The organism is Photorhabdus thracensis, from assembly GCF_001010285.1.
Taxonomy (GTDB): domain Bacteria; phylum Pseudomonadota; class Gammaproteobacteria; order Enterobacterales; family Enterobacteriaceae; genus Photorhabdus; species Photorhabdus temperata.
In genome coordinates, this window is record NZ_CP011104.1 from 1,899,527 (window position 1) to 2,130,212 (window position 230,686).

The 230,686-nt window shown below is 42.9% G+C and carries 191 protein-coding genes, 2 tRNA genes, 3 rRNA genes and 20 pseudogenes (1 of these 216 only partly in view); 109 read left to right on the forward strand and 107 right to left on the reverse strand.

Translation table 11 applies throughout. From position 1 onward, the window contains the following. Positions 1-331: the 5' end (the start) of a DUF4225 domain-containing protein gene (locus VY86_RS23180; RefSeq protein ID WP_082111198.1), read on the reverse strand. 425 nt of this gene lie to the left of the window's left edge; only the first 331 of its 756 coding nucleotides appear in the window; its start codon is at positions 329-331; the stop codon falls past the left edge of the window. Positions 332-631: 300 nt separating this feature from the next. Continuing rightward, complete coding sequence (gene asd, locus VY86_RS08035; protein ID WP_046974575.1) at positions 632-1,738, reverse strand: aspartate-semialdehyde dehydrogenase; 1,107 nt, start codon at positions 1,736-1,738, stop codon at positions 632-634. Between the two features lie 230 nt (positions 1,739-1,968). Here asd and VY86_RS08040 point away from each other — a divergent pair, with 230 nt between their 5' ends. The 3 genes from VY86_RS08040 to VY86_RS08050 are packed head-to-tail and all read left to right on the forward strand — an operon-like array spanning position 1,969 to position 3,509. Then, a complete protein-coding gene (locus VY86_RS08040) occupies positions 1,969-2,469 on the forward strand; it encodes a phage tail protein (protein WP_052760794.1) in 501 nt (166 codons plus the stop codon). Then, positions 2,470-2,913, forward strand: a complete 444-nt coding sequence (locus VY86_RS08045) for a tail fiber protein (RefSeq protein ID WP_052760795.1) — start codon at positions 2,470-2,472, stop codon at positions 2,911-2,913. Then, positions 2,913-3,509 carry a tail fiber assembly protein gene (locus VY86_RS08050; protein ID WP_046974577.1) on the forward strand — a complete coding sequence of 199 codons (597 nt, stop codon included), beginning with the start codon at positions 2,913-2,915 and terminating at the stop codon, positions 3,507-3,509. Before VY86_RS08045 ends, VY86_RS08050 begins: the two co-directional genes overlap by 1 nt. A gap of 241 nt (positions 3,510-3,750) precedes the next feature. On the opposite strand, the gene VY86_RS24585 is transcribed toward VY86_RS08050, so the two are convergent. From VY86_RS24585 to asnC, 18 genes are all read right to left on the reverse strand, one after another. Further along, positions 3,751-4,116, reverse strand: coding sequence for a gp53-like domain-containing protein (locus VY86_RS24585; RefSeq protein WP_071880997.1), 366 nt, complete (start codon positions 4,114-4,116; stop codon positions 3,751-3,753). Positions 4,117-4,506: 390 nt separating this feature from the next. Continuing rightward, positions 4,507-4,647 carry a type B 50S ribosomal protein L36 gene (gene ykgO, locus VY86_RS08060; protein WP_046974578.1) on the reverse strand — a complete coding sequence of 47 codons (141 nt, stop codon included), beginning with the start codon at positions 4,645-4,647 and terminating at the stop codon, positions 4,507-4,509. A 17-nt stretch (positions 4,648-4,664) separates the two neighbouring features. Then, positions 4,665-4,919, reverse strand: a complete 255-nt coding sequence (locus tag VY86_RS08065) for a type B 50S ribosomal protein L31 (protein ID WP_046976765.1) — start codon at positions 4,917-4,919, stop codon at positions 4,665-4,667. Positions 4,920-5,070: 151 nt separating this feature from the next. After that, on the reverse strand, positions 5,071-6,900 hold the full coding sequence (glmS, locus tag VY86_RS08070) for a glutamine--fructose-6-phosphate transaminase (isomerizing) (protein WP_046974579.1): 1,830 nt from the start codon (positions 6,898-6,900) through the stop codon (positions 5,071-5,073). Between the two features lie 107 nt (positions 6,901-7,007). After that, on the reverse strand, positions 7,008-8,378 hold the full coding sequence (gene glmU / locus VY86_RS08075; protein ID WP_046974580.1) for a bifunctional UDP-N-acetylglucosamine diphosphorylase/glucosamine-1-phosphate N-acetyltransferase GlmU: 1,371 nt from the start codon (positions 8,376-8,378) through the stop codon (positions 7,008-7,010). 128 nt (positions 8,379-8,506) lie between these two features. Next, entirely contained in the window at positions 8,507-8,929 is a 423-nt protein-coding gene (locus VY86_RS08080) for a F0F1 ATP synthase subunit epsilon (RefSeq protein ID WP_011144452.1), read from the reverse strand. A gap of 21 nt (positions 8,930-8,950) precedes the next feature. Further along, positions 8,951-10,333 carry a F0F1 ATP synthase subunit beta gene (gene atpD / locus VY86_RS08085; RefSeq protein ID WP_046974581.1) on the reverse strand — a complete coding sequence of 461 codons (1,383 nt, stop codon included), beginning with the start codon at positions 10,331-10,333 and terminating at the stop codon, positions 8,951-8,953. Between the two features lie 34 nt (positions 10,334-10,367). Next, entirely contained in the window at positions 10,368-11,231 is an 864-nt protein-coding gene (atpG, locus tag VY86_RS08090; protein ID WP_023044944.1) for a F0F1 ATP synthase subunit gamma, read from the reverse strand. A 58-nt stretch (positions 11,232-11,289) separates the two neighbouring features. Then, positions 11,290-12,831, reverse strand: a complete 1,542-nt coding sequence (gene atpA / locus VY86_RS08095; protein WP_021325026.1) for a F0F1 ATP synthase subunit alpha — start codon at positions 12,829-12,831, stop codon at positions 11,290-11,292. Between the two features lie 14 nt (positions 12,832-12,845). Next, a complete protein-coding gene (gene atpH / locus VY86_RS08100) occupies positions 12,846-13,379 on the reverse strand; it encodes a F0F1 ATP synthase subunit delta (RefSeq protein ID WP_021325027.1) in 534 nt (177 codons plus the stop codon). Positions 13,380-13,391: 12 nt separating this feature from the next. Then, on the reverse strand, positions 13,392-13,862 hold the full coding sequence (atpF, locus tag VY86_RS08105) for a F0F1 ATP synthase subunit B (protein WP_021325028.1): 471 nt from the start codon (positions 13,860-13,862) through the stop codon (positions 13,392-13,394). 58 nt (positions 13,863-13,920) lie between these two features. Beyond that, positions 13,921-14,160 (reverse strand): F0F1 ATP synthase subunit C, encoded by a 240-nt coding sequence (gene atpE / locus VY86_RS08110; RefSeq protein WP_000429386.1) that lies wholly within the window; start codon positions 14,158-14,160, stop codon positions 13,921-13,923. A 48-nt stretch (positions 14,161-14,208) separates the two neighbouring features. After that, the gene (atpB, locus tag VY86_RS08115; RefSeq protein WP_036845268.1) at positions 14,209-15,033 is read right to left on the reverse strand and encodes a F0F1 ATP synthase subunit A; all 825 of its coding nucleotides are present in this window, start codon (positions 15,031-15,033) and stop codon (positions 14,209-14,211) included. Between the two features lie 30 nt (positions 15,034-15,063). Further along, positions 15,064-15,441: a F0F1 ATP synthase subunit I gene (gene atpI / locus VY86_RS08120; RefSeq protein ID WP_046974582.1), complete on the reverse strand. Its 378-nt coding sequence runs from the start codon at positions 15,439-15,441 to the stop codon at positions 15,064-15,066. Positions 15,442-16,040: 599 nt separating this feature from the next. After that, entirely contained in the window at positions 16,041-16,622 is a 582-nt protein-coding gene (gene rsmG / locus VY86_RS08125; protein ID WP_267481482.1) for a 16S rRNA (guanine(527)-N(7))-methyltransferase RsmG, read from the reverse strand. Between the two features lie 52 nt (positions 16,623-16,674). Beyond that, positions 16,675-18,564: a tRNA uridine-5-carboxymethylaminomethyl(34) synthesis enzyme MnmG gene (gene mnmG, locus VY86_RS08130; protein ID WP_046974584.1), complete on the reverse strand. Its 1,890-nt coding sequence runs from the start codon at positions 18,562-18,564 to the stop codon at positions 16,675-16,677. A 380-nt stretch (positions 18,565-18,944) separates the two neighbouring features. Then, positions 18,945-19,385 carry an FMN-binding protein MioC gene (mioC, locus tag VY86_RS08135; RefSeq protein ID WP_046974585.1) on the reverse strand — a complete coding sequence of 147 codons (441 nt, stop codon included), beginning with the start codon at positions 19,383-19,385 and terminating at the stop codon, positions 18,945-18,947. A gap of 91 nt (positions 19,386-19,476) precedes the next feature. Continuing rightward, on the reverse strand, positions 19,477-19,938 hold the full coding sequence (asnC, locus tag VY86_RS08140; protein WP_023044946.1) for a transcriptional regulator AsnC: 462 nt from the start codon (positions 19,936-19,938) through the stop codon (positions 19,477-19,479). A 165-nt stretch (positions 19,939-20,103) separates the two neighbouring features. Between asnC and asnA the strand changes: the two genes are divergently transcribed. After that, complete coding sequence (asnA, locus tag VY86_RS08145) at positions 20,104-21,096, forward strand: aspartate--ammonia ligase (protein WP_046974586.1); 993 nt, start codon at positions 20,104-20,106, stop codon at positions 21,094-21,096. Positions 21,097-21,102: 6 nt separating this feature from the next. Here the strand turns inward: asnA and viaA are convergent, their stop codons facing one another. Together viaA and ravA are read right to left on the reverse strand one after the other, a co-directional pair. Beyond that, entirely contained in the window at positions 21,103-22,560 is a 1,458-nt protein-coding gene (viaA, locus tag VY86_RS08150) for an ATPase RavA stimulator ViaA (protein ID WP_046974587.1), read from the reverse strand. A 4-nt stretch (positions 22,561-22,564) separates the two neighbouring features. Then, positions 22,565-24,076: an ATPase RavA gene (gene ravA, locus VY86_RS08155; RefSeq protein ID WP_158020022.1), complete on the reverse strand. Its 1,512-nt coding sequence runs from the start codon at positions 24,074-24,076 to the stop codon at positions 22,565-22,567. Between the two features lie 254 nt (positions 24,077-24,330). Between ravA and rbsD the strand changes: the two genes are divergently transcribed. The 6 genes from rbsD (at position 24,331) to rbsR (ending at position 30,152) form a co-directional block, all read left to right on the forward strand. Beyond that, positions 24,331-24,750, forward strand: a complete 420-nt coding sequence (rbsD, locus tag VY86_RS08160; protein WP_046974589.1) for a D-ribose pyranase — start codon at positions 24,331-24,333, stop codon at positions 24,748-24,750. 7 nt (positions 24,751-24,757) lie between these two features. After that, on the forward strand, positions 24,758-26,263 hold the full coding sequence (rbsA, locus tag VY86_RS08165; protein ID WP_046974590.1) for a ribose ABC transporter ATP-binding protein RbsA: 1,506 nt from the start codon (positions 24,758-24,760) through the stop codon (positions 26,261-26,263). A gap of 6 nt (positions 26,264-26,269) precedes the next feature. Beyond that, positions 26,270-27,241, forward strand: a complete 972-nt coding sequence (gene rbsC / locus VY86_RS08170) for a ribose ABC transporter permease (RefSeq protein ID WP_046974591.1) — start codon at positions 26,270-26,272, stop codon at positions 27,239-27,241. A 24-nt stretch (positions 27,242-27,265) separates the two neighbouring features. Next, on the forward strand, positions 27,266-28,156 hold the full coding sequence (rbsB, locus tag VY86_RS08175; RefSeq protein ID WP_046974592.1) for a ribose ABC transporter substrate-binding protein RbsB: 891 nt from the start codon (positions 27,266-27,268) through the stop codon (positions 28,154-28,156). 62 nt (positions 28,157-28,218) lie between these two features. Continuing rightward, a complete protein-coding gene (gene rbsK, locus VY86_RS08180; protein ID WP_046974593.1) occupies positions 28,219-29,148 on the forward strand; it encodes a ribokinase in 930 nt (309 codons plus the stop codon). A gap of 2 nt (positions 29,149-29,150) precedes the next feature. Continuing rightward, positions 29,151-30,152 (forward strand): ribose operon transcriptional repressor RbsR, encoded by a 1,002-nt coding sequence (rbsR, locus tag VY86_RS08185; RefSeq protein WP_387695518.1) that lies wholly within the window; start codon positions 29,151-29,153, stop codon positions 30,150-30,152. A gap of 12 nt (positions 30,153-30,164) precedes the next feature. Here rbsR and mdtD read toward each other — a convergent pair whose 3' ends face one another. Continuing rightward, positions 30,165-31,547: a multidrug transporter subunit MdtD gene (mdtD, locus tag VY86_RS08190; protein ID WP_046974594.1), complete on the reverse strand. Its 1,383-nt coding sequence runs from the start codon at positions 31,545-31,547 to the stop codon at positions 30,165-30,167. A gap of 42 nt (positions 31,548-31,589) precedes the next feature. Then, positions 31,590-32,279 (reverse strand): FadR/GntR family transcriptional regulator, encoded by a 690-nt coding sequence (locus VY86_RS08195; protein WP_046974595.1) that lies wholly within the window; start codon positions 32,277-32,279, stop codon positions 31,590-31,592. A 459-nt stretch (positions 32,280-32,738) separates the two neighbouring features. Between VY86_RS08195 and VY86_RS08200 the strand changes: the two genes are divergently transcribed. The 4 genes from VY86_RS08200 (at position 32,739) to rrf (ending at position 37,785) form a co-directional block, all read left to right on the forward strand. Beyond that, a 16S ribosomal RNA gene (locus tag VY86_RS08200) occupies positions 32,739-34,284 on the forward strand. Between the two features lie 82 nt (positions 34,285-34,366). Further along, positions 34,367-34,442 (forward strand) — tRNA-Glu (locus tag VY86_RS08205). Between the two features lie 189 nt (positions 34,443-34,631). Next, positions 34,632-37,542, forward strand: a 23S ribosomal RNA gene (locus tag VY86_RS08210). A 127-nt stretch (positions 37,543-37,669) separates the two neighbouring features. Then, a 5S ribosomal RNA gene (gene rrf / locus VY86_RS08215) occupies positions 37,670-37,785 on the forward strand. Together the 16S, 23S and 5S rRNA genes with 1 tRNA gene alongside form the textbook arrangement of a ribosomal RNA operon. Before the next feature lie 124 nt (positions 37,786-37,909). Here rrf and VY86_RS25315 read toward each other — a convergent pair. From VY86_RS25315 to acs, 4 genes are all read right to left on the reverse strand, one after another. After that, positions 37,910-38,401 (reverse strand): sulfatase-like hydrolase/transferase, encoded by a 492-nt coding sequence (locus VY86_RS25315; protein WP_046974596.1) that lies wholly within the window; start codon positions 38,399-38,401, stop codon positions 37,910-37,912. 107 nt (positions 38,402-38,508) lie between these two features. After that, complete coding sequence (gene actP / locus VY86_RS08225; RefSeq protein ID WP_046974597.1) at positions 38,509-40,158, reverse strand: cation/acetate symporter ActP; 1,650 nt, start codon at positions 40,156-40,158, stop codon at positions 38,509-38,511. Continuing rightward, entirely contained in the window at positions 40,155-40,466 is a 312-nt protein-coding gene (locus VY86_RS08230; protein ID WP_021325497.1) for a DUF485 domain-containing protein, read from the reverse strand. Before VY86_RS08230 ends, actP begins: the two co-directional genes overlap by 4 nt. Positions 40,467-40,530: 64 nt before the next feature. Then, a complete protein-coding gene (gene acs, locus VY86_RS08235; RefSeq protein WP_046974598.1) occupies positions 40,531-42,486 on the reverse strand; it encodes an acetate--CoA ligase in 1,956 nt (651 codons plus the stop codon). A 614-nt stretch (positions 42,487-43,100) separates the two neighbouring features. On the opposite strand from acs, the gene sodA reads away from it, so the two are divergent. Both sodA and yiiM read left to right on the forward strand, forming a co-directional pair. Continuing rightward, a complete protein-coding gene (gene sodA / locus VY86_RS08240) occupies positions 43,101-43,727 on the forward strand; it encodes a superoxide dismutase [Mn] (protein WP_046974599.1) in 627 nt (208 codons plus the stop codon). A 120-nt stretch (positions 43,728-43,847) separates the two neighbouring features. After that, positions 43,848-44,519 carry a 6-hydroxyaminopurine reductase gene (gene yiiM, locus VY86_RS08245; RefSeq protein ID WP_046974600.1) on the forward strand — a complete coding sequence of 224 codons (672 nt, stop codon included), beginning with the start codon at positions 43,848-43,850 and terminating at the stop codon, positions 44,517-44,519. Here yiiM and VY86_RS24035 read toward each other — a convergent pair. Beyond that, a pseudogene (locus tag VY86_RS24035) lies at positions 44,494-44,752 on the reverse strand (recombinase family protein); the annotation flags it as partial. The gene yiiM and the pseudogene VY86_RS24035 sit on opposite strands and share 26 nt — an antisense overlap. Before the next feature lie 191 nt (positions 44,753-44,943). On the opposite strand from VY86_RS24035, the gene VY86_RS08250 reads away from it, so the two are divergent. After that, positions 44,944-45,534, forward strand: coding sequence for an RNA polymerase factor sigma-70 (locus VY86_RS08250; RefSeq protein WP_046974601.1), 591 nt, complete (start codon positions 44,944-44,946; stop codon positions 45,532-45,534). Continuing rightward, positions 45,527-45,727 (forward strand): anti-sigma factor family protein, encoded by a 201-nt coding sequence (locus VY86_RS08255; RefSeq protein WP_036846519.1) that lies wholly within the window; start codon positions 45,527-45,529, stop codon positions 45,725-45,727. The genes VY86_RS08250 and VY86_RS08255 overlap by 8 nt, the downstream gene beginning before the upstream one ends. A 10-nt stretch (positions 45,728-45,737) precedes the next feature. Here the strand turns inward: VY86_RS08255 and VY86_RS08260 are convergent, their stop codons facing one another. From VY86_RS08260 to VY86_RS08275, 4 genes are read right to left on the reverse strand one after another with little or no spacing between them, the layout of a single operon-like run. Continuing rightward, on the reverse strand, positions 45,738-46,232 hold the full coding sequence (locus tag VY86_RS08260) for a DoxX family protein (protein ID WP_046974602.1): 495 nt from the start codon (positions 46,230-46,232) through the stop codon (positions 45,738-45,740). A gap of 1 nt (position 46,233) precedes the next feature. Continuing rightward, the gene (locus VY86_RS08265) at positions 46,234-46,983 is read right to left on the reverse strand and encodes an HvfC/BufC N-terminal domain-containing protein (RefSeq protein ID WP_046974603.1); all 750 of its coding nucleotides are present in this window, start codon (positions 46,981-46,983) and stop codon (positions 46,234-46,236) included. After that, positions 46,952-47,875, reverse strand: a complete 924-nt coding sequence (gene bufB / locus VY86_RS08270; protein WP_046974604.1) for an MNIO family bufferin maturase — start codon at positions 47,873-47,875, stop codon at positions 46,952-46,954. Before bufB ends, VY86_RS08265 begins: the two co-directional genes overlap by 32 nt. Before the next feature lie 27 nt (positions 47,876-47,902). Then, positions 47,903-48,196: a BufA1 family periplasmic bufferin-type metallophore gene (locus tag VY86_RS08275; protein WP_036779464.1), complete on the reverse strand. Its 294-nt coding sequence runs from the start codon at positions 48,194-48,196 to the stop codon at positions 47,903-47,905. Positions 48,197-48,410: 214 nt separating this feature from the next. Here VY86_RS08275 and VY86_RS26175 point away from each other — a divergent pair, with 214 nt between their 5' ends. Beyond that, positions 48,411-48,542, forward strand: coding sequence for a hypothetical protein (locus VY86_RS26175; protein WP_267481883.1), 132 nt, complete (start codon positions 48,411-48,413; stop codon positions 48,540-48,542). Between the two features lie 162 nt (positions 48,543-48,704). Here the strand turns inward: VY86_RS26175 and VY86_RS08280 are convergent. Continuing rightward, positions 48,705-49,477 (reverse strand): annotated as a pseudogene (locus VY86_RS08280) (IS630 family transposase). A 99-nt stretch (positions 49,478-49,576) separates the two neighbouring features. Here VY86_RS08280 and VY86_RS08285 point away from each other — a divergent pair. From VY86_RS08285 to VY86_RS26455, 3 genes and pseudogenes are all read left to right on the forward strand, one after another. Beyond that, a pseudogene (locus VY86_RS08285) lies at positions 49,577-50,263 on the forward strand (formylglycine-generating enzyme family protein); the annotation flags it as partial. Continuing rightward, complete coding sequence (gene cpmG, locus VY86_RS08290) at positions 50,253-50,789, forward strand: carbapenem biosynthesis protein CpmG (protein ID WP_052760796.1); 537 nt, start codon at positions 50,253-50,255, stop codon at positions 50,787-50,789. The pseudogene VY86_RS08285 and the gene cpmG, both read left to right, overlap by 11 nt. Further along, positions 50,786-51,436, forward strand: a pseudogene (locus VY86_RS26455) (carbapenem biosynthesis protein CpmH). Before cpmG ends, VY86_RS26455 begins: the two are co-directional and overlap by 4 nt. 61 nt (positions 51,437-51,497) lie before the next feature. On the opposite strand, the pseudogene VY86_RS26460 reads toward VY86_RS26455, so the two are convergent. The 3 genes and pseudogenes from VY86_RS26460 to VY86_RS24040 form a co-directional block, all read right to left on the reverse strand. Beyond that, a pseudogene (locus VY86_RS26460) lies at positions 51,498-51,602 on the reverse strand (IS982 family transposase); the annotation flags it as partial. Positions 51,603-51,871: 269 nt separating this feature from the next. Next, a complete protein-coding gene (locus VY86_RS08300) occupies positions 51,872-52,876 on the reverse strand; it encodes an IS110 family RNA-guided transposase (protein ID WP_046974605.1) in 1,005 nt (334 codons plus the stop codon). Between the two features lie 80 nt (positions 52,877-52,956). Continuing rightward, positions 52,957-53,443 (reverse strand): annotated as a pseudogene (locus VY86_RS24040) (IS982 family transposase); the annotation flags it as partial. Between the two features lie 360 nt (positions 53,444-53,803). Here VY86_RS24040 and accA point away from each other — a divergent pair. After that, positions 53,804-54,763, forward strand: a complete 960-nt coding sequence (gene accA / locus VY86_RS08305) for an acetyl-CoA carboxylase carboxyl transferase subunit alpha (RefSeq protein WP_046974606.1) — start codon at positions 53,804-53,806, stop codon at positions 54,761-54,763. 16 nt (positions 54,764-54,779) lie between these two features. Here accA and VY86_RS24600 read toward each other — a convergent pair. Further along, positions 54,780-54,947 (reverse strand): annotated as a pseudogene (locus tag VY86_RS24600) (ISKra4 family transposase); the annotation flags it as partial. Between the two features lie 489 nt (positions 54,948-55,436). Here VY86_RS24600 and VY86_RS08310 point away from each other — a divergent pair. Both VY86_RS08310 and VY86_RS08315 read left to right on the forward strand, forming a co-directional pair. Further along, positions 55,437-56,468: an IS630 family transposase gene (locus VY86_RS08310; RefSeq protein WP_046976622.1), complete on the forward strand. Its 1,032-nt coding sequence runs from the start codon at positions 55,437-55,439 to the stop codon at positions 56,466-56,468. Positions 56,469-56,503: 35 nt separating this feature from the next. Further along, positions 56,504-58,114 (forward strand): annotated as a pseudogene (locus VY86_RS08315) (IS1634 family transposase). Between the two features lie 213 nt (positions 58,115-58,327). Here VY86_RS08315 and trpS read toward each other — a convergent pair. The 11 genes from trpS to pilM form a co-directional block, all read right to left on the reverse strand. Further along, positions 58,328-59,365: a tryptophan--tRNA ligase gene (trpS, locus tag VY86_RS08320; RefSeq protein WP_046974607.1), complete on the reverse strand. Its 1,038-nt coding sequence runs from the start codon at positions 59,363-59,365 to the stop codon at positions 58,328-58,330. A gap of 4 nt (positions 59,366-59,369) precedes the next feature. Further along, complete coding sequence (locus VY86_RS08325) at positions 59,370-60,074, reverse strand: phosphoglycolate phosphatase (RefSeq protein ID WP_046974608.1); 705 nt, start codon at positions 60,072-60,074, stop codon at positions 59,370-59,372. Next, positions 60,064-60,744, reverse strand: coding sequence for a ribulose-phosphate 3-epimerase (gene rpe / locus VY86_RS08330; RefSeq protein ID WP_046974609.1), 681 nt, complete (start codon positions 60,742-60,744; stop codon positions 60,064-60,066). Before rpe ends, VY86_RS08325 begins: the two co-directional genes overlap by 11 nt. 55 nt (positions 60,745-60,799) lie before the next feature. Further along, positions 60,800-61,612 carry an adenine-specific DNA-methyltransferase gene (dam, locus tag VY86_RS08335; RefSeq protein ID WP_046974610.1) on the reverse strand — a complete coding sequence of 271 codons (813 nt, stop codon included), beginning with the start codon at positions 61,610-61,612 and terminating at the stop codon, positions 60,800-60,802. 84 nt (positions 61,613-61,696) lie between these two features. After that, positions 61,697-62,611, reverse strand: a complete 915-nt coding sequence (locus VY86_RS08340; protein WP_046974611.1) for an SPOR domain-containing protein — start codon at positions 62,609-62,611, stop codon at positions 61,697-61,699. Positions 62,612-62,765: 154 nt separating this feature from the next. Then, positions 62,766-63,866: a 3-dehydroquinate synthase gene (gene aroB / locus VY86_RS08345; RefSeq protein WP_046974612.1), complete on the reverse strand. Its 1,101-nt coding sequence runs from the start codon at positions 63,864-63,866 to the stop codon at positions 62,766-62,768. Positions 63,867-63,912: 46 nt separating this feature from the next. After that, entirely contained in the window at positions 63,913-64,434 is a 522-nt protein-coding gene (aroK, locus tag VY86_RS08350; protein ID WP_011144496.1) for a shikimate kinase AroK, read from the reverse strand. A 602-nt stretch (positions 64,435-65,036) separates the two neighbouring features. Continuing rightward, positions 65,037-66,071: a type IV pilus secretin PilQ gene (gene pilQ, locus VY86_RS08355; protein ID WP_046974613.1), complete on the reverse strand. Its 1,035-nt coding sequence runs from the start codon at positions 66,069-66,071 to the stop codon at positions 65,037-65,039. Then, positions 66,064-66,609, reverse strand: coding sequence for a hypothetical protein (locus tag VY86_RS08360; protein ID WP_046974614.1), 546 nt, complete (start codon positions 66,607-66,609; stop codon positions 66,064-66,066). Before VY86_RS08360 ends, pilQ begins: the two co-directional genes overlap by 8 nt. Next, the gene (locus VY86_RS08365; protein ID WP_046974615.1) at positions 66,596-67,150 is read right to left on the reverse strand and encodes a PilN domain-containing protein; all 555 of its coding nucleotides are present in this window, start codon (positions 67,148-67,150) and stop codon (positions 66,596-66,598) included. The genes VY86_RS08360 and VY86_RS08365 overlap by 14 nt, the downstream gene beginning before the upstream one ends. Continuing rightward, the gene (pilM, locus tag VY86_RS08370) at positions 67,147-67,977 is read right to left on the reverse strand and encodes a pilus assembly protein PilM (protein ID WP_046974616.1); all 831 of its coding nucleotides are present in this window, start codon (positions 67,975-67,977) and stop codon (positions 67,147-67,149) included. The genes VY86_RS08365 and pilM overlap by 4 nt, the downstream gene beginning before the upstream one ends. Before the next feature lie 119 nt (positions 67,978-68,096). On the opposite strand from pilM, the gene mrcA reads away from it, so the two are divergent. Then, on the forward strand, positions 68,097-70,625 hold the full coding sequence (gene mrcA, locus VY86_RS08375; protein ID WP_046974617.1) for a peptidoglycan glycosyltransferase/peptidoglycan DD-transpeptidase MrcA: 2,529 nt from the start codon (positions 68,097-68,099) through the stop codon (positions 70,623-70,625). 43 nt (positions 70,626-70,668) lie between these two features. Here the strand turns inward: mrcA and nudE are convergent, their stop codons facing one another. Then, on the reverse strand, positions 70,669-71,217 hold the full coding sequence (gene nudE, locus VY86_RS08380) for an ADP compounds hydrolase NudE (protein WP_046974618.1): 549 nt from the start codon (positions 71,215-71,217) through the stop codon (positions 70,669-70,671). Positions 71,218-71,571: 354 nt separating this feature from the next. Here nudE and VY86_RS08385 point away from each other — a divergent pair, with 354 nt between their 5' ends. Genes VY86_RS08385 through hslO form a run of 3 tightly spaced genes read left to right on the forward strand, consistent with a single transcriptional unit; the run spans position 71,572 to position 75,055 of the window. After that, a complete protein-coding gene (locus VY86_RS08385; protein ID WP_046974619.1) occupies positions 71,572-73,686 on the forward strand; it encodes an IgaA/UmoB family intracellular growth attenuator in 2,115 nt (704 codons plus the stop codon). 57 nt (positions 73,687-73,743) lie between these two features. Then, positions 73,744-74,160: a ribosome-associated heat shock protein Hsp15 gene (gene hslR / locus VY86_RS08390; RefSeq protein WP_046974620.1), complete on the forward strand. Its 417-nt coding sequence runs from the start codon at positions 73,744-73,746 to the stop codon at positions 74,158-74,160. Positions 74,161-74,182: 22 nt separating this feature from the next. Beyond that, positions 74,183-75,055: an Hsp33 family molecular chaperone HslO gene (gene hslO / locus VY86_RS08395; RefSeq protein ID WP_046974621.1), complete on the forward strand. Its 873-nt coding sequence runs from the start codon at positions 74,183-74,185 to the stop codon at positions 75,053-75,055. 32 nt (positions 75,056-75,087) lie between these two features. On the opposite strand, the gene VY86_RS08400 is transcribed toward hslO, so the two are convergent. From VY86_RS08400 to tnpA (VY86_RS08410), 3 genes are all read right to left on the reverse strand, one after another. After that, a complete protein-coding gene (locus tag VY86_RS08400) occupies positions 75,088-75,786 on the reverse strand; it encodes a transposase (protein WP_046974622.1) in 699 nt (232 codons plus the stop codon). Between the two features lie 174 nt (positions 75,787-75,960). Beyond that, on the reverse strand, positions 75,961-76,380 hold the full coding sequence (locus VY86_RS25740) for a transposase (RefSeq protein WP_228939823.1): 420 nt from the start codon (positions 76,378-76,380) through the stop codon (positions 75,961-75,963). After that, a complete protein-coding gene (gene tnpA, locus VY86_RS08410; protein ID WP_046974623.1) occupies positions 76,325-76,741 on the reverse strand; it encodes an IS200/IS605 family transposase in 417 nt (138 codons plus the stop codon). Before tnpA (VY86_RS08410) ends, VY86_RS25740 begins: the two co-directional genes overlap by 56 nt. Positions 76,742-76,763: 22 nt before the next feature. Here tnpA (VY86_RS08410) and VY86_RS23205 point away from each other — a divergent pair. Further along, positions 76,764-77,163 (forward strand): annotated as a pseudogene (locus VY86_RS23205) (RNA-guided endonuclease InsQ/TnpB family protein); the annotation flags it as partial. Positions 77,164-77,268: 105 nt separating this feature from the next. Continuing rightward, positions 77,269-78,888, forward strand: a complete 1,620-nt coding sequence (gene pckA / locus VY86_RS08420) for a phosphoenolpyruvate carboxykinase (ATP) (RefSeq protein ID WP_046974624.1) — start codon at positions 77,269-77,271, stop codon at positions 78,886-78,888. Between the two features lie 59 nt (positions 78,889-78,947). On the opposite strand, the gene VY86_RS08425 is transcribed toward pckA, so the two are convergent. Then, positions 78,948-79,643, reverse strand: a complete 696-nt coding sequence (locus VY86_RS08425) for a pirin family protein (protein WP_046974625.1) — start codon at positions 79,641-79,643, stop codon at positions 78,948-78,950. Positions 79,644-80,391: 748 nt separating this feature from the next. Between VY86_RS08425 and VY86_RS08430 the strand changes: the two genes are divergently transcribed. Further along, a complete protein-coding gene (locus VY86_RS08430; RefSeq protein ID WP_238591598.1) occupies positions 80,392-80,670 on the forward strand; it encodes a hypothetical protein in 279 nt (92 codons plus the stop codon). Here VY86_RS08430 and VY86_RS08435 read toward each other — a convergent pair. Further along, on the reverse strand, positions 80,663-81,787 hold the full coding sequence (locus VY86_RS08435; RefSeq protein WP_046973730.1) for an ISAs1 family transposase: 1,125 nt from the start codon (positions 81,785-81,787) through the stop codon (positions 80,663-80,665). The genes VY86_RS08430 and VY86_RS08435 overlap by 8 nt on opposite strands. Positions 81,788-82,018: 231 nt before the next feature. Between VY86_RS08435 and VY86_RS08440 the strand changes: the two genes are divergently transcribed. The 8 genes from VY86_RS08440 (at position 82,019) to VY86_RS08475 (ending at position 95,743) form a co-directional block, all read left to right on the forward strand. Then, positions 82,019-82,993 carry a sensor histidine kinase gene (locus VY86_RS08440; protein WP_238591599.1) on the forward strand — a complete coding sequence of 325 codons (975 nt, stop codon included), beginning with the start codon at positions 82,019-82,021 and terminating at the stop codon, positions 82,991-82,993. Next, positions 82,993-83,619: a response regulator transcription factor gene (locus VY86_RS08445; RefSeq protein WP_046974627.1), complete on the forward strand. Its 627-nt coding sequence runs from the start codon at positions 82,993-82,995 to the stop codon at positions 83,617-83,619. The genes VY86_RS08440 and VY86_RS08445 overlap by 1 nt, the downstream gene beginning before the upstream one ends. Positions 83,620-83,720: 101 nt before the next feature. Next, positions 83,721-84,218: a GlcG/HbpS family heme-binding protein gene (locus VY86_RS08450; RefSeq protein ID WP_046974628.1), complete on the forward strand. Its 498-nt coding sequence runs from the start codon at positions 83,721-83,723 to the stop codon at positions 84,216-84,218. Positions 84,219-85,159: 941 nt separating this feature from the next. Beyond that, positions 85,160-88,426 carry a pullulanase-type alpha-1,6-glucosidase gene (gene pulA / locus VY86_RS08455; protein ID WP_046974629.1) on the forward strand — a complete coding sequence of 1,089 codons (3,267 nt, stop codon included), beginning with the start codon at positions 85,160-85,162 and terminating at the stop codon, positions 88,424-88,426. Positions 88,427-88,745: 319 nt separating this feature from the next. Further along, positions 88,746-90,206 carry a DUF3375 domain-containing protein gene (locus VY86_RS08460; protein WP_046974630.1) on the forward strand — a complete coding sequence of 487 codons (1,461 nt, stop codon included), beginning with the start codon at positions 88,746-88,748 and terminating at the stop codon, positions 90,204-90,206. A 44-nt stretch (positions 90,207-90,250) separates the two neighbouring features. Next, on the forward strand, positions 90,251-91,159 hold the full coding sequence (locus VY86_RS08465) for a DUF4194 domain-containing protein (RefSeq protein WP_052760798.1): 909 nt from the start codon (positions 90,251-90,253) through the stop codon (positions 91,157-91,159). Next, positions 91,152-94,550, forward strand: coding sequence for an ATP-binding protein (locus tag VY86_RS08470; protein WP_046974631.1), 3,399 nt, complete (start codon positions 91,152-91,154; stop codon positions 94,548-94,550). The genes VY86_RS08465 and VY86_RS08470 overlap by 8 nt, the downstream gene beginning before the upstream one ends. After that, a complete protein-coding gene (locus tag VY86_RS08475; protein WP_046974632.1) occupies positions 94,547-95,743 on the forward strand; it encodes a DUF3322 domain-containing protein in 1,197 nt (398 codons plus the stop codon). The genes VY86_RS08470 and VY86_RS08475 overlap by 4 nt, the downstream gene beginning before the upstream one ends. Before the next feature lie 36 nt (positions 95,744-95,779). Here VY86_RS08475 and cynR read toward each other — a convergent pair whose 3' ends face one another. After that, positions 95,780-96,682, reverse strand: a complete 903-nt coding sequence (gene cynR / locus VY86_RS08480; protein WP_046974633.1) for a transcriptional regulator CynR — start codon at positions 96,680-96,682, stop codon at positions 95,780-95,782. A 298-nt stretch (positions 96,683-96,980) separates the two neighbouring features. Between cynR and cynS the strand changes: the two genes are divergently transcribed. Further along, entirely contained in the window at positions 96,981-97,451 is a 471-nt protein-coding gene (gene cynS / locus VY86_RS08485) for a cyanase (protein WP_046974634.1), read from the forward strand. A gap of 81 nt (positions 97,452-97,532) precedes the next feature. On the opposite strand, the gene VY86_RS08490 is transcribed toward cynS, so the two are convergent. Further along, on the reverse strand, positions 97,533-99,059 hold the full coding sequence (locus tag VY86_RS08490) for a flavin-containing monooxygenase (protein ID WP_046974635.1): 1,527 nt from the start codon (positions 99,057-99,059) through the stop codon (positions 97,533-97,535). A gap of 26 nt (positions 99,060-99,085) precedes the next feature. Continuing rightward, positions 99,086-99,988 carry an alpha/beta fold hydrolase gene (locus tag VY86_RS08495; RefSeq protein ID WP_052760799.1) on the reverse strand — a complete coding sequence of 301 codons (903 nt, stop codon included), beginning with the start codon at positions 99,986-99,988 and terminating at the stop codon, positions 99,086-99,088. 215 nt (positions 99,989-100,203) lie between these two features. Between VY86_RS08495 and VY86_RS24045 the strand changes: the two are divergent. The 6 genes and pseudogenes from VY86_RS24045 (at position 100,204) to VY86_RS08530 (ending at position 107,004) form a co-directional block, all read left to right on the forward strand. Further along, positions 100,204-100,961 (forward strand): annotated as a pseudogene (locus VY86_RS24045) (IS5 family transposase). 814 nt (positions 100,962-101,775) lie between these two features. Continuing rightward, positions 101,776-102,273: a hypothetical protein gene (locus VY86_RS08510; RefSeq protein WP_046974636.1), complete on the forward strand. Its 498-nt coding sequence runs from the start codon at positions 101,776-101,778 to the stop codon at positions 102,271-102,273. Next, positions 102,273-102,749 carry a hypothetical protein gene (locus tag VY86_RS08515; RefSeq protein WP_082111201.1) on the forward strand — a complete coding sequence of 159 codons (477 nt, stop codon included), beginning with the start codon at positions 102,273-102,275 and terminating at the stop codon, positions 102,747-102,749. Before VY86_RS08510 ends, VY86_RS08515 begins: the two co-directional genes overlap by 1 nt. 186 nt (positions 102,750-102,935) lie before the next feature. Beyond that, a complete protein-coding gene (locus VY86_RS08520; RefSeq protein WP_046973747.1) occupies positions 102,936-103,940 on the forward strand; it encodes an IS110 family RNA-guided transposase in 1,005 nt (334 codons plus the stop codon). A gap of 954 nt (positions 103,941-104,894) precedes the next feature. After that, a complete protein-coding gene (locus VY86_RS08525; protein WP_046974638.1) occupies positions 104,895-105,728 on the forward strand; it encodes an MFS transporter in 834 nt (277 codons plus the stop codon). Between the two features lie 10 nt (positions 105,729-105,738). Next, positions 105,739-107,004 (forward strand): IS4 family transposase, encoded by a 1,266-nt coding sequence (locus VY86_RS08530; protein ID WP_046974639.1) that lies wholly within the window; start codon positions 105,739-105,741, stop codon positions 107,002-107,004. 46 nt (positions 107,005-107,050) lie between these two features. On the opposite strand, the gene VY86_RS08535 is transcribed toward VY86_RS08530, so the two are convergent. Beyond that, on the reverse strand, positions 107,051-108,160 hold the full coding sequence (locus VY86_RS08535) for an ISAs1 family transposase (RefSeq protein WP_046973751.1): 1,110 nt from the start codon (positions 108,158-108,160) through the stop codon (positions 107,051-107,053). Between the two features lie 136 nt (positions 108,161-108,296). Here VY86_RS08535 and VY86_RS08540 point away from each other — a divergent pair, with 136 nt between their 5' ends. After that, the gene (locus VY86_RS08540; protein ID WP_071880999.1) at positions 108,297-108,686 is read left to right on the forward strand and encodes an MFS transporter; all 390 of its coding nucleotides are present in this window, start codon (positions 108,297-108,299) and stop codon (positions 108,684-108,686) included. 266 nt (positions 108,687-108,952) lie between these two features. On the opposite strand, the pseudogene tnpA (VY86_RS08545) reads toward VY86_RS08540, so the two are convergent. Continuing rightward, positions 108,953-109,414: pseudogene (gene tnpA / locus VY86_RS08545) on the reverse strand (IS200/IS605 family transposase). Position 109,415: 1 nt separating this feature from the next. On the opposite strand from tnpA (VY86_RS08545), the pseudogene VY86_RS08550 reads away from it, so the two are divergent. Next, positions 109,416-110,642 (forward strand): annotated as a pseudogene (locus tag VY86_RS08550) (RNA-guided endonuclease InsQ/TnpB family protein). A gap of 1,121 nt (positions 110,643-111,763) precedes the next feature. On the opposite strand, the gene VY86_RS08555 reads toward VY86_RS08550, so the two are convergent. Next, on the reverse strand, positions 111,764-112,948 hold the full coding sequence (locus VY86_RS08555; protein ID WP_046974641.1) for a BaiN/RdsA family NAD(P)/FAD-dependent oxidoreductase: 1,185 nt from the start codon (positions 112,946-112,948) through the stop codon (positions 111,764-111,766). Positions 112,949-113,247: 299 nt separating this feature from the next. On the opposite strand from VY86_RS08555, the gene pitA reads away from it, so the two are divergent. Next, complete coding sequence (gene pitA / locus VY86_RS08560) at positions 113,248-114,738, forward strand: inorganic phosphate transporter PitA (RefSeq protein ID WP_046974642.1); 1,491 nt, start codon at positions 113,248-113,250, stop codon at positions 114,736-114,738. Between the two features lie 54 nt (positions 114,739-114,792). Here pitA and uspB read toward each other — a convergent pair whose 3' ends face one another. Continuing rightward, a complete protein-coding gene (gene uspB, locus VY86_RS08565) occupies positions 114,793-115,128 on the reverse strand; it encodes a universal stress protein UspB (protein WP_046974643.1) in 336 nt (111 codons plus the stop codon). A gap of 527 nt (positions 115,129-115,655) precedes the next feature. Here uspB and VY86_RS23210 point away from each other — a divergent pair. Beyond that, positions 115,656-116,134: pseudogene (locus VY86_RS23210) on the forward strand (Hcp family type VI secretion system effector). Positions 116,135-116,478: 344 nt separating this feature from the next. Here VY86_RS23210 and VY86_RS08570 read toward each other — a convergent pair. The 3 genes from VY86_RS08570 to VY86_RS08580 form a co-directional block, all read right to left on the reverse strand. Further along, the gene (locus VY86_RS08570; RefSeq protein ID WP_046974644.1) at positions 116,479-116,712 is read right to left on the reverse strand and encodes a DUF4225 domain-containing protein; all 234 of its coding nucleotides are present in this window, start codon (positions 116,710-116,712) and stop codon (positions 116,479-116,481) included. A gap of 29 nt (positions 116,713-116,741) precedes the next feature. Next, complete coding sequence (locus VY86_RS08575) at positions 116,742-117,839, reverse strand: ISAs1-like element ISPlu18 family transposase (RefSeq protein ID WP_046974645.1); 1,098 nt, start codon at positions 117,837-117,839, stop codon at positions 116,742-116,744. Positions 117,840-117,943: 104 nt separating this feature from the next. Then, positions 117,944-118,588, reverse strand: coding sequence for a DUF4225 domain-containing protein (locus VY86_RS08580; RefSeq protein ID WP_052760800.1), 645 nt, complete (start codon positions 118,586-118,588; stop codon positions 117,944-117,946). 771 nt (positions 118,589-119,359) lie between these two features. On the opposite strand from VY86_RS08580, the gene uspA reads away from it, so the two are divergent. Both uspA and gdhA read left to right on the forward strand, forming a co-directional pair. Next, positions 119,360-119,791, forward strand: a complete 432-nt coding sequence (uspA, locus tag VY86_RS08585) for a universal stress protein UspA (protein ID WP_046974646.1) — start codon at positions 119,360-119,362, stop codon at positions 119,789-119,791. A 259-nt stretch (positions 119,792-120,050) separates the two neighbouring features. Then, complete coding sequence (gene gdhA, locus VY86_RS08590; protein WP_046974647.1) at positions 120,051-121,394, forward strand: NADP-specific glutamate dehydrogenase; 1,344 nt, start codon at positions 120,051-120,053, stop codon at positions 121,392-121,394. Positions 121,395-121,429: 35 nt separating this feature from the next. Here the strand turns inward: gdhA and rsmJ are convergent, their stop codons facing one another. Next, the gene (gene rsmJ, locus VY86_RS08595; protein ID WP_046974648.1) at positions 121,430-122,173 is read right to left on the reverse strand and encodes a 16S rRNA (guanine(1516)-N(2))-methyltransferase RsmJ; all 744 of its coding nucleotides are present in this window, start codon (positions 122,171-122,173) and stop codon (positions 121,430-121,432) included. Positions 122,174-122,178: 5 nt separating this feature from the next. Continuing rightward, the gene (gene prlC, locus VY86_RS08600) at positions 122,179-124,221 is read right to left on the reverse strand and encodes an oligopeptidase A (protein ID WP_046974649.1); all 2,043 of its coding nucleotides are present in this window, start codon (positions 124,219-124,221) and stop codon (positions 122,179-122,181) included. Positions 124,222-124,453: 232 nt separating this feature from the next. Between prlC and VY86_RS24605 the strand changes: the two genes are divergently transcribed. Both VY86_RS24605 and VY86_RS08605 read left to right on the forward strand, forming a co-directional pair. Beyond that, positions 124,454-124,548, forward strand: a tRNA-Sec gene (locus VY86_RS24605). A gap of 299 nt (positions 124,549-124,847) precedes the next feature. Continuing rightward, positions 124,848-126,062, forward strand: a complete 1,215-nt coding sequence (locus tag VY86_RS08605) for a tyrosine-type recombinase/integrase (RefSeq protein WP_046974650.1) — start codon at positions 124,848-124,850, stop codon at positions 126,060-126,062. 50 nt (positions 126,063-126,112) lie between these two features. On the opposite strand, the pseudogene VY86_RS26465 reads toward VY86_RS08605, so the two are convergent. Beyond that, a pseudogene (locus tag VY86_RS26465) lies at positions 126,113-126,232 on the reverse strand (5'-nucleotidase); the annotation flags it as partial. A gap of 299 nt (positions 126,233-126,531) precedes the next feature. Between VY86_RS26465 and VY86_RS08615 the strand changes: the two are divergent. Continuing rightward, complete coding sequence (locus tag VY86_RS08615) at positions 126,532-127,053, forward strand: hypothetical protein (protein ID WP_046974652.1); 522 nt, start codon at positions 126,532-126,534, stop codon at positions 127,051-127,053. A gap of 40 nt (positions 127,054-127,093) precedes the next feature. Here VY86_RS08615 and VY86_RS08620 read toward each other — a convergent pair whose 3' ends face one another. Both VY86_RS08620 and VY86_RS22530 read right to left on the reverse strand, forming a co-directional pair. Continuing rightward, positions 127,094-128,401 carry a DUF6575 domain-containing protein gene (locus VY86_RS08620; protein ID WP_046974653.1) on the reverse strand — a complete coding sequence of 436 codons (1,308 nt, stop codon included), beginning with the start codon at positions 128,399-128,401 and terminating at the stop codon, positions 127,094-127,096. Then, positions 128,402-128,818, reverse strand: a complete 417-nt coding sequence (locus tag VY86_RS22530; RefSeq protein WP_052760801.1) for a hypothetical protein — start codon at positions 128,816-128,818, stop codon at positions 128,402-128,404. Between the two features lie 916 nt (positions 128,819-129,734). Between VY86_RS22530 and VY86_RS08630 the strand changes: the two genes are divergently transcribed. The 3 genes from VY86_RS08630 to VY86_RS08640 are packed head-to-tail and all read left to right on the forward strand — an operon-like array spanning position 129,735 to position 132,269. After that, positions 129,735-130,418, forward strand: a complete 684-nt coding sequence (locus VY86_RS08630) for a WYL domain-containing protein (protein ID WP_046974654.1) — start codon at positions 129,735-129,737, stop codon at positions 130,416-130,418. A 39-nt stretch (positions 130,419-130,457) separates the two neighbouring features. Further along, positions 130,458-131,471, forward strand: a complete 1,014-nt coding sequence (locus VY86_RS08635; RefSeq protein ID WP_046974655.1) for a GTPase family protein — start codon at positions 130,458-130,460, stop codon at positions 131,469-131,471. A 12-nt stretch (positions 131,472-131,483) separates the two neighbouring features. After that, positions 131,484-132,269, forward strand: coding sequence for a hypothetical protein (locus tag VY86_RS08640; protein ID WP_046974656.1), 786 nt, complete (start codon positions 131,484-131,486; stop codon positions 132,267-132,269). 214 nt (positions 132,270-132,483) lie between these two features. On the opposite strand, the gene VY86_RS08645 is transcribed toward VY86_RS08640, so the two are convergent. After that, positions 132,484-132,702, reverse strand: coding sequence for a helix-turn-helix transcriptional regulator (locus tag VY86_RS08645; protein ID WP_046976777.1), 219 nt, complete (start codon positions 132,700-132,702; stop codon positions 132,484-132,486). Between the two features lie 125 nt (positions 132,703-132,827). After that, positions 132,828-133,442, reverse strand: coding sequence for an inovirus Gp2 family protein (locus tag VY86_RS08650; protein WP_046974657.1), 615 nt, complete (start codon positions 133,440-133,442; stop codon positions 132,828-132,830). 509 nt (positions 133,443-133,951) lie between these two features. On the opposite strand from VY86_RS08650, the gene VY86_RS08655 reads away from it, so the two are divergent. Further along, entirely contained in the window at positions 133,952-134,860 is a 909-nt protein-coding gene (locus VY86_RS08655; protein ID WP_046974658.1) for a hypothetical protein, read from the forward strand. A gap of 78 nt (positions 134,861-134,938) precedes the next feature. On the opposite strand, the pseudogene VY86_RS08660 reads toward VY86_RS08655, so the two are convergent. The 3 genes and pseudogenes from VY86_RS08660 to VY86_RS08670 all read right to left on the reverse strand — a co-directional run. Beyond that, positions 134,939-135,298 (reverse strand): annotated as a pseudogene (locus VY86_RS08660) (IS630 family transposase); the annotation flags it as partial. 138 nt (positions 135,299-135,436) lie between these two features. Continuing rightward, a complete protein-coding gene (locus VY86_RS08665; RefSeq protein WP_046976644.1) occupies positions 135,437-136,474 on the reverse strand; it encodes an IS5 family transposase in 1,038 nt (345 codons plus the stop codon). An 82-nt stretch (positions 136,475-136,556) separates the two neighbouring features. Next, a pseudogene (locus VY86_RS08670) lies at positions 136,557-137,240 on the reverse strand (IS630-like element ISPlu16 family transposase); the annotation flags it as partial. A 175-nt stretch (positions 137,241-137,415) separates the two neighbouring features. Between VY86_RS08670 and radC the strand changes: the two are divergent. The 4 genes and pseudogenes from radC to VY86_RS24050 all read left to right on the forward strand — a co-directional run. Next, the gene (radC, locus tag VY86_RS08675; protein ID WP_046974661.1) at positions 137,416-137,889 is read left to right on the forward strand and encodes a RadC family protein; all 474 of its coding nucleotides are present in this window, start codon (positions 137,416-137,418) and stop codon (positions 137,887-137,889) included. A gap of 42 nt (positions 137,890-137,931) precedes the next feature. Further along, entirely contained in the window at positions 137,932-138,258 is a 327-nt protein-coding gene (locus VY86_RS08680) for a type IV toxin-antitoxin system YeeU family antitoxin (protein ID WP_046974662.1), read from the forward strand. A gap of 24 nt (positions 138,259-138,282) precedes the next feature. Further along, positions 138,283-138,621 carry a TA system toxin CbtA family protein gene (locus VY86_RS08685; protein ID WP_046974663.1) on the forward strand — a complete coding sequence of 113 codons (339 nt, stop codon included), beginning with the start codon at positions 138,283-138,285 and terminating at the stop codon, positions 138,619-138,621. A gap of 901 nt (positions 138,622-139,522) precedes the next feature. Further along, positions 139,523-139,871 (forward strand): annotated as a pseudogene (locus VY86_RS24050) (winged helix-turn-helix domain-containing protein); the annotation flags it as partial. 270 nt (positions 139,872-140,141) lie between these two features. Here VY86_RS24050 and VY86_RS08695 read toward each other — a convergent pair. Next, on the reverse strand, positions 140,142-141,146 hold the full coding sequence (locus tag VY86_RS08695; RefSeq protein ID WP_046973747.1) for an IS110 family RNA-guided transposase: 1,005 nt from the start codon (positions 141,144-141,146) through the stop codon (positions 140,142-140,144). A gap of 70 nt (positions 141,147-141,216) precedes the next feature. On the opposite strand from VY86_RS08695, the pseudogene VY86_RS08700 reads away from it, so the two are divergent. The 3 genes and pseudogenes from VY86_RS08700 to VY86_RS08710 form a co-directional block, all read left to right on the forward strand. Further along, positions 141,217-141,852 (forward strand): annotated as a pseudogene (locus tag VY86_RS08700) (IS630 family transposase); the annotation flags it as partial. 285 nt (positions 141,853-142,137) lie between these two features. Continuing rightward, positions 142,138-143,997 carry a DEAD/DEAH box helicase gene (locus VY86_RS08705; protein ID WP_046974666.1) on the forward strand — a complete coding sequence of 620 codons (1,860 nt, stop codon included), beginning with the start codon at positions 142,138-142,140 and terminating at the stop codon, positions 143,995-143,997. Next, a complete protein-coding gene (locus tag VY86_RS08710) occupies positions 143,994-144,419 on the forward strand; it encodes a hypothetical protein (protein WP_046974667.1) in 426 nt (141 codons plus the stop codon). The genes VY86_RS08705 and VY86_RS08710 overlap by 4 nt, the downstream gene beginning before the upstream one ends. 510 nt (positions 144,420-144,929) lie before the next feature. Here VY86_RS08710 and VY86_RS08715 read toward each other — a convergent pair. The 7 genes and pseudogenes from VY86_RS08715 to VY86_RS08740 form a co-directional block, all read right to left on the reverse strand. Next, positions 144,930-145,646 (reverse strand): M48 family metallopeptidase, encoded by a 717-nt coding sequence (locus VY86_RS08715; protein WP_046974668.1) that lies wholly within the window; start codon positions 145,644-145,646, stop codon positions 144,930-144,932. Then, the gene (locus tag VY86_RS08720) at positions 145,646-148,741 is read right to left on the reverse strand and encodes a type I restriction endonuclease subunit R (RefSeq protein WP_046974669.1); all 3,096 of its coding nucleotides are present in this window, start codon (positions 148,739-148,741) and stop codon (positions 145,646-145,648) included. The genes VY86_RS08715 and VY86_RS08720 overlap by 1 nt, the downstream gene beginning before the upstream one ends. A gap of 179 nt (positions 148,742-148,920) precedes the next feature. Next, complete coding sequence (locus VY86_RS08725; protein WP_238591600.1) at positions 148,921-150,273, reverse strand: restriction endonuclease subunit S; 1,353 nt, start codon at positions 150,271-150,273, stop codon at positions 148,921-148,923. Further along, a pseudogene (locus VY86_RS08730) lies at positions 150,270-152,684 on the reverse strand (type I restriction-modification system subunit M). Before VY86_RS08730 ends, VY86_RS08725 begins: the two are co-directional and overlap by 4 nt. A 110-nt stretch (positions 152,685-152,794) precedes the next feature. After that, a complete protein-coding gene (locus VY86_RS26470; RefSeq protein WP_420800624.1) occupies positions 152,795-152,881 on the reverse strand; it encodes an HTH-like domain-containing protein in 87 nt (28 codons plus the stop codon). 472 nt (positions 152,882-153,353) lie between these two features. After that, a complete protein-coding gene (locus tag VY86_RS08735) occupies positions 153,354-154,583 on the reverse strand; it encodes a cytochrome P450 (RefSeq protein ID WP_046974670.1) in 1,230 nt (409 codons plus the stop codon). A 156-nt stretch (positions 154,584-154,739) separates the two neighbouring features. Beyond that, the gene (locus tag VY86_RS08740) at positions 154,740-155,219 is read right to left on the reverse strand and encodes a DNA-3-methyladenine glycosylase family protein (RefSeq protein WP_238591601.1); all 480 of its coding nucleotides are present in this window, start codon (positions 155,217-155,219) and stop codon (positions 154,740-154,742) included. Positions 155,220-155,249: 30 nt separating this feature from the next. On the opposite strand from VY86_RS08740, the gene VY86_RS08745 reads away from it, so the two are divergent. The 10 genes from VY86_RS08745 (at position 155,250) to VY86_RS08790 (ending at position 168,922) form a co-directional block, all read left to right on the forward strand. Continuing rightward, a complete protein-coding gene (locus VY86_RS08745; RefSeq protein ID WP_046974671.1) occupies positions 155,250-156,359 on the forward strand; it encodes an ISAs1 family transposase in 1,110 nt (369 codons plus the stop codon). A 703-nt stretch (positions 156,360-157,062) separates the two neighbouring features. Next, complete coding sequence (locus VY86_RS08750) at positions 157,063-157,995, forward strand: alpha/beta hydrolase family protein (RefSeq protein WP_046974672.1); 933 nt, start codon at positions 157,063-157,065, stop codon at positions 157,993-157,995. 834 nt (positions 157,996-158,829) lie between these two features. After that, the gene (locus VY86_RS08755; RefSeq protein WP_228940709.1) at positions 158,830-159,132 is read left to right on the forward strand and encodes a Cro/Cl family transcriptional regulator; all 303 of its coding nucleotides are present in this window, start codon (positions 158,830-158,832) and stop codon (positions 159,130-159,132) included. A gap of 1,040 nt (positions 159,133-160,172) precedes the next feature. Further along, positions 160,173-160,448 (forward strand): hypothetical protein, encoded by a 276-nt coding sequence (locus VY86_RS08760; protein ID WP_046974674.1) that lies wholly within the window; start codon positions 160,173-160,175, stop codon positions 160,446-160,448. Between the two features lie 691 nt (positions 160,449-161,139). Next, positions 161,140-162,240 carry an amidinotransferase gene (locus VY86_RS08765; protein ID WP_046974675.1) on the forward strand — a complete coding sequence of 367 codons (1,101 nt, stop codon included), beginning with the start codon at positions 161,140-161,142 and terminating at the stop codon, positions 162,238-162,240. A 7-nt stretch (positions 162,241-162,247) separates the two neighbouring features. Continuing rightward, on the forward strand, positions 162,248-163,207 hold the full coding sequence (locus VY86_RS08770) for a fatty acid desaturase family protein (RefSeq protein WP_228939991.1): 960 nt from the start codon (positions 162,248-162,250) through the stop codon (positions 163,205-163,207). 61 nt (positions 163,208-163,268) lie between these two features. After that, complete coding sequence (locus VY86_RS08775; protein WP_046974677.1) at positions 163,269-164,135, forward strand: 2OG-Fe(II)-dependent halogenase WelO5 family protein; 867 nt, start codon at positions 163,269-163,271, stop codon at positions 164,133-164,135. A gap of 332 nt (positions 164,136-164,467) precedes the next feature. Further along, positions 164,468-165,349 carry a DMT family transporter gene (locus tag VY86_RS08780; protein ID WP_046974678.1) on the forward strand — a complete coding sequence of 294 codons (882 nt, stop codon included), beginning with the start codon at positions 164,468-164,470 and terminating at the stop codon, positions 165,347-165,349. A gap of 257 nt (positions 165,350-165,606) precedes the next feature. Beyond that, positions 165,607-167,202, forward strand: coding sequence for a serine hydrolase domain-containing protein (locus VY86_RS08785; RefSeq protein WP_052760802.1), 1,596 nt, complete (start codon positions 165,607-165,609; stop codon positions 167,200-167,202). 127 nt (positions 167,203-167,329) lie between these two features. Beyond that, entirely contained in the window at positions 167,330-168,922 is a 1,593-nt protein-coding gene (locus tag VY86_RS08790; protein WP_046974679.1) for a serine hydrolase domain-containing protein, read from the forward strand. A 166-nt stretch (positions 168,923-169,088) separates the two neighbouring features. On the opposite strand, the gene catB is transcribed toward VY86_RS08790, so the two are convergent. Beyond that, positions 169,089-169,715 (reverse strand): type B chloramphenicol O-acetyltransferase, encoded by a 627-nt coding sequence (gene catB / locus VY86_RS08795; RefSeq protein ID WP_046974680.1) that lies wholly within the window; start codon positions 169,713-169,715, stop codon positions 169,089-169,091. A gap of 613 nt (positions 169,716-170,328) precedes the next feature. Here catB and VY86_RS08800 point away from each other — a divergent pair. Together VY86_RS08800 and VY86_RS08805 are read left to right on the forward strand one after the other, a co-directional pair. Then, positions 170,329-171,828: an anti-phage dCTP deaminase gene (locus tag VY86_RS08800; protein ID WP_046974681.1), complete on the forward strand. Its 1,500-nt coding sequence runs from the start codon at positions 170,329-170,331 to the stop codon at positions 171,826-171,828. After that, a complete protein-coding gene (locus VY86_RS08805) occupies positions 171,825-172,004 on the forward strand; it encodes a hypothetical protein (protein WP_046974682.1) in 180 nt (59 codons plus the stop codon). The genes VY86_RS08800 and VY86_RS08805 overlap by 4 nt, the downstream gene beginning before the upstream one ends. Positions 172,005-172,190: 186 nt before the next feature. Here VY86_RS08805 and uxuA read toward each other — a convergent pair whose 3' ends face one another. From uxuA to VY86_RS08820, 3 genes are all read right to left on the reverse strand, one after another. Then, positions 172,191-173,378 (reverse strand): mannonate dehydratase, encoded by a 1,188-nt coding sequence (gene uxuA / locus VY86_RS08810; protein WP_046974683.1) that lies wholly within the window; start codon positions 173,376-173,378, stop codon positions 172,191-172,193. An 88-nt stretch (positions 173,379-173,466) separates the two neighbouring features. Continuing rightward, positions 173,467-174,225 (reverse strand): FCD domain-containing protein, encoded by a 759-nt coding sequence (locus VY86_RS08815; protein WP_046974684.1) that lies wholly within the window; start codon positions 174,223-174,225, stop codon positions 173,467-173,469. 120 nt (positions 174,226-174,345) lie between these two features. After that, complete coding sequence (locus VY86_RS08820) at positions 174,346-175,326, reverse strand: TRAP transporter substrate-binding protein (RefSeq protein ID WP_046974685.1); 981 nt, start codon at positions 175,324-175,326, stop codon at positions 174,346-174,348. Positions 175,327-175,624: 298 nt separating this feature from the next. On the opposite strand from VY86_RS08820, the gene VY86_RS08825 reads away from it, so the two are divergent. From VY86_RS08825 to VY86_RS24610, 9 genes are all read left to right on the forward strand, one after another. Then, positions 175,625-176,131 carry a TRAP transporter small permease gene (locus VY86_RS08825; protein WP_046974686.1) on the forward strand — a complete coding sequence of 169 codons (507 nt, stop codon included), beginning with the start codon at positions 175,625-175,627 and terminating at the stop codon, positions 176,129-176,131. 27 nt (positions 176,132-176,158) lie between these two features. After that, a complete protein-coding gene (locus VY86_RS08830; protein ID WP_046974687.1) occupies positions 176,159-177,427 on the forward strand; it encodes a TRAP transporter large permease in 1,269 nt (422 codons plus the stop codon). Continuing rightward, on the forward strand, positions 177,424-178,881 hold the full coding sequence (locus VY86_RS08835; RefSeq protein ID WP_046974688.1) for a fructuronate reductase: 1,458 nt from the start codon (positions 177,424-177,426) through the stop codon (positions 178,879-178,881). The genes VY86_RS08830 and VY86_RS08835 overlap by 4 nt, the downstream gene beginning before the upstream one ends. A gap of 20 nt (positions 178,882-178,901) precedes the next feature. Beyond that, entirely contained in the window at positions 178,902-180,326 is a 1,425-nt protein-coding gene (gene uxaC / locus VY86_RS08840) for a glucuronate isomerase (RefSeq protein ID WP_046976781.1), read from the forward strand. Then, positions 180,323-181,267 (forward strand): sugar kinase, encoded by a 945-nt coding sequence (locus tag VY86_RS08845; RefSeq protein ID WP_046974689.1) that lies wholly within the window; start codon positions 180,323-180,325, stop codon positions 181,265-181,267. Before uxaC ends, VY86_RS08845 begins: the two co-directional genes overlap by 4 nt. 17 nt (positions 181,268-181,284) lie before the next feature. Beyond that, a complete protein-coding gene (locus tag VY86_RS08850; RefSeq protein WP_046974690.1) occupies positions 181,285-181,914 on the forward strand; it encodes a bifunctional 4-hydroxy-2-oxoglutarate aldolase/2-dehydro-3-deoxy-phosphogluconate aldolase in 630 nt (209 codons plus the stop codon). 113 nt (positions 181,915-182,027) lie between these two features. After that, positions 182,028-184,091 carry an RNA/DNA-binding domain-containing protein gene (locus tag VY86_RS08855; protein ID WP_046974691.1) on the forward strand — a complete coding sequence of 688 codons (2,064 nt, stop codon included), beginning with the start codon at positions 182,028-182,030 and terminating at the stop codon, positions 184,089-184,091. Positions 184,092-184,782: 691 nt separating this feature from the next. Continuing rightward, a complete protein-coding gene (locus VY86_RS08860; protein WP_046974692.1) occupies positions 184,783-185,019 on the forward strand; it encodes a hypothetical protein in 237 nt (78 codons plus the stop codon). After that, complete coding sequence (locus VY86_RS24610) at positions 184,982-185,479, forward strand: hypothetical protein (protein WP_158019927.1); 498 nt, start codon at positions 184,982-184,984, stop codon at positions 185,477-185,479. Before VY86_RS08860 ends, VY86_RS24610 begins: the two co-directional genes overlap by 38 nt. A 244-nt stretch (positions 185,480-185,723) precedes the next feature. Here the strand turns inward: VY86_RS24610 and VY86_RS23240 are convergent, their stop codons facing one another. From VY86_RS23240 to gntX, 7 genes are all read right to left on the reverse strand, one after another. After that, positions 185,724-186,155, reverse strand: a complete 432-nt coding sequence (locus VY86_RS23240) for an Hcp family type VI secretion system effector (RefSeq protein ID WP_228939610.1) — start codon at positions 186,153-186,155, stop codon at positions 185,724-185,726. A 390-nt stretch (positions 186,156-186,545) separates the two neighbouring features. After that, a complete protein-coding gene (gene glpD / locus VY86_RS08870) occupies positions 186,546-188,048 on the reverse strand; it encodes a glycerol-3-phosphate dehydrogenase (protein ID WP_046974694.1) in 1,503 nt (500 codons plus the stop codon). Between the two features lie 242 nt (positions 188,049-188,290). Next, positions 188,291-189,049: a DeoR/GlpR family transcriptional regulator gene (locus VY86_RS08875; RefSeq protein WP_046974695.1), complete on the reverse strand. Its 759-nt coding sequence runs from the start codon at positions 189,047-189,049 to the stop codon at positions 188,291-188,293. Positions 189,050-189,067: 18 nt separating this feature from the next. After that, positions 189,068-189,922: a rhomboid family intramembrane serine protease GlpG gene (glpG, locus tag VY86_RS08880; protein WP_046974696.1), complete on the reverse strand. Its 855-nt coding sequence runs from the start codon at positions 189,920-189,922 to the stop codon at positions 189,068-189,070. A 9-nt stretch (positions 189,923-189,931) separates the two neighbouring features. Continuing rightward, positions 189,932-190,270: a thiosulfate sulfurtransferase GlpE gene (gene glpE / locus VY86_RS08885; protein ID WP_046974697.1), complete on the reverse strand. Its 339-nt coding sequence runs from the start codon at positions 190,268-190,270 to the stop codon at positions 189,932-189,934. 98 nt (positions 190,271-190,368) lie between these two features. After that, positions 190,369-190,944: a Fe-S biogenesis protein NfuA gene (nfuA, locus tag VY86_RS08890; RefSeq protein WP_046974698.1), complete on the reverse strand. Its 576-nt coding sequence runs from the start codon at positions 190,942-190,944 to the stop codon at positions 190,369-190,371. Between the two features lie 59 nt (positions 190,945-191,003). Next, positions 191,004-191,687, reverse strand: a complete 684-nt coding sequence (gene gntX / locus VY86_RS08895) for a DNA utilization protein GntX (protein WP_046974699.1) — start codon at positions 191,685-191,687, stop codon at positions 191,004-191,006. A 39-nt stretch (positions 191,688-191,726) separates the two neighbouring features. Between gntX and bioH the strand changes: the two genes are divergently transcribed. From bioH to VY86_RS08910, 3 genes are all read left to right on the forward strand, one after another. Then, positions 191,727-192,503: a pimeloyl-ACP methyl ester esterase BioH gene (gene bioH / locus VY86_RS08900; RefSeq protein ID WP_046974700.1), complete on the forward strand. Its 777-nt coding sequence runs from the start codon at positions 191,727-191,729 to the stop codon at positions 192,501-192,503. 294 nt (positions 192,504-192,797) lie between these two features. Continuing rightward, positions 192,798-193,130 carry a type II toxin-antitoxin system RelE/ParE family toxin gene (locus VY86_RS08905; RefSeq protein ID WP_036846336.1) on the forward strand — a complete coding sequence of 111 codons (333 nt, stop codon included), beginning with the start codon at positions 192,798-192,800 and terminating at the stop codon, positions 193,128-193,130. Continuing rightward, positions 193,123-193,425, forward strand: a complete 303-nt coding sequence (locus VY86_RS08910) for a helix-turn-helix domain-containing protein (protein WP_046974701.1) — start codon at positions 193,123-193,125, stop codon at positions 193,423-193,425. The genes VY86_RS08905 and VY86_RS08910 overlap by 8 nt, the downstream gene beginning before the upstream one ends. 210 nt (positions 193,426-193,635) lie before the next feature. On the opposite strand, the gene VY86_RS08915 is transcribed toward VY86_RS08910, so the two are convergent. Both VY86_RS08915 and VY86_RS08920 read right to left on the reverse strand, forming a co-directional pair. Continuing rightward, positions 193,636-193,941, reverse strand: a complete 306-nt coding sequence (locus tag VY86_RS08915; RefSeq protein ID WP_046974702.1) for a type II toxin-antitoxin system RelE/ParE family toxin — start codon at positions 193,939-193,941, stop codon at positions 193,636-193,638. 11 nt (positions 193,942-193,952) lie between these two features. After that, positions 193,953-194,369 carry a hypothetical protein gene (locus VY86_RS08920; RefSeq protein ID WP_046974703.1) on the reverse strand — a complete coding sequence of 139 codons (417 nt, stop codon included), beginning with the start codon at positions 194,367-194,369 and terminating at the stop codon, positions 193,953-193,955. 269 nt (positions 194,370-194,638) lie between these two features. Between VY86_RS08920 and VY86_RS08925 the strand changes: the two genes are divergently transcribed. Then, positions 194,639-194,923: a type II toxin-antitoxin system RelB/DinJ family antitoxin gene (locus VY86_RS08925; protein ID WP_046974704.1), complete on the forward strand. Its 285-nt coding sequence runs from the start codon at positions 194,639-194,641 to the stop codon at positions 194,921-194,923. Between the two features lie 58 nt (positions 194,924-194,981). Here VY86_RS08925 and VY86_RS08930 read toward each other — a convergent pair whose 3' ends face one another. The 7 genes from VY86_RS08930 to greB form a co-directional block, all read right to left on the reverse strand. Continuing rightward, complete coding sequence (locus tag VY86_RS08930) at positions 194,982-195,224, reverse strand: FeoC-like transcriptional regulator (RefSeq protein ID WP_046974705.1); 243 nt, start codon at positions 195,222-195,224, stop codon at positions 194,982-194,984. A 9-nt stretch (positions 195,225-195,233) separates the two neighbouring features. Further along, positions 195,234-197,546 carry a Fe(2+) transporter permease subunit FeoB gene (feoB, locus tag VY86_RS08935; protein WP_046974706.1) on the reverse strand — a complete coding sequence of 771 codons (2,313 nt, stop codon included), beginning with the start codon at positions 197,544-197,546 and terminating at the stop codon, positions 195,234-195,236. A 48-nt stretch (positions 197,547-197,594) separates the two neighbouring features. Further along, positions 197,595-197,828 carry a ferrous iron transporter A gene (feoA, locus tag VY86_RS08940; RefSeq protein ID WP_046974707.1) on the reverse strand — a complete coding sequence of 78 codons (234 nt, stop codon included), beginning with the start codon at positions 197,826-197,828 and terminating at the stop codon, positions 197,595-197,597. A 270-nt stretch (positions 197,829-198,098) separates the two neighbouring features. Then, positions 198,099-200,423 carry a Tex family protein gene (locus tag VY86_RS08945; RefSeq protein WP_046974708.1) on the reverse strand — a complete coding sequence of 775 codons (2,325 nt, stop codon included), beginning with the start codon at positions 200,421-200,423 and terminating at the stop codon, positions 198,099-198,101. A gap of 257 nt (positions 200,424-200,680) precedes the next feature. Then, positions 200,681-201,442, reverse strand: a complete 762-nt coding sequence (locus VY86_RS08950) for an IS5 family transposase (RefSeq protein ID WP_046974709.1) — start codon at positions 201,440-201,442, stop codon at positions 200,681-200,683. An 812-nt stretch (positions 201,443-202,254) separates the two neighbouring features. Then, on the reverse strand, positions 202,255-203,304 hold the full coding sequence (locus VY86_RS08955) for a 3-oxoacyl-[acyl-carrier-protein] synthase III C-terminal domain-containing protein (protein ID WP_046974710.1): 1,050 nt from the start codon (positions 203,302-203,304) through the stop codon (positions 202,255-202,257). A gap of 382 nt (positions 203,305-203,686) precedes the next feature. After that, positions 203,687-204,160 (reverse strand): transcription elongation factor GreB, encoded by a 474-nt coding sequence (gene greB / locus VY86_RS08960; protein ID WP_021323370.1) that lies wholly within the window; start codon positions 204,158-204,160, stop codon positions 203,687-203,689. 335 nt (positions 204,161-204,495) lie between these two features. Here greB and VY86_RS08965 point away from each other — a divergent pair, with 335 nt between their 5' ends. Both VY86_RS08965 and VY86_RS08970 read left to right on the forward strand, forming a co-directional pair. After that, positions 204,496-204,756, forward strand: a complete 261-nt coding sequence (locus VY86_RS08965; protein WP_046974711.1) for a type II toxin-antitoxin system ParD family antitoxin — start codon at positions 204,496-204,498, stop codon at positions 204,754-204,756. After that, positions 204,756-205,040, forward strand: coding sequence for a type II toxin-antitoxin system RelE/ParE family toxin (locus VY86_RS08970; RefSeq protein ID WP_046974712.1), 285 nt, complete (start codon positions 204,756-204,758; stop codon positions 205,038-205,040). Before VY86_RS08965 ends, VY86_RS08970 begins: the two co-directional genes overlap by 1 nt. A 247-nt stretch (positions 205,041-205,287) precedes the next feature. Here VY86_RS08970 and VY86_RS08975 read toward each other — a convergent pair whose 3' ends face one another. Both VY86_RS08975 and VY86_RS08980 read right to left on the reverse strand, forming a co-directional pair. Beyond that, positions 205,288-206,448, reverse strand: coding sequence for an FAD-dependent monooxygenase (locus tag VY86_RS08975; protein WP_046974713.1), 1,161 nt, complete (start codon positions 206,446-206,448; stop codon positions 205,288-205,290). Between the two features lie 9 nt (positions 206,449-206,457). After that, positions 206,458-213,669, reverse strand: coding sequence for a non-ribosomal peptide synthetase (locus tag VY86_RS08980; protein ID WP_046974714.1), 7,212 nt, complete (start codon positions 213,667-213,669; stop codon positions 206,458-206,460). Between the two features lie 707 nt (positions 213,670-214,376). Between VY86_RS08980 and VY86_RS26475 the strand changes: the two genes are divergently transcribed. From VY86_RS26475 to VY86_RS09035, 11 genes are all read left to right on the forward strand, one after another. Continuing rightward, positions 214,377-214,457, forward strand: a complete 81-nt coding sequence (locus VY86_RS26475; RefSeq protein WP_420800625.1) for a hypothetical protein — start codon at positions 214,377-214,379, stop codon at positions 214,455-214,457. Between the two features lie 186 nt (positions 214,458-214,643). Then, on the forward strand, positions 214,644-215,363 hold the full coding sequence (ompR, locus tag VY86_RS08990) for an osmolarity response regulator transcription factor OmpR (protein ID WP_021323367.1): 720 nt from the start codon (positions 214,644-214,646) through the stop codon (positions 215,361-215,363). Next, positions 215,360-216,679, forward strand: coding sequence for a two-component system sensor histidine kinase EnvZ (gene envZ / locus VY86_RS08995; protein WP_046974715.1), 1,320 nt, complete (start codon positions 215,360-215,362; stop codon positions 216,677-216,679). The genes ompR and envZ overlap by 4 nt, the downstream gene beginning before the upstream one ends. A gap of 214 nt (positions 216,680-216,893) precedes the next feature. Next, on the forward strand, positions 216,894-217,934 hold the full coding sequence (gene pstS / locus VY86_RS09000) for a phosphate ABC transporter substrate-binding protein PstS (RefSeq protein WP_046974716.1): 1,041 nt from the start codon (positions 216,894-216,896) through the stop codon (positions 217,932-217,934). A 97-nt stretch (positions 217,935-218,031) separates the two neighbouring features. Next, positions 218,032-218,988, forward strand: coding sequence for a phosphate ABC transporter permease PstC (pstC, locus tag VY86_RS09005; protein WP_046974717.1), 957 nt, complete (start codon positions 218,032-218,034; stop codon positions 218,986-218,988). 1 nt (position 218,989) lies between these two features. Then, positions 218,990-219,874 carry a phosphate ABC transporter permease PstA gene (gene pstA, locus VY86_RS09010; RefSeq protein WP_046974718.1) on the forward strand — a complete coding sequence of 295 codons (885 nt, stop codon included), beginning with the start codon at positions 218,990-218,992 and terminating at the stop codon, positions 219,872-219,874. A 32-nt stretch (positions 219,875-219,906) separates the two neighbouring features. Continuing rightward, on the forward strand, positions 219,907-220,677 hold the full coding sequence (pstB, locus tag VY86_RS09015; protein WP_387695969.1) for a phosphate ABC transporter ATP-binding protein PstB: 771 nt from the start codon (positions 219,907-219,909) through the stop codon (positions 220,675-220,677). Positions 220,678-220,691: 14 nt separating this feature from the next. Then, on the forward strand, positions 220,692-221,411 hold the full coding sequence (gene phoU, locus VY86_RS09020) for a phosphate signaling complex protein PhoU (protein WP_046974720.1): 720 nt from the start codon (positions 220,692-220,694) through the stop codon (positions 221,409-221,411). Between the two features lie 153 nt (positions 221,412-221,564). Continuing rightward, positions 221,565-222,401, forward strand: a complete 837-nt coding sequence (locus VY86_RS09025) for an ABC transporter substrate-binding protein (RefSeq protein WP_046974721.1) — start codon at positions 221,565-221,567, stop codon at positions 222,399-222,401. A gap of 80 nt (positions 222,402-222,481) precedes the next feature. Further along, positions 222,482-223,219: an amino acid ABC transporter permease gene (locus VY86_RS09030; RefSeq protein ID WP_046974722.1), complete on the forward strand. Its 738-nt coding sequence runs from the start codon at positions 222,482-222,484 to the stop codon at positions 223,217-223,219. Position 223,220: 1 nt separating this feature from the next. Next, on the forward strand, positions 223,221-223,964 hold the full coding sequence (locus VY86_RS09035) for an amino acid ABC transporter permease (RefSeq protein ID WP_046974723.1): 744 nt from the start codon (positions 223,221-223,223) through the stop codon (positions 223,962-223,964). 120 nt (positions 223,965-224,084) lie between these two features. Here the strand turns inward: VY86_RS09035 and VY86_RS09040 are convergent, their stop codons facing one another. Further along, a complete protein-coding gene (locus VY86_RS09040) occupies positions 224,085-225,125 on the reverse strand; it encodes an IS630-like element ISPlu16 family transposase (protein WP_046974724.1) in 1,041 nt (346 codons plus the stop codon). A gap of 521 nt (positions 225,126-225,646) precedes the next feature. Here VY86_RS09040 and VY86_RS09045 point away from each other — a divergent pair. Continuing rightward, a pseudogene (locus tag VY86_RS09045) lies at positions 225,647-226,667 on the forward strand (transposase). A gap of 206 nt (positions 226,668-226,873) precedes the next feature. Here VY86_RS09045 and VY86_RS09050 read toward each other — a convergent pair. Next, positions 226,874-228,337, reverse strand: a complete 1,464-nt coding sequence (locus tag VY86_RS09050) for an ArnT family glycosyltransferase (RefSeq protein WP_046974725.1) — start codon at positions 228,335-228,337, stop codon at positions 226,874-226,876. Between the two features lie 189 nt (positions 228,338-228,526). On the opposite strand from VY86_RS09050, the gene yihI reads away from it, so the two are divergent. The 3 genes from yihI to hemN are packed head-to-tail and all read left to right on the forward strand — an operon-like array spanning position 228,527 to position 230,606. Then, positions 228,527-229,039: a Der GTPase-activating protein YihI gene (gene yihI / locus VY86_RS09055; protein WP_046974726.1), complete on the forward strand. Its 513-nt coding sequence runs from the start codon at positions 228,527-228,529 to the stop codon at positions 229,037-229,039. Between the two features lie 11 nt (positions 229,040-229,050). After that, positions 229,051-229,230: a hypothetical protein gene (locus VY86_RS09060; RefSeq protein ID WP_046974727.1), complete on the forward strand. Its 180-nt coding sequence runs from the start codon at positions 229,051-229,053 to the stop codon at positions 229,228-229,230. 2 nt (positions 229,231-229,232) lie between these two features. Then, positions 229,233-230,606, forward strand: coding sequence for an oxygen-independent coproporphyrinogen III oxidase (hemN, locus tag VY86_RS09065; RefSeq protein WP_046974728.1), 1,374 nt, complete (start codon positions 229,233-229,235; stop codon positions 230,604-230,606). Positions 230,607-230,686: the final 80 nt, after the last annotated feature.

Consider the following 230,686-nt stretch of genomic DNA (forward strand, 5'->3'; position numbering starts at 1 on the left):
CACCAACAAATCCGATCTGTTTTAATATAAGATTAGTATAACTTGATTTCTCTTTTTCCCTTTCAATTATTGCATATTGCTTTACTCTATTCGCTGTTAAATAGAAAGCTTGCTCTTTCAGGTGATCTATTTCAAATTGGATTAATTCAATTGCACCACTTGAAGATAAACAATGAACACGAACCCGTCCCAATATATCCTCTATAAAAAGATTTACATCTGAATTAAAATCTATTTTGATTTTACTATGACTGATATAGCGAAAAGATAACGTTCTTGCCAACTCTCTTAATTCTCTTACTTTTAAACTCAGTAATTTATCTTGTTCCATTCCCATCATCTCCATAAAAATGATTTACTAGGCAGACACAAATCATAAATATAATTTATGGAATATAACAAAAATAAACCAATAAAGAAACAATCAACAGAACCATTATACCCAATAGATTTCAAGTTGCAGCGCGGCGGCAAGTGAACGCATCCCCAGGAACATAGATAACTATGCGACTGGGGTAAGTGAACGCAGCCAACAAAGCAGCAACTTGAAAGATGAAGGGTATAAATGCTATATAGAGAAATCCACCCGAATAACGAGTGGATTTTTACATAAATAAATAGATTAAAACGATTAAGCTAAGATACGTAGCATACGACGCAGAGGCTCTGCTGCTCCCCACAGCAATTGGTCACCTACTGTAAAAGCAGATAAATATTCCGGGCCCATATTCAGCTTGCGTAAACGCCCCACAGGAGTATTCAACGTACCTGTTACCGCTGCCGGGGTCAATTCTCGCATACTCAGCTCACGATCATTTGGGATCACTCTTACCCAGTCATTATGCGCAGCCAGTAATTGCTCAATTTCAGGAATCGGAATGTCTCTTTTCAATTTCAGAGTAAATGCCTGACTGTGGCAACGTAAAGCGCCAATACGTACACACAAACCATCAACGGTAATAAGATTATTACCAGTATTGAGGATCTTGTTGGTTTCTGCCTGCCCTTTCCACTCTTCACGGCTCTGACCGTTATCAAGCTGTTTATCAATCCATGGGATCAAACTACCTGCCAGTGGTACGCCAAATTGGTCTGTTGGTAAAGAACCGTTACGGGTGAAATCTGTTACCTTTCTTTCAATATCCAGGATAGCAGATGCCGGATCTTGCAACTCTTTCGCTACCTGAGTGTGCAAAGAGCCCATCTGAACCAGTAATTCGCGCATATGACGGGCACCGGCACCAGAAGCTGCCTGATAAGTCGCAACAGAAGCCCATTCAACCAAATCATTAGCAAACAAACCGCCCAGAGACATCAGCATTAAGCTAACGGTACAATTACCACCAACAAAAGTTTTTATACCTTTATTAAGACCTTCCTGAATATGAGCATGATTGACCGGATCAAGAATAATGATGGAATCATCATTCATACGCAGCGCTGACGACGCATCAATCCAATATCCCTGCCAACCCGTTGCTCTTAACTTCGGATAAACCTCATTGGTGTAATCTCCTCCCTGGCAACTAATAATAATGTCCAGAACACGAAGAGCCTCAATATCGAAAGCATTCTGTAAGGTGCCCTGTTGACCTGTAAAATCAGGTGCAATCTGCCCATGTTGTGATGTCGTGAAGAATACAGGACGAATAATATCAAAATCCCGTTCTTCAATCATACGTTGCATTAATACTGAGCCGACCATACCACGCCAGCCGATAAAACCCACATTTTTCATCGTTATTGTCCTGTCTTGGGGAGTGTCAATCAGAGATTATAATTACACTAAAGCTGACAAAATATAACCAGAGGCGCAAGTGAATTTATTAACTATTCGAAAAATATTTGGTGGCGTAGTTAATACAAGATGGGTAACAAATCTGAAGCAGATAAAATTTACAGTCACCCCATTTCTCACTGAATGGAAGTGACCATTTTATTCCACCTACCGGTAACAAACATCAGCAAGTGACTGTCCCCCATCCGCACTGGACGGGGTTTACAGCATTTTTTACTAACCTTGGTTTGTTGGAAAGGCTAATTCCGGTAGGAGTCCCCCTTCCCTGGCCGACTGCCATACCGCCAGACGGCTGGTTGCAATGTAATGGTGCAGCCTTTGATAAGTCACAATTTCCGGAATTAGCGAAAGTTTATCCTAGCAGTAATTTACCCGATTTACGCGGTGAATTTATCCGTGGCTGGGATAATGGGCGTGGGGTCGATCCATCGCGTTCATTACTAGTATGGCAAGAGGGGTCTTATTTGTTACGGGCAAAAGAAGATGATGTTGTTAACTTATCGGAGAATGATCATACGGTATTACAGTGGGATAAACCACAAAATAAAACCGTTTCAATAAGAGCCAGGTCTGTAAGTACAACAATAACAACTTGGGATGCCACAATAGCTTATATAGGAGTATCAAGGCCACGCAACGTTGCATTTAACTATATCGTAAGAGCGGCATAAATGAGCATGCCTGTATTCGAAGTGATCCCTGTGGGAATACCTCTTCCCTGGCCGATTGACATCCCCCCAAACGGATGGGTGAAATGTAATGGGGCAATCTTTGATAAATCTCTGTATCCGAAATTAGCTGAAGCCTATCCTGACGGTAAACTACCCGATTTAAGAGGTGAGTTTATTCGAGGATGGAATGATGCGCGCGGCATTGACCGCGGTCGCCAACTACTGAGCATTCAAGTTGATGCGTTCAAAAGACATAATCACAGCATTTATACCACTAACAGTGATAAAACTAGTCTTGAGGATACAGATCCCATGCGTGGCGGTATGACAGGCGGTCCTAACTACCGGGGCAGTTTAGGGGAAAACAAATCTATTGGGATGAATGGTGGAAATGAAACACGCCCGAGAAACGTGGCATTTAATTACATTGTGAGGATTATCTGATGAGTAAGGCTATACTGGATAAGAATAATATTGCCATCAATAGCGGGAATATTATTGTGTTTAATTACAACGCAAGCACACGAGAATATTTAAGCAGCACTGATGAATATCTTTCTGTCGGTGTTGGTCTTCCTGCTAATTCTTGCATAGATGCACCACCTGATACTAAAGAGGGATATATCGCCTGCCGTTCATCTGATTTAACCAACTGGTTGATTGTGCCAGATTATCGCGGAGAAATAACTTACAACACACAAACTGGGAAACCGCAGGAAATTATTGAACCAGGTGAATTACCAGAAATACTGACATTTAAACAACCCGCTACCGATTTTGATAAATGGGATGGTGAAAAATGGGTAACGGATATCGAAGCCCAAAAGGCCAGTCAGATTGAACAAGCAGAACAACAACGTGCTACTCTTCGTCAACAGGCAGATGAAGCTATGGCTTTACTGCAATATGCCATTGAAACTGAAATGGCCTCAGAAGCAGAAAAAGCGTTATTGCTTGCCTGGAAAAGGTATGTGGTGTTACTGAGTCGGGTTGATATTTCACTGGTTTCTGATATTGAATGGCCGAAAATACCAGAATAAATAGAATTATTAAGACCGGGCACTATTCTATCCCCGGTCTTTCTTTAAGTTACGTAATGGTGGAATTGGTCAGTCAATCTCTAGTACTTTTAAAATACCAATTTGGTTAACTATTCCATTCTTCGTTCATCAGAATGTTTTTCATGATAGGACAAAATTTTCATAGAAAGATAACCAGCTTTTAACGTATCCGGGTAAAAGCTCCTAGTCGTTGCTAAAGATAGAATATATCCTTTTACCTTTAATACCCGATAGCTATGATAAGTGGAGAACATAGACCTTGATTTCCTGTACCAAACCATTGTGGGAATACTTTGACTTCTGAATTAGTCCAAGAGGATACCTGAAACACTTGATCCGAGAATTTGGTGTTATTACCTTTTGTTGCAGTTAGAGCCATTAAGCACATATTAGGAAAAGCAAGTGGAAACTGTAATGCTGGGTAAGTTATAGTTTCGTCATTACAAATTGGGCCTGTCATCCACTGAAATATCCACTTCTTTGGTACACCATTAACCATCATAGGAATAGTTATGTAACCATCGGCGTTTAATAATCCTTCAGCAGCAGCTAGTTTAGCTCCTTCTTGTAAACCAAGGTTTTTCAAAATTAGTCAATCCGTGATAATTTCTATAAAAATAATCTCTTATTGGTATTAAGCAGGATCACACATGGCAAAGATTGGCTATATCCGGGTATCAATAAATGACCAAGATAATGGTTTATAGAGAAATACGTTAATAAGAGTAAATTATGAACTATTTCTTAGGGTAGATTTGTAGCAATAACAACCAACTGAAGGTTTAATTCTAGACTATACAGCAAACATTTATAAGGTTTCATTTTGCGTAAAATATAACTTTTCTTCATCTGGAATTTAATGATGTTAACTCCCTTCTCAAACAAAGTTTAGGTTAGATTAGTTATTCTCAAGATGATTACAAATAAAATACAGAAAAGAAACCCGCAGTTATAAGCTGCGAGTTCCACTATAGTATCAGCGTTTCTTTTTCTTCCCTTGAACTGCCTTAAAACGCGGATTGGATTTACAAATAACATACAACCTGCCCCGACGGCGTACGATTTTGCAATCTGGGTGACGGGTTTTCGCCGTTTTAAGTGAACTTAACACCTGCATTTCTACGATCCTTCAATTTATTTACTGCCAATAAAACGCCCAAATTTTTTCTGGAATCGTGCTGTGCTGCCTTCTTGAGACAAAGTTTTCTGCTTACCTGTATAGAAAGGATGTGATTCCGATGATACATCAACAGTCACATACGGATACTCTTCTCTATTCAAGGTAACTGTCCGCTCAGTACGAATAGTGGAGCCAACTGTAAAGTAGGCATTAGCACTGGTATCGTGAAATACGACTACCCGGTAGTTTGGATGGATATCTGGTTTCATAACTTCACCACAAATGTAATAATATAACATTACAGTATCGCAATTTATTTTTATCATCAAGAAAATAATGAGAAACTTTTTCAATTAAACACAAAAAGCCCCTGTATTTTTAATGTACAGGGGCTTATTTTAACTTCTTATTATAAAGCGATTATTCTACAGTCACTGACTTAGCCAGGTTACGAGGCTGATCAACATCGGTTCCCTTAATCAGCGCAACATGATAAGAGAGCAGTTGCAACGGCACGGTATAAAATATTGGGGCTATCAGTCCTTCAACATGCGGTAATGAGATGATCTTCATTCCTTCACTGTCTGTAAAACCCGCATCCTGATCAGCAAATACATATAGCAATCCGCCACGAGCACGTACTTCCTCAATATTGGATTTCAATTTTTCCAGCAGTTCATTATTTGGAGCTACAATGATGACAGGCATATCTGCATCAATTAGTGCCAATGGGCCATGTTTTAATTCGCCTGCGGCATAAGCCTCTGCATGGATGTAAGAAATTTCTTTTAATTTCAGCGCCCCTTCAACCGCAATCGGATACTGATCACCACGGCCAAGAAATAGAGCGTGGTGCTTATCAGAAAAGTCTTCTGCCAGCGCCTCGATAATTTTATCTTTCGACAGCATGCTTTCGATGCGGCTTGGCAGTGCATGTAGTGCATGAACAATTTCTTGCTCCCGTTCAGCATTAACACCTTTCAAACGCCCAAGGTAAGCCACCAGCATCAACAATACTGTCAACTGAGTTGTGAACGCTTTGGTTGAAGCAACACCAATTTCTGCACCAGCCTTGGTCATCAAAGCAAAATCAGACTCACGCACCAAGGAAGAACCCGCTACATTACAAACTGTCAACGATGTGAGGTATCGAAGCTCTTTGGATAAACGCAGTGCTGCCAGTGTATCTGCGGTTTCACCCGATTGAGACAATGTAATTAATAAGCTTCCCGGACGACGTGCCGATTTACGGTAACGGAATTCAGAAGCAATCTCCACATCACAAGGAATACCCGCCAATGCTTCAAACCAGTAACGGGAAACCATACCTGCATTATAGGATGTACCACAGGCAACAATCTGAATATGTTCAACTTTAGATAACAATTCAGCTGCATTAGGACCAAGTTCAGACAAATCTACCTGCCCATGGCTTAAGCGCCCTTCCAGAGTGCTTTTGATTGCCATTGGCTGTTCATAGATCTCTTTTTGCATGTAGTGACGGTAAACACCTTTGTCACCAGCATCATACTGAATATTAGATTCGATCTGTTCCCGTTCAACCGGTTCGCCCTGAGTATTAAAAATATGCACAGTACGGCGGGTTACTTCCGCAATATCACCTTCTTCAAGGAAGATAAAACGACGGGTAACAGGCAACAGAGCCAGTTGATCAGACGCAAGAAAGTTTTCCCCAACGCCTAAACCAATAACCAGAGGACTACCCGATCTTGCAGCTATTATTGTTCCAGGATCACGGCTATCCATGATAACTGCACCATACGCACCACGAAGCTGGGGAATAATACGCTGGACAGCCTCCAGCAAGGTACCACTCTGTTTTTGCTCCCAATGAACAAAGTGGGCAATAACTTCTGTATCAGTATCTGATGTAAACTGATAACCACGTTCAATTAACTGAGTCCGCAATTCTTCGTAATTTTCAATAATGCCGTTGTGAACAACAGCAATATAATCAGATATATGAGGATGAGCATTTTTCTCGTTTGGTTCACCGTGTGTAGCCCAACGGGTGTGCGCAATACCTGTCCCACCAAGGACTGGTTGCTTGTCAACCTCATCAGCAAGTATTTGCACCTTACCGACTTCACGCAGGCGAAGCATATTATTTTCGTTATCAACAACCGCCAGCCCAGCGGAGTCGTAACCACGGTATTCCAAACGACGAAGCCCTTCAATCAAGATTTCAGCAATATCTCGTTGTGCTACTGCACCAACAATTCCACACATCAGTTTTATTCCTAAAAACAGGGCTGATGAAAGCCCTTTATATGTCACGAACCTGATTGTTTTCCGGCTTTGCCGGTCCCCGAGCCTGTAGAGTGGGGATTATTATTTTATTTTTTCTTTACTGGGCGTTTCCAACCCTGAATATGGGTTTGCTTAATTCTGCTTACTACCAATTCATTTTCAGCGATATTTTTTGTCACTGTTGTCCCCGCACCAATTGTAGCGCCTTTGGCAACAGTCACCGGCGCAACAAGCTGAGTATCAGAACCAACAAAAACATCGTCGCCAATGACGGTTTTGAATTTATTAGCACCATCGTAGTTACAGGTAATAGTACCTGCACCAATATTCACATTATGTCCAATCTCAGCATCGCCAAGATAAGTCAGATGTCCCGCTTTAGAACCTTTACCTAGATAAGATTTCTTCATCTCAACGAAATTCCCTACATGGGCTTTTTCAGCGAGTTTAGAACCAGGACGCAAACGGGCAAAAGGTCCAACAGTGCAGCCTGCTTCCATTTCAGAATCTTCAACAACGGTATATGGACTAAGAATAGAATCATCGCCGATAATACAATTCTTTAATATGCAACCTGTGCCAATTTGCACGTTATTACCAAGGGTTACATTACCTTCTATAATGACATTGGTATCAATAACCACATCACGGCCATGAGTCAATGTACCGCGTAAATCAAAACGAGCGGGATCCAACAGCATAACACCCGCCAGTAATAATTTTGCTGCTTGTTCAGATTGATAAATACGCTCAAGAGCGGAAAGCTGGAGGCGATTATTCACACCTTCCATTTCACTCAAGCGGCTTGGATGTACTGCTTCAATTTTCCTGCCTTCTTTATAAGCCAAAGCAATCACATCAGTAAGATAATATTCACCTTGAGCATTGTTGTTATTTAATTGGGATAACCAACGTTTTAAATCACCACCATTAGCGACCAGAATACCTGTGTTGATTTCATTGATTTTTCGTTGATCTTCAGTCGCGTCTTTTTGCTCAATGATTCCGGTTACTTCTCCATTTTCACGAACAATGCGACCATAACCCGTTGGATTATCCAGAATTGCTGTCAGTAAACCAATACCACCTTCAGGTTTAACCGCCAGCAGACGTTCAAGGGTATCTGCTCCAATCAGAGGCACATCGCCATACAGTATCAGAATATCTTCATCATCAGTAAAATAGGGTGCAGCCTGTTGCATTGCATGTCCAGTCCCTAACTGCTCTGACTGCAACACCCAATTCAACTTTTGATCAGATAAAGCATGCTTCATCAGAGCACCACCATGTCCATAAACCAGATGAACATTTTTAGCATCCAACGCCATTGCAGTATCAATCACATGCTGAACCATAGGTTTACCGGCCAGCAAGTGCAGTACTTTAGGGAGATCAGAATACATGCGGGTTCCTTTACCCGCGGCAAGGATCACTACACTTTTTGCACTGTTAGACATAAGAAACCTGATAACTCCAATTTAAGAGAAAAAAGTAAACCTGTTTGCGAGATAAATTACTACATATTTCGCAATACAAAAAAGCCAGTTAGCTTTCACTAACTGGCTTTTTTCTTTAACTGCCTGTATTACATCGCCTTTTTTGTCAGCTCGATTACACGAAGTTTTGCAATCGCTTTAGACAATTCAGCTGATGCCTGAGCATAGTCAACATCACCGTGAGAATTACGGATGTGTTCTTCAGCTTTACGCTTAGATTCCAGCGCCTTAGCTTCATCCAAATCTTTACCACGGATCGCAGTGTCAGCCAGTACGATAACGCCGCTCGGTTGTACCTCAAGGATACCACCAGAAAGGTAAATCACCTCTTCTTCACCGAACTGCTTAACAATACGTACCATGCCAGGTTTTATGGCAGTAAGTAGTGGAGCATGTCCCGGATAAATACCCAACTCACCTTCACTACCTGTCACCTGAATTTTCTGTACCAAGCCTTCAAACATCCGGCTCTCAGCACTGACAACATTCAGATGGTAAGTCATCGCAGCCATGTCAACCTCCGGTCAGCCGTTTTAAAGTTTCTTCGCTTTTTCCACAGCTTCTTCGATGGTACCAACCATGTAGAACGCTTGTTCTGGCAGGTGGTCATAGTCACCGTTCAGGATACCTTTAAAGCCACGGATAGTGTCTTTCAGGGAAACGAACTTACCTGGTGAACCCGTAAACACTTCTGCAACGAAGAACGGCTGAGACAAGAAGCGCTGGATCTTACGAGCACGCGCAACCACCAGCTTATCGTCTTCTGACAGTTCATCCATACCCAGGATAGCGATGATGTCTTTCAGTTCCTGATAACGTTGCAGGATAGATTGAACGCCACGGGCAACATTATAGTGCTCCTGACCAACAACCAATGGATCGAGCTGGCGGCTGGTAGAATCCAGCGGATCCACCGCAGGGTAAATACCCAGAGATGCAATCTGACGACTCAGTACTACGGTTGCGTCCAAGTGGGCGAAAGTTGTAGCTGGAGATGGGTCAGTCAAGTCATCCGCAGGTACGTAAACAGCCTGTACAGAAGTGATAGAACCGGTTTTAGTGGAAGTAATACGTTCTTGCAGAACACCCATTTCTTCCGCCAAAGTTGGCTGATAACCTACCGCTGACGGCATACGGCCCAGCAATGCAGACACTTCAGTACCAGCCAGGGTATAACGATAAATGTTATCAACGAACAACAGAACGTCACGGCCTTCATCACGGAACTTCTCAGCCATTGTCAGACCAGTCAGCGCAACACGCAGACGGTTTCCTGGTGGCTCATTCATCTGACCATATACCAGAGATACTTTATCCAGTACGTTAGAGTCGGTCATTTCGTGGTAGAAATCATTACCTTCACGGGTACGTTCACCTACACCGGCAAATACGGAGTAACCTGAGTGCTCAATCGCGATGTTACGGATCAGCTCCATCATGTTTACGGTTTTACCTACACCCGCACCACCGAACAGACCCACTTTACCACCCTTGGCAAATGGGCAAATCAGGTCCATTACTTTGATACCGGTTTCCAGCAGCTCTTGAGAGTTAGATAACTCTTCATAGCTTGGAGCTGAGCGGTGAATCGCCCAACGCTCTTCTTCGCCTATATCACCTTTCATGTCGATTGGTTCACCCAATACGTTCATGATACGGCCAAGTGTCGCCTTACCAACTGGAACTTCGATTGGGTGACCTAAATCAGTAACACTTAAACCACGGCTTAAGCCATCAGAAGTACCCATTGCAATACAACGAACAACGCCGCCGCCCAACTGCTGCTGTACTTCCAGCACCAATTTAGCTTCGCCATTTTGAACCTCAAGTGCATCGTATACTTTTGGTACGGTATCTTGAGGGAATTCGACGTCCACCACGGCGCCGATTACCTGGATAATCTTTCCAGTAGCCATCTTGAATCCTCTACGTAATTCGTAAACCTAGCTGTTAAACCGCGGAAGCGCCCGAGACAATCTCGGTCAGCTCCTGAGTTATGCTGGCCTGACGAGCTTTGTTATAAACCAACTGCAGCTCTTTGATCAGGCTGCCACCATTATCAGTCGCGGCTTTCATCGCCACCATTCGTGCGGCCTGTTCACTAGCCAGGTTTTCAACGACGCCCTGATAAACCTGCGATTCTACATAACGACGCAGCAGTATATCCAGCAACGCCTTAGGATCAGGTTCGTATAAATAGTCCCAGGATTTCTTCTTCAGTGTCTCATCATCTCCGGCAGGCAGAGGCAACAACTGAGTAATAGTCGGTTCCTGAGACATTGTATTGATGAACTTATTTGTCACCACATACAATTTATCCAGACGTCCTTCATCGTATGCCCGCAACATGATATTAACCGGCCCGATTAATTCGGACAGTGAAGGGTTATCTCCCATGCCTGTTACCTGAGCAACAACGTTACCCCCAACAGAAGCAAAGAAAGAGGTCGCCTTAGAGCCGATAAGCGCCAGATCACACTGGACACCTTTATCAGACCAGTCTTTCATGTCTAACAACAGTTTTTTGAACAGATTAGTGTTCAAACCACCGCACAAGCCACGATCGGTAGAAACAACCAGATACCCGACACGTTTGGTTTCACGTTCTTCAAGGTATGGATGTTTATATTCCAGATTACCTAACGCAAGGTGACCAATCACGCTGCGTATGGTTTCTGCATAAGGACGGCTGGCCGCCATGCGATCCTGCGTTTTACGCATTTTGGACGCTGCAACCATCTCCATCGCTTTAGTGATTTTTTGCGTGTTTTGCACGCTGGCGATCTTGGTACGTATCTCTTTTGCGCCGGCCATTCCTGATTCTCCTCATTAACCAGACGGCCCATGTTTAATTAAACCGGGCCGAATAGTGTTACCAGGACTGAGTTGCTTTGAAGGAATTGAGCAGAGCGTTCAGCTTTGCTTCGATCTCATCATTGTAACCACCAGACTGGTCAATCTCTTTCAGAAGATCAGCATGTTCACGGCTGGCATACGCAAGCAGCGCAGACTCGAAATCAATAACTTTAGCAATTTCGATATCTTCCAGATAACCACGCTCCGCAGAAAACAGAGACAGTGACTGCTGTGCAACAGACATTGGTGCATACTGTTTCTGTTTCAGCAACTCAGTTACTTTTTGACCATGATCCAACTGTTTACGGGTTGCATCATCAAGGTCAGAAGCAAACTGAGAAAACGCTGCCAGTTCGCGGTACTGAGCCAAAGCAGTACGAATACCACCAGACAACTTCTTCACGATCTTAGTCTGAGCTGCACCACCTACACGGGATACTGAGATCCCTGGGTTAACTGCCGGACGAATACCCGCGTTGAACAGACTGGATTCCAGGAAGATCTGACCATCAGTAATTGAAATAACGTTTGTCGGTACGAATGCTGATACGTCACCTGCCTGAGTTTCAATGATAGGCAGAGCGGTCAGAGAACCCGTCTTACCTTTCACTTCACCATTAGTGAATTTTTCTACATATTCAGCGTTAACACGCGCAGCACGCTCCAGCAAACGGGAATGCAGATAGAAAACGTCACCTGGGAATGCTTCACGCCCTGGCGGACGACGCAGCAACAGGGATATTTGACGATAAGCAACAGCCTGCTTAGACAAATCATCGTAAACAATCAGCGCGTCTTCACCGCGATCGCGGAAATATTCGCCCATTGCACAACCAGAATATGGCGCTAGGTATTGTAATGCAGCAGATTCTGAAGCAGTCGCAACAACGACGATAGTATTGGCAAGAGCACCATGCTCTTCTAATTTACGAACAACGTTCGCAATAGTAGAAGCTTTCTGACCAACTGCGACATAAACACATTTAATGCCTGAGTCACGCTGGTTAATGATTGCGTCAATAGCCAGTGCTGTTTTACCCGTCTGACGGTCACCGATAATCAGTTCACGTTGACCACGACCGATAGGGATCATGGCATCAACAGATTTATAACCAGTCTGTACCGGCTGATCAACGGATTGACGGTCGATAACGCCCGGAGCAATCATTTCAACAGCAGAGAAACCATCATGCTCAACAGGACCTTTGCCATCAATTGGCTCACCCAGCGTGTTTACCACACGACCAAGCAGACCACGACCAACAGGAACTTCAAGAATACGGCCAGTACATTTGACCTTCATGCCTTCTGCTAAGTCAGCATACGGGCCCATCACAACCGCACCTACGGAGTCGCGCTCCAGGTTCAATGCGATTGCATAACGATTGCCAGGCAGTGCGATCATCTCACCCTGCATAACTTCGGCTAAACCGTGAATACGAATGATACCGTCATTAACAGATACAATCGTACCTTCATTGTGAGCTTCACTCACTACATTGAACTGAGCAATGCGCTGCTTGATCAGTTCGCTGATTTCGGTGGAATTCAGTTGCATATGCTCCAGTCCCCTTAAGACTGCAAGACGTCTGTTAAGCGATCTAAACGGCCACGAATACTGCCATCGATCACCAAATCACCTGCGCGGACGACCACACCAGCAATAACAGACTTATCAATTTTGCAATTCAGCTTAACTTTGCGTGACAGACGTTTTTCCATCGCTGCAGAAATTTTAGCCAGCTGTTGTTCACTCAGTTCGGCCGCAGAAATCACTTCAACATCAACGGTTGATTCAAGTGACGCACGCAATTGAATAAATTGCTGCAAAACTTCAGGTAACGCCAATAAGCGACCGTTTTCTGCCATAACACGAATAAAGTTCTGAGCATGTTCATCAACCTGTTCACCGCAAATTGCGATAAAGGCATTGGCTAATGTTTCCGATGCCAATGAACCGGAAAGCAGCTCACCAACTTGCTCATTACGAGTCACTTCAGCTGTGAACACCAGCATATTCTGCCATTGTTCTAGCGATTGTTTTTCCACAGCAAAGTCAAAAGCTGCTTTGGCGTAGGGGCGAGCTACAGTAGCGAATTCAGACATGCCCCTCCCTCCTTACAGTTCAGCAACCAGTTTATCAACGATGTCGCTGTTAGCAGCTTCATCCACGGAACGTTCGATGATTTTCTCGGCACCTATGATAGCCAACATAGCGACCTGCTTACGCAACTCTTCCCGAGCACGCTTACGTTCGGCATCAATTTCTGCCTGAGCTTGCGCTACGATTCTGTTACGTTCCTGCTCAGCTTCCGCTTTTGCATCATCAAGGATCTGGGCTTTTTGTTTATTAGCCTGTTCGATGATGACCTGAGCTTCCGCTTTCGCTTTCTTCATTTGGTCGGTCGCATTGGCTTGCGCTAAGTCCAGGTCCTTTTTGGCGCGTTCCGCAGAAGATAAACCGTCAGCAATTTCTTTTTGACGCTTTTCAATGGCCGCCATGATTGGTGGCCATACAAACTTCATACAGAACATAACAAACAGGACAAACGCAATGGCCTGGCCGAGGATTGTTGCATTAAGATTCACAGCACAATACCTCTTTTTAAATTAATGAGTTGACGTAGTTTCGGATTTTTTCTGCAAACTACGCGACAGCAAACATTACGTACAAGCCAAGGCCCACAGCAATCATCGGAATGGCGTCAACCAACCCCATAACGATAAAGAACTGTGTACGCAGAAGAGGGATTAAATCCGGCTGACGAGCAGCGCCTTCCAAAAATTTACCTCCGAGGATGCCGATACCGATCGCAGCACCGATTGCCGCCAGACCCATCATTACAGCGGCAGCCATGTACAGCAGATCCATATTCAGGTTTTCCATGACAGTCTCCAGTTTGTTTCAGTTAAAACACAGTTATTGTGGTAAAAATTAATGTTCTTCAGATGCCATCGACAAATAAACAATCGTCAGAACCATGAAAATAAAGGCTTGTAACGTAATAATCAGTATGTGGAAGATAGCCCAAGGCAGGCTGAGCATCCACTGCGACCACCACGGTAACAGACCAGCTATAAGAATAAAGATCAATTCACCTGCATACATGTTACCAAACAGTCGCAGACCGAGTGATACCGGTTTTGAAAGCAGGCTAACCCCTTCCAGAATTAAGTTAACTGGAATAAACAATGGATGATTAAAAGGCTGTAAAGTCAGCTCTTTTGTAAAACCACCAACTCCTTTCATCTTAATGCTGTAGTAGAGGATGAGGACAAAGACACCAATAGCCATCGACAAAGTAATACTGACATCTGCTGTTGGTACAACACGCAGAGCAGGTAAGCCGAAGACATGTTCACCGATATAAGGGAGAAAATCGATTGGCAGTAAGTCCATCACGTTCATTAATAACACCCAGACGAACACGGTCAGTGCCAAAGGGGCAATAACTTTGCTCTTGCCGTGATACATATCACGAACACTGTTATCAACAAAACCCATGATTAATTCTATAGCAGTCTGAAGTTTGCCAGGTACGCCACTGGTGGCATTAACCGCAACCTTTCTGAATACATACAGAAATAAAATCCCTAATACGACTGAGAAAAAAAGCGAGTCAATGTTCAACGTCCAGAACGTTGCAGAACCACCAGAGTTGGGATCGACCAACTCGAAGGTACGTAGGTCCAACTGAAGGTTATTCAGGTGGTGGCCTATGTAGTCCCTTGCAGTTGAAACTTCTCCTGATGCAGACATGATGCCTCTTACCCTCTTGTTGTTGAAAACCTAACCGTTTATCACAGCTGGTGCGATGATCTGCACAACCAGCACCGCTAAATAAGTCAAACCCAGTGGTGCAAACGCCGCTTTAAACACACCTAAAGCAACAACCAGAACAGCTATTGCAATAATAACCTTCAACCCTTCGCCAACAGCGAAAGACCATGCAACACGTACAGGAACACCTTCTTCTTTTGCTTTCTGAAAACCGGCAAATAGCATAAAAATGGCATTAGGTAACCAACATGCTAATCCACCAGCAAAAGCAGAAGTGCCCCATTCTATACTTTTGGTACAAAAAGCCACACTGAGAACAACAAAAGTCATTAACTGCAAAAAAAGCAGTTTCAGTGCAATTCTACCGCTGTAAAGGGATACAGACATGACTTTTGTTTTCTCCCCTTGCATATCAGGTTTTGCTAAATGTTGTATAAAACTGCCTTTGCTTAAGTGTGTCAAGTGACAAAAACGTGCAAATTATACGGGCAGCCAAAATGAATTCAATCCATAAGTAGCGAAAAGGTGAACAATTATTTAAATTTTTTACTTCGGCGCCAGATTGTAAGCTAATTATTGTGCTGATTTCTTATCTCTAATAATTTCATGTTCTCAAACTTAAATGTGATTTAAATCACATAAAATTTTCATTTGTTAGTTATATTTAACATTCACCGGGAATATAAATAGAAAACATTAACAATTAAATCAATAAGTTAATTTAAATTAATAGGAAAAGGTTATTATATTATTGACTTAAATTACCAAGCTAATTTTTAGCTGCTTTAAAAAAGCGAATCTGATGAAAAAACGCTTTATCTGATTTTTAAAGTCCCAACTATCTTAATATCAAGATAACGTTATTTTTATGTAATAACGCGGTAAATCAAAGCTGAAACGAGACAAATCATAATTGACGATGTTAACCACAGTATATTGTGCTCAACATCACTAATTATTTATAACTTTATTGACAAATAACAAACTTAGTTTGATTTAAGGATCACCAGATGGCGTTGCCCTTCCAGTTCAGGAACATCTAACTGAATAACTGAATCAACAACAATTCCGGAAGGTAACATGGCAAATTCTTCCTCAGGGAGCACACCTTTAAGCGCGTAGAATCGTCCATGAACAGACTCAGGCAAATGGCAACACCAAGAGACCATATCCTGTAATGAGGCAAAAGCACGGCTGATAACACCATCAAAAAGCGGCTCAGAAGAGTACGTTTCAACCCGGCTTTGCACTGGTTCTATATTCTCCAAACCAAGTTCATGTTGAACCTGGCGTAAAAATCTGACTCTTTTACCTAAACTATCCAACAATGTGAAATGAGAATCTGGACGAACAATAGCTAATGGGATCCCTGGCAACCCCGGACCTGTGCCTACGTCTATAAAACGATGACCTTGCAGATAAGGGCTGACAACAATGCTATCCATAATATGACGTACCAGCATTTGCTCTGGCTCACGGACAGACGTGAGATTATAGGCTTTATTCCATTTGTTGAGCATATCAACATAAGCCATGAGCTGCTGTTTTTGCTGTTGTGAAAGCTCCATTCCTGCTTTAGTCAGCAGAAACTCCAGTTTATTAAGCACAATAAAAATCCTCTCAGGCACTACGGCGCAGTAAGCCTTGTTTTTTCAGCCATACAAGTAAAATTGAAATTGCAGCAGGTGTTACCCCTGAAATGCGTGAAGCCTGACCAATTGAGTTTGGCTTGTGATCATTGAGTTTAGCGACAACTTCATTAGAAAGACCGCTAACTTGACGGTAATCAAGATCAATCGGTAATGACGTGTTTTCATTACGCAATTGTTTTTCAATTTCTTCCTGTTGACGAGCAATATACCCTTCATATTTGACCTGAATTTCAACCTGATCAGCTGCCTGTGGTTCTTTAAGACCAGGTGAAAACAATGATAATGAAGTTAGTATTTCATAATTCATTTCAGGGCGACGCAATAGATCTTCGCCATTAACTTCTTTCGATAATGGCATTTTTAATATGTTGTTGATATCACCAAGATTATTTGAATGAGGATGAATCCAAATATTACGCAAACGCTGGCGTTCCAGCTCGATCATCTCCACCTTACGGCAGTAATGTTCCCAGCGGTAATCATCCACCAATCCTAATTCGTGGCCCTTTTCTGTCAGACGAAGGTCAGCATTATCTTCACGTAACATCAGGCGATATTCAGCCCGGGAAGTAAACATACGGTATGGTTCTTTAGTGCCCAGAGTACATAAATCATCAACCAGAACACCAATATAAGCTTGATCACGACGAGGGAACCACCCTTCTTCTTCAGAAGCGTAACGGGCTGCGTTAAGCCCGGCCAAAAGTCCTTGAGCGGCAGCTTCTTCATAACCGGTCGTACCATTAATTTGCCCGGCAAAGAATAAGCCGTGGATGAATTTACTTTCCAGTGTCTGTTTCAGATCTCTTGGATCAAAGAAGTCATATTCTATTGCATAACCTGGGCGAACAATGCAAGCATTTTCCATCCCTTTCATGGAATGAACAATTTGCATCTGTACATCAAATGGCAAGCTGGTAGAAATACCATTTGGATAAATTTCATTACTGGTCAGTCCTTCTGGTTCAAGAAAGATCTGATGAGCATTGCGATCCGCAAAACGCATGACTTTATCTTCGATCGAAGGGCAGTAACGTGGGCCGATCCCTTCAATGATCCCTGCATACATTGGGCTGCGATCTAAATTATTGCGGATCACATCGTGTGTTTTTTCATTGGTATGAGTGATATAGCATGGCATCTGTTGTGGATGCTGCCCCACATTTCCAAGAAAAGAGAATACAGGTGTTGGATTATCACCTAGTTGTTGTGTTAGCTGACTAAAATCAATAGTTCTGGCATCAATACGTGGCGGCGTACCTGTTTTTAATCTGTTCACACGTAAAGGCAAATCACGTAAACGCTGTGCTAATGAGATCGCAGGAGGATCACCAGCCCTTCCTCCACTGTAATTTTCCAGACCGATATGGATTTTACCGTCAAGGAATGTACCTACTGTCAGAACAATTGATTTGGCCCTGAATTTAAGTCCCATACGAGTTACTACACCAGTGACCGTATCGTTTTCAACAATGAGATCTTCTACGGGTTGTTGGAAAATCATTAAGTTAGCTTGATTTTCTAATGCTGTTCGTATGGCTTGACGGTAAAGAACCCTGTCGGCTTGAGCACGTGTTGCGCGGACAGCGGGTCCTTTACTGGCATTTAAGGTTCTAAACTGAATACCAGCTTGATCAGTGGCTTTAGCCATTAAGCCACCTAGAGCATCAATTTCTTTAACCAGATGTCCTTTACCGATCCCACCGATGGCTGGGTTACATGACATTTGGCCCAAAGTATCAATATTGTGAGTTAGTAATAAGGTTTGACGGCCCATACGAGCAGCTGCCATAGCAGCTTCAGTACCGGCGTGACCACCACCGATAATGATGACGTCAAATTGCTCTGGATAAAACATGGTGATGAACCTTCAGTTATAAGAATGCTTAGTGTTGCATTAAGGGAAGAGAATTCTACTCAAGTTTAGGCGATAGACCAAGTAGGCAAGATCGCCGGTAATTAAAAGAAGATCTTTTTTATTTAAAGATCTCTTTATTAGATCTTTTATTAGGATCATGATCTTTTGTGGATAAGTTATTTTTACTTAGAAAGATCATAACATTGCAAAGGATCATTTACTGTGAATGATCCGTGATCCTACCCGGTATAAACTGGGATCTAAACAGCAAGTTATTCACAATGCATAATTGCATTGATAGTTATACTATGGATAACTACGGGTTAACCCCGGCTTTTTATATGAGTTATCCACAATCGTTCGCTGTTTTTTTGTTCAAATCAGAGTGACTTTGACCAAATTTTAACCCATTCTTCTGCGGGATCTTCGGGGATCTCATGTTGTTGGATATCAATTTCCAGACGATCGCCGAGGCGTTTGGCTCCATTTTCCACCAATAATTGATCAAGCGATCTTATCGCTCCACAGAAAGTATCGTATTCAGAACTGCCAATACCAACAGCACCAAATGTTACTTTGCTGAGATCAGGTTTTTGTTTAGAAATTTCTTCTGCCAGTGGTTGTATATTTTCTGGTAATTCCCCTGCCCCATGTGTGGATGTGACTACCAACCAAATTCCTTCCTGAGGAAGTTCATCAAGAGAGGGGCCATGCAGCATTTCGGTGGAAAAACCAGCATCTTCCAGAATTTCAGCCATATGTTCAGCTACGTATTCAGCACTGCCCATAGTGCTGCCGCTGATTAAGGTAATAGTGGCCATAGTGATCCCTACAGATTTTAAGAGTGGCTATTGTACGCTGTGAATCTGTTGGGATCTACCTGTGGATAATGTGGTTATAACAAATTTTATCTTATGGCTTGATTGTTCGCATAATCGGGTTTTGCAAGGAGATCAGGGTTTCTGTTGATTGGATCTCATCGATAGTCTGTATTTTGTTGATAAGTACATCTTGAAGAGATTCAATTGAGCGGCACATAACTTTAGTAAAGATGCTGTAGTGACCTGTTGTGTAGTAGACTTCAACGACTTCATTCAGGTTACTTAATTTTTTTAGGGCTGATGGGTAATCTTTAGCGCTTTTAAGAATAATGCCAATAAAGCAACAAACATCATAACCAAGTTGTTTAGTACTGATATCTACTCTGGTTCCGGTGATGATCCCTGCTTGCTTCATTTTTTCTACACGAACATGAATGGTCCCTGGGCTGACGGCAAATTTCTTTGCCAATTCGGCATAAGGTGTACGTGCGTTGTCCATTAAAGCGTGAAGTATGTCACGGTCCAGATTATCGATCTGATAAATTTCTGCCATTTCTAGCTCCATTTTTTATCGAATTTTCATTTTTTCTATATTAAAAATGAATTTTATAAAGCATAAAGACTATTTTTATTAAAGTATATTGAATTTATACCTCATTCTATTGCTTAATGTTTTCAACAGGACATCAGGGCTACCTAAAAATTTGAGAATAATATTATGAAAAAGTCATTTATTGAGAAGCAGCAACAAATTAGTTTCGTGAAATCTTTCTTTTCCCGCTTGCTGGAAAGCAAGCTGGGTCTGATTGAAGTACAAGGGCCAATCCTAAGTTGTTTGGGTGATGGTATTCAGGATAACTTGTCCGGCCATGAAAAGGCGGTTCAGGTGAAAGTGAAAACGTTACCGGATTCAACTTTCGAAGTAGTGCATTCACTGGCTAAATGGAAACGTAAGACACTGGGTCGTTTTGATTTTCAGCCGGAGCAAGGGCTTTACACTCACATGAAAGCATTGCGTCCGGACGAGGATCGCTTAACACCAATCCACTCTGTTTATGTTGATCAATGGGATTGGGAAAAAGTGATGGGAGATGGGCAGCGTTCACTTGCTTATCTAAAACAGACAGTAGGCAAAATTTACGAAGCAATAAAAGAAACAGAAAAAGCTGTCAGCAAAGAGTTTGGTCTGGCACCGTTCCTGCCAGATCAAATTCACTTCGTTCACAGTGAAACACTTCTGAGCCGTTATCCGGATCTGGATGCAAAAGGTCGCGAACGTGCTATTGCTAAAGAATTGGGTGCTGTTTTCCTCATTGGTATTGGTGCGAAATTATCTGATGGTCAGGCACATGATGTTCGTGCACCGGATTATGACGACTGGACGACGCCAAACAGTGATGGTTTTGCTGGTCTGAACGGCGACATTATTGTCTGGAACCCTGTATTGGAGGATGCTTTTGAGATCTCTTCTATGGGTATCCGTGTTGATGCAGAAGCACTGGAGCGCCAATTGACGCTGACAGGTGATGAAGAGCGCTTGCAATATGATTGGCATCAAGCGTTACTCAACGGCGATATGCCACAGTCGATTGGCGGAGGTATCGGTCAATCTCGCTTGGTGATGTTACTGCTGCAAATGAAACATATCGGTCAGGTTCAATGCAGCATATGGTCACCTGAAGTACGCGAAACTGTAGAAGGCATGCTCTGATTCAACTCAGTGACGCCATTTTCGCAGTAAACGGTTTTTAAGTCCGGTATCAAAACGCCAGATATGATCGAATATCCGCATAATACCGGGCTTACCATATTGGGACATGGAGACCGCATGGAAGCGGTGTTGCTGATGCTGTTGCAGATTTTTTATCTGATGGATTAGTGAGTCCGGTAAACGCTGGGCAATGAAATCTGAAATAACAACAGCATCAGCATCTTTCCAACATTGCTCTTTCATTTTTTCTATTGTGCTTGCCAGACAGAAAGCTAAATCTGTTCCTCCTCTAAAAGTCTGGCTGAGAAAACGAATAGCTTGCTCCAAGCCATCTGGTGAAGATAGTTCATAGTGCACAATTTCTGTAGCAAATAATATAATGTGACAGTTACGATTATCTGCTAGTGCAATGCGTAACAGTGCCAGACAAAAAGCTTTGGCGCATTTTTCATTGAATCCTCCCATAGAGCCGGAAGTATCTACACAGACAATAAATGGTCCTCTTGGCTTTTCCTCCTGATTATAATGAGTGACTGGTCGTAATGTTGTTTTCTGTTGCCAGCTATCGCCTTGTAAGCGATAGGTCAATAAGCGCTTTTCCACCAATCTGCGATAAAATTCATATTCCAGATCTTCAATTCCCAATATTGCCAGTTCTGTTGGTAACAGGCGTAAAATATCATCACTTTGCCCTATGCCATTTACCTGTTCAGGAACGGTATCAGGTGTCCGTTCAATAGTAGTACATAGTTCGAGAAGATGGCTTTCCTGTTGTTTTGATTTTGCAGATTGGCTACGACCAAGTAATTGAGCCAGTTTTTCCAGTTCTGGTTGTTGTTGAAGAAATTCACTATAGCGAATCAATAACTGTTCATCATTTCGGGAATGGTTTAACTGACTTTTACTCATATCCCATAACCGTCCCGCCGCCCTGTCATTTTCACTGAAAACAGGATCAAGATTACCGCTTAATGTTAGCCGTTGTTGTAATTCTGCCAGTAATTGCTCTTTTTCTTGTTCCAGTAATTTCTTGTGGAAAGTTGTGGTTTGCAGAATCAAATTGAGTCTCCATCGTTGGATAAACAGGATTTGTAATGCATTTGAATGCTCGGTAGTACCGGTTACCAATTTCTGTGCTTCTTCAATAAAAGGGGATTTAATTTGGTTCAGTATTTCCAGAATATCGGGAAGTTTAAGATAAAAATTATCGGTGCTGGTAGACAGTAATTGTTGGTATAACTGAAATTCTTCTGCCAGAGGGGCAGGAATCATTGCTTCTTTAATTCTTTGTTGTAAATCTTGTTTCCAACCGGGAATGTCTTTCAGTAGTGCTCGTTTTAAACGAGGATATTTTTCAAAAAAGATAGCTAACTGGGGTGAAGCCAGAAGAGTTAATATGACTTCTTCTATCAGTTTTCCTTCGTTTACTGATAATAAAAGATCAAGAGTTGTTAGGCTAATCATTTAGTTAGCTACTCATTTTTATTTTCAGCTGGTTGATTTTATCCGTCAATTGGATAAAACTTTGTTCTATTGCAGCAAACCAATGGTTTTCAATGAATAGACATGGCTGATGCTGACTAAATAATTGGCGTTGATGGTGAATATCTTGATTAATTTTTTCCAGTTTTTCCAACCACTCGCTGTTTTTTTCGTTTTGTTGATGCTGACTATCGGGTAAATATAAAGTAGAGGAACGACGGCTAATATCAAAAATCTCTGGTTGGTGTGCTGAGTTAATTTCGGCGGTTATATCTTGTGGAAAACCGATACCATTTAGGCGGGCTGGTAAACTTCCACCTTTATTTATCCAGGTATTTAGTATTTTTTTTTCCATTTCAATAAAATTGACTTGAATATCATGGATATGAAGAGGTGTATGCAGGAACAAAGTCAATTTTTCTTCATTGATGTGATCGGGTAGAGAATATTGTATTTTGCGTCCAAACAAACCTGTTTGTTTTTCCAGGTACAACGCCTGCTGATTGTTTTTATCCTGGCGGGCTTGAATCCATTGGTGATAAAGTGAATCAATTTGCTGAGATGATATTCTTTGCTGATATGCTTGTTCGATCATGAGAGTATTCAGATATTGAGGTAATAATTTGAAAGAGTGAAGATCATACCACAGACAATCTTTCAACAATATTAAATCAAGTGGCGATATTTCTCTTCTGCCATTGAAGAAAGCGCTGGCTTGTAATAAATGAATTGCTTTCTTCCAGCGTCGGTCTGAAACATAAGATGAATGTTCTGTAGAATCAAGTTGCTGACGTAGATGATAGATAATATCAAAACAATTCTCTGGTAGGATTATTTCATTAATCTCTTTTTGCCATTGATGAAATTCTTCACTTGTTATCTGAATATTTGCTGGGACAGGGTTATCATTTTCATTTTTTTGGTTAGTAAGTAATGCCCGGAAGTTCTGTTTTTCTTGAATTTTATCCAACCAAATACGGATTAGCATTCGGTCATAAAGAGCCTCAAGGCTGCTATCTGCTTCAGGTAATTCATTGGATGCTGTTATCAGTAATCGCATCGGAATTTTCTCTTCTGTATCCCCATTCCTGAATTTTCTTTCGTTAATTGCTGTCAGCAAGGTATTGAGAATTGCCGGGCCAGCTTTCCATATTTCATCGAGAAAGACAATTTCAGTTTCAGGTAAATAGCCGGTGGTCAGTCGCTGATAACGTCCTTCTTCTTTCAATGCCTGAATAGAAAGAGGACCGAAAATTTCTTCGGGAGTGGAGAAACGGGTCATCAGATACTCAAATGCTCTGGCATCACGAAACGCAAATTTTAATCGGCGGGCTATCAGACTTTTTGCGATCCCTGGGGGACCAAGCAGAAAAACACTTTCCCCGCACAGTGCAGCTAGCAGGCATAAACGAATCGTCTGCTGTCTTTCATACAGACCGCTCTCCAGATAGTTACTTAAACAAGCTATTTTTTCCGCTAGTTGCATAATTCGTACCAATATTATCTGTTGGGATAAATAAAATCTAATCACTTTTCTTCATAGATTTTAATCATCATTTATTGATGAATACTATATTTACCTTAAAAATCGATTCAGCGTCAAATATTCAATAAGTTAACGTTTATTTTTGGTTTTTTTATTGTCGAAACGTTATCGATAACGATCACACTTTTGTATTATTAATGTTGCATTTTAAATGTTACTTTCTATATTACTTTAATAGCGAAACGTTTCGCTAGTGGAATAAAAAAATGAAAAAAGGTGTATTACTTAATTCTGAAATTTCAGCCGTAATTTCTCGGCTGGGGCACACTGACCAGATTACAATTGGTGACATTGGGTTACCAATTCCTTCTTCAGCCCAGCGGATTGATTTAGCGCTAACCCAGGGGATCCCTAGTTTTATATCCGTTCTTAATGTCGTGACACAGGAAATGCAGGTTGAAGCTGCATTTTTAGCAGAGGAGATCATTATCTATAATCCTTTGATACATAAATTAATATTATCTCAGATTAAGGAACTGGAGGAACAACAAGGGAATTCAATTATTGTGGAATATATCAGTCATAATATATTGAAAGAGAAGATGAAATATAGCCGAGCGATGATTCGTACTGGAGAGAATTCTCCTTATGCTAATATCATCCTTTGTTCTGGTGTGACTTTCTGAGGTGGTTATGCGACCTGCACTGGAACTAAAAGGAATTAGTAAATCTTTTCCTGGTGTTAAAGCATTATCTGGCGCGGCACTACGTGTTTATCCGGGTAAAGTTATGGCATTGGTAGGGGAGAATGGTGCAGGTAAATCCACGATGATGAAAGTGTTGACCGGAATATATACCAAAGATACAGGCACAATTCATTATTTGGGAAAAGAAGTGATTTTTTCTGATCCTAAATCTTCTCAGGACGCGGGTATTGGGATTATCCATCAAGAATTAAATCTTATTCCCCAACTGACTATTGCAGAAAATATTTTCTTGGGACGTGAATTCGTTAATAAATTTGGTGCCATTGATTGGAAAAAAATGTATCAGGAAGCCGATCGCCTTTTGAAAAAGTTGAATTTAAGTTACAGCAGTCACTGGCGAGTAGCTGAACTTTCTATCGGTGATCAGCAAATGATTGAGATTGCTAAGGTGCTGAGTTTTGAATCCAAAGTTATCATTATGGATGAACCAACTGATGCACTGACTGATACAGAAACTGAATCATTGTTTAACGTAATACGTGAACTGACATCGCAGGGGTGCGGTATTGTTTATATCTCTCATCGTCTGAAAGAAATTTTTGAAATTTGCGATGATGTTACGGTATTCCGTGATGGACAATTTATTGGTGAAAAGCCGGTAAAACAGTTAAAAGAAGAGACTCTGATTGAAATGATGGTTGGGCGAAAACTGGAAGAGCAATATCCTCGCCTAAATTTTCCTCGAGGTAAGAAGCGGCTTGAAGTTAAGCAAATTTCTGGTCCCGGTGTGACAAATGTTAGCTTTTCCCTTTATAGCGGAGAAATTCTGGGTATATCGGGGTTAATGGGGGCTGGCCGTACTGAATTAATGAAAATGATTTATGGTGCGTTGCCAAAAACTCAAGGACAAATCACTCTGGATGGGACGCCTGTTGTAACCCGTAATCCTCAGGACGGATTAGCTTGTGGGATTGTTTATATTTCAGAAGATCGGAAGTGTGATGGATTAGTTTTGGATATGTCAGTTAAAGAGAATATGTCTCTTACCGCTTTACGTTATTTTAGTAATAAATCAGGGAGCCTGAACCATAAAAAAGAGCAGCAGGCAGTCAATGACTTTATCAAGTTATTTAATATCAAAACACCTTCAATGGAGCAAACGATAGGCCTGCTTTCTGGAGGTAATCAGCAAAAAGTGGCAATTGCTCGTGGATTAATGACCAGACCAAAAATTCTTATCTTGGATGAGCCGACTCGGGGAGTCGATGTCGGTGCAAAAAAAGAAATTTATCAACTCATTAATCAGTTCAAAAAAGAGGGCTTGAGTATCATCCTTGTTTCTTCTGAAATGCCGGAAGTGATAGGAATGAGTGATCGTATTTTGGTCATGTATGAAGGTCATATCAGCGGAGAATTTTTTGCTGAACAGGCAACTCAAGAAATTTTGATGGCGGCGGCTGTTGGCAAACAATATGGAACGATTCGGGAGTAATTCAGTATGAATTCGAACATATCACCGACATCTAAGCGTTGGTTTACTAAAGAGTGGTTACTGAAGCAAAAGTCATTGATTGCGTTGTTAGTATTGATAGCCGTAGTTTCTTCTCTTAGCCCAAATTTTTTCACGTTAAATAACTTGTTTAATATTCTGCAACAGACATCAGTCAATGCCATTATGGCCGTTGGGATGACATTGGTTATTTTAACATCGGGTATTGATCTGTCTGTTGGTTCATTGCTTGCATTGACAGGCGCAGTAGCAGCTTCATTGGTTGGTATGGAAGTTAACGCGCTGGTGGCTGTAGTGGGTGCTTTGGCTTTAGGTGCTGCGATCGGTGCTTGTACAGGAATAATCATTGCTAAAGGTAAAGTACAGGCTTTTATTGCCACTTTGGTCATGATGTTACTACTTCGTGGAATAACCCGCGTCTACACTGATGGTAGCCCAATAAATACAGGATTCAGTAATAATGCGGATCTGTTTGGCTGGTTTGGTATTGGTCGTCCATTGGGAATTCCTACTCCAATATGGCTGATGTTAATAGTTTTTGTTATTGCATGGTATCTCCTGCACCACACCCGTTTAGGTCGTTATATTTATGCTCTGGGTGGTAATGAATCGGCTACCCGTTTGTCTGGTATCAGTGTCGATAAAATTAAGATTATCGTTTACGCCTTATGCGGCTTACTGACGGCATTAGCGAGTATTATTGAAGTGGCCCGTCTTTCTTCTGCTCAACCAATGGCGGGGAGTGGTTATGAATTGGATGCTATTGCTGCTGTCGTTTTGGGCGGAACCCGTCTGGCTGGTGGTAAGGGATTAATTACCGGGACTTTGACTGGTGCGCTAATCCTCGGTTTTTTAAATAATGGCTTAAATTTATTAGGTATTTCTTCTAACTACCAGATGATTGTTAAAGCAAGTGTAATATTGTTGGCTGTTCTGGTTGATAACAAAAGTAGTAAATAACCTCATCCTACAGGAAATAAAACAATGAGAATGAAGAAATTAGTCACAATTTTATCTGCTGTTGCACTAGGCGCGACTATAAGTGTAAATGCGTTAGCGAAAGATACTATCGCGTTAGTCATTTCTACACTAAATAATCCATTTTTTGTCGCTATGAAAGAGAGTGCTCAAAAAGAGGCGGATAAATTGGGTTATAGCCTAATTGTGCTGGATTCCCAAGATAACCCAGCGAAAGAATTAGCCAATGTTCAGGATTTGACGGTACGTGGTACTAAACTAATGCTGATTAACCCAACTGATTCTGATGCTGTAGGTAATGCCATTATCATAGCTAACAGTGCGAAAATTCCGGTAATTACTCTCGATCGGATAGCGAATAACGGTACGGTTGTCAGCCATATTGCTTCTGATAACCGCTTGGGTGGTAAAATAGCCGGTGATTTTATTGCTGAAAAATTAGGGAATGAAGCCAACATTATTCAGTTAGAAGGTATTACTGGTGCTTCTGCTGCCCGTGAACGTGGTGAAGGATTTAATAAAGTAGCACAAGAACATAAGTTTAATATGCTGGCTAGTCAGCCTGCTGATTTTGACCGTACCAAGGGTTTGAATGTTATGCAGAACTTACTGACAGCTCATCCGGCTATACAAGCTGTATTTGCTCAGAATGATGAGATGGCGTTGGGGGCTCTGCGTGCTTTACAGATAGCAGGTAAAAGAGATGTATTAGTTGTTGGCTTTGATGGCACGGAAGAGGGTATCAAAGCTGTTCAAGGTGGGAAATTAGGAGCGACAATCGCTCAGCGTCCTGACCAGATTGGTATCATTGGCATTCAGACAGCAGACAAGGTGCTGAAAGGCGAAAAAGTTGATGCTGTTATTCCTGTAGAACTGAAACTGGTTATTAAAAAATAAATCGGTATTACTGTGCTGTTGCTAATTGATGGTAACGGCATAATGGAAAAGGAATAGATTTAATGGGTACAGCAAAACTTGCAGTGCTTGGCAGCATTAATGCTGACCATATTTTGAATCTTGAATCGTTCCCTCGTCCGGGTGAAACGGTGATCGGGAAACAATACCAGATTGCTTTTGGTGGTAAAGGTGCTAATCAGGCGGTAGCAGCAGGTCGCAGTGGTGCTGATATTACATTTATTGCTTGTGTCGGTGAGGACGATATTGGTTCCCGTATCTGCCAGCAGTTAGCAATGGATAATATTAAAACTTCTGGCATTGAAGTTATTAAAGGGGAAACAACCGGTGTAGCATTGATTTTCGTTAATCAGCAAGGTGAAAATGTTATTGGTATCAATACGGGGGCTAATGCTGCACTGACACCGAAATATTTCTATCGCTACCAAAATATTATTGAAGAAGCGGATGCGTTATTAATGCAACTAGAGTCTCCATTAGAAACTGTACAACTTGCCGCAGAGATAGCTAAACAAAATGATACGAAAGTAATACTTAATCCGGCACCGGCACAAAAATTATCTGATCAATTGCTCTCGCTGGTGGATATCATTACTCCGAATGAAACTGAAGCTGAATACCTGACTGGAATTACAGTAAAAGATGATTTAGGTGCGGAAAAAGCGGCTCAGATATTGCATGATAAAGGTATTGCAACAGTCATTATCACATTGGGTAGCCGTGGCGTATGGTTGAGTGAAAAAGGTCAGAAAGGAGAAATTGTTCCGGGATTTAAAGTTAAAGTTGTAGATACTATTGCGGCGGGAGATACTTTCAATGGCGCGTTCGTGACAGCTTTGCTGGAAGGAAAGGCAATGTTATCTGCGGTACGGTTTGCCCACTCTGCTGCTGCAATAGCGGTAACCCGTCAGGGAGCTCAGCCTTCTGTCCCGTGGCGAAATGAAATTGATGCATTTTTAACTGAACAGGACTGACTGTGGCTACAATGAAAGATGTTGCCCGTTTTGCGGGCGTCTCCACATCAACTGTATCTCATGTTATTAACAATAACCGTTATGTCAGTGATGGTGTAAAAAAGAAAGTTAATGATGCTATTGAGCAACTAAATTATGCTCCGTCAGCACTTGCACGAAGTCTTAAAATCAAGCAGACCAAAACCATTGGTATGTTGGTAACAACCAGTAATAACCCCTTTTATGCTGAAATTGTAAGAGGGGTTGAAAGAAACTGTTATGAACGTGGTTACAGCCTTATCTTGTGTAATACAGAGGGTGATGCCAAACGGATGGATTACAGCATGGAAACGTTGCTGCAAAAGCGAGTAGATGGGCTGCTGATCATGTGTACTGAGAACCAGCACAATTCTTGTAATGTTTTACGCCGTTATCCCCCTGTACCGATGGTCATGATGGATTGGTCTCCATTTGATATTATTAGCGATGTTATTCAGGATAACTCCTTGTTGGGAGGGGAGATAGCTACCAATTACCTCATCAGCTGTGGTTTTAAGAAAATAGCCTGTATTGCAGGTCCGCAAGATAAAACGCCTGCTAGATATCGGTTGGAAGGATATAAAAAGGCAATGGCAGACGCTGGCCTTGTTATACCTGAAGGGTATGAAATTTATAGTGATTTTGAATTTTCTGGTGGTTTTGAATCAATGCAAAAATTGCTGCAACATCCAGAACTACCTGAAGCTGTTTTTGCTGGCAATGATGCAATGGCTGTTGGCGCTTATCAGGCTCTTTATCAAGCAGGGCTTTCCGTGCCGGATGATATCTCTATCATTGGTTATGATGATATCGACCTGGCCCCTTATATGATCCCACCTTTAACAACCATTCATCAGCCGAAAGATGAATTAGGAAAACTGGCTGTTGATACTTTGCTTTATCGGATGGATAACCCGGAGAGTGATCCTAAGTTGTTAGTATTAACTCCAACATTGATTGAGCGTAACTCGGTTTCCCGTTCTTAAGTATTCTGTTTCTTATTTCTTGATCATATTATCGCCATCTTCCTTATGTAATAACAGGAAGGTGGAAGACGAGAGTAAAGTAATTATTCCCACTGTAATAAAAGTGTTGTGGAAGTTATCAACGGTTGTTCCATAAGGCATGGACTCATAGAAACGGAGAATAGCTGCACTCGCTGCAACACCGAAGCTAATAGACAACTGCTGAGTTACCGCTAATAAACTATTTCCTGAGCTGGCATTATTATCGGTCAGATCAGCCAGAGTAATGGTATTCATTGAAGTAAATTGAATGGACACGGCCATACCTAGTAAAAATAGTGGGATAACTAAAAGAACGGCGGACATTTCTGGTGATTGCAGTGAAAATTGAGAAATTATTAATCCGATAATGACGGTTATGCTAACCAGAGTCTTACGATAACTAAAGCGAGTCAATACATTTGTTACAAAAGACTTGGCTATAATAGAACCGATAGCTGTTGGTGCCATCATCATTCCTGCAATGACTGCTGAATAACCAAATCCAATTTGTAGCATCAGAGGCATCAGAAAAGGAATACACCCAGTTCCCAGGCGCGTAGCAATATTACCGATAATACCGATAGAAAATGTGCGAGTACGGAATAACTTCAGACTGATAAGTGGTTGAGGGTGTTTTTTGGCATGCATCAGGTAACCAAATAGTGTAATAAAACCACCGACCATAACTGTGAAAGGTATATATCCTGGTAACGAACTCTCTCCTAGTAAATCCAAACTAACGGAAACCATGACTAAACTCAGTCCAAAAAGTATGAAACCAAAAAAATCGAATGAACGCTTTGGCATTGTGAAATTAGGCATATGTTTTTTAGCATAAATAATCCCCAATAAACCAATTGGAATATTGATAATAAATATCCAGTGCCAGGTAGCATAAGTGACTAATAATCCACCGAGCATAGGACCAAGAATTGGCCCTACTAACCCTGGCATGGTGACAAAATTCATAACGGGTAAAAGTTCACTGCGTGGGTATGCGCGTAATAAAGCAAGGCGGGCAACCGGCATCATCATTGCACCACCAATTCCCTGAATTACACGGGAAATAACCAGAAAAGCCAAATTACCTGACAAAGCACAGGCTAGGGAGCCTAAAGAAAATAAGGATACAGCAAAAATAAATACCCGGCGGGTACCAAAACAATCTGCTAGCCAGCCACTGACTGGAATCAGTAAAGCAACAGTCAGAGTATAGCTGACAACAGCAGATTGCATCGCCAGAGGTGAGTGTTCGAGGCTTTCAGCAATAGCGGGTAATGCTGTGTTGAGAATTGTTGCATCTAAAGCTTGCATAAAAAAAGCTATTGCAGCAATCCAGGGTAGCCCCGCCATATTACGAGCGGTTTTTACCATTAATCGTCCTGCTGTATTTATCTAACACATTACTATATAAGATCATTCATGCTCTGTTAATAACTTTTGGCAAGCGAGAAGTGCTCTGCGACTGTCACCTTTGATGATTGAATCAACAATTGTTTTATGAGCTTCCAGTTGCACAACTTTGTCGGAAATAATAGCTTCGAAATAGTTCTGATAAACTGGACGAAATAAGTTGGCAAAAGAACCTAAAAACGGATTTCCACAGGATTTATAAATGGTGTGGTGAAACTGGTAATCAATATCTATCCATTTTTCCCGGTTGAAATTTTCTTTCAGCAGATACATTTCATCTATGAGTTGTAAAAGCTGCTTCTTTTGCTCTTGTGTGGCATTTTTTGCAGCAAGAAAGCAAGTTTGTGGTTCTATTGCCAATCTCACTATATGGAAGTGTTCAATCACCTGGTCAAGATTATCACGATTCATCCACCACTTTAATAAATCCTGATCAAGGAAATTCCAGTGAATAGTTGGCATGATGCGGGTACCAATACGTGGGCGAGGTAATAGCATACCTTTGGCTGCAAGTATTTTTATCGCTTCGCGAACAGAAGTCCTGCTGACGTCGAACTGTTCAGCAAGTTCTATTTCGCCAGGGAGGATGGTTTCAGTTTTATATTCACCAGACAAAATCTGTTGTCCGATTTTTTCAGCTAAAAGATAAGAAAGGTTTTTCTGGGAAGCTTTTCTTTGTTCTTTAAATTGCATAGTAGATTTGAACCTTTTCCCGCATTTATCCATTTATACTACTTTAGTTTGGGAATAATTACTGTCGATGACATCCGTTTTTGTGTAAAAAAAACCCAAAAACACACATTTTGTTGAAAAAAAATGCGAATGACAGTTTTTTTTAAATAAATGCTTGCCAGCGCCGAAGAACTCCCTATAATGCGCCACCACTGACCGACACAACGCTGACAAAACGTGTGAGGCCAGGCAGAGCAAAGCAAATAAGCGCTTGACTCTGCGGGCGAAAAGCGTAGTATACGCAGCCCGGCTGAACGAGAATATTACTTTTTATTTCAGCCTGCTCTTTAACAATTAATCAGACAATCTGTGTGGGCACTCACAAGACGGTATCACAAAAGAATACACTAAAGTCTTAAAGAGTGAACAACAGTTAATTCATAACGAATGAACAGTCAGTTTCTTTGAGCATCAAGCTTTTAATCGAAGAGTTTGATCATGGCTCAGATTGAACGCTGGCGGCAGGCCTAACACATGCAAGTCGAGCGGTAACAGGAAAATGCTTGCATTTTTGCTGACGAGCGGCGGACGGGTGAGTAATGTCTGGGGATCTGCCCGAGGGCGGGGGATAACCACTGGAAACGGTGGCTAATACCGCATAATGTCGCAAGACCAAAGTGGGGGACCTGAAAGGGCCTCACGCCCGCGGATGAACCCAGATGGGATTAGCTGGTAGGTAGGGTAATGGCCTACCTAGGCGACGATCCCTAGCTGGTCTGAGAGGATGACCAGCCACACTGGGACTGAGACACGGCCCAGACTCCTACGGGAGGCAGCAGTGGGGAATATTGCACAATGGGCGCAAGCCTGATGCAGCCATGCCGCGTGTATGAAGAAGGCCTTCGGGTTGTAAAGTACTTTCAGCGGGGAGGAAGGATATCGCTTGAACAGAGCGGTATATTGACGTTACCCGCAGAAGAAGCACCGGCTAACTCCGTGCCAGCAGCCGCGGTAATACGGAGGGTGCAAGCGTTAATCGGAATGACTGGGCGTAAAGCGCACGCAGGCGGTCAATTAAGTTAGATGTGAAATCCCCGGGCTTAACCTGGGAACGGCATCTAAGACTGGTTGGCTAGAGTCTCGTAGAGGGGGGTAGAATTCCATGTGTAGCGGTGAAATGCGTAGAGATGTGGAGGAATACCGGTGGCGAAGGCGGCCCCCTGGACGAAGACTGACGCTCAGGTGCGAAAGCGTGGGGAGCAAACAGGATTAGATACCCTGGTAGTCCACGCGGTAAACGATGTCGATTTGGAGGTTGTTCCCTAAGAGGAGTGGCTTCCGGAGCTAACGCGTTAAATCGACCGCCTGGGGAGTACGGCCGCAAGGTTAAAACTCAAATGAATTGACGGGGGCCCGCACAAGCGGTGGAGCATGTGGTTTAATTCGATGCAACGCGAAGAACCTTACCTACTCTTGACATCCTCAGAATTTGCTGGAGACAGCGAAGTGCCTTCGGGAACTGAGAGACAGGTGCTGCATGGCTGTCGTCAGCTCGTGTTGTGAAATGTTGGGTTAAGTCCCGCAACGAGCGCAACCCTTATCCTTTGTTGCCAGCACGTAATGGTGGGAACTCAAAGGAGACTGCCGGTGATAAACCGGAGGAAGGTGGGGATGACGTCAAGTCATCATGGCCCTTACGAGTAGGGCTACACACGTGCTACAATGGCGGATACAAAGTGAAGCGACCTCGCGAGAGCAAGCGGAACACATAAAGTCTGTCGTAGTCCGGATTGGAGTCTGCAACTCGACTCCATGAAGTCGGAATCGCTAGTAATCGTAGATCAGAATGCTACGGTGAATACGTTCCCGGGCCTTGTACACACCGCCCGTCACACCATGGGAGTGGGTTGCAAAAGAAGTCGGTAGCTTAACCGTTTGGAGGGCGCTGACCACTTTGTGATTCATGACTGGGGTGAAGTCGTAACAAGGTAACCGTAGGGGAACCTGCGGTTGGATCACCTCCTTACCTGAGATGCAGTTGAGTGCAGTGCTCACACAGATTGTCTGATGAAAGTCGAGCAAGACGCGTCTGCGAAGCCGGCCATTGTGTCCCCTTCGTCTAGAGGCCTAGGACACCGCCCTTTCACGGCGGTAACAGGGGTTCGAATCCCCTAGGGGACGCCACTTGCGGTGATGACGGGTGAAAGCCGTCGTCGTGTTATCGTTAAGCGGATTTCTGATGAAGTCGGTTTAACGATAAATGCTCTTTAACAATCTGGAACAAGCTGAAAATTGAAACCGTCGATAATATCACCGAGGTATTATCGACCAGTCTCTCAACAATCGGCAATCCGAGACATTTTCGGGTTGTGAGGTTAAGCGACTAAGCGTACACGGTGGATGCCTAGGCAGTCAGAGGCGATGAAGGACGTGCTAATCTGCGAAAAGCGTCGGTAAGCTGATATGAAGCGTAATAGCCGGCGATGTCCGAATGGGGAAACCCAGTGCAATCCGTTGCACTATCGTTTGATGAATTCATAGTCAAACGAGGCGAACCGGGGGAACTGAAACATCTCAGTACCCCGAGGAAAAGAAATCAACCGAGATTCCCCCAGTAGCGGCGAGCGAACGGGGAGCAGCCCAGAGTCTGAATCAGCGGGTGTGTTAGTGGAAGCGTCTGGAAAGTCGCACAGTAAAGGGTGAGAGTCCCGTACACCAAAACACACAAGTTGTGAACTCAACGAGTAGGGCGGGACACGTGGTATCCTGTCTGAATATGGGGGGCCCATCCTCCAAGGCTAAATACTCCTGACTGACCGATAGTGAACCAGTACCGTGAGGGAAAGGCGAAAAGAACCCCGGCGAGGGGAGTGAAAGAGAACCTGAAACCGTGTACGTACAAGCAGTGGGAGCTTCTATTAATAGGGGTGACTGCGTACCTTTTGTATAATGGGTCAGCGACTTATATTCTGTAGCAAGGTTAACCGTTTAGGGGAGCCGCAGGGAAACCGAGTCTTAACTGGGCGCATGAGTTGCAGGGTATAGACCCGAAACCCGGTGATCTAGCCATGGGCAGGTTGAAGGTTAGGTAACACTGACTGGAGGACCGAACCGACTAATGTTGAAAAATTAGCGGATGACTTGTGGCTGGGGGTGAAAGGCCAATCAAACCGGGAGATAGCTGGTTCTCCCCGAAAGCTATTTAGGTAGCGCCTCGTGAATTCATCTTCGGGGGTAGAGCACTGTTTCGGCTAGGGGGCCATCCCGGCTTACCAACCCGATGCAAACTGCGAATACCGAAGAATGGTATCACGGGAGACACACGGCGGGTGCTAACGTCCGTCGTGAAGAGGGAAACAACCCAGACCGCCAGCTAAGGTCCCAAAGTCATGGTTAAGTGGGAAACGAGGTGGGAAGGCTCAGACAGCCAGGATGTTGGCTTAGAAGCAGCCATCATTTAAAGAAAGCGTAATAGCTCACTGGTCGAGTCGGCCTGCGCGGAAGATGTAACGGGGCTAAACCATGCACCGAAGCTGCGGCAGCGACATGAATGTGTCGTTGGGTAGGGGAGCGTTCTGTAAGCCGGCGAAGGCGGCGTCGTGAGGCCCGCTGGAGGTATCAGAAGTGCGAATGCTGACATAAGTAACGATAAAGCGGGTGAAAAACCCGCTCGCCGGAAGACCAAGGGTTCCTGTCCAACGTTAATCGGGGCAGGGTGAGTCGACCCCTAAGGCGAGGCTGAAAAGCGTAGTCGATGGGAAACAGGTTAATATTCCTGTACTGAATGTGACTGCGAAGGGGGGACGGAGAAGGCTAGGCCATCCGGGCGACGGTCGTCCCGGTTTAAGCGTGTAGGTGGGCAGGACAGGCAAATCCGTTCTGCTGCAACACTGAGGCGTGATGACGAGCCGCTACGGCGGTGAAGTGGTTGATGCCCGGCTTCCAGGAAAAGCCTCTAAGCATCAGGTCATATTGAATCGTACCCCAAACCGACACAGGTGGTCAGGTAGAGAATACTCAGGCGCTTGAGAGAACTCGGGTGAAGGAACTAGGCAAAATGGTGCCGTAACTTCGGGAGAAGGCACGCTGGCGGTAGGTGAAGGGCCGAGCGCCCGGAGCTGAAGCCAGTCGCAGAGACCAGCTGGCTGCAACTGTTTATTAAAAACACAGCACTGTGCAAACACGAAAGTGGACGTATACGGTGTGACGCCTGCCCGGTGCTGGAAGGTTAATTGATGGGGTTAGCGCGTAAGTGCGACGCTCTTGATCGAAGCCCCAGTAAACGGCGGCCGTAACTATAACGGTCCTAAGGTAGCGAAATTCCTTGTCGGGTAAGTTCCGACCTGCACGAATGGCGTAATGATGGCCAGGCTGTCTCCACCCGAGACTCAGTGAAATTGAACTCGCTGTGAAGATGCAGTGTACCCGCGGCAAGACGGAAAGACCCCGTGAACCTTTACTATAGCTTGACACTGAACATGGAGCCTTGATGTGTAGGATAGGTGGGAGGCTTGGAAGTGTGGACGCCAGTCTGCATGGAGCCATCCTTGAAATACCACCCTTGAATGTTCGATGTTCTCACCCGGGTGCGTGATCCGCATCGGGGACAGTGTCTGGTGGGTAGTTTGACTGGGGCGGTCTCCTCCTAAAGCGTAACGGAGGAGCACGAAGGTTGGCTAATCACGGTCGGACATCGTGAGGTTAGTGCAAAGGCATAAGCCAGCTTGACTGCGAGAGTGACGGCTCGAGCAGGTACGAAAGTAGGTCTTAGTGATCCGGTGGTTCTGCATGGAAGGGCCATCGCTCAACGGATAAAAGGTACTCCGGGGATAACAGGCTGATACCGCCCAAGAGTTCATATCGACGGCGGTGTTTGGCACCTCGATGTCGGCTCATCACATCCTGGGGCTGAAGTTGGTCCCAAGGGTATGGCTGTTCGCCATTTAAAGTGGTACGCGAGCTGGGTTTAGAACGTCGTGAGACAGTTCGGTCCCTATCTGCCGTGGGCGCAGGAAGATTGAAAGGGGCTGCTCCTAGTACGAGAGGACCGGAGTGGACGCACCGCTGGTGTACGGGTTGTCATGCCAATGGCATAGCCCGGTAGCTAAGTGCGGAAGAGATAACCGCTGAAAGCATCTAAGCGGGAAACTTGCCTTGAGATGAGTCTTCCCTTGACGTAAGGTCACGGAAGGAACGTTTAAGACGAAGACGTGGATAGGCTGGGAGTGTAAGTGCAGCGATGCATTGAGCTGACCAGTACTAATGAACCGAGCGGCTTAACCTTACAACACCGAAGGTGTTTTGGTGCGAGAGATGAGAGAGAGATTCAGCTTGTTGAACAGATTGGTTCTGATGGTTGTGCGGCCCGGGGAAACGGGGGCGAGCATAACGGTCGGGATGAAATGAATTTGCCTGGCGGGGATAGCGCGGTGGTCCCACCTGACCCCATGCCGAACTCAGCAGTGAAACGCCGTAGCGCCGATGGTAGTGTGGGGTCTCCCCATGTGAGAGTAGGGAACTGCCAGGCTTGGTATTCGGTGAAGACCCTCAGCGTAAGCTGGGGGTTTTTGCGTTTTGGGGCGTTTTTCTTATTACACAGTGAAATCTGAGCTTAGAAATTCTTTTCTGATGATTAATTTAAATGTGGTTTCCTAAATAAAAAGCATATAACGGCCTGATATTTTCTTAGTACTACAGCCGTATTTCTTTTTCTCATATAGAAGGGTACTCTCGAAAATTTTTAAGTCATGCGGTTTCTCTGCGTTGTAATCATCAGAAAAAAGATGGATTTTGTTATCAGCCATATTAGCGATAACGGTAATTAAGCTGTTACTTTTGCCAGATCTGCCTTGATTACTTATCCAGGTTGCCTTAAATCCTGCATCTTTAGCTAAGGATACAATATTGTAAGCATAATGAGCTTTATCTTTGAGCTGATATAAGGTGATATTAGACAGTGAAATAGGTACAGATAATATAGTAACTGGTGCTGGAGAAATAGCGTGATTGAATATCAGCATATTTTTCTGCATTATGTCTAATGTTGGTGTTGTGACTTTATTATGTGAATCTACCATAGGTAATTTATTTCTCATATAGGCTAATAGTGTTAAGTAGCGAATTGAAATAATAAAGTTAATCATTAACCTGAGAGTAAAACAAGAACTTAACTTGGGAAATAGCTCTGAGTTCAGATGGCTTTCTAATAAAAATACCTCTCCCTAAGGAGAGGTTGAGTATAAAATCGTAACTAATGTGATTTTCCTTGTGCGATACCAAGCCCGGTTTGCGATCGAATAAATTGGGTTCTGAATTGTTCTCTTTCCTGCATACCTTGTAGTGAATTATCGGTAAGAGAAAATAGCCATGAACCGGCAAAAGCGACAATCATTGAGAATAATGCTGGATATTCATAAGGATAGATTGATTTTTCATGGTCGAGAATGCCGACCCAAATTGTTGGACCTAGAATCATCAAAACGACAGCTGTAATTAACCCCAGCCAACCTCCGATTAATGCGCCGCGGGTGGTGAGTTTGCGCCAGTACATAGACAAAAGAATAATTGGGAAATTACAGCTTGCAGCAATAGAGAATGCCAATCCAACCATAAAGGCTATGTTCTGATTCTCAAATAAAACACCTAATCCGATTGCGACAAACCCAAGTATCACAACAGTTATTTTTGACACTTTCAATTCATCGCGCTCGTTGGCTTTGCCACGCTTAATGACGTTTGCGTACAGGTCGTGTGATACTGCTGATGCTCCAGCCAGTGTCAGTCCTGCTACAACTGCCAGAATAGTGGCAAAAGCTACAGCAGAGATAAAACCAAGGAACAAATCCCCCCCAACTGCACTTGCAAGGTGAACGGCTGCCATGTTAGTACCACCGATTAGTGCACCTGTAGCATCTTTAAATGACGGGTTTGGGCTGACCAGTAAAATAGCGCCAAAACCGATGATGAACGTCAGAATGTAAAAATAACCAATGAAGCCAGTAGCATAGAAAACGCTTTTCCGTGCTTCTTTCGCATCACTTACAGTAAAGAAACGCATAATGATATGAGGTAAACCAGCGGTACCAAACATCAACGCGAGACCAAGAGAAAGAGCGGAAATCGGATCAGATACCAACCCTCCTGGGCTCATGATGGCTTCACCTCTTGAATGAACAGCAACAGCTTCTTTAAACAGCGTGTTGAAATTGAAGTTTACCGCTTTCATGACCATAAGAGCCATAAAGGTAGCGCCAGCCAGCAATAAAATGGCTTTGATAATTTGTACCCAGGTCGTTGCCAGCATGCCGCCAAACAGAACATAAAGTACCATCAGAATACCAACTAATACGACCGCAATATGGTAATTCAGGCCAAAAAGTAATTCGATAAGCTTACCTGCTCCAACCATTTGTGCAATAAGATAGAGGGCAACAACAACCAGTGAGCCAATGGCAGATAAAGTCCGGATTGGACGTTGCTGTAACCGGTAAGAAGCAACATCTGCAAAAGTGTAGCGCCCAAGATTTCTTAATCGTTCAGCAATCAGAAACAGGATAATGGGCCAGCCAATTAGAAAGCCGATAGAATAAATCAGCCCGTCGTAACCAGACGTATAGACCAGAGCGGAAATACCAAGGAATGATGCTGCGGACATAAAATCCCCCGCAATCGCCATGCCATTTTGGAAACCAGTAATGCGCCCACCCGCAGTGTAGTAGTCAGTACGGGAGCGTGTTTTCTTTGAGGCCCAGTAAGTAATATAGAGTGTGAAACCAACAAACAGGACAAACATAATAATGGCCTGAATGTTGACGGGTTGCTTTTCTACGGAGCCAGAGATTGTATCGGCCCATATGAGATTAGGAAATAGAAGTATTATTATCAGCAAAAATTTCTTCATTTTTTTACCTCGTCAAGAATTTGTGAGGTAAGACGATCGAATTCACCATTAGCTCTGATGACATACAGGCCAGTTAAGATGAATGAGATAACAATTAAGCCAATGCCAACGGGTATCCCACGGGTAATATATGAACCAGCATAAAGAGGGGTACCCAGCCATTCGGGTGCAAATGCAATGAGGAAAATAAAGCTGACATACAAAACTAATGTGATTATTGATAGCAGCCATGCAAAACGGCCTCGTTTTTCAACCAATTCTTTGAAACGAGGATTGTTCTCAATCCCTTGGTAAATGGCGTCATTCATCAGAATGTCCTCTTATATTTTTATTATATTTGTTGATTAAGCCGCCTTGCGGCGGCATGGTATGTCACGAAATACTCATTGTTTGTTTTTCTTCCAATAGTTTTTCCACTACCCCTGGATCTGCCAGTGTTGAGGTATCTCCCAGATTACTGGTATCACCGGAAGCAATTTTACGCAGGATGCGGCGCATAATTTTTCCTGAGCGGGTTTTTGGTAAAGAATCTGTCCAGTGCAGAATATCTGGTGTCGCGATCGGGCCGATTTCTTTACGCACCCAATTACGAACTTCGGTGTATAATTCTGGGGAAGGTTCTTCGCCGTGATTCAAAGTGACATAGGCATAAATTGCCTGACCTTTGATATTATGCGGAACACCGACGACAGCAGCTTCAGCAATTTTGGGATGGGAAACCAAAGCGGATTCAATTTCAGCCGTGCCCAGACGATGACCGGAGATATTCAATACATCATCAACACGGCCAGTTATCCAATAATAGCCATCTTCATCACGGCGTGCGCCATCACCACTAAAGTACATACCCTTAAAGGTAGAGAAGTAGGTTTGTTCGAAACGGTCATGATCGCCAAACAGTGAGCGTGCTTGTCCTGGCCAGGAATCAGTAATAACCAGGTTTCCTTCACAAGCACCTTCTAATTGCTCACCAAGGTTATCAACCAAGGCTGGTTGAACACCGAAGAAAGGTAGAGTTGCGGAACCTGCTTTCAGCTCAGTTGCTCCTGGCAGTGGCGTTATCATGAAGCCGCCGGTTTCTGTTTGCCACCAGGTATCAACAATCGGACATTGACTGTTACCAATTTTCTGGTAATACCATTCCCATGCTTCCGGGTTAATTGGCTCACCAACAGATCCCAGAATACGCAGAGAAGTACGTTTCGTTCCTTCAATAGCTTTGTCACCTTCAGCCATCAGGGCACGAATTGCTGTTGGTGCCGTGTACAGAATATTTACCTGATGTTTATCAACAACCTGACTTAGACGGTTAACCTCAGGATAGTTTGGTACGCCTTCGAACATCAGAGTGATAGCACCGCAGGAAAGCGGCCCGTAGAGCAGATAACTATGTCCAGTCACCCAGCCCACATCAGCTGTACACCAATAGATTTCGCCTGGATGATAGTCGAATACATATTTAAATGTTAAGGATGCATATACAAGGTAGCCACCGGTGGTGTGCAGCACGCCTTTAGGTTTACCGGTAGAGCCGGAAGTATAGAGAATAAACAGGGGATCTTCTGCGTTCACCTCTTCAACCGGGCAGTCAGCACTTACGCCTGTTGTCAACTCATGCCACCAAAGGTCGCGACCAGAGTACCAATTACCGATATTTCCAGTACGTTTAAAAACAATAACATTGGATACACTGACAACTGCTGGATTACTTAATGCGTCATCAACATTCTTTTTCAGGGGAATTGTACGTCCAGCTCTCAAACCCTCATCGGCAGTGATAACCAATTTAGTGTTCGAATCAATGATGCGACCGGATACGGCATCAGGAGAAAAACCTGCGAAAATAACAGAATGGATAGCACCAATGCGGGCACATGCTAACATGGCAATTGCCGCTTCCGGCACCATCGGCATGTAAATAGCAACAACATCACCTTTTTTAATACCAAGATTTTTCAATGCATTAGCAAACTGGCATACATCATGATGCAGTTCACGATAGGTTACGGTTTTGGACTCTGCTGGATCGTCGCCTTCCCAGATAATAGCGGTTTGATTGCCATGCTCTTTTAAATGGCGATCGAGACAGTTTGCGCTTAGATTCAGTGTTCCATCTTCAAACCAACGGATATTGACATGTCCAGGATCAAAAGAGGTATTCTTTACCTTGGTGTAAGGCTTAATCCAGTCAACAATGTTACCTTTCTCACCCCAAAATCTTTCGGGATCTTGCAGCGATAATTGATAGTCTTGTTGATATTGTTGTTTATTCATCAGAGCATGTTCTGCAATGACAGCAGAAATAGAGTGCTTCATTATTTGAGTCATATTAATATTCTCCTTGCGAATGTTAATAGTATGTCAAAACAAGGTTAACTAAAGTGTAAGGAGAATTTTTGTTTTTTTTTTGCGCGGAAGATCACGCAATAAAAAGAATATTTTTCACGTAATTGTCATTTGGTGTGGTGGGGATAATTGGGTTTAATTGCTAACCAAAAATAGTAATTTAAAATCCTAATCCAATAATAATCTTAAATATAGATAAATTGACTGATAAGCCACTGAAACACAGTTGTATGATAAAACCATAGTGAGAATATGGCATTGATAATCATTTCCAATAATATTTAATTAACTATAATGATTATCGGTCAGCCTCTGGGAAACCTTGTTCTTCAGGACGGGGATAAAAGGAGGCGGTTTTCTCGCTTTTGCATTTATGTAGTGTGTGACTCCATGAAATGCGCATATAAAGCGCGAAATATCAAAGCTGTCGGGCTGACAGTGTTAGCCCACGGAGAGAGGGTAAGCCCTGGCTCACGTCCCAGTGGGTCAGGCTCGTCTCTGTGAAGTGGGAATCCTCTTCCTTATAGGGAGAGGAGCAGTCAAGTTGTTCACAAGGTGTGGACTTTGAATCATTTTATATGACTGGAGTACATGATATGAGCTATTCATTACCTTCTCTTCCTTACTCTTATGACGCTCTGGAACCTCATTTTGATAAGCAGACGATGGAAATCCACCATACCAAGCATCATCAGACTTACATTAATAATGCCAATGGCGCTCTGGAAGCCTTCCCTGAGCTGGCAAAACTGGATGTTGATGATCTGATTCAGCAATTAGATAAGATACCTGCTGATAAACGTACTTTTGTACGTAACAATGCTGGTGGACACGCTAACCATAGCCTGTTCTGGAAGGGCTTGAAATTAGGGACAACTCTGCAAGGCCCATTAAAAGAAGCTATTGAACGTGATTTCGGTAGTGTGGATTCTTTTAAAGAGAAATTTGAGCAGGCGGCGGCGACTCGTTTTGGTTCCGGCTGGGCGTGGCTGGTACTGAAAGATGATGGCAAACTAGCGGTTGTATCTACTGCTAACCAGGACAGCCCGTTAATGGGTGAAGCTATTTCCGGTGCTTCTGGCTATCCAATTGCTGGTCTGGATGTTTGGGAACATGCCTATTACTTGCAGTATCAAAACCGTCGTCCTGACTACATTAAAGCGTTCTGGAACGTTGTTAACTGGGATGAGGCTGCAAAACGTTATCAGGACAAAGTGAAATAATTTTCTAACTCATTTTCTCTTTTCTGCTATGCCGGCTGATATTACTGCCGGCATTTTTATTGATTGGGTATTGGTTTATGATGATATCGTCGGACTGATTTCAATAAAGGAAAGTGAATTATGTATTATCCGCAGGTATATACAGGCAAAATTGAAATATCAGAAAAACTGTCTGCCAGTGCAATTAACAAACGGATGGTTGATGGCAGCCTGCGTCTGACTTCTCTTGGATTGGAAGGTGATGAACAGGCCGAAACCCGCGTCCATGGTGGCCCCGATCGTGCGCTTTGCCATTATCCCCGTGAACACTACGATTTCTGGAAACATCAATTTCCTGATCAGGAAGATTTCTTTATTGCTCCCGCGTTTGGCGAAAATATTTCCACAACGGGGTTGACTGAAGAGAATGTTTGTATCGGTGATATTTTCAGTTGGGGAGAGGCCATGCTTCAGGTAACTCAGCCTCGTTCACCTTGTTACAAACTCAATTCTCATTCCGGTATCAGTAATTTTTCTGCCATTATGCAGGAGAGTGGCCGCTGTGGTTGGCTTTACCGAATTATTGCAGCGGGAAATGTTAGCCCGGATGAGCCTTTTGTTCTTGTTTCCCGTAATAGTGATGTTTTGGTTAAAGAAGCGATAGCTATTGCTTTTAATATGCCATTTGATGAAGAGCAGTATCGGCGATTGATGAGTGCAGTTGGGCTGTCCGCCAGTTGGAGCCTGACGATGCAAAAGCGGGTTATGTTTGGAAAGATTGAAGATTTTAATCGCAGGTTGTTCGGGAAATAATAAAAATGTGCACGTGGTGAACGTGCACATTAGCACTGACACTACTTCCTACTTTCAGATGTTCAATCACCACTCGTTGTTGTTCCTCATTAAGTACCGAACTTTCCTACTGCTTTAGCTCGTGCAATACCAGAATGAGTGCGCTCTATCAGTAAGTCTTGTTTAAACTCTGCCATTGCAGCTATTATCTGCATGGTCACTCTCTCGGCAGAACTGGTCAGATTTACTCCTCCATGACGCTATGAAGTTGAACGAAAAATAGGTGGCACTAGGGAAAAGACACATCTCCTGCTGTACAAAAAACAGATTTAATTTAGAATTGTCCCCGTTCCCCAAACGGTCCCTAAGTCATGTGAGTGAATTTAAACGATTCCGCCAGTAATACCCGGTTATCCCGAACAATCCTGTTGAGATAGAAACTAAGATGTCCGATATCAATAATCTGCTGCGGGATCCGCAGTTTTTTTCCATGCTGCATAAACAGATGTTGCAGTTTGCTAGCTTGCAGTTGAATGATTTTCATCAGGCGGAAGACGTTGTTCAAGAGGCGTTGGAAGGGGCGATGAAGAATGCCTCTTCCTTTGCCGGACGAGCCGCCTGGAAAAGCTGGGTGTTTACGATCCTGCGCAACAAAATCTCGGACGCCTTGCGTATGCGTTATCGGCACAGCAGCGTGCAACTGACTGATGATGTTGATGAGCAAAATTTCGAAGCGCTGTTTGATGAGTCTGGTCACTGGCCACGAAACGAGCATCCTCAGCGCTGGCATTTACCGGATGAGGCGGCCGAGCAGGAGCAATTTTGGACGGTTTTCGAGCTTTGTCTGACACAGTTGCCAACGCAAAACGCACGGGCATTTATGATGCGCGAATTTATTGGTCTTGAGACTCAGGAGATCTGTCAGGAGATGGCGCTCTCTGTCAGCAACCTGAATGTGATGCTCTGGCGTGCGCGTATGCGTTTACGTGAATGTTTGTCACAACGCTGGTTTTCCCAGGAGGATAAATATGCTTAGTTGTTACCAAGCTACACGCCTGATGTCTCAGGCGCTGGATGAAAAAATCGTGCTTTCTCAACATGTTCAGCTAATGCTGCATTTGAGAATATGCGACGGGTGCCGAAACTTCAGACAACAGCTTGCCGACCTGCGCACTATCACTTCCGCATTCGCTCGTGGCGAAAATGAGAATCAAAATAAAGTAACGTAGGGAGGGGGAATCAGGTACGATGGCGGTAAATTAGGCGATCAAGCGAAAACCTCCCACCGCCATAAGTCACCAGATACAACTGAGCCGTCAGCCAGGTAGCGTGAACAGGCCAGGCATCCGGATAAACAAATATCTGAATCACCAGCGTCATCACCATTAATGCTAGCGCGGAGAAGCGTGTCGCTAATCCGACAATCAGCAGCAGCGGAAATAAGTGTTCTGCGGTCGCGGCCATGACGGCAGCAACATCGGGTGGCAGTAGAGGAAGTTTGTACTCGCTGGTAAAGAGTGACACGGAGCTATCGGTAACGCGCGGAATCCCTAATTGCCAGGGGGTGCGTGTCTCCAGAATATCTATGTTTAATCCCACCACTTTGCTTTGGCCTGACAGCCAGAATGTTGCGGCAAGGCTAATGCGCGCCAGAAGGGGAATAACATTTTCCTGCGCAATGTGTTGCCCTTTTAACGCTAACATTTTGAGTAATGCTATATTGAGTAATGCCATTTTAGCGCTCCGTGTTGCTGTATAGAGAAAGGATCAGTCCATAGTGCTGCATGCGTTGTAAAACCGACTGAGGTTCAAAAGTTGCATCCTCTCCGGCGGCGATCTCTAAGGCTTCGGTAAGACATCGACCGGACTGGAGCATGGTAATAAACTGCATTTCCGCACGGCTGAGCAACATTATTCGTACGTCGTCGTCAACGCGGCACAGTAGCATATGTTCCGGCTGGAATGGGTCCAGCAGCATCTCGTTTTCACTTTGTTGGTGTGAGGCCCATAGGCTGAAGACGGCATAATCTGAACTGAAGAGCCGTACCGAAGGATGGAGCGCCATCAGCAACTGTGCGGGATCGTCAACGGGGGCCGCTTCTGCCGTCTGTTCGGCAGGGTCCGCTGCATGCAGTGATTCGATAAACAACATTTCCAGCCGGGTGAGATCGCTCAGCCAAGGCCAGTCTGCCAACGGCTGAAATGTCGCAATCCAGTCCGGCAATTGTGCGCCATAGCTTGCCAAAACAGGAGAGGGTGGCGGTTGTTGACGTATAAACTCCGCTGCCATCGCACGAAAAAAGCACTCTCCGAGCTGGGCGAGAAGGACAGGGCAGTTTTCGGCCAGTGCGTCGATCAGCGACGCCATGACATTATTACGATAAACCGCAAAACGTACCGCTGGATCGCTATTGTTCCAGACTGTCAGCCCCTCTGGTACTGTGAGGTCGGGATCAAGAAGTGCTTGATACAGTTGTTGTTGCATTTTTCGTGCTCTCCGTAATGTAACGCTGGGCATGGCCGGCTTCGTTCAGCAACACGTCTAATGGTGGGATATTGCTGTCCCATTCGAGCAGGGTGGCGATCGGCCCCGTTTCACGCAGGGTCTCGTTATAAAGATCCCAGACAGGCTTGGTCACATGACTGTCGTGTGAATCAATCAACAGCAGGTCGTTTGCCCCATCGCGGCTTTCCGTATAGCCTGCCAGATGAATTTCACCGACACGGTGAAGTGGAAGCTCGAATAGCATCTGCCGTGGACAGCGATTATGGTTGACGCCACTGATATAGAGATTGTTCACGTCCAGCAGTAGTCCGCATCCGGTGCGGCGTATCACCTCGGAGATAAAGTCCGTCTCGCTCATGGTTGAGGCACTGAACTCGACGTAGGTGGACGGGTTTTCCAGCAGAATCGGGCGACGCAGCGCATTCTGTACCTGATCGATGTGTTCGCAGACCCGCGTCAGCGTGACGTCGGTATAAGGCAGCGGTAGCAGATCATTGAGAAATAGATCGTTGTGCGTCGACCAGGCAAGGTGTTCAGAAAAAACGGCTGGCTGGTAGCGTTCAACCAGCGCAGCAACACATTGTAAATGGGTCTGATTTAGAGGATTTTCTCCTCCGATGGACAGGCCTACACCATGAATAGAGAGCGGATAATCTTGGCGAATGGCGGTTAGTGCTTGATGAAACGGACCTCCCGCAACCAAATAATTTTCCGCGTGAATTTCGAAAAAACCAATGTCGGGTTTATCGCGCAGGATAGCGCGAAAATGCTCCGGCTTTAGCCCGACCCCTGCTCTGGTCGGAAGCCTATTTAGCATGAGACAGTCAGGAGCATCATGAGAGACGCTATGTGAGGGTAAAGAAATTGTCATCGTATGAGCTCCTGCCTGATGCCAGAATTACACTTCTTTAAATGCGTCCAGTTGACCAAAACCAGTCGGGGAGGTCGGAGACTTCATTTTTACGCAGGAACCCGCCGGTACCATTTTCCAGGCATTACCCTGATAATCCTTTTTTGAGGTACCAGCACAGGTGGTGCCTGCACCTGCTTTACAGTCGTTTTTCCCTTTCAGAGAAACGCCATAGCATTTCTCCATTTTGCTGCCGGAATCCGCCATTGCTGAAGTGCCTACCGTAATCAGTGCGCTTCCTAAGGCCAGGGCCAGTAATGCTTTTGTCGTTTGTTTAGTCATAGAACGTTCCTTTTATATTGGTGTAGAAGGTGAATTACTGCTTCGCTGAAACGAGCATTTGCTTCACTCGATTAGTCGCACCGCACATCAATTTCTTACAGTGAATATGAGAAAAAAAATGATTTTTTTATAGTTAACTGATTTTTAATGACTTATTTTTGTGAATCAGATATTGGTCTGTACAAGAAATAGGCTTTTTTAGGATGTTTTCCGTATGTTCATCGTAGTAGGCATGAAAGTGGAGTGGATTGTGATCGTCATAGTACATCGGTATCAGGGTGACAAAGAACTTCCGATTAAACCGAATAAAAATCAGGTGATTAAAAGTGGTAAAAACAACCGTTAAAACCTTATGCCATTAAAATTAAAACTAGAAGGTAAAACAACGGCCTTTAATAATGGCTTAAAATTTGCCCATCATAAAACTATCAATGGAAAATGAGAAGCAAAAATTGGTTTTGTTAATGGTTATAAATAACTTTTTATAATTATGATACACCCCCTCTTTTTATTCTCTGTTAGCCCTGTAGGAGAATGAATTCAAAAATGTTTTCACTTTTTCAAGTAACTGCCACATATACTGGCAGCAATGATTTCGTGTCACCGTTTCATGCAAGGATTGCCACAGGCGCTCAATTTTATTCAGCCAGGGGGAATAAACAGGTAAAAACAATAGGTTAAATTTAGGATGACGGGTCAGTCAATCACTGACCATCCGGCTTTTGTGAATACTATAATTATCCAAAATTAACGTGAGGGTTTCAGCATGACAATATTGGCGATCAAGTTCTTTCAATACCTTGATAAATAATTGAGAATCCTTATTTAATCCGCCAACATAAGTGATTTTCCCTGTTTGAACATTCAGGCAGCCCGCAAGGTAATGTTTTTGGTTTTTTCCTGGTGTCACGATACGTTTTTGCTGTTCTTTTAAATACCCGTCAGCACCGATTTTTGGATTTAGCTCAATATCGACTTCATCTTCATAAAAAACGGGATGTTTTTCCGAGCACGTTGACAACGCCTCGGTAATTTTCGCCATTTTTTCAGGGTATTCGGGATCGAGTAATTTAAGCGTCGGCGCTGCCCTTCGCCATTATCCAGCGATTGACGGAAGAACGGCCGGCACAAAGGGTTCTGGCGACCTGTGAGACAGACATCGCCTTGATGTAGCATCAATATGGCCATGAGTCTGCGAGCATAATTTTTATCTCGGGTGCGCAGGATAATTTTTTTCATCTGGCGTCGTTCATTGTGGGGTATCAGTGCTATGATAGGCATAACTCAGTCTGTTTAGTGGCTTGGGATTTTTTGCATATTGATCAGATCGCAAAAATTGGACTGAGTTCCCTCCAAGTGATCTACTATTTTGAAAAGTTATTTATCATGAAGAATGAAGTTACTTATTCAGAATATAAAGAGGTATATGAATGGGCTATATTAAATGGTTATGATTTTGATGATGGATGTAACGGGGCATATTATGAAGATTGTCTTCCCCCTGAACAGGATGAAGGCAGGCATCCTGTGACGAATATTAAATGGCTAGATACTGTTCTTTTTTCAAATGCATTAAGTGAGAAATTAAAACTCACTCCAGTATATTTTCAAAAAGGAAATAAAATTATTAGAAAAAAAGACAAAAGCTTAGAGGTTTTTATAAATACAAAGGCTAATGGCTATCGTTTACCTACCTTAAACGAATGGCATGTTGCAGCAAGGGGGGGGAAACCTGCCTTACGATCAGGAAGATATGGATACTATCACTCTGGGAGCAATGATTCTAAGAAGGTGGCGTGGTATCCAGAGTTTAATACAAATAATTTTGGAACACAGGTTGTAGGTAAGTTATCTCCAAACGACTTAGGTTTATACGATATGAGTGGAAATGTTTCTGAATGGGTCTATGATAGTTATGAACTTGGTAAAGTTAAGTTGTATTATTTTTGTGGTGGAAGTTATCTTTCCCATTCAAACAGCTTGTCCAATTGTGATAACCATAGTTCAGGATATATGATGCCAGATGTTGGGTTTAGATTAGTTAGGAGTTATTTAAATGAAAAATAAATTTTACCTTATTTTTATTTTTATTTTCTCGTTTAAGGCATTTTCTCATTGCGGAAATAAGGTAAATCTAAAGGATGGAATCAATCTTATAGATTTGAACGGTGATGGAAAAAAAGATGTGGTTTTTTATGCTAAATTTGAAAACAATACATCTCATCCAAGTAACACATTAACTGTTTTTATAAAAAATGAGAGTGGAAAATTTAATATAGTTCCGCTCCCAAATGATACAGGTTTTACTTGGTTTGATTTTAAATTATCTGCTTCTGAAATAAAAACACAAGATTACCAGCTAAGAGTAAAAAATGGGGTTTATTATATTGTTTTTTTTCACAAAAAAAATAATGATGATGACATGTTTGGAGAATATCCAGTGGAATTTATTAAATATGATATAAAGTATAATAATGAAGTACCTGGCATTTCAAATTATTATTGGAATTATACTAAATCCTATCTTACAAAGAAAAAATATAAAAATGCCAGTGATGCCATAACAGAATACAATATAGAGTGTGGTTTATGAAAAACTATTTTTTATTTTTTTTATTGTTTTTATCTTTTTTTTGTCATTCAGAAGAAAATGAATTGTTTAGAAAAAAATACAAAAATAAATTGACGATAAAATATTATTATGCCTAGGTGAAACTGAATGGCCAATATCAATTAATGAAAATTCTATATGGGCTAATGCGAACATGGAATCTCTTGTTGATGCTGGATTAGTGAAGTTGGATTTTAAATAACATTTCATAATTCTGCTACACATGGCCTTATTCAACCCATTGTTATATATAGAATTATGAGTAGTATAAGATGTAGCGCTATTTTGGAATCTTATTTAAAAGGGGAAAAAATAAATTATGGAACTTAACCAATTTAGGAAAAAAAGAATTTAATAAAAATGGTGATTTTTGTTACGGTAGAATGATGTTAAAAGACATTCTAAATATAACTTACATAAATAAAAAAAGAGGATTTATAGTTTTTAACTACTATGTACACTTATTACCTGAATGGGCTAAAAACAAATCAATAAGATTCGCATATTCTTATCTAGATAATATTATCACAGGCATTGACAATGAAAAATATCAAATTGAATTTGAGAAATCTGACACTGGGGTTATTAAAATAATAAGTGATCCTGTTCAACTTGAAATTCTTTACTAATTTTAAGCAATAATAGGGGTTCAGAAGCAACGGAATAGTACACACCATTAAGTAACTAACCTCAGCTTCGTTTAAAAATAGCGATATCACAATCCCGTAAATTCAAACTCGGTTTTTTAGGTTGGAATGTATAAGCAATTAAGCCAGCGACGATTTCCAATAAAAATCTATGGTCACCCCCGTTTTTGCAACACAAATTTTGATGTATGGTGGGCTTGCGTAAATCTATTCGGCGTCTGGTGAGCAGTCATGCCCGCGCCACGATGAGTTCCGTGCCTGCCGAACCTTAAAAACCGGTCGGCTTCAGAGAGCCATTTTTTATATCAGGTTCATCAGCAGGCCGATATGCCGTTCATGTCATCAATTATCTGTCGTCGCAAAACCAGATGGTAACTGCTTAACTTACTGAGCTAACGCAGTTTTTCGTTGGCTCTTTTATTTAATGAACACCGTCTGATGTGCCGTAACGGCCCAGGCTATTCGTGCCAGTTTATTCGCCAGCGCGCACGCCACAACGTTCGAGTGATGGCGGGCAAGCTGCCTGTTCACCCACTCTGCCAGACGCCCTGGATTATGCTCCAGCCGCTGCATAAAGACCCTGGCACACTGTACCAGCAGCCGCCTCAGATTTTTATCACCCCGCTTGCTGATGCCCATCAGTGTCGTTTTTCCACCCGTGCTGTACTGGCGGGGAACCAGCCCTGTTGAAGCCGCAAAGTCACGGCTGCTGGCATAGTTTTTACCGTCCCCCAGCCGCATGGCTAACAGACTCGCCGTTACCGGCCCAACACCAGGAATGGTCAGCAGGCGTTGCGCGGTTTCATCTTCCGCCAGATGCGTTTTCAGTTCCTTATCGACTTCCTCAATTTCTCCGCTGAGGTAAACATAATGACTGTGGAGTCTGCTCAGAACCCTTGCCAGATAAGGCGGAAAGTCATTTTCTTCCAGCACAGCGGCCAGACGTCGTATCACGGCAATACCGCGCGGCAGACTGACGCCGAACTCCAGCAAAAAAGCGTGCATCTGATTGGTGGTTTTAACGCGTTGCCGTATCAGTGAGTCTCTGACGCGATGGAGGGCGGCCATCGCCTGTTGGTCTTCTGTGCGGGGGGGCACAAAGCGCATGGAGGGCCGGGAAGCTGCCTCGCAGATAGCTTCAGCATCGACAAAATCGTTCTTGTTACTCTTAACAAAAGGACGGACGAACTGCGGAGAAATCAGCTTTGCCTCATGGCCTAAATCAGCGATCCGGCGAGCCATAAAGTGCGCCCCACCGCAGGACTCCATCACTACGGTTGCAGCCTTGCAGGAACCGAGAAAATTAATAAGCTGAGTGCGGGAAAACTTCTTACGCAGCAGGGCGTTATCCTGCCTGTCCTGACAGTGGACATGGAAGGAATGTTTACCGAGATCGATACCAATAAGCGTAACGTTTTGCATGATGGTTCCCTCTAAAATAAAATACCCTGCTAGCGTACCTCTCACAGGGTGGGGGTGACCATCTCATTAACCGAGCTAACGCGGTGTCTTGAATGCGCTATCTGAGAAATATTTTTGAGTTGATCCATGACCGTTTCTATCAAAAATCGCCTTCTTAACATCAGGTTATCCCAGAGAGATAACGCTTTTGCCTTCATGTTATTACGGACATGAGTGATTAACGTTATTCCTTCTGCTTCCAGTTCATCGCACAAGGCCTGTGACAAATACCCTTTATCGCCACAAACACCCTGTTAACCCTTGTACCCGCGCTTTGACGGGATGACGATCATCTTTATTTCCTGAGGTCAACTTAACCGCCAAAAGTTCACCACAATCATTAATAACCCGATGAAGTTTAAAGCCATAAAACCAGCCGGTACGGGTTTTCCCTCGCTGTGCGACGCCCTGAAATACGCGATGACGGGGAATACGGAGGTTGTGACAAACGGCAATTTTAGTTGAATCAATAAAAGCGATCCCCTAGGTTTGAGCCTTGCGTGACGAAAAAAAAGCACAGAGAGGAATAAATTTTTGGCAAAAATCATCGACGCAGCAGTAAAGTTCTTCTAAATTAGACATGCCTGAGGATCTCCACGATTTTGTTTTCTTTGACAAAAACTTTGATCGTGCCTCAGGCACTAAGTTCCCTTCTTAATCAAACCTTAGGTTAAATAACAAACTTCACTCTGTACACCTATACGAGAGCATAAAATCTATGGTCACTAAGATAAAACAACGCGATGGTTATAGACTTATAATCACGAACTCCCTAACATGGGATTAGGGGGAATAACTCCTATTCAAAAATTGACGCTGTCACAAAACAAAAATTCTACTGCTAATAACCCCCATTAAAAATGGGATGGTTACCATGTTAAGGATTCTATGTCTACTCATTTTCTCGCATTTGAAAAACCAATCGTCGAATTGAATGAAAAAATCGACGCCTTAGTGACCTTTAAAGAAAATAGCCATCTGTCGGATATTAAGATCGACGAGGAAATTAAATTACTTGAGAAGAAATGTCTTTCATTAACGAAAACCATTTTTTCTCAACTTGGCGCTTGGGAAATCGTCCAACTTGCCAGACACCCCATGAGACCTTACACCCTCGACTATGTTTCTTTGATCTTTACTGAGTTTCAAGAGCTAGCGGGTGACCGAGCATTTGCAGATGATAAAGCCCTTGTTGGCGGTTTAGCTCGTCTTGATGGCCAACCTGTGATGGTAATAGGGCAGCAAAAAGGCCGTACCACGAAAGAAAAAGTGATGCGCAACTTTGGTATGCCTTCCCCTGAGGGTTATCGCAAAGCATTACGCTTAATGAAAATGGCCGAGCGTTTCCATATACCAGTGGTGACTTTTATTGATTCTGCGGGTGCTTATCCAGGTATTGGTGCTGAGGAGCGGGGACAAGCCGAAGCGATTGCGCGAAACATTATGGAAATGTCTTGCTTAAAAACGCCAATCGTCTGTGTGATCACAGGAGAAGGTTGTTCTGGTGGTGCGTTAGCGATAGGGGTTGGTGATTGTATTAATATGTTGGAATACAGTACCTATGCGGCAATTTCACCGGAAGGTTGCGCATCTATTCTTTGGAAAGATGCCCAAAAAGCTCAGGTTGCCGCTGAAGTGATGGGAATGACGGCGAAACGACTCAAAGAGCTTGGTATTATCGATACTATTATCCCAGAGCCACTTGGTGGTGCTCATCGTGATTATCTGATCGCGGGTGAAAATTTAAAACAACAGCTACTCGCCGATTTGTCAGCATTGAAAAAGCTCGATATTGAAACATTACTGGCGGAACGCTACCAAAAAATTATGGCAATTGGCTATTGTTAAGGAGAGCATAAAAAAGTCAGGGGCACTTATCGGTAACCACCTCTGTCAAATTATGATCCGTTTCTTCACATAATTTTATGCCCGGATACCAATGCTCGAATCGGGCTTTTAAATCATCATTGAGTACCGCTGTGTATGTCTGGAGTTAGTAATGCCCACCTTGTTGGCTCCATTGCATCTGCTTGCTGCTTTTTTATCATGCTGCTATTTTCAATATATACGCAATTAACTTGAAGATGCAGGTTTTAAAGTTTGGAAGTTATCAGTCAGCCGGGTGATTGTAGCTATATTGTACTTATTATGAAAAACCAACACCTTAAATACGTCGGTTTAAATTTGCTTTATACGGCTTTAATCATTCTAATAGCATTGTTTTTTTACGATTTGATTTAAAACCATTCCTCTTTTTATGTCATTAATGTTATCTCATGCTAAAATCAATTCATATCGTTGTTTTTAAGTGATTTTAGCGTTTTATTAACACTTAAATACCTGTTTAACGGTTATAACCGTCATTCCGCACCTCATTCCTGATTTAAAAATAGTGTGATCTTACGCATATTTTACATATTTATTGTTCCCATGAGATTGACGGCGATCGCCCATTTTGATCTATACCCGTAATCATTGAAACTGCTTGATTTTCGCCCAAATGAGGTTCATGGTATCTGTCATGAAAATATTCATTACCGATGAACAAAAAGCCGAACTTGAACATCTCCATCACACCTGCCGTGATAAGAGAGAGTGTGATCGCATCAAAGCGGTCCTCCTGGCCTCTGAGGGCTGGAGTTCTGTCATGATCGCTCAGGCCCTGCGTCTTCATGAAACGACCGTTCATCGTCATATCAGCGATTACCTTAATCACCGTAAAATCAAGCCCGAAAATGGCGGCTCTCAGAGCCATCTCAGCGAAACACAGACTCAGGAACTTATCGCCTATCTGACCGCAAATCTTCTGCCCACCACACAGGCGGTTATCCGCCTTGTCAAAGAAGCGTGGGATATCCGTTACACCGTTCCCGGCATGAATAAATGGCTGCACCACCAGGGATTCAGTTATAAAAAGCCGACCGGCGTGCCACACAAGTTCAACGCGGAACAGCAGCGGGCCTTTATAGAAACCTACGGGAAACTCAAGCAGGAAGCCGGAGACCATGAGCCCATCCTGTTCATTGATGGCGTCCATCCCACGCAGGGGACGAAACTGGCTTATGGCTGGATGCGAAAAGGCCAGAAAACCGCGGTGAAAACCACGGGAAGCCGTACCCGTCTGAACCTGATGGGGGCCCTTAATCTGGCTGATATTAGTAAAACGGTAGTACGCGAGTATGACCGTATCGACAGTTATCACATCGCAGAGTTTTTCATTGCTCTGCGTGAAACCTATCCGGTCAGTCAGAAGGTTCATATTATCCTTGACGGAGCTGGTTACCACCGAAGCAGGCTGGTGAAAGACTGGGCTTATGTGATGAATATTGAGCTTCATTACCTGCCACCGTACAGCCCGAATCTGAACCCGATAGAAAGGCTGTGGAAGGTGATGAATGAACAAGTCAGGAATAACCATTATTTCGCCTCGACGACCTTGTTCAAGCAGGCAATACATCGCTTTTTTACGGAAATATTACCGGAACTGGCCGGGAACCTGTCGTGCCGTATTAATGACAACTTCCAGGTTATGAATACTGCATCTTCAAGTTAAGCGGGTATATTACTTTTATTTGCCGGAAAGTGAATATGCTCAAGTCAGAACCTGCCATTAAACGTCTTGATCACCTTGGTCTCATCGCGGCTTTCTGCTATGAAGCCGGATTGCCCCGTATCATTGATGCCATCATTCCAAAATATTCGGGTCACACCGTTTCTCATGGCGAGGCTTTTCTTGCGATGATCCTTAACGGGTTGGGGTTTCACAGCCGGACACTGCACATGTTTTCCGGTTTTTTCCAGCATAAGCCGATTGAACGTTTGATTGGCCCCGGTATTGATGCTGTACATCTGAATGATGACGTGCTGGGTCGTACATTGGATGCTTTATATGAGGCTGGCGTGTCAGAAGTGTATCAGATACTGGCTGAACAGGTCATTGATAAATTGGGCATAACACCCCATTCTGTGCATCTCGACATCTCCAGTTTCCATGTGGATGGCGAGTCCAAGTCTCCTCTGAAAGACGACACGCAGCGTATTGAACGGGTTCGGGGGTACAGCCGCGACCATCGGCCTGAGCTGAACCAGGTTATCCTTGAGCTGATTTGTGAAAATCAGGCCGGGATACCCGTTTACATGCAGGCAATGAGCGGAAATACCAACGATACCCGGGCGTTCACAGAATTCACAAAACATCATATTCGTTGCCTGAAAGCCGCGCAGAACAGCCGCTACTTTGTCGCCGATGCCGCCCTTTATAGTGAAGAGGCAATAACTTCACTGCATAAGCAAAAACAACGCTTCGTTACCCGCGTGCCGTTAACGCTCAAAGAAGCTAAACAGCAGCTTTTGAACGTGGATCCCCATCAGCTACAGCCTTTCACCGAAGGTTATGCTGGATGTTGGGTTGAATCCTGCTATGGCGGGGTCCCGCAACGCTGGTTGCTGGTGAGTAGTGCGGCTGCCCGTCAACGTGAAGGGCAGACTTTGACGAAAAATACGCTCAAATCAACGAAAAAAGAGCTGAAAGCGTTTGAAAAATTGTGCAAAAAAGGGTTTGCCTGCAAGGAAGATGCGTTATGCGCCCTGCGTGATTTTGGCTCCGAATGCCAGTTTATCGGTATTGACGCCCCACAAGTGGAGGAAATCATGACGTATCAAGGGCGTGCGTCCGGCTAAAGATAAACCCTCTCAGATTCATTACCGGCTCTCAGGCCGGGCTTACAGTCAACTGGATAAAGTCGTGTATGCCCGACTCAAGGTGGGGATGTTTATTTTGGCGACCAATGAAGCGGACGATAAGGCGCTGGATATGGCCGCGTTGCTCGCGAATTACAAAGCCCAGCAGAAAGTTGAGCGAGGTTTTCGATTCCTAAAAAGTCCCGAGTTCTTAACCTCATCAATGTACCTGAAAAAACCGGAACGCATCGAAGCCTTATTGATGGTGATGACGTGTAGTTTAATGGTGTATGCGGCGCTGAACATAAAATTCGCACGGGTCTGAAACAAAGCAAGGCATTCTACCCGGATATGAAGCAGCAGCAGACGCAATCGCCCACCGCTCGTTGGGTATTTTTAACTTTCGAAGGTATTAATACCTTTGAATTTCAAGAACACCGGATGGTGACGGGAATGCAACCGTACCAAAATGCCCTGCTGAAAATATTGGAGCCACCATACGAGTCTTTTTATTCCTGAATTGGGTGCGGAATGTCGGATATAATCTTTCTGGCTGATTAATCTGTTAGGCTTTTACCATCGTTGATGCAATAAAGTGTTATTAAAGGATTGGAGAAAACTAATCAGCCGACAGCACATTATCTAAAGTTTACAATGACGAAAATTTCAAATGGGTTGGTTAGTACCTTGAAATGTGCACGCGGTAAACGTGCACATTTTATCTCTTAATTATTAAGGATGAGCAATAAAGCCAACAGCTTCGTACACTTTATCCAGCGTAATCTGAGCGCGGGCTTTTGCCTTAGCTGCACCTTCTGCCATGATCTGGTTCAGCAGGGCTTCATCATTACGGAAATGATGGAAACGCTCTTGTAACTCAGTCAGCATACCGGAAACTGCATCAGCCACAGCACCTTTTAAATGGCCATACATCTGGCCTGCAAATTCTGTTTCCAGTTCAGGAATAGTTTTGCCGGTAACGCCAGCGAGGATATCCAATAAGTTAGAAACCCCAGGTTTTTGTTCCAGATCGTAACGAACGCGGGGTGGCTCTTCTGAATCTGTGACTGCACGTTTAATCTTTTTAGCTGCTGATTTTGGGTCTTCCAACAGAGCGATAACGTTGTTGCGGTTATCATCTGACTTAGACATTTTCTTTTCTGGGTCCTGAAGGGCCATAACACGGGCACCACCAGTTGGGATGAATGGTTCTGGCACAGTGAAGATATCGCCGTAGATAGCATTAAATCGTTGAGCGATATCGCGGCTCAGTTCAAGATGCTGTTTCTGATCAATACCTACCGGGACCTGGTTTGTTTGATATACCAAAATATCCGCAGCCATCAATACCGGATAGTCAAACAGACCTGCGTTGATGTTTTCGGAATGGCGGGTTGATTTGTCTTTGAACTGAGTCATACGGCTGAGTTCGCCGAAATAGGTATAGCAGTTTAGGACCCAGCTTAATTGAGTGTGCTGTGGTACATGGGACTGAACGAAAATGGTGCTTTTTTCTGGATCAATGCCACAAGCCAGGTAGAGCGCCAGTGTATCCAGAGTGCGTTTTCTCAATTCTTTTGGGTCCTGACGGACAGTGATTGCATGTTGGTCAACGATGCAATAGATGCAGTCATAATCTTCCTGCATTTTAACCCACTGACGTAACGCCCCCATGTAGTTACCGATGGTTAATTCACCGGAAGGCTGCGCGCCGCTGAATACAATAGGTTTTTGGGAGTTTGGTTTTTCAGATACAGTGGGTTCATTCATTTTATTATGCTTCCTGAAGTTTCAAAGATGGGAGTCCAATTGTGGATAGCAGATCCGAGAAATTCGTTAATATGCAGTCTGGATTGCTTAATTCAATAGATTCACCGTAGTTATATCCATAGGTTAAACCAACACAAGGGCAACCAGCCGCTTGTGCCGCTAAAATATCATTACGGGAATCACCGACAAAGAGCAATTCTTCCTTATGCAGTCCGAATGTGCCCATTGTGAGATAAATAGGTGCCGGGTGTGGCTTTTTCTTTTTAACATCATCACCGCCTAACACCAATGAAAAGTATTCACTGATACCTAAAGAATCCAGCAAAGGAGCAATAAACGGTGTTGGCTTATTGGTGATGATACCCATTGGCAGGTTGTGTTTTGCCAGTTCGGCCAATGTGACTTTGACTTCCGGGAACAACTGACTGCCTGTTGTTACCGTTGTTTCATAGAAATGGTCAAACAGCTCACGGGTTTCTTGATGCAGTTGTGTGGTCAATTCGACTCTGGCCCATGTCAACGCACGTTCGACCATAATATCCGCACCGTTACCTACCCAGACAGCAACCCGTTCTTTTCCCGGAGCAGGGAAACCTTTAGCTAACAGAGCTTGATCCAGTGCATCAGCCAAACCACCTGCGCTGTCTACCAGCGTGCCGTCCAGATCAAAGGCGATAGCACGAATATCTTTTAATACCTTATTTGCCATGAGATACCTTTAACAATTCACTACGCATATTATCAATGACGGTTTTGTAATCTGGCTGACTGAAAATAGCAGAACCAGCAACGAACATATCTGCACCCGCGGCCGCCGCTTCTGCGATATTGCTGGCTTTAATACCACCATCCACCTCAAGACGAATATCATAACCACTTTCGTCAATGATTTTACGAACCTGGCGCAGCTTCTCCAGTGTTCCAGGGATGAAAGATTGGCCGCCGAACCCAGGATTGACCGACATCAACAGAATGATGTCCAGTTTATCCAAAACATAATCAAGATAACTCAGTGGAGTTGCAGGATTGAATACCAAGCCGGCTTTACAACCATGCTCTTTGATGAGTTGCAGGCTGCGATCAATATGTTCACTGGTTTCTGGATGGAAGGTAATGTAAGTTGCTCCTGCTTTGGCAAAATCCGGGATAATGCGGTCAACCGGTTTTACCATCAGATGCACATCAATTGGCGCAGTAATGCCATAATCCCGTAGAGCCTGACAGACCATAGGGCCGATAGTCAGGTTAGGAACATAATGGTTGTCCATCACATCAAAGTGAACAACGTCTGCACCTGCTGCCAGTACTTTTGCTGTATCTTCACCCAACTGCGCAAAATTTGCAGATAAAATGGATGGGGCAATCAGAAAATCTTTCATTATCTTCTCCAAATCGTTTCTATCTCCCTTAATGCGAGGCAAAAGGGGGGATAAGTTAGCGATATAAGGCCAAAAGTTCGTCTACTTTACTGCGGGCAAGGATATTCCTGCTGATGGTGCGACGTGCTTTGACAATATGAAGTGAAGCCTGATGGTACCATTTTCGTGTCATTGGCGTATCGTGATTGGATATCAAAACAGGAATTGCACGTTCTGATGATAGCTTAAATGCAATCTGTGCCAGATTTTCCTGATCTGCAATGTTAAAACTGTTGGTGTGATACGCCGTAAAGTTTGCTGTTGCTGACAGAGGGGCATAAGGTGGGTCGCAATAGATAACCGAGCCTTCCCGTGCTTTGTTCAAAGTGTGTTGATAGTGCTCACAGATAAAAGTGGCATTTTGGGATTTTTCAGCAAACCAATGTAATTCGTCTTCAGGAAAATAGGGTTTTTTATAACGGCCGAACGGTACGTTAAATTTACCATGAGAATTATAACGACAGAGGCCGTTGTAACAATGGCGATTGAGATAAAGGAATAACACGCTACGCTGGAACGGATTGGTACTTTGGTTAAATTGTTCCCGTAACTGATAAAAATGTTCAGCGGTGTTGTATTCCTGGGTAAACAGAGGGCGTGTATGAGTAATAAACTCATTAGCCCTGAATTTTACTGTGTTGTACAGGTTAATTAGGTCACTGTTGATATCAGCGAGGATGTAAGAATCATAGTCTGTGTTCAGAAAAACAGAACCTGCGCCAACAAATGGCTCTATCAGACAATTACCCGCTGGCAGATGACGTTTGATATCATCAACCAACGGGTATTTTCCACCGGCCCATTTTAAGAAAGCGCGTTTTTTTTTCATGCTGTCAATTAATTACTCAATCATTCCAGAGCCGCAGATTGTACTCTGTTTAGGACAGCATATCAGCGCCTAATAAATATTGTTTTAATTTCTCAGATCTTGTTGCACTTGCTGCATCGTTCTAACCCAAGGTTTTTTCGCTTGAATCTCGGTTGGCAGAGATGAAACGGCCCGTTTGGCTTCAGAAACGGAACTGTAATCACCATGAATCAAAATAAACCAGGTTTTTCCATTACGTTTAGTTTCATAGACTTTGTAATGTGTGAGGTTATTCTTTTTAGCAAAAGCAGTCAGTGTATCTGAACGGCTGGCGCTACTTAATTGCAAAGTGTAGTGATTTGCCGGGGCTTTCAGCGGATTACTGCCGGCCACATTATTTTTGCTGTTGCTGGTATGACTTGTAGATGGTTTTGATTTAGCTGATGTTTCTGATTTCAGTGGATGGATATTTTCCGGTTTCTGCTGTACCGCTGGTGGTGGTGTTACTGTCTGCGGTTGCTGGGCCTGATTCAGATTCTGCACTGCATGATTTATATTACTTTGTTGCTGAGTCAGTGCATCAGGAGTATGTCCAGGTAATTCAATGCGCTGGCTTTCACCATTGTTAACTTGGGGCTGTTGAGGTTGCGTTGGGGTACCACTGACAGGAGGAATATTGATTTCCTGTGGCCCGTTAATTGTATTTGCAGTGGTATTCTCCGATGTGACGGATTGATTGTTATCGTTTTTGGATGGTGAACCTGATAAATCAATATTTTTTTCTGCAACATTTGGAGATTGCTGTTTCTCATGTTCAGTTGGCGCTTTTAAAGCAGAACTGATAGCCATAATCAGCAGTAACAGCACCAAAATTCCAATCCCGATCATCATTTGCTGGCGTGAAACCGCAAACTTGGGTTTGTTTAATGGTTGGCGTGATCGTGAAGGACGGCGGTCTGAGGTATCTGGCCTAAACTCGTTATCCGCCCTTTGTTCATTTTCTGATTTGAATTCGTCCATATGCCCTCCAAACAGAGCTAATACTGCCAATTGCAATTAAAGCCGGTCCGATAGGCTGACCTAAATAGCAATGAATGAAAATTTGTCTGATAAAGTAGCTATTTTATGACACAACAACCAGATGTATGCAAAAAAACATTTAATTTATTGATAATTACACATTTTCAGGTGGTAAACACTGGCGGACAGCTTCAAGGACACAATCATGTCCAATGTCTGAACGGAGATTAGCTTTGCCAATTTTTGTCGGAAGAATCAGATATAATTTACCTGCTATAACTTTCTTATCCCGCATCATATGCGGGAGATAAGCTTCCGGTGGCATGTTTTTTGGCCCGTGTATAGGTAGATTTGCCCGCTCTAGCAATCGGATAATACGTTGAGTATCCTGCTCAGAGAAATTATCAGCCAGTTGAGCGGTTCTTGCTGCCATAACCATTCCTGCGGCAACAGCTTCTCCGTGCAGCCAGACGCCATATCCTATTTCTGTTTCAATTGCATGACCAAATGTATGACCAAGATTTAGCAAGGCACGCAGGCCACTCAATTCTTTTTCGTCTGCTGCGACAACTTCTGCTTTCAATTCACAGCAACGACGGATGCAGTAAGCCATTGCCTGGTCATCAAGATTGAGCAGTTTATCCATATTATTTTCAAGCCAGCTAAAGAATTCGCTGTCGAGAATGATACCGTACTTAATTACCTCAGCCAGACCTGAAGAAAGCTCACGGGCTGGAAGTGTTTGCAGGCAATTAAGATCGACCATCACAGAGGCAGGCTGATAGAACGCACCTATCATATTTTTGCCAAGAGGATGGTTTACTGCGGTTTTTCCTCCTACAGAGGAATCAACCTGAGCAAGAAGGGTGGTAGGAACCTGAATAAAACGGACACCACGTTGATAACAGGCAGCGGCAAAACCAGTTAAATCACCGATTACGCCGCCACCGAGAGCGATAAGGGTTGTATCCCGGCTATGGTTATTTTCCAGCAAAGCAGAAAATACGTCATTTAATACGGAAAGAGATTTGTACTGTTCACCATCGGGCAGAATAACTTCATCTACTTGAATCCCGGCTAGCTGCAAAGTGGCTTTTACTTTTGCCAGATACAACGGAGCCAGGGTTTGATTCGTCACCAGCATAACCTGCTGACCTGCTTTTAGGGGTGCAAAAGCAGAAGGAGCATCAAATAACCCTTTTGCGATAGTAATTGGGTAGCTACGCTCCCCTAAAGTGACAGTGATCTCTTCCATAGCAGCCTTCGCCTTTATTGTTTATCGCTGTACAGACTTACTTGAATCAGTTCTTTTCCAGTAACTCAATGATTTGGTTAGCGACAACCTTAGCGCTTTGTTCATCGGTACGGATAGTGACATCAGCTATTTCCTCATACAGAGGATTACGTTCGTTCGCTAAATTTTCTAAAACTTCGCGTGCTGGTGCATCAACTTGAAGTAAAGGACGTTTTTTATCGCGCTGGGTGCGTGCTAACTGTTTTTCAATGGTGGTTTCCAAGTAGACCACGACCCCACGGGCAGACAGACGATTACGGGTTTCTCTGGATTTAACAGAGCCCCCGCCAGTTGCCAGTACAATGCCTTGTTTTTCAGTGAGTTCGTTAATCACTTTTTCTTCGCGTTCGCGGAAGCCCTCTTCACCTTCCACATCGAATACCCAGCCCACGTCAGCTCCGGTACGTCGCTCAATTTCTTGATCGGAGTCATAAAACTCCATATTGAGTTGCTGAGCTAACTGACGACCAATAGTGCTTTTGCCGGCACCCATAGGCCCAACCAGAAAGATATTACGTTTCTCTGCCATGTTTTTGGTATTACTAAGACTATTCGTTAATGATAACCCGCCCCGCCAATCAAATTAGCAGCGGGACCTAAACTGAAACCCTCTTGACTGCTCCTCTTCTTAAAAGGAAGAGGATTCCCACTTCACAGAGACGTACCTGACTCGCAGTGACGCGAGCCCAGGCTTACCTTCTCTCCGTAGGCTAACACTGTCAGCCTGACAGCTTTGATATGTCGCGCTTTATATGCGTGTTTCATAGGGTCACACACTACATAGGAAAATGTAAAAATGCAAAAATTAATCGTTAGTGGGAAAATCACTTCCTTTCCTTCCCGTCCTGAAGAACGAGGTTTCCCGGAGGCCGACTGGTGAGAAAATTATCTCAGTACATCAGCCAAGTTTGCAACTATATAAATCAACGATGAGCTTCTTGTAACGGAAGCTCTGGTTATTATTGTGATATTAACCCGACTATTCAATTAGCTCACTCTTGTATGCTAAATCGGACTCAGCGTCAAATCTATAAACAGGGTTAGATGAAAAAATCTGCGCATAATCATACCTAATTGCTGAATTTTTTATTGCCGACATCACTGATATAGTGGTTATATTTTTTCATTCGATTAAATATCCATCAATTGAGGCGTGATAAATATCACCAACTCACGTCGGCTGTGTTTATGACCTTTTTGGCTAAATAACGAACCGATCAGAGGGATGTCTGATAGATAAGGTACTTTTTGGGTTTTCTCACTTTTTTTCTGTTGAAAAATTCCACCGAGAATAAGTGTTTCACCATTTTTTACAGTAACTTGGGTCACTATTTCCTGTTTGTCGATGGTTAAATTCTCACCACCACCTTGACTGATTGAAATTCCCGGCATGTTTTGGCTGATTTTCAGTGAGAGTCTGATTTTATCTTTTCTCAATATATGGGGTGTGACTTCCATTCCAAGTACGGCTTCTTTAAATTGCACGGTACTTTTCTCTTTTTCCTGACTGACATAGGGGATATCAGAGCCTTGTTTAATGCTGGCTAACTGTTGATGTGAAGCGGTTAGTCTTGGGCTGGCGATAATATCCAGTTGGTTTTCCTGTTCTAAGGCGCTGAGTTCCATTTCCAGCAAACGGGTATGGATGCGGGCAATATTGAACGCAAATCGGTGCATGTTGTCGTTGGCAGCTTGGTTGATATTCAGGCGGTTTATGCCCGTTGATGTATTAAGTTGATCTCCTATCGGCATCCCCCAATAGACTCCCAGTTCATGCAATGCTTCCCTGCTGCTGGTTACGATATGTGCGGTAATCTGCACCTGCTGTTGTGGTGTATCTATTTCTTTCAGCCAGCTTTTTATCTGAGCGATTGCAATGGCGCTATCCTGTAAAATTAGGCTGTTAGTTTCAGGATCAAAATCAGCCTTACCCTCTTTGGTCATCAGTGCGGGTATATTTTGTCTGAGATTAAGGGCAATTTTTTCTGCGTCTGCATATTGTAATGCTGTTGAGAGGTGCTGAACCTCAGCTTCATTGACTGATTGATCAAATAACTCAATAGGTTGCTCTTCTGTTTCTGTTATTGGTGGAGCAAAAGGGTTTCTTATTTCTGCAATGCAGATAGCAGGCAGGAAAATGATAAACAGAATAAATATTTTAGTCATAAAATTCCTCATATGAGGTTTCTGACAAGGTCATTTTGACATTTAGAGATTCACCTGATGGAGAAACAGAAAACTGTTTGATCAGCAGCGGCGGGTATAACGCCTGTAATGCATCAAGAAAATCCAGCATTTGTTCATAGTTTAAATAAATCGTTATTTGCCAGAGCGTTTTTTCTCCTTCATTTTTACGTTGCCATTCAATAATTTGCCCGCCAGAATTTATCAACGGTTGTTGCAGTTGTTTTACTGCGGTAATTTTTACGGTGTTTTGTGGTGGCTGGTTAAGTTCATTTTCAATTTGGTTTATCTGTTGCCGTATACCTTCCAACTGAGGTAACTGATTTAGCTGGTTATTGGCTGATTTTGTATTGGTTTGCTGGACAATTATTTCCTGTGTCAGCCCAATTTCCTGTTCAGCTTTCTCTTGCCAGAAGAAAAGATAAAACAGGATCAGGACCAGGATGATGATAGTTTGCTGCCAAATAAAGAGCAGCCAGGCGGGTTTGGCAAACCACCATAAATAGTCATTTTTTATCATCGGGTATCTCCGTCTGCCAGTTCGCGTCAATAATAAACTGCCTGATTTGCTGTTCAGTGGTGGTCATTTTTTTCAGTTGAATTTCAGATAGTTGTCCGTTATTTTCGAGATTATCCAGCAGCGATGTCATACTGGAATAATCCAGACTGTTAGCAACCAATTTCAATTGACCTGCATGATCATCGAAAGCGGTTAGCCAACTTCCTTCCGGTAGTAACTCAGGTAATTCATTGAATAATCTCAAATGTTGCTGATTCTGTTTCAGCCGCGTTTGTTGTTGTTTTAATTTATAGGCCAGTTTGTTGTGAAGATTGAACGCCTCTTCTGTCTGAGTTATCTGTTGTTGTAAATGTAATTGTTGCTGGTTGAGTTGTTGCAATTGTCTTTGATGCTTGTTAATCGTTTCCAGTTGTTTCAACGACATCCAGACGAGCACTGCCAGCCACAACGCCAATTGCAATAGGAGAAGAATCGTCCACCAACGATAGCGGGATTTCAGCCGGGTTTGTCGCCAGGGCAGAAAATTAACCTGATACATCATTTATCATCCGGTCTGAGTGCCAAGCCGCCGGCTATCACATATTCCATCAGTTGAATCGGGAGCGGTGGTTGATAGTGACGGAATGCTGCCAGCATATCCCAGGCGTAAGTTCCTTCAGGCAGCGTTTCCTGTTGGTAGCTGCTGTAATAAATATTCTTTTTAGTTATGGATGAGGCCGGTAATTGGCTAATAACCTGTAGTGGAGAAGTTGCGGTATTTGCTGCTACCAAATCATAAGCAAAGGGTGCATTGGCAGGAGATACCCATAACCAACTGGATTGTTGCCGGTGCAGTAGCCAGCTATCAGCCGGAACGCCAGCATATTGCGCTATATAGCGTAGTGCACAGGGGGCAATATCAATGGCGTCCGGGAAGATTTCTGCTTGTGCAAGGCATTGTAGCCAGATATCCAGATCTTTCTGACGGGCTGCGCTGATATAGGCGTTTTGCTCGATAATACGGTAATCCAGAGCCAATTCTCGGGTGTTAAAGGGAAATTGTTTTTCAGCGCTGGCATTGATAAACCAGCCTTGTTCCGGCTCTTTAAGATTGATATCTGAAGGTAACGTCAGATTCCGCTGCAATGTTTGCTGTACAGGTAAGGCGAGTCTGAAACTGATTTTTTTGGGTAATTTTTGGCGCCATTGATTTAATATATCGCATAATATCTCTGGCCGCTGTAAACGACCTTCTGGCATAACTGCATCAGATAAAAGATATTGCCAGCAGTGGTGAAGCTGCCAGCCACTACGGCGTTTTATGGCTGCGACGGCACGAATGGCTCCATTTTGGATGTCCAGGCCGACATACCACTTTGGTGAGTACATATGACGATCTCCATATCAGTAATTTTAATAAAAGACCATATTCAAGGTGCTGTGTAACCTTTATACTACGCGCCGATTGTTTATAAACCACCCAACTAACGTGGCATGGGAAATTTCAGGTGAAGTTCGTAAAGTATTTTTTAATCTTTGTCGTGAGTTGCATTTTTCTGGGAACAGCCTCGATTTTTGGCATGTACAAATATATCGAGCCTCAGTTACCTGATGTGGCGACATTAAAAGATGTTCGATTACAGACACCAATGCAGGTGTTCAGTGCGGATGGAGAGCTTATTGCTCAGTATGGTGAGAAGCGCCGTATGCCTCTTACTCTGTCCGAAATTCCACCTGTTATGGTGAAGGCATTTATTGCAACGGAGGACAGTCGTTTTTATGAACATCATGGCGTTGATCCTATAGGAATTATCCGGGCGGCATCTGTGGCGATGACTTCAGGCCATGCTTCTCAAGGGGCCAGTACCATTACTCAGCAACTGGCGAGAAATTTCTTTCTCAGTCCTGAGAAAACATTGATGCGTAAAATCAAGGAAGCTTTTCTGGCTGTCAGGATTGAGCAGTTACTGAATAAAGATGAGATCCTTGAACTCTATCTCAATAAAATTTATCTCGGTTACCGGGCTTATGGTGTCGGGGCTGCGGCTCAGGTTTATTTTGGTAAGAGTGTCAATGAGTTGACATTGAGTGAAATGGCCATGATTGCCGGTCTGCCAAAAGCCCCTTCTACTTTTAACCCGCTTTATTCTTATGGCCGGGCGATTAACCGCCGGAATGTGGTTCTGAGCCGTATGCTCGATCAGGGCTATATTACTCAGCAGCAATATAATCAAGCCAGAAGTGAAAAGCTGGTGGCGAATTATCATGCACCTCAGATTGCTTTTTCTGCGCCCTATTTGGCTGAGATGGTACGTCAGAACATGATTGAGCGTTATGGCGAGAATGCTTATACCGACGGTTATAAAGTTTATACCACGATTACCCGCAAGCTTCAGTTGGCTGCTACGGATGCGGTGCGTAATAACATCATTGATTACGATATGCGTCATGGTTATCGCGGGGCGCAGGAAGTGTTATGGAAAGTGGGTGAACCTGCCTGGGATAGGGAACAGATTATTAAGAAGCTTAAGGCTCTGCCAAATTATGGGCCGTTAATGCCGGCGGTTGTGACTAGCACGGGAGCTGATCAAGCGACGGTGATGCTGGTTGATGGCAGCAGTGCAGAATTGCCGATGGCGGGTGTCCGTTGGGCCAGAAAATTCAAATCTGATAGTGTGCAGGGTGCGGTTCCACGTAGTGTGAATGAAGTGGTTCAGGCTGGTGAACAGGTTTGGGTTCGGAAAGTAAAAGATATCTGGTGGTTGTCACAAATGCCGGAAGTTAATGCGGCTTTGGTTTCTATTGACCCTAATGATGGCGCTGTAAAAGCGCTGGTGGGTGGGTTCGATTTCAGCTTAAGTAAGTTTAACCGTGTTACGCAGTCATTACGTCAGATTGGTTCCAATATTAAACCGTTTCTCTATACCGCTGCGATGGATAAAGGGCTGACGCTGGCTTCGTTGCTTAATGACCTGCCAATCAGCCGCTGGGATGCGGGCGCTGGTACTGATTGGCGCCCGAAAAATTCCCCGCCAACGTATGCGGGGCCAATTCGTTTGCGTCAGGGATTAGGGCAATCGAAGAACGCCGTAATGGTTCGGGCAATGCGTGCGATGGGGGTTGATTATGCCGCTGATTACCTGCAACGGTTTGGCTTCCCGGCACAAAATATTGTTCGTACAGAATCTCTGGCTTTGGGATCCCCATCATTTACACCAATGCAAATAGTGCGTGGGTATTCGGTCATGTCCAATGGCGGCTATTTGATAGATCCTTACTTCATTACCAGAATTGAAAATGAAGATAGGGATATCCTGTTTGAGGCGAAACCTAAGATTGCGTGTCCACAGTGCGATATTCCGGTGATTTATGGTGATACGGTGCGTTCAATCGAACTTTCTGAAAACTCGATTGAAAATGTAGCTCAATCTCAGGTCGGGCAGCAGGAGATATTACCTCTGCCTGAATTAGAGAGGGTTCCGGTAGTTGATGGTAGTGAAGATGGGCAAAAATATGCTCCTCACGTTATCAGTACCCCTTTAGCATTTCTGATCCATGATGCTTTGAATACCAATATTTTTGGTGAGCTAGGTTGGAGCGGTACAGGGTGGCGTGCCTCGCGTGATCTGAAACGTCGTGATATTGGTGGTAAAACCGGGACAACCAACAGTTCAAAGGATGCCTGGTTTTCAGGTTATGGGCCGGATATTGTGACGACCGTCTGGATTGGTTTTGACGATCACCGTAGAAGCCTTGGTCGTACAGCAGCCAGTGGTGGTGAGGCGGGTGCTAAGAGTGCGCAGCCAATTTGGGATGACTTTATGAAAATTGCACTGGAGGGTGTTCCTGAAAAAGAAGTTGCCGCCCCTCCGGGTATTGTTTCCGTCGTGATAGATCGTAAAACAGGTAAACTTGCTGGTGGAGGTGGAGATACCCGCAGTGAGTATTTTATTGACGGAACTCAGCCTACAGAGAGTGCGGTGCAGGAAGTTGGTACAACGTTGATCGAGAATGGTGAAAGTCAGGAGCTATTCTGATAATAAACCAGGCACAACGGGAAATCCGTTGTGCCTGTTAACTTCAACGACGGTATAAGTGTTTTTGCGCTAAAAACAGGGCACAGACATTTCGCGCTTCGTTGAAGTCAGCGTGATCCAGCAATGACATCATATCGGCTATTGGCCAACGTATTTGCGGCAATGGTTCAGGCTCATCCCCTTCCAGGCTTTCCGGATAGAGATTTTCCGCAATAACAATGTTCATTTTGCTGGAAAAATAGGACGGAGCCATAGTAAGTTTGGCTAATTGCTCTATTTTTCTGGCGCCAAAACCGATTTCTTCTTTCAATTCACGGTTAGCCGCTTCAAGGATACTTTCACCAGAGTCGATAGCACCTTTGGGAAAGCCTAATTCGTATTGCTCAATACCTACTGCGTATTCACGGATAAGTATTAATTCATCCCCAATGACCGGGACGATTAAAACCGCTTCCCGGGTTGCTGGACGCATCCGTTCATAAACGCGTTTTACACCGTTACTGAATTCGAGATCGACTGACTGAATATGAAATAAACGTGAATGGGCAATGTTCTCTATGTTCAGGATTTTAGGGTTTTTCTGGTCATTCATAGTTGCCCCTGATGGCATTAATATTTGGTTGATTTGAGTGTCTGTGCATTATTACGTCATAAATTATTTCATTAACCTTAGGTTTTATGATGAAATTAGGTACACTCCAGAGCTTGACTAAATATGGCCGATTATTTTGATAAATGATAGTGATTATCGCTTGTCATCGTTGTTACTGTTATCTTTATCCTCTTTGGAGATAGATCTGTGTTATAGATAGTTCAGCGGGTGATTATATAACTTGTTGTAAAATAAATTAAAAAAACAGATAGAAATAACCTGATTCAGAACTGAACGAGCGGTTACTATTTTGCAAGCAACAATAGCAAATATTGTCATGAATATGGGGAAAAAATGAACTCAACAGCCGTTATATTGGCTATCTTGATGATTAGCCTGATTATAATGGCTTCTTTTCTGATTTTCAGATGGAAGCCGCATGATAACGCGCGTTATCTGCCTTCTGTTGCTGACCCGACCTATCGTAAACTTCATGTTGATGAATATCAGGCCATTGAATGTTATCTGAAGCAGGTGTTGCCACTGGTTTTAACCGACCGTATCAATAAAACAAGCGGGTTAATTCTGACGGACAAAAATGACACGGTTTATACTATCTGTAATTCCATTACCCGGTTTTCTGTTGCCTCAGATGAACCACATAGCTGGCGTTATTATATTGATATGGCAGAAGTTCATTTGCCATTTTTCCTTGAGCCTTTTATTAAACAACAAAATATTATTGATGTTGTTCACACTGCGGGAATACCACTTGTTATTTCGATTAATGGTCACTTCCTGAAAGATTTTCAACGGGATTTTCCTTCTGCTCCAGTAGCTTCAGATATGTCCCATCAGCAGGCATCGATCCAAAAAAATGGCGATACCAGCATAAAATTACAAAATATCCGTAAAGAGACAGCAGAAGAATACCGGTTGAATCACTCATCGGGTATTTGGGAGGGAGGATTCTTGTGTCTCGGGTTTTTTATTTGGTTCTTTGCGTTACTCTCACCGATACTGTTTTTGCCGTGGCTGATGTTGATTGCTGGTACTTTAATGGCTGTCAGCTTTTGGCCGTTGTTCTGTCCGTCTTCAAGACGCAGACGCGAGGATATTCACTGTCTTACCGGTATACCAAAACGGTGGGGATTATTTGGAGAATTTGAACAAGGGCAAATGAGTAATATCTCTCTTGGTGGGATTGATTTAATTTACCCATCTCATTGGGAATCTTATGTTACCTGCGATCTTGATCAGAAAACCAATATCGATATTTACACTAACGGCCAGGTGGTCAGGCAAGGGCATTATCTCTCTTTGCACAATGAGGAGAAAAATTATCCTTATCACCGTTATGGGAAAAATCTAATAATGATTGGTGGCAGCTTGCTTATTATGCTGCTGCTCTATTTTTATCAGCCGGTCAGTGTACCAATGAAACTCAGTTTTGCCTGGTTGCGTGGTAGCAGCACGAAGGTTGTCACTGATGCTAATACGATGAAAGAGATGGCGTTGCGGGTCGGGGATATCCTGAAAGCAAAAGGGGTTGGTATGTGTTATATGCCGCCAAATAATATGAACGGCAAAGGAAACACTTATTTTTCTCCATTCGATTGCTCAGGGATATATTGGAATAGTACTCATTCACTGCCAATCCAAGAATCAGAAGTTATAAAAAATGCGGCTAAACTGATTGCAACCGTTAATAAGCAATTACGTCTACAGGAAAATAGCGATGTGATTAATTCAGGTCTTGCTCAGGAGATTGCCAAATCTGGTATGATTTTATTGGATGATTTTCCTGATATCATATTGAAAACTAATAAATTATGTGGAAAAGAAGTAGACTGTTTCCGATTGAAGAATGCTTTGGTTAACCTGGGTAGCGCCAATGATTGGACAACTTTGTTAAAAAATACAGAAGATGGCAAGTTTGATGACATCCATGTTTTATTGCGTCCAGCGGGGGCTGAAGCGCTGGGAAAGCTGGTTGATGCGACTACATCGTCATTTATCTACCGGGAAATAGATAAAATAGCAATCCTGCTTAATAGCCCTTCTCCGGGCGGTGTTCTGCTGATCAGTGAGGAAGGTAAACAGCTGGTTGAATATATCACGCCGGCAATTGTTTCTTATGACCATAGCGCGTTAGAACAATGGAGTGAGTTACAGCGGTTATCGGATACGGTGTTGCAAACACCATTTGAGACAATAGGAATTATTACAGAATTGTCCGTAGATACTAATGGAACCCGCCGGATTGTATTACATAGTTCACTGGATTCCATGACGCTGATCCGTTGTATTGGCACAACGCTTTTACTCTTGGTGCTTTTGGCGATTTTGGTCATTAATTTGGTGTTAGCTGTTAAGAAAAACTGGCAAAACAAACAACGTCTAAGCAAAATCAGGCAGTATTACGATAGCTGTTTTGATACGGCTTTCCCACCTACACATTGGCGATAATCAGCAATGGTGTGTTAGGCTTGGCTTTTTTGCCGGAGCTGATATTGGGAGAAAAAAATGAAAGATAATTCAGACTCCAATCAAGCTGTCCGTCTGGATAAATGGCTGTGGGCTGCCCGCTTTTATAAAACACGGGCTATGGCACGGGAAATGATAGATGGTGGTAAAGTTCACTATAATGGTCAACGAAGTAAACCGAGTAAAGTGGTTGAACCCGGAGCTGAAATTAAACTGCGTCAGAGTAATGATGAACGTATTATTGAAGTTCTTGCGTTAAGCAGCCATCGGCGCGGTGCACCGGAAGCTCAACAACTTTACCGAGAGACTGAAGAAAGTATTGCTAACCGGGAAAAAATAGCAATAGCCCGTAAAATGAACGCATTAACTATGCCTCATCCTGATCGCCGGCCGGATAAAAAAGAGAGACGCACGCTGATTAAGTTCAAAAACACCAAATTAAGTGAGCAGGAATAATCTGCTCCAGTGAGAGATACTTATGTTTAAACAAGACCAATTACACCGCTTTTTGTTTGAGAATTATTCTGTACGTGGTGAGCTGGTTTTAGCCAGTGAAACTTACCAGCATATTCTGGAAAATCATGATTACCCGCAGCCGGTACAGCAATTATTGGGAGAGCTATTGGTAGCAACCAGTTTATTAACGGCGACACTGAAATTTGATGGTGATATTACTGTTCAAATTCAGGGAGATGGCCCGGTAAAACTGGCTGTCATTAACGGTAATCATCAGCAACAAATGCGCGGTGTCGCCCGTATTGACGGATTAGTTGCTGAAAATAGCAGCTTGAAGCAGATGGTTGGCACAGGCTATATGGTCATTACCATTACACCAACTCATGGTGAGCGCTATCAGGGTGTCGTTGCATTGGAAGGTGAAACGCTGGCGGAATGTTTGGATGATTATTTCAGACAGTCTGAACAGTTACCAACCCGTCTGTCTATCCGTACCGGTGTTCAGGATGGAAAGATCGCTGCCGGCGGTATGTTGCTACAGATTTTGCCAGCCGCGGAGCAAGGTAGTGCAGACGTATTTGATCATCTGGTACAGCTTACTGCAACCATTAAAGGTGAAGAGCTATTTTCACTGGAAGTTAAAGAGATCTTGCATCGTCTTTATCATGAAGAGGATGTTGTATTATATGAGCCGCAACCCGTTGAATTCTGCTGTACTTGCTCTCGTCAACGTTGTGCTGACACGTTAGTCACACTTTCCGATGAGGATGTTAATCATATTTTGCAGAAAGATGGCAACATCAATATGGAGTGTGAATACTGCGGTACGCACTATATTTTTGATGCTGATGATATCGTTGAAATCAGGTCAGAAAAAAAGAGCCGGTTACACTAATATTTATCCGGTGCGCCGTAAAACCCCGTCCCTCAGAGGATGTCGCAAAAGGTTAAGGTCACTTTTTCAAGCATCAAGTTAAATTCAATCACTGACTTTGGGCAGCCTGTTATTTGTATGGATAACAGGCTAAAAATAATCCCTAATATCAGAGCCACAGCTCTTGATAAGTTATAGGCCATTGCATGCAGGGAAAACTCCAGCTTTACCGCTGATAATCCCTTATGCCGAAAGCGTTCCAGTCTCTGAATTCCCCGTAATGCCGAAAATACCGGTTCTACCAGGCTCTTTCGTTGACTCAATATTTGTTTTGACTCGGGTCTGGCCATATGCAAACGAAGCGTCTCCCGCCCTTCATCTTCCGGATAACGTTTTATTTTTCTTCCTCCTTTAGCCTTTGTGCAGCCCGCTTTCTGCGGGCATCCGGCACAATTGTCAGCGCTATAAACCCGATAGGTCCGCGTTTTTTCAGCGGCTTTCACTGTACTTTGCAGGGACAATTGATGATGGGCAGGACAAATATAGCAATTTTGCTCAGCATCATAAGTAAATAATGATTTGGGATAGATTTTTCGTGCACGCTGTCGGTCTGAATTTTCTGCACAAAACAGCAAGATCTGATGTTTCTGCGCCTCAGCAATCACATCGTCATGGAAATAACCGGCATCCAATAACAGCTTTTCCGGGTGACCTCCCGAGATAGTGAGATTCTGCGCCAATAACGCGGCCATCACTTGGGTTTCACTGGAGGGATCGACCGTTTGAGCGACGATAATACGTCTGTTTTAGTCAACAACAGACGGTTTATAGGAAGTTGAAAATCCCCTTCCCCGCTTGAGTTTCTGGACGACGGCTTCGGGTTCTGTTGGATTGATACGCAGTTGGCTGGCATCCTTCCCTTTTTTTCACGATTTTCTTGTCGGCGCCGTAATACGTTGGCTCCCTGTTCCAATTGCCTCCTGAGTTAAAAGGTGGTAATGAGAACAGGCCGCCTCTATCACTGTCCCGTCACCGGCCAGGCACGAGCCCTCCGAATGACTACGGTGCAAAATGGATAAGGTCAGTGCCTTAAAAAACGGTTCCGTCAGGACGGATTGGTGCTGATAAATAAAACGCCCAAGACTGGCATGATCGGGCGTAATTCTCTGACTGACAAAAATACAGCCTAAATCTAAACGCGCAAGTCGTTCAAGTTCTCTAAGTAAGTAGTGTCCTTTCATGATCCCATAAAGCAGGATCCCTATCATGGAGCATGGAGAATAAGGGGCTCTACCCAGGTGTTTGCTGCTGTTCAATGTATTGCCGGATGATAGATATCGGCGCACTGCCACAACTCCCCGCAAAATAACTCGGACTCCACAGAACACCTGTGTAAAAATAGCGCAGTGCTATATCAGGGCGATCGCGGCGCAGCAAGCGGCTGGACACGTCCTTGAGGCTGTTGACCAGACTTGATATTGCCAATTTAGGCGGATAATTGATCAGAAAGTGAACATAATCGCGTTCGCCGTCCATTTCAACCCGTTCAGCGTTAAAATCGTTGCACACAGAGCTAAAGTATCCACGTCGCTTTTCGATAGCATCAAGAGCAAAGATTTTGCGCCGACACTTGGTAACAAATACCCAATGCACATGCATCAGGAATACGCAGTGTCTGCCGCGTCGAATATCCGTTTCATTTGTCATAGACCAAAGTATAATAGGGCGTATGAAACGACGACAAGCCTTCAAATTCCAGTTAAGACCAGATGGTCAGCAGGAGCGTGATATGCGGCGCTTCGCCGGTGCTTGTCGCTTTGTTTTCAACCGTGCGCTGGCTCTCCAGAATGAGAACCATGAGGCGGGACACAACCTATACCAAAATGGCTTCATGGTTCATTGACTGGAAATCCGATGCAGATACGCCAGATATGCAATGGCTTAAAGAAGCGCCATCACAGCAGTCGCTAAAAGCTCTGGAACGCGCCTACAAAAATTTTTTCCGGAAGCGCGCAGCATTCCCCCGTTTCAAGAAACGAGGTCAGAACGATGCTTTCCGCTATCCTCAGGGCGTGAAACTGGATCAGGAAAACAGCCGTATTTTCTTGCCGAAGCTGGGGTGGATAAAAATGATAGGTTTTCAATTTTTTGATAACAATCGCTGTTAATTAATCATAACTATTTATTATTGCTCACAGAAAAAGCGTGACTATCCAGGACCCAGGAGCAATAACATGAGTGTTAAAGGCATTACCCCGCAGGAACTCGCGGACTATGGAATCCATGATGTTAGTGAGATTGTTTATAACCCAAGCTATGAGCTGTTATTTTCAGAAGAAACCAAACCTTCACTGGAAGGTTACGAGATTGGCACTTTGACCAACCTGGGGGCTGTGGCTGTCGATACGGGGATCTTCACTGGTCGTTCCCCCAAAGATAAGTATATTGTCCGTGATGATGTTACCCGTGACACCGTATGGTGGGCTGACCAGGGAAAAGGCAAGAATGATAACAAGCCATTGCAACAGGAAACATGGACACATCTGAAAGGTCTGGTTACTCAACAGCTTTCAGGCAAACGTTTGTTTATTGTCGATGCTTTTTGTGGTGCGAATGCAGATACACGCCTAAAAGTCCGCTTTATTACAGAAGTTGCATGGCAGGCTCATTTCGTTAAGAACATGTTTATCCGCCCCTCAGATAAAGAATTGGCCGGATTCAAACCAGACTTTATTGTAATGAATGGTGCAAAATGCACTAACCCACAATGGCAAGAGCAGGGTTTGAATTCTGAAAACTTTGTCGCGTTCAACCTGACAGAGCGTATGCAGCTTATCGGTGGTACCTGGTACGGCGGTGAAATGAAGAAAGGGATGTTCTCAATGATGAACTACCTGTTGCCATTAAAAGGCATTGCTTCAATGCATTGTTCTGCCAACGTTGGTGAGAAGGGCGATGTTGCTGTCTTCTTCGGCTTATCAGGTACAGGTAAAACCACGCTTTCTACTGATCCAAAACGTAAGCTGATTGGTGACGATGAACACGGTTGGGATGATGACGGCGTATTCAACTTTGAAGGTGGCTGTTACGCGAAAACCATCAATCTATCCAAAGAAGCAGAACCTGATATCTACAATGCGATTAAACGTGATGCATTGCTGGAAAATGTGACGGTACTGGCAGATGGCACGGTTGATTTCAATGATGGTTCAAAAACTGAAAACACCCGTGTTTCTTATCCTATCTATCATATTGAAAACATTGTTAAGCCGGTTTCCAAAGCAGGTCACGCGACCAAGGTCATTTTTCTGACGGCAGATGCGTTTGGCGTGTTGCCTCCGGTATCCCGTCTGACACCGGAGCAGACCCAATATCACTTCTTGTCTGGCTTCACGGCAAAACTGGCTGGTACAGAACGTGGTGTGACGGAACCAACACCAACGTTCTCTGCCTGTTTCGGCGCCGCCTTCCTAAGTCTGCATCCAACTCAATACGCGGAAGTCTTGGTAAAACGCATGCAGGCCGCAGGTGCCAAGGCTTATTTGGTGAATACTGGCTGGAATGGGACGGGTAAACGAATCTCTATTAAGGATACCCGTGGAATCATTGACGCCATCCTGAGTGGTGATATTGAGGAAGCTGACACCATTACATTACCTATCTTCGATCTGGCGGTTCCGACTGCGTTGCCTGGTGTTGATACCGACATTCTTGATCCACGTGATACTTATGCAGATAAATCTCAGTGGGAAGAGAAGGCGAAAGATCTGGCACATCGTTTTGTCGATAACTTTGATAAATACACGGATACCCCAGCAGGAGAAGCGTTAGTAAAAGCGGGTCCTAAACTGTAATTGTGAGTTTCTTCTTGTATAAATAAACCTCATCCGTATGGGTGAGGTTTATTGGGGATTTATGCCGCAGGAAGGTCAAACAGCAATATTTCACTATCATCACCGGCGTTAAGTTGAAGATGGGTTTCATCCCTAATCGCCAGACCATCGCTGGTGATTGCTTGCACCCCATTAACAGTTACTTCTCCACGTACCACTTGTATCCAGATATAACGGCCATTCTCTGTAAGATATTCGGAAGTTTCATGACTTTTCAGTACCCAGCGCCACAAGGTCATGTCTTGGAAGACTTTTAGTGAGCCATCCCGTGCATCGGGAGAGAGCACTAACTGGCGACCTTGCACATCATCAAAACGTCGCTGTTCGTAACGCGGTGCCAAGCCGGTTTTGTCTGGAGTAATCCAGATTTGATACAGATGCAATTGGCGATCATTGTTCGGGTTATATTCTGAATGACGAATACCGGTACCTGCACTCATAATTTGGAATTCACCGGCGGGTACTTGCTCTTTATTTCCCATACTATCCTGATGTTCAACTGCACCGGAAAGTACATAGGTCAGTATTTCCATATCATTATGTGGATGGGTACCAAAGCCTTGACCTGCTTCGATGAAATCTTCATTAATCACTCTCAGCGCTGAAAAATTCAAAAAATTGGCGTCGTAATAGTTGGCAAATGAGAAGGTATGCCAGCTATCTAGCCAGCCATGATTGGCGTGGCCGCGATCTGATGCTTTGCGTAAATAGATCATATTCAAATCTCCTCAATGGTTTTTACAGTCTAGTTGAGAAGAGATAACATAAAAGTCTAAAAACCTAACCTAATTGTTCAAATATTTTGAAAATATAATAACCGGATTGATCAATAAAAAAAAGCCAGCACTCGGCTGGCTAAAGTAAACACTGGAAGCAATGTGAGCAATGTCGTGCTTTCATCCTTACCCTGAAGGCGGTTCATCTGAAAGCGATACGAATGATAATAATTATCACTATCGATTGTAAAGTGTTTTTTCTGGTCAAATATGGAATAATTGTGGAGTTTTATTTAACTAATTGATAAATATCAGTATTTTTTCGGGTGCTGAGGAATGCCTAAGGGAGCGAAAATCATCTCATTTAGTCGATTTGCTAAATGATTGTCTTAAATTATTCAGGAAATTTGACATGATATTAAGAGCCTTAGTAAAAACTGCCGTAAACGCTTATCCAGTATTCATTTATCGAAATTATTTTATTAATGGCTGAAAAATGCTCGGGAAAAATGAAAAAGCTGGAATTTAATATTACCGTAGTCAACTACTTATTTTGAGGAATGTTTTGATGAAATAATTACACTGTAATGAATTTTATGTGACACTAAATTACAAACGTTATCTAAAATCCAATTCACCCTGAATTTGTTTGCTCTGATAGTTGTTTCATTTATATATTCTTACTACATCTTAACATCATGAAATATATCCTTTCGGTAATCATATGTGGCATTTTTTTGCGTGGATCGTGTTAACAATCTTAACGGCCTGGGGAATGATTAATCATTCATTAGAGCAAAATTATCAACAACAAACTGTTTCATTTAATATCCTTTATCGGGAATTGAGTGAAAAGCTTGCACAGCATGATGCCATTGTATCGCTAATGGATGCTAATATCGGATTAGAGCAGTTACAGGAAAATTTTCCGCAAATCATCGGATTACAGGAGATTCCAGTCAATGTATTAATATTCCCTGTAATCAGTGAAGAGGGCAGGGCTAACGCATCAAAGCTCATTATATAAACAAACTCAAGGATTCGAATAAATAATCATCATTTAAACAACAGAGCCTGCGTTTATTTTCCATGCTTAACTTACGGGATTTATTCTGTTTCAGCATATTCAAAATCCATTTTCTGAGTACAGCTAAATTTTCACCGGCAAATCCTATCCGGGCCTGGAGTTTATCCTCTCGAAACGCAACATCAAGTGACCAGTGTAAATGATTCTCCACCGACCAGTGAGAGCGTGTTGCTTGCAAGGCTTTCTCCGCATTCATTGGCTGGCTACTGATATAAAATCGGACAAAATCATGCCCACGTCCTTTTTCTGTCCGTTCAGATTGGACTGCTATTATCGTCTTTGCTTTCCATTTCTGACAAATGGGCATCTGCTCACCAACAGGGAATTGCCAGCATCGGCGATGTTCCTGGCGACCATGCTGATTATCAAATTGTTCGTAGAAAGAGGGGCCGGCAAGATCTTTTGGCGTATTCGCCCAAAAAGCGTGAAATTGCGCGCTGACTTCAGCGGCCAGTGTCGGCTGATTATCTTTGACTGCCAGCAAATAATCCGCGGATTTTTCCAGAATAATCTCGGCGATTTTTGTTTGCGTTCCCGCAGCATCAATGCTCACAAGACATCCTTCCAGCGCCAATAATTGGAGAAGTTCAGGAATGGCTTTTATTTCATTGGATTTTTTCTCCACTTTTTGTTGCCCAAGGCAGAGTCCCAGTTCAGTTGACCAGACATTGACGGTATGGATACGATTAGCTCCCCGACCTTTTGCTGTTGCCCTTAACGCCTTACCGTCAACCGCCAGTTGCCCTGAAAGACCTTCCTTTTTCAAAATATGATCCACCCATTCCTGAAACAATGATTGCAGGGTACTGGCTGGCATAATGGCAAAAATCCGGTTAAAAGTGTCATGTGAGGGAACCCCATTTGCCAGGGTTAACCAACGCTTAAACCATTTTTCGCGTTCCTGAGCAAAGAGCGCAATTTCGGACCAGGTATCAAAACCACACATCATGGCACAAAGTGCCATAAAAATGACCTCAGATAGCACATGAGAACATTTTGCTTGTTGACGTGGGTCAGGTAAGGCTTCGAGGTAGTCAAACAGGGCTTTCTGAGTCATAAATAAGGCCATTATTACGGGAAGTTGTGGATAAATAACGGTAAACAGATAAGATTGCAACAAGAATAAAGCGTGGCTTATTTTGTACGGTTAATTCGTCATCTTATGGATAAAAAATGATCATGCGTTAGCCCTGGTGAAGAGGGAGATGGGAGATATTGGCTTAATAGTACGAACAACAGTATCCGGTTATTGATTGATCTCAATATCCTTATGAAGAAATTATCATTATTGTCACAATTTCGCTGGGTACAACTGGATTGGAATAACCGGCCATTGATTACACATGGGCCGGAGAAAGAGCAGTATTTTTGGAACTGGGAGAAAAAGCTGACCAGTCGTTTTCAGCCTTTCGTGCTTAAAGCCAGTAACAATCAACAATGGTTGCAACTGCCGTGGGGTTATATTACTTGTCTCAGTTTCTTATGGGCGGTGATTATCTGTTTTATCTTTTTAATTCAGAAGAATAAGAGATTAAGGCAAATTTCTGATTTACGGGCACATTTCTTTGAATTCACCCGTTTGAATACCATGGATGAAGTGGCAACGGGTATCGTTCATGAGTTAAACCAGCCTTTGACGGCGATTATGAGTTATAATCAAACTGCACTGCGGCTAATGAAAAAGCAGCAATATGATAAAATCACTTCAATACTGGACTCATCAATCCTGCAAACTCAACGCATCGCAAATTTATTAACACAATACCGTCAAAAGTTGACGACGGGTAGTATTGTATTACAGGCTGTAAATATTCTATCGATATTAGGTCGTGTTGAAATATTGCTCGAAAATGAAATAAAAGCCGGGAAGATAAAGATCATCAAACATATTTGTGATGATTTGCCAATGATATTCGCCGAACCATTATGGGTAGAACAGATATTCCATAATTTAATCAGTAATGCAATTCAGGCGCAACAAGATCACACAAACAATCAGAATTGGATCTGCATTGATATCACCTACGCTGACGAAATGATAAAAGTCGTGATTGCAGATAGTGGACCAGGATTAAGTGATGAGGTTTTGAAAAACATCTTTATTCCATTCTTTACAACACGCCAGCAGGGAATAGGATTAGGAATGACTTTAACGGAGACATTAATTCAGAAACTTGGTGGTGATATTCGTGCCGAAAATAGCGAAACCGGTGGTGCTCGTTTTATTATTTGGTTACCCGTCAATAAAGGTAAGGAGGAGTAATGGCAGCAGTGATTTATCTCATTGATGATGATGAAGCGATTCGTGATTCAATATCTATGTTGTTAGAAACAATGAATTGGTCGGTAATTTCATTTCCTGGCGCTCAAGAATTTCTTGATGAAATTGATAAGACAAATATTTCAGCGCTTCAGGGATGTATTTTATTGGATATTCGTATGCCGGGAAAACCTGGATTGACGTTACAGGATGAACTTCTAAAGCTCAACAATACATTGCCGGTGATTATTATGACAGGACACGGAAATATTGACATTTGTCGTCGTGCTTTTAAAAACGGCGCCTTTGAATTTTTAACTAAACCTATTGATGCAGATTTATTGATTGAAACAGTTTCAAGTGCATTATCACTTCATCAGAAAATATTTAAGCAACGTCAGATATATGAGCAGTTGAAAGCTAAATTCAGCCAGTTATCTGAGCGTGAAAACGAGGTGATGGCAATTATCCTGGAGGGTAAAACCAGTAAGCAAATTGCTCAACAACTGGCATTATCTCCACGGACAATTGAAGCTCATCGGGCTAATATATTTCATAAATTGGATATACACTCTTTACCACAATTAGTAAAAGAGTATGAACTATTTAAGTCATTATCTTATGGCTAAGTATTTATACTAAGCAGGATAAGTAATCAACCTAATAGATACAGTCTATAAATCTCATTAAGTTAGAGGGGAATAATTTACCAACTTAATGAGGTTTATCTATGAAACGTTCTCTTCTTTGTACTATCCTGGCGACAGGTTTATTCGCACAAACGGCTTTTGCTACATCAATAATTACTGAACGTAATATTTCGCTTGAGTTAGCAAATAAATTAGCCTCTGAGGCAATTCAATCCTGTAAATCGAATAATTATAACGTGACGGTTTCTGTTGTTGATAAAAGTGGGGTTGTGAAAGTGGTTCAGAGTATGGATAAAGCGGGTTTACATACCGTTGAAGCGAGCAAAATGAAAGCTTATACTGCATTATCTACCCAAAGAACGTCAGATGAAGTAATGAAATCTGCACAATCAAATCTTGGCGCTCAAAATCTGGTGCATATCCCCGGTTTCCTATTATTAGGTGGTGGTGTTCCGGTTAAATCTGGTGATGAAGTGATTGGTGCGATTGGTATTGGTGGTGCCCCAAGTGGTTCTTTAGACCAACAGTGTGCTTTTGATGCAATTCAAAAAATTTCATCGGAGTTGTCTCAGTCATAATAATTAATAAAGTATGTAGGGATAACGATAATGGTGAATTAAATCTATATTTCTACTGATGACTATAATATTCGTTATGTTGATATGTAAAATATAGAATTTAGGTTTAATATCTTTCATCGTCGTATCTCTGCACAGAGACAATAATTTAAATAGCTTTCCATAATACTGATACACCTATGCCTTTTGTTTTCTTTTTGAACAACATTGGTTCTGTAGCCTATCTCATTGATTCTACAGACCACTTGGATGAAAAGGCTGTATATCTTGGTACACAAGGGCTGGTTGGAAGTGGAGCATAATTATGAAAACTTATTTAACTTATTGTCTCTAATTGTTTTTATTTGTGGTAAATAGGCTTTATTTAGCCTTGGCTCTATTTAAAAATAGCGATTTCATAAATTTTTATATTATTGGTATATGTTTTTACACAGGTGTGGAGCCTGTAACAAGTTACACTTATATCTAACATAAGAGAGAAATTCAGGATTAGGAAAAATAAATAACATTTCATAATTTTGCTACACATGGCCTTCTTCAACCCATTGTTATATATAGAATTATGAGTAGTATAAGATGTAGCGCTATTTTGGAATCTTATTTATAACAGTCCATAATTCTGCATCACAATAAATGCTTTTTTGCAGAAATAATAAAGTTTGTGAAAGTACATAAAAATAACAATCAATGTGCCAGATATTATTTTTGCACTGTAGTAGATGGCATAATACAAATAAACTCAAACGAACCTTATGTAATAAAAGGTTATTACATAATTATTGTGCGCGATATCACGAAAAAGTATCTCCTCCTGACTCCTACTCCCTATCAGTATCAAAATTAGGAGGATGCTGCGTTATTCTAGGCATTATTTAATATTTCCGTTTCATTGAATTAACAATAATATCGTCGCTAATTTTTTACTATTAAAAGGTTTGATTATGGTAGCTCACTTCGTTAAACAGGCTTACCGGGCCCTATTAAGCAGTACATTTGTTTTACTGGCTGGCTGTGATAACAATGGTTCTTCATCCAATACCCCGCAAGAGCCGATAGCACATCTCCCTATCAAAATACCGGGTGAAGCCGCCCGTGCTGGTGATTTACAGGCCGTGATCCATCTGGTGGACATTGCTAAATTAAGTCAAAGTCCGACAACAAATCATGACTACAGCACTAACACGCTTTATCTATGGAACGATAAAAACTGTGATTCCTTGGCTTCTCCCTCATTGAGCTGGAATGATTTCAGTGCAATTCCTACGGGCAGCGATAGTTATGGCCCTTACTGGGTTGTGCCGTTAAACAAAAACGAGGGTTGTATTAATTTTATCGTGCGTGATGGCAACAACACTAAATTGATCGACAGTGACCTAAGAATTTCCTTCTCCGATTTCAGTAACCGTACCATTTCTGTGATACCCGGCAGTAATCAAATCTATAGTAGTCGGGCGGAAGCCTTTGAATCTGTGTTCGGTGTTTCCCAGGCTTCGGCACATTGGGTCGACAATCAGACACTGTTGTGGTCAGGCGGAGCAGATAAGCCTTATGTCCGTTTATATCATAGCCGGAGCAAAGTCGTAGCCAATGACCAAGGAAACTTTACTGATAGTTATCTGGCATTAACACCGACTACCCTGAGCCAGAAAACAGCTGATCGATTTCCACACTTGAAGAATTTAACAGCGTTCCGTCTGCCAGAAGACACGGATATCGAGACATTACTCACCGGTGATCTGGTCGTGTTGGCGACTAATAAAGAAGGTTTGTTATTATCGGCGACTCAGGTACAAACTGTCGGAGTGCTAGATGACCGTTTTGCTGATGCAGCTGAGAAGTTGGAATATGGTGCGCTGATCAGCGATGCAGGTGTGACCTTCCGCTTGTGGGCGCCTACTGCTCAGAATGTCGGGCTGGTTATCTACGATACAGATAAACAGATAATCGCCAACCATCCAATGAACCGTGATCCTGCTAGTGGCGCTTGGTCATGGCAAGGAGATAAAGAACTGGTTGGTGCTTACTATCGCTATGCTCTAACGGTGTACCATCCACGTTCCCGCAATGTGGAGCACTATGAGGTCACCGATCCCTATTCCCACAGCCTGTCCACCAATTCGGAATACAGCCAGGTAATCAACCTAGATGATGAGGCACTGAAACCACAAAACTGGGATAGCTTGATTATGCCGCGTTCACAAAGTACACCGGCGGACATTGCGCGCATGGCCATATATGAAGCTCATGTCCGTGATCTCTCCGTTGCAGATAGCACGGTGCCAGAAGCCTGGCGTGGTAAATATCTGGCTCTGACCGCTAACAACAGCGATATGTTCAAGCATCTTAAGGCATTGAGTCAGGCCGGAGTCACTCATATGGAGCTGTTGCCGGTATTTGATTTGGCTTCCGTTAATGAATTCAGCGACCAAGTAGCTGATCTTAACCACCCATTCAGTCGCTTATGTCAGGTCAACCCTATGGTGAGAAAGAGTCGCTTTGCTGATTACTGTAATAGTTCACAAACCGTAGGTGAAGTGTTACAGGAATTGCTGAGTGGTGACAATGCCGATAACCCGCAGGTACAAGAGTTGAATGCAATGATTGCGGAAACCGACTCCTACAACTGGGGCTATGATCCGTTCCATTACTCAGTACCGGAAGGCTCTTATGCCACAGATGCGGAAGGTTCGGTACGTATAAAAGAGTTTCGCGCCATGATTCAGGCTATCAAACAGCAACTGGGAATGAATGTGGTCATGGACGTAGCGTACAATCACACCAATGCTGCGGGCCCAACAGACAGATCTTCCGTGTTGGATAAGATAGTTCCTTGGTACTATCATCGCCTGAATGAAATCAGTGGTAATGTTGAGTCCAACACCTGTTGCCACGATACGGCGCCAGAGCACCGCATGTTCGCTAAACTGATCGAAGACTCATTGGTTACCTGGGTTAAGGACTATAAGATCGACGCATTCCGATTTGACTTAATGGGCTTTCATCCTAAGGCACAGATGTTATCGGCGCTGGCAAAAGTACGTGCGATTAACCCATCGGTCTACTTCTTCGGTGAAGGTTGGAATTCCGGGCAGGACGATCGTTTCGAGATGGCTTCACAGATTAATCTTAAGGGCACCGGGATTGGTACTTTCTCCGATCGATTGCGTGATGCAGTACAGGGTGGTGGACCGTTCGATTCTGCTGACAGCATTCGTATTAACCAGGGAGTGGGTAATGGTGCTGGAACGTTACCTAACGAACAGACTTGGTTAAATGCTAATGAGGTGCGTCATCTGGCGGATCTGGTACGTTTGGGTATGGCGGGCAATCTGGCTGATTTCGTGTTGATCGATAAAGATGGGGCGGTGAAAACCGGCAGAGAAATTGACTACAAAGGGGCTATAGCCGGTTATGCTGCTGATCCGATTGAGGTGATCAATTATGTATCCAAACACGATAATCAAACGTTATGGGACCTAATCAGCTACAAAGCGGCACGTGAGGCGGATCTGGCAACCAGGGTTCGCATGCAGGCAATATCCCTCGCTACTACATTCCTTGGGCAGGGACTGGCCTTCGCCCAACATGGATCGGAACTACTGCGTTCTAAGTCTTTTACCCGTGATTCCTATAATGCCGGCGATTGGTTTAACCGTGTCAGCTACACTTACCAGGACAACAACTATGATGTTGGTATGCCGGGCCTGCGTAATGATGGTGGAAATTATGCATTGATTGAACGAGTGAAAAACGTAGTGGATAAACCAGGCCAAACTGAGTTATTGCAGATGACAGCTTTTTATCAGGAACTGTTGCGCCTGCGTCAATTTTCACCTCTGATGACGCTCGGTGATGGTGCATCGGTTAAGCAACGTGTCGATTTTCGTAATGTCGGGCCGAATCAGCAAATTGGATTACTGGTGATGACGATAGATGATGGTAATACCACCGATGATGACCGTGATTTGCGGTTTGACGGCTTGGTGGTGATGATCAATGCTGCACCATGGGTTGCTACGGTGAAAGATCTTAATGTCAAGGGATTGAAGTTGAATGATATTCAAAGCGAGCTGGGCAACACTTCGCTGGCGGCCGGTATCAAAATAGCAAAAGATGGCGCTGTTACGTTGCCGGCCTGGTCGGTAGTGGTGCTGGTTTTACCACAAGGTGGCGTTCGCGGTACTGGTTTGCCTGTCCGCAGGAAGTAACGCACAGGAATTTTCCACTGTTTGCATCGGGGCGGTCTGTCCAGACCGCCCATCTTTAACTTCGAAGGGGTACTCCCGCCGCTTCCCTTGCTGATGATAATTGAGACATTGTTTATCATCTTAATTCTTTCTCTGATCACAGCGCATAATAATTACAAGAGTTAATGACAGGCGTTGACATAATAAAAAACATGATGATATGGTTTTTATTTGATTGTGAATTATACAAAATTCTTAGTGGTGGCTTTTTGGAAAGAGTGGTGACGGGCCAGTACTCATTTAATTGCTTTTTACTCATAATCACACAGAGGGAGGCAAGTTGAACTTCCAAGGGTTACAGGCAAAATACCGCCGTTTATTTCAGGAAAGTGCGGCCTGGAAACTGTTAAGAGCGGATAATTCCCCTTTAATTTTGGCATTTTTGGGGGAGTTATTTTCGGAGGATAGTGAAGTCCCTTTTAGTCGTGCCCGCGTGTCACTCGATGCAGAGTTGGTACGTTGTCGTGAACTTGGTCTTTGGGAAACGGAAACAGGTGCCGGCACGTATCTCAATAAATGGATTCGGGAAGGCTGGTTGCGTGAGATGGATGACACATTAACAAAAACGGATGCCAGTGAAATTGCGCTCCGATTTAGTCAGGGGCTTGACGAGCGCAGTTCAGGAACTACTGCGTCTCATCTTCGAATTGTTCAGGAAGCGGTCAGGGACTTTGCGGTGGCGATTAGCCCAAATGTCGATGAGCGTGTCACGCTTTTGGAAGATAGAAAATCCGAAATTCAGAGAGAGATTGATGCCCTGAGGGCAGGTGTTGTAACCGAGCTGACCGAGGTTGAGCAGCGGGAAAGAATTCGTGAAATCTACCAGTTGGCTTCTGTTTTAACGGGTGATTTTCGCCGGGTTGAAGATGAAATTCGTCGGTTGGATCAGGAAATTCGTATTCAAATTATTGAGGGAGACTCCACCAGAGGAGATATCCTTCTTGCTGTTTTAGAGAAAGAAGCGTTGTTGGCTAAAACAGATGCCGGTAGTGCGTTTGAAAGCTTTTTTGATTTGTTATGTGATCAAAATAGAACTATGGAGCTGCGGGATCAGCTTCGAAGCATTTTAAATCGTCCGGTCGCAGAATACTTAACGACCCAGCAACGGCAATTCTTGAGTCAGCTCATGCGAGAATTGAGCCGCGAGAGTGACAGAGTTTTTCAAATCAGGCGAAGAACGGAAGAGAGCTTGCGTGCTTACATAGAGAGTGGCACTGCTCAAGAAAATCGTGCTGTTGATAGATTGCTTGGTCAATTGGAACGACTCGCTGTTGAATTGAAGAATGCGGATTGCGACTTGCAAACAACAACAGCTCTTTCATTGCCCGTTGGGGCGGCAAGTATTAGCTCTCCCGAAAGCATGCTCCTTAAATCACCCGATGAAAAGCTGGATACCTCAGGTGTTGAAGAACAGCTTAACTCTCGAGAACCGAGTATACAGATGCTGGATTGCCTTGATGCTGTTCAAATTCGATTGATCGCTGAGAAGGCGTTAGTAACGTTAAAAGAGTTTGGTCCAATGACGATTGCATCTATTGCACATTATCACCCGCTTAATTCAGGGTTGGAGGAGTTAGTTGCCTATTTGCGGGTTGCGAAATCTGTCGGGGCTGCATCATTGGAAGAGAAGGAATCAATTGAAATTAGTGACAAACAGGGCGTTCGCTTGCGGGTGTCTATCCCCACTTTTCTTCTGAGTGCCGACCTGTTTCCAGACAGTTTGGATGAATTGGTTCTGTAATGGTGAATAGAAAGTGGCTATAGTCTCATAGTATGAGGGTTGGAATGCATAAAGGCAAAAAGTTGAATAAAGATCGTGGCACCCGCGCAACCCTTGGGAAATCTGATTCAGATCCTCAGAAAGAGCAGCAAACAGGGTTTTTTGATCAGTTGATAAAACATCATACTCAATTAGAGTATAACCCGCTTACAGGCACATCCGTTGTTGAATCTGCTGTCGCTGCCAATAAAAGTTCATCCGTTGAAGTTGATGATGTATTAGTCAATGATCACCCTGAAAGCTCAAACAGTGGTATGCCGCCTGATGCACGCCGGGTGCTGGTTAGCTTGCTGCGTCAGGGCGTTATATTGTCTTCGCAGAAAGCCAAGTTGTTTGAATCGCTTTGTCGATACCAATGTGCTGTACGCAAACATCTGTCAGAAGTCTATTTGAAGCTGGTTTTAGATGAGAAAGCGGGTGTCGCCTTTATAGCCGGCTTTCAAAATGAGGAAGATACTGAATCATTGGGCATAGATGGTGAAGAGGTTGTCTCTCTGATTAGCCGAAGGACGCTCTCTTTATACGATACGTTGTTGCTGTTAGTGCTGCGCAAACACTACCAAGATCGGGAAACATCCGGCGAGCAAAGGATTATCATTGATATCGAGCGTATAGAATCCCATCTGACACCGTTTTTACCGCTGACAAACAGTACTAAATCTGATCGGAGAAAACTCAAGGGTGCTCTTGAGAAAATGGTGACGAAAAAAATATTGAGTTCGGTGCGGGGAAGTGAGGATCGCTTCGAGATTACACCGGTGATCCGTTACGTAGTTAGTGCTGAATTTCTCGAGAATATGCTGAATGAATACCTGAAAATGGCGGGCGAGAAGGGTATTGAGCTAAATAAAAACGGCAGCAACGCTGTTGATTATCAAGACGAAGAGGAGGAAACAGGAGATGAAAATGACTGATCAAACTCTTTCGGCTGATTCATTATTTCATGTTGGTCAAATCAGATTAGCCGAACTTTCAGTTTATAATTGGGGGTCATTTAACGGCTTGCATACCGCGTTGATCGATCCTATGGGAACTTTGGTCACTGGGGATAACGGCGCGGGAAAATCGACGTTTATTGATGGTCTTATGGCTTTGCTCCTTCCTGCCGGAAAGGCAACCTTTAATGTGGCTGCGGCGCAGGGTGATCGTTCTGACCGGACTTTACTTTCTTATATGCGGGGAAGTTTTGGATCTGCTCATGATGGAGCGGGTACGAGAGTCAGAAGTAAGCGTGAATCTGGCGTGGTGACTGGGCTTAGAGCGTTATATCAGGGTGATGATGGTTCAAAAATCACACTTGCGGCACTTTTCTGGATCACTAAATCGACGAATGTGCTGGCGGACGTGACGCGAGTTTATGTTGTCGCTAAGAGAGACCTGACTCTTAAGGAAATGCTTGATGCCTTTGGGGATGGTAATGCCCGATCATTCAAGCAATGGCTCCGTGATGACCCGGCAATGACATGCTGTGATGATAATTTTTCCGATTATCAGGAGTTGTACCGAAAGCTTCTGTATATGGACAATAAGAATGCGCCTGCACTGTTGTCGCGGGCGTTGGGCCTGAAAAAAATTGATGATTTAACCGGGTTGATTCGTGAATTGGTACTTGAACCGAGTACAGTCAAAGATGATGCCAAAAAGGTAGTGGAAGAGTTTGCTGATCTGGTGGCGATTCATAGTCAATTAGTGGATGCAAGAGCACAACAGGTGCACTTATCCAGGTTACCCGAACTCAGCTCAATTATCGAAAAAACGACGAAAGAATTTGAGGCGCTAACGGTCGAAAGAAATAGTCTTCCGGTCTACTTTGGGGAAATCTTCGCACAATTGTGGAGTGAGAAAATTGCCGATATTGAGGCTGAACTTGAAGCACTATCCCTCAAAATTAAGCAAGCTGAAGGGCAGAAAGTCGATGCGGATAAGCTGGTTGAACGAAGACATGAGGAATATCTTCAGTTTGGCGGGGATAAAATAGAATCGCTTCGAAAAGAGATGGGTCATACCCAAGATCAATTGAATCGGGTGGTCAGGAACTCATCACAATATCAAACTCATGCCAACGAGCTGGCTCTTCCTTCTGTATTAGAGGAGGCTGTATTTCTCAAAAATCAATCCGAAGCATCAGCCAGGCTTGCCAGTATTCAGCGAGACGAAGAGGAGTATCAGGACAGGTTTGCCACCATCAGTGCCAAATTCAGTGAGTTGCAAGCAAATATCCATGATATCTCTCAGGAAATTCGGGAAATTGAGGCAAGGCCGGATTCTAATATTGATGTGAAATATCAGCAATTGCGGGATGAGCTGGTTAATTCCTTAGAATTAAGTAAAGACCAATGTGTATTTATCGGTGAGCTTATCGACGTCGAAGATCATGAAAAGATATGGCAAGGCGCGATAGAGAGGGCGTTAGGCGGGTTACGAACAACACTGGCTGTGCCACATCATTGTTATTCGATGGTGACTCGCTGGTTAAACGCCCGGCATACGGGTTTACATGTACGTGTTCAAGTTGTGAATAATGCTGAGACTAACCAGGGTCAATCGGCGGAGTTTAAGCCTGATGGTTATTTAAGGAAGCTGGTATGGCGCACTCACCCTTATCGGGAGTGGCTCAAGCGTCACTTGCAGAGATTTGACCTGCAATGTGTTTCGAATACGGAAGAATTGGATCAAACCCCGTTTTCGATGACACAACAGGGGTTAATGCACATGGATAAGGGGCGCTTTGAGAAAAAAGATCAGCACCGGATAGATGATAGAAGACGCTGGTGTCTGGGCTTTTCAAACAAATCACGTTTAGCCATTCTTAATAACGATAAAAAAGATTTAGGTTTGAAACTGGAGGAAACCGGAAAAAAGGTGAGCCAGGCCCGTCAGGATTTGAATGCTGTTTCTGATCGTAAAATACTTTGGGAGAAGCTCCAAAGTTACCGTTGGGATGATATTAATGCTCCTTACTGGCACGAAAAGTTTTCTGATTTGCAGACTGACCTTAAGGTGTTAGAACAGTCAGGCGGTGATCTTGATAAGGCCAGAGAACGTTGGGAATTGGCTAAAGAGCAATTGGCTCAAATTCAATCGGCATTAAATCAACTCAACTCTGATTCTGGTGGCGTTAAAAATACGCTGAGAAATGCACAAGAAGAATGGAATAAAGCGCGGGCAAAAGCGGAGAAAGGATTACCTGATTCAGCCAGGCAGTTACTTGCGATTCGGGTAGGCGTGCTTAATACAAACGATTTAAGCCGGATGGCTGAATTGGTGTCGAAAGTTGAAGAAGAGTTGGATCGTCTATTAGATTCTAGGCGGAACAATAAAGACAGAGCGGAAAGATCAGCCATCAGCATTATGGTTTCGTTCAGGTCTAATGATAAATGGCAAGTCTTCACGGTTGACTGGCAAAGTGATATTGGCAGCTTACCTGATTATCTTAATCATTTACGACAACTGGAAGAGGAAGGGCTTCCCAACCTTGTGGAGCAGTTTATTGAACGTTTGAATAAGCATGCAACGCAGTCGCTGGCGCGGATTAAAACTAAGCTTGAATCTGAACGGGAAGATATCCTTGAGCGGATTGACATTATTAACCGGGTCCTCAAGCGTACAGAGTTTCGATCAGGTACACATTTAAAGCTGGGTTCAAAGAGGGAGAAATTCCCGCATGTTAATGAGTTTGAACAGCATCTGCGTAAGGTGCTTAGTCAGGTAACCAGTGATGACCATGAAGCACGGTTCCGTCAGTTGGCTAAGGTAGTTGAGATCCTTGGGAAAGCAAGTGCGCCAGGTTCTTCAAATACATTGGAAAGTTTAAGGCTGCTTGATCCCCGTTATCAGATGTCATTTTATGCCGAAGAATTGGATATCAATACGGGTGAGATTCGTGATGTATTGGAGTCATCCAGTGGAAAGTCCGGTGGGGAAAAAGAGTCTTTTGCGGCAACTATTGTCGCAGCAAGTTTGGCCTATGTTTTGACGCCTAATGGCTATGATCGACCCGTCTACTGTACTGTTTTCCTGGATGAAGCGTTCTCGAATACGGCCGAAACAGTAAGTCGGCGTGTGCTTAGGGTGTTTAGGGAACTGCATATTCACGTTAATTTGATTACACCTTATAAAAACCTGAATTTGGCGAGAGAATCGGCCCGCTCGTTGCTCATTGCGGAAAGAGATCAGGAAAACCACGACAGCCATTTATGTGAAGTCACCTGGGAAGAAATTGACCGGAGAATGGGGGAAGAGAAGGAGAAAAAGTTAGCAGCTGAGGCTTCTGGTTTAGGTATCGAACTTGAGAAACTGATATGAAAAGAGAGCTGAATGGGGGGCGCTGGGGGTTATTACCGGCGCAGGTTAAGAATCTCATTAGGCAACGTGAGTGGGATAATCTTTCCTCACTAAGGGCTCGATTACTGGGCAGCAGAGCATTCCCTGTTCGCGTTGGTTTAAAACCCCCTAGAGGCAGTTCTGCCATATCAGATATGGTTCATTTTCAGCGGTTTGTTGATGAGTGGAAATCATTTCCCTATCAAGACCATGTGGAGTGGTCTTCTAAAAATTTCCGGGAGTTGTCTGAGCAGCGAATCCCGGCTTTTGTTGTTATTGAATCGATGCAACATTTGATTCAATTTTTAGGGAATGATGCCCTTTCCCGAAGTAAGGTATGGGAAAGAAATATGAAGCCATTCTTGCGGATTGATAAAGATCTCTATCCTGCATTGGTTAAATGTATAGATATTGTGGAAAAACTCTCTCTGAAAGATGCGGAATTATTGGCAAAGCTGCTCCCACAATTAAAGCAAGGTTTGGGGGAAGGACAATATTTAAGAGCATTACCCCTCATTGGTATTGATACTAAGTTTCTTGAGAACCACCAAATCCTGATAGAAGAGCTGACCGATGTGATTCACAAAGGTGCCGTTTCAGCATTTGGTGGTCTTACTGCTTGGTTGGGTTGTTTAACAAATCCCAAGGGCTGGTTAACTATCAGACCGCTTTGCCATACTGCGATGGCCGCGCTTGGTGGAATTCCGATACTTCAAATACCGGGTGAATTACTTAAACAGCACGAACTTCCGGCATCGAATATATTAGTCGTCGAAAACTTACAGTCTGGTTTGGCGTTGCCCGACATGCCTGACACGATAGCGGTGATAGGAGGAGGGAAAAACATTGCCTGGATGGATGCGGCATGGTTAAAAGGCAAGCGTGTAGGGTATTGGGGAGATATTGATACCTGGGGCTTGTCGATTCTCAGTGACGCCAGAGACAAGTTTGTGGATATTGAATCCCTGATGATGGATGTTGAAACCGTTAAAGTTCATGAAGATAGAATGGTTCCTGAACCAAATCCAGTTGAATCCAGTCCTTCATCGCTAAATGAAGATGAAGCAAGGTTGTTTAATGATCTCATCTCTGGCCGGTTCCACTCTTCACGTTTAGAGCAGGAGCGTCTTTCATCTGATTACATTAGAAGCAAACTTATAGATTGGCTGTCCTAATTCGGCAGCCACCAAGCGCACGGTGTTTTCTGTTTATCAGAAATGATCACTTTCCTGGTGTACATCGAAACGGTGCGTGATCAGATTGGCAAATGCCTGACTCGCAGCGCTTCGATACGCCCCGCTGCGCCACAACAGCACGGCATTGCGCTGCGGCAACGGAGGTTGAATGGCAATGGAATAGAGCCCGGCCTGCTCGTGGGCTATGACATCAGGTAATAAAGCCGCGAGTCGCCCCCGGCGGACAATCTCTACGATTGCGCTAATTGAGTTAGCCTCAATTGCAATGCGCGGCGTGATCCCCTGTTTCTGGAAGTACGAATCGATATGGCTTCGCGTTGCAAAGTCTTTGCTTAATAGCGCTAATCCTTCATGTTCCAGCATCTTCGCTGTCAATGATGTTTGTTGACCGATGAATCGATGCGATTGACCAACGATCAGACTGAGTGTTTCAATGAACAATGGCTCGCTATCAATGTCGGGGGATCGCACCTCAGAGAACGCGATGCCGAGATCGAGCTGGTTCTCCGCTAAAGCCGCTTCTATCTGATCTTGCGTCATTTCCTTGATATTCAAGGCAATTCCCGGATAGTGTGCGTTGAAACGCTCTACCCAATGGCCGATGAAGTAAGTCGTGAAGGTGGGCGTCATTGCGAGCCTGAGCAATCCACGGCTTAAATCCTGTACATCGTGAATCGCACGCTGCCCAGCATTCAAATCTTGCAATGCACGGCGGGCATAACTTGTGTACACCTCGCCAGCGTCGGTGAGTCGTACACTCCTTCCTGATCGGTCGAATAACTGCACATGCAGTGACTCCTCAAGTTGCCTGATTTGTTGCGATAGGGTCGGCTGCGAGATGTGAAGCTCCTCTGCGGCGCGAGTGAAGTTCTGATGTTCGGAAACTGCCAGCAAATAACGAATATGTCGTAACAGCATATCAATTAACCATTTGAAAATAATATGGAAATAATGAATGCCCGATCTTTAAAACTATAGAAAAGTTCGTTCATTCTTCACCTGTCACCTGTCACCTGTCTTATCGGCCACGATGGAGTGAAGACTATAAGGGCTTCCCGAGCATGTCAACTATTGGTAAATACTATAGAAATGATAGTAATCCGATCTTTGACGCTATAGATAAATTCGTTCATTCTTCATCCATCAGCATGTTTCTGCAACGCAATCCATGTTTCACCATGGCATTTAATAGCCCATTAATCCAAAGGAAATCATTATGATACAATCTCAATATTCCCAAACTCCCCGCCAGATCCTTACCGATGCTATCATCGACGCCAAAACACGCAAGAATTTGACGTTTGAAGATATCGCACAAGGAACTGGCCTGAGTCTCGCATTCGTTACCGCTGCGCTGCTAGGTCAGCATCCATTGCCTGCCGACGCTGCGAGGATGGTAGTTGACCGGCTTGAACTTGATGAGAATGCTTTCATTCTGCTGCAAACTATCCCTGTGCGCGGTAGCATCCCAGGAGGTGTACCGACTGATCCGACTATTTATCGATTCTACGAAATGGTGCAAGTTTATGGTTCAACGTTAAAGGCGCTGGTCCATGAGCAGTTTGGTGACGGCATTATCAGCGCGATTGATTTCAAACTTGATATCAAAAAGGTTGATGATCCTAATGGCGGTTCCCGTGCCGTGATTACCCTTGACGGGAAGTATTTGCCGACCAAACCATTCTAAAGCGATTGTTGGCATCGGCAAGGGAGACAAGTTCTCTCCCTTGCCGTCTCACAGAATGAATATCCAATTGCTGCTTAAAGCTTATGGATTAGTGATTTCGGTTGTCGTATGAGACAGATAAGGAGCAGGATCAAATTTGCTATTGTGCTGTCTGAAGGTGTGAGCAAAATCAGGCCATATCAGTGTTAAACGCTTATTTCGGGAATCACGGTACCAGCTTGTACAATTATCTCCAACCCATACTGTGCCATTAATCTGCTCTTGTAATTCGGTTACATAACGATGTTGAGCTTCGGGAGAAACCTCAAGTACGCAGTTGTTATTTTTCCTGCTGTATTCAATACCACCGAGAATGTACTCTATTTGAGACTCAATCATATAAATCATTGAGTTATGAGTAAGCGTCGCATTCGGTCCGTTGATAATAAATAGGTTTGGAAAACCTGTAGCAGTGGTTGATGCAAATGCTTCCATACCTTGGGCCCACTGATCCGCAAGGCTAAGACCATCACGGCCATGAACCAGGCGGGCATAAGGTGGCTGGGTGGTTTGAAAACCAGTACAGAAGATCAACACATCAAGTGGATAACTGTTGCCGGCCACCGAAACTGCATTTTGTCCATCTACGCACTTCAAGGCTGATGCTTCGAGTTTAACGTTATCTCGTAGAAACGTAGGATAATAATTGCTTGCAATCACAAGCCTTTTACAACCCGCTTCATAGCTGGGGGTGAGTTTTGCACGTAATTCCGGATCGGGGATTTGTCGTTTAAGATGATCTGAGGCTATGCGTTTGAATTCTGCAAGATATTGCGGAATAGAACGACGGGCCGGATACAGAGATTCAAAGTGCCAGAATATATCTGAACGAAGAGCGGGAATAGACTCTGGATCGCGCCGGAAACGCTGTTTTTCACTATCTGAATAGCTTCGGTCAGGACGTGGAATGATGTAGGATGGGTTTCGCTGGAAAACAACAAGTTCAGAGACACTTTGCGCCACTTCAGGCACTATCTGAGTTGCTGAAGCACCCGATCCGATAATACCTACCCGCTTACCTTGAAGAGAGACATCATGTTTCCAGCAGGCTGAATGAAAAACTTCCCCAGTAAAGCTGCTCAAACCTTCGATCTGTGGAAGATTTGCATCTGTTAAATGCCCGGTGCCTGTTATCAAGAACCGCCCACTGAAAACACCTGCGGTGGTGATAATTATCCAGCGCTCTTTTTGGTTATCCCAATAGGCTTTTTCAACGTTGGCGCCAAAGTGGATATGAGGCAGTAGCCCTTCATCCCTGGCTGTATCCTGAAGATAGGTGAATATTTCATTCCCTGGTGAAAAAACATGAGACCAGTCAGGATTGGGGCGAAATGAGTAAGAATAAAGGTGTGAGGGGACGTCACAAGCTACACCGGGATAAGTATTATCGCGCCAGGCGCCTCCTACATCATCGGCACGTTCGAGAATGAGGAAATTGTGCTGAGATCGGCGCTTAAGCTGGGCTCCCATACCAAGGCCGGCAAAACCTGCGCCGATGATAATAATCTCTGCATCTGTGACCTGCGATATATCTGCTTGTGGATTATGGTCTGGTGTACTTTTATTCATAATAGCTCTCCAAAGCGTAAAAGGGATTATATCTGGTCAGCGGGAATAATGGTCCCGGCAGGGTAAAGTGAAGGTGCTGCGCAGAACTGGTCAATAACTAACATTAACTGGGCAGGGCGTTCATAAATGACAGCGTGCCCGGCTTCTATCTCTATATAGCGTGCGTCCGGGATTGCGCCGAGAAGTGCTTTGCTATGGTAGGTGGGTGTTATTTTATCGTGTGTACAGCCAATAATCAGCGTTGTGGCTTTTATCGCAGGAGCGATCTGAGTGATATCAACTCGGGCATCAAGGTCTAGTTGCAATATATCGAATTCCCCCGGATTGATATTTTCAAATCCGGTTGGCGGTGGGTCTGGAAACATATCCACATGACTAGGGACACCACCAGCACAATACATAACAAATTCGGTAATAACCGGTGAGTTGGTCTCATATAAATGACGCCAGACAGCAACAAGTCTTTCCATCTGTAAATCTGTTTTCAGCCATCCTGCGAGTAGAACCAAATTACGAACCAGATCCGGGCGTTTAGCGGCGACAGAAGCAGCAACGACGGAGCCTAGAGAATAACCTATCAGTGTGACAGATTCCCCTGGAGCCGCTGTTTCAATAACGGCTTCGACCTGTTTTCCAAGATGTTCAGGAGTAAGAATTTCGCCCGCTTTCACTGGTTGAGAAAAATCCAGTGATATAACGGCGTGTTTTGTGGCAAGTAGTGGAAATAGATGACTGAAATGCAGCGTTGTATTTCCGCTTGTACCATGCACTAACACCACAGTATTACTCTTGGCATTATCCTTAGTCAGGCCTGGAGGTTTAGCTGTGAAGAACCTGACATCCTTTCCATCTACCTTTACAGTACTTTCATTAACATTAAATTCTTGATCGGATTTAGTACTACAGCCGTAGATACCAGAAAGTTGCATTTTCCTTGATGCTCACCACTCTGAGAAACCGCATGAATTAAGCTTTTCTATGAGTGTCTTTTCTGTTGAAAAAAGTAAGTACGGCTGTAGTATTAGAACCTATCCCAAAAGGAATTGTCATGTTGTATAATATTCTAGAACGGATAATTTCTGAAGGTATAGAGAGTATGACAAACAACAAATGGCGGCTCAGTGATGAGCTTTGGGAAAAAATGATGCCACTTATCCCCGAACATAAAACTCAGCATCCGCTAGGTACACATCGCAAACGGGTTGATAACCGCGCCGCTATGGATGCCATCTTCTTTGTGCTCAGAACAGGCTGCCAATGGAATGCCCTGAATGCAACAGGAATATGCTCGTCAAGTTCGGCTCACCGTCGTTTTCAGGAATGGCGTGACGCCGGCGTTTTTGAACGCTTCTGGCAGAACGGTTTGCTGGCCTGCAAGCACCTCGCGATCATCGACTGGTCGTGGTTATCACTGGATGGTTGCATGACCAAATCCCCTTTAGCGGGGACAAAAAAACAGGTCGTAACCCCACAGACAGAGGGAAACAAGGCGTAAAACGCAGCCTCATGACCGAGGCTAACGGGCTTCCTCTTTCACTCGTTGTTGGCGCAGCAAATACGCACGATATCAAACTGGTTGCAGATACGCTCGATGCACTTCAGACAGGCAAGCCGGGTAAAAAGGTCAGGCTGTGTCTGGATAAGGGATATGATGCTAAATGGCTGAAAGACTATCTACGAAGTCGGCATTACGAGCCGCATATTCAGTCTCGCAAGGAGGAATCAGATGCCTGCCAAAATACGGACTTTAAAGCTCAAAGATGGGTTATCGAGAGGACGCATAGCTGGATGAATCGCTTTCGTCGGATACTGATCCGATGGGAAAAGAAGGTCGAAAACTATGAAGCTATGTTACATTTTGCCTGCGGGATTATAGTCTGGAACAAAATCCTATTGGGATAGGCTCTTATTCATGGCAGTTATATATCTCCCTATAGATATGAGGGTAATAGAATCTCAATATTGAGCTTTATTAGTTATCATGGTTGTTATTATTCTGCCTTGATAACAATGAGTTCATTGAATAATTATCTTGTTGCTTCTTAAATAAAGTCATAACTAAGTATCAGTCTATTGTCAAATCCATAAAGTTGAAATTGTGCCTATACTTGAATATTTTTATTATAAAATTAAATGCTCTGAATTATTTATTATATTTTAGTGATAAATAATCAAATCGCAAGTTATTAACCAGGGTGAAATAATTATGATGCTAAGTGTTATATCCGGGAATTAAGAGCTCAGAAATGAAATCTGTTGTTTCTTATTGGCAAGACAGAATATGTGTGGCGTTGTTTGCCAACTCAAGTTCAGTGTTTATTCATGCTATTTATACCTGGAGATCAATATGATAATAACGCAAGCGCTTTGTCAGGCTGGCCGGAGAAAGTATCAAAATATTAAGTCCATATATTGGACTATTTTCTTTATTTATTCTTTTACATTGACAGGTTTTCATCCTCATACCATAGTAATTACATCATATATAGTTTGTTTTCTTTGACCTGTTGATTTTCTTGTATTCTCAAATAATTCATTTGATCTATTATTCGGACTTTATTCAGTAATAGTTCATATAATTAAGCAAAACCAGTGATTGAAACAAATTAGAGGTAAGTTATGAAGGAAATACAATTTGGATTCAGATTTAAAAAGCACTATCAGACTATTTTCCGCAGTATTTTGTGATACTTAACGCACATTAAGGAGATGAAAAATGTCTAATCAAACTGTGAATGAACAACATCCGCAATATGCGGTGGTAGAAGGGGAAAAACGTGCTATACGCACGATTAAGCTATTTATTTCTCTGGGTTTTATCGCAGAGGCTGGATTTCTTTTAATGAGTTTTATTTTATTTCCCGACAATGGCTTGCTGGTATGGCGTTTGGTATGGGCTCTTGGTTTATGCGGTATCGGCATGGGGGCCGCCATTGGGGGATTGACCTATCTGCTTTCAGCCCGTTTTATGCCTGGAAGCGCTGGAGCTTATATCATGACCGCAGTGAGTAGCGCTCTGTTTTTCAGTGTTTGCCAGACACTTTGCTGGGGGCTGGATCACAACGTGGGGCTGAACTATTGGGGCTCAATAGAAATGCCGTTGTTGTTCCTTATTAAGGGATACACTGCTGCACTCATTGCTGGCATTTTAGGCAGTTTTCTTCTTAACTCGATAAAAGGTGCAAGATTCCTTGACTGTCTAAAGGTGTTTTAGTGAATAAAGAATCGAGTTTGCCCAACAGCTTCGCTATTTCCGTATCTCTGGCTGTGCTGGCTGCATGCCTGAATCTTATATTGTGGCGTGCCGATATTCTGGAAATGGCGCACAACACTGCGCTGAAAGGGTTAATGGCTGTCTGGTATATATTGGGCTGGGGTTTTGCTCCAGGTTGCCTGACCGCTCTCACCATCAATTCAATCAGAACAAGATTATCTCAGATGGTGGGGGCGGTGGTCGCCATGCTGATAAGTTTTCTGCTGGTTACGGGGATTTGCGGCCTGGTTTATGCTTACCTGACAAATTCCGCTTTCATGCAGATTGCTATGGGTGGCGAGGCTCATCATCATTCCCCGGTAAGCCAGGGAACTATTTTTGGCTTTATTATGCAGCTACTGCCAAGTCTATGTGCAATCGTTATCTCGATAATAAATGCTTTTTCAATAAAAGTGGGAAAGCGGTTCAGGTTATGAGCCAGCTTCCAATGCGTAGCTAGTTGGCGGTTCTTCTCCTATCTTGCCATGGTGCTCAGTTCTCCGACATAAAGTGAAAGACACCAGGCCCCAGTTTTGTGAATGCAAGATTAGGGCTAATGAGATGGTCACCCCCACCCTGTGAGAGGTACGCTAGCAGGGTATTTTATTTTAGAGGGAACCATCATGCAAAACGTTACGCTTATTGGTATCGATCTCGGTAAACATTCCTTCCATGTCCACTGTCAGGACAGGCAGGGTAACGCCCTGCTGCGTAAGAAGTTTTCCCGCACTCAGCTTATTAATTTTCTCGGTTCCTGCAAGGCTGCAACCGTAGTGATGGAGTCCTGCGGTGGGGCGCACTTTATGGCTCGCCGGATCGCTGATTTAGGCCATGAGGCAAAGCTGATTTCTCCGCAGTTCGTCCGTCCTTTTGTTAAGAGTAACAAGAACGATTTTGTCGATGCTGAAGCTATCTGCGAGGCAGCTTCCCGGCCCTCCATGCGCTTTGTGCCCCCCCGCACAGAAGACCAACAGGCGATGGCCGCCCTCCATCGCGTCAGAGACTCACTGATACGGCAACGCGTTAAAACCACCAATCAGATGCACGCTTTTTTGCTGGAGTTCGGCGTCAGTCTGCCGCGCGGTATTGCCGTGATACGACGTCTGGCCGCTGTGCTGGAAGAAAATGACTTTCCGCCTTATCTGGCAAGGGTTCTGAGCAGACTCCACAGTCATTATGTTTACCTCAGCGGAGAAATTGAGGAAGTCGATAAGGAACTGAAAACGCATCTGGCGGAAGATGAAACCGCGCAACGCCTGCTGACCATTCCTGGTGTTGGGCCGGTAACGGCGAGTCTGTTAGCCATGCGGCTGGGGGACGGTAAAAACTATGCCAGCAGCCGTGACTTTGCGGCTTCAACAGGGCTGGTTCCCCGCCAGTACAGCACGGGTGGAAAAACGACACTGATGGGCATCAGCAAGCGGGGTGATAAAAATCTGAGGCGGCTGCTGGTACAGTGTGCCAGGGTCTTTATGCAGCGGCTGGAGCATAATCCAGGGCGTCTGGCAGAGTGGGTGAACAGGCAGCTTGCCCGCCATCACTCGAACGTTGTGGCGTGCGCGCTGGCGAATAAACTGGCACGAATAGCCTGGGCCGTTACGGCACATCAGACGGTGTTCATTAAATAAAAGAGCCAACGAAAAACTGCGTTAGCTCAGTAAGTTAAGCAGTTACCATCTGGTTTTGCGACGACAGATAATTGATGACATGAACGGCATATCGGCCTGCTGATGAACCTGATATAAAAAATGGCTCTCTGAAGCCGACCGGTTTTTAAGGTTCGGCAGGCACGGAACTCATCGTGGCGCGGGCATGACTGCTCACCAGACGCCGAATAGATTTACGCAAGCCCACCATACATCAAAATTTGTGTTGCAAAAACGGGGGTGACCATAGATTTTTATATGTGTTGATATTTGCTGTTATCAGGCGACAAACATTTTTATTCTATCAATTGAGTCATCTTCTAATTATCATGTGCTACCACATGTAAAGACTAAGCTTTTATTCACTGCATTGTTATTGCACTGCTCATTGTGTAGGCACAATGAAACTTGTAAACAATGCTTATCAGATTTATCTGTATCTGTCTGAAACCTAATGTAGTAACTTGATATTACTATTAATTAATTATATTAAATAAAAGCAAAAAAATTAATATAGGATATATCAAATACAGAAAATATGAGATTATTTATTAATATGTTGATATGTAATGCATTTGTTGATTCTGAATGTAAATAAATGTGGACAATGAGATTAATGTGGGGAAAATTATTCAATATCTCATGTGTTATGTGTATGTATTTAAATGGTTTTTCAAATAATAAGAATAAGGAGTATTGCGAAGTTAGAAAAACATGAGTTGGCTCACAATAATAAAATTTTTAATTTAACAACTAATTTACATAAAGGGATGTGTTTGCTTACATTTAATTTACCTTACGGGAAATAAATTAATGTTAACCTAAACTGTGAAAGGAGTAATTATGGACTATCAACCGTTAGATAATATGTTTTTTTACAAAATAAAGATAGGTGTAAATATATGTTTATGCCTATCCTAATCTGGATGATAACCGATGAAAAAGTACATTAGTATAGGTGTAAATGAACTTGATACTTATCTTGATTACGCTATTTTAAGCATCATAGCGATATATAGTCTGCATTCTACGCCATCCGAAATGGGAATATTAGGTGCTTGCTTCGCTATTCCATTTCTGGTGGCTAGTGGATTATTTGGCAAGCTGTTTGACAACGGAAATATATTAAAATGGAGGATGCTACTGTTCTTTATTAATGGTATTGTCATGCCTTTTTTATCTGTAGCTGATCCAATTATATTTCTTTATCTAATTACATTAATTAAGACAACCTGTCGGTGTGGTCTTGGAATATCAAATACAAAATTGAATGTAGATGATAATGAATCTCAAAGATTTTATGAAATTTATGGATATATTACTAACTTTAGCAGGATAGCCATTCCCTTATTTGTTGTTTATTTAAACACGTATTATGGATTATGGTTTGTCCTATCATTATCAATGATATTTAACTTGGTTGGCATGTTGACATCATACTTTGATAATACTTTTCGGCCTGATGAAAATAAAGGTATAAATTCTACTGCCGTAGAGCGTTTCTCACTCATACAGAAATTGAAAAGTAAACCGAACTTATATTTGCTTGTTTCGGCCTATACTTTGTCAAACTTAGCCTTTTTTCTTAGTAATGATATGCTTGGTATCTTCTTCGAGAAGATTGGACAAAGTGAAAGTAGCATAGGCTACATAATTTCACTTCTCGGGGTCGGTGGCATAGCCTGTCTTTCCTACACAAATATTTTAACCTGCCCCCTCGTTATTGAACTTTTTCCTCATAGATTGATCTCAATAACAAACACGACTTGAGGTAATCTTTATGTTTTCAACCTGCGCTGAACAATGGGCAAATGACACGTTTCAACATGCGGAATTAGGTGATAAACGCCGTACCAACCGCCTGGTGAAAGTGGCCTGTTCGTTGGCTAACCATATAGGACAATCGCTCGTGCAATCTCTTGACTCTCCTGCCGATGTTGAAGCAGCCTACCGACTGACCCGAAATTCCGCCATTGCGCCTCAGGCCATCGCCGAAGCCGGATTTACCGCCACCGTCGCTCACGCTCAACGTTATCGTTGCCTGTTAGCGCTGGAAGACACGACAACCCTGTCATTTTCCCACGCGTCGGTCGCCGATGAACTCGGCTATACCACCTCGACGGAAAAATCCCGGGGCATGCAGGTACACTCGGTGTTGTTATTTGCGCCTGAAGAACAACAGGTCGTGGGGTTGATAGAGCAACAGCGCTGGTGTCGAGATGTCAGTGATTATGGCAAAAGCCGACAACGCGACACACGCCCTTATGAAGGGAAAGAGAGTTATAAGTGGGAACGGGCCTCACAAGCCGTCGACAGCCGGTTAGGGGAGCAGATGGCCAACGTGATTTCTGTCTGTGACCGTGAAGCCGATATCATTGAATATCTGCGTTATAAAACGAGCCAAAAACACCGTTTCGTCATCCGTTCGATGCAAAACCGGCGTATTGAGGAAAGTCAGGATAAACTTTATGACTTTATCAGCCAGTTACAGAGTGCTGGAGAACGATTAGTTCAGATCAGACAGAAAGGCGGGCGTCAGGCGCGTGTCGCGCATTGTGATATCCGTTATGCCGAAGTGACGTTGAAAATCCCCGAAGGAAAAAGCGGTGAAGCGGTGCGGATATTTTATGTCGGTTGCTACGAAAAAGGTCCGGAGGATGGGCTTTGCTGGCATCTTCTGACCGCCGAACCCGTCAACAGTCAGGAAGACGCCCATAAAATATTCAGTTATTACGAGCTTGCGGTACGGATACACCAGCTGCGTTTTAAGGGTCTGAACAAAGAAGAAGCAGAGAAAGAGAGCTGTGAGACAGTATTAAGCCCCCTGGCGTGGAAATTACTGTGGTCAAAACAAGAAAAATGCCGTGTGCCGAAAAAAGCCCCGAGCTTGCATTGGGCCTTCATCAATCTGGGAAAACTGGCCGGCTGGTACGATTCCAAACGCACGGGTCGAGTCGGATGGGAACGACTTTGGGAAGGTTGGTTTCGGCTGCAAACCCTGATAGACGGCTATTTGCTGGCTAAATCAGTTGATTTGGAGATCTGATCAAGAGACAGGGCATAGCAGGGCACGAGCATACTTTGACTGCTATTCATCCAAAGAAAACTCTTGCCCGATAATCATCGCACCAACCCGCTTTTTTAAGCTTGTTCCTTTGGCTCGGTGCCCCGCAATCGCATTGTTTGACCAGATTCAGGACGATACGACGGAATAAGGCCAGATTCTCAACTGCACCCTCCAGAACAATTCGTGAATCATCTTCTTTAAAGACCACATCAAGAATATAGTGCTGGGTATTTTCAATCCGCCAATGCTGGCGAATATAATATCCCAGTGATTTATGCTTGGGCGAAAGGGAACTCACATAATAAGACGTGTCCACCGTTCCTTTGCCATTTTGTGTCCGGTGACGTTCTACGGCGATAATGCTACGAATGGTCGGCCATTTCTCGATTAATTCTGCCGTAAATTGGGGCTTTAACTGAAACACATAACGCTCTTCACGCCGGCCATGGGCTTCTTGCTTAACTTCCGTGATAATTTTTTCTTTACCGGCATCAAACACCGCCTGAAATTGCGATTGGACGGCTTCCCACAGATGGGGTTGATTTTTTTTCACCTGAACCACGACATGGGCTTTCTTTTCGCTGATTTTTTCCAGCGTTTGGCGCTGACAATGCAAAGCATCCAGCGTGACGATGCTGCCTTTCAGGTCAAGGATATCCAACATCTGCCGCACGATACTGATTTCCCCGTTTTTCGTGGCAGTGGCTTTCTGGCTCAGGACTAATCCTTGTTCCGTATCATATGCCGTGACCAGTTGGACGGCGTTTTGCTTTTCATTACGGTAGGCGCGTCGCAGAACTTTTCCATCGAAGGCAATGACCGGTTTCCCTGCCTGTTCACGTTGTTCATTGATCCAGTTGAGCAAAGCCTCCAACAGCGAATCAAGTTCAATAGCGCGCACAATTCTGGCAACCGTGTGTCGGCATGGTATTCCACTGAGAAAGGGGCGATATTTTTTCAGCCACGTAATTTTGGCCCGACCATAAGTTTCAATATCTTGCCAACCTTCAGCGCCAGCGAGAATGGCGCTGATGACAAGAAAAATAACATCAATCAGCTCGTATTGACGATTGATGTCAGAACGAGTTTCTTTCACAACGGTTAAATGTTCAATCAGGGTCTGGTTCGGATTCATGGGCGAGTATTAAAAAGAAAAATAAGGAGAATGAGATCATATAATTACGGTTCATTCAAGGGGGGGGGTAAAAAAGTATGCTCGCGCCCTGGGTGGCATAGTAGGAACGCGAATTTCTGGCTGGTTACTTAAAAGATTGTCAGCCAAGAATCTCTTGTTATTTTCCGTTATGGTTAACTTTGTGGCCTTTTGGGGATTTGGTTTTTTAGACGCAAAAACAAATCATTATGCTACGTACTATTTATTAGTTTTCCTGGTTGGTACGGCTTCTGGTGTGACATTTTTCGCAATCAGATACGGTGTAAGAAATATTATTGGTTTTGAACATGTAGGGAAAGCTACTGGAGGTATACAGAAAATTTCATCTGTAGTGGCAATTTTGATGCCAATTATTGGGGGGTATATTGCAAAACTTATTTCTATCGAATTTACTTTCAAATTAACAAGTATCCTGCTTGCAGTGATATTCCTGTATTTTTTATTTAAAAAGTATAAATTAACTGAGAAGAGGAATATGTATGTATAATCCAAATAAGCTTATTGCAGGTCTCCGGTATCAGTAAGATCCTGTAGACACAGGATGTATTGCAAACGGGATAGAACTGGCAGATACACACTTTTGTCAGGTTCGCTTGCAGAGATCATCAGAGGTTCGAGAGTCGTGTATTCTGTAAATATTATCTGCTTGATTGCATCGTTGCTGTCATTAAGCCATCTTTTCCTCCAAAGGGTACTTCCGCCAACATAAGGCGGGAGGGGAATTTGGACGGGCTTGAAAAGCCCGAATAACTCTCAGCCACGCTGATGCTGAAGGTATTTTTTCACGACTTCCCGCGGCACCCCACCGCACGATCCAGCGAAGTATGAGCGAGACCACAACACAGGCTTGCCGTAAGCTCCGCGCAAGTCCAAAAATTGATTACGCAGACGGCGAGAGGTCACGGCTTTCAGTGAATTGACCCGCACGGACGGTTGCACGGTTGGAGGGGACTCAATCAGCATATGGACGTGGTCGGGCTCACCGTGACTCTCTTTTAGCTCAGCACCAAAATCACGGCATACCTCACCGGCATACTAATGGAATGCCGCATAATGTCACTCACCCAGAATATTTCCACGGTATTGGGTCACAAACACAAGATGTACAGGCAAAAGAAAAGCAGCCTGCCGTGAACGGTTGATTTTGTCTTCCTGTATTGAATTTAACCAAAATTGCGGTACGATAGTGATGACATCTACTCCACACTGAGCCATCATGCGACTTCTGAAAGCCTACAAATTCAGACTGGAACCCACCGAAGAACAGTCACAGCGTCTGCGGCAGTTATGCGGCTGTGCGCGTTTCGTCTGGGATCACGGGCTTGACGAGACGAAGCGCATTCTTGAGTCAGGCGGCAAACTTCCCTCCGCTTTTGCGCTGAACAGGATGCTCACGGTGTGGAAAAACAGACCGGAACACGCCTTTTTGCAGGAAGCCTACACGGATAACCTTCAGCACAAACTCAAAGATTTACACGGGGCGTGGAAACGTTGTTTTGATAAAAAATTGTCGGCCAGAGCGCCTGTATTTAAAAGAAAAAATGACGGACGCGATGCGATCCGCTTCGTTAATTTTGAGAAATATTGTCGACTTAAACATCGTCGGGTCAAACTGCCTTCAGGTCTCGGTTGGATTAAATTCCGGCAATCGCAGGAGGTGAACGGAAAAATTTAAAATGCCACCATCAGCCAGTCAGCGGGTAAATTGTCCATCTCATTTCAGGTCGAAATTGAGACGCCTGACCCCCAGCATGAATCATCTTCAATGATTGGGCTGGATGCGGGGGTCACAAAACTGGCCACGCTCTCGGATGGCACAATATACGAACCTGTAAACAGTTTTAAGCGCAATCAGCGCAAGCTGGCGAGGCTTCAGCGTCAGTTAAGCCGAAAAGTTAAGTTCAGTGCCAATTGGCAGAAACAGAAGAGTAAGATCCAGCTCCTACACTCACATATCGCCAATATCCGCCGCGATTACCTTCACAAGGTCAGCACGACAATCAGCAAAAACCACGCAATGATAGTCATTGAAGACCTGAAGGTTGCCAACATGTCAAAGTCAGCAGCGGGGTCGATAAGCCATCCGGGGCGCCATGTCGGGGCAAAATCTGGCTTAAACCGTTCGATATTGGATCAGGGCTGGTATGAACTTCGCCGCCAGCTTGAGTACAAGCAACGCTGGCGGGGGGGTCAGGTATTAGCAGTCCCTCCTGCCTATACAAGCCAGCGTTGCGCCTGCTGCGGTCATACAGCGAAAGAAAACCGCCTATCACAAAGTCAATTCGAGTGCCTTGCATGCGGATATACGGAAAATGCCGATATCAACGGTGCTCGTAACATTTTAGCGGCAGGACATGCCGTGCTTGCCTGTGGAGGGAGGGTGCAGTCAGGCCGCCCGTCGAAGCAGGAACCAGACACTGAGCAATCAGTCGTCACCCACTAACGGGGTCCCCCTCCTGAGTCACGAAGTGCGAAGGTGGGGGAGGATGTCAATTTCTCAATACTGATTGTTCAGAGGCTGCGCCTGATGCTCAGACGAGGGGCAATAAACACTCAAAAAGTTTTGATTGTTGTGTAATAACGTCAGAAACCGATAAATAGACGGAGATGAAACCAGCATTTGGACGGTAGCATAACCAACAAATAGACGGAGCAATTTAAGCTTCATTCTCTAACATGTTTCCTCTACCTGCTTGATATCATGGGGCTAGCGAGTTTTTTGCATTTTTAATCTTAGTTTTGAACTTTTTTACTTGTTCTGCATTAATAAGCTGTCCCTGATCATTGATATCTTGTGTGTAAGAAATACAGTCGAACCAATGTTGTCCTGCATTGCAAGTAATTTTTTCTTTTGCGACATTGCTTATGGCATTACGTAAAGCAACTTCTATCAATTGAAGTAGAGGGTAAAATACACCGACAACAGCTAGATTCCAGCTATATGCTCCAAAAAGTTAAGCATTGTTTTCGGGAATAATTGAAGTTCGATGGCTAGATAAACGTGCTGGGCTTAATCAAACGTTCTGGTTCTGAGTAATCGTAAGAAAAAGGCATTTTTAGTAACTATTTGTTGTAATTGGTAATATATGTATATGATTGCACTTCTTGCTCTGAATTCCTAACCAAAAATCTAAAATTATATTGACAATTTATTACTTATGAGCCAGTTTCCAATAAGTAGCTAGTCGACGGTTCTTCTCCCATCTTGTCATGGTGCTTAGTTCCCCGACATAAAGCGAAAGATACTAGGCCCCAGTTTTGCAAATGCAAGATTGGGGCTTCCTTGTTTATATGTGTTGATAGATAACGTATTCCATCCTTCATCTGTTAACATAGTTCTTGGCATGATGGTGAGGTAGAGTCGTTTTTTTATTTCTACGGCTGTAGTACTGCATCTAATTCATACCGTTTCCTGAATGTTTGTTGAAAATCTTCCAGCGTCTCCAGTTTTCTTTTCCTGATGAAGATAAGTCACTCCACCATTTGTCACAGAGTGAATTATAGAATAGTGAGCAATTAGTCGAAGTTTTATTGTTAGTGTGTTGCTTATATTCTGTCGCTATATCACAACGCTTGCGCACACGCCCAGGCGGAACTCCATGCCCACTGGAAATTATAGCCACCAAGCCAGCCAGTGACGTCTACCACTTCACCGATAAAATAGAGTCCTTTTACCTGATTAGCCTCCATTGTTTTGGATGAAATCTGATGAGTATCCACTCCGCCCATCGTCACTTCAGCAGTACGATAGCCTTCAGTACCGTTGGGTTGTACTTGCCATGACTGGAGGTTTGTCATCAATTGTTTTTGCTGAACTGAGTTCAACTGCTTAAGCGAAATATCCGGGAGTTGGCCGAGTGTTTGCAGACATTCTGTCAGCCTCTTCGGTAATAATTTTGCCAAGGTATTCTTTACGCTTTGGTTTGGGTGAGTACTCCGTTCTGTCTCCAGAAACGTTTCCAGATCAATATCTGGAAGTAAGTTAATACTCACAAACTCTCCCGGTTGCCAATAACTGGAAATTTGTAAGATTGCCGGGCCGGAAAGTCCTCGGTGGGTGAACAGGATATTTTCTTTGAACAGCGTGCCATTGTTAGCGGTGACAATGGCGGGAACGGACACACCGGAAAGCACATGAAGTTGCTCCAGTAGTGGTTTATGCAGAGTAAAAGGTACGAGAGCGGCGCGGGTTGGCAAGACTTTCAGGCCAAACTGTTCTGCAATCCGATAACCAAAAGGGGTTGCGCCAAGACCCGGCATAGATAACCCACCGGAAGCGATGACCAGTGAGCGTGTACTTACTTCCTTCCCATTAACGGTGATAACGAAATCCAGCTCCTTTTTTTCTATGTGGCTAACTTCGCTGCGCAGGCGGATAGTGACTTGACCAGCCTCACACTCTTTTAACAACATATCAACTATCTGCTGGGCTGAATCATCGCAAAAAAGCTGTCCCAGGGTTTTTTCATGGTAAATAATGCCATGGCGCTGAACCAGTTCAATAAAATCCCACTGTGTATAGCGGGCCAGGGCAGATTTACAGAAATGGGGATTAGCGGAAAGATAAGCTGATGGTTCTGTGTACATATTAGTGAAGTTACAACGCCCACCGCCGGACATCAAAATCTTACGCCCGGTTTTTTTGCCATTGTCCAGAACCAGCACCCGTAAACCACGTTGCCCAGTTTGAGCTGCGCAAAACAGACCGGCTGCGCCGGCACCAACAATAACTACATCAAATCTTTCCACTGTTTCTCTCTTTGTAACCGAATAATTTAGCGGGAACTTCCCTTAAAGTGTTGCATTTTTGATAATTTTGCGGGAAAAAGTCGCCGTATGACCTGAATTTGTCAGGTAAACTTATTTTTTGTCTTAAAATTGTCAATTTTTTAAAAGATATGCAATTTTATGATATATAAGGAATATTCCCATTTCTTATTGTTATCTGGTTGTCATGAAATCAAAAAAAGTTCATATTTCACTTTCCCCGCTAGCATTTGTCACTGATAATGCGCCGCGTTCATGTCCAACTAACTGGCTTAACGTTTATGCTACATCTTTTTACTGGCCTGGATTTTCACACCAGCCTAATGTTAGTACTGGCACTGCTGTTTGTGCTGTTTTATGAAGCCATTAATGGCTTTCATGATACCGCGAATGCGGTAGCAACAGTTATTTATACCCGTGCTATGCGAGCACAGTTCGCAGTCGTCATGGCTGGGGTATTTAACTTTTTTGGTGTTCTTCTTGGTGGATTAAGTGTCGCCTACGCGATTGTACATTTACTCCCTACCGATCTTCTGCTCAATGTCAGTTCTGCTCATGGTCTTGCCATGGTATTTTCCATGCTGCTGGCTGCCATTGTCTGGAACCTTGGTACTTGGTATTTCGGTTTACCTGCATCCAGTTCTCATACCCTGATTGGTTCCATTATTGGTATCGGCTTGACCAATGCCATTGTGACCAATTCTTCTGTGGTTAATGCGCTGAATGTGCCGAAGATGATACAGATTTTCCTGTCGTTGATCCTCTCTCCTGTAATCGGATTGATCATCGCCGGGGCAATCGTGTTTCTGCTGCGCCGTTACTGGAGTAGCACTAAGAAGCGCAAACGTATTCATCTGACACCCGCTGAACGTGAAAAGAAAGATGGTAAGCGTAAGCCACCTTTCTGGACGCGTACTGCGCTGATTTTGTCTGCGGTAGGAGTAAGTTTCTCTCATGGGGCGAATGACGGTCAGAAAGGCATCGGTTTAATTATGCTGGTGCTGATCGGCGTAGCTCCGGCGGGATTTGTCGTAAACATGAATGCTAATGGCTATGACATTGCCCGTACTTACGATGCGGTTACTCACCTGCAACAATATTATCAGCAGCACGGTACCGCGTTATCTCATGCCATTGAACTGACGCCATTGGTTGCTGTTGCAGAAGATGAATCGGAAGGACGATTCCATTGTGACAGCACTCGCGCTGTAGTTGTTCTTAATCAGACAGAAAGCATATTGAAGGGCATTCAGAGCTATAGTGGGCTGAATCCTGAACAGCGTAACAATATGCGCCGCATGTTGATGTGTATTGCCGATACTGCGGAATCTGTGGCTAAACTGCCGGAAACCAGTGCTGAAGATGCCCGTTTCCTGAATAAACTGCGTAAAGACTTATTGCATACTGTTGAGTATGCACCTATCTGGATCATCATTGCGGTGGCGCTGGCACTATCTCTGGGAACTATGGTTGGCTGGCAACGCGTTGCGGTGACTATCGGTGAGAAGATTGGTAAGAAAGGTATGACCTACGCACAGGGTGTTTCAGCTCAGATGACTGCGGCTGTTTCAATTGGTGTGGCGAGTTATACCGGGATGCCGGTTTCGACTACACAGGTTCTTTCCTCTGCGGTAGCGGGGACGATGTTGGTTGATGGTGGTGGTGTTCAGGGTAAAACAATCAAGAACATCATGTTGGCCTGGATACTGACCCTACCGGTTTCAATCGGGTTATCCGGTATTTTCTACTGGTTCGCTTTGAAACTGATTTAATTGTTTTGATGAATAATTTGGAGGCGGTATGGGTTAACTATACCGCCTTTTGTTTTAGTACCAAATCAACATCGAAATCAGACAAACAACAACTAATCCACTCAGCGCGCTCGTCAGAATAAATTGCCTCCTCAGCCGTTCACAGCGAAGCACCACTTCTGGATCATGATGATCAAGGTAACGTTGCGAATTGATATAGTGCACGAGCCTTATCTGCTTATTGAGCTGTCCATGAGCAGTAAAAAAACCGTTACCGTCTACTGATTGATAAAGCAAGGGATCGGACTGGCGAAGAATAGACAACAATGCCCGCAGTGAAGAGAAGTAGCGCATCATATTCATAATGCAGACAAGACACAGCGCCCAAAACAGTGCAATCGAACTGAACATAATCCCCCTCCTTAGAATGGTTAGCCAATGCTGTCACAAAAGGAAAAAAATCAAAATTGCAGGTGGTGACACCTTATATTTATTGTAGGAAAGATAGTCAGATAGTACAAAAAACCCTTTCGTGTGGCTTAAATTTGGGCAAAGACATAAAATGGCGGTCAAGTTGTGGTGATTGTTGCCGATACTAGATGGCAATAGTCAGAAGCGTTAATCCCTTAATGTGATGATATTTTGATAATAAGTACGGTTTATATAATGAAATTAATCGTGAATTCCATTATCTGAGTTGTTGTAACCACTGAGTAGTTCAATGTAGTGGGAAATAAGGCTTTTTTGTGTGTTCTACTGATTTTCATGTCTAACTCATTGCAGGTAACTAAATTTATGACTGAGTTAATATGAGAGAGAGGGGGGGGGAAGTACCAATGTCATGAATCTGCTTCCAATCTGGAATTTAATTTTGTAGAATGAAAAATAGTCAAATTCAGGTGTTATGAAGATTGAGAAAACACTAAATAGGAATGTAAATGGCAAACTTAATTTATTTAACTTTAAAAGGTCGTAAGCAAGGACTTATTTCGGCGGGTTGTTCATCCATCGATTCAATAGGAAACAAGGGCCAGGTGAATCATACAGACCAAAATTGGTATACAGCCTTTCTCATTCGATAAGCAGAGAACAGAATGTCAGCCATCACCCTATCGTAATAAAAAAACCTATTGATAAATCATTTCCACTTTTAGGGTTAGCCATTTCAGATAACGAAGTACTTGATGCTATTTTTGAGTGTTATAGAACAAATCAATCAGGTGCTCAAGAGTTGTATTACACCATAAAAGTGGTTGATGCCACTATCTCCGATTTAACAGCTGCTCATCCACATAATATAACGCATACAGGTTCTGAGCCACAGGAAACTCTCTCTTTACGATACAAGAGTATCACGTGGACCCATCATATTGTAGGAACCAGTGCTTATAGTATTTGGGATGATAGGAACTATTAATATATTTAACGACCTAGCATAACTAAATATTCTTAGTTGTGCTTAGATAATTATCTTATTTATAATTCATGTATTGTGTTTACGACGAGCAATGATATATGGGATACAACATGAATACGCAAGAACAAATGAAGCATAATGTAGAAAATCATCATTTGTTGTGTCTATATTTAGTAAAAGGATAAAATCAAAATGAAAAACATAAAGATGAAAAGCAGATAGAGATAATGGTAATATTATAGCATAAAGATGATAATAGATATTATCTGATATTAAAAGCTTTTTTATGAAAACATATGTAGGTCTTAGTATTATCAAAGATAATAATATATAAAGAAATCCCATTAATTACTCCTCATATATCCATATACAGTACTTATATCGCTAACAATCTCAATAATGATTTCTTCTATACTCATCATTTTTATTCCGCGATTCTTTAATCCGTATAGGAGATCTGTGTTTATATATCGATATAGTCTCTGATGATCGGGTAAAAGTTGGTAAGTTAACATCCCAGTAAGAGATATACCTATATCAACAGATGCGTAGAGGGCATCAGCATCACGCTCATTCATACAGGGCGGGATTCCACTTTGTATTTAATTTAATCAAAGATAAGTTGACTACGGAATTCCCCTGACCAAATGGCTCTTCGACGTTTAGCCGCCTGACTGTCTTTTATACTGGTATTCTGTTTAATCACATTTAATGCAATTCGGTTAAAAAGCGCCATTTGTGCAGCCCCATCAGGATCTTTGAGTGAGATAGCATCTTCTCGAAAAGTGACATCTAATACCCAATGCAGCTCGTTTTCCACCGACCAGTGCCTTCTTATTGCCTTAGCCACGATTTCCGCCTCCAACGGTAGCGAGCTGACATACCAGCGTGAATCACGATGGGGAGGCTGACCTTTTACGCTTCGTTCACTGACTACTTCAATAACACTTTGTATTGAAGGCCATTGCCGCCGAAGGACCTCCGGCAATACGGCACGAATTTGCATGACATGCCGAAATTCTGTCCGTCCATGACCGCTATTTTTCTGCGTAAAGTCAACAAGCTCATCACTCTCATAATGCGAAGCAAAATACGATTTGACCCATTCATGGAGGGTCTTTTGATTGCCTTTGAGACCGACAATAAAATCACCGCCGCGCTGAGTAATTAACGCAAGGGTTTCTTTCTGGCAATGCAGGGCATCCATAGTGACAATCGCGCCATCAAGCGCCAGTAATTCAATCAATTGTCTGGCAACCGGACCTTCCTGACCTTTGCTTTCGGCTGCCTGATGGTATAGGGCTACACCGGATTCAACATCATAAGCACTGACCACATGCAGGGCTTCAAATAATGTCCCCTTACAGGTTCCTCTCAGGGTTTTTCCATCAATGGCGATAAGACTTTTTCCTGCCCTGATCCGACGCTGGTTGATCCAGGCATAAAAGGCTTCAACCAGTGCATCTTGCTCTATCATTTTGATAATATTAGCAATACAGTGACGACGGGGAATACCGTGAGTAAAATGCGTGTATTGTTTAAGCCACTCGCTCTGTAACTCCCCAAATTCCTGAATCGATTTCCAGCCAGAAGCGCCGCATAATACAGCGGAGAAGGCTAAAAAAATCACATCCATTAGCTCATGTTTTTTATTGATGTCAGAACGGGGGTCTTCTATCTTGCTGATAAAATTAAAAATACTCATTATTAGGATCGCTTTTTTATGGAAGAGAGAGATCTTAACGTTTTAATGAGAGAAATGCCTATAAAAAGTCATATTCTGATTTTTATTTAACCAAAATAACCTTATTAAAAATGTGAGATCTCACCCTGCTCATTCATATTGAATGTTTCTTTTGCAACCTGACGATACACAAATCTTACTGGGCCGGCATAATCTTCCCGGTAAAGTATATAATAGCCGTTTTCTATAATATTATTATATCCATGAGCTAATAATAATCCTCCATAGCCAGAACGTGAAAGTCTCGTAACAGTTAACCCGCCAACTATTTGAAGCCCCCCTGAAATGAAACCAACACCTGCAATAATTAATTTATCAAATTCACGTCTTTTGCTATTTCTAGGGCTATCTATAATCTCTTTTTGTACAACAATCGCTTGCTTTACATTTTTTTGCGAAATCATTCTATCTTGTTCTTTTAAGGATTTTATTTCCTCTTCTAATAAGCCTATTGCCTCAAGTATTGAAAGTTCCCCTGTGTTTATTTTTGCTGTAATATCTTGAGAGTAGGCGATAACTTCATTGATGAAATGATCTTTAGCCAGGCTCCATTTTATAAATTTATTAGCAACACTATTCATAACTATAATCAGTTCATTTTGTTTATCCATTTGGATCTTCATAAGCTGCCTTTCTTTTTGAGTGGCATCATCAAAGTATCCTCTGGCCCACGGATTTCTTCCGTAGAATTCATCTAAAACATCTATCATAATCCTCTTCTTTAAAATATTGTCATCTACATTAATGAAAATAAACAAATTGAACAAGTCTATTTTCAGATTATAGTGATCTGCAATCCAAATCTGACAAGCCGGAATTATCTGAAAATGAACCTACATTTCATTACAGTGAATTAGGATTAGCGATAACCAACAAATATTCTATTAATTCTTCGCTTGTCATTGCTACTGGGATTGAAATGTATTTTTAGCAGCATAAAGTCTGATGCAGACGTCTGTACGTTTCGTCCCCCTCCCGGAAGGGCCATTGGGTAATCTAGTACTACAGCCGTAGATACCAGAAAGTTGCATTTTCCTTGATGCTCACCACTCTGAGAAACCGCATGAATTAAGCTTTTCTATGAGTGTCTTTTCTGTTGAAAAAAGTAAGTACGGCTGTAGTACTAGAATGAATGAACACAGATTAATTGGAGATGTCTTGTTTCTGTTTGCGGGCCGTATCAGTAATACTTACCTCAGATTATTGGGGTTCTACGTAAAAAACTCGATTTGAGCATTGAAAAACATGGATTGGACAAGAAAGATCATAAACCCAGAGCCTGATTTTGTTCTCTATCAAGTAGCAGGAATAGCTATTGTGGTATATGTTGTTTGGTGAATGTTCTTTGCTGGATAGCCAATGATGAGCTGTGATCGAAACAGCATTTTAAGGACATTCTAAGTAGTTATAGTAATAGACACAGGATAGTGGCAATTTGCCCTGCCAACTCATTTAATCGGCATTATGGAAGGAGTTCGCTTATGGCTTATAAACATATTCTTGTTGCGGTTGATTTATCCCCGGAAAGTCAGGTATTGGTACAAAAAGCCATTTCCATGGCAAGGCCGTACAATGCCAAAGTTTCCCTGATCCATGTTGATGTTAACTATTCCGATCTCTACACCGGTTTGATTGATGTTAATCTCGGTGATATGCAGCAACGCATTACTGACGAGACTCGTAATGCGTTGAAAGAGCTCTCCGCAAATACAGATTATGATATTCAGGAAACTCTGAGCGGTAGCGGTGATCTGGCTCAGGTATTGGTTGATGCGATTAAGAAATATGACATAGATCTGGTTGTTTGTGGTCATCATCAGGATTTTTGGAGCAAACTGATGTCCTCCGCGCGTCAGCTGATTAACACTATTCATGTTGATATGCTGATTGTTCCTCTGCGTGACGATGAATAGCCATAAACTGAAAAATTATTCGATAAAAACGCCTGCTTATGCAGGTGTTTTTTTTAATGAAATGAGGTGTTGTTTGGTTTATGCCCGATGCAATCAAGAAATTTTTTTTACCTTTCTGTAAAAAAACTTCTTGAAAGATGAATATAGAACAGTGATATATTCAAAGGGCAAACGCAACTTACCTCACATTTTCGACAAAAATAATTATTAGAAAATTGCTGAGGAGACATTACAACCAAAGTAGAAATAAGGAATAACTATGAGCTGTTTACTATCTTTGTCTTCATTTCTTGGATCGATTCAACTCAGGGATGAATATCAACCAGAATATCTTCAGGCTGTCCGGGAAGTATTCACTTCTCTTTGGCCGTTCCTTGAACAAAACCCGAAATACCGTGAACAAAGCTTGCTGGAGCGTATGGTAGAGCCGGAAAGGGTTATCCAGTTTCGGGTTTGCTGGGTAGATGATCAAGGTAAGGTTCAGGTAAACCGTGCATGGCGGGTGCAGTTCAACTCAGCTATTGGTCCGTATAAAGGTGGTATGCGTTTTCATCCATCAGTGAATCTCTCTATTCTGAAATTCCTTGGCTTTGAACAAACCTTGAAAAATGCGCTGACGACTTTACCGATGGGTGGTGGTAAAGGGGGCTCAGATTTTGATCCCAAAGGAAAAAGTCAGGGCGAAGTGATGCGTTTCTGTCAGGCGTTAATGACAGAATTGTACCGCCATCTGGGGCCCAATACCGACGTTCCTGCGGGGGATATTGGTGTGGGTGGCCGTGAAGTGGCTTTTATGTCAGGGATGATGAAAAAACTCTCTAATAACACTGCTTGTGTATTTACTGGCAAAGGTCTCTCTTTCGGCGGTAGTTTGATTCGCCCGGAAGCAACTGGTTATGGTCTGGTTTATTTCACCAATGCCATGCTGAAACGTCATGGTATGAGCTTTGATGGTATGCGGGTATCGGTTTCCGGTGCTGGTAACGTTGCACAGTATACTATTGAGAAATGCATGGCGCTGGGGGCGAAAGTGGTTACCGCTTCTGATTCCGGTGGCACAGTGGTTGATGAAGAAGGTTTCACGCTGGAGAAACTGGCTCACCTTGAAGAGATTAAAAACCAGCACTATGGTCGAGTGGAAGAATATGCCAAAGAGCGGGAGCTGACTTTCCTGAAAGGGTTACAACCTTGGTCTGTGCCGGTTGATATCGCTTTGCCATGCGCTACTCAGAACGAGTTGGATTTGGATGCGGCTAAGGTCCTTATCAAGAATGGCGTTAAAGCTGTAGCTGAAGGTGCGAATATGCCAGCAACCATTTCAGCGACTGAAGCCTTTATTGAAGCAGGCGTGCTATTCGCACCAGGTAAAGCAGCCAACGCGGGTGGCGTGGCAACATCTGGTTTGGAAATGGCGCAAAATGCAGCACGTTTAGGCTGGAAGGCTGAGAAAGTGGATGCACGTTTGCATCACATCATGCTGGATATTCATCACGCCTGTGTTGAGTATGGTGGCGAGAGCAAACAGACCAATTATGTTCAGGGGGCGAATATTGCCGGATTTGTAAAAGTTGCTGACGCTATGCTCTCTCAGGGTATCCTGTAAATTAACGTGATCAGCCGCAATATGCGGCTGATGTTTTAACAAGGATAGATATCAAAACGGTGGTTTTTTGTGGTGATAGCCGCTGATGCAGCTATTCCAGCTAAGGGTTCTGCGTAATCAGGTCTCTTCACCACAACCCGGCGTTTTGCTAGAGCTCGTGCAGGGGATAGCAAATTATCAGCATCTTCATCAGCACCAACCAGAGACTGAAACACTCGCATCTCTTTCTTCACCAGTGCACTTTTCTGCTTATGCGGATACATAGGATCAAGATAAACCACATCAGGCTGTGGAGTAATATCGGTCAGAGCCGTGATGCTGGAGGCATGGAGCAATGTCATGCGTTCTCTCAGCCAGCCGCCGATTTCTTCATCCTGATAACCACGTTGAAGCCCATCATCCAGCAATGCTGCGACCACAGGATGACGTTCCAGCATTCTTACATGACAACCCAGTGATGCCAGTACAAAGGCGTCACGTCCCAGACCTGCGGTAGCATCCACGATGGTTGGCAGATAATCTTTTTTGATTCCTACGGCTTTAGCAACTGCTTCACCTCGTCCGCCACCAAAGCGGCGGCGATGTGCCATTGTGCCCGATACAAAATCCACATAGATGCCACCCAGTTTGGGCTCATCCCTTTTACGGAGTTCTAGGTGTTGAGGTGTAAGAACCAATGCCATAACAGCGTTTTCGTCATGTACCAGTTGCCAGCGCTCCGCCAGTTGAGATAAGGCGCTGCTATCAGCGCCTTGTTCACAGATTAAACAGATACCCACCCTGATTATCCTTTGATACCAGAACTACGCAGCATGGCATCCAGTTTGGGTTCACGGCCACGGAAACGTTTGAACAGTTCCATTGGATCTTCGGAACCACCACGGGACAGAAGATTATCAAGGAAAGATTGCCCAGTTTCGCGGTTGAAAATCCCTTCTTCTTCGAAGCGTGAGAAGGCATCAGCTGCCAGCACTTCAGCCCACAGATAGCTGTAGTAACCTGCGGCATAACCACCGGAGAAGATATGACTGAATGAGTGAGGGAAACGGCCCCATTTAGGTGAAGGTACTACGGAAACTAATTTTTTCACTTTCTTCAGAGTTTGCATGATTTGAGCACCTTTTGCTGGATCATACTCAACATGCAGGCGGAAATCGAACTGACCAAACTCAAGCTGACGCAGCATAGCCATTGCAGCTTGATAGTTTTTCGCTGCTAAAAGATTATCCAGCATAGATTGCGGTAGAGGCTCTTTAGTTTCATAGTGACCGGAAATAAATGCCAGTGCTTCTGGTTTCCAGCACCAATTTTCCATGAACTGGCTTGGCATCTCAACCGCATCCCATGGCACGCCATTAGTACCGGAAACAGCAGCAGTTTCAATCTGGGTCAGCATCAGGTGCAGACAGTGACCGAACTCATGGAACAGCGTGTTTACTTCACTGTGGGTGAATAGGGCTGGTTTACCACCAACAGGTTTGTTGAAGTTGCAGTTCAGATAAGCGACTGGTTTTTGCAGTTCGCCGTTGGAATGTCGCATCTTGCTGATACATTCATCCATCCAGGCGCCGCCCCGTTTATGTTCGCGCGCATAGAGATCCATATAGAAACTGCCGTGCAGCTCATTTTTGTCATCATATAGATCGAAGAAACGGACATTCGGGTGCCAGGTTTCTACATCATGGCGTTCTTTGGCTGTAATGCCATAGATACGGCGAACAACTTCAAATAGCCCTTCAACAGCTCGTTGTTCAGGGAAGTAAGGACGTAACTGCTCGTCATTAATAGAAAACTTATACTGTTTTTGTTTTTCGGCATAATAAGCCATATCCCAAGCTTCCAGCTCGTGGGTGCAATGATGCCATTTCGCAAAACATTTTAACTCATCTACTTCTTCCTCACCTTGCGGATGAGCGCGTTTTGTCAAATCATTCAGAAAATCTAAAACTTCCTTAGGCGTTTTTGCCATTTTGGTTGCAAGAGATTGTTCAGCATAATTTTTAAAACCAAGTAATTGGGCTTGCTCATGACGTAGTGCAAGGATTTCAGCCATTACTTCGCTGTTATCCCATTTACCGGCATTTGGGCCTTGATCAGAAGCACGAGTTTGATAAGCGTGATAAATTTCCCGACGCAATTCACGGTCTTCTGCATAGGTGATAACTGGCTGATAACTTGGCGCTTCCAAAGTCAGCAACCAGCCTTTTTTTCCTCTCGCTTCTGCCTGAGCTTTAGCTGCGGCAATCGCACTTTCAGGCAGACCAGACAGATCTTCCACATCAGTAATTAACTTGGTCCAGCCCATAGTGGCATCAAGCACGTTATTGCTGAATTGAGAACTTAAATCTGACAAACGCGCACTGATCTCGCCATAACGTTTCTGTTTCTCCTCAGGCAGACCGATACCTGACAGTTTAAAATCGCGCAGTGAATTTTCGACAGCTTTGCGTTGAGGTTGAGAGAGTTTCTCAAACTCAGCACTCTCACGTAATGACTTATATGCTTGATACAGGCCCTTGTGTTGACCTAACCAGGTACTGAATTCAGACAATAATGGTAAACTTTCTTCGTAGACTGCACGCAGCTCCGGACTGTTTTTAACCGAATTCAGATGATTGACTGGTGACCATGCACGTGACTGTTTATCATTTGCTTCAGCCAGTGGCTGACACAGATTATCCCAGGTAAAAACGGTATTCTCGGCCAGGATTTTTTCGACAGTTTGGCGGTAATTTGCAATGACTTCTTTTACAGCAGGAACAACATGTTCTGGTTTAATAGAGGAAAATTTTGGTAAACCTGATGGAACGAGTAACGGATTAGTCATATAGGGTCCTGTTTGTGTTTGGGATACATGGCTGAACGAGCAGTGTATCGTAATGGGTATCGGCTAATAAGATGTAGGTAAAATTCGGCAAACTCAACGCGAATATCGAGTTTTTTAACAACAAAATTTAATGCTTTTTAGGAAATTGATGAATTGTTTCCACGGATCGATTCAGAAGCCTTACAGCACGCGCTATAATCAGCGTATTTTCATAATTCTTTCGTATTGATATGGAAGATCATCGTCCCCGGTGGGGCGGCTGGACTTCAAATCCAGATGAGGCCGCCAGCGGTCTCTGGCAGGTTCGACTCCTGTGATCTTCTGCCAATTTGCCTCTACTGAACTCTCCCGAAGTCAATAAAACCTCTTCTCAACCCTTATATATCAGGCTTTCTTTGTATCCTGAGGTCAACCGACTTCAACCTGCATCAAGTTATTTTTGGGGGTACATTAGGGGGTGTTATTTCCCCTTAAATTATTAACACCCCCATAATGGTAAAAATGTGAGATATAACAATAGGTTTTAACGATTTCTTTGTTATACAAGGGGTTCATTGGGGGTATCAGGTTAGTTACTGGCGGAAATCCCCCCAGGAGCATGGATTCATCAAAAGCCGGAGGATGTCATGGCGCTAACCGATGTTAAAGTGAAAACTGCGAAGCCAAAAGAAAAGCCCTATAAGCTGGCTGATGGCGGCGGTATGTATCTGCTGATTAACGCTAATGGTTCAAAATATTGGCGTATGAAGTACCGCTTCGCCGGTAAAGAGAAGATGCTTTCTATTGGCGTATACCCCGATGTTTCGCTGGCCGACGCACGTGAGAAACGCAGTGAAGCCAGAAAAATACTTGCGGCTGGCGGCGATCCGGGTGAGGCAAAAAAAGAAGAAAAAATCGCGCAGCAGATGAGTTTGAAAAACACTTTCGAGGCCGTTGCTCGCGAGTGGCATCAGACGAAAGCCGATCGCTGGTCATTACGCTATCGCGATGAAATCCTCGATACCTTTGAGAAAGATATCTTCCCCTACATCGGCAAGCGCCCTATTGCTGAAATCAAACCAATGGAACTACTGGAAGCACTGCGTAAGATGGAGAAACGCGGAGCGCTGGAGAAAATGCGCAAGGTCCGTCAGCGCTGTGGCGAGGTCTTCCGCTATGCAATTGTTACTGGCCGGGCCGACTACAACCCCGCTCCTGATCTTGCTAGTGCTTTAGCTACGCCGAAAAAAGTACATTTCCCCTTCCTTACTGCCAATGAACTTCCTCACTTCCTTAACGACCTGGCGGGTTATACCGGCAGTATCATCACGAAGACAGCTACTCAGATCATTATGTTAACCGGTGTACGGACACAAGAATTGCGTTTCGCACGCTGGGAGGATATCGATTTTGAGACAAAACTATGGGAGATCCCGGCAGAAGTGATGAAAATGAAACGGCCTCACATTGTGCCGCTCTCAGAGCAGGTTGTTGCACTGTTTAAGCAACTTGAACCGATCTCAAGGCATCACCCGCTGGTTTTTATCGGCAGGAACGATCCTCGCAAGCCTATCAGCAAGGAAAGCATCAATCAGGTTATTGAGTTATTGGGGTATAAAGGCAGACTAACAGGGCATGGCTTCCGCCACACGATGAGCACCATTCTGCATGAGCAGGGCTTTAACTCAGCGTGGATTGAAACGCAGCTTGCACACGTTGATAAGAACGCGATTCGCGGGACGTATAACCATGCGCAGTATCTTGATGGGCGTAAGGAGATGATGCAATGGTATGCGGATTATATTGGTGAGTTGGGGAAAGGTGGGGCTGTAATAGCAAGGTCATTTAGAAAAATAGCATAAATTGATAAAATAGCCATCCAGCGGTAAAGATGGCTATTTATTTCGAAATCTCATAACGCTTTGTTTTCAATAAGCTCCGAATTACTTGCATAAGGTATTTTCACGAATAGCACAATCTTTGCGATGGTAATCAAATGCACATCCTGATCGTCAAAGAAAATGTGCGGCTTACAACAGGATTTATGAAAAGAATTACATATTCATACAAACAATTAAGGGTTCAGTTTTTGTGCCAGAAACCAGAAACCAGAAACCAGAAACCAGAAACCAGAAACCAGAAAATAGAAATAGACTCCAGGAAAGACAGTTCCCTTTTGCGAACTCGAACCGAAAAACAAGACTCTGATGTCAAAAACTATTATCCTCGCAAAGACAGCGAATCAAATCGTCAGGACGCAATGTTCATTTCGTAGAAAATGACGTTTCACTGTCAGTGAATAATATCTGTACAGACTCAAGAGGACTCAATGTGAGCAATGAACTGAAAGAAACTAGTATAAACGGATGGCGACTTTTTCTCTCTTTGCTTCTCTTTATTTGGATCATGGCTTGTACTTTAATCACCCTCAGGTATCTTTTTCTTGCATGGTCGGGAGATTACACTTTTCTGCGCATCTTACTTCAGCCGACGGGCGAGTTTGTAGTCAGTGATGAAATCAGGCTAGCTACATTCACCGTTGCTGGAGCTTTACTTGGGGGGGCAACGCTAAGTATAACCTCTCTACACAAATACTCAGCGGTGACCAAAACATTGGACGTAGATCATTTGTGGGGCTATCTCATGGCACCTGTACTATCAGTCGTTATTGGCTTACTTATCTTCTGCTTGCTTTACAGCGGATTGATGGTCTTGAACGGCGGAACGAGTATTAATTCCGAACTGTCTAGTGTCAGGATTGGGTACCTTTCTCTAGGGGCAATTTGTTCTTATAACTGGGATGTATTCGTGCTTAAACTGCAAAAGTTGTCAAAGCATGTCGCTAATGAGTAAAGAGAGCCATGGCTCTCTTTACTCTGCGGTACTATTAATTTCAGCTTTTTTCCTGCACACTTGGCCCCAGATTAATATAATGGGGCTTAAGCTGTTTACACCAAGATTTTAGGGTGTTGGCTCGCCGGGAAATCGTATCCCCAGAAAGAGATGGGCAACATTGGGTTAAAAAGTCTATTGCTGTACTAGCATCAATATCTGCAAGGCTTGTGATATCACAATAATTCATCCATGCCCAAGCGCACTCGCTAGCCTCAAAGGCATATGCTGTAATCCGATAACGAGTTGCTTCATCAGATAGCGCCAAACGCTCGCCTTGGGGGGTCAATTCGCCATTGTATTCCAAGAACCCCAAAATAAGTGCAGCATAACGATAATACTCCACTAAACGAGATTGCACCTTCAGATTCTCAGCAGTGACTGGCTCATGTTTCCATTTCAGTTCTACATACTGAAATACCTTTTCAATATCATTTCCTTGGGGCACTTTTATAGATGAGACATAGGTTAATGCACGTCTTTTAAGTTTGGATAAATATAATAGTGCATCAAGTCTATAGATCTTAATAATTTGATCCGGTAAGGCGGACGAACGAAACTCAAAATCTATTTTTGATAAATCTATTATTTTCAATAGATTGAGAAACACTTTAATATCAATGTCGTTTTGCTCTAATATGGGAAGAATATCCTTTTTATTCACCATGAGCGTGGATACTTGGCCTAGGAATGCTTCAAATTTTGTGAGTTCTTCCGCATGGAGTGAAATGGCAAAAGAGCCATAGCGTGCATTTAGAGCCTGCATGCCCCCTTTTACACCTCTTGCTTTGTTGAATCCTAAAACCAACTCACTAAAGCGATCACACACTTGGCTCATGTGTTCAAGAGAAACGTTTTTCTTCGCCTGCTTACTTGCTTTTGAGACGATAATCTCATGTGTGGGAATAAGATTGTTATTCAGTAAGCTAGGAGCATAGGTTACGACTCTCTTCACAAAAATACCCTGAGCTGGGAGCGAAATTTCCGCTATTTTATTTTTATGTTTGAACTCTGCGATTAACTTAAATTCCGCTGAAAATGGAAGAGAGAGCGCGCAGAAATGCTCCTGCTCTTGGTATTCAAGCATATCCCGCAGGCTGATTTTTGCTTTCTCATAAGCAATGATTCTGGCTTTAGAACACGGTAAGACATACCAATGTTCGTAATCTGCATCATCCCCTACCCAATAAACGAAGAAAGTTGAACCACTTTCGTTTTCGGCATAGAAAATTTTTGGTCCCTCAAACTCAAGATAGACATTGACTATTCTGAGCTGACCTAATGGTGGGTAACTGGCGAATATATCCATTTATTTCACCTCACTAAAATTCAGGTGAACGCGGCTATTCTTTTTAAGCCACAGTGTGAAATGTCCCGCAACAAGCGTTTTGCGCATCTTACCCATACCGGCATTTAACTTACCGCAAGCGAGCTTGCGCTGTTTCAACGCTTCGGGCAAAGAGGCCATAGCCTCAACCAACAGATCTTTACTATCCCACACGCTGGTACCGTAAACAGCTTGTTTTTGCTCCAACGTAGTGCATTTCTTATGCCTGTTTGGCTGCTCTTGATGAGTAGCTAGAAAGCACATCTCCGTTGGTGGAATCGTTTTGACCAGTCGGTAAACCATCTCCTCTGTATTTGCATCTGTAGCATCCTTGGGAGGAAGCACCAGATCAGAAGGATAGAAATCCGGCCAACTATCCTTATCTTCGTCTTTCTTCACTTGGTTTCTTTCTCTAATCAGTCTCAGGAATGTGCTGCTGCAACCCCAGTAACGCCTGAAAACAGTATAAAATCAAATGGATGCTAGGTGGCGCTACTTTAGCTCAACGAACCGCCATTGTAGACGGATTTGTACATAACAGAAAATTTTATTCTCTCACAATCTAAATAATTTTTGTCTTAATTGTTTAACTCATTACATTAAAACATAAAAAAATCAAATAATTAGATTCAATCCAAAGGCGAAAATGAAGTTCAGGTCGCTTATATGTAAATAATGAATGTTACTTCTAGGTAGAAGTATCCGCACGGTAAGCTTTTGCCGATGAACGACCTAAGTTGATCCTTTTACTCTGCTGTTTGAGAACCTCGGGTTTAAGCCTAGATATCTACCGCGCAAGGGAAGTTCGGAGCAGGCGTTGGTAACATTTACTCCCGGAAGAGATGCTTCACCCAACACCATTTCCACAGCTTCTTTCGATACAATATGGTAAAGAGACTGATCGTACCCATTTTCATCTCTAGTGAATAACACATAGCTGAACCTCCATTTGTTGATAAATGCTGTTTAGTCTGCCAAAAAGCAAGCCTCAAAATGGTTCGCCTACATCAGGCGCTATAGCAACGCAATCAATGCGCGGATATTTATTGGTTTATAACGATTTTCAGAACTAAATCATTTCCATGAATAGCCAGTGCCCTCCCTCACGAAATGCGACACTCCGTGTCATATTCAGATCGTATTCTGGCGTTTCATTTATATTAATTTATTAAATTTCAATAGATTAGCAAATATCTATTTCTTCACCATTTTTTCTCTGCGCACCATATTGGTACGACATAACGTGTCGTACCAGTGCGGCATAATCTCCCATATCAATACCTGGATATTTCGGGAGTACAGGACTGTCCTCACAATGAAAACACAGCATGATCATTATGACCGCCTGTCCGTCAGGCTATCGGTCATTATCAGCCGGTTGCTGGCTGGCGAATCTCTGGAGCTGAAAGCGTTGGCTAATGAGTTTGGTGTCTCAGAGCGCACCCTACAGCGGGATTTTCAGCAGCGTCTGATCCATCTGGATCTTGAGCATTCCAGCGGCAGCTACCGACTTACCCGCCGAACGGGCCGGGAGCACTTACCCAATACCTTTGCGTTTATCCGTAATTCCGGGATATCGGGGATTATTCCGGCTCAAAACCGCAGATTGATCCGACTGATTACCAATAGTTCCGGGGGATCGCCATGTCTTATCGGACATGGTGGTCTACCATCGCCAGTCACCCAGACGACTAGTTTTCTACAACTGGCCGAAGCTATCCGCGACTACCGGGCCGTTACATTATTCGTTAATGGGAAAAGCTACGAAGCAGTGGCACCCCGACGTCTGATATTTCAGTCCAAAAGCTGGTTTCTTGTCGCGACCCGCACCAGAAGACTACAGGTGTTTCGGATGGAAGAGGTTAACGCAGTATCCGTTTTGGATACTTCTTTTCGCAGAAAGCCCGAACTTGACGCTCTGACTGCCAGTGAAGAGTTCATTTCGGCCCTCCCTCACTTTCGTTTCATCAGCGACGTTATTCAGACCTTCAGAGAGTAACAGACAACGTTCATTTCAAACTAAATAAGGAGACCTCGTATGGATGACCCGGTAAAGGGCGAAGGCCGGATGATTACTGATGCCAATGGCGTCACCACAAGAGAAAGGGGAATTTTGGGAATGTGGGGCAATATTGTTCCGGAAAGTAACGGTAACAATGGGCAAAAATCTGATAGTACCCCGCACATACCCGACATCAGGGATATTCTTGATCTTTTCCCTCAGTCTCTGCGGGAAGGTTTGTTTAACAAAATCAGCGAAGCTATCGATTATGAACCTGTTATTGGGGTTATGGGTAAGACAGGCGCAGGGAAGAGCAGCGTATGTAATGCGCTGTTTAAAGGGGAAGTGTGTGCAGTTAGCGACGTTGAGGCATGTACTCGTGAGCCTCAGGAGCTGCGTATACGCTTCGGCAAACGTTCACTAAAAATAATCGATATACCTGGTGTCGGTGAGAATGCCTTGCGGGATAAAGAGTATGAAGATTTATACCGCAATTTGCTTCCCTCCCTGGATCTCATCCTCTGGGTGATAAAAGGAGACGATCGGGCCTTTTCTGCGGATGAGCATTTCTACAACAATGTCCTGCTCCCTGCCGGTGGGGGTGAGCGCGTTTTATTCATCCTCAACCAGGTTGATAAAATTGAGCCATTCCGTGAGTGGGATACTCATCTGCATCAGCCATCCCCTGCACAGCGCATCAACATCGAAAAGAAAGAAGCCTACATTACTGGACGATTTGGCTTTACGCACTATCCAGTGATACCTGTCTCCGCCGATGAGGGCTACAACATCCTTCGTCTGGTAGAAACTATCATCCGCGCTTTGCCTGATCGGGCTAAAAGCAGCACGGCTTCGCAGTTTAAGGATGAGTTCAAAACCGAAGAGGTAAAGACGGAAGCAAAAGGCGGTTTCGGCAGCGTGATCTCCGGAATACTTGACGACGTTATTGATTCTGTTCCGTTACCAAAGCCAGTCAAAGAGCTTGCCCGTAAGGGTAAAGACAGACTTATCGAGTGGGCTGGTAATGCCTGGGACCATTTTTTTGGATAAAGGAAAACAATAATGAAACAACTTATCATACCTGCATTGCTTGTATCGCTACTTGCAGTACATTCTGCTCATGCAGCAGGGGTCTATGATCTGCAATGCATGCTTGATAACGGCGAGCAAATGACCCTCAGCCACATCGATAATACCGTTTATATCAGTTTTGAAAAGCCCGGCGGCGATTCTGAAGAAGGAGGTTCAGTCATTAAACTGGACATTCCTTCTGGCGAAGCGAAACAGACTGTGGCTGCCAACCCGAGCGCAGGGACCGCTTCGTATACGCTACGTGGAGAAAACGAAGATATCGAAGGCGCGGTTGCAGTCAATTACTCAGAATATGACGGTATAGGTGATGCTTATTACACTGCCATGAATGCAATGGGGCAGGAAACCAGCACCGTATCATGCAAGCCGGGTACAATTAAAGTATCCAAAAGCCTGCTCCAGCGAGGTATTAACGGATTGGGTAGCCAGCAGGGAAATACACAAACATCCTCTCAGCAACAACAAGTACAGCAATCCACGACGCCACCGTTTAAAGTTCAGTTTGGTAGCGCAGTCAGTAATGAGGGATGGAATACCAAATATGGCGTTATTCAGCTCACTATCACTGATGACAACGTGGTGCTGAAATCCATTCGGGTAAACAGAGGAAACTGTAAAATGGAGAGCGTCGGTAACAGAGCCTTGCCAGCAAAATATAAATTCGGTGATGTCGCTACGTTCAAATATATGAGGTGCAACCGTATCATCGAAGCTGACATTGTGACCGACACCGGTAGCTGGACCTTTAATTCTTAAACTTACCTGTGTTTGGTCTCGGGGAGTGCCTGATAAATAATCAGGCATTTCCCCTTTGTTTATTATTTTCTATTCAGCCAAAAAGTTTTTCATTTAATCACAATAGCATTCCTTAGCAGATAACGCGCAAAATAACACTGTCAGGCGTTTACCGACATAGCGCTTGTCCTGGTTGCTGTTTAGGGTGAAGCGTGTGGAGAAGGGTTCAGGGGTGTTAATGGCGGGATTCTTCAATACGTTCTGTCAGCCATTGCCTTACCTCGCTTTTACGCCAGCGGGAGCTGCGGCCCAGTTTGATTGGTCTGGGGAACATTCCGTCCTTAATCAGCTTGTAGAACCATTTGTCAGTTAAACCCGTAAATGTGGTGATAAACACCATATCCACCAGTTTATCGCTCAGCAAGTCGGTTTCGGTAGTCAGTAGATTGTTCATGACGATTGTCCTTCTGTCTTTGAATGGGTTAAAGACAGGAGTCGCAACAATAACATGTTGATTTAATGGCATATTGCGTACTCCGTCATTACAATCACTTCTCCGGTAATAAATTACTTTTTTACCTATCCCTGACTACAACCAAAGTTACGTTCGCCGTCATCGTGGTTTTTGGTGTACTCCTTAGCCAGATAGCTGATGTGGTAAATGTAGCTACGGTAAAAGTCCGTATTCGTGCCATTCCTGCGATCCAGTTCATAAGACACGCCCGGTAAATGGAATGGCGCTTTATCTGCCATATCTCCAGTACGCTTAAGAGCTACAGCCCATGCACGCGCAACCATCCCCACCAGCAGTCCCCGATATTGTGCTGACCTATCCATAGTGAGCGCGGTATTTCTGAATACCTCACGATTTACCAGCAGGAGCATATGATAATGCTTGTTGCCTTTCTCTTCGCCAAATTCCTTTACCCAGACATATCTCAGCTTACAGGGATAAATACGCTTACCTTCTCTCCTGCGCTTATTTAGATACGCTGCTATCTGTGCTTTCAGTGATGCGATAAAACGGGTAATGACCGTTGAATCATATCCCTTATGCTGATTATCAACTGGCAGCCGTAAATCCACCCGAAATGCCAGAACTCTTGCGTAGTCCTCCATTGCATAGCGGGTAATCTCTTCCAGACGTTTCATATAGTGTGCATTGGTCTTGCCATAGCGTTCATTTAGTTTCATGGTTCAGCTCCTTGTGGTTGGTTACATAGCCATAAGTGCTGAAGTGACTTTTTACTGAACGATATCAATCTCTCTAAGGTAGTATCACTTATCTTCGTATCTGGTTTTATGCCTTAATATATGTAGAATCTAATGAATGGATGATAAACATAATATTAATACCGGCAGTGTTAAATCATCGGTTGTGGGTTGCGGTTCTGCAAAATATCCAGTAACGGCGGGCTTTCTGCCGTGTCTCTGCTTCCTTCTTCCATACAAAATCTACTCTTAAGTTAGCCTTGTTATCGCCGCTGAAAGCGAACAGGAAGGGCTGAGTTGATGGTATCGCATAGCATAAATACGCCAGTTATTTTTTACTTATTAAAGGTGCGGTAACGGATGGAGAAGAGGTCTGATCGTAAAAAAGCTCATTTTTTGATCCGACGCAAACCTACAGTGAAAGGTATTATGGAAAAGTGCAGCACCTTTTGTATGATCGAAAGGTGATGCACTTTAATATGGAGTACACTATGGCAAGCAAAAACAGAATATCTGTTAAATTTAAATCAAAGTCTGTTGAAGATTTCATTAAAAATAAAAGTAAAAAAGCAAATATATCAATGTCATCATTTATAGAAAAGTTGGTGCTTGAAGGAATAAGATCCCGGATGATGAAGGGGGAATATCAACTGGGTGAACTGGAAAAACAATTTCAGGAAAATGGGAATATATATAATAGCATCTACACAAATGAATTCTTGGTTAATAAAATCATAAAGAAAACAGAACCCTCAAAAAATCAAAATGATTCTGCACAGGAAATATTTTTAGGCACGTCTTTACCAAAAAAAGTTAACACCGGTTTCAGATGCCAGATACCTTTTATTGAAGCCATTATGCCCAGAAGGATTAACAAGGGTAATTTAAAGAGATTTATTATAGATGATTTGCAGGGAAAACTTCCGATGTATATGCCAGAGATCCCGCCGTGGATAAGTCTGATAATTATTACCGAAGAAAATATTACATTCCAGAAAATGAACGGAAAAGAATCTGCTGATGTGGATGTAAACTACCGTTTTCTGTTAACACCTTTATATCCGCAGGGCGGTGGAGAACAATATTATCATCTCGATCTGATGAATATTAAATATATGCGGTTTGCCGAAGCATTCAGAAAAGCTGGTCGGTACAGAAAATATTTACAAATGCTACATATCAATGAAGCAAAAACACGAGGAGCCGGAGGCTACTTTGTTGGTGTACTAAATGAACCTGTTCAAATTAAAAAGATGGTAGACATGCAAAAAGTGTCTGAAGATATTTTCAGCAATCGTTATATTACCTTTGCTGACAATCAAATTATCAGCGTTAAGCTAAGAACCTTTCCAAAGCCGGAAGATCCTTTTACTAATGACGATTCAATTTTTAAAAAATAACAGGTCTTTAATATCAGGGTGAAATGGGAGATTGTTTCTTTCAACTTCCTTAACTATCGGGTTCATCTAAATAAGATTTCATAATTGTGCTACACCCATTTTTTGTCTTCCTGGCTTTTGCTGTGATGAAAACGATGCCAAAAAGGCATCAACATAATTCAGTAACTGCCACATAAATTGACAACAATGATTTCGCGTTATTGTCTCATGGAGCGATTGCCATAACCGTTCTATTTTATTTAGCCACGGTGAATAGACCGGTAAAAACAACAGGGTAAATTTTGGATGTCGTGCCAGCCAGTCCTTTACCTTCTGACTTTTATGAATACAGTAGTTATCTAAGATTAATGTGAGGGTTTCCGCATGGGGATATTGATGATTCAGTTCATCTAACATTTTGATAAATAAATCAGAATTCTTTTTTATTCCTTTAACATAGGGGAACCTCTAAAAACTCTCAATACAAAAAATAAGATCAATTTTGCACTCACCAATAAATGACCTTATTGTGTATGACTTTTTCTTGCTTTTTCAGGGGAAAAAATAAACTCATCGCTTTTTCATCACATACCGGAATTAAAAGGCATGAATGCCGGATTTTCCAAAATAAACCAAACGTTGTAAATTATAGCAGGTTGCCTTCAGAGTCATCGCAAAAGTGGCTCGCAGCTGGCCTATCGTTCGGATAAATTTTTCACCCATCTGAGAGAATGAGCCAAAGATATGTTCTACTCGTGCCCGGGTTTTCGCTATTTTCTTATTTCGGCCTTTCTGACAGTCTGATAAGGGCTTATTGCGTGACGCTTTCCTCTGAATATGAACACGATAGCCCTGTTCCTTCAGCTCACGTTCACGCATCTGGCTGGCATACCCTTTATCAGCATAAATGTCCCGACTTGTATTTGACCGATCCAAAACGGCTTCAAAAAACTGGCTGTCATGGACAGCTGCGGTTCCTGTCGCGATGTGGCGGATCACTTTATATTTTGTATCGACATTAATGGTCAGTTTATAGCCAAAATAACTTTTACCGTTCTTTTTCGTCCAGGTTGCCTCGGTGTCTTTCTGGCATCGTTTGTTTGCTGTCCAGTTATCCGGGGTTTTACCCTGACGGATTTGTTCATTCTCTTCCTTCTTATTGTGCTGCTTAGGAACTGGAATCAACGTGGCATCAATGATTTGACCCCCTCTAGGAATGAATCCCTGTGTCGAAAGCTGATGCTTCGCCTCTTCAAACAACGCTCTGGCACCTGCCTGGCCAATCCGTTTTTCGAAACACCAAATCGTGTTACGGTCTGGAATATTAATGACATCGGTCAAGCGACAAAAACGTTGCCAGCTCATTCGGTCAAGCAATTGATATTCCATCTTTTCATCGGAAAGATTATGGAAATGTTTCAGGATAATGATGCGAACCATCACCTCAGTCGGGAATGGCGGGCGTCCACCTTTGGGAGAAATAATACGTGGCGCGACAAGGTCTATGGTGTCAGCCAGTGCCGAGAAATCAACATACTTATCAAGAACAAGTAGCGGATCACCTAATTCATCGATTTTTCGACGGTGATATTCGGATGCCAGCTTGTCTTTTTTTAAAGCAGAACGAGGCGGTATCATGACAGCGCTACCTTGCAGAGATGTACTGTGCCTACATTTTACTCAATTTTGTGGCTGTGAAAAGTTTTTAGAGGTTCCCATAGGTGATTTGCTCTGTTTGGGCATTAAGGCAGCCCGCAAGGTAATGTTTTTCGTTTTTTCCCGGGGTGATAACCCGTTTTTGTTGTCCTTTGAAGCACCAGTCCGCGCCGATTTTCGGGTTTAAATCAATATCCACCTCATCTTCATAAAAAACGGGATGTTTTTCTGAAATGTTCGCTTTGGCTTCCGCGATCTTTGCCATTTTCTCATCGTATTCGGGATCAGGTTGTTTCACTGTGGGTGCCGCTCTACGCCAGACAATCCCCACCTGAGCAAAGTAACGATAAAGGACATTTTGCGTCAGAGAGAGGTTGAGTAATTCATTGAGGGTATGAGTCATGAGTTCAAGGCTCCAGCGAGAGCGGAGATAGCCTAACTTTTGGGGGGATTGCTGTAATAAGAAAAGTAAGAGGTTATAGAGTGGGGAGAGATCCCAGACAACAGGTCGGCCAACGGGTAAACTTTCGAGTCCTTCCAGCCCATATAATGTAAACCACTGAACCCAACGATTGACGGAAGAGCGTGCGGCATGAAGGGTCTTGGCGACATAAGTCACTGTCAATCCTTCATTGAGCATCAATAACGCCGTTAATCGACGGGAATAGTTCTTATCACGGGTTTTATGGATAAGTTTTCTCATTTTCTGGCATTCATCTTGAGGTATAGGTGCTATGATAGGCATCACTCAGTCCGTGTTGGGGTTTGGGATTTTTCGCAATTGATCAGATCGCAAAAATCGGACTGAGTTCCCTCCAAGTGATCTATTATTTTGAAAAGTTATTTAGTTGTATGCATTATCAAACATCTCATGCCCTGCCGCTAAACTGCGGCGGGGCTTTTACTTTTCAGGAGTCACTATGTCTGGACTAATTTTAACTCCAGCTTTTTCGGTAAATGATCAACGTATTATTCGACGGGCGCTGCGATTGCTGGAAAAATACCAGCGCCATCCGGGAGAGCAGTTTCTTGCTGCCAGTTATACGAAAACCTGGCTACAACTGCATCTGGCACGACAGGAGAGAGAAGTCTTTGTCGTACTCTACCTCGATAATCAACATCGCCTGCTGGAACATGAAACTCTATTTCTCGGCACGATTAGCCATACCGAAGTACATCCCCGTGAAATTGTGAAATCAGCACTGCGCCATAACGCGGCAGCGGTGATCCTCGCACATAACCATCCGTCAGGGATTACGGATGCCAGCAAAGCAGATCGCACTATTACTGACCGGATCGTAAATGCCCTGAATCTGGTGGAAGTACGGGTACTGGATCATTTCATTATCGGTGATGGCAATACGCTGTCTTTTGCTGAGATGGGCTGGCTGTAACGCCGACTCCACGTACTTATCTGCTCTGAACAGGAACCTACTATGGAAAAACACGATAACCCTGAATGGGGGCTTCGGTGCGATGTAATGCCTCGCTTTACCGCAAGGTTAGTACAGGAAGGCAATCGACTACATTATTTAGCTGACCGCGCCGGGATAAGTGGCACTTTCAATGAGGAAAAGTGCCACCAACTGAATGCCGCATTTCCACACTTTATTAAACAGATGGAGCTGATGCTGCTCTCTGGTGAGCTTAACCCTCGCCATGCACACCGTATAACGCTGTACAACAACGAACTGACCTGTGAAGCGGATACGCTCAGTAGCTATGGCTACGTTTATATCGCTATCTATCCCACTCAACGTTAACTCAATTTCCCAACGAGAATCCCTATGACAACTTTTCCTGCAAATCAGCGGGTGGCGAAGCCATGCCCGCCGCCTGTGCTTGTCTGGCAAACTCTACTTACACGCCTGCTGGAGCAACACTATGGCCTGACGCTGAACGACACGCCTTTCAGTGATGAAACCGTTATTCAGGAGCATATCAACGCCGGTATTACATTGGCTGATGCCGTTAACTTTCTGGTGGAAAAATACGAACTGGTTCGTATCGATCGCAGGGGATTTAGCTGGCAGGAACAATCGCCTTATCTTCGGGCTGTAGACATTTTGCGGGCACGACAGGCAACGGGTCTGTTACGACAAAGCTATAATCTTTCGAAACGCTGAATCTTACGAGTCAACTTCTACATCCTTTCCTACTGGCATAATGCGCCTGCCATTTGTGGTGGGCGTGTTTGCTTTTAAAGGTCTTTAAACAAACGCTACGAATAGAAAGCATGATGCCGCGCACGATAAATTTCCCTCACTCGCGCAATAAATGAAGCGGTAATTGCGTTTCATCTATTGAAAAGTTTTTACATAACTAACCGTCATAGATATGACTGTAGTTTATCCAATATTACCCATTTTTCCTTTGAATCTGTAATACGTACTTGTAGGGCAACTCGATATCGAGACACAACTTACTGCCAGTCGCCTCAACATAATGTTTGAGAGAAGACAGTTTCAAATCGCGACCAAGCTTCTCCATGTCAGAAACCGTGGATTAATAACAACTTTGGGCTCTTCATTCGCCAGTATTTGGTTGAGCACTCTTGCAATGCTTGGATTGGATCAGCCTTTGCCTTAGACACGCGGTTCTTTCATGCTGTTGTGACATAAACCATTTATAGTGCCTGCGTATGGCTTGGGCAACATAGGGCTTCGTTTGAAATAGAGAGGCTTGTCAGTGGCCTGAAATATACTTATCGCACATTTTCTCCTCGCTAGGCTTCAAATTCCTTCAATTCTTCATTTGCAATTTTGTTCGCAGTGGTATAAAATTTTATACAATCAAATAAGGAAGGAAGCTATAATAAAAATCAGGAGCGGTACTAGAGAAAGAAATTGTCTGTATTGAACCATTTTGTAAAACCACTTATCTGATAACCCTGTCAGTTCAGTAATGAGCACCATATCTACAAACTTATCGTTGTGAATATCAATCTTGCTCATTCTTATCTCCGGATAACGTATCAGGAGGACACCGGGCGCAGAGATAAGGGAAATATGTTCAGCTTTACATTAACACCTCCATCACACCTGCCGTGATAAGAGAGAGAGTGATCGCATCAAAGCGGTCCTGCTGGCCTCTGAGGGCTGGAGTTCAGTGATTCGCTCAGGCCCTGCGTCTTCATGAAACGACCGTTCATCGTCATATCAGCGATTACCTTAATCACCGCAAACTGAAGCCCGAAAATGGCGGCTCTCAGAGCCATCTCAACGAAACACAGACTCAGGAACTTATCGCTTATCTGACCGCGAATCTTCTGCCCACCACACAGGCTGTTATCCGTCTTGTCAAAGAAAGGTGGGATATCAGTTACACCGTTCCCGGCATGAATAAATGGCTGCACCACAATGGATTCAGTTATAAAATCTATGGTCACCCCCGTTTTTGCAACACAAATTTTGATGTATGGTGGGCTTGCGTAAATCTATTCGGCGTCTGGTGAGCAGTCATGCCCGCGCCACGATGAGTTCCGTGCCTGCCGAACCTTAAAAACCGGTCGGCTTCAGAGAGCCATTTTTTATATCAGGTTCATCAGCAGGCCGATATGCCGTTCATGTCATCAATTATCTGTCGTCGCAAAACCAGATGGTAACTGCTTAACTTACTGAGCTAACGCAGTTTTTCGTTGGCTCTTTTATTTAATGAACACCGTCTGATGTGCCGTAACGGCCCAGGCTATTCGTGCCAGTTTATTCGCCAGCGCGCACGCCACAACGTTCGAGTGATGGCGGGCAAGCTGCCTGTTCACCCACTCTGCCAGACGCCCTGGATTATGCTCCAGCCGCTGCATAAAGACCCTGGCACACTGTACCAGCAGCCGCCTCAGATTTTTATCACCCCGCTTGCTGATGCCCATCAGTGTCGTTTTTCCACCCGTGCTGTACTGGCGGGGAACCAGCCCTGTTGAAGCCGCAAAGTCACGGCTGCTGGCATAGTTTTTACCGTCCCCCAGCCGCATGGCTAACAGACTCGCCGTTACCGGCCCAACGCCAGGAATGGTCAGCAGGCGTTGCGCGGTTTCATCTTCCGCCAGATGCGTTTTCAGTTCCTTATCGACTTCCTCAATTTCTCCGCTGAGGTAAACATAATGACTGTGGAGTCTGCTCAGAACCCTTGCCAGATAAGGCGGAAAGTCATTTTCTTCCAGCACAGCGGCCAGACGTCGTATCACGGCAATACCGCGCGGCAGACTGACGCCGAACTCCAGCAAAAAAGCGTGCATCTGATTGGTGGTTTTAACGCGTTGCCGTATCAGTGAGTCTCTGACGCGATGGAGGGCGGCCATCGCCTGTTGGTCTTCTGTGCGGGGGGGCACAAAGCGCATGGAGGGCCGGGAAGCTGCCTCGCAGATAGCTTCAGCATCGACAAAATCGTTCTTGTTACTCTTAACAAAAGGACGGACGAACTGCGGAGAAATCAGCTTTGCCTCATGGCCTAAATCAGCGATCCGGCGAGCCATAAAGTGCGCCCCACCGCAGGACTCCATCACTACGGTTGCAGCCTTGCAGGAACCGAGAAAATTAATAAGCTGAGTGCGGGAAAACTTCTTACGCAGCAGGGCGTTACCCTGCCTGTCCTGACAGTGGACATGGAAGGAATGTTTACCGAGATCGATACCAATAAGCGTAACGTTTTGCATGATGGTTCCCTCTAAAATAAAATACCCTGCTAGCGTACCTCTCACAGGGTGGGGGTGACCATCTCATTAACCGACCGGCGTGCCACACAAGTTCAATGCGGAGCAGCAACGGGCCTTTATGGAAACCTACGGGAAACTGAAGCAGGAAGCTGGAGACAATGAGCCCATCCTGTTCATTGATGGCGTCCATCCTACGCAGGGGACGAAACTGGCTTATGGCTGGATGCGCCAAGGCCAGAAAACCGCGGTGAAAACAACGGGAAGCCGTACCCGTCTGAACCTGATGGGAGCCCTGAATCTGGCCGATATCAGTCAAACGGTAGTACGCGAGTATGACCGTATCGACAGTTATCACATAGCAGAGTTTTTCATTGCCCTGCGTGAAACCTATCCGGTCAGTCAGAAGGTTCATATTATCCTTGACGGAGCCGGTTACCACCGGAGTAGGCTGGTGAAAGACTGGGCTTATGTAATGAATATTGGCCTTCATTACTTACCGTCATACAGCCCGAATCTGAACCCAATAGAAAGGCTGTGGAAGGTGATGAATGAACAAGTCAGAAATAACCATTATTTCGCCTCGACGACCTTGTTCAGGCAGGCAATACATCGCTTTTTTACGGAAATATTACCGGAACTTGCTGGCAACTTGTCGTGTCGTATTAATGACAACTTCCAGGTTCTGAATCCTGCATCTTCAAGTTAAGCGGGTATAAATATGTAATGTCCTTATAATTACACTTTCACCTTATTAAATAATAGAATTATTCAGAAAATTATATACTGTAAGATATTATTATGTTTTCATTGAAATAGATAACGTAAATGAGATAATTAGCAAAAAAGATGAAAATTAATTTATTGAGCTGCTAAGTTATAAGGTTTGTGATATTAATCACGATTTTTTCCATACTACATAGACTATTTTAAATGAATGTGTATTTAATGGTGGTTATATTGAAATGTAATTGTTGGAATAAAAGGAACATCTATGTCTTATTTTTTCGACACAGCGGTTAATATTGAGGGAAATAGGAAGTTAAGAATACCTCAAATTGAAGCATATATCAAAATTAGAGACTATTTTAGTCAGCCATATAATAAAGAAGCGTTAGTAGTGCTACCTACAGGTACAGGAAAAAGCGGTTTAATTTCTATTGCACCATATGGAGTATCAAATAAAAGAGTTCTTATCATAACTCCTGGGCTTGTTACTAAAGATAGTATACGAAAAACGCAAGAAGTGTTAGAGGATAATTTTTGGATAAATTGTGATGTTATATTTAGTAGTAAAGATATTCCTGTGGTGAATGAATATCTTCAAGATATAAGTGATGAGCATTTGTTTGCCAGTCATATTGTTTACTCTAATATACATCGAGTGTCAAGTAATCGTGAGACAAGTTTAATAAGCAGAGTTCCGCAGGATTTTTTTGATTTTATTATTATTGATGAGGCTCACCATGCCCCTGCACAGAGTTGGCGTGAGGTTTTAGGATATTTCCGCGAAGCTAAAATACTTCATGTTACAGGAACACCATATCGAGGTGATAATCAAGAAATTCCTGGAGAAAAAATACATGAAACTCCTCTTTCAGAGGTTATGAAAAATAAGTATGTAAAATGGTTAAGAAAAGAGACGGTTAATGCTCATGAGCTGTATTTTTCTATAAAAGAAAACGAGGAAGTTAAATTATCAAAGGAAGAAGTGTTAGCATTTAAAGATAAAGAGTGGATAGAGAAAAGTGTTGCTCTATCGGAGGAGTGCTCAAAAGATGTTATTGAATATAGCATATCAAAATTAAATGAATTAAAAAAATTATCTAGCAAAGTACCACATAAAATATTAGCTGTAGGTTGTAGTATTTCTCACGCAGAAGACTTATATCATTGGTATAAAGAAAAGGGATTAAATTCTATTATTGTTCATAGTGAAATGGCTTCTGATGAATTGCGTAGAGCTTTTAGAAATATTGAAAATCATCAATGTGATGTTGTAATCTCAGTTAATATGCTGATGGAGGGGTATGATCATAAATATTTAAGTATTCTGGCTATATTCAGACCATATAGAAGTCTTAATGCATTTGCACAAGTGGTTGGTAGAATATTACGTGCAATACCTGATGATGAAATAAAAGCCTTTGAAATTGATAATAATGGATTAGTAATATTCCACGAAGAAATTGGACTGAACACAATGTGGAATGCATTTCAAAAGGAAGTGGATAGAGCTAAAAGAAGAAGTATCCGAGAATATACATTCAGTGATAGGGAATATATTGAGAGAGAAAATTCATTAGCTAGTGTGAATAGTGAAGGTGTTTTTATTAGTGATAAAGATTCGTATCTTGATGATATAGATTTTAATGAATTATTTGAGAGGAAGAGAGCAGAGATAAATGAGTCAGTATCTGAAAATATAAATAAAATTATTCAATCAGGAGTGAAAATACCTCCCGATGTACTTGAAAAATTGAAAGATTCTCTTGCGGAAGAAGAAACTCGGAAAGCTGCTAAAGTGATAGACCCTGAGTTGATAGAAAAGCGGCCTGCACAAGCAAGAAAAATGATACGACAAATCTTAATGACTCGGGTACAGGATGAGGTTGCTAATCTTCTGATTGAAAATGGTATTGATGAAAAAAATTCTGAACTCTATCATATTTTTAATCGCTATATTCCTAATCTGAAGACAACAGATGCTAATGATGGTATTGTTGTTCGCTTCATTAATAGCAAATTATCTAAGATATATGGGGTTGTTAGGGATCGAGATAATAAAACATTGCTAAAATCAATAGATGCAATATCGGGGATACTTGAAGAAGTTAAGAGGATGATACGATGAGCGACTCATTAAAAATAAACGAGATTATAGAAAGAATGGTAGCTTTTTGTTTAGTGAGAGGTGTTCAACCTGATGAGCTCATAACTGCTATTTTTGAGAGTGAATACGATAGCATTGAAACCATTAAGAAATTTAATGATATTCATATGATTATCACCTATAAAGAAAATATAGATAACGAAATGAATATTATTAGAATGAAATATGTATATAAAGAAAATAAACAATTACAGAGGGTAGAGCAAAAGATAAATTCGGGAGTTTATAAAGTTCAATGGGATAGAACGGAGAAACTAGAATCTATTATTAATGAGCTTATAGAGGTTATCGGGGCAGACAAGAAAATATTAGCAGATATTAAAGAAAAAATTCCGGTTGAGTTCCGAAGTATTGTTTACCCTAAGCTAAAACTTGTTTGTTAAATATGCGCTAATGAGGATGGAAGGAGGATCCAAAAATTGTAATAAAAATGAAAGAAGACCCATTAATTGAGGGCAGAATGTACTATTTATTTTCTTTTGCCAATGAGCGGCAGGTTCATAGGAACCCTTCATCATTCCGAAAACCATCATGATACCTTGATGTTAAAAAAACGCATTGTAACATCCGGTGATATTTATCGGGTTTACTGAATAATGCCTCAAAATGGTAGACGGCTCAATCGTCAAAAATCACCAAATAGGCTGAATTATACCAATCATAATATACCCTTCATCTTTCAAATTGCTGCTTTGTTGGCTGTTTTCACTTACCCCAGTCACATCGTTATCTATGCTCCTGGGGATGCGTTCACTTGCCGCCGCGCTGCAACTTGAAATCTATTGGGTATAGTATTGCCTCTGTTGTTATGGCGCACTGATGCAGAATTTGTCCCATAGCTGCTTCTTAGATTGGGCAGAAATAGATCGCTGGGAATATTAAGTTGTAATGCCTTAATATTCCCAACTATCAAAAGCCAATGGCATATTGTTGAGCAAATCCCGATGTTCACGCCAATTAGGTATTAGCCGATTCATATGAGCACGGAAATGATCGTTATGATGTCGCTCCAGAAGGTGTACCAGCTCATGCACCAAGATGTATTCAAGACACTCGGGCGGTTTCTTGGCCAACTCAAGGTTAAGCCAAATGCGCTTGGTTTCTGTGTTACAGGTTCCCCATTTTGTTTTCATCTTTTTTACTCCCCAATTGGGAAGTGGAACCCCTACTCGTGACACCCATTGTGTTAACAGCTTTTCTATTCGAATTTTGATTTCTTGACGGTAGAACTCAGACAACACTAACGTCTTTTTTTCTAAAGTGGTTCCTGGATTCACGTACATTAACATTTTGTTATTTCCAGCCATGTTAATTTCATGGCGGCCAATACGTTCCTGTACACTCAACCTGTATCGACGTCCCCAGAGATAGTGAGATTCACCGCTAACCATTTCCCGCTCGGATTGTCGGGGCTGGTTAAGAAAATGACGTTGTTGCTTTTTAATCCAGGGGATACGTGAAATCACCGCCATACGTATGGCGGTTTCTGTCATATGTTCAGGCGCAGATACGCGTACCCGTCCATCAGGGGGTAATACACTGATATGCAGATTTTTAATCGCTTTGCGATTTAACTGTAAATTGAACGGTCCAATCTGCATGGTTGGCATTAATGGTAATCCTTTTGTGCTTTAGCCAGCTCCATGATGCTAGGTATATCAACATTATAGCTGGCTGTTTCTTCGCGAACGGCATTGGCGATTTCGCGCTCTTTAAAACGATCCCCTACCCAATCTGCTTTTTTGGTGTAACGAATTGTGCTGTCGATTTTGGTTGCTAGAACTTCATCCTGACCAAAGTTATCGTAAAAGGCTCGCTTTGCTTGTGTATCCATTGAGGGAGGATAAGAAGCCTTGTTGCTTTGCCCTGGGCGAACCACCTGTTTTGCAAGCTCTATGATGTATTGGAGGTACACTTTGTAATCAATGGCCTGTTGCCGACGTAGCGTGATCAGCTCGTTCAGCAATACCGACATTCTGTCGTAGTATTTGGGGTTAACCGCGTTTTCATCAACGATGGTTCTGCGCACGTTGTTTTCGATGGTTTCGGCCATCGATTCTTGATTGTTACGAATATCCTCAGGCAGCTCATCTAACGCATCAGCGCCTTTCTCAACAATAAGCTCAATCAGACTCAATTCTTCAAAGTCCATCAGCACCTTACTGTCATCTGCGCGAATATACATATCAAGCAGATGGCGCATAGCAGGCTCAAAGCGCTTCATATCTAGCAGATCACCACTGGCCAGTTTCACCTCAACACGCACTTTTTCGTAATGCGCCACCTCTGCCCGTACTTTCTCAATATCTGCGGCAGAGTAGCCTGCATTGGGCATCTCATTGGCAATATTGGCAAAGGCCCGAAGTAATCTGGCGACATTTTGGTACAGTGTCAGTCGTAATGCTTCCTTCTCGGTTAATTCGTCCTGATTCAGGCCTGATTCACCGCAAAAATAATGGGTATAGTCTTGCGTATGGCGTGGCTCTTTCACCGGTTCGCACAAGCTTCGGACCATTTCTAGGGCATTTTCCAGATCAAACCTTGCTTGCTCCAGTCGGTCCTTAAGTAATCCAGCCACATCTTCTTTGTCATAGCCATCAAAAGCCCCGGCGGTATAATCGGTGATAGCTTTATCCAATGAGCGAAACAGGTCTTTGTAGTCGATGATATAGCCGTATTCTTTATCATCACCATCCAGACGGTTAACGCGACATATAGCTTGGAACAGGTTGTGATCGGCCATTTTTTTGTCGATATACAAATAAGTGGCTGGAGGTGCATCAAAACCGGTGAGCAGTTTATCCACCACGATCAGCAAACGCATCTGGCCAGGTTCGTCGATAAAACGTTTTTTGACTTCCTTTTCAAACTCTTCAATACGTCTGGCAGCTTCGTTCTCACTTTGTTCGAAATAGTTAGCCAACATTTTACGATAGATATCGTATTTAAAGAGTTTTTCCGTCAGGCCTGCGCCAGTTTCTTCGCCTTTGATGCTGGATGGTGTTGGCTGAAAACTGGTGACAATGGCTACCTTTCCAGACAGATCACTTCTGCTCAACATCTCATAAGCTTTGCAAGCTTGATAAACACTGGAACATACCAACAGGGCATTACCCCGGCCATCCATTAATCTGGGACGAGTATCCATGTCCAGCAGAATATCGTTAACGATTTGCTCTAAGCGTGATTTGCTGGACAGGAGTTTCTGCATTGAACCCCATTTTTGCTTCAGTTGGGTTTTAGCCAGATTCGACAAACCACTGGTTTTGGCTTCGAACCAGTCATCGACTTTTTTCTGTGAGGTGATGTGTTGGTCAATATCCCGCGCTTCATAGCGCAGATCTAAAACTATTCCGTCGGCAACTGCCTCATCGAATTTATAGGTATGAATATAAGGTCCAAATACTTCCACTGATTTTTTCTTATCTTTTTTCATCAGTGGCGTACCGGTAAAACCGATAAACATGGAATCCGGAAGAATGGATTTCATCGCCTCGTGTAATTTACCCGATTGGGTACGATGACATTCATCTACGAAGATAAATAAGTCACCTTTTGGGCGGAATTCGTTGGTGAGAGATTGTTTTAACTCGGCAATAAATGCTTCTGTAGCCGCATTGTCTTCGGAATCACTTCGGCGGCCAAATTTATGCACCAGTGAGCAGACCAGCCAGGGGTTAGGCTGATTCAGTGTAGCAATCAAGTCAGCGCCACTTTTGGTGCGATAGATCTCTTCTTCAACGCCGGTGAATACTTTTTCGATTTGTTCATCCAGCTCAGTACGATCGGTGATGATCAGTACTCTGGAATCTTGCACGTTTTCCCGGATCCATTTAGCTAGCCAGACCATCGTCAGGCTTTTGCCTGACCCCTGGGTATGCCAAATAATACCGCCTTCGCGTCGCGCGATATGCTGTTTTGCTGACTGAATACCAAAATATTGATTGTGCCGGCAGGTTTTCTTCACCCCGGCATCAAACACAATAAAGTCATGAATAATTTGTAGGAAACGTGATTTATTGCAGATACGACTTAAATGAAAATCCAGCTTGGATGGATAGGGATTTTCTATATCCTCTTTCCATTCAAGATAGTATTTCTCCGGTGTTTCAATGGTGCCGTAACGTAATCCCTGAGTGTCATTACCCGCCATAACGAGCTGCATAGTGGTAAAGAAATTGCGGATAAAATCTTTTTTCTGATTATCCAGGTTTTGGCGAATGCCCTTACTCAGATTTACTGAGGAACGCTTTAGCTCCAGCACACCCAGCGCGATACCGTTGACGTAAATCACGATATCCGGACGTTTTTTATTCTCACCTTTGATGGAAACTTCTTCTGCAATGGCAAAATCATTGGCTTGCGGATTTTGCCAGTCGATAAGCCAGACAGTTTGATTTTGCTCTCCGGCACCTTCTTTGTCTTTTACACCGTAACGCAGTAAGCGATAGACATCCTTATTGGCGTAATAAAGCTTCTTACCTTCGCCCAGGGCAGCAGCGATATCCAGCTGACGGATGGTTTTGGTGATTAAAGCATTACTGACACCACGTTTTTTTAGCCATTTGGTCAGCAGGCCAATATCGATATTTTTATTGTCATCTCTGTCCTGCCAATTCCCCAAATAGCGGTAACCAAGATCGTGCTGGAAAAAACCTATAAGCCGATCCTGTGTTACCTTTTCACGCTGGCCTACCACTGACATACCGCTCTCCTTTACGTTGTGTGCTTAATCCTTCATTAATTTGAAACTAACCTGGTAACGATAAAAATCAATATCATTCGCCACGTTTAATGTGCGGCACAGGCGTATATCATCCTCCAGTACAATGATCACGCCTTTTACTTGCTGATCGGCCTCTGCCAGTTCATCTTTGAAGTAGCCTAATTCCTTTGCTGCGTTGGCTTAACCAGACGTGTTTTCCCCGTCAGCAGTTCCTGCATCATCCCTTGCTTAATTTGACGGGTTTTGTCCAGACGTTGCCGCAAGGATTGAATTTCCTCGTCCATATCGGAAAGGATAGTGGCGATGGCGGTTTGTTCTTGTAATAAAGGTATTGCTAACTGAAATTCTTTGACTATTTTCCAGTCAGCTCTTGGCATATGTGTGCCATATGCCTCAGAAGCAACCTCTATAAATCGTTCAGTTTGCACTGTTTGAAAAATAAACTCAGACGTCGATTTTTGAGGGGCAGCCTTTAGTACCCAGATTTCGGTTGAGCAAACCCCATCTTGTGTAGCCTTCCAATATTTTTTTAAATAAGCTCTAAGTTTCCCGAAAAGAATATCGTCTTTGGAAAAGATGTTTTTTATAGATGATGAAATAGAAGTTTCTGTTGAACCTTCTATTTCGCCTGTACCTTGCCCTATGTGTTCAAGTTCAATGCAATAATCCCCAGCACCATTTATTTTTGGATTAATTCTGTCATTTCTCAGCATTGCAATAGATGAGAAATTTACAATCTCCCAGTCTTCGGGTAGTTCTCCCAACTCACTGGCTTTATAACCCTTAGCCGTACCATCCTCACGTAAAGCAAACTGTGGCAAACGGGTTTTACCAGTCAGCAGTTGCTGCATGGTAGCGGTTTTGATGGCTTGTTTTTTGGCGATCAGTTTTTCCAGTTCATTAAGTAGGGTATCGACATCGGATAGGGCGTTGGCGATAGCGGTTTGTTCTTCTTTAGTCAGTGGGCAAGGTATTTTATAGGCATGAATTGCAGAAAGAGGCACTCTGCGATGGCCGGCACTCCCTATCATTTCAGATTGTAAATCAAATCTAAATTTATTTTTAGTTGTAATATAATAGATAAACTTAGAATCAGATTTTTCATGAGCCCTTAAAACATGAAATTCCGTACTCCCATATCCTATTTCTTCCGTTATTTTATCAGAAATACACCCTTTTCCATTTTCGAAACATGGAGTAATTTTCGCGACAAGTACATCCCCTCGTTCAAAATAGGTGAGTCCTGTTTTTAATTGGGAATATGGAATAGTCCAATAATTAATTAACTGCGCATTTTCGCTGACGTCTTGCATTCCTACAAATGATACAAGTTCATTTGCTTTGATTTCCTTCTTAGAAAATTGGGTTTCAAATAAATCTCCGAAATCAATGACCTTCCAATCCTCTGGAATCATCCCTATTTCTGTTTGTTTATAACCAACAGGAATATCCTGCTTCGGTGCGTTTTGCTCATTCATTTCCACAACTTGATCTTTATCTACCGCTATCACCACGTCAGCCCCATTGTTTTGAGATGCTTGGCGACTTTGCTACTGAGTGTCTCAACAGATTGTGTTAACTCTGGAAGCGGTTCGACGTAGCGTTCTTCCAACTCTTTAACCCGGTTAGCCAACTGTTGGATAATATGCTCAATTTCGGCTTTGATATTGTCTTGCAGAGTCGACAGCCATTTATCTTGTACGACTAACATCTTGATTTCGTCGTCTGTCAAAGTGGGGTAACGCTTAACCACGGCAATATCCAGCTTGTCCTGTGCTTCTTTGAGCGCTTTTTTGGCATCGGCTTCCTGTTCAAACAGAGATTTAGCCTGTTTAAGCACCGCTTTTTCTTCTTGATCGTCGGTCACTTTCAAGCGAGCGGCAACGCTGGCTTTGGTCACTTTGTCTTTGTCGTACAGAGCATCATTCAGTAAGCCGTCATCACTGGAGTGCTCTTCGATAAAGCTTTCTAGTTCTTGTGTGGCAGTATCCATATCCGCTTGAAGTTGGTTGATGTGGTCCTGCTGTTGCTGGAAATAATGCGTGACGATCAACTCTGGTGGGATAAGCTCTGCTTTATATTTAATTTTATTGATAACCAAATCTGGGGCTTCCTTCAGTTTTTCACCTTTCTTCGTTATCAGTTCACGCAGCACTTTACCTGCACACCAGCCATCCTGTATCAGCACATAGATATCGTCTTGCATGGTATCTGTCCAGTAGTCCATCAAAATCTGATAGACATTGTATTTGTCTAGCAGATCGGTATTGGCGTACTTTTCTAGCAGCACTTCAGAGGTTTCATCAATCAACTGCTTGGGATTATCGCCCTTGCGGATCTCCTGCAATGCAACTTGAGCGATCCAGGATTTGAAAGGCAGCAGGCTGCGGGCAGCGAAATCTTTAAACTCCTGATGTTCCAGAATGGTCGATTTGATCTTATTGGCAGCGATTAGCGCCTGACTATAGCCTTCGCGGGCATCGCTAAACAAAGTAGCGCGGATGCTTGGGAATACCTGCCAGTAATGCTGTAGCGCATCAATATCACGGTTTGGTATTCCACCTTGCAGATGGGCACTGAGATCGTGCAAATCTTCTGGTTCGCTGGAGTCGATATAACGCGGAATATTTAGGTTATAATCGTTATCAGCAATCTCGCTCAACGACACCATGCAGCTAAAACGTGGCAGTTCTCGCTGGTGATTGAAGACATCCACAATTTTGTGAATGTCCTGACTACGCAGACGGTTTTTGTTGCCATCTTTCATAAAGCCTTTGCTGGCATCAATCATAAAAATGCTTTTGCGACTGTGTGCATGCTCTTTATCAATCACGATGATGCAGGCTGGGATACCGGTACCGTAGAACAGGTTGGCAGGCAGGCCAATGATGCCTTTGATATAGCCCTGTTTAAGCAGGTTTTCGCGGATACGCGCTTCTGCATTACCACGGAATAGCACGCCATGCGGCAGAATAACCGCGCCTTTACCAGTGCTTTTCAGACTTTTAATGATATGCAGTAAAAAGGTGTAGTCGCCGTTCTTCTCCGGTGGAATTCCCCAGGTAAAACGGTCAAATTCATCTTCTTTTGGGTTAATCCCACTGGTCCAATTTTTGTTGGAGAAAGGTGGGTTAGCTACCGCAAAGTCAAAGGTCTTGAGTTTACCGTTGGCGTCTTTTCACTGTGGATCGCTGATGGTGTTGCCCTTCCAGATTTTTGCGGTGGTATTGTCATGTAGAATCATATTCATGCGTGCCAAAGCACTGGTAGCGTTATCCATCTCCTGACCGAAGATCGACAATCCGCGGGGGGCTTCATCGCTGGCTTTTAACAATAGAGAACCGGAACCACAGGTGGGATCGTAGACCGTTGCATCCTGAGGTGTGTTGGCATTGATGCCAAGAACCTTGGCCAGAATACGTGAGACTTCTGCCGGAGTATAAAATTGTCCTTTGCTTTTCCCTGATTCTGTCGCGAAGTGGCGCATCAGATATTCATAGGCATCGCCCAGTAGATCGTCGCCATCTGCACGGTTGGCTGAAAGGTCAAGACCTTCAAAAATCCCGATCAGCTTAGACAGGCGATCGATTATTTCCTTATCTTTGCCAAGCCGGTCTTCATCGTTGAAGTCCGCAACATCAATAACACCTTTCAGAGCATTTTCTTCGGCGAGTGCATTGATAATTTTATTAATCTTATCGCCGATCTCTTTATCGCCCTTCAGTGCCACCATATCGTCAAAGGAGGCTCCCTTAGGCACCACGATCATACCATAGGGATTGCCTTTGTATTTGTCAGAGACATATTTCATGAACAAAAGGGTGAGCACATAGTCTTTGTACTGGCTGGCGTCCATTCCACCACGCAGTTCGTCGCAGGAGGCCCAAAGGGAGGAATAGAGTTCAGACTTTTTGATTGCCATTGTTGTGTCCGTTAAATTCTTTTCGTTGCAGCTAGTTTGTACGTTTACAGTAACTCAGTTTTGAGGAATGCAGCTTTTAAACACAGGGTTAAATTGCACATCTTACTGAATTATTTACCAAAGCTTTGGAGTAAGTCCACTCCTTCACAAAAGTCTTTGGCAGTAACATGCTTAAGCTCATTGGTGTACTTCAGCATTTAAAATGCACTTCTACGGTGTATTGATTGTGAGGAGATTCTGCAAGGGGGAGTTTTTATGCTGTTATAGATTCCTTGTTCGCTTGTATTGCACCTGATAATACAGGAGTAATAGATAATCTAGCTAAATTAGATAAAAAAAGGCTGGATATCAAGAAGTGTCTATACATAGGGTTGAAGAGAAGAGAATGTTTCGTTAGGTTGCCCCCTGGGGATAGGCGAACTATATTGTCGGGTCGTTCTAAATAGCTGCGTCAAATAATAGATCACTTAAGAGGACTCAATCCGGTTTGAGCGCTGATCAATAGCTAATAAAGAAAACATCACCCCAATCGGACTGAGTTATGCCAATTTATAGCATTATATATCCCGTGATGAACGATGACTGATGCAAAACTCAAGATAATAGCTTCACCCTATAGATAGTTCCTGCCTATGGATAACTATATCTCTGATAGTGATACCTATCCTTTCAAATAGAAGTCGTTAGCGGCAACACATCCAGTGCTCGCAACATTCGGTTATTTTGTTGCCACTGCCCTGGTGCGGCTATGACAAATGGCGGCAAAATACGTAGCATAGCTTCACATGTACTTTCCGCTTGAAATTGAGCCAGTGATTGCCCAATACACTGGTGTATACCAACACCAAATCCCAAATGTCGCTGACCGTTTTTTCTTCCCATAATAAAACGTCCTGCGTCATTGAATTGTTGTTCATCACGATTTGCTGCCCCGATACACAATAATACGCTATCCCCTTCTTCCAGTGTTCTACCGTGGAACGATATAGGCTTAAGAACAGTACGGCGCGCCATTTGTAGAGGTGACTCATAGCGCATGGTTTCCTGAACGGCAAGTCGTATCAATGCCGGATCCTCACGGAGACGTTGTTGAAGGGTTGCGTCCATTGCTACCTCCTGAATCAGGTTACCAATAAGCGCCTCGCCCGTTTCACTTCCGCCTATTACGATCGTGATGCAATCTGCACTGAAGAAGTGTCTCAATGCATCATGGTCTTGGTGATACCCTAATGAGAGGGCTGTAAAAAACGGCGATTCTCGGCCTGCAAAATGCATGTTCAACAACTGGTTGAAGAGATCATCTAATGTTTTCATTGCCTTCATCATCGATTGCAGGCTGGCAAATGTAATCTCGCTGGGGTCCAACAATAGACGGATACTTTGCTTTTCTTGAGCGATAATCTCCTGCTGTTCACTTGTCAGGTTAAGCCAACGAGCAAAAGTGCGGGGCCAAATCAGATTGGCTAACTGCGCGATACCATCAAATTGGCTGTTCCCCTTTAGCGCTTGAACAACCAGTATTATTTCCTCTTGAATCAGTTGCTTTAGCGATTGGTAGCATGTGCCGCTGAACAGTGACTGTAATGCCTTCCTATGCACATGGTGGGCATTCCCCTCCTTGAACAGTAAAGACCTCTGTAATAAGTTTTGTAGTGGTTGGTTTAGCATTATTTGTTGGCGCTGAAGCTCAGTCAGCAAATGCTGTAGAATATCAGCGTTACCTAAGCGAGGTTCTTTCATCGCATAGCTGACATCCTGATAACGAGTGAGCACCCAAGTGTGTCCAAGCCGCAAGATAGGCTGATGTTGTTGCATATGCTGATAGATTTGATACAAATTCTGAGAAAATGTTGGAGAAGCAGGGTTAAATCGTATCTTATTTTTAGTTGCAATCTTCATGAAAGTGCCTTCCTCCTCTGAATTAAACGGTTATATCTATCATTATTTATGTTTAAGTAAAGTAAGGTTTCATGAAAGTGGAAGCAGTTTTGCAATTTTTGGTATCTGCTGTGAGCCGCAGAGCAACACCTGCCAAGTAAAAACTGACAACCAACATCAATACCCCGCACTTGACTCTTGTCGCCATAAATGTGCAGCTAACAGGGCTTTCCAGGGAGCGAAATTTGCCAGCCATTTTTCTGCTTGTTCCGCGGAAATTTTCTCATTTTGGTTGATTAGCCTCTGGATATTACGTCTTACTGCGACATCACCATGTAATGAACCGTTCAGGTAATTAAATCCCCGCAATAGGGCATAATTAATGGTCCACATACCAATGCCTTTTATCGCCAGCAGATGGTGTGTTAGTTGTTGAATATTTTGTTCACTATCAGAGATTTCTAATGTTAATTCGCCAGATTCAATTAATTGGCTTAAAAGAAGTAGCGCTTTGGCTTTGCTGACAGAAAATCCACATTGGCGCAATTCATCTTCTGAACGGTTGATTATTTGTCTGGGGGTTGGGAAGCACCCAAGGCGCGAGCATACTTTTTTACCCCCCCCCCCCTTGAATGAACCGTAATTATATGATCTCATTCTCCTTATTTTTCTTTTTAATACTCGCCCATGAATCCGAACCAGACCCTGATTGAACATTTAACCGTTGTGAAAGAAACTCGTTCTGACATCAATCGTCAATACGAGCTGATTGATGTTATTTTTCTTGTCATCAGCGCCATTCTCGCTGGCGCTGAAGGTTGGCAAGATATTGAAACTTATGGTCGGGCCAAAATTACGTGGCTGAAAAAATATCGCCCCTTTCTCAGTGGAATACCATGCCGACACACGGTTGCCAGAATTGTGCGCGCTATTGAACTTGATTCGCTGTTGGAGGCTTTGCTCAACTGGATCAATGAACAACGTGAACAGGCAGGGAAACCGGTCATTGCCTTCGATGGAAAAGTTCTGCGACGCGCCTACCGTAATGAAAAGCAAAACGCCGTCCAACTGGTCACGGCATATGATACGGAACAAGGATTAGTCCTGAGCCAGAAAGCCACTGCCACGAAAAACGGGGAAATCAGTATCGTGCGGCAGATGTTGGATATCCTTGACCTGAAAGGCAGCATCGTCACGCTGGATGCTTTGCATTGTCAGCGCCAAACGCTGGAAAAAATCAGCGAAAAGAAAGCCCATGTCGTGGTTCAGGTGAAAAAAAATCAACCCCATCTGTGGGAAGCCGTCCAATCGCAATTTCAGGCGGTGTTTGATGCCGGTAAAGAAAAAATTATCACGGAAGTTAAGCAAGAAGCCCATGGCCGGCGTGAAGAGCGTTATGTGTTTCAGTTAAAGCCCCAATTTACGGCAGAATTAATCGAGAAATGGCCGACCATTCGTAGCATTATCGCCGTAGAACGTCACCGGACACAAAATGGCAAAGGAACGGTGGACACGTCTTATTATGTGAGTTCCCTTTCGCCCAAGCATAAATCACTGGGATATTATATTCGCCAGCATTGGCGGATTGAAAATATCCAGCACTATATTCTTGATGTGGTCTTTAAAGAAGATGATTCACGAATTGTTCTGGAGGGTGCAGTTGAGAATCTGGCCTTATTCCGTCGTATCGTCCTGAATCTGGTCAAACAATGCGATTGCGGGGCACCGAGCCAAAGGAACAAGCTTAAAAAAGCGGGTTGGTGCGATGATTATCGGGCAAGAGTTTTCTTTGGATGAATAGCAGTCAAAGTATGCTCGTGCCCTGGGGAAGCACCAGAGCCCATAAGAATGTTGAACCCCTATTGCCTGAATAAATCGCCTGCGAATAGATATAGCAGCACTGACGCTGATTTGTTGACCAATAATAGCCCAGCTTAATGCTTCAAATGGTGTTGCTGACTGATAAATTCTTAAACCTGATTGTCTGGAAATAAGTGAACCAATAATCGGATGTTCTTTATATAAAAGCTCAAATAGATGAACAGGTTGTAAAAGCCCTAACATATGAGAGGCTAAAGCCGGCAGGCGATCGTCCACATTTGTTATTGTGTTACCATCAATATTGAGTTGTATCTGTGCGATTGCCGAATCAATCGCTATGATTAATTCAGCCGGTTTTCCATCCCAGCAGATCCCTTTTCTGACCTGATTCTGTTCGACAATTTCAGCGATATTTTGTTTATCCCTTTGGTGAAAGGCGAAAAAATCGTGGGTATGATAATCATCGGGTAATGTGATTTTTGTTGATAAAGTGGTTTTCATTTTAAAAATCTCGAATGTCACAGCGATTGTTTTTTCTCATATGCCAATAGTGTAGTAATTATAGTTAGGGATTAGGGTAAGAAAACGCTGAACCTTGCTTTCAAATTCTAAAAATTTTTCTGAAGGGAACAATATTGCCAGTTTGTGGTCTTTAATATGTCAGCTAAAGGAGGTATTAATGAAAGCATACGGTTTTAATTTACGACAGCGAATTCTGGCGTCTGTCCTGGTTTTTTTATGTTGTATAAGCTCTGTTTACTCAGATACGCATAAACAGTTTTTCCGGCATGATGGTAGTGAAATAACTTACTATCTCAAGCAAAGAGGGGGAAAAAACTTATTGGTACTGATACAAGGTTCTGATTGTAATAGTATCGCTAATAATAAATTTGTGAATGAGACATTCAGTGATATTTATCCGGATGCTGATGTTTTGACTGTAGAGAAATATGGTATTAATGCCTCTCTCCCCTGGTCTGATGCGGTGGAACGTTCGGATTGTCCTAAGGCTTATATAAGATCAGATACGCCAGAACAGCGGGTTAAGGATTATATTCAGATTATTGGTTATCTGAAGAATCAAGGTAAGTATAATAAAATCATTATGTTAGGTGGAAGTGAGGGGGCTGTAGTCGCCAATTTAATTACATCACAAGTTAATTATATTGATAGAACGATTGCGCTGAATGGGGGTGGCCGATATTTCGCTGATGATGTTATTCATAGTATGAAGAGTGAGGTCCCACCAGAACATATTAATGAGGCTATTAAAGGATTTAGAGCGTTCCAGAAAGAAATACGTGCCGGTAATCATGCCGGTGAGCTGGAAATGAGTAATCATGGCGTTAATTGGTGGAAGGTCTCGCTTGGTATTAATCAATATAAAGTATTAAGTCAGACGAAAAGACCTATTTTGATTATTCAAACATTGAATGATAATTCCGTCAATGTGAGTGCAGCTATGGAAATGGAAGAGCAATTAAAGAAAGATAATATTACCTTCTATCAATACCCGGGACTAAGCCATGGATTTAAAGATAGAGAGGATGTTTTGCAAGTTACTCCTATTGTTGAAGACATCAGAAATTGGTTATCCAGGGCTTCTGGATAAGTGTTTGTGATTTAAAGGGGATTAGTCAGGTCTCCATGTTAGGGAAGCCAAACTGAGTTCAGTAATAAAGCGTGGTATAATTAATATTGATACCACGTTTTAATAGTATTATCTTGGGATTGTCTTCGTTGTTAATTCCATATTTATTTTGAGTCAAAGAAATTATCTTACGACAGATAATTGTATTTAATGAGAAAATAGATATAAATAACAAAATAATAACTAATAGGCTGCAATCAATTTAATAATATAACAATCGCATGATCTTTATTTTATCTTCTTGTTATAATCACAGAATGAGATGTGATATATAATATTGCCAATAAAACATCACATGATTAGTTGGCCGCTTGTAATTTCTATAAAATATAATGTTGAAATGTTATGAGCTATTTGTTGTTTTTGAAATGCATTTCTCGATTTTATCTTTTATATAGTAGGGGTAAATATCCATGTTATTCCTCATTATTATTGATATCTGTCATTATGTCGCTGGAAAAAATTACTGAAATATTGCATTCATTTCATGGTGAAATATTTTTTTATTTTTTGTTTGGTAATAAAATATTGATTTTAAATAATTAAATTTATTTTTGTATTTTATTGACAATACATTAATGGCATCTATAGTTATATGTATTAGATAAAGCGTTAATATGGCATCAAAAATGCTGTATATATTATCTAAATGCTGGATAAATTCCTGATGGGCACTTATTTTCTAGTGAAAATGGTCACAATCTTATGTTGCAAAAATGAATAGCTTATTGTCTGTATCCTGACGCCATATAAGTTATTTATCAATTAGTTACATTAAATCTCGGAGTTTATATCATGATTAAGAAAGATATTCTGTTACATGAAGAGCTGCTTGTAGATGATGAACTGAAAGTGGGTAAAGTAGAGAAGGTCTGGATTGATATTCTTTCACCCAGTTCAGTTATCGTTAGTCTGAATATTTTAGGCGTGGTTGAAGATTTCCATCTATTACTGGTTGATGGTGATAAGGATAAAGATAAGATTGTGCTGCTTTATCTGTCTCTTTTACGTGTTCTTCATGAAAAATTAGATGTGAAGGTAAAAATCGCGAAAAGTAAGCTGATGAAGCTGAAATATATAGTAGGTGTAGAGATTTAATAAGTATTGATTAAATCTCTGAATGAGTGCGTGGAATAATATATTCTGTAGAATAACTGAATTTGGTTTTAGCGATATAATCAAATAGAGCTGATTTTATTTAGACCATAAAGATGTTTTCTACTAAATGCATTTAACCAAAGGCAGAATGGTAATATTATTGTTCTGCCTTTTTCTATTTTAATTAATTGTTATAGCATTAAATAAATAATATCTTATAAATAAACGCAATTTATTTATCTGTGGTAATAATGATATAGAGAGAAACTAAACTATCTCTATTTTACATACTATTATACCCAATAGATTTCAAGCCGCAGCGCGGCGGCAAGTGAACGCATCCCCGGGAGCATAGATAACTATGTGACTGGGGTAAGTGAAAGCAGCCAACAAAGCAGCAACTTGAAAGATGAAGGGTATAGTTTAATCTAAACGTAGAGAGTCATGATTAATATTACCTGAAGAGCGGCATATAGTTATACGATCAATACATCGATTATAATTTCTATAATTTATTTTTTGATTCTGTGATTGTACCAATAATTTTACCTTTTTAAGGAGGGTAATAAATATCCATATTATTATCATTTATATATGTAACTGTTAGATGTGGAAGAAGTTAATGATACATTAAGGTTTTAAATAAGATTCCAAAATAGCGCTACATCTTATACTACTCATAATTCTATATATAACAATGGGTTGAAGAAGGCCATGTGTAGCAAAATTATGAAATGTTATTTAATATGAAAGATCTGCATTTCTATTTTTTGTGACAAGGTAGACGTATTTTTAAATTAAGCTATCACCTTTATTTGACAATGTATGAATGGCATCTATAGTTATATGTGTTAGATAAAGTATTAATGTAGTATTAAAAATGCTAACTACTATATCTGATGCGTAGATGACCTATTAATGCATACTGATTTTATAGTAGAAGTGTCCTCTATCTTATATTCCACAAGTAAACAGTTTGTTGTTCTGTATCTTGGGTAATATAAGTCTATTTATAACTTAATGACATTATGGAGTTTGATATGACGAAAACACAGCAAGCTATAGTTAATGGCCATAATATCGGTACAATAGATGAAATTAGTACTACATTATCAGATGGAAAAGTTATTTTTAAATTTGTAGGTGCTGATTGTACTCTGGACGTTAATCTGAAAGGTGATAATTATGTGCGGGCTTTAGTTCTTCTTGTAAATGCTTATTATAATCAGGCGACGATAACACTTGATATTTTAAAAAGTGGTAATGATAATATCATCACGTCAATTATAACTAGTAGTTCTGGTCTTTCTGGTTAAATAGTTTCTCCAAATACAATAATTGTTACAAATAAAAATTAGACTTGCCATCTTTCTGGTAGAAAATAGAGCTAATTTTATCTAAACCATAAATATTCTTTCTACCAAGAATATTTAGCCACAAGCAGAGCGATAATATTATCGCTCTACCTTCCTCTATTGGAATTAATTATTGTAGAAATAAAACAACAATATCTCATAAATAAAACCTACTTTATTTACCCATGGTAATATTTTATAAGTAAATAATAATATGACAAACAATAACATGTGCTCTATTTCACAGTGCTTAAATCTAATGCCTTTACAAATTTAAATGTCTATATATTATTGTTGTCAGGTAAATTTATAGCGTCATTTTAGGTTTGTAAAAGCACGGTAGAATTATAATGTTGTTATTGTATATTATCACAATGATTTAATATTTTATGATGAAAAGATAAAATTTTTAACTGTGTATTACCGTTTTTAATGAAAGAATTATAATTCAGTTCCGGGCTTATTAAACCTGAAAGAGTCATAGTCATTTAATTTTTCAAACTGTAGGGATGCGTAGAGCCATCATATTAATCATTACTTCATATTTAAACTGAATTCTTTCTGAGAAGTCACCATTGATGGCGATAGGGTCGCAATTAATACAGTTGTTACAGTTTTAAGGCGACATAGTATTAAAATATCAGGAGACGACATGCTCGATTCAAATTTAATAGATCGTGATAGTAAAATTTCTTCCCCAGTTAATTCTTTTAACGAATGGGATCCTCTTGAAGAGGTGATCGTCGGTGTTGTTGATGGCGCCAGATTCCCTTCCTGGCATATGTCTCTGGAGTCTGTACTACCAGAAGATCAAGTTGCTACTTTTCAACGCCATGCTGGCCGGTCATTTCCACAAGAGCAAATTGAAGCGGCTTCCAGGGAATTAGAAGAGTTTGTTCATATTCTTGAAAGCGAAGGGGTAACAGTACGTCGGCCAGAACCTCAGGATCAATCTCTGGTATTTGGTGCGCCAGGTTGGAGCAGCACCGGGCTATATTGTGCAATGCCCCGTGATGTGTTGTTAGTGATTGGTGATGATATTATTGAATGCCCGCTGGCGTGGCGCTCCCGCTATTTTGAAACGACGGCATATAAGACTTTACTTAAAGATTACTTTAAACAGGGCGCGAAATGGAGCTCTGGGCCAAAGCCACAGTTGATCGATGAACAATATAATTTCGAATGGGATCAACCTAATGGCAAGGATCGTGTTCCGCTTGCGGTGACCGAGTTTGAACCTACATTTGATGCTGCGGATTTTATCCGGTGTGGGCGCGATATCATTGCGCAAAAAAGCCATGTCACGAATGAATTTGGTATCGAATGGCTTCGTCGTCATTTAGGTGATGATTATCGTATTCATGTTTTTGAATTTAATGATGATAGTCCTATGCACATTGATGCCACATTTGTTCCTATGGCGCCAGGGAAACTATTAATTAACCCGAAAAAGGTGTTAAAAGTTCCTGAGCTGTTTAAAGGATGGGATGTGCTGTATGCGCCTGAACCGGTTATTCCTGACAACCATCCTCTGTATATGACCAGTAAATGGATCAACATGAATATTCTGATGTTGGATGAGAAGCGGGTGATTGTTGAAAAGCAGGATGAACCTATGATCGCGGCGATGAAACGTTGGGGCTTTACCCCGATTCCATGTAATTTCAGGAATTTTAACTCCTTCGGCGGTTCCTTCCATTGTGCAACAGTGGATGTCAGGCGGCGCGGAAGTTTACAGTCTTATCTTGACTAGGAGAGTAATGATGGCTATCTGGAAATATTCCGCTTGGGATGCAGTTATGTTTATATTAAGCATTTTGCATACGGTAGCCACGGTTACACTGGTCATGTATTGGGATCATTTCACTATTATGGGGTGGTTGGTCAACATTGTGCTTCTTACATTGATGACAACTTACAACATAATAGTGATATCACATTTTTTCACCCATACTCCCTGGTTCGTTTCTCGTGTAATGAATATGTTTGTGTCGATACTGAATTCAATGAATATTGGGCAGTCTGTACAGTCTTATCACCTGTCCCATGTTCGTAATCACCACAAATATAATAACGATCGGGGAGTCGGTGAAGGCGGACCTTTGGATACCTCTTCTACCTTTATAAATGGCAAAGAAATTGGGGAGCATACGACTCTTTGGAACTATTCTGTCCTCGGTGCAGCATCTACCTTTTATAATAGTTTTGTTCGTATGGGCTGGTCTCTATTTATCTGGCACAAACCACTTAGTAAAGCTGATAATGGGTATGAAAAACTTCTTTCTAATGCCAGAACCAATAGAGTTAAAGAGTTATGGCAATTGAGGTTAGATAGATTGTTCCAGGCGGCGTGGATTATTATCTTATTCACTCTGTCTTGGAAATGGGCTTTATTTTGTTATTTACCTTCTCTCTATTTTGCCTTTGTTTTGGTTAATATTCAAAACTACTACGAACATTATGGTGCTCAGCCGGAGAGCAGATTTGCAAACTCAGTGAGCTATTATGGACGTATCTATAATTTATTCATGTTTAATGATGGCTATCATCAAGAGCATCATATCTCAGGTGGCACCCACTGGAAACTGTTACCTAATTTACGCAGGAAATATTCAACCCAGCTTGCTGCGCAGAAGAGGGTTGTTAGTCCGGTACCTGCGATATTAGGTTTTTTACATAGACGTAGATCTCTGTTGCACAGATCTATAAAGCAAAAATAATCCCAGTTAATCACGACAGGTTTGATAGATAGCACGACAAATTTACTATTGGGGGTCTGTTATGATGCAAGAAATATCCGGCATTAGAGGAACAAAGCTGGCAGAATCAGAATTTATTGTATACGAAACGTCGAACGATATATCAATGGACGCGGTTTCTGACCTTTTGGATGGTCACCTTGCGGCTTGTCGAGTTCGTCATTTTCTTCCACCAGAACAAAGAAAGAAAATAGTTGAGAATTTTTGGCGTTCTCCAGATCGCATTCCCCGTTACGGCGAGGGTATTGATGGTGTTGAGGGGTATTTTATTGGGGCATCTCATATTGAAAAAGAGACCCGTCAATATATAGAAGAAGCAGAAAATTTTCGTTCGGCAATTAATGAGATGTTTCAGGATACAATCAATCCAATGGATCATTTCATTAAGCAAATAACTCATTTTAGTGGTAATAACTCACCGGTAATTCGTCCTGCCATGTATCATGGTGTTGCTGCGGGAAATGCAAAAATTGTGTATTGGAATAACTTTGGTGAATTCCTTTTATTACCTCATGATGATCTTGCACCGTTGAGTGATCCACGTCAGAGTGATTTTGAGATCAAACAAATTAATCGTGTTATGGCGGTAAATTTTTACGCTGACGTTCCCCAAAATGGGGGACAATTAAAAGTATGGAATATTCAGCCTGATGATCAATCACGTAGTGCCGTTGGTTTAACTTACAGCGGTTATCCATATCCATCTGAATTATTGGAAGATCATGCAAGTATGGTGATTAATATTGATGCGGGGGATTTGCTATTGCTGAATGGAAATTTAATCCATGCGGTATTGAATGGTAATGCTATCTTTTCACCGGAACGGCGTTTACTCGTGACCTGTTTTATGGGATTACAGCAAAATGGTGATCTTATTTGGTGGACATAGGTGTGTTCATGACGTTAAAAACTTTTCACAGCTATTTGACCATAGTGGAATATTCGTCTACATTTAGAAACGACTAATGTAAGTGTTAGAAGATGAAAATTATGCTATTACCCGCATGCACACTGATTTCACCTGCCAGGTTAGTATTAGCCGAAGCATATGTGTGCATGCGTTTTGCTTTCATTTCTCCTCCTGCTTCTCCACCGCCTCCGTTATTATTCATAACTGTGTAATATGCCCGTCTTTGAGAGAGGGTTTACATTTAAGTGTTGCCAGATTTGGTTGGCTGCGTTGTTTTGGGTACGTTAAATGTAAGATAGGTGTAAATTCCTATGATTTCTAAAGCTCAATGGATCTCTTATAGCTCGACTTTGCTTTTTGTCTTATTGTGGAGCAGTGGTGCGATTTTTTCTCGATGGGGACTTGATCACAGTACCGCATTCGCCATTCTTACGATGCGTTTTGCTATTGCGCTTATTTTTTTGATATTTTTGGGATTATTATTTAGGCGTAATAGCCATTATCTGCCTGTACACGGCACACGCAAACAGATAGCCAGTACCGGTGTTTTATTAATTGGTGGCTATTCTATTTGTTATTTTTTTGCTTTGGATAACGGGATCACGCCTGGGGTTTTGGCGACAGTGATGGGAATTCAACCGATTATCACACTGCTGGTGATCGAACGCCGTTTTTCGGTTGTGCGTTTAGCGGGTTTATTATTAGCGTTATTGGGCTTGATATTGGTGGTGTATCAAAGCCTGGTGGTGTCCCGGTTTTCCTTTGCGGGTATTACTTTTGCTTTAGCCGCATTGGTTTGTATGAGTTCTGGCGCGATTTTACAGAAACGAATTCATCAAGCTCCTTCTGTGGTTTTACCTCTGCAATATAGTGTTAGCTTACTGCTTTGCTTGCTGTTTGTTCCTTTCCAGCCTTTTGAATTTCAACTGGTGCCTGGTTTTATTATTTCATTATTATGGCTTGGGTTAGTTATTTCAGTTGTCGCTCAACTATTACTTTACCGGCTTATTCAGAGTGGTAATTTGGTGAATGTAACCAGTCTGTTTTATCTCGTTCCTGGTGTTACCGCCGTAATGGATTATTTATTTTTGGGAAATTCATTACCAGCGTTAAGTTTATTGGGTATGGTCGCTATCTTGTCAGGACTTATATTGGTCTTTCGTACAAAGAAAATACCTCTTTCCACTGAATAAAGCTGTGTTGCCGGGCGGTAATTAGCCCGGCAACAGCCATATTCTTTATTTCATTATCAGTTCTAAAGTAATTTCAGGCATGAATTCATTGATCTGGATGAGCATCCTCAGTCACTTTATATTGCTCCTTATATATTAAATGATGATCATTGTCGCTTGGATATTGTCTATTTCCGTCTTACAGTACTGACCGCATCCGTAATCTAACAGACCGCCTATATATGCTCTATTTTTATAACTTTAAGACAAGGGAATTAATGATGGAACCAGATATATCTACAGATAATATTAAATTGTTTATCGATGAGATAAATAAGTTAGTTGATATTGAAAATAAGAAAAATGGTGGCGCCCTCGCGGTTGCTGTCACCCACGGAAATGAAACAATTTATCAGCGCTATATTGGGCAAGCTAGTCTTGAACATGCAGTCGCTACTCATTCCGGAACTAAATTCTATTTGGCAAGTGCTTCAAAACAATTTACGGCTTTTTGCATTGTTTTGTTGGAAAAAGAGGGAAAGCTCTGCGTCAATGATAAGGTTAGACAATATTTGGATTATTTACCCACAGATTTTTCTGACATTACCATTGCACATCTTATCCACCATATCAGTGGGTTACGGGATGAGCTTTTGCTTTATAATCTGGCGGGTAAAAATACAAACTTTGACCACCGGAATATTGATTTAGCGAGAAAGCTAATTCAACGGCAACAAGTGCTTAACTTTACTCCGGGGGAATACCATCTGTATTGCAACACTGGCTATAACCTGCTGGGGGAAATAGTCAAGGTGGTTTCAGGTAAATCACTGAGAGAATATGCCGAAGAAAATGTTTTTGCCCCATTAAAGATGAAAGATACCAGTATCTGTGATGATGCCTCCGAGATTATCGTTGATCGGGCGATGGGTTATGCCTATAAAGAGGAATCGAACCAATGGATAAGAGATGATCTCAATGATTCGGTGGCCGGTGCAGGAGCAGTTTATTCTACAGTGAATGATTTATGTCGTTGGATGAGAGCGTTTTATTCACCATCTATTGTTCAGGATCTACTGCCTCAGTTATCCCGTACGCCACATTTAGCCAATGGCAATATTAGCAATTATGCCTACGGTCTTGTTATGGACCAACGTGAAGGACAAAAGATAATTCAACATAGTGGTAACTATGTTGGTTTCAGAATTAATATTTACATGTTGCCTGATATTAAATTGGGTGTTGCTATTACCACTGCAATGAGTATTGATGTTGTTAAACTGGTTGATCAATGTCTTGATGTATTGTTTAATCTTGGCGGTACTAAACCAGAAAAACAGCCTTGCCGGACCAGTAATGTCGATATTACCGGTATTTTTAGAGGGGTGAAACCCTATCCTTATATTATTACCAAAGAAGATTCATATTTATTGGATGATTTATTGAAAAAAAGTAACCCGATTATCTTTAACCATGATGGTACATTCCAAGAGGAGGGAGGTAAAGACCGATTCCAACCTATCATTAAAAATGATCGTGTGATAGCGCTGGAACAGACTGATGAAGATAGAAATACTTTTTATTTAGAGAAGAAGATTGATGAAGGTGGTATCGATATTCAGCGGTTATTAGGGAGCTATTATAGCCACGAAACAGAGGCGACTCTTACTATCACAGCTTCTGGCGATGGAATTTATATTGATGGAATTATCTATCCTGGGAAAAAAGAAGTCTTACTGCGGGTCTACGGGAATAGTTATTTCTCTCCCCGCACTGAATTCATTATTGATTTTGAATTAGACTCTAATACAAACAAACCTCACCTTTTTATCAGTAATTCACGTTGCTGGAAGATAGAGTTTGTTCCGGTTTAATTAGTATTGTTACAAATGAAATAGGAACTGAGAAGGGTGTTTTTATGGCAGGATAGTATCGATATATTATCTACCAGACTGCATTTATATACCTTGTTTGTATAACCTTAAAATAAGGAAATTAATAATGAAATCGAATATATCTACAAATAATATTAAATTTCTTCTCAAGAAAATAAACGAATTGGTTGATATTGAAAATAAGAAAAAGGGTGGGGCCCTTGCTGTTGCTGTTACCCATGGAAATAAAACCATTTATGAACGCTATATTGGGAAAGCCAGCATTGAATATTCGGTTGCTGTACATCCCAGGACTAAATTCTATTTGGCGAGTACTTCAAAACAATTCACGGCTTTTTGTATTGCCTTGTTGGAAAAGGAAGGAAAGCTCAGTGTCAATGATAAAGTAGGACAATATTTAGATTATTTCCCTGCTGGTTTCGCTGATATTACCATTGCTCATCTTATTCATCATACCAGCGGGTTACGGGATGAGTTTTTGCTTTATAGTTTGGCGGGTAAAAACACAGATTTTGATCACCGCCGTATTGAGTTGGTGAGGAAACTAGCTCAACGGCAACAAGCGCTTAATTTTACTCCTGGGGAATACTTTCTGTATAGTAACACTGGCTATAATTTGCTGGCGGAAATAGTCCGAGTGGTTTCAGGTAAATCGTTGAGAGAATATGCAGAAGAAAATATTTTCATCCCATTAAAGATGAAAGATACCTTTTTCTATGATGATGTTACCGGGATTATCGTTGATCGGGCAATGGGCTACGCTTATGACGAGAATTTAAACCGGTGGAAAAGAGATGATCTTAATGATGCAGTGGTAGGGGGTTCAGGGCTTCATTCTACGGTGAATGATTTATGTCGTTGGATGAGAGCGTTTTATTCTCCATCCATTGTTCAGGATCTATTACCTCTGTTATCTCGTATGCCAGATTTAACCAATGGCAATGTTAATAATTATGCTTATGGTTTTATTATTGACCAACGTGAAGGGAAAAATATAATACGGCACGGTGGTAGTTATAGTGGTTTCAAATCAGAAGTTGGTATTTTGCCTGGTGCTAAATTAGGTATTGTTGTGACCTCTGCAACGCATACTAATGCTTTTCAATTTATGCAACAGTGTATTGATGTATTGTTTAATTCTGACGATACTAAACCAGAAGAGCAGCCTTGCCGGACCAGTAATATTGATATTACTGGTATATTCAGAGGAATAGAACCTTACCCTTATATTATTACCAAAGAAGATTGCTATTTATTAGGTAATTTATTCGAAAAGGGTAATCCGATTATTTTCAACTCTGATGGCACATTCCAAGAGAAGAGGGGCGAATTTCGGTTCAGACCCATCATTGAAAATAATGATGTTATCGCATTGGAACAGATTGATGAAAATGGCAATGTTTTTTATTTGAAAAAGATGATTGGTAAAGGTGATATTGATATTCAGCGATTGTCAGGACGCTATTATAGTCACGAAACAGAAGCTATGCTCACTATTGAAGCCTCCGGTGATAAGCTTTATATTGATGCAGTTGTATTGCCTGGAAAAAAAGAAGTCTTACGGTGGGTTTACGGGAATAGTTATTTTTCTCAGGCTACAGAGTTGATTATTGATTTTGAATTGGACTCTGATACGAATGAACCTCATCTTTATGTCAATAATTCACGTTGTTGGAAGATAGGGTTTGTCCGGGTTTAATTGACATAGTTGTAAATTAAATAGGCATTGAGTAAAGTATTTATCAGGCAGAACTGTATTATTTATGTTTTGCCTGTTTTTTTGCATAGCACTTGTATGGTTTCCGTAATTTAGATAGTTACGTAAGTTGTTATCAGTGATTTGAAATTAGAAAATGTCAGATAAATTACTTTGATTTCCACCACTGATACAAAACTTCCACATCAGGAGAAGTGATCAGTTTCATGGCTTCTTTTAGTTGTTCCAAAGGCCAATTCCACCATTGCATTTCTATCAGCATAGCGATTTGCTCGTCGGAGAAACGTTTTCTGATAATTTTTGCAGGGTTTCCGCCAGTGATGGTATAAGGCTCGACATCTTTAGTGACTAGTGCTCGAGTGCCAATGACTGCACCGTCACCGATTTTTACACCGGGCATAATGATTGCTTCTGCTCCGATCCAGACGTCATGACCAATAATGGTATCACCCATAGATTTATAACCATCTTGTGCGTCAGAGAATGTTGGTTCTTCTGACATATAGAAAAACGGAAATGAAGATATCCATTCGAGCCGATGCCCTTGGTTGCCAGCCATCATAAAGGCAACTCCAGTACCGATAGAACAAAAACTACCAATAATAAGCTTATCTACGTCAACCAAATCAGGTGACAGATAGCGAGCACACTCATCAAAAGAGTGGCCGTGGTAATAGCCAGAATAATAACTGAATCGACCAACTTGAATATTAGGATTGGTAACTTGTTCTGCTAATGTTTTACCCTTAAAAGGGCTTTCAAAATAATTTTCCATGGTTTTATTATTCGTCTTTTTTAGTTGAATAGCTGAATATAATAAGGTTTATCGTTTACTAGCGATTTCATTCTGTAAATATTTCTTCTTGTTCGATGCTACATTAGAGTATAGTGGTTGTAAATATCTAGATTTCTAATATATTATAGTTTGCTTGAGAATCTGTATTTATGATGTGATAATTATCGTTTTTGGCTCTGTTCTTTTAGTGAGGTGGCAGATGTATTTATAAATAGATTCAGTAATATGGTGTTGTAATTGAATGATTGGAAAAACACTTTTGTGAATTGTACTTAGAAAACCGACTTATTAACACGGAAGGAGTGGCGGATGAACAAGTGAGAAACAGAGTTTAATCTTGATCACAATAAAATGAATGTAAATTTATTATGGAGGATGAGTTATGTGATATTGATTCCTATTTATCCAACCTGATATTGAAAAAATATCTTAATCTGGGATATATAAGATATAGTGAAAATAGATTTTTATTTAGTCACGAAATTATATTTATTCTAATGTGAACATCCATTTTTTATAGATATAGTTACCTGTTAATTCATCATTATTTTTGATAAATAAAGTAAAGCAATAATAGGCAGAAATTTTTGACATGATTAATATCAATAAAATATATCCATCGGATAATAATGAATCGCCTTATGACTTTGATTCTGAAGTTGTTATTGGGCTTGTTGGTGCTGTGGGTACGGATTTAGAGATAATTAAAAATTCGATAACACAGAAGCTTAATTCGTTCAGATATGAAACACAGGAAGTAAGAATATCTTCTGAAATAATTTCAGTTTTAAGAGAAATTCCACCAATAATGGATAACTATGAAAAAATAAGTTGTTTAATGTCAGAAGGTAATCATTTAAGGGAAGTGAGTCAGGATAACTCTATATTAGCATTAGCTGCGGTAGCAAAGATAAATAAAGGAAGAAAAAAGGCGCACTTTTTACCAATACCGTCTTATAGGAAAGCATATATTATAAATTCGCTTAAACATCCAGATGAAGTAAATGCGTTAAGAAATATTTATGCAAATGGGTTTTTCCTGATAGGTGTATATACAAGTGAATCCCAAAGATTAAGAAATCTCATTGTCGATAAAGATATTGATGAGTTAAGGGCTAAAAAGTTGATCAATCGTGATTCCAATGAGGGAAATATATGGGGGCAACATACTAGAGATACTTATGAATTATCTGACTTCTTCATAAGTTACGATGGAAATAAAAATAGAACTGATAATAATATATGGAGAATATTGGATCTTATTTTTGGTAATCCATATGTCACACCAACTTTTGATGAGTTCGCGATGTTCATGGCTTTTTCTGCTTCGTTACGGTCTGGAGATCTTTCCCGTCAGGTTGGTGCTGTATTAACGAAAGAGAAAAACATAATTTCAACTGGGGCTAATGATGTACCACAATTTGGCGGAGGATTATATTGGCCTGATTATGTGGAGGATTCAATTGAAGATGTTGAAAATGGTAGAGATTATAAAATAGGTGAAGATTCAAATGCGAAAGAAAAAAGGTTAATTATTGAGGATATACTTAAAGACATTGTAGATGGGAAAAAAGAAGAGTTTAAGGAGTATCTCCTCAGAAGCAAGATAAAAGATATTACCGAATATGGTAGGGTTGTGCATGCTGAAATGGAGGCAATCCTAGCATGTGCAAGAAGTAATGTTAGTACTTGTAATGGGATATTATATTGTACTACATTTCCTTGTCATAACTGCGCAAAACATATCGTTGCCTGTGGCATAAAACGTGTTGTATATATTGAGCCTTATCCTAAAAGTAAAGCTTTTGATTTTCACCCTGATTCTATTTCAACACCTGAAGAGAAGATTTCTGGTAACAAAGTAGTTTTTGAACCATTCGTGGGTGTTGGGCCTCGTTGTTTCTTTAATTTATTCTCTACAAACCTAGGGGTAGGCTATAAAATCAAGAGGAAAGATAAAGAGGGTCAGGCTGTTAAATGGCATAGAAGAGATGGAAAACTCAGAATGCAGATGCTACCATTATCCTATATAGAAAGAGAGGCGCAATCAGTAATTAACGTGGATAACTTAATAGAGGAGTTAGGAAAATGACCGAGAGAGAAGAGTTTCTAGCTTATGTAGCCGAAATGAGAAAAACAGTTGAACAATGGCCAGATTGGAAAAAAGTTGGCTTGAGAACACCCCGCAATCCTCATATACCTCGTAAAGATAAAATTACTCCAAAACCTAGAGGCTATGCGATTTTTGCTAAAAATAAATTGGTATAACTTGTTACTACTTATTGGAAAACAGAAAACTTGCCGAGAGTTTTTTGTTTTCTGCCGTTAGAAAAATAATTAAAATAGTAAAGTAAGATCTTATTTCAATAACCTGATAATAACCTTGATGTGAATAAATATAAAAAGTAACCCTTTTTAGGGTTACTAATAAATAGTGTTAATTACTCAAGCTTATTATTTTTTCTCAAAAAACGTCCGTTTTAAACCTAATTCCAGCCCGCGAAATTCTGCCAAACCTTTTAATCGGCCAATACAGGAATAACCGGGGTTCGTCTGTTTTTTCAGATCATCAATCATTTGGTGGCCGTGATCAGGACGCATTGGGATTAAACGGTTATCACCGGCTGCTTTGCGGCGATATTCTTCACGCAGGATTTCCATAACCACACTATACATATCTACATCACCTGCCAGATGAGCGGCTTCATGAAAAGTTTTACTGTTTTCTTCCCGTTGGGTAGAACGCAGGTGAGTAAAATAGATCCGGTTGCCGTAGCGCTGAATCATCTCAATCAGATCATTATCACCACGAACGCCGTAGGAGCCGGTGCACATCGTGATGCCGTTAGCCGGGCTTGGTTCAATGGTTGTCAGCCATTCAATATCTTCAATGGTGGAAATGATACGTGGTAAGCCCAGAATAGGGCGAGGTGGATCATCCGGGTGAATTGCCAGACGTAAACCCTGTTCTTCACACACAGGAACAATCTGGTGCAGGAAATAAGACAGATGCTCACGCAGTTTATCGCGGCTAATATCTTTGTAGCGATCCAATTGTGCCTGAAACTCTTCCAGTGTGTAGCCCTCTTCGGCACCCGGTAGACCGGCAATGATATTAGCAGTGAGTTTATCAATATCAGCATCAGACATATTGTCGTAATAGACTTTTGCCTGCGCTTGTTCTTCAACTGTGTAATCGGCTTTTGCATCAGGGCGTTTGAGGATGTGGATCTCAAATGCGGCAAAGGCAATTTGATCAAAACGCAGGGCTTTAGAGCCATTAGGGAGTAGATACTCAAGATCAGTACGTGTCCAGTCCAGCACCGGCATGAAGTTATAACAGATGGTGTCTATGCCGCATTCAGCCAGATTTTTCAGCGAAATTTTATAGTTATTAATCCATTGCTGGTAGTGACCTGTCTGAGTTTTAATTTCTTCATGAACAGGCACACTTTCAACAACCGACCAGATAAGCCCTTTATTTTCGATGAGGGTTTTACGGGCCAGGATTTCATCTTTGCTCCAAACTTGTCCGTTAGGAATATGATGTAATGCGGTGACGATACCCGTTGCACCAGCCTGACAGATATCATCTAAGGAAACAGGATCATTTGGGCCGAACCAACGCCAGGTTTGTTCCATTGTTATTTACCTTTGCATAAATTCAGAATGAAAAACAGCCACCAGAATAACTGGATATAAAAACTTATTTATAAATTATCCTGCTGAATTAATTACGCTGCTTTGCTATTTCAAAGGGATATGAATTAAACAGATAACCATCGAAATAGGGATCATCAATATCAGACAATTCCAGCAAACGTAATTTCACATTCTCCAGGTGTTGCCACATTGCCTGTTTGGCTGCCGCCGGATCTTTCTTGATCATGGCGGCCAAAATGATCTGATGATCATGCAGCCATTCTTTACGGTAATCTTTGTCGGTGATTCGGCTATGGAGTTTCAGCCACATGGGATTATTTTCCCGCCATGCCCAGGATTGTTTAAGCAGTTCAACTAACATGCTGTTATGTGTCGCTTCCGCAATTGCCAGATGGAATTCTCTGTCACCGGATTCATCTTCACCGGCAGCCAAATCTTCCGACTCTCTTTTTAATGCCCGGCGCATATTCGCAATGTCGTTGGGTGTGACTTGCATTGCGGCGAATTCAGCAATATTACTTTCCAGCAATTGGCGAGCCTGTAATAGTTCAAAAGGTCCTGCCGCGTTGACTGAGCATGAAGACGACGACAAGTGAGGGAGGTTGATAATATAAATCCCGGAACCTTTGCGAACTTCAATCAGGTTTTCCAGTTCGAGCATGATTAAGGCTTCACGGACAACGGTTCTGGAAACCCCTAATAAATCAGCAAGCTCTCGTTCTGGTGGTAAACGATCCCCGATACGATATTGCTGGTTGGCAATCATCTGCCTTAATGAAACGCCGACTTCTTGGTAAGGGCGTTTTGGCTCAAGTAAATGCTTCATTACATCACTACCATTTATGATAATTATTATTGTATTGCATAGATCATAGTCAAAAACAGGAATTGGTCAACCAAAAACGCCGCTTAAGGGTGAAGGCCATTTGACCTTCACCAAGGATGATTATCTTACTGCGCGAATGCGTTCTACCATGCGGTAAAGCATCGGATCAGTTTTCTTGATATCGTCGTACATAGGTTTGACCGCTTCTTCAAACGATTTTTTATCGACATTAACAAACTTGACCCCAATTTTTTCTGCGTTCTGGCGCTCCTTCTCTTCTGACTTTTGCCATAATTTCGTCATATATTCGGAAGAGTTGGCTGCCGCATCCATGAGGATTTTTTGTTGTGCTGATGACAGTTTATTTAGCGATTTATTAGAAATCACCAGGACATCCGGCACCATAGTGTGCTTATCCAGTGAGAAATATCTTGCAACTTCACTGTGACGGCTCAGGTTGAAAGAGGGAATATTGTTCTCTGCGGCATCTACGACACCCTGTTGCAGGGCGGTATACAGTTCGCCGTAAGCTAATGGTGTCGGATTGCCACCCAAGTTTTTCACCATTGAGATGGCTGTTGGGCTAGGTTGTACACGGATTTTCATGCCTTTTAAATCCGCAGGAGTGCGAATCGGCTTTTTAGCGTAAAAGCTGCGTGCACCGGCTTCATAATAGGTTATACCGACAAACCCGCTGTTTTTGCTGGAAGCGAGGATCTCTTTACCTATCTCTCCGTTTTTGATTTTTTCGTAGTGTGCTTTATCACGGAATAGATAAGGTAAATTAAAAGCGGAATAGGCCGGCGTAAACGCTTCCAGTTCCGCAGCGTTAGATTTGACTAAATCCAGCGCGCCATTTTGCATCAGCTCCATTGATTCCCGTTGGTTGCCCAATTGTGCATCTGGATAGATCCGAATACGAACATCGCCATTCGTTTTTTGGCGAACTTCATCAGCAAACTGAGTCATTGCCTTGTGTACTGCGTGATCGCGGTTATGGTTATGACTGAGTTTTAATGTTGTCGCTGCCATGACTTGTGATGCTCCCAAGACGAACATCGTGCCGATGACAGTACATAAAACACGCTTAGAATGGTTCATTGTTCGTTCTCCAATTGCTGTAAATAGGTTACGGGCACAACTGAACTGACGGTCAAACCATAAGCACTACTTTGGCTTTCGTCAAAAAGTAAAAACCATTTGGTTGACCAAGATCCCAAAATAACCCGGTTTTTTGGTCAACCAATCAGTTTGTGATCCCGCTCACTGGATGTTTTTTTGACCTGGATCTTATAATCCCGGTGACGTAAGGTTCCCTTTACTTATTTTGGTCAGGCAGTTTTCCCCTATCTGGTCAACCAAACATGGCATCCGTAAAGGCCAATAAGGATAAAGCCCCATGAAAAACCTTGTGGATTGCATCAATAAAGGTTTGGCATTTTTTACCATCTGCCTTTCCACTTTTTTGGTGTTTTGTGTCACATGGCAGGTGGTTTCCCGCTATGTGCTTGGTACGCCGAGTACGGTAACGGATGAGCTTGCTCGTTATCTGTTTATGTGGGTCGCCATGATTGGCGCGGCATATACCACAGGTCAACACCGTCACTTAGCTATCGACCTGTTAATGATGAAACTTAAGGGGATAGGTAAAAATATTGTGGGTTTGGTGATACAGGCGGCGATAGCGTTGTTTGCTGCGGTCGTACTGGTGTATGGCGGATCGGTACTGGCTATTTCAACGCTTGAAACCGGGCAAATTACACCGGTGCTAGGGCTACAGATGGGATATGTCTACTTATGTTTGCCAATCAGTGGAGTGCTGATGATTTTCTATGTGCTGGCAGACATTGTTTCTCTGATTCAGAATTTTTCAGGTAAAGACACCGCGGTTTCTGAAAGTCATTAACATCACCAGACAGAAGAGGATGAGCTTATGGATTGGCAAGTGGTTTTAGCTTTGTTTGGTAGTTTCGCGGTATTACTGGCACTTGGTGTCCCGGTATCCTTTGCGATTAGTTTGTCATCATTACTGGCCATTATGATGACTCTTCCAATGGAGGTGGCAATTACCGTTGTCGCTCAACGTATGGCCGCGGGTGTTGATAACTTCTCTTTACTGGCTATCCCGTTTTTTATTCTGGCGGGAAATATTATGAATCAGGGTGGAATCGCTGCCCGGCTGATTAATCTGGCGAAAGTCATTGGTGGCCGTTTGCCTGGCTCTCTGGTTCACGTCAATATTATGGCGAATATATTTTTCGGGGCGATTTCAGGTTCAGCGGTGGCATCGGCTGCGGCAGTTGGCGGAACGATGGCGCCAATGCAGAAAAAAGAGGGTTATGAGCCGGAATATTCTGCCGCTGTCAACATTGCTTCCTGTCCTGCTGGTTTGTTGATCCCGCCCAGTAATACCTTGATTGTTTATTCACTGGTTTCTGGTGGTACATCCATTGCTGCCCTGTTTCTGGCAGGTTATATTCCCGGCATTCTGATGGGGGTATCCCTGATGATTGTGGCGGCAATTATTGCCAGGCGCCGTAATTATCCGGTATCGCCAAAGCCGACATGGAACGAGTTTTTTACTACCCTGGCCCGCGCCTTGCCTTCCCTGATGCTGGTTGTGGTCATTATGGGCGGTATCATTGCCGGTATTTTTACCGCGACAGAGGCTTCGGCGATTGCGGTGTTGTACAGCTTTGTGTTGGCAGTACTGATTTATCGTGAAGTCAGTATCACTAAACTGCCAAAAATCATTCTCGATTCTGCTGTGACCACCTCCATTGTTCTGCTGCTAATTGGTGCATCAATGGGAATGTCTTGGGCAATGGCGAATGCGGATCTGCCCTATTTGATCGCTGATGCATTGATGGCAGTTTCTGAAAATCCGCTGGTTATTTTGCTGGTTATTAATCTCATTTTGTTGCTGGTCGGCACTTTTATGGATATGACCCCGGCGATTCTGATTTTTACCCCGATTTTCCTGCCGGTGGCACAGAATATGGGGGTTGACCCGGTACACTTCGGTATCATTATGACGTTCAACCTGGCTATTGGTATCTGCACGCCGCCGGTAGGTAGTGCGCTGTTTGTTGGCTGCTCTATCGGTGAGGTCAGCATTAATAAGGTACTGAAACCGTTGGTGCCTATGTACTGTGCTTTGATTATTCAGATAATCTGCGTCGTTAAAGGAATTATTCCATGATCCGTAATATCGCCAACGGTGAAATCAGTCCTGTTGCTTCTTTTCCTGCTTATGATCGCCAGAAACTGGTTACTCGCATTGTTCATCTGGGATGTGGCGCTTTTCATCGGGCGCATCAGGCGGTTTTTACTCATCACATGCTGGAAAAAACCGGCAGTAACTGGGGGATTTGTGAAGTTAGTTTGTTCTCTGGTCGGACGCTTATTCAGCAACTTAAAGATCAAGATTGCTTGTGTACCATTGCGGAAAAAGGGGCAGAACAAACTGAGCTGAAAATTATCGGCTCGATGATCGATGCTTTACATCCTGGGTTGGTTGGTCAGCAAGGTATTCTGGAAACTATGGCACAGCCGCAGGTGGCGATTATCTCGCTGACAATTACCGAGAAAGGCTATTGTACCGATGCTGCCAGTGGCAAATTGGATGTGAATAATGCGTTGATTCAACAGGATTTAGTTAATCCAACAGCACCAAAATCGGCTATTGGATATCTTGTTGAAGCGCTTCGCTTACGCTATAAGCGTGGTTTATCGCCGTTGACGGTGATGTCCTGCGATAACGTCAGAGAGAATGGCAAAGTTACCCGTGAAGCGGTGATCGGTTTTGCCCGTTTACGAGATAAAAAACTGGCGCAGTGGATTGAGCGGAATGTGACGTTCCCATGCACTATGGTTGACCGCATTGTTCCGGCGGCTACGCCAGAATCGCTGGAGGAAATAGCTGAACAACTGGGTGTTTATGACCCATGCGCAATTGCCTGTGAACCTTTCCGCCAATGGGTGATTGAAGATAATTTTGTGAGTGGCCGCCCAAATTGGGATGTAGCAGGGGCACAATTTGTTAAAGATGTGCTGCCTTTTGAAACCATGAAATTGCGAATGCTCAACGGCAGCCACTCATTTTTGGCTTATCTGGGCTATTTGGGAGGATATGCGCATATTGCTGACGCAATGATGAACCCCGATTACAGGCAAGCCGTTTTGGATCTGATGCTGAAAGAGCAGGCTCCAACTCTGACGATGCCGGCAGGAACGGATCTTTTCCAATATGCACACCGCCTTATTGAGCGTTTCAGTAACTCCAGACTTAAGCACCAGACTTGGCAGATAGCAATGGATGGCAGCCAGAAATTACCCCAACGTATGCTTGATTCTGTCACTTATCATCTGGCGAATGGCAGCGATTATTGGCATCTGGCCTTGGGCATTGCTGGCTGGATGCGTTATATCAGCGGTAAAGATGAGCAAGGCGAATTGATTGATATACGTGATCCGTTGGTTGACCAATTTAAATCTATTTATCGGCAACATAGATTATCTGTTGATGTCGTTCCCGCATTGTTGGCTGTTTTTGGCAACCCATTGTCAGACAATCCGCATTTTGTGCGGGTAGTGAGTGACGCTTACCAACAATTATTAGACTACGGCGCACGTCGCGCTGTGGCGACATGCTGATCTGGGTGCAGGAAAAAGACATGAAAAATTTTATGTGTGAAGATTTTCTTCTGAACAATGAAACAGCCCGTCAGCTATATCATGAACACGCCGCTGCTATGCCGATTTATGACTATCATTGCCATCTTAACCCGCGTGAAATTGCCGAAAATCGCCGGTTTGATAACCTCGGTCAGATTTGGCTGGAAGGGGATCACTATAAATGGCGGGCAATGCGTTCCGTAGGGGTTGATGAATCACTGATTACCGGCAAACAAACCCGTGATTATGAAAAATATCAGGCGTGGGTGAAAACAGTGCCACTGACGTTGGGAAATCCGCTTTATCACTGGACTCATCTGGAATTACGCCGTCCGTTTGGTATCGCCGGGAAATTATTCGGGCCGGAAACTGCTGATGAAATCTGGCATCAATGCAATGAAAAGCTGGCGACACCGGAATTTTCAACTCGTGGCATTATGCGGCAAATGAATGTGCGTATGGTTGGAACGACGGATGATCCGGTGGATTCTCTGGAATATCACCGTCAAATCGCCGCAGATGACAATTTCGATATTGAAGTATTACCCAGTTGGCGTCCTGACCGCGTATTTAAAATCGAGTTGGCGGGTTTCACGGATTACATCAAACAGCTTGAGGCGGTGGCTAATGTGTCGATCTCTGCTTTTGCTGATGTGTTGCACGCGCTGGAGCGTTGTCTTGATCATTTTGCCGCGCATGGTTGTCGGGCTGCTGATCACGGCATAGAGAATCTGCGCTATACAGCGGTTCCTGATGAAGCTGTATTGGATAGAATCCTGCAAAAACGGCTGACAGGCGATATTCTCTCTGAACTCGAAATTGCGCAGTACACAACGGCGGTTTTGATATGGCTTGGCCGTCAATATGCGGCCCGTGGTTGGGTCATGCAGATGCATATTGGCGCTATCCGTAACAATAATACTCGCATGTTGCGTTTGCTTGGTGCGGATAGTGGCTTTGATTCCATTGGTGATAGCAATATCGCCTGGTCGTTATCCCGCTTGCTGGATAGTATGGATGTGACAGATGAATTGCCGAAAACAATTCTCTACTGCCTGAATCCACGGGATAATGAAGTGATTGCCACGATGGCAGGCAACTTTCAGGGGGGCGGTATTGCCGGTAAAGTGCAGTTTGGTTCGGGCTGGTGGTTCAATGATCAAAAAGATGGCATGTTGCGCCAGCTTGAACAACTTTCCCAACTTGGGTTGTTGAGTCAGTTTGTCGGCATGTTGACCGATTCCCGTAGCTTCCTTTCATATACACGACATGAATACTTTCGTCGGATTCTTTGTAACTTGCTGGGGCAATGGGCAGAAAATGGAGAAATTCCTAACAACAGAACAATGTTAGGGCAGATGGTTGAGAATATTTGCTTTAATAATGCCCGCCGTTATTTTGCCTTGCCGGGAGAAAACCAATGAAGCAAATTGCGTTCCTTGGTGAATGTATGATTGAGCTTAATGGTGCGCCTTTTGGCACTATGCATCAGACTTTTGGTGGTGATGCACTGAACAGTGCGGTTTACTTAGCACGGGCAAGTCAGCAAAAGATTGCTGTGAATTTTGTTACTGCGCTGGGAATGGACTCACTCAGCGAAGGCATGATCAAACATTGGCAAGATGAGGGCATCCATACGCATCTGGTGTTGCGTGATCCGGCTCATCAGCCAGGGTTGTATCTGATTCAGCTTGATGAGCAGGGAGAACGCACTTTTCTGTACTGGCGTAATGATTCCGCCGCTCGTTATATGGTTTGCCATCCTGATTTCTTTTCTGTTATTCAATCGTTGCAGCAGATGGATGTTATTTATCTCAGTGGCATCAGCCTGGCTATTTTGCCTGCTGATGATCGTGAAATATTACTGAATCTGTTAGCTGAACTGGCTGCACAAGGAAAAACAATAGTTTTTGACAGTAATTACCGTCCGGCATTATGGGAAAGTGTGGCAGAAACCCAAGCCTGTTATCAGAAATTGCTCTCTTTTACCTCATTGGCTCTGGTGACAGATGACGATGAAGGCAATTTGTGGGGTAATAAATCAGTGACAGAAATCATGACTCGCCTCAAACGGTCAGGGGTTAAAGAAGCTATTGTTAAAGTGGGTGCAGCCGGTTGCTATTATCAGAATTTGGTGCAGGGTATGCCGATTGAGCAGGTTCCAACCGATCCGGTTGGTAAAGTGGTCGATACCACGGCTGCGGGAGATGCTTTTAACGCCGGGTTTTTGGCCGGATATCTGACCGATTGCTCAGTACAACAAGCGATAAAAATGGGGCATGGTCTTGCGGGTATCGTTATTCAGCATAAAGGGGCGATTATTCCAATCAGCGCCACCAAAACGATAACGGACAGCTTCTTTTAAGGGCAGGAGAAAAAGCGATGAAACAAATGATTGAGCAGTTACGCCAGCTAAAAATTGTTCCTGTGATTGCGGTTGATCGTGCGGAAGATATTATTCCGCTGGGTAACGCGCTGGCTGACAATGGCTTGCCGGTAGCAGAAATTACTTTCCGTTCTGCGGCAGCAGCAGACGCGATTCGTCTGCTAAAAGAAGCTCGGCCGGATATGCTGATTGGCGCAGGAACTGTTCTGAATCGTGAGCAAGTGGTTGCTGCCAAGGAAGCAGGGGCGACTTTTATTGTTTCTCCGGGTTTTAATCCAAATACTGTCAAAGCTTGTCAGGAACTGAATATTTCCATTATTCCGGGTGTGAATAACCCAAGTGCTATTGAAGGGGCAATGGAATTGGGGCTGAAACTGCTGAAATTCTTCCCGGCAGAACCTTCCGGTGGTTTGCCGATGATTAAAGCGATACTGGCACCTTATACCGAACTCCAGATTATGCCTACCGGAGGTATCGGGCTGAAGAATGTCCGTGATTATCTTGCGGTGCCGCGTGTTGTGGCGTGTGGCGGCTCATGGATGGTAAGTAAAGCGTTGGTGGATAGTCAGAATTGGCAGGAAATTGGTCGTCTGACCCGTGAGGCAGTGGATTGGGTTAATGTTTAGTCACTAGGCGGGTGGCTAAACTTCCAACGATCTGCACTTCGGTTTTTTTCTCAGCTATTTGGTAAGCTTGGTGGATTAGAAACAGAATAGACGGGCAGTAAGGAAATAATTCGATGGGCGTAACCCTACAGGAAATACTCGATCTCCAAACATTGGTTGAAACCAGCGAAGTTGAATTCAAATTAGCCAATGGCAGAGACGGCAAAGGCGAATTACCCCGTGATTTTTGGCCAAGTTACAGTGCTATGGCGAATAGCGGTGGAGGTTGGGTTATTCTTGGTGTGAAAGAAAAAAAAGGTAAATTCACGCCAGTTGGTGTTGAAAACGTAGAGAAAATAAAATCCGATTTATTTAATACCGTTAATAATCCATCCATGGTCAGTATTAATTTGCTAACTGATAGCTGTGTTCAGTCTGTAAAATTACAGGGAAAAAATGTTGTTGCTGTTCGTATCCCAGCGGCACTACGTAAACAAAAACCTGTATTTATAAAAGGAGATCCTTTAAAAGGCACCTATCAGAGAAGAAATGAAAGTGATCAGCTTTGCGATGTTGAGACAGTGAAACGTTGGTTGGCAGAGCAGGTTGAAGACGAGCGAGATGCTCGTATTTTGACTGGCTTCGATATGTCTGACCTTAGTATGGATAGTCTAAAGACTTTTCGACAGCTACTTGCTAGTGCAAAACCTAACCATCCTTACTTGGAACATGAGCTTCCTGAATTTCTGCGTTTAATACGAGCATGGCGTAAAGATCGAGCAACTGGACAAGAAGGTTTAACACTTGCTGGCGTTCTGATGTTTGGCAACTGGGATGCCATTATGGAGGCTGCTCCACATTACTTTGTTGATTATCAGGAAAGGCCAGAAGCTAAGACTGAATTACGTTGGATTGATCGTATTTATCCAGATGGTACGTGGTCTGGGAATTTGTTTGATTTCTATCGTAGAGTCTACCGGAAATTAATCACTGATCTTAAAGTTCCTTTCGGGATCAAACATGGTCAGCGTCAAGATGACACACTAATCCATATTGCGTTACGTGAAGCATTGGTTAATACATTAGTGCATGCAGATTTTACCGGCAGGGTGTCCATATTGGTTGTGAAACGACCTGATATGTTTGGCTTTCGTAATCCCGGATTAATGAGAGTACCGATTGAATTTGCAATTAAAGGTGGAGATAGCGACTGCCGGAACAGGATCATGCATCAAATGTTTTTGCTAATTGGTTTAGGTGAACGGGCCGGATCAGGGTTACCTAAAATATATAGTGGATGGTCTTCTGCCGACTGGCGTCGACCCAATTTACATGAGCGCCAGATACCAGAGCAAACCTTGTTGGAGTTACCTACTGCTAGCTTGATCCCTGAAAATATTTTAATACAGTTGAGACTCAGGTTTGGAAGCGAATTTGAACAATTAGAAAATCTTGATCGAGTGATTTTAGCTACAGTTGCTGTAGAAGGGTGGATTAATCATCAACGGGCTTGTGAGCTAACAACTCTACACTCCCGGGAGGTTACTTTGTCTTTTCCTCGCCTTGAACGTAAAGGGCTTCTGGTTTCGTCTGGTGAAAAACGCAACAAATCCTACACATTACCGGGTATGCCGTTACCGAATCCAGAAGAGATTTTTTCCTCTGGAACAATAAATAGTGTTAACAATGGATTGGACTTATCTCAAAAGGAGACTAGTTTGCCTCATAAGGAGCCCAACTTGCCTCATAAGGAGCCCAACTTGCCTCATAAGGAGTCCAACTTGCCTCATAAGGAGCCCAACTTGCCTCATAAGGAGTCCAACTTGCCTCATGCGGCTTCAAGTATTCAAACCACCCGGGACGAGTTAGGGCGCCTCATTCCTACTTCGTTTAGCCTGCCATTTATTGATAACTTAGAGCACATGACATCAGATTTAAGAGAAAAATTACAAAAAATTGCAAAACCGGCCTATGAAAACCGACGATTAGAACCGGAACAAATGCAACTGATTATCACGGAACTTTGTTATTCTCACTATATCCGTATTGATGTGTTAAGTGCGCTACTCAATCGCTCCGCGAAAAATCTTAGGCAACGCCATATAAAGCCACTGCTTGATAAACAATACTTACTTATGGCATTTCCACAAACACCGAATCATCCTAATCAAGGGTACACTGCCAGAAGGTCATCATAGGGGTAACACTTTTTGCTGAATTAGGTGGGGATTCTGTAAGTTACAGTCCTGCCTAAATAATATGGATGGAAATTATGGCAGAAAAGTACGGGGGATATTTAATTTCCTGTATGTAGTAAAACAGGTTTATATATGCAATATTCTTTTATTTGCATCGGATGATAAGCATATACGTCATAAGAAAGAGATTTAAAACCTCCATGATTATTTGTACGTAATGACTCTATTAACCACTTAATTATCTTCTGAGTGATTAATAAAATAGATTGAACATTGATATTTTAATGCTTCTGTCAAAAAATAAATTTTTGTATTAATGACTTTCGATTGTTTAAATATGCTTTAATTTGAATGTCCTTTACTGATAATAGCCCAATCTGGTCTTGGTGTTATATAAGATAAAATAACCAGAATAATATATATACCCTTCATCTTTCAAGTTGCTGCTTTGTTGGCTGCGTTCACTTGCCGCCGCGCTGCAACTTGAAATCTATTGGGTATAAACAGCAAGCCAATGAGATTGTGAATGATGTATAAAGGAATACGGTCCTATTTACTCGCAGAATAATTATGTTGCACTTACTATGCGAAACTGTGACATCTATTATCTTTTTCTATTGACATGTTCATGATATTAATGAAAATATCTATGTAGCAATGATAATTCTATTGGTGGTTAAGGGGTTCTATTATGGATTATTTGTCATATAAAAAACAGGCTGATCATGTTATAGAAAAAAATATAGATAATGTAATAAGAAAATCTGCGCCAATTGTATATTCAACCATGGAGGATATTTATTTAGGTTTAGTTAGATTAAGAAACTCTCAAGCTTTTTTGTATAAAGATATTTATGGTAAGCAGATATCTCATGAAGACCAGAGAATGATTGACGCAGCTATTAAGACAATTTTTAAAAAAAGGTGATATCATTTATGATATTGTGTCTACAATCATAAATACAATGTATGATTTGATTCCTGAGAGAACACAAAGAATTATATCTGATAAATTTAATCTAATAGTAGCAACATATGGAGTTCAAACAGCAACAAAGATTAGCATTGCTACCACAATAACAAGTTTAATATCAATTAAGATAAATGCTATTCCATCTGTAAAAGCAAAAATATCAACATTTTCAAACATATCAATAAACTCCTTGGCTATTTATGGGATTTTTGAAAAAGCAGCTAGATCAGCACGAAAATTAGAAATAGAATCGCCTGTGACATATTTAGCCTTAAGAAAAAAAGGATTAGAAATGCTTTATTTCTTAGTTGAACCATACATGGCGAAATTAATAAATATTTATAGAAAAAACATCATGACCTTAGAAGATGAAAAATTGCTTTTAGATGAAATAGAAAGATTAATTTACCTTTAACTTAAAATGAGATAATTGGTGATAAAAAATGGATTTAATTAAATCTTTTGTAATAGATCTTGTTGGGATTTTCATAACGTTTGCTATTTGTTTAGCATGGTTCATAATTACTCCAGAAGGATTTGGTATGATTGGATGGATAATTATTCTTATAGCGTCATATTTCATAACAATAAAAGTAAAGAAAAAACTGTTGAAGTTAGAATAACTTCAACAATAAGATAGAGTACTGGTTGATAAAGTGTTAATAAACTCTATCATCCCATATGCTGTAGCCTGAAGTTCCAGCTATGTGATGTTTCCATGTTATACTTTTATATGCTAGAGAAATAGTTTCAAATGGTATTGCATTTGAACTGTCTATACTGTGAGGATAATTGGCACATATATCAACAATAGAGGCATCTCTTAACTCGACGGTATAGAATTTTTCCATAACACCAAAAGAATTAATTCTGTAAAAATCAAAAAAAGCATTTAAAATTTCATTATTAGAAATAGCTATGCCAAGTAGAGGAGATGATTTATCTATTATTTTTATGAAATCTACTGGGTGATGATCAGAATTTTGTTCTCTCGTTAAACTATGAAAAAAAGATAAAATTTGAATTTCATCCTCATGTCCAATTTGATACCTATTTCCTATAGAGTCAGATGTTGAACACCCTGATGATATTCACCCTTGTTTACGACCAGTTAGTTTTAAGTAAATAGAAAAACTCATATGAGCATCCTCTGTCCCATAACAGTTGGTGGAAATGTCTATGTTATTGTTTATATAAGAATCTTAGAATATTTGTGAATAGTTGCTCCAGGGAAAGCATGAGATAGTATTTTACACTGAGTATATATAATATTTGGTCAATTTATGTGTTAATCAGGAATTGGAAAGACTGATGTAATGTTAGAGAGAGAAATCGGATACAAATTCAACGTAATAAAAACTGCGAGAATGTTAAAAACATTCTCGCAGTAATAGCGTTTTCTAAACTGTAAAGAGCAGTGATTTCTTTTGACATCCTCCCCTTCCTAAAGAGGGTGTCGCAAAAAGCATGGTGAAGAAAAATCAAATCTCGGTGTGTAGCTTCGCGTTCTCTGCTAACCATACTGCAATGCGCTGTTTCTGCTCTTCATTCAGCCACATACCCAATTTGGTACGGCGCCAGATCGCATCATCCAGTTCAACAACCCACTCATTGTTAACCAGATAACGAAGTTCAGCTTCATACAGACCTTGGCCGAAGGATTTACCGAGATCCGCCAGATTGTTAGCACCTTGTAGAATCAGTCCACTGTTGCTGCCGTAAGTACGCGCATAGCGCACGGCAACGCCTTCCGGCAGCCAGTTGTGGCGTTTACGCAGTAAGCGGGCGTAACCGTCACGGTCGCAGCCTTCCAGATTACCGCCCGGTAATTGACCATTTTTGCTCCAGGCTGCTCCGGCATTTGGATAGTATTGAATCATTTTCTCCATTGCGTGTTCTGCCAGCTTACGGTAAGTGGTCAATTTACCACCGAATATAGACAGCAATGGCGCTTTGCCCTGCTCATCATGAATATCGAGTGTGTAGTCACGGGTAATCGCCTGAGGTGAATCAGATTCGTCATCACACAGTGGACGTACACCGGAATAGGTCCAGACGATATCTTCACGGCTAATTTGCTTCTTAAAGTGATTGTTATAGACTTCCAATAGATAGTTTATCTCTTGATCGTCGATCTTCACCTCTTTTGGATCGCCGTTATATTCCACATCGGTTGTTCCGATAATGGAGAATTCATCCATCCAGGGAATCACAAATACAATACGATTATCTTCGTTTTGCAGAATATAAGCCTGCGGCTCATCATGCACTCTTGGCACCACAATATGGCTGCCTTTGATCAGGCGAATCCCATAAGGTGATTTCAGTTTCAGGCCATCGTCAAAGAATTCTTTAACCCAAGGACCGGTGGCGTTAACCAGACCTTTTGCACGCCAGGTATGGGTTTTACCTGTCCGCAGATCTTCGGCTTCAACCATCCAGCCATCTTGTTCACGCCATGCACGGGTAACTTTTGTTCGGGTACGGACTTCTCCACCGTGTTTTTTGACTTCCTGAGCGTTAAGGACAACTAAACGAGCGTCATCAACCCAGCAGTCAGAATATTCAAAGCCGCGGACTAATTCTGGTTTCAGAACGGAATGAGCACCGAATTTTAGCCCTTTACTGCTCGGCAGGCTGACGCGTTTGCCTAAATTGTCATAAAGGAACAGACCAATGCGGATCATCCATGCCGGGCGCAGGTGCGGCTGGTGCGGCAGACGAAAACGCATAGGGAAAGCGATGTGTGGTGCGAGATTTAATAAAACTTCGCGTTCTGCCAGCGCTTCGCTGACCAGACGGAATTCATAATGTTCCAGATAGCGCAGGCCACCGTGGATCAGTTTTGAACTGGCGGATGAAGTGGCTTTGGCTAAGTCTTGCGCTTCCAGCAGCAGAACAGAGAGTCCCCGGCCAGCGGCATCTGCCGCAATACCGGCGCCGTTGATCCCGCCACCGATCACAATCAAGTCTTTAGTTTCCATGCATCCCCCTAAAATGTTCGAAACAGTTCTTTAATGTTCGTTTTCGCTCACGATTGTAATCAGAAATTTGCCAATAGCCAACTATATAACTAAGAAAAAATATATTCGCGTGATATAGGTAACAAATATTATCGTGTCAATATGATTTATATGGCATTAATTAGAAGGCTATTAAAAATAATATTGCGTGGAATAAGAAGAGGAGTCTGGGGATAGAGTTATCCCCAATGAGAGAAAAATGATTAGCAAAGTTCAAGCTGAACGTTATGTTGTTCAATCACTTTTTGGATGTCTGGCGGGGGAAGTTGGTCAGTAAATAAGTAGTCAATGAGATTCATGTTACCCAGATTGACCATAGCGTTGCGACCAAATTTAGAATGGTCAGTCACCAGCATGACGCAACGGGAATTTTCGATAATTGCGCGTTTAATGCGTACTTCATGGTAATCAAACTCCAGTAGTGAGCCATCCATATCGATACCACTGATGCCGAGAATGCCGTAATCGAGCCGAAACTGGGAGATAAAATCCAGTGTAGCTTCACCGATAATTCCCCCATCACGGGTACGAATCTCTCCACCCGCCAGGATTAAACGGAAGTCTTCCTTTGTCATTAATAGGGTGGCTACGTTGAGGTTGTTAGTGACAATCCGCAGATTTTTATGATTTAGCAGTGCGTGAGCGACGGCTTCCGGCGTCGTGCCGATATCAATAAACAGTGTTGCGCCGTCCGGGATATGGCTGGCAACACGTTGGGCAATACGGGCTTTTTCTTCTGACCACATGCTTTTGCGGTCATTATAAGCGGTATTGACTGAACTTGATGGCAATGCGGCACCGCCGTGATGTCGCTGTATTTTGTTTTTGTCTGCCAGGTCGTTCAAATCACGGCGGATAGTCTGGGGGCTGACATTAAAGTGTTCAACCAACTCTTCAGTACTGACATAGCCCTGAAGACGTACCAGCTCAACTATTGCATCATGCCGTTGAGTTTGCTTCACGATAGTCCCCTAATGTTCTTAAAAATGCCGGTTGTGAGTGTTATTTTTGAAGGTATGACGGTTATCCCACAGCGCCATCAGTAAGCCGATAATTAAACCGGAAAAATGGGCCGCGTTGGCAATAGCGAGTCCAAATGTGTCGAAGTAGCCAATAATCAGCCAGAGGATCGAAAAAGCCATCAAACCGTGGGGGACGCTAATGCCGCGCTCAGGTGCACGTTCACCGGTTAACCAGACATAACTAATTAAAGCGTAAACAACACCGGAGAGACCGCCAAAATGAGAACCACTGAATAATGATTGTCCCCAGCCACTGAAAACAGCAGAAACGATAGTGATAACAAACAGTTTTCCTGTACCAAGGCGCTTTTCTGTTTGTCCGCCAAGATACCACCACCACATCAGATTAAAGATGATATGCAATAGTGAAAAATGCAGTAAACCGTGAGTGACCCAACGCCATAGCTCCAGATGTTGACTGTTGTCAGGCCAGGCCAGCCAGGACATAACCTGATAATCCCCGGAGAATTGCATCCAGAGATAAACGGCGATATTCAGGATCAGAACTGTCATTGTCAGCGGGCCAGCCTGACGACTCAAATATTGCCAATTCAGGTTGTTATGGTATTTCAATGAGTGATTCACATCGCCGGATTGCCAGCTAGCCGCCTGGTAACGTTCGTTCAGCGGATCACGGGTAAATTGTTCAAGCTCTTGTTGAACGATGGTGAGTTTAGTGTCATCTTCCAGCCACAGTTCTACGTGCTGCCCATCGTGACCCGGACGCATGGTCAGATGTACTTGACGGGTTGCCATATAATCGATAAAAGCTTGCGCTAGGCGCGGGTTTGAAATAGCTATTACGCGGATCATGAGGTGTTGTTATGCCGGATTATGTAATAAGGAATCAACAGCTTGAGGATAATCTCTTTGCCAGGCTTCAAAGCCGCCATTAATGCTGTAAACCGCTTCAAAACCCATGTTCAGTAAATACTGAGCGGCACTCTGACTGCTGTGACCGTGGTAACACATGACCATGACAGGTTGCTCGAAATTGGTCTGCAACATAAATTCATTTAATGTGTCATTGGTTAAATGAAAGGCCCCGGATGCATGGCCGCTCCGGAAACTTTGTGGATCGCGGATATCCACCATAATGGCGGATTTATCTTGCCAATGTTGATAAGCCTGCTCAGGGCTGATTGTTTGAAAATGTTCCATATATATTCTGAATTGCTCTTAGAACTTAGAGATTATCCCATTAGATTATTATTGTAGTGACATTTTCCCGACGGTTATCCGAACGGGAAAGTCAGTTGTCAGTAATAAGAGTGTTCGCCACGTTGGTGTTCAGTCAAGTCTCTTACACCTTTTAATTCCGGGAACATGTTCAACAACTCTTTTTCAATCCCTTCTTTCAAGGTGACATCGACCATTGAACAACCATTGCAACCGCCGCCGAACTGGAGGATAGCAAAGCCCTCATCAGTGATTTCCATCAGGCTGACGCGGCCACCGTGGCCCGCTAATTGTGGGTTAATTTGTGATTGTAAGACATATTCCACCCGTTCGATCAGTGGAGAATCATCAGAAACTTTGCGCATTTTGGCGTTAGGGGCTTTTAGTGTTAGTTGAGAGCCTAACTGATCAGTGACAAAATCGATTTCTGCTTCTTCAAGGAATGGCGCACTCAGCTCGTCAACGTAAGCGGACAGTTTCTCAAATTTCAGCTCAGTATCTGTTGCTTCAACGGCGTCAGGCGGGCAGTAAGACACACCGCATTCTGCGGTAGGTGTACCCGGATTGATGACAAATACGCGGATTTGAGTACCAGGTTCTTGGTTTGCCAGTAATTTGGCAAAATGAGTTTGCGCTGCTTCAGTAATATTAATCATATCATTTGCTCAATAGTTGACTGCTTTAGTTGGTTATAATACGCCCATTCTCATCTTGACTACAAGGTTCGGCAAATCGCCCAGACCTGCACTGAGCGGGCGCCAGCACGAATTAACAAACGGGAAATTTCGGTCATCGTCGCACCGGTGGTAATTACATCATCAATTATGGCTACATGTTGTCCTATGACGGAGCCACAAAGCCGGAACGCTTTCCTAAGATTAGTTTTACGACGTGCCGCTGATAAATTTCTTTGTGGTAGTGTAGCACGCGTCCGTTGCAGAATGCTTTGCTGATAATCGCATTGTAGCCATTCTGATAGTTGCTTTGCGATTAATACACCTTGATCAAATCCCCGTTTCCAGCGCCTGTGCCGATGCAGTGGCACACTGAGTAGAATATTGGGTTTATACCATCGTCCATCACGGTAGCCTTGTTGCCAGTGCAGCAGAAACAGACGCGCCAGAACGGATGCGAGTTGTGGGGTACTGTAATATTTATAGCGGCGAATAAGACCGCTCAATGGCGGGCCATAATCTGTCACCGCGATCATATGTTTCCACAACGGGGGATTCTTGATACAGCGTCCACAAGGCAGTGAGGTTAATTCTGAGGGTAGTGCACAACGTGGGCACATATTTGTCAGACGTTTTAGCCGCTTGTTGCAAAAGCTGCATATTCCGTGATGTGGAAACCAAAGAGGTTGATGGCATAGCCAACAGTACCCAACCATTGTTAGCATGGGCTTCTTCCTTGATGGCAAATAAAGTTGAGAATAACAATGGCTGATCTGTTTTGGCAGATTTCTGTGGGAGATTCGCGTGATCTTGTGTTGCTGCACGGGTGGGGGTTGAATGCGGAAGTTTGGCGTTCCATTGAAATGCGATGCGCTCCGCATTTTCGTTTACATCTGGTGGATTTACCGGGCTATGGCCGCAGCCAGAAATACGGTCCGATGAGCCTTGATGATATGGCGGATGAAGTCTGGCGGTATGCACCTGAAAATGCGTTGTGGCTGGGTTGGTCGTTGGGTGGGCTGGTTGCCAGCCGGATTGCGCTTGACCATCAGGATAAGGTTGCCGGATTAATTACTGTGGCGTCTTCACCACATTTCAGTGCAGAAGGTGATTGGCCGGGGATCAAACCTGAGGTTTTGAGCGGTTTCGAACATCAGCTTAGTGAAGATTTCCAGCGCACAGTGGAGCGTTTTCTTGCTTTGCAGACATTGGGTACAGCCAGCGCCCGTCAGGATGCGCGGTTACTGAAATCCGTTGTATTGGCGCAGCCGATGCCTTCTGTTGAAGTACTTAATGTTGGTTTGGAAATTTTGCGGACTGAAGATTTAAGGGAACCTTTGGTTGAACTTTCCATACCGTTCTTGCGTATTTACGGTTATCTGGATGGTTTGGTGCCAAGAAAAGTGATCAGTATTCTTGATGAGAAATGGCCGCGTTCAGTTTCAGCTATGATGCGTCATGCCGCCCATGCGCCTTTTATTTCTCATCCTGATGAATTTGTTGAATTATTGGCTGATTTTGTCAGCAAAGAAGTGTTTTGAGGCTGATGATATAACAAACTTATTATTAGCGTGATTTGGAAGAGCCGAGCGTCCGCCGCATGAATGCGGCGGTTCAATTAATTTTTTCTATGCATAAATAAAGACCTGCCAATCTTGTCGGTGAATTGACGTTGTCGCGGGTGTTAGTGGGCATAATTTTTTGAGTGATTTTATTGGGCGCATATCTAGGCTTGTTGCCTGTAAACAGGTAGCTTGCTGCACTCATAAAAATTATCTATTTTGATGACTTTTGGTGTGCATGCTAATCTATAGTAAGTTAAATGGATTAATTTTATGTTTTCAGCAAACATTATAAGAGCGGCATTCAAGGAGCTTTCTAAGTTACCTGTTGGTCTCAAAGTTTCAATGATTGAAGCCATTGAAGAATTAGAAGCTGCTGGAACAGACTTAAAAGAGCCTAAAGTCAGAGATATTGGAAACGGGCTTAAAGAGTTAAGAGTGAATGCGTCTGAGGGTATCGCGAGGGGATTTTTCTTTTTTGCAGTTGGACAACAGTTTTATGTTGTTCATATACTGCAAAAGAAAACCCAAAAAACGCCGAAGAAATCGCTTGATCTGGCAAACCAACGAATGAAAGAGATTAAACGGAGTCTTAACAATGTCTGATAATGATTATGATATTATTCCATTTTCTGAAGCTAAAACGCTTCTCTTAGAAGATGCTGCGACTCTGGAAGCATATAACGATATTCAGATCCGGAAAACATTGATGAAACAGCTTAAGGATGCACGTAAAGCGTTACATCTTACTCAACAAGATGTTGCTCAGAAAATTGGCACTCAAAAACAAAATATCAGCCGTATGGAAAATGGCAAGAGTGTGCCAAATCTGGATACTTTAAGCCGCTATGCTGCCGCGCTTGGGGGAGCATTTGTTTTCCAAATGCCTGTAAATCAATAGCCTGTATGTGCTTGAACTAAGAATTTTTAGTTTTAAGCATTAGCAGCAGCCTGTGAAGTGGGAAGCCTTGTCCGATGAGCGGGAGCGGTCAGCAGAGAAGCGTTTTGAGGCTGATGAGATAGCAGATTTTTATTGGCATAGTTTGGATGAGTAAAACGTCCGCCGCATGGATGCGGCGGTTCGATTTTACGGGTTGAGATTAACAGAGCGTTAATAAGAAGCAGCTAACTTTGGAAACTGCTGTTTCTGGTGTAGAACACGAAGTATTCTGATTACCCTTCCATCGAAGTCATAATAGATGTTAAAGGGAACGGATGTGAGTATGAAGCATCTTCCCTGAATCCCTTCCTTACAGACGCCTGCAAGAGGGCTTGATATCAAAATATCCTCTACGGACTCAATAATTTCATCAGTTCTATCTGCTGAAATCGGGCTAAATTCATATAGATACTCAAAAATATCTTCCCGATCATTTAGAGCATTAAGCTCCCAGACCAGAGATATATCATCTTCCATGGAGCATCTCCTTACATTTTTTCGTCTTCAATAACCAACTTAAAAATGACTCCTCCATCTTCATACAAGAGACTGTCTTCATCACACTCACGTTTGATTGGAAGAAGTGTTTGATCTTCTGTGAATCTCGCATGCCCTTTCTTAAGTGTGTAACGAACCAATCCAGTAGCTGCTCCTTTTTTTCCTGATATGGAAAATCCATTATCTCCATAAGGCTTAACCATCCATAAATCTTCTTCCTGATCGTATAGAACATCGACTTTTCCGCCAATTGTTGTTTCAATTTTATCTAGAATGTCTGACGAAATCCTCACGGATAATTCTTGAGAATTTGTAGATTGTTTGTAGGTTTGTGAGACTACGATAGATGCGGATGATCCTCTTCGCGATGAGGCTTTGCTTTTTTGCAATTGACTTTTGAATGCCATAAATCCTCCATTTTGAATATAAATTTTATCATAAAATTCTCTAAATACGATCTATGTTTGTATATTAATTGATCTTGTAATTTTGTGTGCTAATACGCTATAGAATCTAAATGTAATCTCCTGGAAATAGGAAAATAAATTTTGGCAGATTCAATAAATTGAAAAAATTTAGAATTGTAGAACTGGATTTTTTCTTCTAATGATGCGAAAAATAACTTTTTGTCATCACAATTGTGCTAACATCAGTGCATTCTTAGAAGGAGTTTTTTATGGAATCCCGCATCCAATTCCGCATTAGCAATGAAACCAAAAGGCTGGCTCAACAATCAGCAGAGAGGGACGGTGTAACACTCAGCGATGTATGTAGGGCATTTGTTGAAAGTCTTGCGGAAGGGCAACGCAAATTAGGTGAACATGAGCAGTGGTTAAAAGCAGAAGTAGATGCTGCCTTTGAAAAATTAGCGGCAGGAGAATCCCAATTTTTGTCTCGTCAAGAAACAAAGTTGCGAATGGAAAAAAAGAAAGCCGCGATCAGAGCCAAACGAAACTCGTAAAATAGTGCACTTAGAGCTATCCTCAATCAATGTCGCAGGCAATTGCTATCACCAGTATCTAATAACGTACCCTGGCGATCCGATAAACCGCCGTATCACATTTCTGTGTTTCAGGGCATTGTTTGCAACTGCCACTCAGGCAGGCAGTTGCATCAACTTTTTCCAGTTTGCCCATCACTGTAAGCTGTTCAAGCATAGCGGCAATAATCTGTACGGACGCACAAAGCTGGCGGCTCAACAGCTTGGCATCTGCCCGTCCATTCAGAGCGACTGCATCCCTTACTTTTAACAGGCTAATCATTCTTAGCTCCTAATGACAGCTGCCACTGGAGCAGTGGCAACTATTTCCAGTGTTGCTGCTCAGTTTCATCGTCACGCGGCTGCGTGTGCGTCGCAGGAAGGAAAACACCAGTGCGTTAAAGAGGGTTACTGCCAGAATGATGATCAGGCTGCTTTGTGGATGCTGTGAGAAAGTCACTATCTGATAGAACAAGGCTGAGATTGAGTAAGCCACATTCAGCCCCCACAGAATGGAGAATGTCATCCAACCACGGCTTGTTTCACGGGCAATAGCGCCCATCACAGAAACACAGGGCACATACAGCAGAACAAAGATCAAATAGCTGTAAGCTGAAATAGCGGAGCCAAATTTTGTACTCATGATTCCCATAGAACCGCTATCCATCTCTCCGTCGCCTTTACTGGCTTCGATTGGGTTGGAAAGCACGTTCAAAGTAAAGGTGTCTTTCAGGCTCTCCCAGGTTTCACCAGCAGCCTCTTTCAGTTCACCAGGCAGGTTGAACCCATCTGCGTCAAATGGCTCATTTGTAATGTTTTCTGCGGTGTACAAGGTATTCAGTGTCCCGACAACCACTTCTTTTGCCATCGCACCGGTTATCAGTCCTACGGCTGCTTGCCAGTTATCTGTGTGAATGCCAATTGGTTGTAACAATGGTGTAATGATTTTGCTAACCGAAGCCAGTGCTGATTCGTTGATACTATCCACGGCCTTACCGGAGAAGGAGAAGCTATTGAGTGCACCGATAAACATACTGGCGATAATAATCACTTTACCTGCACGGATAACAAAACCTTTCAGGCGTTGCCATGTTTGCAACAGCAGGGTTTTCAGATGTGGAATATGGTAAACCGGAAGTTCCATAACGAATGGTGAGGCTTCACCACGCATAATGGTGTATTTCAGCATCAGGCCAGTCAGAATCGCGACTATAATGCCCAATATATAAAGAGAGAAGACAACGGTTGCACCGTTTTTACCGAAGAATGCGGCGGCAAAAACGGCAAAGATTGCCAGCCGTGCACCACAAGACATAAATGGCGCCATCATAATCGTGATCAGGCGCTCACGCGGTGCATCCAGTGTTCTCGCACCCATAATTGAGGGTACGTTACAACCAAATCCAACGATTAACGGAACAAAAGATTTACCTGGCAGCCCCAGAACCTGCATCAGACGGTCCATGACAAATGCAGCCCGCGCCATATAACCGGAGTCCTCAAGGAAAGAGAGGAACAAATACATCATGCCGATTTGTGGTACCAGTGGCAGAACTGTGTTGATACCACCGCCAATACCTTGCGCGAGGAAAATAGTCAGCCATTCAGGAAAACTTAATGTATGACCAAGCCATTGAACGCCATGAATGAAAACAGCAACAGAACCACCGTCGAAAATAGGCTGTAATGCACCACCGATATTAATCGCCAGTACGAACATTAAATACATGACAGCCAGGAAAATGGGTACGCCCAACCAGCGGTTGAGGATAATGTTATCCATTGCCTGGGTGAGTTTGTTTGGCATGGCTTTTTGGCTATCGATCACTGCCATGCATAATGTGTTGATACTTTGATAGCGTGCATCGGCAATAACCAGTTCAGGTTCTTCGTATTGCTGTTGTTGCAGGCGCTCTTTGGATTCAGCCAGCATTGAGGTTGCAAGGCCGGAACGTTCCAGGCTGTAAATGTCCCCTTCAAGTATCTGAAGGGCTAACCAACGGCGTTGTTGAGCATTAGAATCGTCTGAAATTGCACCAGATAACTGATCAACTTCTTGCAACAAGCAATCAGGATAGCGAATCAATGACTGCCCGGAGTTCTGTTTATGGCGGTCAATCGCTTGTTTCAGCTCATTGAGTCCGGTTGCACGGGTTGAAACCATTGGAATGATCGGACAGCCAAGGCGCTTCTCCAACTCAGCAATATTGATTTGAATATGCTGGCTTTTAGCGATATCCAGCATATTCAGCGCAACAATGCAGGGAATGCCTAATTCCAGCAGTTGTAATGTGAGATAGAGATTTCGCTCAAGGTTAGAAGCGTCTACGACGTTAATCAGTATGTCAGCATTACCGCTCAGGATATAGTGGCAAGCTATCTGCTCATCCAGTGAAGTTTGTTCAGAAATCGTGGTCAGAGAGTAGGTTCCCGGTAGGTCAACCAACTCAATTCTATGGTCCTCGGTGGTAAAGCGGCCAACTTTGCGTTCTACCGTGACGCCCGCCCAGTTGCCTACACGCTGACGGGCGCCGGTAAGTTGGTTAAATAATGTTGTTTTGCCGGCGTTGGGGTTGCCGATTAAGCCAATGGTTAGTGCTTTCATGTTTTTGACGCCAGATTAAGAGTAACAGTTTTGTTGCTTGCAATGGATTTATGCGTTGCATTGGGCATTGTCTAATGTGAGAAATTCCAGGTCTTTTTTTCTCAGAATCAGGTTAACCCTGCGGGTTTCAATTTGTATCGGATCGCCTAAAGGTGCTAAGCGGACAACATGAAAAGAGGAACCGGGCAACATGCCTAATGACAGCAATTTCTGCCGGTAAGCCGGGCTGATCTTGGGAGAAAAGCCAATGATCTTGTAACTGTGGTCTGGAAGAAGTTGCATATAACCTTCCGGGATATGTATAAGTAAGAATAATATTGAGAACCAATCATAATCGTACCCATTATACAAAGTGCGATTTTTGTCCTAAATTCATATTAATTGCAAATAAGAATAATAACCAACATTAATTTCAATGTTAATCGCATTTTCAATAATTGATGTTCAGTAAATAACCGGGTTGATAGGGATAAGTGCATTTGGATTTTGCCTGACAGCCGGGATGAGATATGCACTGCCAAAGCAGTGCATATTGTTGCGATTATAAAACTATCAACGTTTTTTTCCGAATGCGGCGGCCAGTGCGTCACTCATGGCACTGTTTCCGGCTGGCGTTGAAGCGCGTGGAGTTGTACGGTTTTTGTCATTGCGTTCAGGGCGGCGGTCAGTTTGAGTATTGCTACTGCGGCGTGAATTGGTTTCTCCCGGTTGTTCATCAAGACGCATGGTCAGAGCGATACGCTTACGGTTCAGGTCAACTTCCAGCACTTTGACTTTGACGATATCGCCGGCTTTTACCACGGTGTGAGGATCTTCCACAAAGCGATCTGACAGCGAAGAGATGTGCACCAGGCCATCTTGATGAACACCGATGTCAACAAATGCGCCGAAGTTAGTCACGTTAGTGACCGCACCTTCCAATATCATCCCTGGACGCAGGTCATTCATTGTTTCCACACCGTCAGCGAAGGTCGCGGTTTTAAACTCCGGGCGTGGGTCACGGCCTGGTTTTTCCAGTTCTTTCAGAATATCGGTAACGGTTGGAACACCAAATTGTTCTGTGGTGAAATCCTGAGGCTTCAATCCACGCAGTGAGGATGGATTGCCCATCAATTCCTGGAGTTTTTGTTCAGTGGCCGCCAAAATTTTCTCAACCACCGGATAGGCTTCCGGGTGAACAGTCGATGCATCCAGCGGGTTATCACCGTGATTGATACGCAGGAAGCCGGCGCACTGTTCAAACGCTTTTGGCCCAAGACGGCTGACTTTCAGTAATTGTGCACGGTTATTGAAGCGGCCATTCTCATCGCGCCAGTTTATGATGTTCTGGGCAATCATACGGGTCAGCCCGGCAACTCTGGTTAATAGAGGAACAGACGCGGTATTCAGATCCACGCCGACGGCGTTTACACAATCCTCAACTACCGCGTCCAGTTTTTTGGCAAGTTGGGTCTGGCTGACATCATGTTGATATTGACCTACGCCGATAGATTTCGGGTCGATTTTCACTAATTCAGCCAGTGGATCTTGCAGGCGGCGGGCGATAGAGACCGCACCGCGTAGTGAAACGTCTAGGTCAGGAAATTCCTGTGCTGCCAGTTCAGATGCAGAATAAACAGATGCTCCTGCCTCACTGACAATGACTTTTTGGGCTTTTATCTCTGGGAACTGTTTTTGGACATCTGCGAAGAAACGTTCTGTTTCGCGAGAAGCGGTTCCGTTACCGATAGCGACTAATTCCACCTGATGTTTGATACACAACGCGGCTACGCTTGCGGCTGCTTTGGCAGTTTGCCCGGTGTGCGGATAGATAGTGTCTGTGGCAATCAGTTTGCCGGTTGCATCAATGACGGCAACTTTAACACCGGTACGCAGACCCGGATCGAGCCCCATTGTTGCGCGCATACCCGCTGGTGCTGCCATCAACAGATCTTGCAGGTTACGGGCGAATACCTTGATAGCTTCATCTTCTGCTTTTTCACGTAAAGTGCTCATCAATTCCGTTTCAAGATGCAGTAATACTTTGACACGCCAGGTCCAGTTTACAACAGCTTTGCGCCAGCTATCCGCCGGTGCATTATTCAGGCGCAGATTAAGATGTTGGGTAATAATCTGTTCGCAGTAGCTCTCTTTGGGTGGTTCATCAAACTGGGGATCAGCATTTAGGGAAAGTTGCAGTATGCCTTCATTACGGCCACGGAACATGGCTAATGCGCGATGAGAGGGGACCTGTGCGATAGGTTCATGGTAATCAAAATAGTCGCGGAATTTAGCACCTTCTTCTTCTTTTCCTGTGGCGACTTTGGCGACCAGATGGGCATTTTTCCATAAATAGTCGCGAACTTTTGCCAATAATGCCGCATCTTCAGCGAAACGCTCCATCAGGATATAACGAGCGCCATCCAGGGCGGATTTAGTATCGGTTACACCTTTATCAGCATCAACAAAGGTGGCGGCAACCCGTTCCGGTTCTTGTTGTGGATCTTGCCACAGAGAGTTCGCCAGAGGTTCAAGACCTGCTTCAATCGCGATTTGCCCACGGGTACGACGTTTCGGTTTGTATGGCAGATAAAGATCTTCCAGTTCTGTTTTGCTCAGGGTTCCATTAATTGCTTCGGCCAGTTCTGGTGTCAGCTTGCCTTGCTCGTCAATGGATTTAAGAATGGTTTGGCGGCGGTCTGACAGTTCGCGCAGATAACCAAGGCGGCTCTCAAGTTGGCGAAGTTGGGTGTCATCCAGACCGCCGGTGGCTTCTTTACGATATCGTGCAATAAAAGGGACAGTATTCCCTTCATCAAGCAGACTCATCGCTGAAAGTACTTGTTGTGGCTGGGCCTGTAGCTCACTTGCAATAATTCGGCTTAAAGATTCATTCATGTTGTGTTTTCTTCTGGTGGATAGGCTTCAAATATTTACAAAAACCCCTTTATACGTTCTGAGAGAAACAATTTCCAGTTCACGTCCGATCTTATTCTGATGGGTTACGATATAATTTGGCGAACTTATTGTCGGTTACGTTATAGCAACTGAGATTAAATCAAATTTTTTCATTAGATTTTTCGTGTAAAGAATTGGCTACATTGCCTGCGAAGGTGAGTTTGCTCTAGGGGCTGTTGACGTTTTGAGTTCATCATTTATTCAGCCCACATTGGCAACCAGACTATAATAAATGCCAGTGCCAACATGCTGGCGTAATTCCGTTCAAGTTTGTCGTATCTTGTTGCTATCGCACGAAAATGTTTGATTCTGGCAAAGGCATTTTCCACCAAATGTCGGTAACGATATAAACATTTGTCAATTTTTTGACCTAATTTTCGGCTATTTTTGCGATAAGGGATCACCGGAACTGACTTTTGCTCTTCGATAACACTTCTCAAACCCTGACTGTCATATCCCTTATCAGCAATGACAAAATCAGATAAAGGTGACTGAGATACAAGACTTTCCGCATGAACAATATCATTGACCTGACCACCAGACAGTTCGAAATGGACAGGTAAACCGTAACTGTCTACAGCCAAATGGATTTTGGTTGAACGTCCTCCACGACTTTGACCAATCGCTTCATCCGCTTCAGAAGTCGCTCCGGCACTATGCTGATGGGCTCGAACAATACTCCCGTCAATGAACAACCACTCTGAATCAGAATATCTAGATAGCCAATTGAACATTAAATACAAAACACCCTTTTTTGACCAAGCGTTAAAACGTTGAAAGACGCTATTCCATTTTCCGAATTCGGAAGGCAGGTCGCGCCACGGAATGCCTGTTCTCATACGATAAAGAATGCCTTCCAGCGCCTGACGATGTTTTGTTTTGTGGTAAATAAATCCAGTATGGTGCATGAATGCAGATAGCTTATTCCATTGTGTATCTGTTAACATAGTTCGCAGCATGATGGTGAGGTCTGGTTATTTTTTGGCGAAAACGATTATACCAAATCATCATGCTGTTCAGTAATTCCTCTCAAAACGTCAACAGCCCCTAGGCTTTTGCACAGAAATATTGATGGAAAAGGCTGTGCTCGTATGTGAATCAGGCTGTTATCACAACTGTAGCCCATTATTGTTACTTTTCCCGTTTCTGGCATTAGAGGAAATTTAGGGGGAGATGATAAAGTTGTGGCACTTCTATATGCTGTTAATATAAAAGTGTTTATTATATTTTAAATATGAACGGTGATATTTCACACAGTTAAAGTGATTAGCTGTTATGATAGAGAATAATGGTTTATTTGACTTTTATCTGAATGTTTTTAATGCTGTCGAATATATAAGTCACTATCGAAATATTAATGAAAATGAGTTCTGTTTCGATAGGGAAGATATAAATAAAAAGAGATTTAGGATTGGTGGAGATAATTTAATTAAAGGAATTTAAAATGAAATATGAGTTCAGAGTAATTTGGTTTTTTTATTAATTCAGGCCAGAAGACTTTGCGGTCTTCCGGCTTTATTGATGATCTGTCTAGATGAGTATCCACTCCAGGCCAATGTGGATAGGAGTTTACTTATTGTATCTTTAATCTGACAGAACTGTTTCTTTATTATTAGCAGAGCAGGCGTATATCTCAGCTTTAGCCCGTTGTGATAATATCAATGTTTCAATATGTATCAAACAGGGATAGTAATATCAATTCGCTTCGGTGATATATTTCTGATTGTATGTACCTTACTACCTGCTTTGATTGGTTCAATAAAATTGTGTACTAAAATTTGAACGACATTGCAGCAAAAACCATTCCACCGCTTCCTGCCCATCCCATGCAGAACTGCTCTTTCTCCAACAGACCTTGGTGAACAGCATCAATGATTCCAAAAGGAATAGATGCAGTAACAATGTTACCTGTTTTATGTCCAACATGATGCATTTTGTTCTCAACATCGATCGACTGTCCAAATTCGTGCCACATTTTTGGTGAACCAGTGTGAATAAAGATCTTGTGAATATCATTGTTGGAAACTTGGTGCTTATTAAATACCCCTATTGTTCCTTCCCGGCCATATTCATGTAGTAGAGCTGCGTATGAATTAAACCGACATTGCCCACCAAGAGGTGAAATGCGTTCAACATCAGAATCGTTACAAAACAGTTCCCAGTTAGGTAAGGAAATGGTAGATAGATCGCCTAAATCTGGTCTGTTGATATAAGAAAATTTGAAGTTATCAGGTGATTCATTACTTAGTATGGTAACAGTTGTTGCTTCTCCTATCGTAAAACTTGGAAATTTATAAGCCAGCTCTGATGAAGAATTCAAAGAAAAGTTCTGTGGGAAGATAGGTCCACCATCGGACATACCAAACTCCATATTAACAATAGCAGCATAGCGTATTTCACCTGCCTTCATTTTACTATTGATAATATCCATCGCTGTCACCCAACCATTACAGGCGTCTATGACATCGTAATTCCTGCAATTGAGTCCCAGCATTTTTGCGATAAAAGTACTATTGGCCGGCTCAGTGAAGCCTCGAGTGACGCTGGGGTAGATCAACAGATCGATTTCCGCTTTGCTTATATTAGCTTGTTCTAAAGCGCGATCGAATGTTGCTTCCATGAGTTGCATGGGTTTTTCACCTTCAGCCAGCCAATATCGGGTTTCTATACCGCTTTTATTGAGTAATTTTCCTATTGATTTTAAGGTCTTAGGTAAATCTCCCTGAAAGGTTTCTTTTGAATGTTCCTCAATTAAATTAATAATTTCCTGATTTGTAACAAGCCGTGATGGAAGTGATCCTGCTATGCCTGCTATTTTCATTAACGTATCCTCTAGGTAAATATCTTGAAAATTCTGTTTTGTTAGTGTTTTAGTGAAAAAATGAAATTTAATTTCCACCCTGTATAGTACAGATTTATATTATAAGTAATTAGAAATTAATTATAATGAAATATAAACAAGGGAGCCACATGTTAGTAAAGTTTATTGTAGGTTTGAATTTCCCCATTGAAATAATTTGATTGCTTATATTTCTAACATAAGTCCAGCTCAAATCAAGGGGGGAATATTATTTTTTATTTTTTTATATTCAGGCCTTGTAAACTTTAAAATACATTAATTATTTGTGATTTTTTATTTATATACGTGATTATTATCAGGACTAAATAAAATCTAATTGTGTCATGTTGAAACAGTATACAGACTATTTCACATATTCGATCTCATTCACGTACCACAAAACTTCTCCTGTTGGTGTATAAACGATTGCACTGTCTCCGACCTCTTTCTTCAATAAAGCCCGGGCCATTGGAGAATCGATTGATATGTAGTCTTTGCGACCAAAAATTTCGTCGTACCCGACAATACGGAAGCGTTTAATCTCTCCTTGATCATTTTCGATTTCTACCCATGCACCAAAAAACACACGCCCATCTTGTTGAGGGGAGTAATCAACACACCGTAGTTCTTCCAGACTCTTGGTTAGGTATCTGACTCTTCGATCAATCTCCCGTAGTCTCTTCTTGTTATATTGATAATCTGCGTTTTCGCTCCTGTCTCCGAGACTTGCCGCCCAAGTGACTTTTTTGGTGACTTCCGGGCGTTCTTCACGCCATAGATAATCTAATTCTTCCTTTAGTTTGTTGTAACCTTCTCGGGTTATAAGCTTAGTCTTCATTTTATGTTGTAGATACAGTGAATTGCATTGATAAACATCATTATAAGTAATTATGGCAATTCTTATATAGTAGACTTTAACGAAACTGCGGAATTTTCCCCCTAAATTCTCATTGAGAGTGAAGCGAACTGTTAGGATTAGGAAACGATGGATAGCTAACAACCCATCGGGTTGTTAGCGGTCTGTCATTTATGTAGCGGATGTGGTCACAAAATGGAAAAAATGTCCTTATCAGTGAGAAATTGGGCCTGTCCAATGTGTGGACAACACCTTGACGATAATAAGAAAAAGGAAAATACTAATAGATAGTAATAGATAATAGTGGAGAAAGTATCATGGCTACAAGTGTTGCTTTAAGTCCTCACTTCGAGGGGTTTATTCGTGAGCAAATCAACAGCGGACGTTACAACAATGTCAGTGAAGTGATCCGGGCTGGGTTACGCATGTTGGAAGAGCATGAACAGGCGCAGAAGCTGGCAGAGCTACGTGCAGCGGTGAGTGCTGGCATTGAAAGTGGGGAAGGTCTGGCAGCAGGTGAAGTGTTCGGAAAGTTAAAACATAAATATCAGCGGATGAACACAAACGGACAGGAATAATGAGGTTAAGTATATCGCCACTGGCGGCGCAGGATATTGAGGAGATAGGCGATTATATCGCGCAGGATAACCCGGTTAGGGCAGTTAGCTTTATGGAGGAACTTTATCAGCAATGCTGCCAGATAAGTGAAGCGCCGCAGATTTACCGGCAACGCAGGGAATTGGGTGAAAGCATAAGAAGCTGTACCTACGGGAAATACCTTATCCTGTTTTCAAGCTCAAGAAACCAGACCCGAATACAAAGAGTGTTATATGGTTCAAGAGATATAACTTTATTACTTTGACAGTCGGAACATACAGGCTAGATGTCACAATGTTGCTGGGTAGGTAACAGGTAAATAACCTGTTACCTATAAGGTCGCCGGAGTGAGGTGCAGGGCAAGTTTATTACCAACCTTCCCACCTTCTATTAAAAGCATGATGACATCGGAATGTGCCCGATGATACGATAGGCATCTCAATAGTGGTCTGAACCTGTATCAGTATGCACTGGATTCGGTGACGTAGATTAAATTGCCATTTTATACTGTCTCAACTATCCAGGGTAAATATCAGGGAGCTTTTGATATTCTGTTTCAATGTTGATTCAGGCGCTAAACGCATGGACAGATCTCGTTTCAGTCGAGGGAAAAAACGCGCCTCCTGCTCAATATCACTCATCGATCTTGAGGCATTGACCATCATTTCTGCTCTTGGGATGCGTGTTTTTTCATAAAAACGCAACGCAGCTATAGGATCCGCTTTCTGCATGATAGCGTGAGCCAGAACGGCTGCATCCTCCATTGCCATTCCGGCGCCTTGCCCTAAGCTGGCCAGCATCGGGTGCGCGGCATCGCCTAATAATGTAATGCGGTTTTTTCCCCAATGTGGAGAAAAAGGACGATCCTGAGCGGGAACGGTGATAATGTCTGTTGAAGGCGTTTTTAAGATGATATCTGAGACAATATTTGGCCAGCCCTGGTAGAAACCTGCAACGTCTTGGTTGGAGCCTTGCCATGTTCGCGCCTGTTTGTCTTTCATATTGGCCGTTCCCCACCAATAGATTTCTCCCCCGCCAATGTCAATTAAACCAATCCGTTTACCGGCTCCCCAATAATGCACGATATAACCTGGCGTAATTTGCTGGTGCCGGTAACGAGTGATAGCCAGCCAGCAAATATAATCAGCAGGGCGGGTAGGTTCCGAACCATGAATTAGATTTCGTACGGTAGAGTAAATGCCATCGGCACCAATGAGTATGTCTCCCTGGGCTTCACGGCCATCAGCAAACTTCACAGACACACCAGTGGCAGATTGATTAATTTCAACCGTCTTAGCAGACGTTTTTACTTCAATATCAGGTAACTGTTGCAATAGTGCCTGTTGTAGTGCCTTTCGTGAGATACATACGCTGGCAGCGCCGTTTTCTGCGGAAACCTCTGCCAGAGGTAGTCGCCTTAATAAACGATCGCCAGCGGTACGTATTTCAAAGGTTTTGACAGGAGCACCGAAGTGCTCCAAATTAAGATTGACGCCGAGGGCGCCAAGCGCAACTGAGGCATTAGACATCACTGATAACCCAGAACCACTTGTCCTCAGCTCTGGTGCTTGTTCGTAGATCTCAATGGTGCAACCGATGTGTTGCAGAGCGACGGCGGTCGTCAACCCACCAATTCCTGCACCTATGATAATGACTTTCAAAGGTTTGTTCATTTTATGCTCTTAATTGATGTTGCGGTTAGATGAGGAGGAGATACGCATCTCATTTAAAATCACTTTTGCTACCTCGGCAACGTAGGGTTCTTCCATTATTTCCAGATGATCGCCAGGGATATCAATGACAGTTAACTTACCTGTAGTTTTATTACCCCAGCCATTTTTAGGATCACGATATTCACTGCGAACAGCGTCATGCATCGAACGTAATACGTTTGGTAAAGGCCGGGTTGCATGCAACAGTGTCATATCAACATCGGCAATATTTTGAGTTGAATAATCTGCTGCAGCCTGCCAGTTAGTCTTGTAGACTTCAAACAGTCGCTGCACCACAGCTCTTGAGCTCGCTTGTGGAATGGCTCCGGTCGCGATGGCGTGTTCGGTAATGTATTCAAAACGTTCCTGTAAGGTGGTGATGTATTCAGGAACAATTTGTTCAGGTAAATCCGCCCCTTGGTTAAGCCATAACAGTTCCCAGAAGAACCAATTCAACAAGGCATCATCATCTGTTTTCCAGCGTGATTGTGCATTCAGCGTCATCGTATCCAGTACAAATAGATTAGCTGTTTTTTCGCCTGACTCTTTCAGTTGCCGGGCCATTTCAAAAGCGACAAAGCCGCCGTATGACCAGCCGCCGAGTGAATAGGGTCCTTGTGGCTGTACCTGGCGGATAGCTTGAATATAATTAGCTGCCTGCTGTTGTACCGTGGCGAGAGGTGTTGATCCCGCGTCAACACCATGAGCCTGCAATGCATAAAATGGCTGGTCAGCTGGAAAGTGCTTCACTAAACGCAGGTAAGACAGAATGTTACCGCCCATGGGATGGACAAAGAATAGCGGGCGGTGTTTACCGGTGGTACGCATCGGCACCAGTGGGCTAAAGTGCGCTTGTGCATCACTGTGGCGAACCCGCAGCGCCAACTGAGCAATTGTTGGATCACTGATAAATACCGATAGCGGGATATTGACGCCAAAATGTTTCTCAACCAGTACCACCAAACGCATGGCTGTCAGAGAGGTTCCTCCCATATCGAACAGATTCTGATGTACAGAAATTGATGAGATCTTTAATAAATCGGCGGTCAGTTCGCATAATATACGCTCATAGCTATCGTCAGGTTTCCCATTATGACTGTCGATATGTTGCCGGGTGATAGCGGTTTGGCTTAATTTACGGTCATCCCTTTTGCCACTCGGTGTTTTAGGCAGGGAATCCAACCATTCGATATGGCTGGGGATCATATATTGCGGCAGAGTGGCAAGCAGATGCTCAGATACCTTATCAACTATACTGTCACTCTTTTCTCCCACCAGAAATGCTACTAGGAAACGGTCATTGGTGTTACGTTGCTGAACAACAACGGCGACGTCTTTGATGAATTTATCTGCACCTGGTGTACTGGCAATAGCGAGTTCCACTTCGGCCGGCTCGACCCGGTAACCACGAACCTTAACTTGGGAGTCTTTACGTCCTAGGCACAATATCACGCCATTATTCAATTTGATGCCCAGATCGCCGGTACGATACCATTTCGCCGGGGGGTTTGTGAGTGTGATAAAACGTTCAGCACTCAGTTCCGGTTGATTGTAATATCCCAGGGCTAATAAGGGGCCACTGACATAAATCTCGCCGCGTACTCCAGGTAAAACTTCCTGTAATTTGTCATCCAGGATCAATACGTTAGCATTGTCAATTGAGGTTCCGATAGGTGGCAATGCCGGGAAAGTTTCAGTATTGCCGTTCATGGTAAATGAGGTAATAACGTGTGTTTCCGTTGGTCCGTACTGGTTTTCAAGGAGCCCATCTTCGAGTTTGCCAATGAACTTCCTGATTTCATCCGTAACCCGTAACTGCTCTCCTGATGAAATCACCACTTTTAGCTTTTCAGGGTAAATATTCAATGTATCCGCTGTTTCTGCCAATTGTTGCAGGGCAACATAAGGCAGATAAATGCGCTCGATTTGGTGCTGATGAAGCAATCGGAGCAGGTTAGTCGGATCTTTGCGCTGCTCATCGCTGACAAGATGTAATGTTCCGCCCGAGGCTAATGTGGAGAAAATTTCCTGGAACGAAACATCAAAACTCAGTGGCGCATATTGCAATGTCGATGATGCCCGGATTCCACTGGCTGTTGCGTTTTGCCATTTTACTAAATTAGCCAGACTTCGATGCGGCATGGCAACGCCTTTTGGTGTACCGGTAGAGCCGGAAGTGAAGAGTAAATAGGCTATCTGTTCAGGAGCAATAGTAACGGCAGTAGGTTGTATTAATGAGTCTGGCCCTTGAAGCAGCTTATTCACATCAATTAATGGAGTAGAGGAAAGTAGAGGGCTTGCTGGCTGCTGTTCTGTATTGGTGATAATGATCAATGGTTTTACCTGCCCAATCATTGCTTCAATACGTTGGGCTGGATAACTTAAATCCAGCGGTAAACAGATCCCTCCTGCACGTAATACACCGATCAATGTTGCAATCAATTCCGGCGAACGTTTCAGCGCAATTCCTATTGGTGTTTCTGCGCGAACGCCTTGTTTTACTAAAGCATCAGCGATAAGTGCTGATTTATGCCAAAGTTCATCAAATCGCCATTTTTCATCACCATATTTCAGCGCGATTGCCGACTTATGCTGGCTGACAGCCCAACTGATCGCATCAATAACCGATGTGAAAGTTGAAGAAGGAGTAATAGCATGAGTGGGTACTTTGGGTATTGTGCTAAGTGAGGCTTTTTCGTCACTCCGGCTGACAATATTTCTGAGAATGGTTAAGTAGGCATCAATAAACATATCAGCCTGAACGGATGAGAACACCGTACCATCAAAGTCACAGCGTAATACGTTACGGCTGGTAGCAAAATCCGTCATAACGTTGACCAGGATTTCAAAGTTGGTTTCTTCCCAGGGCGTGAATGAAATCAAACGCAAATCGGGAGAATTAAAGACTTCTGCTAACGCATGGAAATAGACATAGTTAAAAGCGGTGCTGATTTTTGCTCCATCACCCGCAGCTTGCTGGATAGCATTCAGAGGGTATTTTCTATGTGGTGAATGGCGTTGCTCTGTGATAAAGACGTCATTGACACATTCTATCCAGGTTTTACCTGTTGCTGAAAAACGAACCGGTAATGTATTAAGGAATAATCCCAATAAATATTCTGAGTTCTGTACCTCAGGCCGGCTATGAGTAATCAAGCCTGTTGCAATTTCATCCTGTTCAGCAAATAAGGCAATTGTGGCACAGTGCGCGGCGAAAAATACGGATTTAGTTGATACACGTTTTTGTTGTACCCAGTTTTTTAGCCGTTCTTCTATATCATCAGGTATTGATACTGATTTCGATATCAAAACTTCATCAGATGGAACATCATAGAGTCTATAGCCTGTGACCTGTGTTCGGGATAATCCGGAAAGTTCATTCTGCCAATAGATTTTGTCCTCTATGGATGTCAACGATAGTCGCTCATTCCGCACAGATAATGCGGGTGACGGCAGACGGATATCAGTAATACCATTTCCATCACTATCAATATAGTGATGCAGTAATTCGCGTATCAGATTAGCCACACTGCTGCCATCCAGGATTGCATGGTGAAAACTCAGAATGAGTTCAAGCGCTTCTGCTGTTTTAAATAATCTGATGTTAAATAGTGGGGTACGATCGAAGAGATAATGATGGCGTGTCTGCTGATGTATATATTGGATAATTTGATATTCAGCGCAGACAATATCAATTTCACTGAGATCAGTAATTGCAACGACTGAGTCAATATCAATAGATTCACTCACAATTTGCAGAGGTTCTTTAAAATCAGCCAGATTAAAATGTGAACGCAGGGCTGGGTGTCTTTGAATCAATATTGCCGCACTTTTCCTGAAGTGATTGGGTTCCCACTTAGCTTGAAGGGTATAGCGGAAAACATCTTTGTATTTTGCTGAATCATTGGCCTGCTGGCTATGATAGATCAAACCCAGTTGTAGTTGTGTCGCCGGATAAGCATCTGCAAAACCAGATAATCTGGCCTTTTCAGCTTCATCAATCAGGGCAAATGGCAACAGATCCGACGTGTCTGCGATAGGTTGTGAGAGTTCAACCTGATGGCTCAACTCAGAAATGGTCAGGTATTGCGTTAACTGCGACAGAGTGACTTTGATACCTGCTTTTTCAGCTTCGGAACGGATTTTCAGCATCAGGATTGAATCACCACCGATAGCGTAGAAACTATCCTTGATACCAACATTGCTGATATTCAGAACGCTTTGCCATATTTTAACCAGGATTTTTTCAAGTTCGGTCGAGGGCATATGTGCCGCCTCAAGAACTTTATCCTGCGTTAGCTGACTCAGCGCATTGCGATCCGCCTTACCATTCGGCGTCAGCGGAATAAAGGGTACAGCAATAAATTTTGCGGGTACCATAAATTCAGGTAAGGAGTCTAACAGGCGGTCACGCAGCGTATCAGCGGTGTAATTTTTACTGGCGACATAATAGGCGCAAAGATAGGTGCCACGTTGTTCATCATGCTCAGGCAGGACTTCTGCACTGGTAATGCCTGGCATTCTCTCCAGCGTGTTCTGGATTTCGCCCAGTTCGATCCTGTTTCCGCGGATCTTCACCTGATTATCAATACGTCCAAGATATTCGATGCTGCCATCAGGCAACCATCTGGCCAGGTCCCCGGTGCGGTACCAACGCACTGTTGTTGCTAAACCGGATATATCACGGGTAAACTTCTCATCAGTTAATTCAGGCTTGTTAAGATATCCACGAGCCAGGCCCACGCCACCAATTTGCAGTTCCCCTGCTACACCAATCGGCTGCCGGGTGTTGTGAAGTGACATAATACGCAGTGCGGTATTATTGATAGGATAACCAATTGGCACTCGGGTAATGTCTTCTGTTGAATTAGGAAAGATCTCATAATAGGAAACATCGACTGTTGCTTCGGTTGGCCCGTACAGATTAACTAATAACGGCATGTTTTTGCCAAACTGCGTAAATATCCTCCTGAATTGATTTACCCGGGCGGGGGATAATGCTTCGCCACTGGTGAAAATTCTGCGCAAACTGCCGATCTGAGTAATCAACTCCGGTTGCATTTCCAGTGCATTAAGGAAAGGAAACAGCATCGAAGGAACAAAATGAACTGTCGTTACATCATGTTCTTTAATCGCTTTAATGATCTCTAAAGGATCTTTTTGTGCTCCGGGCGGCAGCAAAGCGACAGAAGCGCCAGTCATTGACCACCAGAAGAGTTCCCATATGGAAACGTCAAATGAGATGGGTGTTTTTTGTAAAATAACATCGGTTTCATTTAACGGATATTTTTCCTGCATCCATTCCAGCCGGTTAACAACTGATCTGTGTTCAATCATCACTCCTTTCGGCCACCCGGTGGAACCTGAGGTATAAATGATATAAGCCAATGAATTGGGGTCAGAACGGTTAAGTAACGGTAATGTTACGGTATCAGATGAATACCGGCTGTTTAGCACTCGATAGTGTTTAGCAAGTGTTTCATTGATTGGGTGTTCTGTCAGAATAACGGAAACGCCGCTGTCTTGCAGAATATACTCTATTCTTTCAGCAGGATAAGAAATATCAATGGGCAGGTAAGTTGCTCCCACTTTCAGAGTAGCAAAAATGGAAGCCAGCATTTCCTCGCTACGTTCCATTATAACGGCAACAACATCTCCGGATTGCACACCATGCCCGACCAACATGGATGCGATACGATCGGTATGCGCTTGTAATTGTTGATAGCTCCAGGATTGTGGCGCATGTTTTGCCGACTTAATGGCAATTGCCCCAGGATGTAAAGCAGTCTGTTTTTCAAATAAGGTAGAAATGGTTTCTCTGTCAGAGAAAGAGATGTTTGGCCCCTGTTCAAAGGTTTGCAGTTGTTGTTGCTCCTCTGTCGGAGAGATATCAATATGTGAAACCCAACTGTCGGGTGCTGTGATGATTTGTAAAATTATTTGTGAGAGTGATGCGGTAAATTGTTCAAATGAATAGTCAGTATTGAAAACATCAGCGGCACCCCAGAAATTGATAGCGACATCATTGTTATCACCATTGGTAATCATATAAATGTCTAAAACATCTGTTTCATGACCATTGGCACAAGCATTTGAATAGTATTCAATTTTTTCGAACGCAGGAATTTTCTGTAACTGAAGATAGGAAACTGTGACATCAAATAGCTGGCGGGAAATATTGCTGGCCTTATTACGTGTTTTTAGCAGTTGGCTCAGAGGAACATGTTCATATCGTTTCAGAAATTTAATTTTTTCCTTAATTTGCTGTGCTAATTCCCGCAAGCTCATCTCGGAGTCAACTGTTACGGAAATTGGCAGCGTATTGGCCCATTCACCAGTGATATTGATATTACTTTGCTGACGGTTAAATAGTGGGATGCCGATAGTGATATGAGAATTGTTGTGTATCCGTGATAATAAAATAGCAAGTGCCGTGGTCATAACAACAAGAGGGGATATTCCAGTTGATAATGCACTTTCAACCTGAGAACAGGTTAATGTCATCTGTTGTTTTATAAATTGGGTATTTTTGGCTGACTTCTTACGGGTAAATAAAATGGGTTCAATTCCCTCGATAGTTTTCGCCAGCGCAGAGACATCATTCACTATGGAATGGTGTTTTAGATGTTCTAGCGACCGGGTAATAGCTGCCAGATACTCTTTTTGCGTGTTAACATATTCAGGGAAGGGTTCTGGACTTTGATATTGCTGGAGAATTTTTGTGCTGATTAAATTCATTCCCCAGCCATCGCAAACAATATGATGGGTACGTAACAAAAGGGCAACATAATTAGCCTGGTTCGGGGTAACAATGGCGACTTCTAACAGAGGAACATCGGTTAAACTGAAAACTTTAGCCGGCCATGCCAAAATAAAGTCTTCACCAGTTTGAGATTGTGATTGTAAATATTCGCTGTTGATTATCTCGACTTTAACCTCAGCCATACAATGATTGATACGCTGGGTTAATAACTCATTTTCTTCTAAAATTTGTATTTTGCCGATGATTTCCTGATTAAGAACATTATTTGCCGCCATAACGAGCTTATCAAGATTAATATCCCCGGAAAGGTACCGTATCTGTGCCAAAGTGTATTGAGCGCTTTGTGGGTTGCGCTGATTTTCAAAAAAGATATCTTGTTGATATGGAGTAAGAGATATTACTTTTTGTAATTGTTTCATATCGTAACCCTTGAAGACGAAAAAGAACACTCTATGTCATTGCGATGATGTCGACTTTTCATTGTCAAGCAAAAAATGACATAACAAATTGATTTATAATGAAAATAATCATGTTTTTGATTCTAATTGTGTGATCCATTTATTATTTTTCATATTTATTGATAATAGACATAATTTATCATCTGCGACATAAAATATAAATTATATTTAAGTTTTTAACCACTAAAGAGTAAAGTTTTCGCTGCGAAAATTGTGAATTAATAAATTCTTCCCATTTTGCAAGGTTAGCGCATGAGCTACATTTAGGGAGCAAGATCATCGTCGTTCCTTTAGCCATTGCCAGCGAAAAAGTGAGTAGCTATTCAGTTGCCTGGGTAAATTTATTTGTATCAGCGTTGAAGAATTGTATTGGTTGCATGACAGAAAATGTGACGTACTTCCTACTTTACTGATAATGAAAAACAGGCCAGAGGGTTCAATTGGAGAAAAAGCGAACTAAATTGTTTATTATAGTAAGAAAAGATTAAGAAAAACCTATCCGGGTAGTTTCTTGTCCAAATATTGGGATGTATTGAAAATGGTTGGTCCAGATCCTCGTCAGGAAGGAAAAGTTTACGCTGGTGCGTGGATCAGATGGGAAGATGATATGAAACGGAAAGCATTATTCGTTTAGCCTGCCTGATGAATTTGATTCAGGTAGCTGGTGGATTTCGGTTAATTCTCCGGTAGCCAGAATACTGATGAGTAAACCAACAGGTGACGAAATTATCGTAAAAATCAATATATAACAGTCAGTTACAGGATTTTGGCAGTCAGTGGTTTACCACTGAATTAATCATTCAGATTAATAACGTACGAAAATAAGTCCTATAGAAATTATCTTAAAATATATATATCTGGCTTCTATCTTTGGTTTAATCTTCTTCATAATGATAAATTTAGCAAAGCATGTAGTATTTATTTGGAGTTCAATAATGCAAGAAGGTAACAAAATCCTTGTGGTGGATGATGACATGCGCTTACGAACGTTATTAGAGCGTTATCTGACAGAACAAGGTTTTCAGGTACGTAGTGCTGCTAATGCGGAGCAGATGGACCGCTTATTGACACGGGAATCTGTTAGCTTAATTGTATTGGATCTAATGTTACCTGGGGAAGATGGGCTTTCTGTTTGCCAAAGACTGAGAAAACAAAATAATCCGGTGCCGATTATTATGGTGACGGCAAGAGGGGAAGAAGTAGACCGTATTGTCGGGTTGGAGATCGGCGCTGATGATTATATTCCTAAGCCATTTAATCCTCGTGAGTTATTGGCGCGTATCCGGGCGGTATTACGTCGTCAGGCGAATAAGTTACTGGGCATACCCGCTGAGGATGATGCAATTATTAATTTTGGTAAGTTCAGTCTTAATCTAAGCACCCGGGAAATGTTTCAGGGAGATGAACATATGGTACTGACTAGTGGTGAGTTTGCCATATTGAAAGTACTGGTTTCTTATCCTGGTGTACCGCTGTCCCGTAATAAGCTGATGGGTTTAGCCCTCGGCCGGGAATACAGCACTATGAAGCGATCTATTGATGTTTTGGTTTCACGTCTGCGCCGTGTGATTGAAGAAGATCCTGCACACCCGCGCTATATCCAGACCATCTGGGGGCTGGGTTATGTCTTTGTGCCTGATGGAAGCCGTGTATGAAGCGATTGCGATTCTCCTCTCGCAGCACTTTTACCCGTACTTTATTCCTGGTCATGGCTATGCTGTTTATCAGTCTGGTAACCAGTTACCTGATCGTTGTGAATTTCGTTATCATGCCAAGCTTGCAGCAGTTCAATAAAGTGTTAGCGTATGAAATTCGTACTTTAATGGCTGAAAGATTGAATCTGGAGGACGGAATCTCACCGGTAGTACGCCAGGAGATTTATCAGGAGCTGGGTATTACGCTGTATTCTGAGTCTGATGCGGAGACACAAGGTTTACGCTGGGCCAAGCATTATGATTTCCTGAGTGAGAAGATGAGTCAATACCTTGATGGCAAAGCTGATCTGCGTCTGGAGATAAACAAAGAGAGCCCTATACTTTGGCTTAATTCTTATTTGGCTCCCGATATTTGGGTCAGGGTTCCTTTGACTGAGATCGAGCAAAATCAATTCTCACCCATTTTCCGTTATACATTGGCAATTTTATTACTGACGTTTGGTTGTATCTGGCTTTATATCCGTTTTCAGAACCGGCCTTTGCTGGAAATGGAGTATGCTGCCAGACAGACAGGTAAAGGTATTATGATGCCTACGGTACGGGAAGCGGGTTCGCCGGAAGTTCGCGCTTCTATTCGTGCATTTAACCAAATGTCCGCAGGAATAAAGTTATTGGAAAGTGACCGGACGATATTAATTGCCGGGGTAAGCCATGATTTGCGTACTCCACTGACACGTATCCGGTTGGCAACAGAAATGATGAGCAAGGAAGATGCTTATTTGTCTGAATCTATCAATAAAGATATTGAAGAATGTAATGCCATTATTGCGCAATTTATTGATTATCTCCGTACCGGGCAGGAAATGCCAATGGAATTCTGTGAACTTAATTCTATTCTCAAAGAGGTTATTTCCGCGGAGAATGGCTATGAGCAGGATATTGAAAATAATCTGTCTCTTCCCCCAATAACCGTTAACGCGAATCCGATTTCTATTAAACGGGCATTGGCTAATATGCTGGTTAATGCCAATCGTTATGGTAATGGTTGGATTAGAGTCAGTAGTGGTCAGACTCATGAATTTGCCTGGTTTCAGGTGGAGGATGATGGAGCAGGAATTAAACAGGAAGATTTGCCGCGGTTATTTCAGCCATTTGTTCGGGGTGAAAGAGCTCGCAGCAACAGTGGAACAGGGTTAGGTCTGGCTATTGTTCAGCGGATTATTGATGCTCATGACGGGAAAATTGAAATTGGTACCAGCCCCAGAGGAGGATTATCTATCCGTGCCTGTATTCCTGTTGTGGAAGATAATTTTTGATGGCCTGAGAGGATAATCTCCGGCTTTAATTTCATGGCCTGTGGAGATGACAGTTTTATGTCAGCGTCAAACTGAGTTTGCATTGCGCTGTCATAAAAATGTCATAATTAAGACATTTTGCTGTAACTAAACTGACCTATTTTCCCTTCTGCACCTTGTTTAATCTGACGAACACATTTCTTTGTTGATTCTCAATGTCCCATTAGGAGGGATTATGAAACTGATGCGTATCACTGTAACCGGCATAATGGCAGCGACGTTTTCTTTGATAACCTTGCCGGTATTCGCTGCTTCCAGCTTGACGGGGGCAGGTGCGACATTTCCCGCTCCGGTGTATGCCAAGTGGGCAGATTCTTATCAAAAAGAGACAGGTAATAAAGTCAATTATCAAGGCATCGGTTCATCTGGTGGCGTAAAGCAAATTCTGGCAAATACCGTTGATTTCGGTGCTTCCGATGCGCCTTTATCCGATGAAAAATTAGCGGCTGATGGTTTGTTTCAATTCCCGACGGTCATCGGCGGGGTCGTACTGGCGGTTAATATCCCTGGTATTAAATCCGGTGAATTAACACTGGATGGTAAAACGTTGGGTGATATTTATTTAGGTAAAGTGAAAAAGTGGAATGATCCTGCGATTACTAAATTGAATCCGGGGATGAAACTGCCGGAGCAGGATATTGCGGTGGTACGTCGTGCGGATGGCTCCGGCACCTCTTTTGTGTTTACCAGTTATCTCTCTAAAGTGAATAGCGAGTGGAAAGAAAAAGTCGGTGCAGGTTCCACGGTAAGCTGGCCTGTTGGTTTAGGTGGTAAAGGCAATGATGGCATTGCTGCATTCGTTCAGCGCCTGACGGGTTCCATTGGTTATGTTGAATATGCCTACGCTAAACAGAATCATTTGGCTTATACCAAACTGGTCTCTGCTGATGGCAATGTTGTCAGCCCGACAGAAGAGAGTTTCAGCGCCGCAGCGAAGAAAGCAGCATGGCACAAAACGTTTGCTCAGGATTTGACACACCAGCAAGGTGAAAACGCGTGGCCGATTACTTCCACTACATTTATTCTGGTTCACAAACAGCAAAAAGACGCCGCCAAGGGGGCAGAAATACTGAAATTCTTTGACTGGGCTTACGAGAAAGGCAGTAAACAAGCGAATGATCTGGATTATGCAACCCTGCCAAAAGAAGTGGTTGAGCAAGTTCGTGCGGCTTGGAAAACCCATGTGAAGGATAGCAGCGGTAAAATTCTGTATTAAATCGTGTTGATGGCAACGGTTTGAAGTATCGATTAAGTTTGTAGTTTTGATTTCTCCCCCGTTAAAGGGGGAGTTAACCCAGATGAGAATAAGCTCTATGGCCGAACAGAAAACGGCAATAAAAGCACCCAGTAAAAACGGCGATATTATTTTCAGCGCACTAGTTCGGCTAGCTGCGCTGATGACTTTGTTTTTGCTGGGAGGCATCATTATCTCGTTGATTATTGCCTCCTGGCCTAGTATCCAGCAGTTCGGCATCTCTTTCCTCTGGCATAAAGAGTGGGATGCCCCGGCAGAACAATTTGGTGCATTGGTGCCTATTTACGGTACGTTGGTCACTTCGTTGATTGCTTTGATCATTGCGGTGCCTGTCAGTTTCGGGATTGCATTGTTCCTGACGGAACTGGCGCCTAATTGGCTGAAACGCCCGCTTGGTGTAGCAGTTGAGTTGCTGGCTGCAATTCCCAGTATTGTCTATGGCATGTGGGGGTTGTTTGTGTTTGCGCCGCTGTTTGCCACCTATTTTCAGCAGCCAGTCGGCAATGTCCTTTCCGGTATGCCAATTGTGGGTGAACTGTTCTCCGGTCCTGCCTTTGGTATCGGCATTTTGGCGGCAGGCGTCATTCTCGCTATCATGATTATCCCTTATATTGCCTCGGTTATGCGTGATGTGTTCGAACAAACGCCGGTCATGATGAAAGAATCCGCTTATGGTATTGGCTGTACTACCTGGGAAGTTATCTGGCACATTGTGTTGCCTTACACCCGCAATGGCGTAATTGGTGGTGTCATGCTGGGCCTTGGCCGTGCGCTGGGGGAGACAATGGCAGTGACTTTTATCATCGGTAATACTTACCAGCTCGACAGTTTCTCACTGTTTATGCCGGGCAACAGTATTACTTCTGCGCTGGCGAACGAATTTGCTGAAGCTGAATCTGGCTTATATACCTCAGCATTGATGGAACTTGGTCTGGTTCTGTTTGTGATCACCTTTATTGTGCTGGCGTTGTCAAAATTAATGATCATGCGTCTGGCGAAGAATGAGGGGCGTTGATATGGCAACAATGGATGGACAAAAGCCTGTTGATGAAAATGCACGCAGTCGTAAGCAGGCATGGCGCCGTCAGAAAAACTGGCTCGCTCTGCTGTTATCAATGGCAACCATGTTGTTTGGTTTGTTCTGGCTGGTGTGGATTCTGTTCTCCACAGTCACCAAGGGCCTTGATGGTATGTCGCTGGCGTTGTTCACGGAAATGACACCGCCACCGAATACCGAAGGTGGTGGCCTGGCAAATGCCATTGTTGGTAGTGGCTTGTTGATTTTATGGGCGACGATTATCGGTACTCCATTGGGGATCATGGCGGGTATCTATTTGGCCGAGTATGGCCGCCGTTCATGGTTGGCAGAGGTGATCCGTTTTATCAACGATATCTTGCTGTCAGCGCCTTCTATTGTCGTCGGCTTGTTTGTTTACACTGTCGTTGTAACGAAAATGCAGCACTTTTCCGGTTGGGCTGGTGTGATTGCCTTAGCGTTGTTGCAAGTGCCGATTGTCATCAGAACCACTGAAAACATGTTGAAACTGGTTCCTGATAGCTTACGTGAAGCCGCCTATGCCTTGGGAACGCCTAAATGGAAGATGATTTCGGCCATCACGCTGAAAGCCTCGGTATCCGGCATTATCACCGGTGTGTTGCTGGCAATTGCCCGAATTGCTGGGGAAACAGCGCCGTTGCTGTTCACCTCTCTTTCAAATCAGTTCTGGAGTACTGATTTGAGCCAGCCAATTGCCAACTTGCCGGTCACTATTTTTAAATTTGCGATGAGTCCATTTTCCGAATGGCAACAACTGGCGTGGGCAGGCGTATTATTGATAACCCTGTGTGTATTGCTGATTAACATTGTAGCGCGTGTGCTGTTTGCCAAGAAAAAGCACTGACTGATATTTTCAACAGAGAGAAGTAAATGAACATGGCTAATGATATCGCTGGCAGTAAAATTCAGGTACGTGATCTGAACTTTTATTACGGCAAATTTCACGCGCTGAAAAACATTACGTTGAATATTGCAAAGAATAAAGTAACGGCTTTTATCGGTCCGTCTGGCTGCGGTAAATCTACGTTGCTACGGACTTTCAATAAAATGTATGAATTGTATGGAGAGCAGCGGGTAGAGGGAGAAATTTTGCTGGATGGCAATAATATCCTGACGGATAAACAGGATGTGGCGTTGCTGCGTGCCAAAGTGGGAATGGTATTCCAGAAGCCGACCCCATTCCCGATGTCTATTTATGACAATATCGCTTTTGGTGTCCGTCTGTTTGAGAAACTCTCAAGAGCAGAAATGGATGAACGTATTCAGTGGGCTTTGACCAAAGCCGCATTGTGGAATGAAACCAGGGATAAATTGCATCAAAGCGGATACAGTCTGTCTGGTGGTCAGCAGCAGCGTTTATGTATTGCCCGCGGCATTGCGATCCGTCCGGACGTTCTATTATTGGATGAGCCTTGCTCCGCACTTGACCCAATTTCTACCGGTCGTATTGAGGAGCTGATCAGCGAATTGAAGTCTGAATATACCGTGGTAATTGTGACTCACAATATGCAGCAGGCCGCGCGTTGTTCAGATCATACCGCGTTCATGTACCTTGGTGAATTGATTGAATTTAGTGATACAGACACATTGTTTACCACACCAAAGATGAAACAAACTGAAGACTATATTACCGGTCGTTATGGTTGATTACGGGGCGTAACATGGACAATCTGAATCTCAATAAACATATCTCAGGTCAGTTTAATGCTGAACTGGAGCATATCCGTACTGAACTGATGGTGATGGGCGGGCTGGTGGAGGAACAACTCTCCAAAGCGATTACCTCAATGCATAATCAGGATGCGGAACTGGCGCGTGAAGTGATTGAGGACGATCATAAAGTCAATATGATGGAAGTTGCTATTGATGAAGCATGTGTTCGTATCATTGCCAAGCGCCAGCCGACGGCCAGTGATCTGCGGCTGATTATGTCAATCTCGAAAACCATTGCTGAACTGGAAAGAATCGGAGATGTGGCAAAGAAAATTTGCCAGACGGCACTTGAGAAATTTTCACATCAGCATCAGTCACTGTTGGTGAGTTTGGAATCGCTTGGCTGCCATACCATCCAGATGCTGCATGATGTTTTAGATGCTTTTGCCCGCATGGATCTGGAAGAGGCTATTCGTATCTATCACGAAGATAAAAAGGTGGATAAAGAGTATGAAGGCATTGTCCGCCAACTGATGACTTATATGATGGAAGATCCCAGAACCATTCCAAGTGTGCTGACAGCTCTGCTTTGTGCGCGTTCTATTGAACGGATTGGCGACCGTTGCCAGAACATCTGTGAATTTATTTTCTACTTTGTCAAAGGACAAGATTTCCGACATGTCGGTGGTGATGAATTGGAAAGGTTGCTGACTAAAGATAACAAGTAACTCGCTGACAATGCTGGCATTTTTTGTCGGCATTGTTTTGCCTTATAATTCTTAATAGTTATAAATATAGTTTTTTATATTATTTCCTGCACTATAGTGAAATTGATAGCTTGTGGTGATTAATAAACATTTAATTACCGTCAGGAGTTTTCAATGAAATCCCGCGTTCTTGTCACGGCGTTGCTGGCTGGGTTAGCACTGGTTACTGGTGTTGCGAAGGCCGATAAACTGGATGATATTAAAAAAGCCGGCACAGTGCGGATCGCTGTTTTTGACAGTAATCCCCCGTTTGGTTTTATTGACCCGCAAACCAAAAAACTGGTGGGTTATGATGTGGATATCGCAAACGCGATTGCAAATGACCTTGGTGTTAAACTGGAACTGCGTCCGACTAACCCGGCAAACCGTTTACCTCTGTTGGCATCAAAGAAAATTGATCTGATTGCCGCCAACTTTACGGTAACGAATGAGCGTGCTAAACAAGTCGATTTTTCAATCCCTTATTTTGCCACTGGGCAAAAATTTATTGCCCGTAAAGGCGTTCTGAAATCTCCGGATGACATTAAAAACTTACGTATCGGTGCTGATAAGGGAACAGTACAGGAAATCACTCTGCGTGAGCATTATCCGACAGCAAAAGTCATCTCTTATGACGATACGCCTCTGGCATTTGCTGCGTTGCGTAACGGCAATGTACAAGCAATCACTCAGGATGACGCTAAATTGGTCGGCCTGCTGGCTAACGTACCGGCAGCACAAAAAGCGGAGTTTGAGATCTCTCCTTTCAGCATCACCCGTGAATATCAGGCTGTGGCTGCGGCAAAAGGGGAAGAGCGCTTGGTTGACGCGGTAAACCAAACACTGCTGAAGCTGGAAAAAGAGGGTGAAGCAGAGAAAATTTATAACCGTTGGTTTGGCCCGGAGACCAAATCGTCTCAGCCGCGAGGTGACTTTAAGTTTGCGCCTTTGGAGCAGCAAGCTAAGTCCTGATGAGTTACAAACCTTGGTAATCAGCCCCGCGCCTTGTGTTGCGGGGTTTTATCATTGGTAATGTTTGGTAATCGTAAGATATGTTTGAGTTATTTGTTACAGAACACGTGCTTGCTCCCCAATATCTGGCGTGGCTTTGGCAGGGCTTCCTTATTACGCTGTGGATATCCGCTTGTACCGTTGTGGCTTCCACATTGCTGGGCTTTGTTCTGGCTGCTGCCCGTGACAGCCAACTAAAAATTCTCCGTTGGCTGGTAACGGCTTACACCACCCTGTTTCGTAATACGCCTCTGCTGGTGCAACTGTTTTTCTGGTACTTTGCATCAGGGCAAATATTGCCGCAAGAGGTGATGTTATGGCTGAATACACCTCATGAGATCAATCTGTTAGGCCTATCATTGGCATGGCCTTCATTTGAATTTCTGGCTGGATTTATCGGTTTGACCCTCTATTCAGCCCCATTTGTTGCGGAAGAATTACGGGCAGGTATTCAGGGCGTAGGGCGTGGGCAGAAATATGCGGCTCATGCATTGGGGCTGACCGGCTGGCAGGCAATGCGTTATGTCGTACTGCCGCAGGCGTTGAAGATAGCAATGCCGCCATTACTGGGACAGTACATGAATATTGTGAAAAACTCGTCGCTGACCATGGCGATTGGTGTGGCTGAACTGTCATATGCTTCGCGTCAGGTGGAGACTGAAACACTGAGAACATTTGAAGCATTCGGTGTTGCGACGGTGTTGTATATTGCCACGATTGCGGTCATGGAAGGTTGGGGACAATGGCGTCAACAACAAGCTATAGCAAGAGGACATTAAAATGGATTTTTCAGTCATTGTAGAAAACTGGCGCTACCTACTGTTAGGAACCTTCCCTGATGGCCCCCTTGAAGGCGCGGCGTTGACATTGGTTATTAGCCTGATGGCTGGTGCGATTTCTATTGTATTGGGTACAGTTGCAGGTGTTGCTTTGGCAATGCTGAAAGGTTTCTGGGTTAACCTGTTAGCCGCAGTATTGGGCTTTTTCCGTGCAATTCCTGTCATTATGCTGATTTTCTGGACTTACTTTCTGCTGCCTGTGATGCTTGGCATGGAAATTCCTGAAATCACTACAGTGGTTTGTGCTCTGGCGTTGATCACCTCTGCTTATTTGGCTCATGGGGTGAAAGCGGGAATTATTGCGATTGGTGCGGGTCAGTGGCAGGCTGGGTTATCATTAGGTTTCAACCGTTGGCAGGTGCTTTGGTACATTGTTTTGCCACAGGCATTACGCATGATGGTGCCTTCCTTTATTAATCAGTGGATCGCTCTGATAAAAGACACTTCTCTGGCCTATATTGTTGGTGTGGCTGAACTTTCATTCCTGGCAACTCAGGTGAATAACCGCAGTATGGTTTATCCGACAGAAGTCTTTTTATTTGTCGCGTTGATTTATTTTGTGATGTGCCTGACGCTGGAATTGACAGCAAACTATATTGTTCGCCGTTTTTCTCTGCAACGCAGGAAAGTGTCTATTTTCCGTTTTTGGCGGAAGGAGAAATTAATTTTGGCTCCTCAGTGTTAATTCTTTCTTTATTTACGGCATAATCTCCTTATTTTAATTATAGGGGGATTTTTAATGTTAGTTTATTTTTTCTGATTTTATATTATGGAAATATATTTTCACCTTGAAATAAATAAGATTTCATAATTGTGCTACACCCATTTTTTGTCTTCCTGGCTTTTGCTGTGATGAAAACGATGCCAAAAAGGCATCAACATAATTCAGTAACTGCCACATAAATTGACAACAATGATTTCGCGTTATTGTCTCATGGAGCGATTGCCATAACCGTTCTATTTTATTTAGCCACGGTGAATAGACCGGTAAAAACAACAGGGTAAATTTTGGATGTCGTGCCAGCCAGTCCTTTACCTTCTGACTTTTATGAATACAGTAGTTATCTAAGATTAATGTGAGGGTTTCCGCATGGGGATATTGATGATTCAGTTCATCTAACATTTTGATAAATAAATCAGAATTCTTTTTTATTCCTTTAACATAGATGATTTGCTCTGTTTGGGCATTAAGGCAGCCCGCAAGGTAATGTTTTTCGTTTTTTCCCGGGGTGATAACCCGTTTTTGTTGTCCTTTGAAGCACCAGTCCGCGCCGATTTTCGGGTTTAAATCAATATCCACCTCATCTTCATAAAAAACGGGATGTTTTTCTGAAATGTTCGCTTTGGCTTCCGCGATCTTTGCCATTTTCTCATCGTATTCGGGATCAGGTTGTTTCACTGTGGGTGCCGCTCTACGCCAGACAATCCCCACCTGAGCAAAGTAACGATAAAGGACATTTTGCGTCAGAGAGAGGTTGAGTAATTCATTGAGGGTATGAGTCATGAGTTCAAGGCTCCAGCGAGAGCGGAGATAGCCTAACTTTTGGGGGGATTGCTGTAATAAGAAAAGTAAGAGGTTATAGAGTGGGGAGAGATCCCAGACAACAGGTCGGCCAACGGGTAAACTTTCGAGTCCTTCCAGCCCATATAATGTAAACCACTGAACCCAACGATTGACGGAAGAGCGTGCGGCATGAAGGGTCTTGGCGACATAAGTCACTGTCAATCCTTCATTGAGCATCAATAACGCCGTTAATCGACGGGAATAGTTCTTATCACGGGTTTTATGGATAAGTTTTCTCATTTTCTGGCATTCATCTTGAGGTATAGGTGCTATGATAGGCATCACTCAGTCCGTGTTGGGGTTTGGGATTTTTCGCAATTGATCAGATCGCAAAAATCGGACTGAGTTCCCTCCAAGTGATCTATTATTTTGAAAAGTTATTTATAAATAAGTGGTTATATGAAAATAATAAAAAGTCGTTGGAATAATAGGATAAACAATCCTTTTAGATAATATGGCAGTGGTTAACTTATAAAATATTATAATAAATTCGGTATTTTATTATTGCTTGTTAGATTTACACCTTCTGGATTTACAGAAGCATTCGATATTTTAGTCGATTATTATTGATCATGATTAAAAACCTGTTTTAGGATTGTTTTTTATATTTCCTTAATAATCATAGTATTGTATAACTGATTGATTATTGGCGTACGGTCGCGATAAAAAAGAATGTCATGTTAAAACATGGGGTTTGTCAACAGTCTGAAAGCCCGCGAAGCGCTGAGGGATCCCCAGAAAATAGACAGGCATAGCGTTGTGTGATCTACTGATTGTTCCACCAAGTCAATAAGGTCACTGCTATGCCTGTACGTGAAGTATGTCATAACTTCTTTAAAGATGCTTTATCACCATTTCATAAATATCGTCAGAATGCATTAATCGATGCCACTATCGCTTTGATTAATGGTGCTTCTCTTACGTTAACCAGCATTGGGCGCTTTTTACCAGGAAACGCTCACGTCAAACATAAAATTAAACGTATTGACCGGCTACTCGGTAATGAAGCTCTTCATAGGGATCTTCCTGATATCTTTCGTAATATTATTGCTATGCTGACTGAGTCACTCTCATTGTGTGTCATTGCTGTTGATTGGAGTGGATATCCCTCACAAGAACATCATGTACTCCGTGCGAGTTTAATTTGTGATGGACGCTCAATTCCTTTGTTAAGTCAAATAGTTCCCTCATGTAAGACTTGAAAAATATGGTGAGCTTTGGTTTAAACGGCAAGCTTTAAAAGCAACTACAACCCCACAGTTTTTGGGGTTTGGTACATTATCAAAAGCAGAATATGCACGTTGCGATGGTTATTTTTATCTTCATAAAAGACCGAATAAAGGTAGAAAATTCAAAAAATCACGATATCGAATGGTGCGAAAATCTCAGGTCAAAGATGGGCGTTCGGCAGCAATGGAGCCTTGGCTTATTTTTACTAGTATGGATGATTTTAAACCTCGTCAGGTTATGAAAATTTACAGCCGAAGAATGCAAATAGAGCAAAATTTTAGGGATGAAAAGAGTGAACGTTTTGGATTGGGTCTTAGAGCAAGTTATAGCCACGGGGCTGGTCGTTTATCAGTATTGAGTCTGCTTGCTACACTGAGTTCGGTTGTACTTTGGCTGATTGGTTTTTATGCCGAAAATAAAGGAATACATCTTAATTATCAGGCAAATAGAATTAAATCAAGAAGAGTTATCTCTCATCTGACATTAGCAGAGAATGTCTTACGCCATTCCCCGCTAATATTATTTGAAATCGTACTTAATAAAACACTCAAATACCTCGCCAGAATCTACCAAAATATGGTTTTGATTTATTAGCGCTGATTTCTGGGGATCCCTCAGCGCGAAGCGGGCTTTTTACTTAGACGTGCTGTGTGCTGTTCTGGCGTAAACAGCCGCGTTAAACGGGATAACAGTAGGTCTAGCCTGATTGTTTGTGCTGAAAATGGTGTTTGTTGATGCACACTAAAGGCGTATGAAGTGTTGAAAGCCTGTTAAATCAGGCTTTCAAATTTCAGAGAAAACTACTGATATTTTTCCGGTGACACAAAACCTACGCAGATTGGTATTGGTTTCGTTTCAGGTTCAGGCTGGAAAAGAAACTCCTCAGTGCTGTTTATTTTCAGTTTGGGCCAGTCTTGTAAAATGCTGTGAAAATCTTCCTGTTCACAGGTTTTACCCTTTCCTCCGATCAAAATAGCGCCGTCACGTACAATATCGCTTGCTTTAACATGGCGGTTATAGACATTTGGCGCTTGCCCTTCCAACGTCCAGGGTTGGATCGTATCTGGTTGACTTGGTGCGTAGAAAGTTAGCCACTGATGTAAGTATTCGCCCCCGACATAATGCAATGGTGTTGAATAGAGCTGATGCCAGCGTTGATCCAATTGCCAGGAAAAATCTTTGATACCTTCAAATTCATGGCCGGCGCCACGGACATTAGCGGCCATAACAAAAACATATCCCATCAAAACCAATACTGCGGTGACTGCCAGTCCGCGTAGGGTACTGAGTAATGATTTTTGTGGAAAACGGGTGATAGAACCGACTAACAGCGCTGATGAAACAGACATAAAGGGCTGCAACCATTCAGTCATTCTTCCGCCCTCATTGAATGAGAACCAGCAATAGATAATCAGTAATGGCAACAGAATAACCATGTTTGCCAGTCGGACCGCTTGCTCTTTTGGCCAGCCAATACGGCCTCCAAGAGTGTAGATAATGATGCCAACAATAATCAGTGGATAAAACACGGATAATAACGATCTGGTCGTATGCAGATTAAAACCGCGATCAATCTGTGAATCTACCCATTTGAAAGCAGCAAAATCATTGTTCCACAGCCACCAAACGTTAGGCAGTACCAGCATAAACCAGATAGCCAGGGCGATATAGAGAGCTGGTTGGCGGTAACACTGACGAACTCTGGGTACAAACAATGTCAGTAGAAAAACCGAACCAACCAGTGCCAGGGAAGAGTATTTCCCCATCGTCGCCAACCCGGAACTGAGTGCAAATGCTATCCACCAGCGTGGATTGTCATATACCGCTCGTAGGAAGAACAGCATAGTCCACGGCCATAGCATAATCAGTAGATAATTATCGTTGTAAGGAATAATATCAAAGTTGATAATACCGGACAGGTTCAATGTCAGCATGGCAAGCCATGCCAGCTCTTTTTTCCCTGTCAGCCGGAACGCCAGATGCCATACACCCAGCATGCCAATAGCGATGGCGATAAAGTGTATGAGGTACCAGTAAAGACTTAATGAAATACCGCTTATATGGATAGCCGGCAGCATCATTGCGCCCACCAGCCACGGATTTTTAGGTGAGCCCCATTCTCCATTTTTACCCCAGTTCAATGCTTCGACGGCATCATAGGGGACAGTTGGATCAAATGAATAACCCACTATAATCCATAACAAAGCATAACTAATTACCCATAAATAGACGGGCTTGTAGGAAGAAGTATCAGAAAAAAGCATATCAATTCATCATTTATTGAAAGCCAAGATTAATAGAATATTCGCTGATGGTTAAACCAATCATGAATAATAAAGGACTTTAGCTAGATTTTTAAGAGAAAGAATTGTTTGTGGCGCTTTTCTATACGTGTGGTTTCTGCTAGATTCCGCCGCAGCAATACCCTGATAAACCAAACTGAGTAACGGGCTATGAACCAGTTAAAGAAAAAAGTACCGGCGAAAGCATCTGCTGGTAAACAGAAAAGAAAGAGCCGCGAAGAATTGAATGCGGAAGGGCGTGAGCGTAAGCGCCAGAAAAAGCACAGTGGTAATCCGGCAGGTAGCCGTCATAAGGAGCAAAGCAGCGACAAACATCAAGCAGGCAGGAAGCCGCGTAATCCACGTCTTGGCAGTAAAGAGCCCGTTCCACTGATTGTCGGAGAGAAACCGATGAAACCCGTAGTGGTCAAAGCTAAAGCTGAGACAAAACCACGTCTGTCACCGCAGGAAGAGCTGGCAATGCTGGAAAACGATGATCGTTTGGATGCATTGTTGGAGCGTCTGGAAAATGGCGAAAAACTGTCTGAAGAAGATAATGTTTATGTTGACGCCACACTGGATCGCATTGATGCCCTGATGGAAGAGTTGGGGATTGAGCTAGGTGAGGAAGAAGGCAAAGAAGAGAAGCCAGATGACATTATGCAACTGCTGAAAGGCAATTAATTTAATCCTCCATGGTTAAAGGCGGATTAACCCTGATAACCACACTGTTAGTATGTTATCTGTTGTGGTTATTGGGTAAACTATGGCGATTGTCGTGGCGTAAAACCCGGCTGCGCAGAGTCACCACCGCGCAACACATCAAACATCTGCAAGCATTGCGCTTTGGTAGACAGAAACATCGGAAGGAATAAGCATGTCTGAGCAAGCCATAGTTTGGGATCTGCCTTTGATCCAGAAATACAATTACTCCGGCCCCCGTTATACTTCATACCCTACGGCGCTGGAATTCAATCAACAGTATGATAACTCAGCATTTATGCAGGCGGCTGCCTGTTACCCTGAACGACCGCTTTCCCTCTACGTCCATATCCCGTTTTGCCATAAGCTCTGTTATTTCTGTGGTTGCAACAAACAGGTGACTCGCCAGAAGCATAAAGCAGATGAATATCTGCAACTGCTTGAATGTGAAATCTGTGAGCGTTCGAAACTGTTTTCTGGCCGTAACGTTAGCCAGATGCATTGGGGTGGTGGTACGCCAACCTATCTTGATAAAAACCAAATCAGTAAATTGATGGGAATGTTGCGTCACCATTTTAATTTTTTGCCGGATGCTGAAATTTCTATTGAAATCGATCCGCGTGAAATTGAACTGGATGTGATTAATCACCTGCGCAGTGAAGGTTTTAACCGTCTGAGCATGGGAGTGCAGGATTTTAATAAAGAAGTACAACGTCTGGTTAATCGAGAACAGGATGAAGATTTTATCTTTTCTTTGGTAGCACGTGCCCGTGAAACCGGTTTCAATTCCACCAGTATTGACCTGATTTATGGCTTGCCGAAACAGACACCTGAAAGTTTTGCTTTCACTTTGAAACGAGTATTAGCGTTATCACCGGACAGAATGAGTGTTTTCAATTATGCTCATTTACCGAATCTGTTTGCCGCCCAACGTAAAATCAAAGAGCATGATTTACCAAGCGCTGAACAAAAGTTAGATATTTTGCAGGAAACCATCGCAACACTGACGGGAAATGGTTACCAGTTTATTGGCATGGACCATTTTGCGCGCCCGGATGATGAATTGGCGGTAGCTCAGAGGGAAGGGAGGTTGCACCGCAATTTTCAGGGTTATACCACTCAGGAAGCGTGTGACCTGCTGGGAATGGGCGTTTCTGCTATTAGTATGTTGGGCGATAGCTATTCTCAGAACCAGAAAGAGTTAAAAACCTACTATGCGCAGGTTAAAAAACAGGGGTATGCCCTGTGGCGTGGTTTAACCCTGTCTCAGGATGATTGTATCCGTCGTGATGTGATTAAAGCGCTTATCTGTAATTTCCGGCTAAATTTTGCTGATATTGAGCAACAATATAATCTGAGGTTTACCAAGTACTTCGCAGAAGATTTGCAATTATTGGCACCATTGGTTGAAGATGGACTAGTGGAAATGGATAAAAAACAGATCCGAGTGACACCACGGGGCCGGTTGCTTATCCGTAACATCTGTATGTGCTTTGATATTTACCTGCGTCAGCAGGTCCGCCAGCGACAATTTTCGAGAGTGATTTGATTATTCAACTAATATAGGGCTGAGTGATTGTCCTTGCCCTTATATCTTGAAAATATCAATATCACTTGGCAGGTTTTGGA

What these genes read in the sequence shown, in the direction of transcription:
- asd (WP_046974575.1), bottom strand. Translation starts at nt 1,738, where the DNA reads ATGAAAAATGTGGGTTTTATCGGCTGGCGTGGTATGGTCGGCTCAGTA.
- VY86_RS08045 (WP_052760795.1), top strand. Translation starts at nt 2,470, where the DNA reads ATGAGCATGCCTGTATTCGAAGTGATCCCTGTGGGAATACCTCTTCCC.
- VY86_RS08050 (WP_046974577.1), top strand. Translation starts at nt 2,913, where the DNA reads ATGAGTAAGGCTATACTGGATAAGAATAATATTGCCATCAATAGCGGG.
- ykgO (WP_046974578.1), bottom strand. Translation starts at nt 4,647, where the DNA reads ATGCAGGTGTTAAGTTCACTTAAAACGGCGAAAACCCGTCACCCAGAT.
- VY86_RS08065 (WP_046976765.1), bottom strand. Translation starts at nt 4,919, where the DNA reads ATGAAACCAGATATCCATCCAAACTACCGGGTAGTCGTATTTCACGAT.
- glmS (WP_046974579.1), bottom strand. Translation starts at nt 6,900, where the DNA reads ATGTGTGGAATTGTTGGTGCAGTAGCACAACGAGATATTGCTGAAATC.
- glmU (WP_046974580.1), bottom strand. Translation starts at nt 8,378, where the DNA reads ATGTCTAACAGTGCAAAAAGTGTAGTGATCCTTGCCGCGGGTAAAGGA.
- VY86_RS08080 (WP_011144452.1), bottom strand. Translation starts at nt 8,929, where the DNA reads ATGGCTGCGATGACTTACCATCTGAATGTTGTCAGTGCTGAGAGCCGG.
- atpD (WP_046974581.1), bottom strand. Translation starts at nt 10,333, where the DNA reads ATGGCTACTGGAAAGATTATCCAGGTAATCGGCGCCGTGGTGGACGTC.
- atpG (WP_023044944.1), bottom strand. Translation starts at nt 11,231, where the DNA reads ATGGCCGGCGCAAAAGAGATACGTACCAAGATCGCCAGCGTGCAAAAC.
- atpA (WP_021325026.1), bottom strand. Translation starts at nt 12,831, where the DNA reads ATGCAACTGAATTCCACCGAAATCAGCGAACTGATCAAGCAGCGCATT.
- atpH (WP_021325027.1), bottom strand. Translation starts at nt 13,379, where the DNA reads ATGTCTGAATTCGCTACTGTAGCTCGCCCCTACGCCAAAGCAGCTTTT.
- atpE (WP_000429386.1), bottom strand. Translation starts at nt 14,160, where the DNA reads ATGGAAAACCTGAATATGGATCTGCTGTACATGGCTGCCGCTGTAATG.
- atpB (WP_036845268.1), bottom strand. Translation starts at nt 15,033, where the DNA reads ATGTCTGCATCAGGAGAAGTTTCAACTGCAAGGGACTACATAGGCCAC.
- atpI (WP_046974582.1), bottom strand. Translation starts at nt 15,441, where the DNA reads ATGTCTGTATCCCTTTACAGCGGTAGAATTGCACTGAAACTGCTTTTT.
- rsmG (WP_267481482.1), bottom strand. Translation starts at nt 16,622, where the DNA reads ATGGAGCTTTCACAACAGCAAAAACAGCAGCTCATGGCTTATGTTGAT.
- mnmG (WP_046974584.1), bottom strand. Translation starts at nt 18,564, where the DNA reads ATGTTTTATCCAGAGCAATTTGACGTCATCATTATCGGTGGTGGTCAC.
- mioC (WP_046974585.1), bottom strand. Translation starts at nt 19,385, where the DNA reads ATGGCCACTATTACCTTAATCAGCGGCAGCACTATGGGCAGTGCTGAA.
- asnC (WP_023044946.1), bottom strand. Translation starts at nt 19,938, where the DNA reads ATGGCAGAAATTTATCAGATCGATAATCTGGACCGTGACATACTTCAC.
- asnA (WP_046974586.1), top strand. Translation starts at nt 20,104, where the DNA reads ATGAAAAAGTCATTTATTGAGAAGCAGCAACAAATTAGTTTCGTGAAA.
- viaA (WP_046974587.1), bottom strand. Translation starts at nt 22,560, where the DNA reads ATGATTAGCCTAACAACTCTTGATCTTTTATTATCAGTAAACGAAGGA.
- rbsD (WP_046974589.1), top strand. Translation starts at nt 24,331, where the DNA reads ATGAAAAAAGGTGTATTACTTAATTCTGAAATTTCAGCCGTAATTTCT.
- rbsA (WP_046974590.1), top strand. Translation starts at nt 24,758, where the DNA reads ATGCGACCTGCACTGGAACTAAAAGGAATTAGTAAATCTTTTCCTGGT.
- rbsC (WP_046974591.1), top strand. Translation starts at nt 26,270, where the DNA reads ATGAATTCGAACATATCACCGACATCTAAGCGTTGGTTTACTAAAGAG.
- rbsB (WP_046974592.1), top strand. Translation starts at nt 27,266, where the DNA reads ATGAGAATGAAGAAATTAGTCACAATTTTATCTGCTGTTGCACTAGGC.
- rbsK (WP_046974593.1), top strand. Translation starts at nt 28,219, where the DNA reads ATGGGTACAGCAAAACTTGCAGTGCTTGGCAGCATTAATGCTGACCAT.
- mdtD (WP_046974594.1), bottom strand. Translation starts at nt 31,547, where the DNA reads ATGGTAAAAACCGCTCGTAATATGGCGGGGCTACCCTGGATTGCTGCA.
- VY86_RS08195 (WP_046974595.1), bottom strand. Translation starts at nt 32,279, where the DNA reads ATGCAATTTAAAGAACAAAGAAAAGCTTCCCAGAAAAACCTTTCTTAT.
- VY86_RS25315 (WP_046974596.1), bottom strand. Translation starts at nt 38,401, where the DNA reads ATGATTAACTTTATTATTTCAATTCGCTACTTAACACTATTAGCCTAT.
- actP (WP_046974597.1), bottom strand. Translation starts at nt 40,158, where the DNA reads ATGAAGAAATTTTTGCTGATAATAATACTTCTATTTCCTAATCTCATA.
- VY86_RS08230 (WP_021325497.1), bottom strand. Translation starts at nt 40,466, where the DNA reads ATGAATGACGCCATTTACCAAGGGATTGAGAACAATCCTCGTTTCAAA.
- acs (WP_046974598.1), bottom strand. Translation starts at nt 42,486, where the DNA reads ATGACTCAAATAATGAAGCACTCTATTTCTGCTGTCATTGCAGAACAT.
- sodA (WP_046974599.1), top strand. Translation starts at nt 43,101, where the DNA reads ATGAGCTATTCATTACCTTCTCTTCCTTACTCTTATGACGCTCTGGAA.
- yiiM (WP_046974600.1), top strand. Translation starts at nt 43,848, where the DNA reads ATGTATTATCCGCAGGTATATACAGGCAAAATTGAAATATCAGAAAAA.
- VY86_RS08250 (WP_046974601.1), top strand. Translation starts at nt 44,944, where the DNA reads ATGTCCGATATCAATAATCTGCTGCGGGATCCGCAGTTTTTTTCCATG.
- VY86_RS08255 (WP_036846519.1), top strand. Translation starts at nt 45,527, where the DNA reads ATGCTTAGTTGTTACCAAGCTACACGCCTGATGTCTCAGGCGCTGGAT.
- VY86_RS08260 (WP_046974602.1), bottom strand. Translation starts at nt 46,232, where the DNA reads ATGGCATTACTCAATATAGCATTACTCAAAATGTTAGCGTTAAAAGGG.
- VY86_RS08265 (WP_046974603.1), bottom strand. Translation starts at nt 46,983, where the DNA reads ATGCAACAACAACTGTATCAAGCACTTCTTGATCCCGACCTCACAGTA.
- bufB (WP_046974604.1), bottom strand. Translation starts at nt 47,875, where the DNA reads ATGACAATTTCTTTACCCTCACATAGCGTCTCTCATGATGCTCCTGAC.
- VY86_RS08275 (WP_036779464.1), bottom strand. Translation starts at nt 48,196, where the DNA reads ATGACTAAACAAACGACAAAAGCATTACTGGCCCTGGCCTTAGGAAGC.
- VY86_RS26175 (WP_267481883.1), top strand. Translation starts at nt 48,411, where the DNA reads ATGTTCATCGTAGTAGGCATGAAAGTGGAGTGGATTGTGATCGTCATA.
- cpmG (WP_052760796.1), top strand. Translation starts at nt 50,253, where the DNA reads ATGAAAAATAAATTTTACCTTATTTTTATTTTTATTTTCTCGTTTAAG.
- VY86_RS08300 (WP_046974605.1), bottom strand. Translation starts at nt 52,876, where the DNA reads ATGCAAAACGTTACGCTTATTGGTATCGATCTCGGTAAACATTCCTTC.
- accA (WP_046974606.1), top strand. Translation starts at nt 53,804, where the DNA reads ATGTCTACTCATTTTCTCGCATTTGAAAAACCAATCGTCGAATTGAAT.
- VY86_RS08310 (WP_046976622.1), top strand. Translation starts at nt 55,437, where the DNA reads ATGAAAATATTCATTACCGATGAACAAAAAGCCGAACTTGAACATCTC.
- trpS (WP_046974607.1), bottom strand. Translation starts at nt 59,365, where the DNA reads ATGAATGAACCCACTGTATCTGAAAAACCAAACTCCCAAAAACCTATT.
- VY86_RS08325 (WP_046974608.1), bottom strand. Translation starts at nt 60,074, where the DNA reads ATGGCAAATAAGGTATTAAAAGATATTCGTGCTATCGCCTTTGATCTG.
- rpe (WP_046974609.1), bottom strand. Translation starts at nt 60,744, where the DNA reads ATGAAAGATTTTCTGATTGCCCCATCCATTTTATCTGCAAATTTTGCG.
- dam (WP_046974610.1), bottom strand. Translation starts at nt 61,612, where the DNA reads ATGAAAAAAAAACGCGCTTTCTTAAAATGGGCCGGTGGAAAATACCCG.
- VY86_RS08340 (WP_046974611.1), bottom strand. Translation starts at nt 62,611, where the DNA reads ATGGACGAATTCAAATCAGAAAATGAACAAAGGGCGGATAACGAGTTT.
- aroB (WP_046974612.1), bottom strand. Translation starts at nt 63,866, where the DNA reads ATGGAAGAGATCACTGTCACTTTAGGGGAGCGTAGCTACCCAATTACT.
- aroK (WP_011144496.1), bottom strand. Translation starts at nt 64,434, where the DNA reads ATGGCAGAGAAACGTAATATCTTTCTGGTTGGGCCTATGGGTGCCGGC.
- pilQ (WP_046974613.1), bottom strand. Translation starts at nt 66,071, where the DNA reads ATGACTAAAATATTTATTCTGTTTATCATTTTCCTGCCTGCTATCTGC.
- VY86_RS08360 (WP_046974614.1), bottom strand. Translation starts at nt 66,609, where the DNA reads ATGATAAAAAATGACTATTTATGGTGGTTTGCCAAACCCGCCTGGCTG.
- VY86_RS08365 (WP_046974615.1), bottom strand. Translation starts at nt 67,150, where the DNA reads ATGATGTATCAGGTTAATTTTCTGCCCTGGCGACAAACCCGGCTGAAA.
- pilM (WP_046974616.1), bottom strand. Translation starts at nt 67,977, where the DNA reads ATGTACTCACCAAAGTGGTATGTCGGCCTGGACATCCAAAATGGAGCC.
- nudE (WP_046974618.1), bottom strand. Translation starts at nt 71,217, where the DNA reads ATGAATGACCAGAAAAACCCTAAAATCCTGAACATAGAGAACATTGCC.
- VY86_RS08385 (WP_046974619.1), top strand. Translation starts at nt 71,572, where the DNA reads ATGAACTCAACAGCCGTTATATTGGCTATCTTGATGATTAGCCTGATT.
- hslR (WP_046974620.1), top strand. Translation starts at nt 73,744, where the DNA reads ATGAAAGATAATTCAGACTCCAATCAAGCTGTCCGTCTGGATAAATGG.
- hslO (WP_046974621.1), top strand. Translation starts at nt 74,183, where the DNA reads ATGTTTAAACAAGACCAATTACACCGCTTTTTGTTTGAGAATTATTCT.
- VY86_RS08400 (WP_046974622.1), bottom strand. Translation starts at nt 75,786, where the DNA reads ATGGCCGCGTTATTGGCGCAGAATCTCACTATCTCGGGAGGTCACCCG.
- tnpA (WP_046974623.1), bottom strand. Translation starts at nt 76,741, where the DNA reads ATGACAAATGAAACGGATATTCGACGCGGCAGACACTGCGTATTCCTG.
- pckA (WP_046974624.1), top strand. Translation starts at nt 77,269, where the DNA reads ATGAGTGTTAAAGGCATTACCCCGCAGGAACTCGCGGACTATGGAATC.
- VY86_RS08425 (WP_046974625.1), bottom strand. Translation starts at nt 79,643, where the DNA reads ATGATCTATTTACGCAAAGCATCAGATCGCGGCCACGCCAATCATGGC.
- VY86_RS08435 (WP_046973730.1), bottom strand. Translation starts at nt 81,787, where the DNA reads ATGACTCAGAAAGCCCTGTTTGACTACCTCGAAGCCTTACCTGACCCA.
- VY86_RS08445 (WP_046974627.1), top strand. Translation starts at nt 82,993, where the DNA reads ATGGCAGCAGTGATTTATCTCATTGATGATGATGAAGCGATTCGTGAT.
- VY86_RS08450 (WP_046974628.1), top strand. Translation starts at nt 83,721, where the DNA reads ATGAAACGTTCTCTTCTTTGTACTATCCTGGCGACAGGTTTATTCGCA.
- pulA (WP_046974629.1), top strand. Translation starts at nt 85,160, where the DNA reads ATGGTAGCTCACTTCGTTAAACAGGCTTACCGGGCCCTATTAAGCAGT.
- VY86_RS08465 (WP_052760798.1), top strand. Translation starts at nt 90,251, where the DNA reads ATGCATAAAGGCAAAAAGTTGAATAAAGATCGTGGCACCCGCGCAACC.
- VY86_RS08470 (WP_046974631.1), top strand. Translation starts at nt 91,152, where the DNA reads ATGACTGATCAAACTCTTTCGGCTGATTCATTATTTCATGTTGGTCAA.
- VY86_RS08475 (WP_046974632.1), top strand. Translation starts at nt 94,547, where the DNA reads ATGAAAAGAGAGCTGAATGGGGGGCGCTGGGGGTTATTACCGGCGCAG.
- cynR (WP_046974633.1), bottom strand. Translation starts at nt 96,682, where the DNA reads ATGCTGTTACGACATATTCGTTATTTGCTGGCAGTTTCCGAACATCAG.
- cynS (WP_046974634.1), top strand. Translation starts at nt 96,981, where the DNA reads ATGATACAATCTCAATATTCCCAAACTCCCCGCCAGATCCTTACCGAT.
- VY86_RS08490 (WP_046974635.1), bottom strand. Translation starts at nt 99,059, where the DNA reads ATGAATAAAAGTACACCAGACCATAATCCACAAGCAGATATATCGCAG.
- VY86_RS08495 (WP_052760799.1), bottom strand. Translation starts at nt 99,988, where the DNA reads ATGCAACTTTCTGGTATCTACGGCTGTAGTACTAAATCCGATCAAGAA.
- VY86_RS08510 (WP_046974636.1), top strand. Translation starts at nt 101,776, where the DNA reads ATGTCTAATCAAACTGTGAATGAACAACATCCGCAATATGCGGTGGTA.
- VY86_RS08520 (WP_046973747.1), top strand. Translation starts at nt 102,936, where the DNA reads ATGCAAAACGTTACGCTTATTGGTATCGATCTCGGTAAACATTCCTTC.
- VY86_RS08525 (WP_046974638.1), top strand. Translation starts at nt 104,895, where the DNA reads ATGAAAAAGTACATTAGTATAGGTGTAAATGAACTTGATACTTATCTT.
- VY86_RS08530 (WP_046974639.1), top strand. Translation starts at nt 105,739, where the DNA reads ATGTTTTCAACCTGCGCTGAACAATGGGCAAATGACACGTTTCAACAT.
- VY86_RS08535 (WP_046973751.1), bottom strand. Translation starts at nt 108,160, where the DNA reads ATGAATCCGAACCAGACCCTGATTGAACATTTAACCGTTGTGAAAGAA.
- pitA (WP_046974642.1), top strand. Translation starts at nt 113,248, where the DNA reads ATGCTACATCTTTTTACTGGCCTGGATTTTCACACCAGCCTAATGTTA.
- uspB (WP_046974643.1), bottom strand. Translation starts at nt 115,128, where the DNA reads ATGTTCAGTTCGATTGCACTGTTTTGGGCGCTGTGTCTTGTCTGCATT.
- VY86_RS08570 (WP_046974644.1), bottom strand. Translation starts at nt 116,712, where the DNA reads ATGAATGAGCGTGATGCTGATGCCCTCTACGCATCTGTTGATATAGGT.
- VY86_RS08575 (WP_046974645.1), bottom strand. Translation starts at nt 117,839, where the DNA reads ATGAGTATTTTTAATTTTATCAGCAAGATAGAAGACCCCCGTTCTGAC.
- VY86_RS08580 (WP_052760800.1), bottom strand. Translation starts at nt 118,588, where the DNA reads ATGATAGATGTTTTAGATGAATTCTACGGAAGAAATCCGTGGGCCAGA.
- uspA (WP_046974646.1), top strand. Translation starts at nt 119,360, where the DNA reads ATGGCTTATAAACATATTCTTGTTGCGGTTGATTTATCCCCGGAAAGT.
- gdhA (WP_046974647.1), top strand. Translation starts at nt 120,051, where the DNA reads ATGAGCTGTTTACTATCTTTGTCTTCATTTCTTGGATCGATTCAACTC.
- prlC (WP_046974649.1), bottom strand. Translation starts at nt 124,221, where the DNA reads ATGACTAATCCGTTACTCGTTCCATCAGGTTTACCAAAATTTTCCTCT.
- VY86_RS08605 (WP_046974650.1), top strand. Translation starts at nt 124,848, where the DNA reads ATGGCGCTAACCGATGTTAAAGTGAAAACTGCGAAGCCAAAAGAAAAG.
- VY86_RS08620 (WP_046974653.1), bottom strand. Translation starts at nt 128,401, where the DNA reads ATGGATATATTCGCCAGTTACCCACCATTAGGTCAGCTCAGAATAGTC.
- VY86_RS08630 (WP_046974654.1), top strand. Translation starts at nt 129,735, where the DNA reads ATGAAAACACAGCATGATCATTATGACCGCCTGTCCGTCAGGCTATCG.
- VY86_RS08635 (WP_046974655.1), top strand. Translation starts at nt 130,458, where the DNA reads ATGGATGACCCGGTAAAGGGCGAAGGCCGGATGATTACTGATGCCAAT.
- VY86_RS08640 (WP_046974656.1), top strand. Translation starts at nt 131,484, where the DNA reads ATGAAACAACTTATCATACCTGCATTGCTTGTATCGCTACTTGCAGTA.
- VY86_RS08645 (WP_046976777.1), bottom strand. Translation starts at nt 132,702, where the DNA reads ATGAACAATCTACTGACTACCGAAACCGACTTGCTGAGCGATAAACTG.
- VY86_RS08650 (WP_046974657.1), bottom strand. Translation starts at nt 133,442, where the DNA reads ATGAAACTAAATGAACGCTATGGCAAGACCAATGCACACTATATGAAA.
- VY86_RS08655 (WP_046974658.1), top strand. Translation starts at nt 133,952, where the DNA reads ATGGCAAGCAAAAACAGAATATCTGTTAAATTTAAATCAAAGTCTGTT.
- radC (WP_046974661.1), top strand. Translation starts at nt 137,416, where the DNA reads ATGTCTGGACTAATTTTAACTCCAGCTTTTTCGGTAAATGATCAACGT.
- VY86_RS08680 (WP_046974662.1), top strand. Translation starts at nt 137,932, where the DNA reads ATGGAAAAACACGATAACCCTGAATGGGGGCTTCGGTGCGATGTAATG.
- VY86_RS08685 (WP_046974663.1), top strand. Translation starts at nt 138,283, where the DNA reads ATGACAACTTTTCCTGCAAATCAGCGGGTGGCGAAGCCATGCCCGCCG.
- VY86_RS08695 (WP_046973747.1), bottom strand. Translation starts at nt 141,146, where the DNA reads ATGCAAAACGTTACGCTTATTGGTATCGATCTCGGTAAACATTCCTTC.
- VY86_RS08705 (WP_046974666.1), top strand. Translation starts at nt 142,138, where the DNA reads ATGTCTTATTTTTTCGACACAGCGGTTAATATTGAGGGAAATAGGAAG.
- VY86_RS08710 (WP_046974667.1), top strand. Translation starts at nt 143,994, where the DNA reads ATGAGCGACTCATTAAAAATAAACGAGATTATAGAAAGAATGGTAGCT.
- VY86_RS08715 (WP_046974668.1), bottom strand. Translation starts at nt 145,646, where the DNA reads ATGCCAACCATGCAGATTGGACCGTTCAATTTACAGTTAAATCGCAAA.
- VY86_RS08720 (WP_046974669.1), bottom strand. Translation starts at nt 148,741, where the DNA reads ATGTCAGTGGTAGGCCAGCGTGAAAAGGTAACACAGGATCGGCTTATA.
- VY86_RS26470 (WP_420800624.1), bottom strand. Translation starts at nt 152,881, where the DNA reads ATGCTGAAGTACACCAATGAGCTTAAGCATGTTACTGCCAAAGACTTT.
- VY86_RS08735 (WP_046974670.1), bottom strand. Translation starts at nt 154,583, where the DNA reads ATGAAGATTGCAACTAAAAATAAGATACGATTTAACCCTGCTTCTCCA.
- VY86_RS08740 (WP_238591601.1), bottom strand. Translation starts at nt 155,219, where the DNA reads ATGAGATCATATAATTACGGTTCATTCAAGGGGGGGGGGGGTAAAAAA.
- VY86_RS08745 (WP_046974671.1), top strand. Translation starts at nt 155,250, where the DNA reads ATGAATCCGAACCAGACCCTGATTGAACATTTAACCGTTGTGAAAGAA.
- VY86_RS08750 (WP_046974672.1), top strand. Translation starts at nt 157,063, where the DNA reads ATGAAAGCATACGGTTTTAATTTACGACAGCGAATTCTGGCGTCTGTC.
- VY86_RS08755 (WP_228940709.1), top strand. Translation starts at nt 158,830, where the DNA reads ATGATTAAGAAAGATATTCTGTTACATGAAGAGCTGCTTGTAGATGAT.
- VY86_RS08760 (WP_046974674.1), top strand. Translation starts at nt 160,173, where the DNA reads ATGACGAAAACACAGCAAGCTATAGTTAATGGCCATAATATCGGTACA.
- VY86_RS08765 (WP_046974675.1), top strand. Translation starts at nt 161,140, where the DNA reads ATGCTCGATTCAAATTTAATAGATCGTGATAGTAAAATTTCTTCCCCA.
- VY86_RS08770 (WP_228939991.1), top strand. Translation starts at nt 162,248, where the DNA reads ATGATGGCTATCTGGAAATATTCCGCTTGGGATGCAGTTATGTTTATA.
- VY86_RS08775 (WP_046974677.1), top strand. Translation starts at nt 163,269, where the DNA reads ATGATGCAAGAAATATCCGGCATTAGAGGAACAAAGCTGGCAGAATCA.
- VY86_RS08780 (WP_046974678.1), top strand. Translation starts at nt 164,468, where the DNA reads ATGATTTCTAAAGCTCAATGGATCTCTTATAGCTCGACTTTGCTTTTT.
- VY86_RS08785 (WP_052760802.1), top strand. Translation starts at nt 165,607, where the DNA reads ATGATGGAACCAGATATATCTACAGATAATATTAAATTGTTTATCGAT.
- VY86_RS08790 (WP_046974679.1), top strand. Translation starts at nt 167,330, where the DNA reads ATGAAATCGAATATATCTACAAATAATATTAAATTTCTTCTCAAGAAA.
- catB (WP_046974680.1), bottom strand. Translation starts at nt 169,715, where the DNA reads ATGGAAAATTATTTTGAAAGCCCTTTTAAGGGTAAAACATTAGCAGAA.
- VY86_RS08800 (WP_046974681.1), top strand. Translation starts at nt 170,329, where the DNA reads ATGATTAATATCAATAAAATATATCCATCGGATAATAATGAATCGCCT.
- VY86_RS08805 (WP_046974682.1), top strand. Translation starts at nt 171,825, where the DNA reads ATGACCGAGAGAGAAGAGTTTCTAGCTTATGTAGCCGAAATGAGAAAA.
- uxuA (WP_046974683.1), bottom strand. Translation starts at nt 173,378, where the DNA reads ATGGAACAAACCTGGCGTTGGTTCGGCCCAAATGATCCTGTTTCCTTA.
- VY86_RS08815 (WP_046974684.1), bottom strand. Translation starts at nt 174,225, where the DNA reads ATGAAGCATTTACTTGAGCCAAAACGCCCTTACCAAGAAGTCGGCGTT.
- VY86_RS08820 (WP_046974685.1), bottom strand. Translation starts at nt 175,326, where the DNA reads ATGAACCATTCTAAGCGTGTTTTATGTACTGTCATCGGCACGATGTTC.
- VY86_RS08825 (WP_046974686.1), top strand. Translation starts at nt 175,625, where the DNA reads ATGAAAAACCTTGTGGATTGCATCAATAAAGGTTTGGCATTTTTTACC.
- VY86_RS08830 (WP_046974687.1), top strand. Translation starts at nt 176,159, where the DNA reads ATGGATTGGCAAGTGGTTTTAGCTTTGTTTGGTAGTTTCGCGGTATTA.
- VY86_RS08835 (WP_046974688.1), top strand. Translation starts at nt 177,424, where the DNA reads ATGATCCGTAATATCGCCAACGGTGAAATCAGTCCTGTTGCTTCTTTT.
- uxaC (WP_046976781.1), top strand. Translation starts at nt 178,902, where the DNA reads ATGAAAAATTTTATGTGTGAAGATTTTCTTCTGAACAATGAAACAGCC.
- VY86_RS08845 (WP_046974689.1), top strand. Translation starts at nt 180,323, where the DNA reads ATGAAGCAAATTGCGTTCCTTGGTGAATGTATGATTGAGCTTAATGGT.
- VY86_RS08850 (WP_046974690.1), top strand. Translation starts at nt 181,285, where the DNA reads ATGAAACAAATGATTGAGCAGTTACGCCAGCTAAAAATTGTTCCTGTG.
- VY86_RS08855 (WP_046974691.1), top strand. Translation starts at nt 182,028, where the DNA reads ATGGGCGTAACCCTACAGGAAATACTCGATCTCCAAACATTGGTTGAA.
- VY86_RS08860 (WP_046974692.1), top strand. Translation starts at nt 184,783, where the DNA reads ATGGATTATTTGTCATATAAAAAACAGGCTGATCATGTTATAGAAAAA.
- glpD (WP_046974694.1), bottom strand. Translation starts at nt 188,048, where the DNA reads ATGGAAACTAAAGACTTGATTGTGATCGGTGGCGGGATCAACGGCGCC.
- glpG (WP_046974696.1), bottom strand. Translation starts at nt 189,922, where the DNA reads ATGATCCGCGTAATAGCTATTTCAAACCCGCGCCTAGCGCAAGCTTTT.
- glpE (WP_046974697.1), bottom strand. Translation starts at nt 190,270, where the DNA reads ATGGAACATTTTCAAACAATCAGCCCTGAGCAGGCTTATCAACATTGG.
- nfuA (WP_046974698.1), bottom strand. Translation starts at nt 190,944, where the DNA reads ATGATTAATATTACTGAAGCAGCGCAAACTCATTTTGCCAAATTACTG.
- gntX (WP_046974699.1), bottom strand. Translation starts at nt 191,687, where the DNA reads ATGCTAACAATGGTTGGGTACTGTTGGCTATGCCATCAACCTCTTTGG.
- bioH (WP_046974700.1), top strand. Translation starts at nt 191,727, where the DNA reads ATGGCTGATCTGTTTTGGCAGATTTCTGTGGGAGATTCGCGTGATCTT.
- VY86_RS08905 (WP_036846336.1), top strand. Translation starts at nt 192,798, where the DNA reads ATGTTTTCAGCAAACATTATAAGAGCGGCATTCAAGGAGCTTTCTAAG.
- VY86_RS08910 (WP_046974701.1), top strand. Translation starts at nt 193,123, where the DNA reads ATGTCTGATAATGATTATGATATTATTCCATTTTCTGAAGCTAAAACG.
- VY86_RS08915 (WP_046974702.1), bottom strand. Translation starts at nt 193,941, where the DNA reads ATGGAAGATGATATATCTCTGGTCTGGGAGCTTAATGCTCTAAATGAT.
- VY86_RS08920 (WP_046974703.1), bottom strand. Translation starts at nt 194,369, where the DNA reads ATGGCATTCAAAAGTCAATTGCAAAAAAGCAAAGCCTCATCGCGAAGA.
- VY86_RS08925 (WP_046974704.1), top strand. Translation starts at nt 194,639, where the DNA reads ATGGAATCCCGCATCCAATTCCGCATTAGCAATGAAACCAAAAGGCTG.
- VY86_RS08930 (WP_046974705.1), bottom strand. Translation starts at nt 195,224, where the DNA reads ATGATTAGCCTGTTAAAAGTAAGGGATGCAGTCGCTCTGAATGGACGG.
- feoB (WP_046974706.1), bottom strand. Translation starts at nt 197,546, where the DNA reads ATGAAAGCACTAACCATTGGCTTAATCGGCAACCCCAACGCCGGCAAA.
- feoA (WP_046974707.1), bottom strand. Translation starts at nt 197,828, where the DNA reads ATGCAACTTCTTCCAGACCACAGTTACAAGATCATTGGCTTTTCTCCC.
- VY86_RS08945 (WP_046974708.1), bottom strand. Translation starts at nt 200,423, where the DNA reads ATGAATGAATCTTTAAGCCGAATTATTGCAAGTGAGCTACAGGCCCAG.
- VY86_RS08950 (WP_046974709.1), bottom strand. Translation starts at nt 201,442, where the DNA reads ATGCTGCGAACTATGTTAACAGATACACAATGGAATAAGCTATCTGCA.
- VY86_RS08955 (WP_046974710.1), bottom strand. Translation starts at nt 203,304, where the DNA reads ATGAAAATAGCAGGCATAGCAGGATCACTTCCATCACGGCTTGTTACA.
- greB (WP_021323370.1), bottom strand. Translation starts at nt 204,160, where the DNA reads ATGAAGACTAAGCTTATAACCCGAGAAGGTTACAACAAACTAAAGGAA.
- VY86_RS08965 (WP_046974711.1), top strand. Translation starts at nt 204,496, where the DNA reads ATGGCTACAAGTGTTGCTTTAAGTCCTCACTTCGAGGGGTTTATTCGT.
- VY86_RS08970 (WP_046974712.1), top strand. Translation starts at nt 204,756, where the DNA reads ATGAGGTTAAGTATATCGCCACTGGCGGCGCAGGATATTGAGGAGATA.
- VY86_RS08975 (WP_046974713.1), bottom strand. Translation starts at nt 206,448, where the DNA reads ATGAACAAACCTTTGAAAGTCATTATCATAGGTGCAGGAATTGGTGGG.
- VY86_RS08980 (WP_046974714.1), bottom strand. Translation starts at nt 213,669, where the DNA reads ATGAAACAATTACAAAAAGTAATATCTCTTACTCCATATCAACAAGAT.
- ompR (WP_021323367.1), top strand. Translation starts at nt 214,644, where the DNA reads ATGCAAGAAGGTAACAAAATCCTTGTGGTGGATGATGACATGCGCTTA.
- envZ (WP_046974715.1), top strand. Translation starts at nt 215,360, where the DNA reads ATGAAGCGATTGCGATTCTCCTCTCGCAGCACTTTTACCCGTACTTTA.
- pstS (WP_046974716.1), top strand. Translation starts at nt 216,894, where the DNA reads ATGAAACTGATGCGTATCACTGTAACCGGCATAATGGCAGCGACGTTT.
- pstC (WP_046974717.1), top strand. Translation starts at nt 218,032, where the DNA reads ATGGCCGAACAGAAAACGGCAATAAAAGCACCCAGTAAAAACGGCGAT.
- pstA (WP_046974718.1), top strand. Translation starts at nt 218,990, where the DNA reads ATGGCAACAATGGATGGACAAAAGCCTGTTGATGAAAATGCACGCAGT.
- pstB (WP_387695969.1), top strand. Translation starts at nt 219,907, where the DNA reads ATGGCTAATGATATCGCTGGCAGTAAAATTCAGGTACGTGATCTGAAC.
- phoU (WP_046974720.1), top strand. Translation starts at nt 220,692, where the DNA reads ATGGACAATCTGAATCTCAATAAACATATCTCAGGTCAGTTTAATGCT.
- VY86_RS09025 (WP_046974721.1), top strand. Translation starts at nt 221,565, where the DNA reads ATGAAATCCCGCGTTCTTGTCACGGCGTTGCTGGCTGGGTTAGCACTG.
- VY86_RS09030 (WP_046974722.1), top strand. Translation starts at nt 222,482, where the DNA reads ATGTTTGAGTTATTTGTTACAGAACACGTGCTTGCTCCCCAATATCTG.
- VY86_RS09035 (WP_046974723.1), top strand. Translation starts at nt 223,221, where the DNA reads ATGGATTTTTCAGTCATTGTAGAAAACTGGCGCTACCTACTGTTAGGA.
- VY86_RS09040 (WP_046974724.1), bottom strand. Translation starts at nt 225,125, where the DNA reads ATGCCTATCATAGCACCTATACCTCAAGATGAATGCCAGAAAATGAGA.
- VY86_RS09050 (WP_046974725.1), bottom strand. Translation starts at nt 228,337, where the DNA reads ATGCTTTTTTCTGATACTTCTTCCTACAAGCCCGTCTATTTATGGGTA.
- yihI (WP_046974726.1), top strand. Translation starts at nt 228,527, where the DNA reads ATGAACCAGTTAAAGAAAAAAGTACCGGCGAAAGCATCTGCTGGTAAA.
- VY86_RS09060 (WP_046974727.1), top strand. Translation starts at nt 229,051, where the DNA reads ATGGTTAAAGGCGGATTAACCCTGATAACCACACTGTTAGTATGTTAT.
- hemN (WP_046974728.1), top strand. Translation starts at nt 229,233, where the DNA reads ATGTCTGAGCAAGCCATAGTTTGGGATCTGCCTTTGATCCAGAAATAC.